Origin of the sequence: Ureibacillus terrenus, from assembly GCF_006569205.1 — a bacterium.
GTDB lineage: Bacteria > Bacillota > Bacilli > Bacillales_A > Planococcaceae > Ureibacillus > Ureibacillus terrenus.
Genome location: NZ_VIGD01000004.1, coordinates 1 through 193451 on the forward strand (window position 1 = coordinate 1; position 193451 = coordinate 193451).

The 193451-nt window shown below is 42.6% G+C and carries 193 protein-coding genes, 3 pseudogenes and 1 other annotated feature; of the genes and pseudogenes, 179 read left to right on the forward strand and 17 right to left on the reverse strand.

The features are described 5' to 3' along the window. From FKZ59_RS14835 to FKZ59_RS03915, 5 genes and pseudogenes are all read left to right on the forward strand, one after another. A partial coding sequence (locus FKZ59_RS14835) for a transposase (RefSeq protein WP_141603313.1) occupies positions 1-121 on the forward strand: 121 nt, incomplete at its 5' end. An 11-nt stretch (positions 122-132) separates the two neighbouring features. Further along, a pseudogene (locus FKZ59_RS03900) lies at positions 133-522 on the forward strand (ABC transporter substrate-binding protein); the annotation flags it as partial. Between the two features lie 110 nt (positions 523-632). Next, positions 633-1610 (forward strand): glycosyltransferase family 2 protein, encoded by a 978-nt coding sequence (locus FKZ59_RS03905; RefSeq protein ID WP_220125030.1) that lies wholly within the window; start codon positions 633-635, stop codon positions 1608-1610. A 4-nt stretch (positions 1611-1614) separates the two neighbouring features. Then, positions 1615-2028, forward strand: a complete 414-nt coding sequence (locus tag FKZ59_RS03910; protein ID WP_220125031.1) for a GtrA family protein — start codon at positions 1615-1617, stop codon at positions 2026-2028. A gap of 40 nt (positions 2029-2068) precedes the next feature. Then, positions 2069-3619 carry a glucosyltransferase domain-containing protein gene (locus tag FKZ59_RS03915; protein WP_141601440.1) on the forward strand — a complete coding sequence of 517 codons (1551 nt, stop codon included), beginning with the start codon at positions 2069-2071 and terminating at the stop codon, positions 3617-3619. Between the two features lie 145 nt (positions 3620-3764). On the opposite strand, the gene FKZ59_RS03920 is transcribed toward FKZ59_RS03915, so the two are convergent. Then, a complete protein-coding gene (locus tag FKZ59_RS03920; protein WP_141601441.1) occupies positions 3765-5255 on the reverse strand; it encodes an MDR family MFS transporter in 1491 nt (496 codons plus the stop codon). Positions 5256-5404: 149 nt separating this feature from the next. On the opposite strand from FKZ59_RS03920, the gene FKZ59_RS03925 reads away from it, so the two are divergent. The 4 genes from FKZ59_RS03925 to FKZ59_RS03940 all read left to right on the forward strand — a co-directional run bounded on the left by FKZ59_RS03925 (position 5405) and on the right by FKZ59_RS03940 (position 9014). After that, on the forward strand, positions 5405-6307 hold the full coding sequence (locus tag FKZ59_RS03925; RefSeq protein ID WP_181733174.1) for a TetR/AcrR family transcriptional regulator: 903 nt from the start codon (positions 5405-5407) through the stop codon (positions 6305-6307). A gap of 167 nt (positions 6308-6474) precedes the next feature. After that, positions 6475-7464: an ABC transporter substrate-binding protein gene (locus FKZ59_RS03930; protein WP_141601443.1), complete on the forward strand. Its 990-nt coding sequence runs from the start codon at positions 6475-6477 to the stop codon at positions 7462-7464. 1 nt (position 7465) lies between these two features. After that, entirely contained in the window at positions 7466-8230 is a 765-nt protein-coding gene (locus FKZ59_RS03935) for an ABC transporter ATP-binding protein (RefSeq protein ID WP_141601444.1), read from the forward strand. After that, positions 8169-9014, forward strand: coding sequence for an ABC transporter permease (locus FKZ59_RS03940; RefSeq protein ID WP_141601445.1), 846 nt, complete (start codon positions 8169-8171; stop codon positions 9012-9014). The genes FKZ59_RS03935 and FKZ59_RS03940 overlap by 62 nt, the downstream gene beginning before the upstream one ends. A 110-nt stretch (positions 9015-9124) precedes the next feature. Here FKZ59_RS03940 and FKZ59_RS03945 read toward each other — a convergent pair whose 3' ends face one another. Beyond that, positions 9125-9328, reverse strand: coding sequence for a YlaI family protein (locus tag FKZ59_RS03945; RefSeq protein WP_141601446.1), 204 nt, complete (start codon positions 9326-9328; stop codon positions 9125-9127). Between the two features lie 10 nt (positions 9329-9338). Next, positions 9339-9839 carry a peptidyl-prolyl cis-trans isomerase gene (locus FKZ59_RS03950; protein WP_141601447.1) on the reverse strand — a complete coding sequence of 167 codons (501 nt, stop codon included), beginning with the start codon at positions 9837-9839 and terminating at the stop codon, positions 9339-9341. A 176-nt stretch (positions 9840-10015) separates the two neighbouring features. Here FKZ59_RS03950 and FKZ59_RS03955 point away from each other — a divergent pair, with 176 nt between their 5' ends. The 3 genes from FKZ59_RS03955 to pyc are packed head-to-tail and all read left to right on the forward strand — an operon-like array spanning position 10016 to position 14990. After that, complete coding sequence (locus tag FKZ59_RS03955) at positions 10016-10309, forward strand: YlaN family protein (protein ID WP_141601448.1); 294 nt, start codon at positions 10016-10018, stop codon at positions 10307-10309. 53 nt (positions 10310-10362) lie between these two features. Further along, positions 10363-11556, forward strand: coding sequence for an FtsW/RodA/SpoVE family cell cycle protein (locus FKZ59_RS03960; protein ID WP_141601449.1), 1194 nt, complete (start codon positions 10363-10365; stop codon positions 11554-11556). Next, positions 11553-14990, forward strand: a complete 3438-nt coding sequence (pyc, locus tag FKZ59_RS03965; RefSeq protein ID WP_141601450.1) for a pyruvate carboxylase — start codon at positions 11553-11555, stop codon at positions 14988-14990. The genes FKZ59_RS03960 and pyc overlap by 4 nt, the downstream gene beginning before the upstream one ends. A 187-nt stretch (positions 14991-15177) precedes the next feature. On the opposite strand, the gene FKZ59_RS03970 is transcribed toward pyc, so the two are convergent. Next, positions 15178-16104, reverse strand: coding sequence for a COX15/CtaA family protein (locus FKZ59_RS03970; RefSeq protein WP_141601451.1), 927 nt, complete (start codon positions 16102-16104; stop codon positions 15178-15180). A gap of 796 nt (positions 16105-16900) precedes the next feature. On the opposite strand from FKZ59_RS03970, the gene coxB reads away from it, so the two are divergent. The 6 genes from coxB to FKZ59_RS04000 all read left to right on the forward strand — a co-directional run bounded on the left by coxB (position 16901) and on the right by FKZ59_RS04000 (position 22480). Further along, positions 16901-17977, forward strand: a complete 1077-nt coding sequence (coxB, locus tag FKZ59_RS03975) for a cytochrome c oxidase subunit II (RefSeq protein WP_141601452.1) — start codon at positions 16901-16903, stop codon at positions 17975-17977. A gap of 46 nt (positions 17978-18023) precedes the next feature. Next, positions 18024-19916 carry a cytochrome c oxidase subunit I gene (locus FKZ59_RS03980; RefSeq protein WP_141601453.1) on the forward strand — a complete coding sequence of 631 codons (1893 nt, stop codon included), beginning with the start codon at positions 18024-18026 and terminating at the stop codon, positions 19914-19916. Next, positions 19916-20539 carry a cytochrome (ubi)quinol oxidase subunit III gene (locus FKZ59_RS03985; protein ID WP_141601454.1) on the forward strand — a complete coding sequence of 208 codons (624 nt, stop codon included), beginning with the start codon at positions 19916-19918 and terminating at the stop codon, positions 20537-20539. Before FKZ59_RS03980 ends, FKZ59_RS03985 begins: the two co-directional genes overlap by 1 nt. A 1-nt stretch (position 20540) precedes the next feature. Then, the gene (locus FKZ59_RS03990; protein ID WP_141601455.1) at positions 20541-20882 is read left to right on the forward strand and encodes a cytochrome C oxidase subunit IV family protein; all 342 of its coding nucleotides are present in this window, start codon (positions 20541-20543) and stop codon (positions 20880-20882) included. A gap of 181 nt (positions 20883-21063) precedes the next feature. Beyond that, the gene (gene ctaG, locus FKZ59_RS03995) at positions 21064-21996 is read left to right on the forward strand and encodes a cytochrome c oxidase assembly factor CtaG (protein ID WP_141601456.1); all 933 of its coding nucleotides are present in this window, start codon (positions 21064-21066) and stop codon (positions 21994-21996) included. Positions 21997-22018: 22 nt separating this feature from the next. Beyond that, a complete protein-coding gene (locus tag FKZ59_RS04000; protein WP_141601457.1) occupies positions 22019-22480 on the forward strand; it encodes a DUF420 domain-containing protein in 462 nt (153 codons plus the stop codon). Between the two features lie 122 nt (positions 22481-22602). On the opposite strand, the gene FKZ59_RS04005 is transcribed toward FKZ59_RS04000, so the two are convergent. Beyond that, positions 22603-22965, reverse strand: coding sequence for a YugN family protein (locus tag FKZ59_RS04005; RefSeq protein ID WP_141601458.1), 363 nt, complete (start codon positions 22963-22965; stop codon positions 22603-22605). Positions 22966-23112: 147 nt separating this feature from the next. Here FKZ59_RS04005 and FKZ59_RS04010 point away from each other — a divergent pair, with 147 nt between their 5' ends. The 4 genes from FKZ59_RS04010 to FKZ59_RS04025 all read left to right on the forward strand — a co-directional run bounded on the left by FKZ59_RS04010 (position 23113) and on the right by FKZ59_RS04025 (position 26885). Further along, positions 23113-24168 (forward strand): CAP domain-containing protein, encoded by a 1056-nt coding sequence (locus tag FKZ59_RS04010; protein ID WP_141601459.1) that lies wholly within the window; start codon positions 23113-23115, stop codon positions 24166-24168. A 154-nt stretch (positions 24169-24322) separates the two neighbouring features. Then, the gene (locus FKZ59_RS04015; protein WP_141601460.1) at positions 24323-25801 is read left to right on the forward strand and encodes a UDP-N-acetylmuramoyl-L-alanyl-D-glutamate--2,6-diaminopimelate ligase; all 1479 of its coding nucleotides are present in this window, start codon (positions 24323-24325) and stop codon (positions 25799-25801) included. A 99-nt stretch (positions 25802-25900) separates the two neighbouring features. Further along, complete coding sequence (locus FKZ59_RS04020; RefSeq protein ID WP_141601461.1) at positions 25901-26347, forward strand: YlbF family regulator; 447 nt, start codon at positions 25901-25903, stop codon at positions 26345-26347. Between the two features lie 76 nt (positions 26348-26423). Next, on the forward strand, positions 26424-26885 hold the full coding sequence (locus FKZ59_RS04025; RefSeq protein ID WP_141601462.1) for a DUF523 domain-containing protein: 462 nt from the start codon (positions 26424-26426) through the stop codon (positions 26883-26885). Positions 26886-26998: 113 nt separating this feature from the next. On the opposite strand, the gene FKZ59_RS04030 is transcribed toward FKZ59_RS04025, so the two are convergent. Next, positions 26999-27481 carry a hypothetical protein gene (locus tag FKZ59_RS04030; RefSeq protein WP_141601463.1) on the reverse strand — a complete coding sequence of 161 codons (483 nt, stop codon included), beginning with the start codon at positions 27479-27481 and terminating at the stop codon, positions 26999-27001. Between the two features lie 178 nt (positions 27482-27659). Next, positions 27660-28595, reverse strand: a complete 936-nt coding sequence (locus tag FKZ59_RS04035) for a glycerophosphodiester phosphodiesterase (RefSeq protein WP_141601464.1) — start codon at positions 28593-28595, stop codon at positions 27660-27662. 180 nt (positions 28596-28775) lie between these two features. Here FKZ59_RS04035 and FKZ59_RS04040 point away from each other — a divergent pair, with 180 nt between their 5' ends. After that, a complete protein-coding gene (locus FKZ59_RS04040; RefSeq protein ID WP_141601465.1) occupies positions 28776-29054 on the forward strand; it encodes a YlbG family protein in 279 nt (92 codons plus the stop codon). On the opposite strand, the gene FKZ59_RS04045 is transcribed toward FKZ59_RS04040, so the two are convergent. Further along, the gene (locus FKZ59_RS04045) at positions 29055-29444 is read right to left on the reverse strand and encodes a DUF7147 family protein (protein WP_141601466.1); all 390 of its coding nucleotides are present in this window, start codon (positions 29442-29444) and stop codon (positions 29055-29057) included. Positions 29445-29497: 53 nt separating this feature from the next. Here FKZ59_RS04045 and FKZ59_RS04050 point away from each other — a divergent pair, with 53 nt between their 5' ends. The 3 genes from FKZ59_RS04050 to coaD are packed head-to-tail and all read left to right on the forward strand — an operon-like array spanning position 29498 to position 32007. Continuing rightward, on the forward strand, positions 29498-30919 hold the full coding sequence (locus FKZ59_RS04050) for an RNA polymerase II (RefSeq protein ID WP_141601467.1): 1422 nt from the start codon (positions 29498-29500) through the stop codon (positions 30917-30919). A 16-nt stretch (positions 30920-30935) separates the two neighbouring features. After that, positions 30936-31487 (forward strand): 16S rRNA (guanine(966)-N(2))-methyltransferase RsmD, encoded by a 552-nt coding sequence (gene rsmD, locus FKZ59_RS04055; protein WP_141601622.1) that lies wholly within the window; start codon positions 30936-30938, stop codon positions 31485-31487. Between the two features lie 13 nt (positions 31488-31500). Beyond that, entirely contained in the window at positions 31501-32007 is a 507-nt protein-coding gene (gene coaD, locus FKZ59_RS04060) for a pantetheine-phosphate adenylyltransferase (RefSeq protein ID WP_141601468.1), read from the forward strand. A gap of 33 nt (positions 32008-32040) precedes the next feature. Here the strand turns inward: coaD and FKZ59_RS04065 are convergent, their stop codons facing one another. Continuing rightward, positions 32041-32889 (reverse strand): hypothetical protein, encoded by an 849-nt coding sequence (locus tag FKZ59_RS04065; protein ID WP_141601469.1) that lies wholly within the window; start codon positions 32887-32889, stop codon positions 32041-32043. A gap of 167 nt (positions 32890-33056) precedes the next feature. Between FKZ59_RS04065 and FKZ59_RS04070 the strand changes: the two genes are divergently transcribed. Continuing rightward, positions 33057-34103, forward strand: a complete 1047-nt coding sequence (locus tag FKZ59_RS04070) for a SepM family pheromone-processing serine protease (protein ID WP_281279186.1) — start codon at positions 33057-33059, stop codon at positions 34101-34103. On the opposite strand, the gene FKZ59_RS04075 is transcribed toward FKZ59_RS04070, so the two are convergent. Continuing rightward, positions 34104-35312, reverse strand: a complete 1209-nt coding sequence (locus FKZ59_RS04075) for a nucleotidyltransferase (protein ID WP_141601470.1) — start codon at positions 35310-35312, stop codon at positions 34104-34106. Positions 35313-35457: 145 nt separating this feature from the next. Here FKZ59_RS04075 and FKZ59_RS04080 point away from each other — a divergent pair, with 145 nt between their 5' ends. The 43 genes from FKZ59_RS04080 to pyrE all read left to right on the forward strand — a co-directional run bounded on the left by FKZ59_RS04080 (position 35458) and on the right by pyrE (position 78636). After that, positions 35458-35991 (forward strand): YceD family protein, encoded by a 534-nt coding sequence (locus tag FKZ59_RS04080; RefSeq protein WP_141601471.1) that lies wholly within the window; start codon positions 35458-35460, stop codon positions 35989-35991. Between the two features lie 21 nt (positions 35992-36012). Then, positions 36013-36186 (forward strand): 50S ribosomal protein L32, encoded by a 174-nt coding sequence (gene rpmF / locus FKZ59_RS04085; RefSeq protein ID WP_016837519.1) that lies wholly within the window; start codon positions 36013-36015, stop codon positions 36184-36186. A 191-nt stretch (positions 36187-36377) separates the two neighbouring features. Further along, positions 36378-37148 carry an enoyl-CoA hydratase/isomerase family protein gene (locus FKZ59_RS04090; protein WP_141601472.1) on the forward strand — a complete coding sequence of 257 codons (771 nt, stop codon included), beginning with the start codon at positions 36378-36380 and terminating at the stop codon, positions 37146-37148. Positions 37149-37310: 162 nt separating this feature from the next. Beyond that, positions 37311-37712, forward strand: a complete 402-nt coding sequence (locus FKZ59_RS04095) for a Myb-like DNA-binding domain-containing protein (protein WP_141601473.1) — start codon at positions 37311-37313, stop codon at positions 37710-37712. Between the two features lie 193 nt (positions 37713-37905). After that, the gene (locus FKZ59_RS04100) at positions 37906-38799 is read left to right on the forward strand and encodes a ketopantoate reductase family protein (protein ID WP_141601474.1); all 894 of its coding nucleotides are present in this window, start codon (positions 37906-37908) and stop codon (positions 38797-38799) included. After that, positions 38796-39188, forward strand: a complete 393-nt coding sequence (locus tag FKZ59_RS04105) for a DUF3397 family protein (RefSeq protein WP_141601475.1) — start codon at positions 38796-38798, stop codon at positions 39186-39188. Before FKZ59_RS04100 ends, FKZ59_RS04105 begins: the two co-directional genes overlap by 4 nt. Before the next feature lie 108 nt (positions 39189-39296). Then, complete coding sequence (gene bshC, locus FKZ59_RS04110; RefSeq protein ID WP_141601476.1) at positions 39297-40910, forward strand: bacillithiol biosynthesis cysteine-adding enzyme BshC; 1614 nt, start codon at positions 39297-39299, stop codon at positions 40908-40910. A gap of 190 nt (positions 40911-41100) precedes the next feature. Further along, positions 41101-41532, forward strand: coding sequence for a division/cell wall cluster transcriptional repressor MraZ (mraZ, locus tag FKZ59_RS04115; protein WP_141601477.1), 432 nt, complete (start codon positions 41101-41103; stop codon positions 41530-41532). A gap of 29 nt (positions 41533-41561) precedes the next feature. Beyond that, positions 41562-42512, forward strand: a complete 951-nt coding sequence (gene rsmH / locus FKZ59_RS04120; RefSeq protein WP_141601478.1) for a 16S rRNA (cytosine(1402)-N(4))-methyltransferase RsmH — start codon at positions 41562-41564, stop codon at positions 42510-42512. Further along, positions 42513-42893: a cell division protein FtsL gene (gene ftsL, locus FKZ59_RS04125; RefSeq protein ID WP_141601479.1), complete on the forward strand. Its 381-nt coding sequence runs from the start codon at positions 42513-42515 to the stop codon at positions 42891-42893. Then, on the forward strand, positions 42890-45097 hold the full coding sequence (locus tag FKZ59_RS04130) for a penicillin-binding protein (protein WP_181733175.1): 2208 nt from the start codon (positions 42890-42892) through the stop codon (positions 45095-45097). Before ftsL ends, FKZ59_RS04130 begins: the two co-directional genes overlap by 4 nt. Positions 45098-45163: 66 nt before the next feature. Continuing rightward, positions 45164-47083, forward strand: a complete 1920-nt coding sequence (locus FKZ59_RS04135) for a stage V sporulation protein D (RefSeq protein WP_141601481.1) — start codon at positions 45164-45166, stop codon at positions 47081-47083. Positions 47084-47234: 151 nt separating this feature from the next. Next, positions 47235-48209 (forward strand): phospho-N-acetylmuramoyl-pentapeptide-transferase, encoded by a 975-nt coding sequence (mraY, locus tag FKZ59_RS04140; RefSeq protein ID WP_141601482.1) that lies wholly within the window; start codon positions 47235-47237, stop codon positions 48207-48209. Continuing rightward, the gene (gene murD / locus FKZ59_RS04145) at positions 48206-49558 is read left to right on the forward strand and encodes a UDP-N-acetylmuramoyl-L-alanine--D-glutamate ligase (RefSeq protein ID WP_141601483.1); all 1353 of its coding nucleotides are present in this window, start codon (positions 48206-48208) and stop codon (positions 49556-49558) included. The genes mraY and murD overlap by 4 nt, the downstream gene beginning before the upstream one ends. A 40-nt stretch (positions 49559-49598) precedes the next feature. Further along, entirely contained in the window at positions 49599-50687 is a 1089-nt protein-coding gene (locus FKZ59_RS04150; RefSeq protein WP_141601484.1) for an FtsW/RodA/SpoVE family cell cycle protein, read from the forward strand. A gap of 19 nt (positions 50688-50706) precedes the next feature. Beyond that, positions 50707-51537, forward strand: a complete 831-nt coding sequence (locus FKZ59_RS04155; protein WP_141601485.1) for a cell division protein FtsQ/DivIB — start codon at positions 50707-50709, stop codon at positions 51535-51537. Further along, positions 51518-52225, forward strand: a complete 708-nt coding sequence (locus tag FKZ59_RS04160) for a DUF881 domain-containing protein (RefSeq protein ID WP_141601624.1) — start codon at positions 51518-51520, stop codon at positions 52223-52225. The genes FKZ59_RS04155 and FKZ59_RS04160 overlap by 20 nt, the downstream gene beginning before the upstream one ends. Then, on the forward strand, positions 52226-52942 hold the full coding sequence (locus FKZ59_RS04165; protein WP_141601486.1) for a DUF881 domain-containing protein: 717 nt from the start codon (positions 52226-52228) through the stop codon (positions 52940-52942). A gap of 3 nt (positions 52943-52945) precedes the next feature. After that, positions 52946-53314 carry a small basic family protein gene (locus tag FKZ59_RS04170; protein ID WP_141601487.1) on the forward strand — a complete coding sequence of 123 codons (369 nt, stop codon included), beginning with the start codon at positions 52946-52948 and terminating at the stop codon, positions 53312-53314. Positions 53315-53420: 106 nt separating this feature from the next. Next, positions 53421-54710, forward strand: a complete 1290-nt coding sequence (gene ftsA / locus FKZ59_RS04175) for a cell division protein FtsA (protein ID WP_141601488.1) — start codon at positions 53421-53423, stop codon at positions 54708-54710. 52 nt (positions 54711-54762) lie between these two features. After that, positions 54763-55914 carry a cell division protein FtsZ gene (ftsZ, locus tag FKZ59_RS04180; RefSeq protein ID WP_141601489.1) on the forward strand — a complete coding sequence of 384 codons (1152 nt, stop codon included), beginning with the start codon at positions 54763-54765 and terminating at the stop codon, positions 55912-55914. 258 nt (positions 55915-56172) lie between these two features. Next, positions 56173-57000 carry a sigma-E processing peptidase SpoIIGA gene (locus tag FKZ59_RS04185; RefSeq protein WP_141601490.1) on the forward strand — a complete coding sequence of 276 codons (828 nt, stop codon included), beginning with the start codon at positions 56173-56175 and terminating at the stop codon, positions 56998-57000. 21 nt (positions 57001-57021) lie between these two features. Continuing rightward, positions 57022-57729 (forward strand): RNA polymerase sporulation sigma factor SigE, encoded by a 708-nt coding sequence (gene sigE, locus FKZ59_RS04190; protein ID WP_141601491.1) that lies wholly within the window; start codon positions 57022-57024, stop codon positions 57727-57729. Between the two features lie 104 nt (positions 57730-57833). Next, positions 57834-58613, forward strand: a complete 780-nt coding sequence (gene sigG, locus FKZ59_RS04195; RefSeq protein ID WP_141601625.1) for an RNA polymerase sporulation sigma factor SigG — start codon at positions 57834-57836, stop codon at positions 58611-58613. 233 nt (positions 58614-58846) lie between these two features. Beyond that, the gene (locus FKZ59_RS04200) at positions 58847-59083 is read left to right on the forward strand and encodes a YlmC/YmxH family sporulation protein (protein WP_141601492.1); all 237 of its coding nucleotides are present in this window, start codon (positions 58847-58849) and stop codon (positions 59081-59083) included. Positions 59084-59169: 86 nt separating this feature from the next. Continuing rightward, on the forward strand, positions 59170-59841 hold the full coding sequence (locus FKZ59_RS04205; RefSeq protein WP_141601493.1) for a YggS family pyridoxal phosphate-dependent enzyme: 672 nt from the start codon (positions 59170-59172) through the stop codon (positions 59839-59841). An 11-nt stretch (positions 59842-59852) separates the two neighbouring features. Next, on the forward strand, positions 59853-60314 hold the full coding sequence (locus tag FKZ59_RS04210; RefSeq protein WP_141601494.1) for a cell division protein SepF: 462 nt from the start codon (positions 59853-59855) through the stop codon (positions 60312-60314). A 25-nt stretch (positions 60315-60339) separates the two neighbouring features. Next, entirely contained in the window at positions 60340-60597 is a 258-nt protein-coding gene (locus FKZ59_RS04215; protein WP_141601495.1) for a YggT family protein, read from the forward strand. A 93-nt stretch (positions 60598-60690) separates the two neighbouring features. Further along, entirely contained in the window at positions 60691-61476 is a 786-nt protein-coding gene (locus tag FKZ59_RS04220; protein ID WP_141601496.1) for a YlmH family RNA-binding protein, read from the forward strand. Between the two features lie 83 nt (positions 61477-61559). Continuing rightward, positions 61560-62114 carry a DivIVA domain-containing protein gene (locus tag FKZ59_RS04225; protein WP_141601497.1) on the forward strand — a complete coding sequence of 185 codons (555 nt, stop codon included), beginning with the start codon at positions 61560-61562 and terminating at the stop codon, positions 62112-62114. Between the two features lie 67 nt (positions 62115-62181). Then, positions 62182-62405 (forward strand) — a binding site (T-box leader). Between the two features lie 123 nt (positions 62406-62528). After that, on the forward strand, positions 62529-65291 hold the full coding sequence (ileS, locus tag FKZ59_RS04230; protein WP_141601498.1) for an isoleucine--tRNA ligase: 2763 nt from the start codon (positions 62529-62531) through the stop codon (positions 65289-65291). Positions 65292-65470: 179 nt separating this feature from the next. Beyond that, positions 65471-65950 carry a signal peptidase II gene (lspA, locus tag FKZ59_RS04235; protein WP_141601626.1) on the forward strand — a complete coding sequence of 160 codons (480 nt, stop codon included), beginning with the start codon at positions 65471-65473 and terminating at the stop codon, positions 65948-65950. Next, complete coding sequence (locus tag FKZ59_RS04240; protein WP_141601499.1) at positions 65947-66861, forward strand: RluA family pseudouridine synthase; 915 nt, start codon at positions 65947-65949, stop codon at positions 66859-66861. The genes lspA and FKZ59_RS04240 overlap by 4 nt, the downstream gene beginning before the upstream one ends. A gap of 314 nt (positions 66862-67175) precedes the next feature. Further along, entirely contained in the window at positions 67176-67721 is a 546-nt protein-coding gene (gene pyrR / locus FKZ59_RS04245) for a bifunctional pyr operon transcriptional regulator/uracil phosphoribosyltransferase PyrR (protein ID WP_141601500.1), read from the forward strand. A 22-nt stretch (positions 67722-67743) separates the two neighbouring features. Beyond that, on the forward strand, positions 67744-69081 hold the full coding sequence (locus FKZ59_RS04250; RefSeq protein WP_141601501.1) for a solute carrier family 23 protein: 1338 nt from the start codon (positions 67744-67746) through the stop codon (positions 69079-69081). Between the two features lie 113 nt (positions 69082-69194). Further along, positions 69195-70064, forward strand: a complete 870-nt coding sequence (locus FKZ59_RS04255) for an aspartate carbamoyltransferase catalytic subunit (protein ID WP_141601502.1) — start codon at positions 69195-69197, stop codon at positions 70062-70064. Between the two features lie 2 nt (positions 70065-70066). Continuing rightward, complete coding sequence (locus FKZ59_RS04260) at positions 70067-71341, forward strand: dihydroorotase (protein ID WP_141601503.1); 1275 nt, start codon at positions 70067-70069, stop codon at positions 71339-71341. Further along, positions 71341-72438, forward strand: coding sequence for a carbamoyl phosphate synthase small subunit (locus FKZ59_RS04265; RefSeq protein WP_141601504.1), 1098 nt, complete (start codon positions 71341-71343; stop codon positions 72436-72438). The genes FKZ59_RS04260 and FKZ59_RS04265 overlap by 1 nt, the downstream gene beginning before the upstream one ends. Beyond that, the gene (gene carB / locus FKZ59_RS04270; protein WP_141601505.1) at positions 72431-75628 is read left to right on the forward strand and encodes a carbamoyl-phosphate synthase large subunit; all 3198 of its coding nucleotides are present in this window, start codon (positions 72431-72433) and stop codon (positions 75626-75628) included. Before FKZ59_RS04265 ends, carB begins: the two co-directional genes overlap by 8 nt. Next, positions 75625-76398, forward strand: a complete 774-nt coding sequence (locus tag FKZ59_RS04275) for a dihydroorotate dehydrogenase electron transfer subunit (RefSeq protein WP_141601506.1) — start codon at positions 75625-75627, stop codon at positions 76396-76398. Before carB ends, FKZ59_RS04275 begins: the two co-directional genes overlap by 4 nt. Continuing rightward, on the forward strand, positions 76395-77309 hold the full coding sequence (locus FKZ59_RS04280) for a dihydroorotate dehydrogenase (protein WP_141601507.1): 915 nt from the start codon (positions 76395-76397) through the stop codon (positions 77307-77309). The genes FKZ59_RS04275 and FKZ59_RS04280 overlap by 4 nt, the downstream gene beginning before the upstream one ends. Continuing rightward, positions 77306-78004, forward strand: coding sequence for an orotidine-5'-phosphate decarboxylase (gene pyrF, locus FKZ59_RS04285; RefSeq protein ID WP_141601508.1), 699 nt, complete (start codon positions 77306-77308; stop codon positions 78002-78004). Before FKZ59_RS04280 ends, pyrF begins: the two co-directional genes overlap by 4 nt. Continuing rightward, positions 78004-78636, forward strand: a complete 633-nt coding sequence (gene pyrE / locus FKZ59_RS04290; RefSeq protein ID WP_141601509.1) for an orotate phosphoribosyltransferase — start codon at positions 78004-78006, stop codon at positions 78634-78636. Before pyrF ends, pyrE begins: the two co-directional genes overlap by 1 nt. 141 nt (positions 78637-78777) lie before the next feature. Here pyrE and FKZ59_RS04295 read toward each other — a convergent pair whose 3' ends face one another. After that, complete coding sequence (locus FKZ59_RS04295) at positions 78778-80463, reverse strand: Rqc2 family fibronectin-binding protein (protein ID WP_141601510.1); 1686 nt, start codon at positions 80461-80463, stop codon at positions 78778-78780. A gap of 150 nt (positions 80464-80613) precedes the next feature. Between FKZ59_RS04295 and FKZ59_RS04300 the strand changes: the two genes are divergently transcribed. From FKZ59_RS04300 to FKZ59_RS04365, 14 genes and pseudogenes are all read left to right on the forward strand, one after another. Further along, complete coding sequence (locus tag FKZ59_RS04300; protein ID WP_141601511.1) at positions 80614-81489, forward strand: YicC/YloC family endoribonuclease; 876 nt, start codon at positions 80614-80616, stop codon at positions 81487-81489. A gap of 39 nt (positions 81490-81528) precedes the next feature. After that, positions 81529-82146: a guanylate kinase gene (gene gmk, locus FKZ59_RS04305; RefSeq protein WP_141601627.1), complete on the forward strand. Its 618-nt coding sequence runs from the start codon at positions 81529-81531 to the stop codon at positions 82144-82146. A 2-nt stretch (positions 82147-82148) separates the two neighbouring features. Further along, entirely contained in the window at positions 82149-82349 is a 201-nt protein-coding gene (gene rpoZ, locus FKZ59_RS04310; RefSeq protein ID WP_141601512.1) for a DNA-directed RNA polymerase subunit omega, read from the forward strand. An 80-nt stretch (positions 82350-82429) separates the two neighbouring features. Continuing rightward, positions 82430-82975 (forward strand): annotated as a pseudogene (coaBC, locus tag FKZ59_RS04315) (bifunctional phosphopantothenoylcysteine decarboxylase/phosphopantothenate--cysteine ligase CoaBC); the annotation flags it as partial. A 2-nt stretch (positions 82976-82977) separates the two neighbouring features. Then, a complete protein-coding gene (gene priA, locus FKZ59_RS04320; RefSeq protein WP_141601514.1) occupies positions 82978-85389 on the forward strand; it encodes a primosomal protein N' in 2412 nt (803 codons plus the stop codon). A 21-nt stretch (positions 85390-85410) separates the two neighbouring features. Further along, positions 85411-85902 carry a peptide deformylase gene (gene def, locus FKZ59_RS04325; protein WP_141601515.1) on the forward strand — a complete coding sequence of 164 codons (492 nt, stop codon included), beginning with the start codon at positions 85411-85413 and terminating at the stop codon, positions 85900-85902. Positions 85903-85904: 2 nt separating this feature from the next. After that, positions 85905-86843 carry a methionyl-tRNA formyltransferase gene (gene fmt, locus FKZ59_RS04330; RefSeq protein WP_141601516.1) on the forward strand — a complete coding sequence of 313 codons (939 nt, stop codon included), beginning with the start codon at positions 85905-85907 and terminating at the stop codon, positions 86841-86843. Next, the gene (gene rsmB, locus FKZ59_RS04335; RefSeq protein WP_141601517.1) at positions 86840-88198 is read left to right on the forward strand and encodes a 16S rRNA (cytosine(967)-C(5))-methyltransferase RsmB; all 1359 of its coding nucleotides are present in this window, start codon (positions 86840-86842) and stop codon (positions 88196-88198) included. Before fmt ends, rsmB begins: the two co-directional genes overlap by 4 nt. 22 nt (positions 88199-88220) lie before the next feature. Further along, positions 88221-89357, forward strand: coding sequence for a 23S rRNA (adenine(2503)-C(2))-methyltransferase RlmN (rlmN, locus tag FKZ59_RS04340; RefSeq protein ID WP_141601518.1), 1137 nt, complete (start codon positions 88221-88223; stop codon positions 89355-89357). 5 nt (positions 89358-89362) lie between these two features. Beyond that, a complete protein-coding gene (locus FKZ59_RS04345) occupies positions 89363-90109 on the forward strand; it encodes a Stp1/IreP family PP2C-type Ser/Thr phosphatase (RefSeq protein WP_141601519.1) in 747 nt (248 codons plus the stop codon). A 3-nt stretch (positions 90110-90112) separates the two neighbouring features. Then, the gene (pknB, locus tag FKZ59_RS04350; RefSeq protein WP_141601520.1) at positions 90113-92092 is read left to right on the forward strand and encodes a Stk1 family PASTA domain-containing Ser/Thr kinase; all 1980 of its coding nucleotides are present in this window, start codon (positions 90113-90115) and stop codon (positions 92090-92092) included. An 11-nt stretch (positions 92093-92103) separates the two neighbouring features. Continuing rightward, on the forward strand, positions 92104-92988 hold the full coding sequence (gene rsgA, locus FKZ59_RS04355; RefSeq protein WP_141601521.1) for a ribosome small subunit-dependent GTPase A: 885 nt from the start codon (positions 92104-92106) through the stop codon (positions 92986-92988). Between the two features lie 2 nt (positions 92989-92990). Continuing rightward, complete coding sequence (rpe, locus tag FKZ59_RS04360) at positions 92991-93653, forward strand: ribulose-phosphate 3-epimerase (protein ID WP_141601522.1); 663 nt, start codon at positions 92991-92993, stop codon at positions 93651-93653. Continuing rightward, positions 93650-94312, forward strand: a complete 663-nt coding sequence (locus tag FKZ59_RS04365; protein ID WP_141601523.1) for a thiamine diphosphokinase — start codon at positions 93650-93652, stop codon at positions 94310-94312. Before rpe ends, FKZ59_RS04365 begins: the two co-directional genes overlap by 4 nt. Positions 94313-94576: 264 nt before the next feature. Here the strand turns inward: FKZ59_RS04365 and rpmB are convergent, their stop codons facing one another. Beyond that, on the reverse strand, positions 94577-94765 hold the full coding sequence (gene rpmB, locus FKZ59_RS04370) for a 50S ribosomal protein L28 (RefSeq protein WP_141601524.1): 189 nt from the start codon (positions 94763-94765) through the stop codon (positions 94577-94579). A 307-nt stretch (positions 94766-95072) separates the two neighbouring features. Here rpmB and FKZ59_RS04375 point away from each other — a divergent pair, with 307 nt between their 5' ends. The 20 genes from FKZ59_RS04375 (at position 95073) to ylqF (ending at position 115008) form a co-directional block, all read left to right on the forward strand. Next, positions 95073-95438 (forward strand): Asp23/Gls24 family envelope stress response protein, encoded by a 366-nt coding sequence (locus FKZ59_RS04375; RefSeq protein WP_141601525.1) that lies wholly within the window; start codon positions 95073-95075, stop codon positions 95436-95438. An 18-nt stretch (positions 95439-95456) separates the two neighbouring features. Then, the gene (locus FKZ59_RS04380; RefSeq protein WP_141601526.1) at positions 95457-97112 is read left to right on the forward strand and encodes a DAK2 domain-containing protein; all 1656 of its coding nucleotides are present in this window, start codon (positions 95457-95459) and stop codon (positions 97110-97112) included. A 145-nt stretch (positions 97113-97257) separates the two neighbouring features. Continuing rightward, positions 97258-99306, forward strand: coding sequence for an ATP-dependent DNA helicase RecG (gene recG / locus FKZ59_RS04385; protein WP_408057439.1), 2049 nt, complete (start codon positions 97258-97260; stop codon positions 99304-99306). A gap of 152 nt (positions 99307-99458) precedes the next feature. Continuing rightward, positions 99459-100037 (forward strand): transcription factor FapR, encoded by a 579-nt coding sequence (gene fapR, locus FKZ59_RS04390; RefSeq protein ID WP_141601527.1) that lies wholly within the window; start codon positions 99459-99461, stop codon positions 100035-100037. Next, positions 100034-101032 (forward strand): phosphate acyltransferase PlsX, encoded by a 999-nt coding sequence (gene plsX / locus FKZ59_RS04395; RefSeq protein WP_141601528.1) that lies wholly within the window; start codon positions 100034-100036, stop codon positions 101030-101032. The genes fapR and plsX overlap by 4 nt, the downstream gene beginning before the upstream one ends. A gap of 12 nt (positions 101033-101044) precedes the next feature. Further along, positions 101045-101983, forward strand: a complete 939-nt coding sequence (fabD, locus tag FKZ59_RS04400) for an ACP S-malonyltransferase (protein WP_141601529.1) — start codon at positions 101045-101047, stop codon at positions 101981-101983. A 4-nt stretch (positions 101984-101987) separates the two neighbouring features. Then, positions 101988-102734 (forward strand): 3-oxoacyl-[acyl-carrier-protein] reductase, encoded by a 747-nt coding sequence (fabG, locus tag FKZ59_RS04405; RefSeq protein WP_141601530.1) that lies wholly within the window; start codon positions 101988-101990, stop codon positions 102732-102734. Between the two features lie 113 nt (positions 102735-102847). Beyond that, the gene (locus FKZ59_RS04410; RefSeq protein ID WP_141601531.1) at positions 102848-103084 is read left to right on the forward strand and encodes an acyl carrier protein; all 237 of its coding nucleotides are present in this window, start codon (positions 102848-102850) and stop codon (positions 103082-103084) included. Positions 103085-103323: 239 nt separating this feature from the next. Then, on the forward strand, positions 103324-104085 hold the full coding sequence (gene rnc / locus FKZ59_RS04415) for a ribonuclease III (RefSeq protein ID WP_141601532.1): 762 nt from the start codon (positions 103324-103326) through the stop codon (positions 104083-104085). 1 nt (position 104086) lies between these two features. Next, entirely contained in the window at positions 104087-107659 is a 3573-nt protein-coding gene (gene smc / locus FKZ59_RS04420) for a chromosome segregation protein SMC (protein ID WP_141601533.1), read from the forward strand. A 2-nt stretch (positions 107660-107661) separates the two neighbouring features. Continuing rightward, on the forward strand, positions 107662-108867 hold the full coding sequence (gene ftsY, locus FKZ59_RS04425) for a signal recognition particle-docking protein FtsY (protein WP_141601534.1): 1206 nt from the start codon (positions 107662-107664) through the stop codon (positions 108865-108867). A 178-nt stretch (positions 108868-109045) separates the two neighbouring features. Beyond that, positions 109046-109378, forward strand: a complete 333-nt coding sequence (locus FKZ59_RS04430; RefSeq protein WP_141601535.1) for a putative DNA-binding protein — start codon at positions 109046-109048, stop codon at positions 109376-109378. A gap of 12 nt (positions 109379-109390) precedes the next feature. After that, on the forward strand, positions 109391-110752 hold the full coding sequence (gene ffh, locus FKZ59_RS04435) for a signal recognition particle protein (RefSeq protein WP_141601536.1): 1362 nt from the start codon (positions 109391-109393) through the stop codon (positions 110750-110752). Positions 110753-110853: 101 nt separating this feature from the next. Beyond that, the gene (rpsP, locus tag FKZ59_RS04440) at positions 110854-111132 is read left to right on the forward strand and encodes a 30S ribosomal protein S16 (protein WP_141601537.1); all 279 of its coding nucleotides are present in this window, start codon (positions 110854-110856) and stop codon (positions 111130-111132) included. 25 nt (positions 111133-111157) lie between these two features. Beyond that, positions 111158-111388 (forward strand): KH domain-containing protein, encoded by a 231-nt coding sequence (locus tag FKZ59_RS04445; RefSeq protein WP_141601538.1) that lies wholly within the window; start codon positions 111158-111160, stop codon positions 111386-111388. A 233-nt stretch (positions 111389-111621) separates the two neighbouring features. Beyond that, positions 111622-112143, forward strand: a complete 522-nt coding sequence (rimM, locus tag FKZ59_RS04450) for a ribosome maturation factor RimM (protein WP_141601539.1) — start codon at positions 111622-111624, stop codon at positions 112141-112143. Further along, the gene (gene trmD / locus FKZ59_RS04455; protein WP_141601540.1) at positions 112140-112880 is read left to right on the forward strand and encodes a tRNA (guanosine(37)-N1)-methyltransferase TrmD; all 741 of its coding nucleotides are present in this window, start codon (positions 112140-112142) and stop codon (positions 112878-112880) included. Before rimM ends, trmD begins: the two co-directional genes overlap by 4 nt. A gap of 180 nt (positions 112881-113060) precedes the next feature. After that, entirely contained in the window at positions 113061-113405 is a 345-nt protein-coding gene (gene rplS / locus FKZ59_RS04460; RefSeq protein WP_141601541.1) for a 50S ribosomal protein L19, read from the forward strand. A 108-nt stretch (positions 113406-113513) separates the two neighbouring features. Beyond that, the gene (gene lepB, locus FKZ59_RS04465; RefSeq protein WP_141601542.1) at positions 113514-114077 is read left to right on the forward strand and encodes a signal peptidase I; all 564 of its coding nucleotides are present in this window, start codon (positions 113514-113516) and stop codon (positions 114075-114077) included. A 52-nt stretch (positions 114078-114129) separates the two neighbouring features. Then, on the forward strand, positions 114130-115008 hold the full coding sequence (ylqF, locus tag FKZ59_RS04470) for a ribosome biogenesis GTPase YlqF (RefSeq protein WP_141601543.1): 879 nt from the start codon (positions 114130-114132) through the stop codon (positions 115006-115008). A gap of 54 nt (positions 115009-115062) precedes the next feature. Here ylqF and FKZ59_RS04475 read toward each other — a convergent pair whose 3' ends face one another. After that, positions 115063-115554, reverse strand: coding sequence for a PCYCGC motif-containing (lipo)protein (locus FKZ59_RS04475; protein ID WP_141601544.1), 492 nt, complete (start codon positions 115552-115554; stop codon positions 115063-115065). Between the two features lie 146 nt (positions 115555-115700). Between FKZ59_RS04475 and FKZ59_RS04480 the strand changes: the two genes are divergently transcribed. The 68 genes from FKZ59_RS04480 to FKZ59_RS04815 all read left to right on the forward strand — a co-directional run bounded on the left by FKZ59_RS04480 (position 115701) and on the right by FKZ59_RS04815 (position 182943). Next, positions 115701-116480 carry a ribonuclease HII gene (locus FKZ59_RS04480; protein ID WP_141601545.1) on the forward strand — a complete coding sequence of 260 codons (780 nt, stop codon included), beginning with the start codon at positions 115701-115703 and terminating at the stop codon, positions 116478-116480. Further along, a complete protein-coding gene (locus FKZ59_RS04485; RefSeq protein WP_141601546.1) occupies positions 116477-118321 on the forward strand; it encodes a hypothetical protein in 1845 nt (614 codons plus the stop codon). The genes FKZ59_RS04480 and FKZ59_RS04485 overlap by 4 nt, the downstream gene beginning before the upstream one ends. Then, positions 118318-118590: an EscU/YscU/HrcU family type III secretion system export apparatus switch protein gene (locus FKZ59_RS04490; RefSeq protein ID WP_141601547.1), complete on the forward strand. Its 273-nt coding sequence runs from the start codon at positions 118318-118320 to the stop codon at positions 118588-118590. Before FKZ59_RS04485 ends, FKZ59_RS04490 begins: the two co-directional genes overlap by 4 nt. Before the next feature lie 172 nt (positions 118591-118762). After that, entirely contained in the window at positions 118763-119923 is a 1161-nt protein-coding gene (gene sucC, locus FKZ59_RS04495) for an ADP-forming succinate--CoA ligase subunit beta (protein ID WP_141601548.1), read from the forward strand. An 18-nt stretch (positions 119924-119941) separates the two neighbouring features. Beyond that, the gene (sucD, locus tag FKZ59_RS04500; RefSeq protein ID WP_141601549.1) at positions 119942-120844 is read left to right on the forward strand and encodes a succinate--CoA ligase subunit alpha; all 903 of its coding nucleotides are present in this window, start codon (positions 119942-119944) and stop codon (positions 120842-120844) included. 49 nt (positions 120845-120893) lie between these two features. After that, a complete protein-coding gene (dprA, locus tag FKZ59_RS04505; RefSeq protein WP_141601550.1) occupies positions 120894-121799 on the forward strand; it encodes a DNA-processing protein DprA in 906 nt (301 codons plus the stop codon). Positions 121800-121907: 108 nt separating this feature from the next. Then, on the forward strand, positions 121908-123986 hold the full coding sequence (topA, locus tag FKZ59_RS04510) for a type I DNA topoisomerase (RefSeq protein ID WP_141601551.1): 2079 nt from the start codon (positions 121908-121910) through the stop codon (positions 123984-123986). Positions 123987-124007: 21 nt separating this feature from the next. Then, complete coding sequence (gene trmFO, locus FKZ59_RS04515) at positions 124008-125321, forward strand: FADH(2)-oxidizing methylenetetrahydrofolate--tRNA-(uracil(54)-C(5))-methyltransferase TrmFO (protein ID WP_141601552.1); 1314 nt, start codon at positions 124008-124010, stop codon at positions 125319-125321. A 263-nt stretch (positions 125322-125584) separates the two neighbouring features. Further along, entirely contained in the window at positions 125585-126469 is an 885-nt protein-coding gene (gene xerC, locus FKZ59_RS04520; protein ID WP_141601629.1) for a tyrosine recombinase XerC, read from the forward strand. Positions 126470-126487: 18 nt separating this feature from the next. Continuing rightward, positions 126488-127030: an ATP-dependent protease subunit HslV gene (gene hslV, locus FKZ59_RS04525; protein WP_141601553.1), complete on the forward strand. Its 543-nt coding sequence runs from the start codon at positions 126488-126490 to the stop codon at positions 127028-127030. Further along, on the forward strand, positions 127030-128418 hold the full coding sequence (hslU, locus tag FKZ59_RS04530) for an ATP-dependent protease ATPase subunit HslU (protein ID WP_141601554.1): 1389 nt from the start codon (positions 127030-127032) through the stop codon (positions 128416-128418). Before hslV ends, hslU begins: the two co-directional genes overlap by 1 nt. 66 nt (positions 128419-128484) lie before the next feature. Continuing rightward, positions 128485-129264 (forward strand): GTP-sensing pleiotropic transcriptional regulator CodY, encoded by a 780-nt coding sequence (gene codY / locus FKZ59_RS04535; RefSeq protein WP_141601555.1) that lies wholly within the window; start codon positions 128485-128487, stop codon positions 129262-129264. 348 nt (positions 129265-129612) lie between these two features. Continuing rightward, positions 129613-130005 carry a flagellar basal body rod protein FlgB gene (flgB, locus tag FKZ59_RS04540; protein ID WP_141601556.1) on the forward strand — a complete coding sequence of 131 codons (393 nt, stop codon included), beginning with the start codon at positions 129613-129615 and terminating at the stop codon, positions 130003-130005. Positions 130006-130007: 2 nt separating this feature from the next. Further along, entirely contained in the window at positions 130008-130463 is a 456-nt protein-coding gene (gene flgC / locus FKZ59_RS04545) for a flagellar basal body rod protein FlgC (RefSeq protein WP_141601557.1), read from the forward strand. 47 nt (positions 130464-130510) lie between these two features. Beyond that, complete coding sequence (gene fliE / locus FKZ59_RS04550; protein ID WP_141601630.1) at positions 130511-130789, forward strand: flagellar hook-basal body complex protein FliE; 279 nt, start codon at positions 130511-130513, stop codon at positions 130787-130789. Between the two features lie 60 nt (positions 130790-130849). After that, the gene (fliF, locus tag FKZ59_RS04555; RefSeq protein WP_141601558.1) at positions 130850-132439 is read left to right on the forward strand and encodes a flagellar basal-body MS-ring/collar protein FliF; all 1590 of its coding nucleotides are present in this window, start codon (positions 130850-130852) and stop codon (positions 132437-132439) included. A gap of 18 nt (positions 132440-132457) precedes the next feature. Further along, on the forward strand, positions 132458-133471 hold the full coding sequence (gene fliG / locus FKZ59_RS04560) for a flagellar motor switch protein FliG (RefSeq protein ID WP_141601559.1): 1014 nt from the start codon (positions 132458-132460) through the stop codon (positions 133469-133471). Next, positions 133455-134252 carry a flagellar assembly protein FliH gene (gene fliH, locus FKZ59_RS04565; protein WP_181733177.1) on the forward strand — a complete coding sequence of 266 codons (798 nt, stop codon included), beginning with the start codon at positions 133455-133457 and terminating at the stop codon, positions 134250-134252. Before fliG ends, fliH begins: the two co-directional genes overlap by 17 nt. Before the next feature lie 4 nt (positions 134253-134256). After that, positions 134257-135579, forward strand: a complete 1323-nt coding sequence (fliI, locus tag FKZ59_RS04570) for a flagellar protein export ATPase FliI (protein WP_141601561.1) — start codon at positions 134257-134259, stop codon at positions 135577-135579. Beyond that, complete coding sequence (gene fliJ / locus FKZ59_RS04575) at positions 135579-136028, forward strand: flagellar export protein FliJ (protein WP_141601631.1); 450 nt, start codon at positions 135579-135581, stop codon at positions 136026-136028. Before fliI ends, fliJ begins: the two co-directional genes overlap by 1 nt. Positions 136029-136032: 4 nt before the next feature. Next, positions 136033-136650 carry a MotE family protein gene (locus FKZ59_RS04580; RefSeq protein ID WP_141601562.1) on the forward strand — a complete coding sequence of 206 codons (618 nt, stop codon included), beginning with the start codon at positions 136033-136035 and terminating at the stop codon, positions 136648-136650. A gap of 23 nt (positions 136651-136673) precedes the next feature. Continuing rightward, a complete protein-coding gene (locus FKZ59_RS04585; protein ID WP_141601563.1) occupies positions 136674-137861 on the forward strand; it encodes a flagellar hook-length control protein FliK in 1188 nt (395 codons plus the stop codon). A 2-nt stretch (positions 137862-137863) separates the two neighbouring features. After that, on the forward strand, positions 137864-138523 hold the full coding sequence (flgD, locus tag FKZ59_RS04590) for a flagellar hook assembly protein FlgD (RefSeq protein WP_141601564.1): 660 nt from the start codon (positions 137864-137866) through the stop codon (positions 138521-138523). Between the two features lie 39 nt (positions 138524-138562). Beyond that, a complete protein-coding gene (gene flgG / locus FKZ59_RS04595) occupies positions 138563-139516 on the forward strand; it encodes a flagellar basal body rod protein FlgG (RefSeq protein ID WP_141601565.1) in 954 nt (317 codons plus the stop codon). Between the two features lie 86 nt (positions 139517-139602). Next, positions 139603-139824, forward strand: coding sequence for a flagellar FlbD family protein (locus tag FKZ59_RS04600; protein ID WP_141601566.1), 222 nt, complete (start codon positions 139603-139605; stop codon positions 139822-139824). Continuing rightward, positions 139814-140242: a flagellar basal body-associated protein FliL gene (gene fliL, locus FKZ59_RS04605; RefSeq protein ID WP_141601567.1), complete on the forward strand. Its 429-nt coding sequence runs from the start codon at positions 139814-139816 to the stop codon at positions 140240-140242. Before FKZ59_RS04600 ends, fliL begins: the two co-directional genes overlap by 11 nt. A 28-nt stretch (positions 140243-140270) precedes the next feature. Further along, entirely contained in the window at positions 140271-141269 is a 999-nt protein-coding gene (gene fliM / locus FKZ59_RS04610; protein ID WP_141601568.1) for a flagellar motor switch protein FliM, read from the forward strand. Next, entirely contained in the window at positions 141259-142437 is a 1179-nt protein-coding gene (fliY, locus tag FKZ59_RS04615) for a flagellar motor switch phosphatase FliY (protein ID WP_141601569.1), read from the forward strand. The genes fliM and fliY overlap by 11 nt, the downstream gene beginning before the upstream one ends. A gap of 18 nt (positions 142438-142455) precedes the next feature. Further along, positions 142456-142818, forward strand: a complete 363-nt coding sequence (locus FKZ59_RS04620) for a response regulator (protein WP_141601570.1) — start codon at positions 142456-142458, stop codon at positions 142816-142818. Between the two features lie 6 nt (positions 142819-142824). Next, positions 142825-143472 (forward strand): flagellar biosynthetic protein FliO, encoded by a 648-nt coding sequence (locus FKZ59_RS04625; RefSeq protein WP_141601571.1) that lies wholly within the window; start codon positions 142825-142827, stop codon positions 143470-143472. Next, complete coding sequence (gene fliP, locus FKZ59_RS04630; protein ID WP_141601572.1) at positions 143472-144137, forward strand: flagellar type III secretion system pore protein FliP; 666 nt, start codon at positions 143472-143474, stop codon at positions 144135-144137. Before FKZ59_RS04625 ends, fliP begins: the two co-directional genes overlap by 1 nt. A 12-nt stretch (positions 144138-144149) precedes the next feature. Further along, complete coding sequence (fliQ, locus tag FKZ59_RS04635; RefSeq protein ID WP_141601573.1) at positions 144150-144419, forward strand: flagellar biosynthesis protein FliQ; 270 nt, start codon at positions 144150-144152, stop codon at positions 144417-144419. Positions 144420-144424: 5 nt separating this feature from the next. After that, entirely contained in the window at positions 144425-145198 is a 774-nt protein-coding gene (gene fliR / locus FKZ59_RS04640) for a flagellar biosynthetic protein FliR (protein WP_141601574.1), read from the forward strand. 1 nt (position 145199) lies between these two features. After that, positions 145200-146288, forward strand: coding sequence for a flagellar biosynthesis protein FlhB (gene flhB / locus FKZ59_RS04645; RefSeq protein ID WP_141601575.1), 1089 nt, complete (start codon positions 145200-145202; stop codon positions 146286-146288). Between the two features lie 18 nt (positions 146289-146306). Further along, positions 146307-148340, forward strand: coding sequence for a flagellar biosynthesis protein FlhA (gene flhA / locus FKZ59_RS04650; protein WP_141601576.1), 2034 nt, complete (start codon positions 146307-146309; stop codon positions 148338-148340). Next, complete coding sequence (flhF, locus tag FKZ59_RS04655) at positions 148337-149461, forward strand: flagellar biosynthesis protein FlhF (RefSeq protein ID WP_141601577.1); 1125 nt, start codon at positions 148337-148339, stop codon at positions 149459-149461. Before flhA ends, flhF begins: the two co-directional genes overlap by 4 nt. Next, positions 149458-150327, forward strand: a complete 870-nt coding sequence (locus tag FKZ59_RS04660) for a MinD/ParA family protein (RefSeq protein ID WP_141601578.1) — start codon at positions 149458-149460, stop codon at positions 150325-150327. Before flhF ends, FKZ59_RS04660 begins: the two co-directional genes overlap by 4 nt. 51 nt (positions 150328-150378) lie before the next feature. Continuing rightward, entirely contained in the window at positions 150379-151449 is a 1071-nt protein-coding gene (locus FKZ59_RS04665; protein ID WP_246045820.1) for a protein-glutamate methylesterase/protein-glutamine glutaminase, read from the forward strand. A gap of 16 nt (positions 151450-151465) precedes the next feature. Further along, a complete protein-coding gene (locus FKZ59_RS04670) occupies positions 151466-153523 on the forward strand; it encodes a chemotaxis protein CheA (RefSeq protein WP_141601580.1) in 2058 nt (685 codons plus the stop codon). 24 nt (positions 153524-153547) lie between these two features. After that, positions 153548-153991, forward strand: coding sequence for a chemotaxis protein CheW (locus FKZ59_RS04675; RefSeq protein ID WP_141601581.1), 444 nt, complete (start codon positions 153548-153550; stop codon positions 153989-153991). 24 nt (positions 153992-154015) lie between these two features. Beyond that, positions 154016-154639, forward strand: coding sequence for a chemotaxis protein CheC (locus tag FKZ59_RS04680; protein ID WP_141601582.1), 624 nt, complete (start codon positions 154016-154018; stop codon positions 154637-154639). A gap of 1 nt (position 154640) precedes the next feature. Continuing rightward, a complete protein-coding gene (locus FKZ59_RS04685; RefSeq protein ID WP_141601583.1) occupies positions 154641-155129 on the forward strand; it encodes a chemotaxis protein CheD in 489 nt (162 codons plus the stop codon). After that, complete coding sequence (locus FKZ59_RS04690; protein ID WP_141601584.1) at positions 155129-155515, forward strand: hypothetical protein; 387 nt, start codon at positions 155129-155131, stop codon at positions 155513-155515. Before FKZ59_RS04685 ends, FKZ59_RS04690 begins: the two co-directional genes overlap by 1 nt. Positions 155516-155685: 170 nt before the next feature. Further along, positions 155686-156444 (forward strand): FliA/WhiG family RNA polymerase sigma factor, encoded by a 759-nt coding sequence (locus tag FKZ59_RS04695; RefSeq protein WP_141601585.1) that lies wholly within the window; start codon positions 155686-155688, stop codon positions 156442-156444. Positions 156445-156489: 45 nt separating this feature from the next. Then, a complete protein-coding gene (locus tag FKZ59_RS04700) occupies positions 156490-156801 on the forward strand; it encodes an RNA polymerase subunit sigma (protein ID WP_141601586.1) in 312 nt (103 codons plus the stop codon). Between the two features lie 8 nt (positions 156802-156809). Continuing rightward, positions 156810-157370, forward strand: a complete 561-nt coding sequence (locus tag FKZ59_RS04705) for a hypothetical protein (protein WP_141601587.1) — start codon at positions 156810-156812, stop codon at positions 157368-157370. Between the two features lie 185 nt (positions 157371-157555). Next, the gene (gene rpsB / locus FKZ59_RS04710; RefSeq protein WP_141601588.1) at positions 157556-158275 is read left to right on the forward strand and encodes a 30S ribosomal protein S2; all 720 of its coding nucleotides are present in this window, start codon (positions 157556-157558) and stop codon (positions 158273-158275) included. 125 nt (positions 158276-158400) lie between these two features. Continuing rightward, on the forward strand, positions 158401-159285 hold the full coding sequence (tsf, locus tag FKZ59_RS04715; protein WP_141601589.1) for a translation elongation factor Ts: 885 nt from the start codon (positions 158401-158403) through the stop codon (positions 159283-159285). A gap of 89 nt (positions 159286-159374) precedes the next feature. Further along, entirely contained in the window at positions 159375-160100 is a 726-nt protein-coding gene (gene pyrH / locus FKZ59_RS04720; protein WP_141601590.1) for a UMP kinase, read from the forward strand. Continuing rightward, positions 160100-160654 carry a ribosome recycling factor gene (gene frr, locus FKZ59_RS04725; RefSeq protein WP_141601591.1) on the forward strand — a complete coding sequence of 185 codons (555 nt, stop codon included), beginning with the start codon at positions 160100-160102 and terminating at the stop codon, positions 160652-160654. The genes pyrH and frr overlap by 1 nt, the downstream gene beginning before the upstream one ends. Before the next feature lie 244 nt (positions 160655-160898). Next, positions 160899-161672, forward strand: a complete 774-nt coding sequence (locus tag FKZ59_RS04730) for an isoprenyl transferase (RefSeq protein WP_141601592.1) — start codon at positions 160899-160901, stop codon at positions 161670-161672. A gap of 16 nt (positions 161673-161688) precedes the next feature. Then, positions 161689-162483, forward strand: a complete 795-nt coding sequence (locus FKZ59_RS04735; protein WP_141601593.1) for a phosphatidate cytidylyltransferase — start codon at positions 161689-161691, stop codon at positions 162481-162483. Between the two features lie 17 nt (positions 162484-162500). After that, on the forward strand, positions 162501-163646 hold the full coding sequence (dxr, locus tag FKZ59_RS04740; RefSeq protein ID WP_141601594.1) for a 1-deoxy-D-xylulose-5-phosphate reductoisomerase: 1146 nt from the start codon (positions 162501-162503) through the stop codon (positions 163644-163646). Positions 163647-163676: 30 nt separating this feature from the next. After that, on the forward strand, positions 163677-164945 hold the full coding sequence (gene rseP, locus FKZ59_RS04745) for an RIP metalloprotease RseP (protein WP_141601595.1): 1269 nt from the start codon (positions 163677-163679) through the stop codon (positions 164943-164945). A 195-nt stretch (positions 164946-165140) separates the two neighbouring features. After that, positions 165141-166835 carry a proline--tRNA ligase gene (proS, locus tag FKZ59_RS04750; RefSeq protein ID WP_141601596.1) on the forward strand — a complete coding sequence of 565 codons (1695 nt, stop codon included), beginning with the start codon at positions 165141-165143 and terminating at the stop codon, positions 166833-166835. A 154-nt stretch (positions 166836-166989) separates the two neighbouring features. Further along, positions 166990-171318 (forward strand): PolC-type DNA polymerase III, encoded by a 4329-nt coding sequence (locus FKZ59_RS04755; RefSeq protein ID WP_141601597.1) that lies wholly within the window; start codon positions 166990-166992, stop codon positions 171316-171318. A 281-nt stretch (positions 171319-171599) separates the two neighbouring features. Beyond that, a complete protein-coding gene (rimP, locus tag FKZ59_RS04760; RefSeq protein WP_141601598.1) occupies positions 171600-172079 on the forward strand; it encodes a ribosome maturation factor RimP in 480 nt (159 codons plus the stop codon). Between the two features lie 20 nt (positions 172080-172099). Continuing rightward, positions 172100-173251 (forward strand): transcription termination factor NusA, encoded by a 1152-nt coding sequence (gene nusA, locus FKZ59_RS04765; protein ID WP_141601599.1) that lies wholly within the window; start codon positions 172100-172102, stop codon positions 173249-173251. A 77-nt stretch (positions 173252-173328) separates the two neighbouring features. After that, complete coding sequence (gene rnpM / locus FKZ59_RS04770; protein ID WP_141601600.1) at positions 173329-173616, forward strand: RNase P modulator RnpM; 288 nt, start codon at positions 173329-173331, stop codon at positions 173614-173616. Continuing rightward, positions 173609-173935, forward strand: a complete 327-nt coding sequence (locus FKZ59_RS04775; protein ID WP_141601601.1) for a YlxQ family RNA-binding protein — start codon at positions 173609-173611, stop codon at positions 173933-173935. Before rnpM ends, FKZ59_RS04775 begins: the two co-directional genes overlap by 8 nt. After that, positions 173932-176136 (forward strand): translation initiation factor IF-2, encoded by a 2205-nt coding sequence (infB, locus tag FKZ59_RS04780; protein WP_141601602.1) that lies wholly within the window; start codon positions 173932-173934, stop codon positions 176134-176136. The genes FKZ59_RS04775 and infB overlap by 4 nt, the downstream gene beginning before the upstream one ends. Next, on the forward strand, positions 176133-176411 hold the full coding sequence (locus FKZ59_RS04785) for a DUF503 domain-containing protein (RefSeq protein ID WP_141601603.1): 279 nt from the start codon (positions 176133-176135) through the stop codon (positions 176409-176411). The genes infB and FKZ59_RS04785 overlap by 4 nt, the downstream gene beginning before the upstream one ends. Before the next feature lie 110 nt (positions 176412-176521). Then, a complete protein-coding gene (rbfA, locus tag FKZ59_RS04790; RefSeq protein ID WP_141601604.1) occupies positions 176522-176872 on the forward strand; it encodes a 30S ribosome-binding factor RbfA in 351 nt (116 codons plus the stop codon). Between the two features lie 80 nt (positions 176873-176952). Then, the gene (truB, locus tag FKZ59_RS04795; RefSeq protein WP_141601605.1) at positions 176953-177864 is read left to right on the forward strand and encodes a tRNA pseudouridine(55) synthase TruB; all 912 of its coding nucleotides are present in this window, start codon (positions 176953-176955) and stop codon (positions 177862-177864) included. A 12-nt stretch (positions 177865-177876) separates the two neighbouring features. Next, on the forward strand, positions 177877-178824 hold the full coding sequence (ribF, locus tag FKZ59_RS04800; protein ID WP_141601606.1) for a riboflavin biosynthesis protein RibF: 948 nt from the start codon (positions 177877-177879) through the stop codon (positions 178822-178824). Positions 178825-178954: 130 nt separating this feature from the next. Continuing rightward, entirely contained in the window at positions 178955-179224 is a 270-nt protein-coding gene (gene rpsO, locus FKZ59_RS04805) for a 30S ribosomal protein S15 (protein WP_141601607.1), read from the forward strand. A gap of 189 nt (positions 179225-179413) precedes the next feature. Continuing rightward, positions 179414-181540 carry a polyribonucleotide nucleotidyltransferase gene (pnp, locus tag FKZ59_RS04810; protein WP_141601608.1) on the forward strand — a complete coding sequence of 709 codons (2127 nt, stop codon included), beginning with the start codon at positions 179414-179416 and terminating at the stop codon, positions 181538-181540. Between the two features lie 149 nt (positions 181541-181689). Further along, positions 181690-182943 carry a M16 family metallopeptidase gene (locus tag FKZ59_RS04815; RefSeq protein WP_141601609.1) on the forward strand — a complete coding sequence of 418 codons (1254 nt, stop codon included), beginning with the start codon at positions 181690-181692 and terminating at the stop codon, positions 182941-182943. 186 nt (positions 182944-183129) lie between these two features. Here FKZ59_RS04815 and FKZ59_RS04820 read toward each other — a convergent pair whose 3' ends face one another. Genes FKZ59_RS04820 through FKZ59_RS04830 form a run of 3 tightly spaced genes read right to left on the reverse strand, consistent with a single transcriptional unit; the run spans position 183130 to position 184978 of the window. Beyond that, positions 183130-183756, reverse strand: coding sequence for an ABC-2 transporter permease (locus FKZ59_RS04820; protein ID WP_141601610.1), 627 nt, complete (start codon positions 183754-183756; stop codon positions 183130-183132). Beyond that, entirely contained in the window at positions 183753-184601 is an 849-nt protein-coding gene (locus FKZ59_RS04825) for an ABC transporter ATP-binding protein (RefSeq protein ID WP_141601611.1), read from the reverse strand. The genes FKZ59_RS04820 and FKZ59_RS04825 overlap by 4 nt, the downstream gene beginning before the upstream one ends. Then, positions 184598-184978, reverse strand: a complete 381-nt coding sequence (locus FKZ59_RS04830) for a GntR family transcriptional regulator (RefSeq protein WP_141601612.1) — start codon at positions 184976-184978, stop codon at positions 184598-184600. The genes FKZ59_RS04825 and FKZ59_RS04830 overlap by 4 nt, the downstream gene beginning before the upstream one ends. Positions 184979-185126: 148 nt before the next feature. Here FKZ59_RS04830 and FKZ59_RS04835 point away from each other — a divergent pair, with 148 nt between their 5' ends. The 7 genes from FKZ59_RS04835 to FKZ59_RS04865 all read left to right on the forward strand — a co-directional run bounded on the left by FKZ59_RS04835 (position 185127) and on the right by FKZ59_RS04865 (position 193000). Continuing rightward, complete coding sequence (locus FKZ59_RS04835) at positions 185127-185390, forward strand: YlmC/YmxH family sporulation protein (protein WP_141601613.1); 264 nt, start codon at positions 185127-185129, stop codon at positions 185388-185390. Then, positions 185387-186169: a dipicolinate synthase subunit A gene (locus FKZ59_RS04840; RefSeq protein ID WP_141601614.1), complete on the forward strand. Its 783-nt coding sequence runs from the start codon at positions 185387-185389 to the stop codon at positions 186167-186169. The genes FKZ59_RS04835 and FKZ59_RS04840 overlap by 4 nt, the downstream gene beginning before the upstream one ends. Next, complete coding sequence (locus tag FKZ59_RS04845) at positions 186163-186759, forward strand: dipicolinate synthase subunit B (RefSeq protein WP_141601615.1); 597 nt, start codon at positions 186163-186165, stop codon at positions 186757-186759. Before FKZ59_RS04840 ends, FKZ59_RS04845 begins: the two co-directional genes overlap by 7 nt. Positions 186760-186847: 88 nt before the next feature. Beyond that, positions 186848-187885 (forward strand): aspartate-semialdehyde dehydrogenase, encoded by a 1038-nt coding sequence (locus tag FKZ59_RS04850; RefSeq protein WP_141601616.1) that lies wholly within the window; start codon positions 186848-186850, stop codon positions 187883-187885. Between the two features lie 12 nt (positions 187886-187897). Continuing rightward, complete coding sequence (gene dapA / locus FKZ59_RS04855) at positions 187898-188779, forward strand: 4-hydroxy-tetrahydrodipicolinate synthase (protein ID WP_141601617.1); 882 nt, start codon at positions 187898-187900, stop codon at positions 188777-188779. Positions 188780-188942: 163 nt separating this feature from the next. Beyond that, a complete protein-coding gene (locus FKZ59_RS04860) occupies positions 188943-190610 on the forward strand; it encodes a ribonuclease J (RefSeq protein ID WP_141601618.1) in 1668 nt (555 codons plus the stop codon). A gap of 98 nt (positions 190611-190708) precedes the next feature. After that, complete coding sequence (locus FKZ59_RS04865) at positions 190709-193000, forward strand: FtsK/SpoIIIE family DNA translocase (protein ID WP_141601619.1); 2292 nt, start codon at positions 190709-190711, stop codon at positions 192998-193000. A 256-nt stretch (positions 193001-193256) separates the two neighbouring features. On the opposite strand, the pseudogene FKZ59_RS04870 reads toward FKZ59_RS04865, so the two are convergent. Next, positions 193257-193451 (reverse strand): annotated as a pseudogene (locus tag FKZ59_RS04870) (IS1634 family transposase); the annotation flags it as partial.

The window sequence follows — 193451 nt, forward strand, 5'->3', positions numbered from 1 at the left end:
CATGCGATGGACAACTCTACGAGGATTGGAAAAATTGTCCATGCAGGCGATGCTTACTTTCGCTGCCATGAACTTAAAGAAAATGGCAAACTGGACATGGAAAAGACCATGTCCAGCCTAAATAAGAGAAGATTTTTTGAAGAAGAAGGACTTGAAATTGAACTTTCTACTATTCCAGGCGGAGATAAAACAATGACTGCCCTTCTTTCAGGCGGCATCGATATAGCCCTTGTAGGAGCAGAAACTTCCATTTATGTAACGGCCCAAGGAGCCAATGATCCAATTAAAAAATTTGCTCAATTAACACAAACAGATGGAACTTTCTTAGTTGCCCGGGAAAAAATTGACGAGTTTTCTTGGGAAATGTTGAAAGGTACTACATTCCTTGGCCAACGCAAGGGCGGAATGCCGCAGATGGTCGGTGAATTTGTATTGAAAAAACATGGAATCGATCCGCATAATGACTTGAATTTAATTCAAAACATCGAATTTGCCAATATTGCAACAGCCTTTGCATACGGGTACAAAAAACACCACAAAAGGAATCATGTAATAATTGGGTTGCAGTGTCCTTGATACAGTATTTAATGCTCCATTAATGTGTGTGTAATTTTAATAAAGGATGGCAATGAATGTATTTAGTCCTTCTTGGTTACAAAGATTACGAGAGAGTGAAAATGATGCCAATCTTGTCAATTGTCATACCTGCTTATAATGAAGAAAAAATGATATTAAAGGCGGCATATACGATTTCAGAACTGCTGAATAAGGAAAAGATTTCTGCAGAAATTCTCTTTGTCAATGACGGTTCTGAGGATAATACTTGGAAAGAAATCCAGCGTGCAAGTCAAGAAATTGAGAATGTGAGAGGAATCAGCTTATCCAGAAATTTTGGTAAAGAATCTGCCATTTTGGCTGGTCTTACTCATGCCAAAGGGGATTGCTGCATTGTCATGGATTGTGATTTGCAACATCCTCCCGAAACAATCATTGAAATGTATAGGCTATGGAAAGATGGCTATGACATAGTAGAAGGATTTAAAAAATCCAGAGGCAAAGAAGGAAAAATTAAAACATTTTTTGCCAAAAGTTTTTACCGGTTAATCAATCGGGTCACAGGATTTGATATGTCAGCTTCTTCGGATTTTAAGCTTTTAGACCGGAAAGTGGTGGATGCTTATTTACAGCTGCCTGAGCGAAAAGTGTTTTTTCGCGCTTTAACCTTTTGGCTCGGCTTTAAAAGCATTGGAGTGGAATATGAGGTGCAGGAACGAACGGAAGGGAAGACGAAATGGTCTTATCTTTCCTTAATAAAATACGCCATTACAAATATTACGTCCTTTTCTACTGCTCCTATGCAAATTATAACCATCATCGGTGTGTTATTTTTTATTTTTTCCATTGTTTTAGGTGTGCAATCTCTCATCAACTTTTTCAGCGGCCGTTCCCTTGAAGGATTTACAACTGTTATTCTTCTTTTATTGGGAATTGGCAGTGTGCTTATGATGAGTTTAGGGATTATCGGTTATTATATTGCCAAAATTTATGAGGAAGTAAAACGGAGACCAAGATATATTGTTTCTGAAAAAACGAATGATAAGGATGAATAATAATTTGTGGAAGCGTATAGGCTCGGTAGTAGATGAGAAGTTTTGGAAATTTATAATTGTAGGAATCGTGAATACCATTGTAGGAACGATGATTATGTTTGGTTTGTATAATCTCGCCGGATTTTCCTATTGGCTGTCTTCATCGGCTAATTATATTTTGACTAGCATTTTAAGTTATTTTTTAAATAAATATTTTACATTTCAGCATAAAAAAGATTCGTGGAAGTCGGCATTGCGCTTTGCTTTAAATATAGCGGTTTGTTATTTGTTGGCATATGGAATTGCTAAGCAGTTGGCTCTGCTCCTTTTATCGAATGTTTCTGTCAAAGTGCAGGAGAATGTGGCAATGATTGTAGGGATGGTCTTTTTTACAGTGCACAACTATTTAGGCCAGCGTTTTTTTGCCTTTAAGGAATAATATAGTGGATTGAATTGGAAAGAAAGTAGTGGTGGAAACTATGCCGGAACAAGTGTTAAAAAGTTTAAAAGAAAAAATACAACCTGAATGGGTGCTCGCATTTTTCTCAGCAGTGATGATTGGCTTTTTAGCCCATGCTTATGTCTTTTTGCATCGTTTGCCGAATCATGATGGCATTATCAATATATATAATACGCAGGCGAAGGTAAAATCCGGGCGCTTCTTTTTAGGCCCTGCTAGTGGAATGAGTTCTTTTTTTGATCTTCCTTGGGTTATAGGGGTGCTATCCATCCTTTTCTTGGGGTTGGCTGCTGTTTGTATCATTATTTTGTTTGATGTACGAAAAAAACTAGCTATTGTGTTAATTTCAGGAATTATCGTTGTTTTTCCAAGCGTGTCTGCTACATTTGCCTATATGTTTACAGCAGATGGTTATATGCTGGGCATCTTTTTTGCCATTTTAGCCGTAGTGTTGACGAAAAAATATAAATTTGGCTTTCTGATTGGAGCCATTCTTCTTTGTTTGTCTGTAGGGATTTATCAGGCAAATTTATCCGTAGCACTTGTTTTTATCACGTTATGGATTATTCATGAGATTTTATTTTCCACGTTTTCAACGAAAGGAATCGGGCTTCATATCCTTCGTTCAGGTTTGGCTGTAGGGATTGGAATGGTGTTGTATTTGGCCATATTTAACTTTTTTACAAAGTTTTTAAATGTACAAATTACGAGCTATCAGGGACTGGATAAAGTAGGAGCTGTAACAATACATGATATTCCAAAACGGTTAGTGCAGATAAAAGAAGAGTTGTTAAGTTTTTTCTTCGATAGTTTTTACAATCATCATGATATAAGTTTACTGCCGATATTGAATGTTTTCATTTTCATCACCCTCATTGCGGCAGTTTTTACAGTGATTGTGAAAAAACATTTATATAAAAACCTTTTACATATGATCCTTTTCATAGTGCTGGTAATGAGTCTTCCGTTTAGCTATTATATTGTTTATTTTATTTCGCCGGTTGCGTTTTATCATACGTTAATGGTTTTTAGTTTAAGCAGTGTGTATATTTTCCTTGTGCTGCTGTATGATGCTGTAGAAGAAAAACGGCCATTATGGGTGGAAAAGGTCAGCTCTTGGGCAACGGTATTGTTGATGAGCGTTGCGATTTTTAATTTCGCCATCATTGCGAATATTAGTTATTTTAATATGGAATTGCGACATGAAAAAACAATGAATTTGACTAATCGAATTCTTGACCGAATTGAACAATTGGATGAATACGAAGACATTAAAAAAATGACAGTGTTCGGAAAAGTTCCCATGCATTCAGAATTGACTTCTGAAATTATTCCAAACCGTATTCCCCATATGATTGGGACAACAGGAGAAGTTTTTCTTTCGGAACCATATCATTATACGGCATTGTTTGACAGTTTCTTTGGTTATTCATTGGATATTGCCACTGAAGAAGAAAGAAAAGCAATCCAACAAAGCAGGGAATTTAAAGAGATGGGCGTTTGGCCTGCCAAAGACTCCATTAAAGTATTTGATGATATTGTTGTTGTGAAATTTGAGGACATAGAATAATTTTTATAACTAGTGGTGTTGGCGTGTTATGTCAGCACTATTTTTTTTGAAGTAATTTAAATATAAAATGAAGCTGCTAATTCCTGATTTTTTGATTAGAATTAGCAGCTTCGTTTTTTATAGATTAAAGGTGAAATACATTTTTTTATTTATTTTTTTCCATGTTTTCTGCAATCCCTTTGCTTACATCAACGCGTTTTAAAAACAATGCTAAGATTAACGCTACTCCTGTAACAACGGCTGCCACTAAGAAGGAAACTTGGACACCTTCAAGCAATGCTTGTTGCTGAATTCCGGCTATGAACATTTGGTCTTGTAATTGAGCTGGATTTGAAGCTTTTGCTGCTTCCACCAACTCTTCGCCCTTATTAGTAGCGACAGAGTTCATTAATGTTACAAATAGAGCTGTACCGATAGAACCAACTACTTGTTGGATTGTGTTGTTCACCGCTGTACCATGCGGATTTAATCGATTTGGCAATTGGTTTAAACCGTTTGTCATAATTGGCATCATAACCATTGACATACCGAACATACGAAGCGTATACATTAAAACGATTGTCGTTTTCGTTGTTTCCAAATCCATAGTGGATAGTAAATATGTTGCGTATCCTGTAATGGCTAAACCGATTAATGCTAAGACGCGAGGTCCGAATTTGTCAAATAATTTACCGGTAATTGGCGACATAATCCCCATCACTAGTGCGCCCGGAAGCATTATTAAACCAGAATCGAGCGGTGAAATGCCGCGGACGCTTTGAACATAAGCCGGCGTCAAAATCATGCCGGAGAACATGGCGGCCATTACAACCATCGAAATGATATTCCCCAATGCAAACATTGGATATTTGTAAACCCGCAAATCCAATAAAGGTTGTTCCAGATGGAATTGACGCACAACGAATAAGATTACGCCAATTGCCCCGACGATTAATGTTGTCAGCACTTTTGGATCTGACCAGCCATCAGAGCTTGATGTTGAACAGCCATATAATAAACCTCCGAAACCGATGATCGATAACGCGATTGATAAATAGTCGATGGAAGTTTCACGCGTTTCCAAAATATTTTCCAATTTCCAAACGGCCAAGACGAGGCTGAGAATTGCAAAAGGCAAAATCATTTCAAATAATAAGCGCCAGTTCCAATATTCCACAATATAACCGGATAATGTCGGACCGATTGCAGGAGCCGTAATCATTACCAAACCGAAGACCCCCATTGCGGCGCCGCGTTTTTCGCGCGGGAAGCTGACGAGCATGATGTTCATGAGCAATGGCCCCATGACGGAACCGCCGGCAGCCTGGAACATACGTCCTGCCAAAAGAATGCCAAAATTGGGGGCATATGCTGCAAGAGCCGTACCAATTGTAAAAAGGGACATAGCCGTAATAAATAAATGACGGTTTTTAAACCGTGTGATTAAAAAGGCGGATACAGGAATTAGCACACCGCTTACCAGCATATAGCCGGTAGCCAGCCACTGTACCGTTGAATATTCAATTTCAAAGTCCTTCATGATCGTTGGCAAAGCAACGTTTAAAAGCGAGTTATTTAAGAACGAAACAAACGCGCCAAAGAACAAGATCGCTATGACCAAATATGGCGGTTTTTTCTCCTTGTTGTGTAATGTCATATCCTCTCTTCCCCATTCCTATCTTTAATTTTGACTTTATCATTTTATACCCATAGTTCATTTTCGGCAACAAAAAAATACATTCGGTTCAAATTCTGATTTTGTGTATAATGTTAATAGCACGAAATCATTTGATTGAGGAGTACAGGATGAATAAACGGAAAAAAGCTGTCATTCAACATGCATTGCAATTATTTGTGGAAAATGGAATCGCCAAAACATCCATCCAGCAAATCATTGAAAGAGCAGGGATTTCAAAAGGAACTTTTTATAATTACTTTTCTTCCAAAACGGAGTGTGTTGAAGCGATCTTGGAGCAGGCGAGATATGATGCGGCCTTGTTGCGTGCCGAACTGATGATCGGGAAGGACCCTACGGATATTCACGTATTTGCCAATCAGATTGCCGTATTATGGAAGATTAATCAAGACTCGGGATTGGATGTTTTATATGAGGAAATTTTGCACTCCGGGGAAGTCGAATTGAAAGAACTGGTATTGCGGCACCGCCTTCTGGAATTTGAATGGTTCAGTTTGCGTTTGTGCGAAATATACGGGGAAGAAATGCGGCATTACGGATTTGAAGCGGCCGTATTATTTTATGGAATGCTTCAGTATTTAAGCTTTTCTTGCAAGATTTTAAATCAGAAGTCGACTTCCATTGAAGAAATGGCTTCCACCTTATTAAAATACCTGGAAAAAATTATCGATCTTATGCTTCACGAAAAAACGGCCATTTTAAATTCCGATAAGGTCAATATCTTTCTCTCCGTTTCAAAAAAACAAATTCATTTCGATATTTCGGAAATCAAAACGAAATTTGAAGAACTTGCAAAACAAAATTTAACCGGACCGCAGCAGGAAATTGTCCAGGCGATTTTGGAGGAATTTAATCGCGAATCGACACGGACGCTGATTCTCAACGCATTTTTGAAAGTATTGATCGAGGTGTTTGAAGGATCTGAATTTGAACAAGAGGTAAAAGAAATGGCGAGCCTTATCTGGTATGATGTGCGGGCAAAACAGCTGCGCCAAAGATTGCTCACCAAATAATAGCTGTTAAATGAAAGAATGTAAATAATACCCAAAGTAAAGAGCCGTTTCAGCAGCCAACGATGCTGAAACGGCTCCAGCATTTTTGGGGCAAGAAGCCGTCACGGGCTTTCACACAATTTTTTCCTCCTGCATAACCTACTTTAAGAAACAAGGAGGTAAGAGATATGAAATGGTGGAAGCTTAGTCTTTTCCTTGCAGCGATCGGTGCGGTCATTCTGCTTTCTGCTTGCGGAGATAAAGAAATGACGAAAGTAAAAGTTGGGGAAGTGACCCGTTCCATCTTTTATGCCCCTCAATATGTGGCAATTTCCAAAGGTTATTTTGAAGAAGAAGGACTGGAAATCGAACTTTCCACAATACCCGGGGGAGATAAAACCATGACGGCTTTGCTCTCCGGAGGCATCGATATTGCGCTTGTCGGGGCAGAAACATCCATTTACGTAACAGCGCAGGGGGCTAATGATCCGATCAAAAATTTTGCCCAATTGACGCAGACAGACGGCACTTTTTTAGTTTCCCGCAAGAAAATTGACGATTTTAAATGGGAAATGTTGAAAGGTTCGACATTCCTCGGACAACGGAAAGGCGGCATGCCGCAAATGGTCGGGGAATTTGTATTGAAAAAACATGGAATCGATCCGCACAAAGATTTAAATCTCATCCAAAACATTGAATTTGCCAATATTGCGACCGCTTTCGCGTCCGGGACGGGAGAATACGTCCAATTGTTCGAACCGACGGCAAGCGTATTTGAACAAGAGGGAATCGGCCATGTTGTGGCATCGTTCGGCACTGAATCCGGACATGTGCCTTATACCGTATATATGGCGAAAGAAAGTTATTTGGCGAAACATCCGGATGTAGCGGAGAAATTTACGAGAGCGATTAAAAGAGCGCAAGATTTTGTGTATGAAGCGCCAGCGGAAGAAGTGGCAAAAGCCATCCAGCCATTTTTTGAGGATACGGACATCGAATTGATTGCCAAAGTGGTGGAACGTTACCGTGAGCAGGAATCCTATGCGAAAAATCCGATTTTGGATGAAGAAGAATGGAATAACTTGCAGGACATCATGGAAAAAGCAGGAGAGCTTCCGAAGCGCATGGATTATGAGAAACTGGTAGATACAACTTTTGCGGAGAAGGTTTCGAAGTGATATGGGCTTCTTGATTGTTGAAAACGTCAGTCACACGTATTTTTCAAAGGATGCGGCAACGGAAGCGCTGCAGGATATTTCTTTAACGGTAGAAGAAGGGGAATTTATTTCCTTCATTGGTCCGAGCGGTTGCGGAAAAACCACTTTATTGTCGATTATCGCCGGCTTAATCCGGCCGACGGCAGGAAACGTTTATATTGAAAATCAAAAGGTGTACGGTAATAAAGACCTTTCCATAGGATACATGTTGCAGCAAGATTATTTGTTTCCTTGGAAAACGATCGAAGAAAATATTACTTTGGGATTAAGACTGTTAAAACAGGATGTTGATCGGGGCATCGCATCGAAATTGCTGAAAGATGTCGGGCTGCCGGCGGTGGAGAAAAAGTATCCGAGGGAATTGTCCGGAGGGATGAGGCAGCGGGTGGCGCTGGCGAGAACCCTTGCAGTCGACCCGAAAATATTGCTGCTGGATGAACCTTTTTCCGCTCTGGATTATCAATCCAAGCTGAAATTGGAAGATTTGGTATTCAAAATGTTAAAGCAATACAATAAAACCGCCATTCTTGTCACCCATGACATCGGTGAAGCCATTGCGATGAGCGACCGCATCATTTTGTTTTCTCCAAGGCCGGGCCGGATCCATGAAATCTTTGAAATTTCTGAAGACATCCGCCGATTGACTCCTTTCCAGGCCAGAAGCCATGCAGGCTATTCGCCATTATTCCAGCAAATTTGGAAGGAGCTGGAGCGTCTTGAACATTAAAGAACTTCACCGGCAGTATAAGAAAAGGCTGGCCAAGGAAAAACGCTGGATCCGTTTTTACCAGCTGCTACTGTTGATCGGTTTTTTCGTCCTATGGGAAACGGCTTCTTCAAACCGTTGGATTGATCCATTGATTTTCAGCTCGCCTTCCAGGATTTTTAGACTGCTCATGGATATGATTTCGGATGGCACCATTTTTATCCACATAAACTATACATTGTTTGAAACCGTTCTCGGGTTTATACTGGGAACGCTCATCGGCACTATTTTAGCAGCGATTCTTTGGTGGTTTCCGACCCTTTCAAAAATATTGGATCCATATCTCGTTGTCTTAAACTCCATGCCAAAAGTAGCACTGGGACCTATATTAATCGTTGCCCTCGGTCCGGGAATGACTTCCATCATTACTATGGGGGCGATCATTTCGGTCATCATCTCCACCATCGTCATCTACACCTCTTTCCGTAATGTGGATGCCAACTATTTAAAAGTATTGCAAACTTTCAATGCAACAAAATGGCAAATGTTTAAAGAGGCGATATTGCCGGCATCCTTTCCGACCATCATTTCCACTTTAAAAGTGAATGTCGGCCTTTCGTGGGTAGGGGTCATTGTCGGCGAGTTCCTCGTTTCTTCCCAAGGGCTCGGCTATTTAATCATTTACGGCTTCCAAGTGTTCAATTTCAATCTTGTGCTGATGTCGCTCCTGATCATCGCAGTTTTTGCGACGCTCATGTACCAATTGGTCGAAATGTTGGAAAAACGGCTGATAAAAAACGAATAATCTTGCCGAACGATGCAAAAGAAAAAGGCGGATTTGGGAAACCCGTCGGCTCCCACAATCCGCTTTATTCTTTTTTTGTTCAGACTGTTCGTTATGACACCGGAACAGGTTTATAATTCTTTATCAATGCTGGATGAGCTTCGGTAGAATCGGAATTTTCCCGTTGCCAGTCTCTCAAGGGTCTTTTTCGTGATGCGGTCATGGCAATCGGGGCACATGAATGTGTGAATGGGACGGTTTCTTAATCTTTTAGCCAATGGTGAGTCGTCGTCCAGTTCATGGATGGCATCACAAAGAACACATTGGACTCGCATAAACTCAATCCTATTCTACACGAATCGCTGAAATGTTTCTGATCGGGTTGTCCAAATTGGATCCATCCCCAAAAATTAAATGAACCGGGCCATCCTCTTTGAGCGGCTTACCATCTTGGCTATATTTGAAAATGAATGTATAGGCTTCTTCTATAGGAAAAGCATGCTCTGTACCGTCTTTGCATTCAAAAACCACTGTTGTTGCGCCATCTTCAATTTCAGCATTGTCCAAGAAATATTTGATTTCCATTCCGAATGTTCCCGTCTGCATTCCATGGCGGTCAAATTTTCTTTCCGTTTTTAGCGTAGGAGGGAATGTCGCACCTTCCATAATTTCACGGGACCAATGTTTTCCCATTTTGAACAAGTACTCCAAATCCTCGTCGCTTTCTTCTTTAGGGCTTGTGAAATAAGTTTTTAAATCGATTCTCCGATCATCGAAAATCCATACGGACGGGTCCAAAGTTAATTTATATTTAACCTTCCCTTTAATTGGAATGATGCTATCCATCTTCTGTTCTCCCCCTTAACTATTTTACATATAACAGTATACAGTTAGATTTTCTCTTTATAAAGAAATATTGTCTAGAATTGTTCTATCATGTATTGCTACTTGCATTTTTATTTGCTAAAAGCTAAACTTTATTAAGATAGAATAGAAGAAATTACATTAATGGGGGCGTCCTCATGGAGAAAAAAAATCAAGCTTCCTTTCAGGAAAAAGCATTGGAATTGCTGCTGGAAGATGCAGATAAAATAGCTCGTCTCATCAAAGTGCAAATGGACCATTTAACGATGCCGCAATGTCCATTGTACGAAGAAGTCTTGGATACCCAAATGTTTGGTTTGTCTCGTGAAATCGATTTCGCGGTGAAGCTGGGATTGATTGAGCGTGAACAAGGTCGGAAAATTTTAGATACATTGGAAAAAGAATTATCCTTGCTGCATGAAGCATATACAAATGCCAACACGAAAAAGTAACAAAGACTCAAATCGGTTTGATTTGAGTTTTTTTTCTAAAAGAGGTTTTTGCTATGAGAAAATACCTTTCTTACTACTTCAGGAATTTCGATTACCCGCTGTTTTTTGATTATGTGTTTTTATGTCTGTTCGGCTTGGTGATGATTTACAGCTCCAGCATCATGGTCGCGATGATTGATGGACACGAACCGGATTATTATTACAAAAAACAATTAATGAATTTGCTGGTGGCATTTTTCTCTTTTGCGGCCGGCGCCTTCCTTCCATACAAACATTACAGCAGGAAAAATGTAATGGTGTTTATGGTCGGATTGATTCTCGCCTTAATGGTTTGGGTATTTTTCTTTGGAGTGGGCGAAAGCGAAACGGGATCGAAAAGCTGGATTAATTTATTTGGAATCATGACTTTCCAGCCGTCTGAACTTGCCAAGCTGATCATCATCTTATATTTTGCGGGCGCCTTTTATCGCAAAAGTTTGAAGACCCCTATGGCAGAGCTGAGCCCAAATCACATTATTTATCCGATTATCGTCTGGATTTTAATCATCTTTTTTGTGGCAAATGAAACGGATATCGGGGCTGTCGCGATCATTTCCGGCATTGCGATTGCGGTTGTTGCGGCCAGCGGTATCCGCATTAAAACTTTTTTCAAGTTTTTTGCCGAATTGGCTATTCTTGGAGCCGGAATTATTGGTATGATTTTGTTAATAAAAGGGGATCAAATTTTGACCCCAAACCGCTTAGGGAGAATCAAAGCGTTTTTGAATCCCTTTGAATATGAGCAAGGTTCCGGGCACCAAGTGATCCAAGGATATATTGCCATCGGTTCCGGGGGCTTAAAAGGGGTGGGCCTCGGGCAATCGGTGCAAAAGCTTGGATATTTGCCAGAACCGCAAACAGATTTTATAATGGCTGTAATTGCGGAAGAATTGGGTTTGGTGGGAGTGATAATCGTTCTTGCAAGTTTGGGATTTATCGTTTTTAGAGCTTTGATCATCGCTTTGACAACGAAAGACCCTTTGGCAAGAATGATTACAGCAGGTATTGCCAGCTGGATCGCCATTCAGACTTTCATCAATTTGGGCGGTTTATCGGGGCTGATTCCATTGACCGGGGTTACATTGCCGTTCATCAGCTACGGCGGATCGTCCATATTGGTGCTTTCTTTCGCAATAGGCATATTAATCAATATTTCTATGTATGAGAAACTAGAAAAAAGAAAGCATAGGGGTTGGGAGACGATATGAGAAAGATACGTAAACTTTTAGTTGCAAACAGAGGGGAAATTGCAATCCGCGTGCTGCGGGCCTGCAATGAACTGGACATTAAGACGGTCGCCATTTATTCCGAAGAAGACCGGGCTTCACACCACCGCTATAAAGCCGATGAAGCATACCTTGTGGGTGTGGGGAAGGGCCCGATTGAAGCCTATTTGGATATTGACGGCATCATTGAAATCGCGAAAGACTCGGGAGCGGATGCCATCCATCCGGGCTATGGCTTCTTGGCGGAAAACGTAGAATTTGCGAGACGCTGCGAAGAAGAAGGCATCCTTTTTATCGGGCCTTCCTCAAATCATTTGGATATTTTCGGGGATAAAGTAAAAGCGAGGGAACAGGCCATACGAGCAGGTATTCCTGTAATTCCGGGAAGCGACGGACCTGTTTCCTCTTACGAAGAATTGGAACGATTTGCGGATGAAGTGGGATATCCGGTGATGATTAAAGCGGCCCTTGGAGGCGGCGGACGGGGAATGCGGCTGGTGCATTCCAAAGAGGAACTGAAAAGCTCCTACGAGAGGGCCAAATCGGAAGCGAAGGCTGCTTTTGGTTCCGATGAAGTGTATGCAGAAAAAGCGATAATCAAACCGAAACATATCGAAGTGCAAATATTAGGGGATCATGCAGGCAATATCGTCCATTTGTACGAGAGGGATTGTTCGATTCAGCGACGCCATCAAAAAGTGGTCGAAATCGCTCCATCCATCTCGCTTTCTGAAAATTTAAGAAATAGAATCTGCGAAGCGGCAGTCAAGTTGATGAAAAACGTGGAATATGTGAATGCGGGAACGGTGGAATTTTTAGTTTCCGGAGACGATTTCTATTTCATCGAAGTGAATCCGCGCATTCAAGTGGAGCATACCATCACTGAAATGATCACGGGCATCGATATCGTACATGCCCAAATCAAAATTGCGGAAGGATATGAACTTCATTCGAAAGAGATCGGAATACCCGAACAAAGCGAAATTTCTTTGTTTGGATATGCGATACAAGCCCGCGTGACAACGGAAGACCCGGCAAATCATTTTATGCCAGATACCGGCAAAATCATGGTTTACCGTTCAAGCGGCGGATTTGGAGTCCGCCTGGATGCAGGGAACGGATTCCAGGGGGCTGTTGTAACGCCTTACTATGATTCATTGCTTGTCAAAATTTCGACTTGGGGCAGAACTTTCAGGGAAGCTGCCGCCAAAATGGACCGCAACTTGCGCGAATTCCGGATCCGCGGCGTGAAAACGAATATTCCGTTTTTGATGAATGTCGTATTGCACGAGAAGTTTTTATCCGGCAATTTTGATACAAGCTTTATTGATTCTACTCCTGAACTGTTTGATTTTGCTGTCCGCAAAGACCGGGGAACAAAGCTGTTGAGGTATATCGGGGATGTCACATTAAACGGCTTCCCCGGCATCGAAAAGCAAAAGAAGCCGATTTTTGTGAAGCCGGAAAAGCCAAAGCTGGATATTAAACGCACCGAGATTCCGCGGGGAACAAAGCAAATCCTTGAAGAAGAGGGCGTGGATGGAGTCATTCGCTGGATCAAGGAGCAGAAGGATGTATTGCTTACGGATACGACGTTCCGGGACGCTCACCAATCCCTCCTTGCTACCCGTGTCCGCAGCCAGGATATGTATCAAATTGCCGATTACAATGCCCGCATGATGCATCAGTTCTTCTCTCTGGAACTTTGGGGAGGGGCAACTTTCGACGTAAGCTACCGTTTCCTGAAAGAAGATCCATGGGAAAGGCTCGCGAAACTTCGGAAGCAGATTCCGAATGTCTTGTTCCAAATGCTGTTCCGCGGCGCCAATGCGGTAGGTTATACAAATTATCCGGATAATTTAATCCGCGAATTTATAAAGGAAGCAGCCGACGCAGGAATTGACGTCTTCCGCATTTTCGACAGCCTCAACTGGATCAAGGGAATGGAAATTGCCATCGATGAAGTGCGGAACACAGGGAAAATCGCGGAAGCGGCGATTTGCTATACGGGAGATATTTTGGATCCGGCCCGTCCAAAATACAACATTCAATACTATAAGGAAATGGCGAAAGAATTGGAGCGGGCGGGCGCCCATATTCTGGCGATCAAGGACATGGCCGGGCTGCTGAAACCGGAGGCAGCTTACGTGCTGATCAGTGAATTGAAGGAAACAACCGATTTGCCGATTCATCTGCATACCCACGATACAAGCGGAAACGGCATCTATACTTATGCGAAAGCCATTGAAGCAGGGGTCGATATCGTGGATACCGCGCTTGGCTCCATGGCAGGGTTGACGTCCCAGCCTAGCGCCAATACCCTCTACTATGCCATGAGCGGCGCAGAACGGAAGGTCCGCGCAGACATCGAAGCGCTCGAACAATTATCATACTATTGGCAAGATGTGCGGGAATATTACCGCGATTTCGAAAGTGGCATGAAAAGCCCGCATTCCGAAATTTATGTACATGAAATGCCGGGCGGCCAATACAGCAACTTGCAGCAGCAGGCCAAAGCTGTAGGGCTTGGAGACCGCTGGGATGAAGTGAAAAAGATGTATTCCCGCGTAAATATGTTATTCGGAGATATTGTAAAAGTAACGCCTTCATCAAAAGTTGTGGGCGATATGGCATTATTTATGGTCCAAAATAATTTGGATGAGGAAAATATTTTGGAGAAAGGGAAGACAATCGACTTCCCTGATTCCGTCGTTGAATTTTTCCAAGGTTATTTAGGTCAGCCTTATGGCGGATTCCCGGAAGATTTGCAAAAAGTGATTTTAAAAGAACGGAAGCCGATCACCGTCCGTCCCGGCGAATTGCTTGAACCGGTGGATTTTGACGCATTAAAAGAAGAACTGGAAAAAAAAGTGAACCGGGAAGTAACGAAAAAAGATGTGATTTCCTATGCCCTATATCCGAAAGTGGTGGAAGAATATTTCACGGCAGTCGAAAAATACGGAAATCTATCCGTCCTGGATACCCCGTCATTCCTTTACGGTTTAAGAATCGGCGAGGAAATTGAAGTGGAGATTGAAAAAGGAAAAACTTTGATTATTAAGCTTGTGTCCATTGGGGAAGCTCAGCACGACGGCACCCGCGTCATTTACTTCGAATTCAACGGCCAGCCTCGTGAGGTGGTGGTTGAAGATAAGACGGTCAAAGCCGATGGGCCAATTGCCGTAAAAGCCGATCCAAACAATCCAAACCAAATCGGGGCGACAATGCCTGGAACGGTATTGAAAGTGCTCGTTTCAAAAGGCAGCCACGTGAAGCGCGGAGATCACCTGCTGATTACAGAAGCGATGAAGATGGAAACAACGGTTCAAGCCCCTTATGACGGAGTGGTAAAAGAAATTTACGCGAAGCCGGGCGATGCCATTTCAACGGGCGACTTGTTAATTAAACTGGAATAATAGCATGAAAGGATTTGCGAAATCAAAAAAAGCGGAGGAAGAAGTCCTGTTCTTCCTCCGCTCTTTCTTTGCAAGCCGGAAAATACATTTGAATTCCATCGATTCCAGAGTGATTTTGCCGAAAACGGAAATCTACAAAAAAATGATTGTTCCCCCTGCGAAAGAGGGAACAACCCCAAAGATTCTTCTAATTCTTTTCATTATTGGAACTGCGGGCAACCAACAAAATTAAGTAACATAAAAGACCGAACAGTAACGTAATAAATAATGAATGCAATAATGAAACGAAGAGATTCAACTGAGTGAAAATCACGAACATGCCGGCAATGATTTGCAGGCAAACGAGTATAAAGGCGGAAATCCAGCCCCAAAAAACAACTCTTTGATCTTTGTAATGTTTAACGGCATGAATCATAATGTAGAAAATCCAGAGAAAAATTAAAAACGCAGCCAAACGATGTCCCATGTGCACCCATTCATACATTTTCTCAGGAAGTCTAAATGGATCCTGATTATCGCAAAACGGCCAGCTCGTACAAGTCAGGCTTGAACCGGTATGTCTGACGAGCGCGCCGGTATAGATGACTATGTATGAATAGAGGGTGACACCAATAGTATGCCATTTTAACTTTTTTCGGATCAGAACCCGGTCGGCATCAAATTTCTGATCGACTTCAAAAACGATCATCGCCAGGAGCATTACCGCAGCAAAAGAAATCAACGAAATGCCGAAGTGCAGGGCCAAAATAAAATCGCCTTGCCCCCATAAAACTTGTGCAGCTCCGATTAATGCTTGCAGTACAAGGAAGAAGATCGCCAGAAAACCTAAAAATTTAACTTCCTTTACATGGCTCAAAGCTCTCCATGTCCAAATCACTAAAATTAAAACTAGAATAGAGACTGCGCCGGTAACAAAGCGATGGGAAAATTCAATTAATACTTCCGTCGTTATTTCCTTGGGAATCAACGAACCGTTGCAATCCGGCCAATTCCGCCCGCAGCCTAAACCGCTGTCTGTTTTTGTGACGAGAGCTCCACCTAAAAGGATCAGCAACATGCCAAGGGTGGTAAGTACTGCAACCCATTTTAAAATCCAATAATACCTGTGTTGCATCAATGACACCTACTTCGATAACTGTAAAGATTGCATGAAAAATATATGCTTTTATGATGATAGCGAATTCATGAGAAAAATACAACTTCAAAGAATTTTCACGAAATAATTGTTTTTGGATTTCACAAACTGTTCACAGAAATGTGAAAAAAATTTCACGAAACTACTATTAAAAGTTCATTGCTTATAATATGCTTTTTAATAAGTATATACTTTTATCCAACGAACTTCCCGGCTTCACACAAAATTCACTTAAAATCTAGAAATTTGCCAAGAAGTTCGCTATAGTAGAGTTTAGTAAGCGAAGCTTACAAATTTGAAAGGAAAAAAGGGGGCGAATAAGAGAGGGATCGGGCAGGCATGAAATGCTTCTTTGGATTCCAAATGAAACCGGAAACAGTGTAACAAGCATGCAAGCGGACAATAAATTACTTGTTAATAACTGTGCGGTTTGTGGAATATATAAAGAACAGATAGGATTTTGAACTTTTTTTAAAATATAATAAAACGCCGTTCATGAAATGAAAATTGTATGATAATATGGTTATTGTTTTATTTTTATGTACAAACTGTTCTCTAGATTTTGCACTCATTAAACATTATTGCCAGATTAAAAACCATTTTTACTAAATATATGTTGTTTAGCTCAGGTTGATGAAAAATTTTTTACTAATAAATTTTATTCAATCATTTTTCCGTTTATACCTTTTGGGATTCTTTCTTCATTAAAGAATTCACATAGATAGAAACATGTGCAGTAAACAAGACAAATAATAGAAAGAGGGGTTTAATAAGGATGAAGAAAGGGCTTAAAAAATGGTCTCTTTTCCCGGTGCTGGCAGCATTGGCTGTTGTTTTGTCCGGGTGTGGTGAAGAGTATATCTCTGCACTAAGACCATCCGGAGCTGTGGGAAAAGAGCAATTTAATCTGCTGCTTCTAGCTGCAAGTATCATGACATTGGTTGTTGTGGTAGTTTCTGTTCTTTATTTGGTTGCTTTTGCGAAGTTTCGCCGCTCTAAACTTGGCGAAGACTACATGCCAAAACAAGTGGAAGGTAGCCATACTTTAGAAACAATCTGGACAGTAATTCCGATTATCCTATTATTAATCTTGTCTGTTCCGACAATTTTGGCTACTTACAAATTCGCTGATGTATCCGCTATGGATGAAGTGGATGAAAACGGCGATCCAAAGGCATTGACGATCAACGTTACGGCAAAATTGTATTGGTGGGAATTTGAATATCCACAATACGGTATTGTGACAGCACAGGAATTGGTTGTTCCAACAAATGAAAAGGTTTACTTCAACCTGAAAGCAGCTGATGTTAAGCACTCATTCTGGATTCCTGCCATCGGCGGAAAAATGGATACTAACGTTGAAAACGTAAATAAATTCTATCTAGTATTCGATAAAGAATCTGCAGGCTTAAACGATGGAGAAGGTGTATGGTACGGAAAATGTGCTGAACTTTGCGGACCTTCTCACGCATTAATGGACTTCAAAGTAAAATCATTAAACCGTGATGACTTTGATGCTTGGGTAGCTGCAATGAAAGCTACTGAAGGAAAAACAGCTTCTGCTGATTCAACTGATTTAGGTGAAAGAACGTTTGCTCAAAACTGCTTGGGCTGCCACGCAGTTTCTGCGGTAACTCCTGCTGGCGCTGCCGGTCCTAACTTGGCAACATTCGGTGACCGGAATCGTGTTGCAGGCTATTTAGAACATACAAAAGAAAATGTTGAAGCTTGGATTAAAGATCCTGAAAAGTATAAACCAGGCAACTTAATGACTGGCAAATACAAAGAGTTGACTGATGAGGAAATAAGTGCCGTTGCCGATTACTTATTGGGCTTATCAGTTGAAAAATAATATTCCGTAGCTTCAGATAGAGAACAAATTTAAGGAGGTTAAAGTTGTGAGCTCAGTAGCAGTCACAAAGAAAAAGGGCGTGGGTGCGGTTATTTGGGACTATTTAACAACTGTTGACCATAAAAAACTTGCGGTATTGTACCTATTCTCTGGGCTATTATTCTTTGCTATCGCAGGTTTTGAAGCGCTTTTAATGCGCATTCAACTAATGTTTCCAAATAGCGACTTTATTTCTGCCGGTACTTTCAATGAGTTATTAACAATGCACGGTACAACAATGCTTTTCTTGGCAGCGACACCACTTTTATTCGCATTCATGAATATGGTTGTACCATTGCAAATCGGTGCTCGTGACGTAGCATTCCCATTCCTGAACTCATTAGGATTCTGGTTATTCTTCTTAGGTGCTACATTCTTGCATTTATCATTCTTTATGGGTGGAGCACCAGATGCTGGTTGGACATCATATGCATCATTATCTTTATATTCACCTGGTCATGGTATTGACTTCTATGTATTAGGTCTGCAAATTTCCGGTGCAGGTACATTGATTTCTGCCATTAACTTCATTGTGACAATCATCACAATGCGTGCACCAGGTATGACGTTCATGCGTTTGCCTTTATTTACTTGGACTACACTTATTTCCAGTACATTGATTTTGTTCGCGTTCCCTCCACTAACAGTAGGCTTGTTCCTAATGTTAGTTGACCGTATGTTCGATGCGAACTTCTTCGATCATACAATGGGTGGTAACACAATTATTTGGGAGCACTTATTCTGGATTTTCGGTCACCCTGAAGTATATATCTTAATATTGCCAGCATTCGGTTTATTCTCTGAAATTATTCCGGTATTTGCTCGCAAACGCTTATTCGGATATTCTTCAATGGTATTCGCGACAATCCTAATCGGTTTCTTAGGATTCATGGTTTGGGCTCACCATATGTTTACTGTAGGTCTTGGTGCGACTGCAAACGCAATTTTCGCAATAGCAACAATGGCGATTGCCGTTCCAACAGGTATGAAAGTGTTCAACTGGATTTTGACAATTTGGGGCGGTTCTATTAAAGTTACTGTACCAATGATTTACGCATTAGGATTCATCCCATCCTTCGTTGCTGGTGGGGTAACAGGTGTAATGCAGGCAACTGCACCACTTGACTATCAATTACACGACTCATACTTTATCGTTGCCCACTTCCACTACGTTATCGTTGGTGGTATCGTAACGGCTATCTTTGCATCATTCCATTTCTATTGGCCGTTATTATTTAACCGTGCATTAAATGAGAAATTAGGTTATTTAACATTCTGGATTTTCTTTACAGGATTCCATTTAACATTCTTTGTACAACACTTCCTTGGATTAATGGGTATGCCACGCCGCGTATTCACATATATGGAAGGTCAAGGTTGGGATTTATTCAACTTCATTTCTTCCATCGGTGCGATTATGATGGCTGTTGGTGTTCTATTAATGGTAGTGAACATGCTATTATCAATTAAATCTAAACCAGTAAACTGCAGAGATTACTGGGGAGACGGACGTTCACTTGAATGGGCAATCCAAACACCTATCCCATTCTACAACTTTAAACAACTTCCACTTATCCGTGGATTTGACGCATATTGGATTGAAAAACAAGAAGGAAATACTGAAGGTATGACATATGCGGAGCCTCTTGGCGACATTCATATGCCTAACAACTCCATCTTGCCGTTCATTATGTCATTAGGATTATTCATTGCGGCATTTGGTGCATTATATCATCCGGACGGTGTATCTTGGTCAATTCCTGTAATGGTGATCGGTCTTGGTATTACAGTTCTTGCCATGATCATCCGTTCAGTGAAAGACGATTTGGGTTATCATTTACACAAAGAGGAAATCTTGGCAATTGAAGAAGAGCTTTATGGAAAAGGGGGAAATAACTAATGTTGGATACTAAATTCACCCCTCAAACTTGGCCTGAACATCCTGAACAGGTTACGCAAGAAGGCAAAAATAAGTACGTTGGGATTTGGATTTTCATCTGTAGCGATATTGTGCTATTCGCAAGTTTATTTGCGACATACATTTCTTTGAGAAACAGAGGTCCAGCGGGAATGGAGTTCACTTCCCAGGAACTGTTTGAACTGCCTTTGGCATTCGTCATGACGATGTTCCTTTTAACTTCTTCCCTGACATCCGTCATCGCGATGTATCATTTGAAAAACTATAACTTCAAAGGCGTTCAACTTTGGACTTTGGCGACAGTGCTTCTTGGTCTAGGCTTCCTTGCCCTTGAAATTTATGAGTTCTATCACTATGTGCACATTGGATTCGGTTACACTCAATCCGCATTCTCTTCTGCTTTCTTTACGCTTGTGGGAACGCACGGATTGCACGTAATCATCGGATTGGTTTGGATGCTTTGTTTGGTATTCCGCAATGCGAAACGTGGATTAAATCTCTACAACGCGCCAAAATATTTTGTAGCGTCTATCTACTGGCACTTTATCGACGTTGTATGGGTATTTATCTTCACGGTAGTTTACCTCATGGGGGTGTTAGGATAATATGAGTCACGACACTGAGATTCAAGGCAGAAGCCAGGCCGAATATGAATTTGGCCGCAGAAAAAGCGCAGAAAAGATGCGCAAGCAGGTCATCAATTTTGCGATCATGATTTTCCTAACGTTTATTGCTTTTGCAACAGTTGTTGCGGATTTTGCACCGACATTCATTAAACCGATCATCCTATTGTTGGCCGGAATTCAAGTTGTCTTGCAACTTTATTCCTTCATGCATATGGATGAAAAAGAAGCTCCATACATCGGTGTCATTTCCACATTTGTATGGGTTGGTGCGATTATTGCATTCACATTCTTCTTAGCATTTAACACTATTATTTGGTGGTAATGCGAAAAATGGCTGTCTAGAATTTTCTAGGCAGCCATTATTATATGTTTGAAGCTTATATAAAATATCATATTTTCTTCAAAAAGATGCATTGAAACCTCAGAATATCAGGAAAAATAATGATATAATGTCATTAGAACTGTGCACTAATTACATCACTACTTTATTAAGGAGCGATATTATGCCTTTAAGTATATTCGGGTTTCAAGCATTGTGGAGCCCTTACATGATTGGAACCCTGATTTTCATCATCATCGTCTATTTTCTTTATACTACCCGTTGGAGAAAGGAATTCAAGGAAAGCGAGCCGTTGAAAAAGAAGGAAGCTATTTACTTCCTTATGGGAATTTTGCTTTTGTATATCGTCAAAGGTTCGCCCATTGACTTAATGTCGAATATCACATTTACGATGCATATGGTCCAAATGGCCTTTTATCTATTATTGGTTCCGCTCTTCTTTATCAAGGGAATTCCTTGGTGGATTTGGAAAGTTGTAGTGGAGTTCCCGGTGGTCGACAAAATTTTTAAAGCGCTCACCAATCCGGTGGTGGCGGTTTTGGGGTTTGCATTATCATTTTCGGTTTACCATATACCGTTAGTGTTTGATTTCATCAAAATTGATGAAACTTTGCACGGGCTTGCCAGCCTTGCTTTGTTTTTGTCAGCCTTCTTTATGTATTGGCCATTGGTGAATGAAGTTCCGGGCCAGAAAAAATTGAAAGGGTTGTACAAAATCGGGTATATTATCGCAACGGCCGTTGTCATTACCCCTGCATGTGCTTTAATTATTTTTACAAAAGATCCTTTATATGCAACTTATACCGAAGGGGAAGCATGGTTGAAGGCAATGGCGCTTTGTGTGCCGGATAAAACATTGGCAAGCATCAACACGACCATTCCATTATCCGGTCCGGAATTATTTACGGATTTGACGCCTTTGAGAGATCAGCAAATGGGCGGAGTGTTGATGAAAATCATTCAAGAAATTATTTTGGGAGTCCTTGTATTTTTTGCATTCCGTGATTGGTGGAGAGAAGAACATAAACTTTCCGAGGAAGAAATTACCGCTAAAGCTTTGCGGGATTTTCAAAACAAAAAAAGAAATCAATTTTAATTAGGATAGGGGAATGTGAAGTATGGGTGTACCGATTTTACCAACAATCAGTACCGGTTTCATTGTCATCAGTGCCATCTTGGTGGCCATTGGATGGGGACTGATTATAGCGAAAAAAGTGGAAGCGCATAAAAAAGTAATGTTGGCAGCCGGAGCATGTGCACTGATTTTCTTTATCATCTATGCGTTAAGAACGGTATTTATCGGAAATACCGCTTTTGGCGGACCAGACGAAGTAAAAGTTTATTATACATTCTTTTTGTTTTTCCATATCATTTTGGCAACAGTGGGCGGAGTGCTGGGTCTTATAAATATTATTACCGGCTTAAGAGATAAGCTTGTCATTCATCGCCGACTAGGCCCTATTGCCAGCATCATCTGGTTCTTTACAGCCATCACGGGTGTGATTGTGTATTTATTGCTCTATGTTATTTATAAAGGCGGGGAAACAACTTCCGTTATTAAAGCGATATTGGGATTCTAAAAAATTAGGGGCTGATGGGGCAGCCCCTAATTTTCATTTTGTTTCAAATAATGGATTTCCAAAAGAAAAAAGAGGCAATTTTGGTGCCTCTTTGAAAGAATATATATGAGATGATAAGTCCATTACGCAATGCCAAGTTCAGCCAAATCTTTTTTCACATTTTCCAAAATTTCTTCGCATTTTTTCACTAAATGTTTTGGAAATACTTCATCTTCACCGTATTCTACACCGTGTGGATAGTAGTATTTACCGAGGGCAGGTTTTAAAATTTTTAGAGAAGCCGTGTTGTTTCCAACATCGCCGGATACTGCAGTGCAGAATACACGCAAATAATAACGGCCTTCTTTCACATCGAAGCGTTTGTCGAATGTCATTCGGTCATAGTCCCAACCGCCATGGCATTCTAATCCGTTTTTTTCCATTACTTCGACTAGCTTATCTTGGTCCACGATTATATCTTCAATCGTTTTGTTTTCAAAATACATGAATGTTCCTCCTTTTTGATACATCGAACGAATTTTAACGCATAATTTTATAATAGTGTAAATTTCCGTTAGATTCAATGACAACATTGTGTCATACATTATAAATTTAGTATAATGAAATCACTATAGTAAAGGATATGGGCTGCAATGAAAACTCTCTTTCGCATTTTGATCGTACTGCTTTTTTGTATCGCATTGATCTATTTTTTTACTTCCGATTCCTCCTATGAGCTGAAACCGTTGGAAGGTCCAAATTCGAAATCGACGGTCATTCCGAAAACCGAAATTCCAAAGGGTGACGAAGACGCCTCGCCGCGGCCGGAAAGCGGAGTATCTACATATATCCATCAAGATGATGATAAACTGCTGAAGGATTTTGGCAAACCGGATCGGATAGACCAAAGCGCTTTTGGGTATGAATGGTGGGTATACAATCGCGATCCGAAATCTTTTGCCATGTTTGGTGTAGAAGGCGGCAAAATTACCCAAGTCTATGCTACGGGAAAGGCAGTGGACGTAGCGCCATACAAAATTGGACAATCCCTTGATGATATATACCGGATGACCATCGTAAACCCTGAAATTACCGTCAAGATTGGCGATAATGTTTATACGTTTGCCTTGACCGAATATGATATGAATTCCCGCATTTTAGTAAAATTCGACGGCGTTTTTGCCCAGTTATATATAGACCAATTTACGGATTCATTGATTGGGATCCGGTTTATGGATGGCGAAACCCTTGTGAAACATAGACCATATGAAATGACCTTTGTGGGCGATCTCATTCGGGTGCCAAATTTAAATTCCTATACCATCCAGCAAAGCAATGAAGGGTATTCGAAACAACTGTTTGATCTTGTCAACGTGTTCAGAAGCAATGAAAATGTACCTCCTTTAATATGGGATGAAGTAGCCGGTGTTGCAGCGATGAAGCATAGCGAAGAGATGTATACCGAGAAATATTTGTCCCATGATTCGCCAAATTATGGTTCATTGAAAGACCGATTGGCCCATTACTCCGTCACTTATGATGAAGTGGGGGAAAACCTGGCCACAGCCTACTTTGATGCCATCGAAGCCGCACACGGCTGGTTCAATTCGGAAGAACATCGACGATTGATGTTGAACGATAAATTTACCCATGTCGGATCGGGTGTGTTTATCAACTATTATACGCAAATCTTTTTAAATAAACCTTGATTCCATAGTTTAAAAAGCGAATGGAAACGATAAGTTTTCCATTCGCTTTTTTAATGAAAGAAGAATTTATTGATTTAATCCGCATTTCCTTCCTCCTGTTTCCATAGTGTCACATTGTTTTCATGGGCATATGATATGGAAAAGGAGTGACACAGTGCAACTGGCAGAACTTTTGAAGGATTGGCCATGTACAGTGAAAGGCGGTTCAATTCGGATAGAAGTGCAAGGGATTGAAGACTACGCCCAGCATGTCAAACCCGGCGACTTGTTCGTAGTAAGAAAAGGAAGAAAATTTGACGGCTACCAGTATATTGATTTAGCCCTTCAAAACGGTGCTGTAGGAGTAGTCATTGAAGATGAGACGAAACTGGATCAATTAAAATTGCCGGTCCCGGTCATTTGGGTTCCAAACTGTTTGAAGTTTATGTCATTTGCCGCTGCAAAAATTTACCGATTCCCGGCAGAAGCATTGCAGGTGATCGCCATTACCGGTACAAACGGAAAAACGACGGTCAGCCATTTTATTGGCCAGCTACTTCAAGCACTACATAAAAAAGTAATGGTCATCGGAACAAATGGCGTTTACATCAATGGAAAAGAGGTTGATTTGGAATACGAACATTTGACGACGTTGCAGCCGAAACACTTGCATAAAATTTTGCAATATGCGGTGCGTAACCGGGTGCAATACGTTGCACTGGAAGCATCATCCATGGGGCTGGCAACCCATCGTTTGGATTATTGCGATATCGATATAGGCGTCTTTTTGAATTTGGCGGAGGATCATATTGAAGATCACGGATCCTATGAAAAATATAAGCAATCCAAACAGATTCTGGCTCAACTGGCCAAAAGGATCGTATTAAACGGCGATGATTCATTTTGCCGTACAGTAGGTTTGCAATCCAAAAAGAAAAAAACGTATTTTGGTCTCGGAAACCGGGTCCATTACCAATTGCAGATTTTGGCGGAAGGATTGCAGCATACAACTTGCTGTTTGCAAAGCGATAAAGGGCAAAAAGTGTTTACATTGCCGTTTGTCGGCGAACACCAATTGCAAAATGTCATTGCTGCCATCACAACGGTCAGCGAATTAGGCTTTCCGGTCGAACAAATTTGCGAAGCGGCAGAACAACTGTATTTGCCAAAAGGAAGACTCGAATCCATTCCCAACCATTTGAACGTGTCCATTTATATCGATTACGCCCATACGGAAGCGGCGCTCAGGGCAGTATTAAAAACATTGAAAAAAACGGCAAAAGGTGATTTGATTGTCGTGTTCAGCTGCGGCGGGGACAGAGACAAACATAAGCGGATCAAAATGGGAGCAGTAGCAACGAAATATGCGGATATGATTTATTTAACAACCGATAGTCCAAGAAGCGAAGACCCCGTTTTTATTAATTCGCAAATTGCTGCCGGTTTTACCTCTACGCAAAAATATGAGATGATTTTGGATCGCCGGGAAGCAATTGAGAAGGCGATTTTATCCGCAAAAGAAGGAGATACCATTCTCATTGCAGGAAAAGGCCATGAAACGGATCAAATCTTTAAAGATAAAATCATTTATTTCTCTGACCATGAATGTGTCCAATCCATATTGGAAAAATTAAAAAATAAGGTGGAAGAATAAAGGAATAACTTGTGAATGAAGGCTCGCAAAGCAAGTATTGTAAATGCAAATTTCATCAAAATTTTGCTATGATAGATGTACAGATTGGAGGAATAAATGATGATGATGACATCAGAATGGGCCTTCATTTTAGATGAAGCGGACGTATTGAGCTCCATGATTCTCAATTCGGAACCTGTCCGCAAATACCAAAAAGCCCGTCAGGCGGTATACGGCGACCGGGTATTGGTTGAGAAGATTGCCGCATTTAACCGGATGAAAGAACAATACGAAGACGTGCAAAGATTTGGGAAATATCATCCCGATTATTATAAAATCATGAAGGAAATCCGTAAACAGAAAAGGGAACTGGATCTGAATGAAAAGGTGGCGGATCTAAAACTGGCGGAAAACGAGCTGCAAGATTTGTTGGATGAAATCAGCCTGATTCTTGCAAAAGCCGTTTCCGAAGCGGTGAAAGTGCCGGTCAGCAACCCGTTTTTCGAAACTTCCTGCCATTCAGGCGGCTGCGGATCCGGCGGGAAATGCTCTTGTTCTGTTTCATAAATATTGGATGGCTGTTTGGAAATTTTCCGAACAGCCTTCTTCTTAAATAAAAGTTTATTCAATTGCGGAGGAAGTTATGATTTTAGTGAGTTCTTGTTTGGCAGGATTAAAAGTCCGATATAATGGTTCCCACTGTTTGGATGAAAAAATTGCGAAATTAATTGACGAGAAAAAAGCGGTCGCCGTTTGTCCTGAAGTGCTTGGAGGATTGCCGGTTCCCCGGGAGCCCGCCGAAATCATCGGCGGGGATGGTTTTGATGTTTTGGACGGAAAGGCGAGGGTCGTAACGAAATCGGGGAAAGATGTCACGGATCATTTCCTGAAAGGGGCCTTCGCCACATTGGAAATCGCAAAAAATGTGAAAGCGACCCTGGTTGTTCTCAAAGAGAACAGCCCTTCTTGCGGAAGTTCCAAGATTTATAATGGCGGGTTCAGCGGGGAGAAAATCGCTGGAGACGGGGTGACTTCCGCCTTGCTGAAACGGAACGGTTTTAAGGTTATTTCGGAAGAGCAGTTTATGAAGGAAATCAGTGATTAGAGGACCCGGTGGTTCGGGTCCTTTTCATTTTATATGAACAGGATGGAATATGAATTTGTATGTAAAATTGTAAAAGGAAATATTTGCATTTGGATGTACTCTTTGGCCTTAGTTCAATCAGGAATGGCCTCCAATAGTATTGAGTCACTTTCGATATCTCTTTCAAAAATATAATTGATATGATTGAAAGTATACGATTCTTCATGATTGGCAGGGGTTAAATCGCCAATGTCCAATTGATTGTATATTTGGTGGATGTTTTTTTCCGTCAGTGAGGGATCAATAGATTTCAGGAGCGTATGAAAACTCGCTTTGACTATTTCGCGATCATTTGAAATCGCTTCCGGTTTGACGCTGACAGCCGCTTTAACAAGATGGTTTTTATCGTCCGTATCCAATACTAACGCGACCGTTGGGAGAATTTCGACTAAATACGTATTTTCATCGAATTGGATTTTTTCGCCGATTGGAATGGAGTCGCCGGCCGTTTCTTCAAATATTTGGATAAACTCATATACAGTATAGTCAAATGTTTTTTCATCGCCGCAAGCAGCCAACAAGAGAGAAAAAAACATGACAAGTAATAACTTTTTCATAAAAGTCCCCTTTCGGTATTAAACGTCTCTCCGGAACAACGCGACTTCAATATCAGAAACCGGCACCCTCATAAAAAGTCTGAAGTGTTCCATTATCATTGTTTCGCTATAAAAAATAGTAGCACAAACCTCCTTCCGGTCTGCACTACGAATGTGAATTATTCATTAACATAAAATCTTATTTCTGATTTTCCCCTTTTTCCTTTTGCTTTTCAATCCAATTCCGCACGAGGGGAACGGCGATATCCGGACGGTCCGTGATGATGCCTTGCGCCCCTTTGTCCAACAGTTTCATCATCTGTTCTTCATCGTCGATGACCCAATAATGCACAGGGATATTGAAATTGTTTAAATAGGCGATAAACTTAGGGCTGTCCAATGAAAATCTTCCGTGTTTCGTAGGGATTTGAAAAACGTCCACTTTTGGATGATAGAGATGTCCAAATTGGCTTGTAAATGCCGTAAATGCTTTCCGTACATCCGTTTCTCCGGCGCCCAAAGCGACGCGGTTCTGTGCATACAAATTGAAACGGTCCACTTGTTCGCTGTAGAAACTTGTGACCACTACCCGATCTTCCGCGTGGCATTCTTCAATCAGTCTCCAAAGTTTTGAAGGCATCAAGCTTCCTTCATAGGTTTCTGGACTGTCTTTAATATCGATGTTAATGTACATATTTGGGAACTTTTCGAACAATTCCTTTAATGTTACAATTTCGGCTTTTTGATTGCGGTATGGATAATTTCCTTCCCCGTCTTTAAAATGGAAAGCGAAATTAAAGTTTCTTAATTCCTCCAATGTAAAGTCCTTTACAGATCCCATGCCATCGGATGTGCGATCGATGGTTTCGTCGTGAATCACGACGATTTCTTCGTCTTTTGTGAGACGTACATCGATTTCGAAGCCATCCACCCCAAATTCAAAAGCCTTTTCAAACGCAATCATCGTATGTTCCGGCGCAAGTTTCGCCCCTCCTCTATGGGCCAATACGACCGGAGCTTTTTTCAATACTTCTTTTCCTTCTCGTTTTTGGGGTTTTATAAAGGCTTTGCTTCCGGCCCATGCTGCCGCGCTTGCAGCGGCAATCGCCAGCGCCAGTTTTGTCTTCTTTCCCATGTTTTGCCTCCTTTGCGAGCTCTATATATAATAAGGAAAAATGAATTTCTCTTATTTTGCATGAAGATCAAATCCCTTAAAAAAGATTATAACGAAATTCATCACGACATGTCACCAATGTCAGTTGCTATCAAAATTGTCTGTATGTTATCCTTTAAATGAAGAAAAGGGGTAATGGAAATGCAGGAACGTCAAGGGCTTATCGTGTATGTTTATCAATTGAAGCATGCCAAGAGCTTAAGAAAGTTTGGACATGTCCACTATATATCAAGAAAATTAAAATATGTCGTCCTTTATTGCAACCGGGAAGAAATTCCTTATATAAAAAATAAAATACAACGTCTTCCTTTTGTGAAAGACGTTGTGGAATCGTACTTGCCTTTTGTCAAAAATGAATTTGAAAATGAAAAGTTCAAAAAGGACCAGGAACAAGAATATGATTACAGAATTGGTCTTTGATTACGCCAGTTGCGGAATCAGGCGGTTCATTCTTAAAACACCGATCAGATGTTGATAAAACAGAATCGTTTCTGCATAGTAGCAGGAGTGTTTGATGTCCATTGGAACCGCTTCCTTCCCGATTTCTTTTAGCGCTTCTTCGAACAATTCCAGTCGTTTGGAAGGTTTTTCCGGATTATATGGTATTCCTTCCCGGCATATGTATATCGGCATAAAGTTGCTGTCGCCAACCGGTTCAAAGGCCACCGCCGGAGAGGCAAAAGCTTTGTTTCCTTTATAAGAAATAAATAAAAAAGCATTGTGGAATCTTTTTTTGTTTGTCCGGATCAGTTCGCAAAGTTCATAAATGTCTCCATACCCTTGCCCAAGCTCGATAAATTGTTGTGTCATTTCGTCGTCTCCTTTCTATGTAATAATAGTAGCATGTATAAGGTGGTTTGCCTATGAAATACATAGTGAGTTTTTTTAGTTTCCTCGTCCTGCTGATTGGCGGCGTGCTTTTTTTTCAGTATCAAACGTATTCCGCCCAACAAGAGAAGAATATCGGACATTATACATATAGTCAGGATATAGACATCGTCTACCGGGGGGATAGCCTGCATATTCGTCATCACTTTAGAAATTTACCAAATCAATCGATTTCTATCAACTGGCCGGAACAGGCGGCAAGTCCGGATTGTTTTCTCGAAAAGGAAAATAGTTGCAAGCGGTTAAGCAAGGATTTTTCTAAATTTTTACATAGCGATATACAAAACCAATCGATTTCATACATAATACCAATTGATGGGGGATTGAAACCCCGACAATTGCTGAAAGATATTTTTGTCACTTTAGAAAACGGGACGGCGACTCATTCAACTGTTCATATTACAACCGACCAGTCGATCAATGGGACATGGGTTACCGGTTTGCCGTTTATAGGACAGCAATCGCTGTCTTTGGTGCACTACTCGATGTTCAGCGGCAGCGGGCCGGTGAATGACTTATATTACCAGGCTGAACCTTTACCGATTCAAGGAAATAATGACAAGATTACCATATATTCGCCAAATCCTGTTCAACATGATATGATAAAACAGTTGGAAGAAATGGAATTATTAAATGATGAACATATGGCCGTCATCCTTGGCGACAAGCCGTCAGGGCTTCAAGGAAGCCGTATATTATTTTCTGATAAGATGTCAATTGAGGATTTGAAGGAAGAAATTCTTTTAACCCAGATGCATATGAAATATCAGTGCAATCAGCTCCCGGTTTGGGCAGCGGAAGTGGTGGCATCGTTCTTGACGGATAGCTTCCTGGGGGGGAAGAAAGCCAGGGAAATAACGATGACATTGAAAAATCAAATGACCGACGAACAGCGGGAACTTTGGGTTGAGAGATTACAAGAGTTGGAAGGAGAAAAAATTGACGCATCCTTGTTGGATCACGAGCTGGGTGGAGTATTCGGATATTCCACACAATATTTCCAATCAAATGTGTCAGCTGATGAGGTAATGCCTCTATTGTTTTTTGATGACAGGGATGTATATGTTGATCATCAATTGACGAAGGATATCGACATTGTTTTTTACGAGGGACAAGTGCTATATTCCGCAGAACCATTATTGCGCCATCTTGGCTACGAAACTTCGGTCGGAAAGAACGGGTTCTATGCAAAGAATAAAATGAGACAGTTCCGTTTTCCATTCAATTATGATTTTTACGTCTATAACCAAAGGCGCTATAATACGGTTTCACAGCCGATTCAATCGGTTTCCGGAACATATTATATTGAAGAGTCCTGGCTTCAAAAATTATTTTCCGTTGAAATCCATAAGATGAAGGATTCCATTTCCATAAATATTGTTGATTCTAAGCAATGAAGGCTTGGTGAGAAAAATGCGGGTGGTTGCCGGTGAAAGAAAGGGAATGCCGCTTAAAGCGGTTTCCGGAACAACGACTAGACCGACAACGGATAAGGTGAAAGAATCCATTTTCAATATGATAGGCCCTTTTTTTGAAGGCGGAATTGTATTAGATTTATTTGCAGGAAGCGGCGCCCTCGGTATCGAAGCTTTAAGCAGGGGGGCCGAGCGGGCCATTTTTATCGAGAAGGACCGCCGCGCTTTTCAAGTTCTGAAAGAAAACATCAAAAAGTGCCGCTACGAAGATCGGGCGGAAGCCTATTGCACCGATGCGCTCCGCGGCATCAAGGCCCTGTTAAAGCGGGATATCCAATTAGATTATTTATTTGTTGATCCTCCATATAAAAAACTGGAATATTATGATTATATTTTAATGCTGGAGGAAGGTGGAAAGCTTTCGAAAGATGCCATCATCGTTTGCGAACATTCATTTGATGTTCAATTGCCGCAAGCTTATGGAAGATTTACTTGCATAAGAAGCGAAAAATATGGAAAAACCATCATTTCAATTTATCGAATGAGTTAGGGAGAGGGAGAAATTGTCGGAAAAAATTGCTGTTGTACCAGGTAGTTTTGACCCAATCACAAATGGACACTTAGATATTATTAAACGGGCGGCAGATGTATTTGATATTGTCTATGTTGCCGCACTAAAAAATTCTTCCAAAAAACCGTTGTTTTCGATTGAGGAGAGGCTTGCATTGATTGAAGAGGTTACCAAGGATATCCCGAATGTCCGCGTCGAAAGTTCTTCCGGATTGCTCGTGGATTATGCAAAATCCAGAAATGCCATTGCAATCGTCCGGGGGTTAAGAGCGGTTTCAGACTTCGAATATGAGATGCAAATTACATCCATGAACCGTTTTTTGGATGAATCCATTGAAACGTTCTTCATCATGACGAAAAATCAATATTCATTTTTAAGTTCCAGCATCGTCAAAGAGGTAGCCCGTTATGGAGGAAGTGTGAAAGGCCTTGTTCCTTGCGTGGTGGAAGAAGCGTTGAAAAAGAAATACGGGGAAATGAATTCAAACTCGGCAGAATGAATCTCCGCCGAGTTTTCTTTATATCGTTTTAGTTTATAAAAATAAAATAAAGTAGAGAATCGGAATGACGAGAGTAAAGAAAATTCTCAATAAAATGTAAGGCTTAAGCGAAATGCTTTCGCTTTTTGCGATGACCGCCACTTGCATATGGATGCTCAAACTTTGGCTGGATAAAAAAGTGGCCATCAACAAAGGGAGCAGAGCCGGTTCATTGGAAAAAATTTTTTGGGAAATTTGCAGACCGTTCGTCATTTCCAAAGATGCTGCCGTAAGTAGTAGCAGGTTTTTATGTATATTAGGAAAAATCGTCTGAATGGTATATATGACGACGGTGTAAATGGTTGTGAAAAAAATGATGGTGGATCCGACGACGAGAACCGTTGGAATGCTGTCTTTGATGCTGGATATAAAAGGGTTTTCATTTTTTCGAAGGTTGTATGATTTGATTTCCTGGCGGGGATTGGATCGATGATAGAAATAGTACATCACCAAAATGAAAAGGGAAACCGTATGATATAAAATCAAATATTGCCAGCTGAACCGGGTATTGTTCAATAGGTCATGTCCAACAAATCCCAGAACGAATAAAGGGCTTGGACTGTGGCAAATACTTAAAAGGCCGTTCGCCTCGCTTTTTGAAATCTGATTGGTCCTTTTTAAATAGGCGACGGTCGCGGCGCCGGTCGGGAATCCCCCAAGGGCGCTGATGCCGTACGTTTTGATATATAATTTGAATCTCGATAATGAATTATCCTTTTCAGGTGTCAGGCGGATAAACCATTGTGTTAAAATCAAATAGGGAAGCAAATAAGGGAATAACGCTTCCAGGAACAGTTCGAGCCCAAGATCCGCTCCTTTATGGGCGATTCCTGGAAAGAGCAATAATAAACAAATCAGCGTGATACATACGAAAAGATATAACAGTGGAATAGGGCATCAACTCTTTTCAACTATTTTTCCGGGTACATCTTGGAATGCTAAACTAATATATGCATGTTCAACTTTTTTTATTTAGCTTTTTTGGGCTGAAGAAGGGGGGGCTGAAGCAGTTGAAACGCCTGACTTTGTTCATTATCTCCATGCTGGCTGTCATTTTTTTATGTTTTTACCGGCTTGACTATTATATTATGAAGCCGGGAAGCGCTTATGATGTCGGCGAATTTGTCAAAGTAGAAAATGGCGATGTGGATGACGAAGGAACCATCAATTTGACGACCGTCTCCATGAGCAAAGCCACTCCCTTGACGTTCTTGATTGCGAAATTCCGTGAGCATCAAGATATTATGAGAATGGATGAGGTGCATCAAAAGGAAGAAGACGAGCGTGAATATAATGTCCGTCAAATGACGCTCATGAAGGATTCGCAATTTAACGCCATATTGGTAGCGTACAAAAAGGCCGGGCTACCCTACACGGTCAATTACAGCGGAATCATTGTCTTAAATGTCTTGTCCGGCGGAGCAAGCGATGGAATCTTGCAGCCGGGGGATAAAATAGTGGAAATCGACGGGAAGATTATTAAAAAGCCGGAAGATTTGGCCCATGCTCTTGAAACGAAAAAAGAAAACGATGCTGTACAACTGGTCGTTCAAAGGGATGAAAAGCTCTTGGATTGCTCCGTCACATTAAAAGAAATCCCCGACAGCGACGGGAAAGTTGGATTGGGCATCACTTATTCGGAAAACGTGTCTATCAGAACGGAGCCCATCGTAAAAATCAATTCGGAGGATATTGGCGGTCCTTCTGCCGGTCTCATGTTTACGCTTGAAATCCTCAACCAGCTTTTGGATGAAGATATTACGAAAGGGTACAGGGTGGCCGGTACCGGTGTCATCAATGAAGACGGCACAATTGGCCGGATCGGGGGCATCGATAAGAAAGTGATTGCTGCCGATAAAGCCGGGATGGAAATATTCTTCGCTCCGGATGATGAAATTTCGGAGGAAGCCAAGAAAAAAAATCCGGAAATCGCCTCCAATTATGAAGAAGCTGTCAAAACGGCAAAAAAAATCAATACCGACATGAAAATCGTGCCGGTAAAAACAATCGATGATGCTTTGAATTATTTGGAGAGCCTTCCTGAAAAAGAAAAGTAATCAGAACCGGATTGGCGGAAGCTTATAGTCTCCGTCAATTTTTTTATCCGAAAAAAATTCGACGCCCAAAGCATAGATATCCGATGCGCGGATATCGATTTCAAGCATCGGATCCTTCACTTGCCCTACTCGGCTTATCATAGGCAATTCCAAGCTCTTTTTCCGTTCCGATAAATAAGCCTGTCCCCTTTCCGTCATCCCGAGCAAACGGATATAAGTGGGCGTTTTGAATTGGTGCAATTCCTCTTTTGTAATTCCTGTGAAAATATGGGTAAGCATTCTTTGCAATCTCGTCCAGGTATATCGTTTCGATTTAATGCTGGACATAAATTCCGAAAAGGTTTGGCTGTGCTTGGCATGTTTGATGAGGGCGTATTCAATCCCCTCTGATACGTCTGCGAAGGCCTTCAAATTTTCCGGGCGATAGCGCATGATGGCGTATCTTAATAGGGGCCAGAACGCTTCCCAATCCACAAAGCGCGAATACTGACGCCGCCATTCCGCGAGTTCCTGGTAAGATGCATCCGGAACATAAGGTTGAATGGCCTCCAGATGTCCCTTTTGAAAAATTTCTTTTCGAATGCCCGTTGCACTTGCAATCGTCGACGTTTCCCTGATGGAATCATGATAATTTGCCTGGATTCGTTGGATTGTCACCGGTTCAATCGGCAAATTGAATTTTTTTGCGGCAACAATATAGTGGTAGCCGAGAATATTGTTCGGTTTGGATAAGTCAAGATAAACGCGGCCGTTCTTTTGTTTCAATTGTTCATATGCATAAAACAAACTTTGCGGATAACTGATCCCCGTTGACACAAACTTTTTAATGAGACCATTATATTCTTCAAAATGGGTTTCAATTAAATCGGCGGTGTTCAAAAACGGCTCCAATATTCCATCTTCGCTTCCGAACGAAAAAGCGTCACATTGCAGCGCCCCCAGAAGATAAATCGCTCCTTCCGCAAATAATGGAGCGTTGGCGGTGCTAAACACATAAGGCAATTCAACAACAAGATCGACACCGCTCCTTAAAGCCATCTTTGTCCGGTGCCATTTCGAAACGAGGGCGGGTTCCCCTCTTTGCAGAAAGGGGCCGCTCATGACAGCAACCACGACGTCCGCGTTTGTAATCTTCTTCGATTGGGTAACATGATAAAAATGTCCGTTATGGAACGGATTATATTCAACAACGATTCCGACTGCTTTCATAATTTGCCCCTTTCAAAAAAATTCAGCGAAAATTGTTCGTGTAAAGTGAATTATAGTATCGTTTTTGGAAAGTGACAAGAAAATATCTTGACATCTAAATTATCACATTATATAATCATCATTGTTGTCTTGGGGTGATTCGTGAATGAAATGGTCGATTCATCAATTGGCGAAATATCGCCAAACAGGGTTGCCGATTGATACAGTTGTGAATTTGGATGAAGTGAAAGAGCGGAATAAAGATATTCGCGAAATTTCACCCGTTCATGTAAAAGGACACTGTACTGTCGGAAATTCACAAATGACTTGTCATCTTACTTTGAAGGCGACCTTGACCCTTCCCTGCGCACGCACTTGGGAAGATGTCCAATTTCCTGTAGAAGTTGAGACGGTTGAGGTCTTCAGCTGGGAAGACCCAGAACTTCGGGGAAATGATGACGATGAGGATATCCATTACATAGATGGAGAAGTCGTCGATTTAAAACCGGTCTTGGAAGAGTTGATTCTCCTGGAAGTACCGATGCAAGTATTCAAAGAAGGTACGGAAGGGGCAATAAAAGGCGGAAAAGACTGGGATTATTTTACTGAGGAAGAGTTAAGTCAACAAGCAAAAGACGAACCAAAAGTGGATCCAAGACTTGCTGGATTAGCTAAGTTTTTTGATCAAAAAGATGAATAAACCGACAAGGAGGTGCCAATCATGGCTGTACCATTTAGAAGAACTTCTAAAACCGCAAAAAGAAAACGTCGTACTCATTACAAATTATCTGTACCTGGCATGGTAAATTGCCCAAATTGCGGTGAACCAACTTTGTCCCACCATGTTTGCAAATCTTGCGGACATTACAAAGGCAAAGAAGTGGTTAGCAAATAATAAAGCGTAAAATCGTTTTTACGCTCTGAACAAAAGACTATTGGAGTGACCATGGCGCTCTGATAGTCTTTTTCTGTTTTTTTCACTAAAAAAAGGGTATAACCAATTCTTGTCAAATTAGAAATCCTCTATTACTATGAAGACATATGGTATTATGTTACGATAACAAATCAAAAAGGGGATGTTGTTCATTGTCTTACCAAATTGACCTAACGGACGGTATACTGACGTTTACCATCGACAGAGAAGAAAAGAGAAATGCGGTTAACGATGAAGTGATGAATGGACTGAAGCAAGTTATAAAGTATATTAAGGAAAATGAAGACGTGCGCTTTCTGGTTGTGACAGGAGAGGGGGAAAAAGCCTTCTGTTCCGGAGGAGATTTGTCGGAATTTCATAGTCTGAAGACTGCTGAAGAAGCCTTTGGCATGCTAAGTAAAATGGGGAATATTTTATATGAACTCGCCACATTGCATGTGCCGACAATTGCATTAATCAACGGGACAGCCGTCGGAGGAGGTTGCGAAATCGCCACTGCCTGCGATTTCCGTTTGGTGGCGAGCCATGCAAAATGCGGATTTATTCAAGGTACGTTGGCCATTACGACCGGATGGGGCGGCGGAACATATTTGTTTGAAAGAGGTTTGCGTCATGACAGGGCGTTAAAAATGCTGATTGACGCAAAACCTTACGATGCCCAAACATTATACGACATCGGCTGGGCGATGAGGGTCTTTGACGGTCCAAAAGAAGAAGCGCTGGAAGCTTTTATTGAAGATATGAAAAAAATTCATCCTTCCGTCCACCGTGCATATAAAGAGATTGAGCTCCGGAAGTGGAGAGAGCGGAATGTATACGGCCGCGTCATGGAAGAAATCAAACTTTGCGCGAAACTTTGGGAAAGCGAAGAGCATGAAAAAGCTGTGGAACGCTTCTTGTCAAAATCAAGCAGCAAAAAATAAACCAACATGGCCAACAATCCTATCTGATAAATCAATATATGCTTTTTAAAAATAGGTTGCGACAAAATTTTTCAATGTCGCAACCTATTTTTTTCTATGTTATTTAATTCTATTTATTCTCTTTTTGCATATAGTAGAGTAAAAAAATGAGAGGTGATAGGTATGGAAGGGAAAAGAAGAAAAGATCAATGGACTCCTGAAGATGATGAAAAATTGGCGGAGATTGTCATTACTGCGGTCCAAAACGGGAGAACCCAATTAGAAGCCTTTGCTGAGGCCGCGGAAGTGCTGGGACGTACAAAGCAGGCTTGCGGTTTCCGCTGGAATAAAACATTAAGGCAACAATACGGACAGATGCTGAACAGCGTCAGAAAGCGTCCAAAGCAATTGATGAGAAGCCATTTGAAGCTTGCCCTCAACAGTTTCGATGAATTGACGGAGGCTTATAATGAACTGGAATTGAAATATCGGGAACTTCAGACGGAACACGATAAAGTGCTGAAATGGCTCCAGCAGGGGGCAGCATTTATCGAAAAGCAGCAACAGCAGCAACAACAGCAATAATGGAAACAATTCTCTTTTTGCCATCATCCAGCCATATTAGCAAAAAAACAGCAGTTCACATATCGAAAATTTCAAATCTTTCCAGTATAATGATAAAAAAGGGTGTGGCACTCTTTGGCGTCACACCTTTTTCTTGTTAAGAAATATGCAGGCATTATTAACGAACAATAAAAGGGTAAAGAAGGTAGCGTTTATGAAAATCGTGGTGATTGGTGCGGGTTCTGTCGGAATGCTGCTCGCGTCGTTTTTAGCGGAACGTTTTCAAGTGACCGTTCTGGTGAGGAGAAAAGAGCAGGAGGAAGCGATCCGCAAGCATGGGATTCATAGAATCAATTTGGATGGAACGATAACCCGATTGCCCGTAAACGTTTCTACAAAATATGAGGATATTCGTTCCGATTCCTTTGTGATTGTAGCGGTGAAATATACGCATTTGAAAGAAGTATTGCCCCGATTGGAAAAATTGCCGGAAGACATACCATTATTGTTTGTGCAAAATGGTCTGGCCCATTTTGATGAAGTGCTGAAGCTTCCGCAAAAGACGATCGGTTTTGGGTCATGCCAATTTGGAGCGCAAAAGGAAAATGACCATACGGTTAATCACCGGGGGATTGGTGTGTTAAAATTAGCGGTTGAACGGGGAAAAACCGGGGATTTTCAATGGTTCTCAAAGGTCGAAAGCGCGTCGTTCCCGGTGCAATTTGTCGATGACGCGGAGAAGATGCTTTTCGAGAAAGCTTTATATAATTGCTTTATCAACCCGCTGACAGCCGTATTGCAAATAAAAAACGGGGAATTGTTGACAAACCGGCATGCCTATATCCTCTTGAAAGCCTTATATGAGGAATGTATGGAAGCTTTTCCGGAGCGGAGGGAAACGGTATCATTCGAAGATGTCGTTTCATTATGCAAAAAAACCGCTTCCAACTCGTCATCCATGCTGCAGGATCGATTGCTGAATAGAAAAACGGAAGTGGAGTCGATTGTCGGGGCGGTGATCAAAAAAGCGGAAAAAAACGGAAAAAGCCTGCCCATCTTAAAAACACTCTATCATTTAGTATTGGCTTTAGAGGGTGAAAAGACGTGAAATTGCTGGTATCCTATATTCTCGGCATCCTGATTTTTATACCGGTTACCATATTTATCCTTTCTTATTTCATTTTTCGGAAAATCCTGAAAAAAAGGGCGAATCAAAGCGTCCGTTTGGCGGCAGATATTACGACATTTTTTCTGTTTTTCTCCGTCACGATTTCCATTGCAACCTTATGGGGGACAAGGCTGAGCCTGATCGCCATCGCCATTTCGCTTCTGATTGCCATCATCATGACCTATCAAGACTGGAAAACGAAAAAAGAAATGAAGATTATTCCTCTGTTGAGAAAGATATGGCGCGTACAATTTCTATATTTGGTTCTGGTTTATAATGCGGTTTGGCTTGTAGGGATTGTTCAAAGCATTCTTTTCTTTATTACATAACAAATTGAGCCATTTTCTTTTCAGACAACGGAGGGAACGTTTAAAATAGTACAAGTAAAACTCTTTCAAGATAATTGAACGTATAGAGATCAGTAGAGGAGAAGTATTATGGAACTGGAAAGAATAGCACCAGTGGATAATAAGCTGTTGGCTGACTATTGGAAGGAAAGCGAAAATTTACTTTCCTTTTATCAATATCCGTATAACGATGAATCTTTCCGCGCAAGAGCCCGCTATTTAAATAAAAACCATTTCGATAGAAAACGTTTATGCACAGTGATTGAACAGTTTATGGAGCCTCTCGGAATTTCGGAAAAAGCCAAGGAGCATTTAAAAAAATTGGAAGACGGGGCCGTGGCGGTCGTCGGAGGACAGCAGGCAGGAATCCTCACCGGCCCCCTTTATTCGGTTTATAAAGCCATCAGTGTCATATTGCTTGCGAAAGAACAAAGCGAAAAGCTGGACCAGGATGTCGTCCCAATCTTTTGGATTGCGGGGGAAGATCACGATATTCTAGAAATCAATCATACCTATACTATTGTCAACGGGTTGCCGAAAAAGAAAATGTACGGCGCCAATCCTGCAAGAAAGACAATTGCTTCCGAGACGCGTCTTGATCATGGCAGGATGAAAGAACTGATAGATGAAATTTTCAAAGATTACGGCGAGACGCAATATACGCGCGCCCTTCATCAATCTGTGCTCCATCATATGTATGAAAGCTCAACGTTTACTGATTTTTTTGCCCGTTTAATGAATGATTTGTTCAAAGAAGAAGGATTGCTGTTGATCGATTCGGCTTTTCCGCCATTTCGACAATACCAATCCCGGTTTTTTCAGTGCATGATCGAAAAAAACGAGGCGATTTGCGCAGCGGTCATCGAAAAAGAACGATTGTTAGAGAAAAATGGATATGGAAAGCCGGTTTCGGAGACGGAAGAAAATGCAAACCTTTTTTTTGTAAAGGATGGAGAACGGTTTCTGCTGGAAAGAAAAAAAGGAGAGTTTGTCAACAGAGAAGCAAATGTAAAATTTTCGAAAGAGGAATTGTTGCGGCTGGCTGAAGAGTCTCCGGAACATTTGAGCAACAATGTGGTAACGAGACCTTTGATGCAGGAAATGTGCTTACCGGTATTGGCTTTCGTAGCAGGCCCCGGCGAAATGCATTATTGGGCCGCCTTAAAAGATGCTTTTGATGCATTAAATTTGCAAATGCCAATCTTGGCTCCACGATTAAACATCACTCTGATCAGCAGGCAGGTGGAGCAATTGCTGTCTGAGTATCATCTGGATTTTGAAAAAGTGGTCCATGGCGGAGCGGAAAAAATAAAACGGCAATTTATTCAAAGCATTCAGGATGTGGAAGCGAAAAACAAGATTGATCACATGAGGGAAATGCTTGAAGAGAGTTATGAAAAGCTGCGCCAATATTTGCATTCAAAACAACTGCATTTGGAAAACATCATTGAAAAAAATAAAAGGTACCACCACATGCAGTTTGATTATTTATTGAAAAAAATCGAGCAGGAAGTTCTTGTGAAACATGAAAGCACCATCCGGAGACTGAACACCCTTTCGAGCGAATTGTATCCGAATAACAATTATCAGGAGCGTATTTACAATCCTTATCAATATCTCAATATTTACGGTCCTGACCTTGTCCGGGATTTAATCAAATTGCCTTTGAAGATTGGCAATTCTCATTTTTTAGTAAAATTATAAGATATTTTATCTTTTTCTGGAGCTATCCCTAGGAGGATAGCTCTTCTTTTATTTGTTTTTTCCTAAAAAGTTTCTAAACGGAATTAGGTAATATGTCATGTTTTTTAAAAAGTTTGTCAAGGTGGTGAATAAATGGTGGAGGAAAGTGGGGGATTGTGGTACATTATTTACTAAAGTGGGGTGAGTAGCCATGTTCATGGGAGAATATCAGCATACGATAGATGCCAAAGGACGTTTGATCATACCCTCGAAATTTCGTGAAGCCCTCGGTAATTCTTTTGTGATTACGCGGGGACTGGATAACTGTCTTTTTGGCTATCCTATGAACGAGTGGCGAAAGCTCGAAGAAAAATTAAAAGATTTGCCAATGACAAAGAAAGATGCAAGAGCATTTGCGAGGTTCTTCTTTTCCGGCGCAACGGAAGTGGAATTGGACAAGCAAGGTCGCATCAACATCCCCTCTAATCTTGCCGCATACGCCAAACTGGAAAAAGAATGTGTCATATTGGGTGTTTCCACAAAAATAGAAATATGGTCCAAAGCACTTTGGGAAGAATACTTCAACGAAGCGGAGGAATCATTCAACGATATTGCGGAAAATCTCATTGGCTTTGACTTCTAAAGAAAATCATCCACGAAGGAGCAAAATGCATGTTCGAACATACAACTGTGCTGTTAAAAGAAGCTGTTGACGGATTAAACATCCATCCGGACGGAATATATGTGGACTGTACTTTAGGCGGTGCCGGACACAGCGAATATTTGGTTCAGCAACTTTCTGAAAAGGGACGTTTGATTTGTTTTGACCAAGATATTCATGCAATTGAAAATGCGAAAAAGCGTCTGGAGAAATATTTGGAAAAAGTCACTTTCATTCATTCCAATTTCCGGTATTTGAAGGAAAAATTGTATGGCCATAATATTCAGAAAGTTGACGGAATCCTCTATGATTTGGGGGTTTCTTCTCCACAGTTGGATACTCCTGAGAGGGGATTCAGCTATCAACATGACGCTCCTTTGGATATGCGGATGGACCAGACGCAGGATCTGACCGCCTACCACATCGTGAATGAATGGCCATATGAGGATTTAGTGCGCATTTTTTTTCGATATGGAGAAGAACATTTTTCAAAGCAAATTGCTCGAAAAATTGAATTGGCAAGAAAAAAAGGACCTATTGAAACAACAGGTCAGCTTGCAGAACTAATAAAAGAAGCGATTCCGGCTTCCAAAAGACGCACCGGGGGACATCCGGCTAAAAGGGTTTTCCAGGCAATCAGAATCGCTGTGAATGATGAATTGGGAGCGCTCGAAGAATCGCTGAATGATGCCATCGATTTACTGCGTGTGGGTGGACGCATCAGCGTCATTACCTTCCATTCCTTGGAAGATCGCATCGTCAAAACTATATTTAAAGAGGCTTCTTCATTGCCTGAATTACCTCCAGGGTTGCCAATCATACCCGAGGAATTTCAACCGGTATTAAAAATTATTACGAAAAAGCCGATTTTACCTACAGAAGAAGAAATTTTGAAAAATAATCGTGCACGGTCAGCGAAATTGCGCATCGCTGAAAAAATTCATGAAAAAGGGCGTGGCTAGATGGCAGTTCGTGTAAAACAACAATTTTCTTATCATCAACTAGAAGCACCCAATCAACAACCCTCCATTCAATCAAATACCAAAAAGCACCCTAAGAAACAGCGCAATATCATAACAGCAAAGGAAAAGTTTCTTTATATACTATTTGTGGTAATCATTGCAACATTATCAGTACTCTTCTTACATAAACAAAGCGCTATTCAACAAACAACGATTGAAATCCAAAAAATAGAAAAAGAAATTGCGGAGATTAAAAAACAAAATGTTGATTTAAAGGTGCAGGTCAATGAATTATCAACATACGAACGAATTTGGGAAAAAGCGAATTCACTCGGTTTAACGCTTAATGAAGATAATGTAAAGGTAGTGCCGGGAGAATGAAGAAAAAGAAATTTCGATTCCAATGGGGAGCCTTTCTAATGTTTATCTTTTACGGAGGGCTCTTTTTTGCATTATTCCTTAGAATCGCCTATATTCAGGCGACCGGCCAAGTCGAAGGGGAACAATTAAAAGCAAAGGCTGCTGCATTGTATCAAAAAGAAGCGGTGATTACCGCCGAACGGGGGAAAATATTGGACCGGAACGGAGAGGTGATTGCCGAGGATACATTAAGCTATCGGTTGATCGCCATCGTCAATCCGGCCGCAACAACCGATCCGGAAAAGCCGCAGCACGTAACAGACCCCGAAAAAACGGCAAAAGTGCTGGCCAAATATATTTCCATGGATGAAAAAGATATTTATAGGATTTTAACAAAGCGGAAACCGGATGGCGGGTACTATTATCAAGTTGAGTTCGGCTCTGCCGGAAGGGGCATCAGCCATGAAACCAAAACAAAAATTGAAAAAGAAAAATTGCCGGGAATCAAATTTGTGAGCGATACAAAAAGATATTATCCCAACGGTGTATTTGCATCCCATTTGATTGGTTATACCCAAAGGGAAGAGCAGAAAGATGGAACATTCATTTCCGTAGGGAAAATGGGGCTGGAACTGACATACAATAAACAATTGACCGGCGAAAATGGAAAAATCAAATATGAAACCGATGCCTTCCATTATTTGTTGCCAAACCGGGAAAAAATGGTCAAGCCCGCAAAGAACGGGAACAACATCTATCTGACAATCGATAAAACGATTCAAAACTTTTTGGAAGATACGATGACGAAGGTTTATAAGGAATATAATCCGGAGGTCATGGTCGGGATTGTCGCCGATGCAAAAACCGGAGAAATTCTGGCGATAAGCCAACGTCCGACGTTCGATCCGGAAACAAAAATAGGGTTGGAAAACAATTGGCTAAACTATGTAACACAGGAAGTGATTGAGCCCGGATCTACAATGAAAACTTTCACATTGGCCGCTGCCATTGATTCCGGCCATTGGAATCCAAATGCAACGTATCAATCCGGTGCATACAAAGTGGCTGACAGCACCATCCGCGATCATAATATCTACGGATGGGGCCGGATTACTTACTTGGAAGGTTTCCAACGTTCATCGAACACCGCTATGGCAAACTTGCTTCAATCAATGGGAAATGAAACGTTCATTCAATATTTGCAAGACTTTGGCTTCGGCAAAAAGACGGGAATCGACCTGCCGGATGAATCTACCGGCACGATTTTGACCCGGTATCCGATCAACTACGTCACCACTTCATTTGGACAAGGCTCTACCGTTACCCCGATCCAGCTTGTGCAAGCGATGACCGCCATCACCAATGACGGCGTCATGATGCAGCCGCATGTTATCGATAAAATCGTTGATTCCACAACAGGAAAAGTGATTGAAAAACATAAGCCGAAAGCAAAAGGAAAACCGATTTCCGCAAAAACCGCGAAACAGGTAAGGCAAATCTTGGCCTCCACCGTAACTTCGGAAGCAGGGACTGCAAGAAGATATCAAATCGAAGGATATAATGTTGCGGGGAAAACAGGTACTGCCCAAATACCAAATCCAAATGGCAAAGGGTATTTGTATGGAAAAAATAACTATTTATATTCATTTTTAGGTTTTGCTCCTGCCGATGATCCGCAATTGATTATCTATGTGGCGGTGAAAAGACCGAACTTAAAAGCTTCGGAAATTGGGTCTGAACCGGTGGCTAAAGTGTTTAAACCGGTAATGGAAAACAGCCTGAAGTATTTGAATATCGATCCGGATGATGTCAAACCGGTGGAAAGTGTCAATATAGAGAATTATATTGGGAAAAATGCTTCTGCCATAAAACAAGAATTGGAGAGCAAAGGACTGAAACCGGTCATTATCGGGGAAGGAGGGGAAATTGCCGACCAATATCCGAAACAAGGAACTTCTTTATTGAAAAACAGTTTGGTCTTCCTGAAAACGGATGGCAAAATTACATTACCTTCATTCAAAAATTGGTCATTAAGAAATGTTCTCATCTACAAAGCGATGTCGGGAATAAACATCGAGGTTGTAGGGGAGGGCTATGTTGAAAGCCAAAGTGTTACAGAAAATACAATCATTAACGATTCTTCCCCGATCGTGGTGAAATTAAAGAGACCTGAAGAATTGTTTGCGCCGGAAGGAAAGGAAAACGGCGAGCTGCCGCAAGATTAATCAAATTGCTTTTGAATAGATGAGAAGTTCGATTCATACCTTGTTAAAAATGAGGTGAGGTGTCGAATGAAGTGGATTTCGACCGTTTCGAAAAAACGGTTAAGGTTTGTGTTATACTGCTTTATTCTTTTTGTGGCAGCCACCATTATCCGGCTGTTTTATGTACAAGTGATCCAGCATGATCAATTGACGGAGCTTGCAAAAGAAAACTGGGATCGTGAAATTCCGTTCGCCTCGGAACGGGGGAAAATTGTTGACAGGAACGGAGAAGTGATTGTCACGAATAAATTGGCTCCGACCCTCTATTTTATGCCGGCCCAGAATGATAATATTGAACAGGCTGCGAAGCAGATTGCATCCGTCTTAAAAGTTGATGAAAAAAAACTATATGAAAAGATGAACTCAAAATCTTACCTAGTCAAACTTGCACCGGAAGGAAAAAACATTACGTATGAACAAGCCGTCCAGCTTCAAGCAATGAAAATTGACGGCCTCTATACCGGTGTGGATTATGTCCGGCATTACCCTTATGGAAATTTGCTGTCCCGTTTGCTGGGATTCACGGGCTACGATACCCAAGGCCTAGCAGGAATTGAATATCAATACGACAAGTATTTGACATCAAAAGACGCAGCAATCCGTTTGTATACGGATGCAAAAGGGAATGCATTGCCGCATGTAGATGATGAGTGGAGAGAAGGAAAACAGGGAGCGACGGTGCAATTAACGATCGATTTGGAAGTCCAGAAAGTGGTTGAACGTGAACTTTCTCAAGCAATGGAGAAATATAATGCGGAACAAGCATTGGCAATCGCCATGAATCCGAAAACGGGGGAAATATTGGCGCTTGCATCATTTCCAACCTACGATCCGAGCAATTATGAAGAAGCGAAACCGGAAATTTACAACCGCAATCTGCCTGTCTGGATGACATTTGAGCCCGGATCGACATTCAAAATCATCACCCTTGCCGCTGCCCTTGAGGAAGGGAAAGTGGATTTGGATAAAGAGACTTTTTATGATAAAGGGTATACCATCGTGGAAGATTCAAGGCTTCGATGCTGGAAACGCGAAGGGCATGGCCGGCAAACATTTTTGGAAGTGGTCGAAAATTCCTGCAACCCGGGCTTTATTGAACTTGGGCAACGGGTAGGGCCCGATAAACTGTTGCAATACATCAAAAATTTCGGATTTGGGGAACCGACAGGCTCCAACATTGCCGGTGAGGCGAGCGGCATCTTGTTTTCAAAAGAAGCTTTCGGACCTGTCGAGCATGCAACGACATCTTTCGGGCAAGGGATTGCCGTGACGCCGATTCAACAAGTCCAAGCAGTGTCTGCGGTGATCAACGGCGGGAAATTGTATAGGCCTTATGTCGTTTCGAAAATTGTTGATTCAGAAAACGGAAAAACAATCCTCGAAAACAAACCGGAGCTGAAGCGTACCGTTATCAGCGAGAAAACTTCCGAAAAAGTAAGGTATGCTTTGGAATCCGTCGTTGCAAATGGTTCAGGGCGCAATGCTTATCGGGATGGGCTTCGCATCGGAGGCAAGACAGGGACCGCCCAAAAGGCGGAAAATGGCCGCTACAAATCCGGCGAATATATTGTTTCTTTCATCGGCTTTGCACCAAGCAACGACCCGCAAATCGTCGTCTATGTGGCCATTGATAGTCCAAAAAGTTCGGTTGTATTTGGAAGCACCATTGCCGCCCCGATCGTCGGACAAATTATAGAAGACATCGCTCCGATCATCGGCCTAAAAGTCAATCGGGAAGGTCAGATGGAAAAGCAGTATCGCTGGGGCGATCCTGTGACAGAGCGGGTGCCGAATTTGGTGGGTATGAAAGTGGATGAAATTATGAAATTGCATTATCCTTTCCATATTGAAATGCACGGGAAAGGGGAAGTGGTAAAATCCCAATTGCCTGAGCCGGATAATTTATTGGAAGTTGACGGAACAATCCATCTTTATTTGGGGGATTGAACAATTGGGAAATAGTTCTTATATTTTGCCTCCTACGGTGATAAACTTATTTCCGTAGGAGCATTTTGGAATAAATTTCAGTTGGTGCCATGAATTTATTTGTGATATTGTAGAAAACAATTCAGAAAGAAGTTTTTGAGGGAGATTTAATATGTCTATCGAAACAACAATAACCATATTAGCAATATCCTTTCTTATTTCTGTGATATTGGGACCGATATTCATACCAATACTTCGTCGACTGAAATTTGGTCAAAGTATAAGGACTGAGGGTCCAAAATCGCATATGAAAAAAGCGGGAACCCCGACGATGGGGGGAGTCATTTTTCTGATTTCCATCATTGCCACCACAATCATCGCTGGGAAAATGTTTAATCTATTTACAACCCAATCCGTTGTGCTGCTGCTTGTATTGGTGGGATTCGGGGTGATTGGACTCCTGGATGACAGCATTAAAATCGTTTTAAAAAGAAACTTAGGATTGACTTCATTACAAAAATTAATCGGCCAAATCGTGATCTCCATATTGGCTTTTCTATTATTAAGGCTGGGGACTTTTGATACGTCCATCGCCATTCCTTTTACGGATTGGTCCATTGATTTGGGGATTCTATATGTAGCCTTTTTAATTTTTTGGCTTGTCGGTTTTTCCAATGCGGTCAATTTGACGGATGGCTTGGATGGCCTGGTAGCCGGCACAGCATCGATTGCGTTCAGCGCTTTCGGAGTGATTGCGCTGTTCAATGAACAGGCGGATGTGGCCGTCTTTACCTTTGCTGTGACCGGGGCCTTGCTGGGATTCCTGATCTTCAATGCAAATCCTGCAAAAGTTTTTATGGGGGATACGGGTTCTCTGGCGCTGGGAGGAGCATTGGGACTCGTTTCCATCATCGTCAAGGAAGAATTATTGCTGTTGCTTGTAGGACTTGTATTCGTCGTTGAAACATTATCCGTAATCCTTCAAGTCATCAGCTTTAAAACAAGAGGAAAACGCATTTTTAAAATGGCACCAATCCATCACCACTTTGAATTATCCGGCTGGTCGGAAAGAAAAGTGGTCGGTGTATTTTGGACAATGGCATTATTAGTAGCAATGATTGCTGTGATAGCGGAGGCATATTTATGATTCAAACAACAAAATTCCAACACAAAAAAGTACTGGTATTAGGATTGGCAAAAAGCGGGGTAGCGGCATCTTTGCTATTACATAAACTCGGCGCTTTTGTGACGGTGAATGACGCAAAACCTTTTGATGAAAATCCCGACGCCCAAGCTTTATTGAAAAAAGGGATTACTGTCATTTGCGGAAGACATCCGGAAGATTTATTGGATGAAGGATTTGAACTGGCCGTAAAAAATCCTGGCATTCCGTATACGAATCCGATTGTCAAAGATGCGCTTTCAAGAAATTTACCCGTCATAACAGAAATTGAATTGGCTTATTTAGTAAGCGAAGCCCCAATGATCGGGATTACCGGTACCAATGGGAAAACAACGACTACCACATTGATTTATGAAATGCTGAAAGAAGGAGGCCGACACCCGAGAATAGCCGGAAATATCGGAACAGTCGCATGCGGTGTCGCTGAAAAAGCCACAAAAGATGAAGTGATCGTAACGGAATTATCTTCGTTCCAATTGATGGGTATCGACCAATTCAGGCCCAAAATCGCGGTGCTGACCAATTTATACAATGCCCATTTAGACTACCATGGCACCTTTGAGGAATATGCAAAAGCAAAATTCGGCATCACAAAAAATCAGACTGAAGAAGACTATTTGATTTATAACGGTGACCAGGACGTCGTTGTCGAATGGGCGAGAAATTCCAAGGCAACCAAAATACCTTTCAGCATTCGGGGCCGTATGAAAGATGGAATCAGCGCCGATGAAACAACCATTTATTGGCAAGGTGAACCGTTTATTTCCAGAGACATTATTGCTTTGCCGGGCAAGCACAATCTGCAAAACATTTTGGCTGCGGTAGCCGTTTGCAATATCTATGGATGCGACCGCTTGGCGATGGAAAAGGTTTTAAAAACTTTCTCAGGTGTCCGCCACCGCACCCAATTTGTCCGCGAATGGAAAGGCAGAAAAATTTACAACGATTCAAAGGCTACCAATTGCCTGGCAACCAAGGTGGCGCTGGAGGCCTTTCAACAGCCGATCGTGTTAATTGCCGGAGGGCTTGACCGTGGACATTCCTTTGAAGAATTGCGGGATGCAATGAAAAATGTCAAAGCTGTCGTAGCGATGGGCGAGACGAAGCATCGCTTTATCGAATTTGCAAAATCCTGCAATGTGAAGAATTGCGAAATTGCCGAAAATATTGAGGATGCGGTTGAAAAGGCTGCCAAATTGTCTGAAAGCGGAGATGTCATTTTATTGTCACCGGCTTGTGCCAGCTGGGACCAATATAAAAGCTTTGAAGTCCGGGGAGATTTATTTATCGAGGCGGCAATGAAACTTTCTTAATCGACTTCATAAAATTAGAAGCAAAATATTTTAAGAAAGGATGCCTTCACTGAAATTTACGTATAAAAGGCTATTTATTCTTTCGGCTTTCATGCTTTCCGTTGTCGGTGTGATTTTCATTTATTCGGCGGGAACATATTGGAGTGCGGTTCATTACGAGGGAGAACTACCGTTTTACATTAAACAATCGGTTTATCTTCTCCTTGCACTCATTGTTTTTTTCATCGTCTCCAATATGCCGGTTTTTCACAAAGAGAAAACATGGGTCAGTTTATATATTTTTTCCCTTTTGCTTCTTGTGCTCGTATTAGTTCCGGGCATCGGTCTTGAACGAAACGGCTCCCGAAGCTGGATCGGCATCGGACCATTGACGGTTCAGCCTGCCGAATTGGTGAAAATTACGACACTGATGGTTTTAAGCTTTCTCTTAAGCAAAGTGCCCAGCGGTGAGCGGGTTGTTCGGCTTCAGCATTTTCTCATCATCATTATTCCAAGCGCTTTGATCATGCTGCAGCCGGATTTTGGCTCCGTGTTTATATTGGTTGTATCTTCCTTCATTTTGCTTTTCATTGCGAGATACCCAATTAAACTTTATGTGGCTTTCATTTTTCTTGGAGTAATTGGTTTAGTGGGGCTCATCGCCGCTGCTCCGTACCGCCTGAAACGCATCGAAGCATTTCTCGATCCTTGGCAGGATCCATTGGGCAGCGGTTTCCAGGCGGTGCAGTCCCTGATGGCAATCGGTCCTGCGGGGCTCCTCGGACACGGTTTTCAGCAAAGCCGGCAAAAGTTTTTGTATTTGCCTGAACCGCAAAACGATTTCATTTTTTCCATCATTTTGGAGGAAATCGGATTTTTGGGCGGATGTTTCATTATCCTGCTGTTTTGTTTGTTCATCTATTCCGGAATGGGTTTGGCATTGCAGGCGACGAGAAGTTCCGATTTTTTCGCCATCAGCTCCCTTGTGGCAATGATTGGCTTCCAGGCGGCGCTGAATATCGGGGTTGTCATCGGGCTCTTTCCGGTGACCGGGGTGACGTTGCCATTTATCAGCTATGGCGGCACTTCGCTGATGATACTCTGGTTTGTCGTTGGTGTGATCATATCAATATCGAATCGAACCGCTTAAATGGAAAGGGGGAGTAAAAATGGACAAAGTCATTGATATTGAAGAACGTATACCAACGCTGAAGAAGAAAAGGAGAAGGCGAACGAACATAAAGTTTGCCGTCATCATTTCCTTATTTGTTGGAACGTTATTTTTACTCCTTTATTTCCAATCCCCTTACAGCAATATTAAAAAAATTAAGGTGTCTGGAGCCGGTCTGGCAACGGAAGGTTATTACATAGAAAAATCCGGGCTTCAAAAAGGCGATTCCATGTGGGGATTCAAAACCTCGAAGGTTGAAAAGAAACTGAAGGAAGAATGGGTCAAAGATGTGAAAGTCAAGCGGAAATTGTTGACGGAAGTGGACATTGAGGTTGAAGAGTATCGGAAGGTCGCCTATATTTTTGAAAACAATCAGTTTTATCCGATATTAGAAAATGGAATAATCTATAAATCCTCCGAAACCATTCCCCCTATGGATGCCCCCATCTTTTTGGACTTTCAAGATGAGGAATTACGGGAAATGGTCCTAAAAGAATTGGCCAAACTGGATGAAGAAGTGCTGGCATTAATATCCCAAATTAATTTGGCTTCTACCGAAACGGACCCGTATGCCATAACGTTATATATGAATGATGGCTACGAGGTGCGGGCGGAAATCACTTCCCTTGCAGAGAAAATGAAATATTATCCGGCGATCGTTGCCCAGATTGAAAGCTCCGGAAAAAAAGAAAAAGGAATTATTGATATTGAAGTCGGATCCTATTTCAAACCTTATTCGGAAGAGTATAAAAACTTGAATAAGGACAAACAATCCGATAATGAACCGGTTGAACAGGATGTGGAAAATGATGGGCCGCCTTCAACATAAGCAGGGGAAAATCACGAGAAAACACTTTATTTCGCTTTTTGTTTGTATCGTTACAGGTTTCATTATCGGTTATTCATATAATTTGGCAAAAGATGACAAAACACTCCGTTCAAAGTTTTTGGAGCAAGAAGATTATTATCGTACGGAGCTTATTAATCAGCAAGAAAGAAATAAAGAATTGATGGATGAACTGAATGAACTGAAAGGCCAGATCCGGGAGCATGAACAGTCATTGACCGAACATGCGGAGGATTATAAGGAATTGGCCCAGGAGGCCGAAAAGTTAAGATTGATTCTCGGCGAGTTGCCGGCCCATGGGGAAGGAATCAAAGTCACATTGAAAGATGGGGATTATGATCCGAAATCGACGAATCCCAATGACTATATCGTGCATGAAAGCCACATTTTTATGGTCGTTAATGAATTAAAGATCTCCGGCGCGGAAGCCATCGCCATCAATGGGCACCGGTTGAAACCGAATTCTTATATTCATTGCAACGGCCCTGTGATAACCGTCGATGGAAAACAATATCCTGCTCCATTTGAAATTGAAGCAATCGGGAATTCCGAAACATTAATTTCCGCATTAAAAATTACTGGAGGAGTTTTTGATCAGTTGATCAACGACTCGATTGTCGTAACAATCCAGGCGGTTGACAATATCCAAATGGCAAAAGGGGGCAGGTAGGTGGAAAGAAATGTAGTCATACGGATCACGATCATTTCCTTTGTTGTGGGCTTTATGATTGCAGTCCAATATAACACCGTCAAAAAACCTGAATCCCGTGACACAAGAGATATTTGGGAAATACGCCATGAGCTCGCGGAAGAAAAAAGGCTGCATTCGGAACTATTAAATGAAATTGCCTCCCTAAAAAAAATAAAAGCGGAATATGAAGATGAAGACAGTGAAGAACAGGGGAAAGCTCTGCAATCGACTGTTGACGATCTGAGGAAAAGGGCCGGCCTTACAAAAGTGACAGGCCCCGGGGTTCATTTAAATATTCAACCGGCGGAAGAATTGATTCTCAGCGGCTATAAAGTGGAGCCGATACCTCCGGACCTTTTGATTCGCCTGGTAAATGAAATTTACCGTTATAACGGGTTATATATCGAAATAGATGGACAAAGGGTTGTTCATACAACAGCCATCCGGGATATCAATGGAAGGACGACGGTCAACAGCGTTCCGATCAGCAATTCCAATGTCGATATTTTGATTATTACCGAATCATTCGAACAAGCTGAAAAACTGTACAGCTATTTATATGCGTCCACTTTTCGGGATGATTTCTACATTGACAATTTGAAGTTGACCATTTATCCGGCCAGGGAAGATATCACGATTGGTGCCTATGACGGAGAATTCACGAATATGTATTTGCAGAAAGGTGAAGGGGATTAATATATGTGGTTGCCATTTTTAGGGTTGATTTTAGGGTTGGCTTTCGGGTTATTAACGGACATTCAAATACCTTCTGCATATGAAAACTATTTATCGATTGCCGTGCTTGCCGCGCTTGATACCATTGTCGGAGGAATCAGGGCCAATTTGCAGCAGGTTTATGACGATAAAGTATTCATCACAGGATTTTTCTTTAACATCGCATTGGCCATTGGACTGGCATTTTTGGGTGTCCATTTGGGAGTAGATTTGTATTTGGCTGCCATTTTTGCATTCGGGGTCAGACTTTTTCAAAATATTGCTATTATTCGACGAATTTTGATACAAAAGTGGGAAGACAGACATGTAAAAAAGGGTGAAAAAACTGTATAATAGCAGTACAATTTATTATGTATGATGTTATAGAAAAATTTACTTAGACATATATAATATTTTAAAATAGAATGAGTGGAGTAGCATTCGAAGGAGGTGCGGTGGAATGAATCATCAAAATATATATATTTCCCTCGATATCGGTTCATCTTCGATCAAAGTTCTAATCGGCGATGTAACCGATGGCCAGTTGCATGTGATTGGTGTGGGGAATGCAAAATCAAATGGGGTAAGAAAAGGTACGATTGTTGACATAGATGCAACTGTTCACTCGATCAAAAAAGCTGTAGAACAGGCAGAACGAATGACAGGCATAGAAGTTAGAGAAGTAGTTTTAGGAATACCCGCAAATCAAACGGTACTGCAGCCGGTAAAAGGCGTGGTTGCGGTAAACAGCGAAAATCGCGAAATCACAGATGAAGATTTAAATCGGGTATTTGAATCTGCCCAAGTGATGTCAATCCCACCGGAGCGAGAGCTTGTCAATATCATTCCAAAACAGTTTATTGTGGATAACCTCGATGAAATTAAAGATCCCCGCGGAATGATTGGTATACGACTGGAAATGGATGCAACGATGATTACCACTTCCCGCACATTATTGCATAATATCTTAAGATGCGTTGAACGGGCGGGGCTTGATATAAAAGAAATTTATTTGCAGCCTTTAGCTGCCGGATATTTTGCATTAACCGAAGACGAAAAAAACCAAGGTACTGCATTCATTGATATAGGCGGCGGTTCAACCACGATTGCCGTATTTGAAGATGGTCTGTTGACACACACCGGCGTTGTTCCTGTCGGCGGAGACCATATCACAAAAGATTTGTCGATCATACTAAAAACTCCGACAGAACAAGCCGAAAAAATAAAGAGAGAGTTTGGACATGCATTCTATGAAGTGGCTTCGGAAGACGAGATTTTTGAAGTGCCGGTTGTAGGGACAGATGCGACGGAAGAGTACAATCAAAAATTCATATCGGAAATCATCAGTTCACGTTTGGAAGAATTGTTTGAACTCGTTTTGGACGAATTGGCTCGAATGGGTGTTCGAGATTTGCCAGGCGGAATTGTCATTTCAGGTGGCGTTGCTTCATTGGAAGGGATTGCGCAACTTGCCCGCCAAGTGATGCAGACGCGGGTCAGAATTTATATACCTGATTATATTGGCGTTCGGGATCCCTCATATACAACCGCTGTCGGCTTAATCTGTTATGCCCATTTGGAAGATGAATTCTTCAAAAGAGATCCGGCTTCAGAAGCACCTGTTTATCAAACGGTAGGTTCTACTACTCCTCCTAAAAAACAATCTCATGTATCTGAAAAGGCTGAAAACGTCCAGAAAACGAGCGTTTTTAATAAAGCAAAGCGGCTATTTGATAAATTTTTTGAATAATGAAAAGAAAAAATCCAAAAAATCTTAGACTAGTGTGGCAGGAGGAGAAAGAATGTTAGAATTTGATACGAATATCGACCAACTCGCCAAAATCAAAGTTATTGGTGTTGGCGGTGGAGGAAATAATGCTGTCAACCGAATGATTGAACATGGACTTCAAGGTGTTGAATTTATTGCTGTCAATACAGATGCGCAAGCTTTGAATCTATCAAAAGCGGAAATAAAATTGCAAATTGGTAGTAAACTGACTCGTGGATTAGGTGCAGGGGCAAATCCTGAGATTGGTAAGAAGGCTGCCGAAGAAAGCAGAGAACAGATTGAAGAAGTGGTACGTGGAGCCGATATGGTGTTTGTCACTGCAGGCATGGGTGGAGGAACTGGAACAGGTGCCGCACCAATCATCTCTCAAATTGCAAAAGATATGGGAGCACTGACTGTTGGTGTTGTTACACGGCCGTTTTCCTTTGAAGGGAAAAAGAGGCAAACACAAGCAATCAGTGGAATTGCTGCAATGAAAGAAGCAGTGGATACACTGATTGTCATTCCGAACGATAAACTATTGCAAATTGTTGATAAAAACACTCCGATGCTTGAAGCTTTCCGTGAAGCGGATAATGTATTGCGCCAAGGTGTACAAGGGATTTCCGACTTGATTGCAACGCCAGGACTCATCAACTTGGACTTCGCCGACGTGAAAACCATCATGTCCAATAAAGGCTCTGCTTTGATGGGAATCGGTATTGCTTCAGGCGAAAATCGCGCAACAGAGGCTGCAAAAAAAGCGATTTCCAGCCCGCTTCTTGAAACTTCCATCGATGGCGCAAAAGGCGTGATTATGAACATTACAGGCGGAACAAACTTGAGCCTGTTTGAAGTGCAAGAAGCAGCGGATATCGTAGCATCCGCTTCGGATGAAGAAGTGAATATGATTTTTGGATCCGTCATCAATGAAAACTTGAATGATGAAATCATCGTAACAGTGATTGCAACTGGCTTTGACGACGCTGCACCTCAAAGCGCTCAAAGTGTCCGGCCATCTTTAAATGTGCGCAATTCCCAAGGAAACAACGGCCAAAGCCAGCAACCCGCTCCGGTGCGCGAACGCACGATTGAGCCGCAACAACCGGAATATTCCCGCAGTCAGCAGGAAGATATTTTAGATATACCGACATTCTTGAGAAATCGTCGCAATCGGAACCAATAATATTATAAAGTTTTTTGGAAATATTGTTACAAAAAAATAAAAAAATCGACATTTAATTCAAATAAGTTTTTCCATATCCGGCAAATATAGTAAGGGAACTATCTGGAAATAAAGAAAATATTTCTGGATAGTCCTTTTTTTTATGCATATTTTCCCGTTCTATGAAATATTTTGTCAATAAAAACTCCCGTTTCGTTACGACGTTTTGACATTTTCCACATGCCGGCAGTGTTAATCTATCAATAGGAGGACGCTAAAATGATTGGAGAATTACTCGTACTATACAATACGTTATTTAATTACTTTTTATTAAAATTTACGAAAGAAATAACGGGATTGTATGTAAAGAAGCGAAGGTTGGTTTTCAGTGCATTCGTTAGCGGCCTCGTGTCATCGGTTCTTTATCAATCATTTGCCGGAGCTGTTCTAAGTTTTGTTCTTTTAATTGGACTCGCATTCTCCTTTCGGGTTCAAACATTGTTGAAACAAGGAACAGTGCTTTTGATTGCCACCTTTTTTATTGGCGGGTTGCTCACCAGTTTATTGCCCTTTTTGCTCCGCCAATCCGATCTCATTTTTTTTATCTTTTGTTTAAGCATTGCGGTTCTCAGTTTGACTTTCATTCATTCGAAATGGAGAAATATGGTGAAGGAAAAGCTCCAACAATCTTTTCTTGTGGACTGTGAATTGGAGCTCTTTCAACAAACCTTCTCGTTGAAAGGATTCATTGACACTGGAAATGAATGTGTGGAACCGATCAGCGGCAAGCCGGTGCATTTTTTATCGTACCGGGCAGTGGAGGAAAAGCTGCCGGAAGAACTCAAAAAAGGATTGCTTACCTGGGACGACAACAATCCTTATCAACTCACAATGTTTCCTTCCTTTATGTACCCTAGGATCAGAGTATTGACATTGTCAACGGTACAAAAAGAAACGTCCAATGCGTTAGCCTTTCGATTTGACCGTCTGGTTCTTTACGGAAACATAAAGAAGGAAATATTGGATGAATACGTGGTGTTTACAAGGCACGATGCCCGCTTTCCGCAGAATGCACAGATGATACTCCACATTTTAGCGTTGAACTAATTCAAAAAAGGGGGAGAATGGTTGTTTGAAAGATTAAAAGAACTGCTTTTAAAAATATTTAGTAAGTTTCGCACCAAAAAAACATACTATATAGGAGGTCATGATTCCTTGCCGGTACCATTGTCTAGAGAAGAAGAAATGTCAGTAATTGAAGCTTTTATGAACGGTGATATGAAAGCACGGGACACATTAATTGAGAGAAACTTGCGCCTTGTTGTATACATTGCAAGACGTTTCGATAATACAGGGACACCGATTGAAGATTTGATCAGTATTGGATCTATCGGACTGATCAAAGCAATTGAAACCTACAATAAAGAAAAGAATATTAAGCTCGCCACATACGCCTCCCGTTGCATCGAAAATGAAATTTTAATGTATTTGAGAAAGACAAGTCGTATGAAGAGCGAAGTTTCATTGGATGAGCCGCTGAATTCCGATCCGGATGGCAACGAACTGCTATTATCCGATATTTTGGGCACAGATGAAGAAATTATTATGAATGATGTAGAGAAAAAAATTGAGCGTGCGTCGATGTTTGAAGCGATCAACGGATTAAGCGAGAGAGAAAGATATATCATGGAATGCCGTTTCGGTTTAAACGGCAAAAAAGAAATGACGCAAAAAGAAGTGGCGGACCATTTGGGAATTTCGCAATCATACATTTCAAGATTGGAAAAGAAAATTATTTCCGAGTTGAGAGAATCCTTGAACCAGCCGATTTCTTAGCGAATTGGATGAAATTGGACGCCAAACGCACGCATATTCTTTTCCTTTTCGGACAAACTTAAAAAACAATCCAAGAGATAAAATGTCTGGAGGAAAAGAAGATGGTGCGTACAAAAGTCGAGCTTTGCGGCGTTGATACGGCATCCTTGCCGGTATTGTCACATGAAGAAATGAGAGAACTGTTTGTACGGCTAAAAAACGGAGAAACATCGGTAAGAGAGCAACTGGTCATTTGCAATTTAAGATTGGTGTTGAGCATCGTGGGCAGATTCGCTCATCGGGGGGAACAAGCGGACGACTTATTCCAGGTCGGATGCATCGGTTTATTAAAAGCCATCGACCATTTTGATTTGAAGCATAATGTCAGATTCTCAACCTATGCGGTACCGATGATTATCGGTGAAATCCGCAGACACTTGAGGGACCATCATGCCCTTCGTGTCTCAAGATCTTTGAGGGATATTGCCTATAAAGCAATGCAGGCAAAAGAAAAATTCATATCGGAAAATCTGCATGAGCCGACCATTGAACAAATAGCAGAAATGATCGACATGAAAAAAGAAGACGTACTTTATGCGCTGGATGCGATTCAAGATCCGCTTTCCCTTCAAGAACCAATTTATTCCGATGGCGGAGATGCCGTATATATAATGGATCAATTGAGAGATGAAGCTGTTTCGGAAGAGCAATGGGTTGCGTATGTGAGTGTAAAGGAGAGCATTCAAAAGCTGGATGAACGGCAACAGCTGATTCTTGCCAAGCGGTTTTACTACGGCGAAACCCAAACAGAAATTGCGAAATCTCTCGGCATATCCCAAGCCCAAATTTCCAGACTCGAGAAAAATGCAATCGAGACGATGCAGAAAGATTATAAATTCGGTTAATGTCAGCCCTTTTGCAATTCGACGCACTTTTTATAAGTGCGTTTTTATTTTTTCGAAATATACGAAATCATATTATATTTGATTTGCGGTCAAACATCGTATTGAAACATAAAATAAAATGAGATAGGTCTTCAACCGATATAATGAATGGGAGCATCTCTTCCAAAAAAAGCGTTTCGTTCCTTCCACCAATTGAATTTCTGCAAGTAAAGTCATTTTCGAAAGGAGATTCAATGAAATTTTCAGAAGTGCAGCAAAAGGAAATTATTGAGGCGGGAAGCGGCCGTTTTATCGGATACATCATCGATGCGGAAGTATGCGAACAAACCGGCATGATTACAGCTTTTCTTGTAGCGCAACCGAAAAAATTTCTGAATATTTTTCACGGGGATGAACCTGTACAGAAAGTGCTGATCAGCGACATTTTGGTGATCGGGAAAGATGTAATTTTGGTGAAAGGGGTCTGTTAGTTTCTCTATTTCATTGAAAAATAAAGAGTTGATTGTTAAAATGAATTAAAATGAAAGAAACTATTGTTGTAAAGTTGGGATCAGGAATGGCAAGTATTCGTGAAAATCTGGAAGTAATACAGCAAAAAATAGATGAAGCGAAAGCTAGAGCGAACAGAGAAGATGATCATATACAAATTGTTGCAGTCACCAAACAAGTTTCGGTTGAACGGGCGATGGAAGCGATAGATGCGGGCATTCACCATCTCGGCGAAAACCGCCCGGAAGGCTTGCTTGAGAAAAAAGCGGCAATTGGCGACAAAGCGGTTTGGCATTTTATCGGAACATTGCAATCAAGAAAAGTAAAAAAAGTGATTAATGAGATTGATTATTTGCATTCGCTGGATCGCATGAGCTTGGCGGAAGAAATCGAAAAACGGGCATTAAAACCGGTAAAATGCTTTGTTGAGGTAAATATTTCAGGAGAAGAATCAAAACATGGCCTAAGCAAAGAAGAAGCCATCCCTTTCATTCAATCTTTGGAAAAGTTCACGAAAATCCAGGTGGTCGGTTTGATGACGATGGCACCTTATACCGATGACAAAGAACTGATCAGAAAAGTATTCCGGGGTTTAAAAGAATTGCAGCAAGAAGTGATAAAGTTGAATTTGCCGTATGCACCTTGTACAGAACTTTCGATGGGTATGTCCAACGATTATGAAATTGCGATTGAAGAAGGCGCCACATTTATCCGAATCGGAACAGCTCTTGTTGGATAGGAGGGATAAAGATGGGCATGTTCAGCAAATTCAAAAACTTCTTTTATTTAGATGACGAAGAAGATCAAGAAATTCATCCATCCCAGAGTGAGCAACCGGTCGCATTACCGCAAGAGACTGTCACAAAGAAAACGAAAAAAATTGTCAATAGCCATGGCGAAGAAAAGACGTTAAGCGTCATCAATATCCAGTCGGCCAATTCATTGAAAAATACAAAAGTGATGATTGTCGAACCAAGAGTGTATGCAGAAGCGCAAGATATTTCCGAGCACTTAAAAAATAAACGGGCCGTCATCGTTAACCTCCAGCGGATTGACCGTGAGGCAGGATTGCGCATCATTGATTTTTTAAGCGGCACTGTATATGCTTTAGGTGGAGATATTCAACGCATCGGGGATAATATTTTCTTATGCACACCGGATAATGTAGAAGTGCAAGGTGAAATTTCCAATTATTTTTACGACGATATTTAAACGAAAGAGGTAATAGGGATTCAATATGATTACAGAAATTATTTCCTTCGGATTTCGAATTTACACACTAATGATTATTATTTACATCTTAATGTCCTGGGTGCCAGCAACCAGAGAAACGGCATTTGGACAATTTTTAGAAAAACTTTGCGAACCTTATTTAGGTTTTTTCAGAAGATTCATCCCGCCTATCGGAATGATTGATTTTTCGCCGATTATCGCATTGATTGCATTATCGTTTATCGAGCGGGGAGTTTATTATTTACTGAGCTTTCTTTTTTAGCGATGGGTGCGGCTCAAAATCGAGTCACATCCATTTTATATGATGTTCCAATTTTTCTTAATTATTTATTGTTTTGACTGTGAGAGTGACAACATGCAGAATATTTTGCAGCATTTTCATAAAGATGAGCGCCCTTTTGTTGAAAGGGTCATCGAATGGAGAAAAGAAGTGGAAGACCGTTACGCTCCTAAATTGACCGCTTTTTTAGACCCAAGAGAGCAATTTATTGTCCAATCCATCATTGGAAGCAGAGATGAGATTTGCGCATTCAGCGAAGGGATTTTTGAGGAAGCGGAGAGGAAAAGAGTATTCATTACGCCATCCTATTTTATTCCTTCTATTAGTGATTACGATATTTCCGTTTTACAATTAACATACCCCTCAAAATTTGTTGCATTGAAGCATCCCGATGTATTGGGGGCTTTGCTTTCCCTGGGAATCGACTGGAAACATTTTGGAGATATTAGAATACAAGAAGATATCATCCAATTTGCATGCACGAAAGAAATCGCCCGTTATGTGAAAGTGAATTTAGAAAAAGTGGGGAAGGTGTCTGTCCGCATAGATGAAGTGGAGAACCTTGATCATCTGCTCCCTCCGCAAGAGGAGTGGTCCGAGAAATATTTAACCGTTTCTTCCATGCGATTGGATGCGGTATTATCAAGCGGTTTGAATATTTCCAGGCAAAAGGCCCAAAGCCTTATTCGCGGAAGCAAAGTGAAAGTCAATTTTGCCCTTTGTGAAGAACCTTCCTCCGATTTGAAAATGGGGGATATGATTTCCTGCCGGGGATTTGGACGCTTCAAAATTACAGGCATCGAAGGCCGAACGAAGAAAGGCAAGATCCGTCTGGCAATCAGCCAGATCAAGAGAAAGTAAATTGTTTAAAAATTTACTGTCAAGGGATAAATTGAACGGTATAATAAAAATATGTCCACATTTTCGTAAAAGGAGTGCAAAATATGCCACTATCACCTCTCGACATACATAATAAGGAGTTTACCAAAGTATTCCGCGGTTATGCGGAAGACGAGGTCAATGAATTTTTGGATCAGATTATTAAAGACTACGAGCTTCTGCTTCGCGAGAAAAAAGAACTAGAGGAAAAAGTAAAACAGATGACGGAACAAATGGAGCATTATAATACGTTGGAAGACACGCTTCAAAAATCGATCGTTGTCGCTCAGGAAGCCGCGGAAGAAGTGCGCCGGAATGCACAGCAAGAAGCCAAGCTCATCATTAAGGAAGCGGAAAAAAATGCGGACCGGATTGTCAATGAAGCTTTGGCCAAAGCACGTAAAATAACGATTGAGATTGATGCATTAAAAAAACAATCCAAAGTTTTCCGCAATCGTTTCAAAATGTTGGTAGAAGCCCAGTTGGACTTGCTGAATTCCGATGACTGGGATCACTTAATGGAATATGATATTGGTTTGACGGAAATCCAGGAACAATTTAATAGAGATGATGACGAGGATTTCCTAAAAAAGAGCGCCACTGAGGAAGAAAAATTTTAACAATTTTCTAACTACTTGACTCTCTGCCATGATTTTCATATACTGATACACAGAAATTTAAACAAGGTGACAGGTGTTGACGGAGAAAGTATTTTTTGCTTGCGGCAATATAGCGATTCGGGGAAGGTGGAAGCCCGGACAAGCAGCAAAAAAGAAAATCACTCCTGAGCCAAATCACTGAAATGCAAGTAAGTGATTTCGTTCACACGACGTTACAGTGTCTAGAGGCAGCGTCATTTCCGGCGCTGTGAATTAGGGTGGTACCACGGGCAAATGTTTCTCGTCCCTTCAGGGATTGAGAAACTTTTTTTATTTTACCGCCGGTACAAAGGTTTTCTTTTTTGCTGAATAAGTGTGGATATAAGGCCTAATCAATGATGATAGCTGCAAAAATTTTTTGAAGGAGGAAATGCAATGGTAGAGTATAAGGATACGTTATTAATGCCGAAAACCGATTTTCCGATGCGCGGAAATCTTCCGGTGAACGAACCAAAAATCCAAGCGAAATGGGAAGAAATGGATATTGATAAATTGGTCAATGAACGTACAAAAGGCCGTCCGGAATTTGTTTTGCATGACGGACCTCCGTATGCGAACGGAGATATTCATATCGGACATGCATTAAATAAAATTTTGAAAGATATCATCAACCGTCATCGTTCGATGACCGGCTACCATGTTCCTTACGTTCCGGGCTGGGATACCCATGGACTTCCAATCGAACATGCATTGACGAAAAAAGGGGTCAACCGCAAAGAAATGTCGGTTGCGGAATTCCGGAAACTTTGTGAAGAGTATGCTTATGAACAAATTGAAAGACAAAAAGCCCAATTTAAGCGTTTAGGGGTCCGTGGAGATTGGAAAAACCCTTACATTACATTAACTCCAGAATTTGAGGCGCGGCAAATCGAAGTGTTTGGCCGCATGGCGGAAAAAGGATATATTTACAAAGGATTAAAACCTGTTTATTGGTCTCCGTCATCCGAGTCCGCATTGGCAGAAGCGGAAATCGAATATAAAGATGTAAAGTCGCCGTCCATTTATGTAAGCTTTGAAATCAAAGATGCAAAAGGTGTAGTACCTGAAAATGCAAAATTCATCATTTGGACGACTACTCCTTGGACGATTCCGGCGAACTTGGGGATTTCCGTCAACCCTGAATTTACGTATGCGGTTGTAAAAGTGGATGACAATTTGTATATCATCGCAAAAGAATTGATCGATAATGTTTCAAAAGAAATTGGCTGGGAAAATGTTGAAATTGTGCAAGAAGTGAAAGGACAACAGTTGGAATACATTGTGGCGAAACATCCGTTCTATGACCGCGATTCTTTGGTAATGGTCGGGGAACACGTAACATTGGATGCTGGTACCGGATGCGTTCACACGGCACCTGGCCATGGGGAAGACGACTATATCGTCGGAAAAAAATACGGTTTGGATGTATTGAGCCCAATCGATGACCGCGGCTGCTATACGAGCGAAGCGCCTGGATTCGAAGGCATGTTCTATGATGATGCCAACAAAGTGGTGACTGAAAAATTGAAAGAAGTGGGGGCTTTATTAAAATTAGGATTCATCACTCACTCCTATCCGCATGACTGGCGTACGAAAAAACCTGTCATTTTCCGCGCAACGCCGCAATGGTTCTGTTCGATTGAACCGTTCCGCGCCCAATTGCTGGAAGCGATTGAAAATACGGAATTTACGCCAAGCTGGGGTAAAATCCGCCTTTATAACATGATCCGCGACCGCGGCGACTGGTGTATTTCCCGCCAACGCGCCTGGGGCGTGCCGATTCCGGTATTCTACGCGGAAAATGGAGAAGAAATCATTACACCGGAAACGATCCGCCATGTGGCAAAATTATTCCGCGAACACGGCTCAAACATCTGGTTCGAAAAAGAAGCGAAAGATTTATTGCCTGAAGGCTTTACTCATCCGGGAAGTCCAAATGGCAAATTCACAAAAGAAAAAGACATCATGGATGTCTGGTTCGACTCCGGATCCACTCACCAAGGCGTGCTTGTTGAACGCGGCATGAAATATCCTGCCGACCTTTATTTGGAAGGTTCCGACCAATACCGCGGATGGTTTAACTCATCATTGATCACTTCCGTTGCAATCAACGGATTTGCTCCATATAAGGGCATCTTGTCCCACGGCTTCGTTCTTGATGGGGAAGGCCGTAAAATGAGTAAGTCCCTTGGAAACGTCATCGCTCCGGAACAAGTCATGAAACAATACGGCGCGGACATTCTCCGTTTGTGGGTTGCATCCGTTGACTACACAGGCGATGTTCGCATTTCGATGGATTTATTGAAGCAAATTTCGGAAGTATATCGTAAAATCCGAAATACGCTTCGTTATTTGCACGGAAATTTATTTGATTTTGATCCGAAAAAAGACCGCGTGCCTTATGACGAGTTGCGTGAAGTGGATCAATACATGTACATGCGTTTGCAGGAAGTATTGAAACAAGTGCGTGCCGCATATGACCGATATGATTTCTCTGCCGTATATCACGCCATCAACAATTTTGTATCGGTTGAATTGTCCGCATTCTATCTGGATGTGGCGAAAGATGTGGTATATATCGAGGCGCCAAATGATCCTGCCCGCCGTGCGATGCAGACGGTCATGTACGATTGCCTGCTCACTCTGCTCAAAATCTTGACGCCGATTCTTCCGCATACGACAGATGAATTGTGGTCTTACTTGAACGAAGAAGAACCTTCTGTTCAATTGACAGACTTCCCGGAAGTGGATGAGCGGAGCAATTTCAAAGAATTGAAAGAAAAATGGGGCAAAGTGATGGCCATTCGCGATGAAGTATTGAAAGCCCTTGAAGAAGCGCGGAATGAAAAAGTCATCGGAAAACCATTGGACGCAAAAGTTGTTGTTTATGCGGATGATGAAGAAGTGCTTTCATTGTTGAACGATGACAAAGTGGACTTTAAACAAATCTCCCTCGTGTCTCAATTTGAGGTGCACGGAAGCCGGAAAGATGCTCCGGAAAATGCGATCGCTCTTGAAAAAACATCCATCGTTGTTGCAAAAGCCGATGGGGAAAAATGTGAACGCTGCTGGTCTTATTCTGAAACGGTCGGCCAAAATGAAAAACATCCGACATTGTGCGCCCGTTGCGCCGATATTGTCATCCATCATTACGAATAATCTGTCCCGCCCTTGGATTCGCCAGTGTTCAAGGGCGGTTTTTCGTTTAGAAACGGAAGGGCGAATGCCAAAAAAGATGTTGTATGCATCGCGCAAGATTATTTGAGCTGTATTGATGGATGGGATATGCTAGAATAATGAGGATATATAGGCAAAACGGGGGAAAGATTGTGGTTAATATTATAAAATACTATAGTGTATCACTTTTCATTATCATTCTCGATCAATTGACGAAATGGTTTGTTGTACACAATATGGAAGTAGGAGACCGGATTTCCGTATGGGATCCGTGGTTTGGCATTTTAAGCCACCGCAACCGTGGAGCGGCATGGGGCATGCTTCAAGGGCAAATGTGGGTTTTCTATATTGTGACTATCATCGTGGTTGGTGCGGTGATCTATTATTTTCATAAAGAAGGAAAAAACAGGCCTTTCCTTGGAATCAGTCTGATGGTTTTGTTGGGAGGGGCGATCGGCAATTTCATCGATCGGGTTTTCCGCGGAGAAGTGGTCGATTTTATCGATGTGTTGATTCCGATCATCAACTATGATTTCCCTATTTTCAATGTTGCGGACGCGGCATTGACCATTTCAGTGGTCATGTTGATTTTTGCGTTTCTTAGGGAAGAACAAAAAGAACAGGAAAAGGTGAAACAATGACAGTTGTATCCATCACAATTGACGCAGAACATGCGGGGGAGCGGCTGGACAAAGCTTTGTCAAGCATACAAAAAGATTGGTCCCGGACGCAAATCGCCAATTGGATAGATGAAGGTCTTGTCACGGTGAACGGCAAGGAAGTGAAGGCAAAATATAAAGTAAAAGAAGGGGATACCGTCGAAGTGGATGTTCCTGAACCGGAAGAACTTGAAGTTTTGCCGGAAAAACTTGATCTGGATATCGTATATGAAGATACGGATGTCCTTGTCGTGAACAAGCCAAGAGGAATGGTGGTGCACCCTGCTCCGGGGCATACGACCGGAACATTGGTGAATGGATTATTGTATCATTGCAAAGATTTATCCGGCATTAACGGAGTCCTTCGCCCCGGGATTGTCCACCGCATTGATAAAGATACTTCCGGTTTGCTGGTAGTGGCCAAAAACGACCAGGCCCATAAGGCTCTCGCGGAACAATTATCAACTAAAACGGTTAAAAGAAAATATATTGCGCTAGTGCATGGACATATCCCGCATAATAAGGGCACGATTGACGCCCCGATCGGCCGGGATCCGAAAGACCGTCAAAAGCAGGCGATAGTGGACAATGGAAAAGAGGCGATCACCCATTTCCGGGTGCTGGAACGGATTGGCGGGAAATATACTTTGGTGGAGTGCCAATTGGAAACGGGGCGCACCCATCAGATCCGGGTCCATATGAAATATATCGGCTATCCATTGGTAGGGGATCCGAAATATGGCCCCAAAAAAACGATAGATTTTGGCGGACAGGCTCTCCATGCAGGTGTCTTAGGTTTCAAACATCCACGGACAAAGGAATATATGGAATTCGAAGTGCCTTTGCCGGCAGATTTTGTGAACTTACTTGAACAATTAAGAAAAGAAGGTTGACTTGAAAGGTAATTAGTTCTATACTTTAGGACAGTGAAAATTGAATAGGGAATACCTTTAATGGCAGTCCAGAGAGGCTGAAAAGGTAAAAAGATGTTGGTATTTTGGCGATGGGCGATCGCCCTAAATGAGTATGACCTTTGTCGGATTGTACGGCCAAACAATAGGGGAAATTGTCTCTTTCACAGATTAAGGGGCGGTTTATGCGAAATTGTTATACCAACATACTATTTTACTGTAATTTCAACCTCTTAAGCTGACGCTTAGGAGGTTTTTTTGTGCGGTCGAAAAAAATATAAAGGAGGAATGAGCGGATGAGCCAAGCGAGGGAATTGTTGGATGCCCAGGCAATGAACCGTGCGCTGACAAGAATTGCCCACGAAATTATCGAACGCAATAAAGGCATCGATCAAGTGATTCTGGTGGGCATCAAAACACGCGGCGCTTACCTTGCCAGAAGGCTGGCCGAAAAAATCGAAAAAATCGAAGGCAAAAAAGTCCGTACTGGCGAGCTGGATATTACATTGTACCGCGACGATTTATCCACGAAGTTCGAAGAGGACGAGCCGAAAGTGCAGCAAGTGGATATTGATTACGTCGTAAAAGATCAAAAAATTGTCCTTGTGGACGATGTGCTGTACACAGGAAGAACGGTGCGGGCAGCTTTGGACGCGGTAATGGATTTGGGAAGACCTGCCCAAATTCAATTGGCCGTATTAATCGATCGGGGACATAGAGAATTGCCGATTCGCGCAGATTATGTAGGAAAGAACATTCCGACGTCCAGTTCCGAAAGAATCGTCGTTCACGTAACAGAAGTCGACGGAGAGGACCGGGTCACTTTGCACAAAATGAACTAATACAGATTGAGAGGTTAACATCATGTCAAAGCAAGTCATCGATATACATGAAAAGCCGACTGGCGGACAGCTGGTCACATTAAGTTTTCAGCACATGTTTGCCATGTTCGGTTCCACCATTTTAGTACCGCAGCTTGTGGGATTGAGCCCCGCGATTGCGCTTTTGACGAGCGGAATTGCGACAATCATCTTTTTGCTTGTAACGCAATTTAAAGTGCCCGCTTACCTGGGTTCATCCTTTGCATTTATTACACCGATGCTGCTGGTATCCGGCGGGCTGGATCCGGAAGGCGCCGCCATCCATCCGGGAAACGCAATGATTGGTGCAATGGCGGTCGGTTTGGTTTATGCCATTGTTTCTTTGTTGATTTATAAAAGCGGCTACAAGTGGATCATGAGATTATTGCCGGCCGTTGTGGTAGGGCCTGTCATCATGGTCATCGGACTTGGACTTGCAGGTACGGCGGTCGACATGGCTATGAATATATCCGTTGAGCAAGTGAATCCTGATTCAGGTGAAACTGAACTGGTAAAACAATATAGCGGCAAGCATTTTTCGGCTGCTTTGGTCACTTTGTTTGCTGCAATCATTTTCAACGTATACTTCAAAAATATTTTAAGCGCGATGCCGATCCTTCTGGGACTGGTGGTTGGATACATATATTCCGCAATCATTGGTATCGTCGATTTTACAAAAGTGAAAGAAGCTTCATGGTTCGCTCTGCCGGACTTTTTAATCCCCGGCGTGGATTATGAGTTTCAAGTGACCTCCAATATTTTGCTTGCGATGGTGCCGGTCGTCATCGTAACGATTTCGGAACATATCGGTCATCAGCTGGTATTGGGGAAAATCGTTGAACGGAATTATATCAAAGATCCGGGATTGCACCGCTCCATCCTCGGTGACGGATTAGGAACATTTGTCAGCGCATTGATCGGCGGACCGCCAAAAACGACTTACGGCGAAAACATCGGGGTATTGGGAATTACGAAAGTATATTCCGTTTACGTCATCATGGGTGCGGCCGTTATCGCCATCCTGCTTTCATTCTTCGGAAAAGCAATGGCGCTTGTGCAAACAATCCCGACGTCCGTCTTGGGCGGCATCTCCATTCTGCTGTTCGGAATCATCGCTTCCAGCGGTCTGCGGATGATTGTTGAAAAAAAGGTGGATTTTAGCAAAAACCGCAACATGGTCATCGCCTCTGTCATTCTGGTTGTTGGAATCGGCGGTGCGGCAATCCGGTTCTCCGAAGCTTTTTCGATCGAAGGAATGGCACTTGCCGCGATTATCGGCGTATTCCTAAACTTGATCCTTCCGGGCAGAGAGAAAAATGCAGAAGAGTTTGAAGAAGAATAGAGCAATCCATCAATCCTTTAAGATTTGTCCAGTGAGGCAAAAAAGGGGTCGAATGGCAAGGGCATGCTTGCCATCCCTCCTAAGCCTTTAAACCATATTAGGAGGAAACAAAAATGAAAAATTTACTTTCAATGGAATATTTAACAAATGATGATGTAATGGCAATTTTAGAAAGGGCAAGAGAATTTGAAAACGGCGCGGAACCGAAGTTGAACCGCTCCTATTATGTTGCAAATCTGTTCTTTGAACCGAGTACCCGGACAAAAACAAGTTTCGAAATGGCGGAACGGAAAGTGGGATGCACAGTCATTCCGTTCGAAGCCGGTTTTTCCAGCATCCTGAAAGGGGAAACATTGTACGATACGGTAAAAACTTTGGAAATGATTGGCCTTGACGCGGTCGTAATCCGGGCGAAAGAAGAAGAGTATTATAATGAATTGCTTGAGGGGATCAATCTCTCCATCATCAACGCCGGTGACGGGACAGGGCAGCATCCTTCCCAAAGTTTATTGGACTTGTATACGATTTATAAAGAATTTGGACGGTTTGAAGGGTTGACAGTAACAATAGTTGGAGATATTGCCCATAGCCGTGTGGCGAAATCGAATGCCATTGCATTGCGACGATTGGGGGTAAATGTGAAATTCCTCTGTCCTCCGGAATGGGCTGGCGATTTTGAAGCACAGCATTCATGGAACGGCCTTTTAGAAGAAAGCGACGTCATCATGCTCTTGCGCATTCAACATGAACGGCACGATGTACATTTTTCAAAAGAAAATTATCATCAACAATACGGATTGACAATTGAACGCGAAAAACAAATGAAAGATCATGCCATCATCATGCATCCTGCTCCGGTCAACCGGGATGTGGAAATTGCTTCGGAATTAGTGGAATGTAAACGTTCAAGGATTTTCCATCAAATTCGCAACGGGGTATTTATCCGGATGGCAATTCTCGAAACCATTTTGAAGGGGAGATAAATGTGGCAACATTCATTGAAAATATCAAAATGTTAAATGAGCAAGGGGAACTGGTTGAAACAACCATCACGATCGATGAGGGAAAAATTATTGCCATTGGCGGGCAGAAGCCGGATGGAGCCCAAGTAATCGATGGCAATGGAAATTTTGTGGCTCCGGGATTTGTCGATGTGCATGTCCATTTGCGTGAACCCGGATTCGAGCATAAAGAAACGATTGCAACAGGCACCCGTTCTGCCGCAAGAGGCGGATTTACGACGATTTGTGCCATGCCAAATACAAAGCCTGTTCCTGATTCCGTGGAAAATCTCGAATATGTAAAGGATTTGATCAAAAAGAGCGCGGTTGTCCGAGTTCTTCCTTATGGCTCCCTTACAATGAATGAAGCCGGCGAAAAGCGCACCAATATCGCCGAATTAAAATCCCATGGCGCTGTCGCTTTTTCGGATGACGGGGTCGGCGTCCAACAGGCTTCGACGATGTATGAACAAATGAAAGATGCGGCAAAAGTCGGCGCAATCGTCGTTGCGCACTGTGAGGACAACTCATTGATTTATGGCGGTGTCATGCACGAAGGAAAACGCAATAAGGAGCTGGGGCTGCCTGGTATTCCAAGCGTTTGCGAATCGGTGCAAATCGCGCGGGATGTTTTGCTTGCAGAGGCTGCAGGCGCAAGATACCACGTTTGCCACGTTTCCACAAAAGAATCCGTCCGTACGGTAAGGGATGCGAAAAAAGCAGGCATCCGCGTGACGGCGGAAGTTTGTCCACATCACTTGCTTTTGGAAGAAATGGATATTCCGAGCGATGATGCAAACTGGAAAATGAATCCTCCATTGCGTTCTTCAGAGGACAAAAAAGCGCTTATCGAAGGATTGCTTGATGGCACAATCGATTGCATCGCAACGGATCACGCACCCCATACCCAGGAAGAAAAGTGCTGCGGCATGGTGGGGGCTCCGTTCGGAATTGTAGGGTTTGAGACAGCTTTTCCGCTTCTATATACAAATTTTGTCGAAACAGGCATTTTTACCTTGAAGCAATTAGTGGACTGGATGACGATCAAGCCGGCCGAAATCTTCGATCTGCCTTATGGAAAAATTGAGGTAGGAGCTTCCGCGGATTTGACGATCATTGATTTAAATAAAGAAAAAACCGTCGATGCAAATGAATTTTACTCAAAAGGCCGCAATACGCCTTTTAATGGATGGAAAGCAAAAGGCTGGCCGGTGATGACAATCTTCGAAGGAAATGTCGTATATAAGGAGGAAGAATAATGAAAAAGCGTCTCTTAATTTTGGAAGATGGGACAGTATTTCAAGGGGAAGCATTCGGCAGCGACCGGGCAAGCCAAGGAGAAGTTGTATTCACAACGGGGATGACCGGTTACCAGGAATCCATTACCGATCCTTCCTTCTATGGTCAAATTGTTACGTTCACTTATCCGTTAATCGGAAACTATGGAATCAACAGCGACGATTTTGAAGCAATCTCCCCTGTAATCCGCGGGGTTGTTGTAAGAGAATTGACGAAACTTCCTTCCAATTTCCGATCTGAAACAACATTGGATGAGTACCTGAAAGAACATGATATTCCTGGAATCGAAGGGATCGATACGCGGAAATTGACACGCATCATCCGTTCAAAAGGTGCGGTTCGCGCGATGTTGACTGCGGCGGGCGAGGAAGTGAATGTTGAAGAAATCGTGAATCAGTTGAAAGAAACTCCTTATCTGAGAGACCATGTAAAACATGTATCTACAAAAGTGCCGTTCCCTAGCCCAGGAAGAGGAAAACGGGTAGTGCTGATGGACTTTGGAATGAAAAACGGAATTTTGCGGGAATTGAATAAACGGGATTGTGATGTTCTAGTTGTTCCTTATAATACACCTGCCGAGAAAATCTTGAATTTCCATCCGGAAGGAATTTTATTATCCAATGGACCGGGGAATCCGTCGGATGTAACAGAAGCCATTGAAACATTGAAACAATTAATCGGAAAAGTTCCGATGTTCGGCATCTGTTTAGGACATCAATTGTTGGCGCTTGCTTGCGGAGCGAAAAGCCGCAAATTGCCATTTGGACACCGAGGCGCAAACCATCCGGTAAAAAATCTTCAAACCGGCATTGTGGAAATCACTTCACAAAACCATGGTTATGTCATCGACGAAAATTCATTGGAAGGTACGGATTTGGAAATTACGCATGTTTCATTGAATGATGGAACAATCGAGGGATTGCGACATAAAAAATACCCGGTCTTTTCTGTACAATTCCATCCGGAGGCTTCTCCTGGACCGGAAGATTCGAACTACTTATTCGACGAGTTTATCAAATTAATGGAACAAGCAGGGGAGGTAAAACAACATGCCTAAACGCACAGACATTGAGAGCATTCTAGTTATTGGTTCAGGTCCGATCGTCATTGGACAGGCTGCAGAATTCGATTATTCCGGAACGCAAGCTTGTCTTTCATTAAAAGAAGAAGGATATCGGGTGATTCTTATAAACTCAAACCCTGCAACGATTATGACAGATACCCAAATTGCGGACAAAGTATATATCGAACCGATTACGTTGGAGTTTGTTTCCCGAATCCTGCGCAAAGAAAGACCTGACGCCATTCTTCCTACACTAGGAGGGCAAACAGGTTTAAATATGGCGGTGGCTCTGCAAAAATCAGGCATTTTGGATGAATTGGGCATCGAAATTTTGGGTACAAAATTGGATGCGATCCATAAAGCGGAAGACCGTGAAATGTTCCGTCAATTGATGTTTGAATTGGGAGCCCCTGTTCCTGAATCTGATATTGTGCACAACCTGGATGAAGCGAAAGCGTTTGTTGAAAAAATCGGTTATCCGGTAATTGTCCGCCCTGCATTCACTCTTGGAGGTACAGGCGGCGGTATTTGCCATAACGAACAAGAGTTAGAAGAAATTGTAACAAGCGGCTTGAAGTACAGCCCGGTAAACCAATGTCTTCTTGAGAAGTCCATTGCGGGCTACAAAGAAATTGAATTTGAGGTAATGCGCGACTCAAAAGACAATGCCATCGTTGTCTGCAGCATGGAAAACGTTGACCCGGTCGGCATCCATACGGGGGATTCCATCGTCGTAGCGCCTGTCCAAACGCTGACTGACCGCGAATATCAAATGTTGAGAAACATCGCGCTGGATATTATCCGCGCATTAAAAATCGAAGGCGGATGCAACGTTCAGTTGGCCCTTGATCCGAACAGCTTCAATTATTATGTGATTGAAGTGAATCCTCGGGTATCCCGTTCATCTGCATTGGCATCAAAAGCAACCGGATATCCGATTGCGAAAATTGCCGCGAAAATCGCTGTCGGCTTGACATTGGATGAAATCAAAAACCCGGTAACCGGCACTACATATGCCGACTTTGAACCTTCCGTAGACTATGTGGTTGCCAAAATACCGCGTTGGCCGTTCGATAAATTCGAATCTGCAAAACGCAATTTGGGTACGCAAATGAAAGCTACAGGAGAAGTGATGGCTCTTGGACGCACGTTTGAAGAAGCGATTTTAAAAGCGGTGCGTTCCCTTGAAACTGGCCAATTCCACCTAGATTTGAAACATGCGGAGCAATATGATGATCACTGGGTGGAAAAACGCATCAGAAAAGCCGGCGACGAACGCCTCTTCTTCATTGCCGAAGCAATGCGCCGGGGCGTAAGTGTGGAACAAATCCATGAATGGTCCCAAATCGATTTATTCTTCTTATATAAATTGAAAAACATCATCGATATGGAAACGGTTTTGAAAGAAAACAAAGGAGATTTGGAAGTTCTAAGACAGGCAAAACGCATGGGCTTTTCCGATCCGAAAATCGCAGAGCTTTGGGATATGGATGCGGCGGAGGTTTATGAATTGCGCAAAGCGAACGGCATTGTGCCCGTATATAAAATGGTCGACACTTGCGCGGCAGAATTCGAATCCGCGACACCTTACTACTACGGAACGTATGAGGAAGAAAATGAATCCATCGTTTCCGATAAACCGTCCGTCATCGTTATTGGTTCAGGGCCAATCCGGATCGGGCAAGGTATCGAGTTCGACTATGCCACTGTGCATTCCGTTTGGGCGATCCAAGAGGCCGGCTATGAAGCGATTATTATCAACTCCAACCCTGAAACAGTTTCAACAGACTTCTCTATTTCCGATAAACTTTACTTTGAGCCTCTGACAATCGAAGATGTGATGCATATCATCGATTTGGAAAAACCGGTTGGGGTTGTCGTGCAATTCGGCGGGCAAACAGCCATCAATCTGGCAGACAAACTTGCAGCCCATGGAGTGAAAATTTTAGGCACATCCCTTGAAGATATCGACCGAGCTGAAAGCCGCGACTTGTTTGAACAAGCATTAAAAGAATTGGAAATTCCGCAACCTGAAGGGGATACGGCGGTTTCATTGGATGAAGCGCTGGAAATCGCAAAACGGATCGGCTTCCCGGTATTGGTACGCCCTTCATACGTACTTGGCGGCCGTGCAATGGAAATCGTTTATAACGAAGAAGAATTGAAGCATTATATGGAAAATGCGGTGGAAGCTTCTCCGGATCATCCGGTATTGATTGACCGCTACTTAACAGGAAAAGAAGTGGAAGTCGATGCCATTTCCGATGGCGAAAATGTGTTGATTCCTGGAATTATGGAACATATTGAACGCGCAGGGGTACACTCCGGCGACTCCATTTCCGTATATCCTCCTCAAAGCTTGACAAAAGAGCAAATCGATACGATTGTGGATTACACAACACGTTTGGCAAGAGGATTGAACATCGTTGGACTTATGAACATCCAATACGTCATTTCTGACGGAAATGTCTATGTAATTGAAGTAAACCCTCGCGCATCAAGAACGGTGCCATTCTTGAGCAAGATTACAAACATTCCGATGGCGAATGTCGCAACAAAAGTGATTTTGGGCCAATCCATTGTGGATCAAGGCTACCAAACAGGCCTTGTCGAAGAGAAAAAAGGCGTATATGTGAAAGTGCCGGTATTCAGCTTCGCAAAACTTCGCCGCGTCGATATCACCCTTGGCCCTGAAATGAAATCCACAGGGGAAGTCATGGGTAAAGATGTGACTTTGGAAAAAGCGTTATATAAAGGTCTGGTTGCATCCGGCATTGAAATCAAACCATTCGGAACCGTTTTGTTCACTGTAGCGGATAAAGATAAAGAAGAAGCGGTAGGCATTGCCAAACGCTTCCAGACTGTCGGATACCGCATCATGGCAACGGAAGGAACAGCGAAAAAATTTGCAGAGGCCGGCATCCGGGCAGAAGTTGTAGAAAAAATCGGCGGCAAAGGAAAAACATTGGTGGATGTCATCCAAAATGGAGAAGTGCAAGTGGTGATCAATACATTGACGAAAGGAAAACAGCCTGCGCGCGACGGTTTCCGCATCCGCCGGGAAACAGTGGAAAATGGAATTCCTTGCTTGACATCCCTCGATACAGCAAATGCTTTGATTACAGTCATTGAATCAATGACATTCGCCATTGAAGAAATGCCAAAATCGGAGGTATACTCATGATCCAGCAAGAACGCATGACTGTCGTTCGTCAGAGGGAGATTGCGAAAAATATTTTCGAAATGACTTTGCAAGGACAAATTGTTCAGGAGATGACTCCTGGACAATTTGTTCATATACGGGTTTCGAATTTATTGGATCCGCTTCTTCGGCGCCCTATCAGCATTGCCAGCATACAAAAGGATTCGAATGAATTTACGGTTATTTATCGTGTCCAAGGCAGAGGAACGAATGTTTTATCCCAAAAGCAAATTGGAGATGAAGTCGATGTATTAGGTCCTCTGGGCAATGGGTTCCCGGTTGATGCTGTTCAGGAGGGACAAACGGCCCTGCTTGTCGGCGGCGGCATCGGTGTTCCCCCCCTTTACGAACTTTCAAAGCAGTTAAATGACCGCGGCGTCCGCACCATCCACGTATTCGGTTTTCAAACGGAAGAGGCGTGCTTTTATGAGGAGGAATTTACAAAGTTAGGCGAAACGTATTACGTCACGAATGACGGTTCCAAAGGATTCAAAGGGTTCGTGACGGATTTGTTGAATGAATTGAAGCCGGATTTTGATGTCTTTTATTCTTGCGGGCCCCTTCCAATGTTAAGAGCCCTCTCGTCCATGTATGAAAATAAAAAGGGATATTTGTCACTTGAAGAACGGATGGGCTGCGGCATCGGCGCATGTTTTGCATGCATTTGCAGAACCGAGGAAGGACAAGAGAAAGACTATGTAAAAATTTGTTCAGATGGCCCTGTATTCGAGAAAGGGGTTGTGAAAATATGAATCGGCTGGATATCCAACTCCCAGGTTTAGATTTGAAAAATCCCATCATGCCTGCTTCCGGATGCTTCGGATTTGGCCGCGAATTTGCCCAATTGTACGATTTATCGAAGTTGGGCGCCATCATGATCAAGGCGACGACCGTGAAACCGCGCCTCGGCAATCCGACTCCGCGGGTAGCGGAAACTCCCGCAGGGATGTTGAATGCCATCGGTCTTCAAAATCCGGGGCTAGAGAAAGTCATGGCAGAGGAATTGCCATGGTTGGAGCGGTATGATGTGCCGATTATTGCCAATGTTGCAGGTTCAACGACAGAGGATTATGTGGAAGTTGCCCGCCGCATATCAACAGCCCCAAATGTAAAAGCATTGGAATTAAATATTTCCTGTCCAAACGTCAAGCAGGGGGGCATTACCTTTGGAACGGATCCGGTGGTTGCCCGGGAGCTTGTTGAGCAGGTGAAGGCGGTTTCGAAAGTCCCTGTATATGTGAAACTGTCGCCGAACGTGACAAATATTGTGGAAATGGCACAGGCAGTCGAAATTGGCGGAGCCGACGGAATTACCATGATCAATACATTAATCGGCATGCGATTGGACGAAAAAACCGGCAAACCATTAATTGCCAATGTGACGGGAGGATTATCCGGTCCGGCCGTTAAACCGATTGCCATCCGAATGGTTTATGAAGTGTATAAAGAAGTGGATATTCCGATTATCGGAATGGGGGGCGTATCTTGCGTCCAAGATGTCATCGATTTCATGTCCGCCGGTGCATCCGCGGTGGCAGTGGGAACGATGAACTTTGTCGATCCGTTCATCTGCCCGAAACTGATTGATGAATTGCCGGCAAAATTGGACGAACTTGGAGTGAAACATATTAAAGAAATTATCGGAAGGAGCCACCGCCCATGACAAAACCGATTATCGCCTTAGATTTTCCGGGTGAACAAGAGGTTTTTCGATTCTTGAACCATTTTGATGAGAAACTGTTTGTAAAAGTGGGAATGGAGCTTTTTTATCAGGAAGGTCCCGATATTGTGCGAAAAATAAAAGCGATGGGGCATGACATTTTCCTGGATTTAAAACTCCATGATATTCCCAATACGGTGAAATCCGCAATGAAAGGGCTCGCCCGTCTGGGGGTGGATTTGGTCAATGTCCATGCGGCAGGAGGCAAGCGCATGATGGAAGCGGCCCTCGAAGGTCTGGAAGAGGGAAGTACCGGGAAAAGGCCGATGCTGATTGCGGTGACCCAATTGACATCGACGACCGAAGAACAAATGCAAAAGGAACAACGGATTCCTTTAACCTTGCTGGAGTCGGTATTGCATTATGCAGAACTGACAAAAGAAGCGGGACTGGATGGCGTTGTGTGCTCGGTCCATGAAGCGAAACAGATTGCAGAACGCTGCGGGGACTCCTTCATCCGGGTGACCCCGGGAATCCGTTTGCCAGGAGGGGACGTCCATGATCAAAAACGGGTGGCGACTCCGGATTTTGCCCGGAAGAACGGTTCCACTTACATTGTGGTCGGACGCGCGGTGACAAAAGCGGAAAATGTTGTGGAAGCCTATAAAGAAGTATGTCGACTTTGGGAGGGACAATAATGGCGATTGAAAAAGAAATTGCTCAAATTATGCTGAAAGTCGGTGCGGTTGAATTAAATCCGAACGAATTATTTACTTGGGCAAGCGGAATCAAATCACCGATCTATTGCGATACTCGATTGACGATCTCCTATCCGGAAGCAAGAAAACAAATTGCGAAAGGTTTGGCGGAGAAAATCAAGGAACATTTTCCTGAGACTGAGGTGGTTGCCGGTACGGCGACGGCAGGAATCCCCCATGCCGCCTGGGTGAGCGACCTGCTGCAACTTCCTATGGTGTATGTGCGCTCTAAGCCTAAAGATCATGGTCGGGGCAATCAAATCGAAGGAAAAATTGAGCCGGGCCAAAAAGTGGTCGTGGTGGAAGACATCATTTCCACAGGAGGTTCGTCCCTCACGGCAGTGAATGCGTTGAGAGAAGCCGGATGTGAAGTGGTCGGAGTTGTATGTGTATATACATACAATTTGCCAAAAGCGGAAGAAGCTTTTGAAAATGCGGGCGTGAAATATGTCAGCTTGACAAACTTCGATTATTTAATTGAAGCGGCTGAAGAATCAGGCGCCATCAAAGCCGAAGATATCCCGTTCTTGAAAAATTGGCACGAAGATTTGAAAGCGGGAAGATTGCAATAAAAAAATCTCCTGAATCCTGAATGATTCAGGAGATTTTTTTTGCAAAAATCCCGGTAACCTTTCCGGAAGTGACGCTTTCATATAGAGGAAATCGGCAAAGCGGCATTTCCATCTGCAAACCGGGATTTCCGTTCCATTTAATCATTCTTTTTTCTTTAATTTCAAGACAACTTCTTCATCCGGCGTGACGTAGAGAGTTTTTTGTTCAAAATAAATGACGAAGCCCGGTTTTGCGCCATTCGGTTTTTTGACATGGCGGATTTGGGTATAGTCTACAGGGACGGAAGAAGAATTTCTTGCTTTACTGAAATAGGCGCTTAAGATGGCCGCTTCTTTCAAGGTCGTGTCGTCCGGATTGCCGGAATGAATGACGACATGGGAACCGGGAATGTTTTTTGTATGAAGCCAAATATCACTCTTTTTTGCCAGTTTAAATGTTAAGTAGTCGTTCTGTTTGTTGTTTTTGCCGACGGAAATCGGGATGCCTGTGGATGAAATGAATGTTTCCGGCGATGGTTTTGTTTGCTTGTGATTTTTTTGTTTTTTGTTCCGTTTTTTCAAATACCCTTGTTCGGCAAGTTCTTCCCTGATTTCTTCGATATCGGCCGGACTTGCCTGCTGAACCTGGTTTAACAGCATTTCGAAATATTCAATTTCTTCATTGGTTTTCTCGATTTGTTCGTTCACCCGGATCAGTGCGTTTTTCGCCTTGTTATATTTTGTATAGTAGCTTTGGGCGTTTTCGATCGGGGTTTTCCTTTCATCGAGCGGTATTGTCATTTCTTCATTATTGTAGTAATTTGTTACGGTCACTTCTTTCATTCCCTTGCGCAATTGATATAAATTGGCCATCAGTAGTTCGCCATATAATTGGTATTGGTCCCGTTTCGAAGCTTCATCCAAATCTTTATGTAATTTCTTCAATTTCGTTTTCAGTTTGTTGATTTCGTTATGCAGGAAGCGTTCCAAATCTCCCGCCTGCTGTTTTACCCGGTCCCGTTCCGCCCGGGCGTAAAACACCCGGTCGAGAAGGGAGCTCAGGTCCTCAAAATGTACCGTTTTTCCCGTCAAATGCGTAATGGCAGCCGATGAAAAATAAGGCTTGCCTTCCGCTTCCAAATATGTAGGGTTTGCGCCTGTTGTCACTTCTTTGATGAAAGAGCGGTATGCCTCCAACTTTTGGCCTTCCTTCATCCTATGCAATAATTCTTTTGCATGGAAAGGAGAAAATCCGGCAAAATGGGCCACCACCTCCCGCGGTGTTTTTTCGGACGAGAAGAATGCTTCAACTACTTCATCCGGCACGGTTTCCGGATTTACTTTATTCTGCACGGGCGGATGAATATATTCAACCCCGGGAAGCACCGTCCGGTAACTATTTACAGAAGGCGGCAAGTGTTTTAAACCATCGATGATTTTATTGGTTTCACCGTCAACCAAAATCAAATTGCTGTGTTTTCCCATTATTTCAATGATCAATTTTCGTCCGACCAAATCGCCGATTTCATTTTTGCTTTCAATATGAAAAGTGATGACCCGCTCGAAACTGTCATTTTCAATGCGGGTAATAATGCCGCCTTCAATGTGCTTTCTCAAAAGCATACAGAACATCGGCGGTTCCTGCGGATTTTCAATCGCTTCTTTTGTTATGTGAACCCGGGCATAAGATGGGTGAATGGAGAATAACAGTTTTTCCGTTTTCCCCTTTGCGCGGATTTGCAGCACCACTTCCATCGCGTTTGGCTGATGAACTTTCGAAATACGGCCGGTTTCAAGTTTTTTCAGTTCATTGATGATTGCAACTGTAAATAATCCATCAAATGCCATACTGCTTCCTCTTTTCTAATACATTGATGTACATTATTTTATCATTTTTCTGCCAAAGTGCATTGATTCTATACAAATAATGATTCAAGCGTTATAATTTTCTAATCATGTGTTATAATTGGAGCATAGCATAGAAAGGTGTGACGAACCTTGGTGCGTAGCATGACTGGTTTTGGCAGAGGTGTCACAACCACGAATGATTATCAACTGACTGTTGAAATCCGCTCGGTAAACCACCGATTTTTAGAAATCTATACGAAGTTTCCAAAAGAGTGGCTGGAGTTGGAACTCGTTGCCAAAAAAATTATTTCCCAGTATGTAAAGCGCGGGAAATTTGATTGTTTAATAAATTTAAAGTTAACCGGCGAAGAAGTAAAAGATTTTAAAATTAACTGGCCTCTGATCGAAGCCTACAAAAATGCGAAAAATGAACTTCGCCAAGTTCTTCCGATGGATGAACAATATTCGATGCAGGAAGTCCTTTCATTGGAAGGGGCCCTGATTTATGAAAAGAAGGAACTGACTCCCGAAGAACTCGCTTCAAGCATGGAACAAGCCGTCCGTGAAGCGATGGAAAAATTGGTGGAAATGAGGAAGCGGGAAGGGCAGGAATTGAAGCAAGTGTTGTTGCAATATAACGAGGAGCTAAAACAACAGGTGAAGTTTATCCGGGATCATTCACAGGATGCCGTAAAAAAATATAGGGAAAAACTGAAGGAACGTTTGGCGGAAATTGTGAATGCGGAAGAATTGGATGACCGGATTCTTGCTGAAGTTGCCCTTTTCGCTGAACGGATTGATATATCGGAGGAACTGGACCGGTTGGAAAGTCACTTTCAGCAATTAAAAGAAACGTTGGAGGAAGAAAATTCCATCGGCCGGAAATTGGATTTCCTCATGCAGGAAATGTTAAGAGAGATTAATACGATCGGATCAAAAAATCAATCAGTCATCATTTCACCGGTCGTTGTACAATCAAAAACGATATTAGAAAAAATGAGAGAACAAGTTCAAAATATTGAATAATCGTGGAAAAGTAGCATTAAGGAGAGTAGTATGGGAACAATGGAAAAAGAGCGCGGATTATTAATTGTTCTTTCCGGCCCTTCCGGTGTCGGCAAAGGGACGGTAAGAAAAGAGCTTTTTAAACAGCCGAATACAAATTATGAATATTCCATTTCAGTGACAACCCGAAAACCCCGGGAAGGCGAAGTGGATGGGGTCGATTATTTTTTTGTGAGCAGGGAAGAATTTGAGAAAATGATCAAAGAGGGAAAGCTGCTTGAATATGCCGAATTTGTCGGAAACTATTATGGCACTCCCCTCGATTATGTAAATTCCACATTGGATGCCGGACGCGATGTATTTTTGGAAATCGAAGTTCAAGGCGCGGCCCAAATCCGCGAAAAAGTTCCTGAAGCTCTTTTCATTTTTCTAGCTCCACCCAGCCTGTCGGAGTTGGAAAGACGATTAATAGAACGCGGTACAGAGTCGGAAGATGTGATCAAACAGCGAATCGAAACAGCCAAAGAAGAGCTGGAAATGATGAAATTGTATGATTATGTTGTAGAAAACGACGAAATTCAAAAAGCGTGCGAAAAAATAAATGCCATTATTATGGCGGAACATTGCCGACGTGAGCGGGTTGAAAAAAGATATCTATCCATGTTGAAAGGAGAATGAATATGCTCTATCCTTCTATTGATGTATTAAAGGAAAAAGTGGATTCCAAATATACTTTGGTTACGATAGCGGCAAAACGTGCCCGTGAAATTCAGGAATTTGGAAACTTGAAATTAAGCGAGTATAAATCTTTGAAACCGGTTGGAAAAGCATTGGAAGAAATTGCTGCAGGTGTCATCCAGATTGAAAATGAAGAAAAATAGCAGACAAGTTGATTAAAGTAACTACGAACAGCTCCCGGAGAACTTTCTTTGGGAGCTTATCCTTTGAAAGGGTGAAAATGATGAAACGAAACATTTTACTTGGCGTCAGCGGCGGCATAGCAGTTTATAAAGCGGTTGCATTAGTCAGCAAATTAACCCAGGCGGGATTTAATGTGAAAGTCATCATGACCGAATCCGCGATGAAATTTGTAACCCCTCTATCTTTTCAAGTGATGTCCAAAAACGATGTGTATATTGATACATTTGACGAAAAAGATCCAAGCACCATCGCCCATATCGAATTGGCGGACTGGGCGGATCTGATCATTGTTGCTCCGGCGACAGCCAATATTATTGGGAAACTGGCAAACGGCATCGCGGATGATATGCTCACAACCACTCTGCTTGCCGCGACATGTCCCGTATGGATTGCACCGGCCATGAATGTTCATATGTATGACCATCCTGCTGTAAAACGCAATATCGCCCGGCTCTATGAAGACGGCTATGGTTTTATTGAACCGTCCGAGGGGTACCTGGCATGTGGATACGTTGGGAAAGGCCGCTTGGAAGAACCTGAAAAAATTACGGAATTAGTCATTCACTTTTTTGAAAGCGAAGGGAAACAATGAAAATTGCAGAAGTGATCGTGGACGTATCCGCATACCCTGTCGATCGGCCTTTTGACTATCTAATTCCTGATGAGATGGAAGAATTGATTGAATGCGGATGCCGGGTAAAAGTTCCATTTGGTGCGCGAAATATTCTTGGCTTTGTCGTGGGGATCAAAAATGATACGGATGTGCCGCCGGATAAATTGAAACCCGTTTCCTCATTGCTTGATATTGAACCGGTATTAACGAAAGAAATGATGGAATTGGCAAAATGGATGAAAAATGAAACGATTTCCTACGAAATTGATTGTCTGCAAGTGATGATTCCATCGGCGTTAAGGGCAAAATATGAAAAAATGGTCGTTCTGGAGACCGATGCCGAAAATTTGGAAGAACCGCTGCGCACAGTCTTTCGGCGGACGACAAAAGCGAATTATAAAGAGCTTGAAAAACAAAATTTATTGATTCCTTTGAAGAAAGCGTTAAAGGAGAAATGGGTTTCCATTGAAACTGTTGTCAAACAAAAAGGAACGATCAAGGAGATCCGCAAAGTAAAAATTTCCGAAGACAAAGATTTTCTTCAAAAGGTTTATGAAAACCTGTCAAACCGTGCGAAAAAACAAAAACAGCTGCTTTTATGGATGCAGCAGCATGCGGGGGAAATCATCGAACCGGAAGTGATTTATCGCAAAACCGATAGTTCCCCGCAAGTGCTGCAAGCGGTCATCGGGCACGGTGCGGCCGAATTTGTTATGGAAGAAGTCTATCGCAATCCATTTAAAAAGGATGTCGGGAAAACAGACTTTTTTACGCTGACAGAGGAGCAGGAAAAAGCCCTGCAGCCCATTGTGGATGCGATGGACAACCATTCCCCCGAAACCTTTTTGTTGCATGGCGTGACGGGAAGCGGGAAAACGGAAGTGTACTTGCAGGCCATCCAGCATTGCATCCAGCAAGGGAAAGAAGCTATTGTCCTTGTGCCGGAAATTTCCCTGACCCCACAAATGACAAACCGTTTCCGTTCAAGATTTGGCGAGCTTGTCGCGGTAATGCACAGCGGGCTTTCCATCGGAGAAAAGTTCGATGAATGGCGGAAAGTCCACCATCGGAAAGTGAAGGTGGTCGTTGGTGCCCGTTCGGCCGTTTTTGCCCCTTTTGAGAATGTCGGGCTGATCATCATTGATGAGGAGCATGAAACTTCTTATAAGCAGGAGGATTCCCCTAGATACCATGCAAGGGATGTGGCCATCTGGAGAAGCAAATATCATCGTTGCCCGGTGATTTTGGGCAGCGCCACTCCAAGTTTGGAATCCTATGCCAGGGCCAGAAAGAACGTTTATAAATTATTGACGCTGAAGGAAAGGGCGTTGAAACAATCCCTTCCTTCGGTGGAAATTGTGGATATGCGGAAAGAATTGAAAAAGGGAAACCGTACCATGTTTTCCGAAAAATTGGCCGAGGCGATCCGCGGGCGGTTGGAAAAGAATGAACAAATTGTTCTGTTCCTCAACCGGAGAGGCTACTCCTCCTTTGTGCTGTGCCGGGACTGCGGAACGGTGATGCAGTGTGAAAATTGCGATATTTCCTTGACCTATCATCGGTATAACGAGAAGCTGAAATGCCATTATTGCGGTTATGAGCAGCCGGTTCCCGCAATTTGTCCACTATGCGGAAGCGACCATATACGGTATTTTGGCACCGGCACTCAGAAAGTGGAAGAGGAATTGACAAAACTTTTTCCGGGTGCGAGGGTACTCCGGATGGATGTTGATACGACCAAACGGAAAGGCGCCCATGAACGGATTTTGGAGGATTTTGGAGCAGGCAAGGCGGATATTTTGCTTGGAACCCAAATGATCGCAAAAGGATTGGATTTTCCGAACATCACCCTTGTCGGCGTGTTAAGCGCGGATACTTCTTTGCATTTGCCCGATTTCCGCGCGGCGGAACGCACCTTTCAGCTGTTGACCCAAGTCAGCGGCCGGGCGGGGAGGGCGGAAAAACCCGGGGAAGTCATTATTCAGACATACTCACCGGAACATTATGCCATCCAATTTGCAAAAGCTCAGCAATATGAACCTTTTTATGAGAGGGAAATGCTGATGCGCCATGAAGCGGATTATCCGCCATATTATTATATTGCCCTCGTTCAAGTTTCCCATGAAGATTTGCTCGTGTCTGCGGAATACGCAAAAAAGTGCGCCGATTATCTTCGTTCCCGGCTGTCATTCAATGCCTCCATTATCGGGCCGACGACGGCAGGCATTGTCCGTCTGCAAAATAGATATCGCTATCAATGTCTGATAAAATACAAAATAGAACCAAATTTAATTCCAACTTTTTTACAATTAATGAAAATTTATCGAACTGACTGGATGAAAAAGGGAATTACTTTAACAATCGATTTGAATCCAACAATGATATAGATATATAGAAAGAGGTTAACCATGATCAGAGAAATTGTGAAACACCCCGCGAAGATATTGTCGCAGCCCTGCGAAGAAGTGACGGAAATCAATGAGGAAATCATTGCCTTATTGGATGATATGTATGAAACGATGACGGAATATGACGGAATGGGCCTTGCCGCCCCTCAAGTGAATGTTCCGCTCCGCATTGCCATCGCTGAGCTGGGGGAAGAACGCACATTAATTGAAATGATTAATCCGACGGTGATTGAAACAGAGGGGTCTTCCGTAGATATTGAAGGCTGTTTGAGTTTTCCTGGTCTTTACGGAGAAGTGGAAAGGCCTTCCTATGTCAAAATTGAAGCCTATGATCGATACGGACGAATTTACCAGTTGGAAGCGGAGGATTATGACGCCCGCTGCATTTTGCATGAAATCGATCACTTAGATGGAATCTTATTCAATTCTAAAATTATCCGTGCTTATGCAGAAGAAGAATTGGAAGAGATGCTTGAGGAGGAGGAAGAATAAATATGACCAAAATCGTATTTATGGGAACACCGGATTTTTCTGTACCGATTTTGCGCATGCTACATGAAGAAGGATATGACATTGCCGCAGTTGTAACCCAACCGGACCGTCCTGTTGGAAGAAAGCGCGTCCTTACTCCTCCTCCCGTAAAGGAAGAAGCGCTCCGACTGGGGTTGAAGGTGCTTCAGCCGGAGAAATTGAAAGGTTCGGAAGAATTAAAAGAAATTATCAATTTACAGCCGGATTTAATCGTAACTGCCGCATTCGGCCAGATTTTGCCGAAAGAATTGCTGGAAGCGCCCAGATTGGGCTGCATTAATGTACATGCATCGCTATTGCCAAAATACCGGGGAGGAGCCCCGATTCACCAGGCGATTATGGATGGGGAAGAGAAAACGGGCGTAACCATTATGTATATGGCGGAAAAATTGGATGCAGGGGATATCATCTCCCAAAGGGAAATCCCAATTGAAAAGACGGACCACACCGGCATTTTATTTGAAAAGCTCAGCCTGTTGGGAAGAGATTTATTGAAAGATACGCTTCCAAGCATCATTGCCGGCACAAATGACCGCATCCCCCAAGATGAAAGCAAAGCGACTTATGCTCACAATATCACAAGGGAACAGGAACGGATCGATTGGTCAAAAAGCGCCCGGGAAATCTACAATCAAGTGCGAGGCCTTCAACCATGGCCTGTTGCCTATACAACCTATAAAGGGGATATTGTAAAAATTTGGTGGGCCCAAGTTGGCGGTTCAAAAACGGAAGGCCGCCCCGGGGAAGTTGTCAAAATTGAAAAGGATTATTTTGAAGTAGCCGCCGGAGAAGGAACCCTTAAAATCCTGGAATTGCAGCCTGCAGGGAAAAAACGCATGTCAGCGGAAGACTATTTGCGCGGTGTAGGTTCAAAATTGCAGATTGGGGATTTCTTTGAATGAGAAACAGGAAGAAGAAAAATCCAGTTTGGAACGGCAATGTCAGGGATGCAGCGCTCAGCATCCTGTTGGCGGTGGATCAAAATCAGGCCTATTCCAACCTGTTGTTAAATCAAACCATCAATAAATATCAAATTGGAGCGAAAGACCGTGCTTTGCTGACGGAGTTGACCTATGGAACGCTGCAATATAAATATGCCCTGGATTATTATTTGGAGCCGTTCATCCGCGGAAAAGTCGATCCTTGGGTCCGATGGCTGCTTCGATTATCGGTTTATCAAATTGCCTATTTAACAAAAATTCCTGAACATGCCATTGTCAATGAAGCGGTGGAAATCGCCAAAAGACGCGGACATAAAGGCATTGCTTCGATGGTGAACGGCATTTTGAGATCCATCTTAAGGATGGGGATTCCTTCCCTTGAAAAGATCAAAGATCCGATTGACCGGATTGCCATTGAAACAAGCCATCCCCGTTGGATTGTGGAATTATGGGTTGAATCATATGGATTGGATACCGCAGCGGCTATGCTAAAAGCGAACAATCTTCCCCCGAAGCAAACCGTCCGCGTGAATACATTGAAAGCTACAGCTGAAGAAGTAATTGCGCTGTTGGCAAAAGAAGGGGTCCGGGCAGAGCGGAGCCAAGTGATTCCGGAATGTCTCGTTCTTTTAAACGGCCAAGCTGCGAGAACCGAGGCATTTCGAAATGGCCTCATTACCATTCAGGATGAAAGTTCGATGGTTCCTGCCATCGTACTGAATCCAAAACCGGGTGAGAGAGTGTTTGATATGTGCGCAGCTCCCGGAGGAAAAACGACCCAATTGGCGGAAATCATGAAAAATAATGGGTCGATTCTCGCGGCAGATCTTCATCCCCATAAATTGGCTTTAATTGAAGAAAGCTGTGCCCGGCTTGGCATCCATATTGTTGAAACGGTGCCATTGGACGGAAGAAAAGCAGGGGAACAGCTTCAGCCGGAATCATTCGATGCGATACTGGTAGATGCTCCATGCTCGGGGCTCGGGGTAATCCGTCGAAAACCGGATATTAAATATACAAAAAGGGAAGAAGATTTTGAACGTTTGCATGAATTGCAATTGGATTTGCTAAAGAATGCGTTCAAACTATTAAAGCCCGGAGGAAGATTGGTCTATAGTACATGTACCGTAAACAAAATAGAAAATGAGGGAACAGTTCAGGCATTTTTATCGTCCCACCCGGAGATGAAACTTGAACCGATTCGGCATCTGCCGGAAATGCTAAAGGAAAAACAGCAAGAAGGCATGCTGCAAATCTTTCCTCAGGATTTTGGCAGTGACGGTTTCTTCATTGCCGCATTTACAAAAGTTCAATAATAAAGGAGAATCCCAATCAAGAATGAACAGCGATATTTTGAATAAACGGATTAATGAATTGGTCGAGCATATCAATACACCCGAGAAGCGCAAGAAAAAAGAAAATTCAAACTTAAAAGAATCCATCTATACCTTTACCTTGGATGAATTGAAAGAGTGGTTGCAGGAACAGGGGGAGAAGCCTTTCCGGGCAGCGCAAATTTATGACTGGCTATACAATAAGAGGGTAAAAACCTTTGATGAAATGACCAATTTGCCGAAGCAATTGCGTGAGAAGTTAAAAGAACGCTTTGCGCTGTCAACGCTTTCCACCATCGTAAAACAGGAGTCAAAAGATGGCACAATAAAATTTTTATTTGAACTGCAGGACAACTACTCCATTGAAACGGTTTTAATGCGCCATGATTATGGAAATTCCGTCTGTGTCACATCGCAGGTGGGGTGCCGAATCGGCTGCACCTTCTGCGCATCCACGCTTGGCGGTCTGAAAAGACATCTGCTTGCCGGAGAAATTGTGGAGCAGGTGGTCAAAGTGCAACAGGCATTGGATGAAGCGGGTGAAAGGGTATCCCATGTAGTGGTGATGGGAATCGGCGAACCTTTCGATAACTTTGATGCGCTGATGAAATTTTTACGGGTGATTAATCATGAAAAGGGACTGAACATTGGCGCCCGTCATATTACCGTATCCACTTCAGGTATCATCCCTAAAATTTACCAGTTTGCCGATGAAAAACTCCAAATCAATTTTGCTTTATCACTGCACGCTCCAAATCAGGAACTGCGGGAGCGGTTGATGCCAATCGCCCGTGCTTACAAGCTGGATCAATTGATGGAAGCGATTCGCTACTATACGGAAAAAACGGGCCGCCGAGTCACTTTTGAATATGGATTGTTTGGAGGAGTGAACGATTCCATCGAGCATGCGGAAGAATTGGCAAATCTCATAAAAGGAATCAAATGCCATGTCAATCTGATACCGGTAAACTATGTGCCGGAACGGAATTATGTGCGTACACCGAGAAACCAAATTTTTGCTTTTGAAAGAGCGTTAAAAAAGAAGGGCATCAATGTAACTATCCGCAGGGAACATGGTTCCGACATTGATGCGGCGTGTGGACAATTACGGGCGAAAGAGAGAGTTCACGAGACGAGGTGACAAATGTGAAGTTTACTGTGGAAAGTGATGTCGGGAGAAAAAGAGTCATCAATGAAGATCGGGCAGCATTTTTGGAGCGCCCCGATTCATTGAAACTGGCGTTGCTCGCCGATGGCATGGGCGGTCATAACGCCGGTGATGTCGCCAGCGAAATGGCTATCCAGGAGATGACAAATTATTTTCTGCAAAAGGAATTTCAAAATCCCAGCATAGAAGAAAAGCGCCAATGGATGGAAGAGTCCATCGCCAACATCAATGAAAAAATCTATAACTATTCATTGGAAAATGAACATTGCAAAGGCATGGGAACGACTTTCATAGCGGTGCTGATCGACAAAAATCATTGCCTGATCGGCCATATTGGCGACAGCCGGGTATATCATTTTACCTCCAACAGTGTTGATTTGATAACAAGGGATCATTCGTACGTTAACATATTGGTCGATAGCGGAGAAATCAGCGAAGAAGAGGCGCAAAATCATCCGCAAAAGAATTTAATCGTCAAAGCATTGGGAACGGAGCCGACCATCGAGCCGGATTTCTATGAATTGACATTAAAAGAATATTCTTATCTTCTAATTTGCTCGGACGGCTTAAGCAATAAAATTTCAACGGATGAAATGGCCGCCATTATCACCTATCCGATGCCGATTGCCGAAAAGGGAAGAAAACTTGTACAGCTTGCGAATGATAGCGGAGGGGAAGACAATATATCCTTGATTTTGCTGATGATGACGGAAGAGGAGGTGTAACCTATGCTGGAAGGGAAACGCATTAACGACCGCTATAAAATCATCAAACATATTGGCGGCGGGGGCATGAGCAATGTCTATCTGGCACATGACCTGATCTTGAACAGGGATGTGGCAATTAAAGTTTTGCGATATGATTCATCGAATGAAGAAGAAAGCATGCGCCGGTTTCAAAGGGAAGCGTTGTCTGCAACAAGTTTGACCCATCCGAACATCGTCAGTATTTATGATGTCGGCGAAGACGGAGACATGCATTATATCGTAATGGAGTATGTAAAAGGAAAAACGCTGAAGCAGTACATAAAAGAAAATGCTCCCCTTTCCCCTGCTCGAAGCGTCCAAATCATGAAGCAATTGACGAGCGCCATCAGCCATGCCCATGAAAATCATATCATCCATCGGGATATCAAGCCGCAAAATATTTTAATGGATGAAGAGGGCAATGTGAAAATAACGGATTTCGGAATTGCCACTTCCCTGGCTGCTACCAGTTATACAAAGACGAATTCCGTCATCGGCACAGTCCATTATTTATCTCCGGAACAGGCACGCGGAGGAGTGGCGACGAAAAAATCCGATATTTATGCATTAGGAATCGTATTGTATGAACTCCTTACAGGTGAAGTGCCTTTTTCCGGCGAATCTCCCGTTTCCATCGCCTTGAAACATTTGCAGGCAGAAATTCCGTCTGTCCGTGATTTCGATGCATCCATCCCGCAAAGTTTGGAAAATGTCATTTTAAAAGCGACAGCGAAAAATCCGGATCACCGGTATGCTTCGGTAGATGAAATGGCGGAGGATCTAGAAACCGTTTTGTCACCTTCAAGGCAAAATGAACCGAAATTCCGCCCTCCTATAGACAACGAAGAAACAAAAGCTTTTCCAATCATAAAGGGGCCAATGCCGATTGATGAAATGGCAAACACAAAAGAAATAAAACCGTCCATTTCAAAAAATCGCGATTCAGATAGTAAAATAATAAAAAACGGCAGCGAAGAGAAAAAAACAAATAAACAAAAGAAAAAAAGAAAAAAATTATGGTCAATTATAGGAGCTGCAGCACTACTTTTCATCATCGGTTTCATCGTGCTCATCAATCTGATTTTGCCGGATAAAGCGGAAATTCCGGATGTATCGAATATGGAAGTCGAAGAAGCGACTGAAACCCTTGAAAAGGCCGGATTTGTTGTCGGTGAGATACGGGAAAAGAATTCCGATGAAATTGAAGAAGGATTGGTCATTGAAACGGATCCGAAAGCCGGTTTGACAAGGGTGAAAGGGACGAAAATCGATTTAATCGTATCCATCGGTTCCGAAAAGCTGGAAATGAAAGATTATATAGGAAAACAATTAACTCAGGCGCTTTCCATCCTTGAGGACCAATTTAAAGACGTCAAAGTGATAGAAGAATATTCCAGTCAGCCGGAAGGAACCATCATCGGCCAGGATCCTGAACCGGGCGAAGAGGTGGTGCCGGAAGAGACGGTTGTCACTTTGACGGTAAGCAAAGGCAAACAAATTGGCACGGTGGCCGATTTAACCGGCTTTAATCAATCAGCGATGCGGGAATATGAAAAGAATACCGGTTTTAAAATTAAAATCGTTGAAGAGGTGTACTCGGATGATATTCCGGCAGGAAGCGTCGTTTCTCAAGATCCGAAACCAAATACGAAATTGGAAATTGGCGGAACAATTAATGTAACCATTTCAAAGGGGCCTAAACAAAAACTGGAAAAATTATATGTAACTAATGTTACCATCCCTTATGATCATGCGCTGATGGGAAAAGAGCAAAAGGTACGAATCTTCATTCAGGACAAAAACAATACAATGGCGAAGCCTTATGATGAATTTACAATCACGGAAGATAAGACTTACCAAATTCAATTGGTGATCCAGGAAGGTTCAACTGCGGCATACCGAATTGAAAAAGATTCCATTGTCATTGAAGAAAAAACAATACCGTACGACAGAGTAGAATAGGGAGGAATGGGATGCCAAATGGTCAAATTCGGAAAGCATTAAGCGGATACTACTATGTATACGACGAGGGAAAAGTCTATAGATGCCGCGGACGAGGGGTTTTCCGGAAACGGGGGGAACAACCTCTCGTCGGCGATTTTGTAGAATATGCAATTGAAAAAGAAGGATCCGATGGGGTCATCAAAAAAATTTTTCCCAGAAAAAACGCGCTGGTCCGTCCGCCAATTGCAAATGTTGACCAAGCATTGCTCGTTTTCTCAGTCAAAGAGCCGGATTTTAATCTTATATTATTGGACCGGTTTTTAGTAGTATTGGAATCTCACCGGATCAATCCGATTATTTGTTTATCCAAAATGGATTTGCTTTCGGAAGATGAAACAGCGGAAATCAAAGAATATATGAAAATATATCGGGAAATAGGATATGAAGTGATCGGTACTTACAAAAACGATCCGGAACTATATGGAAAACTGGAACCTTTGCTGAAAGGAAAAACGACGGTTTTAGCTGGACAATCCGGTGTCGGAAAGTCCACTTTATTAAACACTTTAATTCCTGAGCTTAATTTAAAAACGGGGGAAATTTCCTACAGCCTCGGGAGGGGCAAACATACAACGCGCCATGTGGAATTGATCGAAGTGGCCGGAGGACTTGTCGCGGATACGCCGGGATTCAGTTCCCTCGATTTTGATCATATCGAAAAAGAAGAGCTGACCGCATGTTTTCCTGAATTTGAAAGAAGAAAAGATGAATGCAAATTCCGCGGATGCCTTCATTTGAAAGAACCGAAATGCGCAGTAAAATTGGCGGTGGAATATGGAGACATCCAAAAGTTCCGTTATGAACATTACCTTGAATTTTTACAAGAAATCATTGATCGAAAGCCGAGGTATTAATCATGATTAAAATTGCTCCATCAATACTATCAGCAAATTTTTCAAAGTTGGTAGAAGAAGTAAAAGAAGTGGAAGAAGCGGGGGCAGATCTCATTCATATTGATGTGATGGACGGGCATTTCGTTCCGAACATCACAATGGGGCCGATTGTTGTCGAAGCCCTGCGACCGGTGACTGCATTGCCGCTGGATGTGCATTTAATGATCGAGAATCCCGATCAATACATCGAAGTTTTTGCAAAAGCGGGTGCGGATTGGATATCCGTACATGTGGAAGCTTGTCCACATTTGCATCGCACCATTCAATTGATCCGCTCCTTTGGAGTAAAGCCTGGGGTGGTATTAAATCCCCATACTCCAATCGAAATGATCCAACACGTGCTGGGAGATGTGGATTTTGTATTGTTAATGACCGTAAATCCCGGTTTTGGCGGACAAAAGTTCATTGACAGCGTCGTTCCAAAAATAGAAGCCCTCTCCAACCTCATTAAAGAAAAGGGATATGATGTAGAAATTGAAGTGGACGGGGGAATTACGGAAGAAACGGTTGTTCCGTGCGCAAAGGCGGGAGCGACGATTTTTGTTGCAGGTTCCGCCATTTACAATAAAAAAGACCGGAAAGCTGCATTACAAGCAATTAAAATGAGTGGTGAGAGTGCGGTTTGACAAAAAATAAAATTTTGATTTGCGCCGGCGGTCCCAAATATGAATTGTGTTCCTTTGAAGGATTTAAAAAAGAAAAAGGAATGTATTTTATCGGAGCGGACCGGGGCGCCCTTTATCTCCTTGAAGAAGGCATCGTTCCCCATGAGATCATCGGAGATTTTGATTCGCTGTCTGAAGAAGAGTGGGAATTGATTCGCAGGAAAGTAAAAAAAATTGAAAAGCACCGGGCGGAAAAAGATGAAACCGATACCGATCTGGCACTGCTGAAAGCCATAACTTATAATCCGAAAGAAATATTGGTTACCGGGGTAACGGGGGGACGCCTCGACCATTTTGAAGCGGCCGTACGTTCCCTCTATCATATGAAATCACATTATCCCCACATTGAACATAAAATTATTAATAGACATAACGAAATTAGCATGTTGCTTCCCGGCAAGCATAAGATTGTAAAGAATGACCAATATCGATATTTATCATTCTTTTCCTTTGAACAAGCGGTGGAAAACGTAACATTGCGCGGAGTGAAATATGAGACGACCGCAGAAAGAATCGAAGTGGGGTCAAGCAGGTTTACCAGCAACGAGCTGGTAGGCGAGGAAGGTTATATCTCTTTTTCATCAGGCATATGTTTAATGATAAGAAGCAGTGACTTATAAGGAGGGTTCACAGGTGCGAGTTTATACTTTCCAATTGCCAAAGTTTTTAAGCAATCTCACCCGCTCTTGCATTAATTTATTTTCAGGCAGCAATAGAAAGAAAAAGAAAAAAGAGTAATTTTCTTTTTGTCTTTATTTTGGCATCATCGATTTTATACTTTGCAGACGGCCACCCAATCAGCAGGGTGGTATTTTTTTGAATAAAAAAGTGTAAATAAAGCGGGAAAAGCCGGCTTTACTTACACTTTTCAACCAACCATTCAATTATACACGCTCTACTTTACCTGATTTTAAAGCACGAGCTGATACCCAGACACGTTTCGGTTTGCCGTCAACCAAAATGCGTACTTTTTGAAGATTTGGTTTCCAAGTACGTTTGTTGGCGTTCATTGCGTGAGAACGTTTATTGCCTGTACGAGTTTTACGGCCAGTAACGTAACATCTTTTTGGCATCGAAAGAACCTCCTTATAAAATCAATCTGAAATATTCCTCAGTTCGAGTATTCACATACCATAATAATTTAACATAGACAATAAATCTATGCAACTCTTTTCGGAAAAGGATTCAAGAAAAAATCCTTTACAGAGATAAATTAAGGGAAGAAAAAGGAAATTCCATAAAAAAACATAATTTCTCCCAAAACATTGACAAAAGTGTTGGAAAGTTGTAATCAGCTGGACGGGTTTCAACGTTTTCTTTTATAATCAAATTTTGTGTAGTACAATTAATTTAGTTAAAATGAGCCAAGGGGGCAGTACCATGTCAATCGAAATCAGAAACGATTATGGCCAAATCGACATTTCCAATGACGTGATCGCCCAAATTGCAGGTGGAGCGGCGACAGAATGCTACGGCGTTGTTGGGATGGCGAGCAAACATCAAATTCGCGACGGTTTGACGGAAATACTGAGAAAAGAAAATTATGCAAAAGGTGTAATCGTTCGTCAAGAAGGAGAAGATCTTCACATCGATATGTATATTATTGTCAGCTATGGCACGAAAATCTCTGAAGTAGCTTATCAAGTTCAATCAAAAGTAAAATACACGATCAATAAAACATTAGGATTGAACGTAAAGTCAGTCAATATTTTTGTTCAAGGCGTCCGCGTAATGAACGGTGAATAGAGGAGGAACTTAAACGAAATGAAGTTGTTAGACGGAGCAAAATTTGCAGAGATGGTCCAAATGGGATCGTACCATCTGACTCAAAATGCAGATTTTGTAGATTCTTTAAACGTATTTCCAGTGCCGGACGGAGATACCGGGACGAACATGAACCTGTCCATGATATCCGGTGCGAAAGAAACACAGGCAAACGCCCAGCAGCATATCGGGAAAACTGCCCAAAGTTTAGCAAAAGGGTTATTGATGGGAGCACGCGGCAACTCCGGAGTCATTTTATCCCAACTGTTCCGTGGGTTTGGGAAATATTTGGAAAAAGAAAGCGAAATCGATGCGAAACAATTTGCCCAAGCCTTTCAAGCGGGAGTTGACACTGCATATAAAGCGGTGATGAAACCGGTGGAAGGCACGATTTTAACGGTTGCCCGGGAAGCGGCAGCAAAAGGGGTCGAAGTGGCAACGCATGAAGACGATATCGTGAAAGTGATGGAAGCGATTGTAGAAGAAGCAAGAAAATCCTTGGAGCGCACTCCAGAATTGCTCCCTGTACTGAAGGAAGTCGGGGTGGTAGACAGCGGAGGCCAAGGATTAGTCATTATTTATGAAGGATTTTTGGCGGCATTAAAAGGAGAATCACTGCCGGAAAAATCGAAGAAAGTCGATAATTTGGAAGAGCTGGTAAAAGCGGAACATCATCGGGCCCAGGAGTTTATGAGCACGGAGGATATCAAATACGGCTATTGCACAGAAATCATGGTCCGCTTTGAATCGGGAAAAGAGCCTTTTTATGAAGCGAGATTCCGGGAAGAATTGAGCAAGCTCGGGGATTCATTGCTCGTTGTTTCAGATGACGAAATTGTAAAAGTACATATTCATACTGAAACACCTGGAGTCGTTTTAAACGAAGGCCAAAAATACGGCAGCTTAATTAAAATCAAAGTGGATAATATGCGCGAACAACATTCCGCCATTGTCAATGCCCCTGAAAAAACAAAAGCGGAAAACAAAGCGGGCGAGAAGCATCCTTATGCGGTTGTGGCCGTAGCGATGGGCGAGGGGATCAGCAACATGCTGAAAAGCATCGGAGCGTCTTATGTCATCGAAGGCGGCCAAACGATGAACCCTTCTACGGAAGATATTGTAAAAGCGGTAAAAGAAATCGGAGCGGAAAAAGTAATCATATTGCCGAACAATAAAAATATTATCATGGCAGCAGAACAGGCGGCAGAGCTGTTGGATATTGAAGCTGCGGTTGTACCTTCAAAAACAATACCGCAAGGAATGGCAGCGATTCTTGCATTCAATCCAGAGGCTTCCGTGGAAGAGAATAAAGAAGCTATGACAGAAGCGATGGCCGGAGTGAAAACTGGCCAAATTACATTTGCTGTCAGAGATACGACCATTGACGGCATCGAAATACACAAAGATGATTATATGGCAATTGCCGACGGAAAAATTATTGCATCGATGAAAGATAAATCGGAGGCTGCCCGGAACTTATTATCCGAACTGATGGATGATGAAACTGAAATTGTGACAATGATTTATGGCGAAGGGGTAACGGAAGAAGAGGTCGATGCCATTAGCGGATGGATCGAGGAACAATATCCGGATGTCGAATTGGACATCGTCGATGGAAAACAGACCCTTTATCCGTTCATCTTCTCCGTAGAATAAAAAGCGTCTCTAGCAGGGACGTTTTTTTATTTTATGTAAATGTTTTTAGGTTCGTACTGTTTTGATAGGAAATGTCGGCATATGGTACACTGGATTAAAATTAATAGCGAAGCTGCTGCAATAAAACTTTGGAGCGTGAAGTTGCTTGGAAACAATCGCATTAGAACCCGTTACGCATCTTAAAGGAGTGGGGAAAGAAACCGCCGCAATATTGAACGAATTGGGCATTTACAATATTCAGGACTTATTGATGTATTTTCCTTACCGATATGAAGATTTTCGTTTAAAAGATTTAGTGGAAACTCCCCATAATGAACAAATAACGATAGAAGCAAGGGTGGAGAGCCATCCGGCCGTCTTTTTCATGGGACGCAATAAATCAAGGCTTCAAGTGAGCGCGCGGTCCGGCCGGCATATTGTAAAAGTCGTTTTCTTCAATCAACATTATTTAAAAAACCGGTTGCTTCCCGGAACCTTTATTACCGTTACCGGGAAATGGGATCGGGGCAGGCAAACCGTCACAGCATCCAATGTAAAGTTCGGACCGAAAGAACAGAACCAGGATTTTGAACCGGTTTACCGGTTAAAAGGCAATCTTCATCAAAACCGGTTCCGCAAGTTTATGCGGCAGGCCCTCGATCAATCGAAAGGGCAACTGGTCGACAACTTGCCGAAAGATTTAAGGGAACGGTATCGCTTATTGCCAATTGATGATGCCCTTGAAGGCATCCATTTTCCAAAAGATGCAAATCATATGAAGCAGGCGCGCAGACGCTTTGTCTATGAGGAGCTTCTTATGTTTCAATTGCGCATCCAAGCGCTGCGCAAAGCAAGGAGAGAGCATGAAAAAGGAATCGCCATTCAATATGACTTGAAAAAATTAAGGGAATTTATCAGCCGGATTCCATTCGAATTGACGAATGCCCAAAAAAGGGTCGTGAATGAAATATGCAGGGATTTGAAATCTCCTTTCCGCATGAACCGGCTTTTGCAGGGGGATGTCGGTTCGGGGAAAACCATCGTTGCGGCCATTGCCCTCTATGCCTGTGTGACGGCCGGTTACCAGGGAGCTTTAATGGCCCCGACGGAAATTTTGGCAGAACAGCATTTTGCTTCCCTCGAAGACTTCTTTGAGCCGATGGGAGTGAATATTGCCCTTTTGACCGGATCAACGAAGACGAAGGAAAGAAGACAAATTTTAGAACAGTTGGAAAAAGGGGAAATACAAGTCATCATCGGAACCCATGCCTTGATTCAGCCGGATGTCATGTTCCATCGTTTAGGATTTGTCATTACGGATGAACAGCACCGTTTTGGGGTGGAACAAAGAAGAATTTTGCGCGAAAAAGGCATGCATCCGGATGTGCTCTTTATGACGGCAACTCCCATTCCCCGGACGCTGGCGATTACCGCCTTTGGCGAAATGGATGTCTCCATCATTGATGAAATGCCTTCTGGGCGCAAACAAGTCGAAACCCACTGGTTGAAAAAAGAACAGTTGCACGCATGCTTGGCAAAGATGGAGATGGAGTTGAAAAAAGGGCGCCAGGCTTATGTAATTTGTCCATTGATCGAAGAATCCGAGAAGATCGATGTGCAGAATGCGGTCGAGGTCTATGAACAGCTGAAATCCATTTTTCATGGGCGCTACGAAGTAGGACTCATGCATGGCCGGCTTCATCCGGACGAAAAAGATCGGGTGATGAGGGCCTTTAAGGATGGAAAAATACATGTTCTTGTATCTACGACCGTAGTGGAAGTGGGAGTCAATGTGCCAAACGCCAGTTTTATGATGATTTACGATGCTGACCGTTTTGGCCTTGCGCAGCTGCATCAGCTCAGGGGCCGGGTAGGACGGGGCAATTATCAGTCCTATTGTGTGCTTTTGGCGAATCCGAAGTCCGATGAAGGGATTGAACGGATGAAAAGCATGACCGAAATCACGGACGGCTTCCGCCTGGCAGAGAGGGATCTGGAATTGCGGGGACCGGGAGATTTCTTCGGCAAAAGACAAAGCGGTTTGCCTGATTTTAAACTGGCTGACCTGGTGCATGATTACCGCGTTCTGGAAGCGGCCCGGAATGATGCAGCGAAACTTGTGAATACCGAACAATTTTGGAAAGATGATGAGTATAAAGGTTTGCGGAAAATGCTGGAAAAATCAGGTGTGTTAAGCGGAGAAAGAATGGATTAATCAAATGCTCTTAAATGCAGGCAAGGAATCTGCAAAGAGTTTCGCAAAATTCAGTTCAGGAACGCAGCAATTCCATGTTGCGTTCTTTTTTCTGGAAATGTATACTGGTGTTAGTACCAAGTGCTAAAATGATGGGAAGTAGGTGGCGAATGTTGAGAAAATCGAAAAAAGAGCGGCAACAGTTATTGTTGGAAACGATTGAGGAAAATCCATTCGTCACGGATGAACAACTTGCTGCAAAATTTGGTGTAAGCGTACAAACAATTCGCCTCGATCGGATGGAACTTTCAATACCGGAACTAAGAGAACGGATTAAAGATGTTGCTGAAAGAAATCTGGAAAATGAAGTCAAATCATTGCCGCTTGATGAAGTAATCGGCGAAATTATCGATATCGAATTGGATAAAAGGGCGATATCGATTTTTGATGTAAAAAAAGAACATGTCTTTCAAAGAAACGGCATTTGCAGAGGACACCATTTGTTTGCCCAGGCCAACTCCCTTTGCGTTGCAGTCATTGATGATGAACTGGCTTTAACGGTAAGGGCGAATGTTGTCTTCATACAACCTGTCCGTGCAGGAGACCGCGTGATAACGAAAGCCATTGTTCGGGAAACGAATAAGGAAAAGAACCGGACATATATCGATGTGATTTCTACAGTAAATAATGAACCTGTGTTTAAAGGTGAGTTCGAAATGTATCGCACGAAAGGTGAAGGTGAACAGCAATGAAAATCGCAATTGACGGCATGGGCGGGGATCATGCCCCTAAAGCCATTGTGGAAGGCGTCAATGAAGCATTAAAAGATTTTCAGGACATCGAAATACAACTTTATGGAAAGAAACAGGAGCTGGAAAAATATATTGTACAAAACGAACGGCTGGAAGTCATCCATTGCGAAGATGTTATAACCGGAGAGGATGAGCCGGTCCGTTCCGTCCGCAGGAAAAAAGATTCATCCATGACGCGCATGCTGGAAGCCGTTCATGAAGGAAGGGCGGATGCATGCGTTTCCGCCGGCAATACGGGGGCATACATGTCCGGAGGGTTATTTAAAGTCGGCCGGATTGAAGGGGTATTAAGACCGGCCCTTGCGACAACCTTGCCGACAATTGACGGCAAAGGATTTCTCATGTTGGATTTGGGGGCCAATGCGGAAGCCAAACCCGAAAATCTTGTGCAGTATGCCATCATGGGAAATATTTATGCCCAAAAAGTGAGGGGCATTGAAAAACCCCGGGTCGGTTTGTTGAATATTGGTACGGAAGAACATAAAGGAAATGAATTGACAAAAGCGGTATACGAAAAATTGCAACAGGCGGATCTGCATTTTATCGGAAACGTGGAAGCACGGGATTTGCTCGAAGGGGTAGCCGATGTCGTTGTGACCGACGGGTTTACGGGCAATATGGTGCTGAAATCCATTGAAGGCACTGCCGGGGCATTGATGAAAATGCTGAAAGAGGTTTTCATGTCCTCTGCGAAGGGGAAACTTGCGGCCCTCTTCGTGAAAAGCGAATTGTCACAACTGAAAAATAAACTGGATTACTCCGAACACGGCGGGGCGCTTCTTTTAGGGCTGCAGGCCCCTGTCATCAAGGCCCACGGGTCATCCGATTCGAGAGCGATTTACAATACAATTCGCCAGGCGGCTGCGATGGTTGAAAAGGATATTGTCAACATCATGAAGAATGCAATACAAGAAAGCCAAAAAGAACAAGAGTAAAGGAGTCGACCAATGACAAAAATAGCATTCATTTTTCCTGGACAAGGCTCCCAAAAGGTTGGAATGGGGGCTGAACTTGTAGCAAATAACGAAGCTTGCAAGGCATTTTATGATCGTGCCGATCAGGCGCTGAATTTTAAGCTTTCAAAATATATGCTTGAAGGTCCCCAAGAGGAATTGACTTTGACTTATCATGCCCAACCTGCGCTTTTAACGACAGGTGTCATGATTGCATCTAAGTTGATGGAAGCGGGTATTAACCCTGACTATACTGCAGGCCACTCTTTAGGTGAATATGGTTCATTTGTCATCGCGGAATCTTTGTCCTTTGAAGATGCTGTGAAAATCGTTCATAAACGCGGGCTTTATATGAATGAAGCGGTTCCGGCAGGGCAAGGAGCGATGGCAGCCATTTTAGGAATGGAGGAAGAGCCTTTAAAAGAGGTCTGCGCTGAAATCACGGAAGGCGGCGATTTGGTTCAGCTGGCAAACTTGAATTGTCCGGGCCAAATTGTTATTTCCGGTACAAAAGCGGGAGTGGAAAAAGCATCCCAATTGGCGAAGCAAAGAGGGGCGAAAAGAGCGATTTCTCTGGAAGTGAGCGGACCTTTCCATTGCGAATTGATGAAACCTGCTGCACTGCAATTGGAAAAAGAAATCGAACAGTTGGACATTTCGGAACCAAAAATTCCGGTCATCAGCAATGTCCATGCGGAATTGTTGAAAGATGCGGAATCCATCAAAAAGGAAATGGTGGAACAAGTCTTCAGCCCTGTGCAATGGGAAAGAGATGTCCGCAAGATGTTGGAGCTGGGCGTAACGACATTCATTGAATGCGGGCCTGGCAAGGTGTTGACGGGGCTTGTCCGCAAAATCGACCGCTCTGCAAAAACATATTGTGTTTATGATGAAGCGACTTTTGAAGAAGTTGTGAAGGAATTAAAGGGGTGAAAATATGGGGAAATTGGAAGGTAAAACGGCTGTTGTGACAGGAGCTTCCAGAGGAATCGGAAGAGCGATTGCTTTGGAGTTGGCGAAGGAAGGGGCCAATGTAGTCGTAAACTACAGCGGCAGCAAAGAAAAAGCGGAACAAGTCGTAAATGAAATATTGGAAATGGGCAGAAAAGCCATAGCCGTTCAGGCGAATGTGGCGGACAACGATTCCGTGCAAAACTTAATGAAAAAAGCGTTGGAAGAGTTTGGTTCCATCGATATTCTTGTCAATAATGCCGGCATCACCCGGGACAATTTATTGATGCGCATGAAGGAAGAAGAATGGGATGAGGTCATCCAAACAAACTTGAAAGGCGTATTCCTCTGCACAAAAGCCGTGACCCGGCAAATGATGAAACAACGTTCCGGCCGCATCATCAACATCGCATCGGTCGTGGGCGTAACCGGCAATGCGGGACAAGCCAATTATACAGCGGCAAAAGCCGGCGTGATCGGTTTGACGAAAACGGCGGCAAGAGAATTGGCGTCAAGAAATATTTTAGTCAATGCCGTAGCGCCTGGATTCATTACGACAGAAATGACGGATGCCCTCCCGGAAGATGTGAAAACTTCGATGCTTTCACAAATTCCGTTGGGGAAATTCGGAAAACCGGAACAGGTGGCGAAAGCGGTCGTATTTTTGGCTTCCGATGATGCAGAATATATCACCGGACAAGTGCTTCATGTGGACGGCGGCATCGCCATGTAATATTTATAAAAGTAATTGTCTTGCTTCAAATCGAATATTTTCAATATCGTATTTCGAAAGACCCTTTGAACAGCTTGTACTTTCAGGTATACTATTGAAGGGAGGTGACCGAAGTGAGCACAGTTTTAGAGCGTGTAACAAAAGTAATCGTTGACCGCCTTGGCGTTGACGAAAGCGAAGTAACTGAAAATGCATCTTTCCGTGAAGATTTAGGCGCTGATTCATTGGATGTAGTTGAATTGGTAATGGAATTAGAAGATGAATTCGATATGGAAATTTCTGATGAAGATGCAGAAAAAATCGTCACTGTAGGCGATGCGGTTAAGTATATCGAAAGTAAATTAAACTAATGATAAAGAGGCACATCCCGCACTTTGTTGCAGATGGGTGCCTCTTTTCATTGCCTATATGGATAAAATGTACGGGAATTTCGGTTATAATAAAATTACTGCATTTCATATGCGCAAATAATCATTGCTATTATGTTATTTATTCGATGTGAAGATATGAGGATAAAGATTTTGTCCTCATATCTTCTGCTTCGAATAAAAAATTTTACGACATCAATGAATAGGAAGGCAGATTATTCATGACAAACAAAAGAAAAGAAGGCCAAGTAAAAAATGGGTCATACCCTGAGCAAGTAAAACAGCAATTTGAAGAGTTGCAGGAGCAATTAAATATCACGTTCAAAAACAAGAATTTGCTATATCAGGCTTTTACCCATTCATCGTATGTGAATGAGCATCGCAAAAAACATTTTGCCGATAACGAACGGTTGGAATTTTTGGGAGACGCAGTCCTTGAACTGTCGATTTCGAAATTTTTATTTGACCGTTATCCGCATATGAGTGAAGGGGAATTGACAAAACTTCGGGCAGCCATTGTTTGCGAACCTTCCCTTGTGATTTTCGCGAACGAGTTGAATTTCGGAAAGTACGTCCTTCTGGGAAAAGGGGAGGAATTGACAGGCGGAAGAGAAAGGCCTGCACTGCTTGCCGATGTATTTGAATCCTTCATTGGCGCCCTATATCTGGATCAAGGATTAGGCTCGGTTTTTCAATTTTTGGAAAGGGTAGTATTTCCGAAAGTGGAAGTCGGTGCTTTTTCGCATGTGATGGATTTTAAAAGCCAGCTGCAAGAATTGGTGCAACAATCCAACACGGGCGTTTTGCATTATGAAATCATCGATGAAAGAGGCCCCGCTCATAACCGTACATTTGTCTCCCGTGTATTGTTAAACGATCAGGAGCTCGGCATCGGTCGCGGCAAATCGAAAAAAGAGGCCGAACAACAGGCGGCGCAAAATGCGATGATTGCGTTAAACCAGTCCTTGCACAAGGAGGAATAACATGTTCCTTAAACGGTTGGAAGTTGTTGGATTTAAATCTTTCGCAGACCGGATCGGCATCGATTTTGTGCCGGGCGTGACCGCAGTTGTGGGCCCGAACGGAAGCGGAAAAAGCAATGTGACCGATGCGATCCGCTGGGTGCTGGGGGAACAGTCGGCGAAAAGTTTGCGCGGCTCAAAAATGGAGGACGTGATTTTTGCCGGGAGCGCTTCTAGGAAACCATTGAACTTTGCGGAAGTCACATTGATTTTAAACAATGAGGATCAGGAAGTCGGAATCCCATACTCTGAAATCAGCGTAACAAGACGGGTTTACCGTTCCGGGGAAAGCGAATACTTGCTGAATAATCAGCAATGCCGTCTGAAAGATATTACGGATTTGTTTATGGATTCCGGCCTGGGAAAAGAAGCTTTTTCCATTATCTCTCAAGGACGGGTGGATGAAATTTTAAACAGCAAACCGGACGACCGCCGGACAATCTTTGAAGAAGCTGCCGGCATCTTAAAATATAAACTCCGCAAAAAAAAGGCGGAGCAAAAACTTCTCGAAACCGATGATAATTTAAAGCGTGTCCTGGATATATTGCATGAATTGGATTCCCGCTTGGAACCATTAAAAATCCAAAGTTCTGCGGCAAAAGATTATCTTCGGATGACGGAAGAGCTGAGGGAATTGGATATTTCCCTCATTGTCCATGATTTAAAACGGCATCATGAAGAGCTTATTGCCGTCAAAGAAGAGCATGACCAACTTGAACGACAGGAGCAGGAAAAAGCTTCGGAAATTGCAAGGCTGCAAACCAAAGCGGAGGCTTTGCGAACGAAAATCCGGCACATCGATTCGGCCATCGACGAAATTCAGGAGCGTTTAGTGGAAGCGAGTGCGGAAGTGGAGCGTTGGGAAGGGCGGAAAGCGCTCGTGAAAGAAAAGCGCTCCAATGCGGAAAAGCAATTGCAGCAATTGCAGCTTTCTTTGAAAGAAACAAAAGAAGAAGAAGCGGAACTGGCGAACAATGAAGAACAAAACAAGAAATTGTTCGCGGTGAAAAAGAATGAAATCCAGCAATTGAAAGCTGAAATCAAACAGCTGGATATGTCCCTCAATACATCCGTTTCCCAACTCGAAGAGCAAATAGAGGAGCAGAAAAATCTTTATATCGATTTGCTGAACGAGGAAGCCACGGCAAAGAATGAACTGAAACATATCGAGCAGCAATTAGCGCAATATGAAGAGACGGAAGAGCGGATCAATGACCGTTCTGAAGAGATGCTAAGAAAATTAAACCAAGTTACCGGCGAAAAAAATGAGCTTGCCCGCAAACTTGAAGAAACGAAAAAGAAATTAAGCGAAGTGCTTGAACAATATGAACAGCTCCAGCGCCAGCTGAAGTCCGCATCCGCTTCCCACGACGAAAAGCGGCAAATGCTTTATAAGGCCTATCAACACCAACAGCAATTGAAATCCAGAAAAGAAGCGCTCGAGGAGTTGGAAGCGGACTATTCCGGCTTTAATCATGGCGTAAAAGAAATTTTAATGGCCAGAGAGCGGGGAGAATTGAAAGGGATTGAGGGAGCTGTCGCAGAACTATTGAAAGTGGAAGGGAAATATTCCCGGGCGATCGAAACGGCATTGGGGGCTGCAACCCAACATATCGTGACCGAAACGGAACAAGATGCACAAAAAGCGATTGGCTGGCTAAAAGCGAAAAAAGCCGGCCGCGCCACATTTTTACCGAAAAATGTAATGAAATCTAGGAAACTATCTTTTTCGCAAATTGGACAAGCGGCCGGTCATCCGTCCTTCATACGGCTGGCGCATGAACTGGTGGAATTTGATGAACAAAACCGCAACATTGTGGAATATTTGCTTGGAAATGTCCTGGTAGCGGAAAATCTTGAAGGAGCCAGCCAAATTGCGAGATTAGTCGGCTATAAATACCGGGTTGTGACATTGGACGGAGATATCGTCAATGCCGGCGGTTCATTAACGGGCGGTTCAGTAAAACAACAAAATTCTTTATTTAGCAGAAAAGCGGATCTGGAGCAACTAAAGGTTCAATTGGCCCAAATGGAACAATCCATCGCCCAGGCGGAAAAAACCCTTGCAAAAGAAAAAGAAAGATTGACCGGATTGCAGGAACAGGCGGATTTGCTAAAATCCCGAAGCGAACAACTCCGCCAGGAAGAATTGGCGTTTCATTCCAAATATGTCGAGCTGGAAATGGAAGAGAAAAATTTAAAGAATACGGTTCATCTTGCTTCTTCCGAAAAAAACGACGCTTCTTCGAGAAAGGAAGCCTTATTGAAACAGAAGGAGCAAATCGAAGGGCGGCTGGCACAACTGCGGCATGAACTGCATCGTGTGAACGAAAAAGTGGATCAGCTGTCAAAAGCGAAAGTAAAAAGTGAAACGGAAAAAGATTTGCTTCGTGAACAGCTGGCGAAAAAACGCGCAGATCTCGCGGTATTGCAGGAACAGTTGAATCAGCTGCAAATTCAGACAGCCGATATCGAATTGAAACGTTCAAAACTCCTTCAACAAATTGAAACTATTTCCCGAGAAATTGAATGGATCCAAAACGAACGGGAAAACGAATTGACGGAAGAGGAAATTGAACGAGCGATTGCAGAATGGACAGAAAAACGCAATCAATGCTCGGCGGCCATTCAGGAAAACCGGCAAATGCGCCTTGAATATCAGCAGGCGCTTTCCCAATTGGACGAACAATTAAATGAGATGCAACGAATCCATAAAGGATTTTTGGAGCAATTGCGTTCGATGGATGTAAAGAAAAGCCGGATCGAATTTGAAATCAACCGGTTAAACAACTTGCTCGAAGAACAATATGGACTTGATTTTGGGGAAGCAGTCAATGAAGCGGCCGAGATTGAAGATGTCGATCACATCCGCAAAAAAGTGAAGTTATTAAAACAATCTATTGAAGAATTGGGACCTGTCAATTTCACGGCCATCGAAGAATATGAACGGGTATCGGAACGCCATACCTTTTTGACGGAGCAACGGAATGATCTGATTGAAGCCCAGCAAACCCTCAATGAAACCATCAAAGAAATGGATGAGGAAATGGCTTCCCGGTTTAAAGAATCCTTTGAAAAAATTCAACAACAATTCCGGATTGTATTCCGTGAACTGTTCGGGGGAGGCCATGCCGATCTGATTTTGTTGGAGCCTGATAATTTACTGGAAACGGGAATTGAAATTGTAGCCCAGCCTCCGGGAAAAAAATTGCAAAATTTAAGCCTGCTTTCCGGTGGAGAACGGGCTTTGACGGCCATTGCATTATTATTTGCCATCCTAAATTCCCGTCCGGTGCCTTTTGTCATTTTGGACGAGGTGGAGGCCGCACTGGATGAAGCAAACGTTGAACGGTATAGCCGATATTTGAGAAAATTGAGCCGTGATACCCAGTTCATCGTGATCACCCACCGGAAGGGAACGATGGAAGGTGCCGATGTATTATACGGGATTACGATGCAGGAATCGGGGGTATCGAAGCTTGTTTCGGTGAAATTGGAAGATGAACCAGTACTTGTAGGACAAAGGAGCGAATAATGATGAGCTTTTTTAAACGATTGAAGGAAAAGTTAAGCGGCAAATCCGAAGAACAATTGCAACAAGAAACGGCAGAGGAAACTGCAGAACAGCCGGAAGTCGAGGACAGCGAAGCTCCAAGTGAGCAGGCAGGAGGCGAATTGGTAGAAAACGTGCAAGAAAACACGCATGCTGAAGAGCCTGAAGCGGAAGCAGCGTCCGAAGAGAAACACAATGAAGCGGAAATAACTCCGGAAAAGAAACCTTCCGCCTGGTCGATCACCCAAAAATTTAAAATGGGCCTTGCGAAAACCCGCGATACCTTTACTTCAAAGGTCACTGATTTGATAGCCCGCTATCGGAAAGTCGATGAAGAATTTTTTGAAGAATTGGAAGAAATTTTATTGCAGGCCGATGTCGGTTTCGAAACGGTGATGGAATTGATCGACGAACTGCGCTTTGAAGTGCAGCGGAGAAACATAAAAGAAACCGACGGCCTTTATGTAGTCATCTGCGAAAAACTGGTCGAAATCTATGAAAAAGGCGAGGAAGGCATTTCTGAATTGAATTTGCAGCCTGATGGAGAATTGACGGTCATTCTATTTGTCGGAGTCAATGGCGTCGGAAAAACGACGACCATCGGGAAACTTGCCCACCGCCTGAAAAAACAAGGAAAAACGGTTATGCTGGCAGCCGGCGATACGTTCCGTGCAGGTGCCATTGAACAGCTTCAAGTCTGGGGAGACCGGGTAGGCTGCGAAGTGATCAAGCAGGCGGAAGGATCTGATCCTGCCGCAGTCATTTATGATGCCATCAATGCTGCGAAAAAGCGCGGCGCTGACGTATTGATCTGCGATACAGCCGGCCGTTTGCAAAATAAAGTGAACTTGATGAAAGAATTGGAAAAAATTCATCGCGTGATTTCCCGTGAAATTCCAAATGCTCCCCATGAAGTGCTGCTTGTCCTTGATGCGACAACAGGCCAGAATGCCTTAATTCAGGCCCAGACATTTAAAGAAGCGACAAATGTAACGGGAATCGTGCTGACAAAATTGGACGGCACGGCAAAAGGCGGTATCGTGCTGGCAATTCGAAACAAACTGAATATCCCGGTGAAATTTGTCGGGCTGGGCGAAAAAGTCGATGATTTGCAGCCGTTCGATCCGGAGCGTTATGTGTATGGACTGTTTGCCGATTCGTTGGACAAACAATTGGATAAAGCGGAATGATGGAAAAACGATCATCCGATTGTTGGATGATCGTTTTATTTTTTTGTGGAATACGATTATCGCTTTTCCATGATTGATAAATTCTTGAAGAATCTGTGTTGTTAAAGGAAATTTACTTGACACGTATACACAAAACCGATATGATACAGTAGAAAAACCATGATTGGAGAGGCATTCGATGTTACTTGAAAAGACGACGCGGATGAATTTTCTCTTCGACTTTTATCAAGCTTTGTTAACGGATAAACAGCGCACATATATGGAGCTTTATTATTTAGATGATCTTTCTCTGGGAGAAATTGCTGAAACCTATAAAGTGTCCCGGCAAGCCGTATATGACAATATCCGCCGCACAGAGGCAATGCTTGAAGAATATGAAGAAAAACTGAAATTGTTTGAAAAATTTCAAAAGCGTCAACAGACGATCGAAAAGCTGGAAACAGCCATTAAAGAAAAAGCGCCTGTAGAGGAACAATTGCAATTGATCGATCAATTAAAAGAAACGGATTAGGAGGCGAAAAGTTTGGCATTCGAAGGATTATCTGAGCGACTCCAAAGCACAATCCAAAAAATCAAAGGCAAAGGAAAAGTTACGGAAGCGGACGTAAAGCAAATGATGCGGGAAGTGCGTCTTGCCCTCATCGAAGCCGACGTCAACTTAAAAGTCGTAAAAGACTTTGTCAAACGGGTCAGCGAGCGGGCGGTCGGCGCCGAAGTCATGAAAAGTTTAACACCCGGCCAGCAAGTCATTAAGATTGTAAAAGATGAATTGACGGAATTGATGGGCGGGGAGCATAGCCAAATTAAATTCAATCCGAAGCCTCCAACAGTCATTATGATGGTCGGATTGCAAGGTGCAGGGAAAACGACGACTTCCGGAAAACTTGCAAATCTTTTAAGAAAGAAATATAATCGCAAACCGCTTCTCGTTGCTGCGGACGTCTACCGTCCTGCCGCCATCAAACAATTGGAAACTTTAGGGAAACAGTTGGCAATTCCGGTGTTTTCCCTCGGGACGGATGTTTCTCCGGTAAAGATTGCGGAAGAAGCCATCGAACACGCAAAAAAAGAACATTATGACGTGGTCATTATCGATACAGCCGGCCGGTTGCATATCGACGAAGAATTGATGGATGAGCTGAAAAATATCCGTGCCATCAAAGAGCCGGACGAAGTATTTTTGGTGGTTGACGCCATGACCGGACAAGATGCGGTCAATGTTGCGCAAAGCTTCAACGAGGCCATTGGCATTACAGGCGTGATTTTGACAAAATTGGATGGCGATACGCGCGGCGGTGCGGCATTATCGATCCGAGCCGTTACGGAGAAGCCGATCAAGTTCGTCGGGATGGGAGAAAAAATGGATGCTCTGGAACCTTTCCATCCGGAACGCATGGCTTCCCGGATTTTAGGAATGGGTGACGTCCTATCCTTAATCGAGAAGGCGCAGGCGACCGTCGATGCGGAAAAAGCGAAAGAGCTTGAAGAAAAATTCAAAACACAAAATTTCACCTTTGATGATTTTGTGGATCAACTTAAAGCCGTCCGAAAAATGGGGCCTCTGGAAGATATTTTGAAGATGCTTCCGGGGTTTAACAAAATCAAAGGGCTGAACAATATCCAAATCGATGAAAAGCAGATCGACCGGCTTGAGGCCATCGTTTATTCGATGACGCCGGAAGAAAGGGCGCATCCGGAAATTATCAATGCCAGCCGCAAAAAGCGGATTGCCAAAGGTTCCGGCACGTCCATTCAGGACGTCAACCGGCTATTGAAACAATTCGAAGATATGAAGAAAATGATGAAGCAAATGATGTCCATGACGCAGGGAAAAGGCAAAAAGAAAATGAAAATTCCAGGCCTCGATTCATTTTTTAAATTTTAATAAAGAAAACCATGATCTGTTAAGAAAAAACACTTTACAAACAAATAAAACACTGTTATTATTCTATCTTGTGTAAAACTAATTCGGAGGTGCAAAATTCAATGGCAGTAAAAATTCGTTTAAAACGCATGGGAGCTAAAAAATCCCCTTTTTATCGCATCGTAGTTGCTGATTCTCGTTCACCACGCGATGGACGTTCAATTGAAACAGTCGGCTATTACAATCCATTAACTGTACCGGCAACAGTACAAATCGATGAAGAAAAAGCGCTTAAATGGTTGGCAAATGGCGCGAAACCATCTGATACTGTTCGCAACTTGTTCTCTCAGCAAGGCATTTTGGAGAAATTCCATAACTTAAAATTCAACAAAAAAGCTTAATTGAATCATTTTCGGGGGTGTCCGCATGCAAAAGCTGATTGAAGCAATTGTAAAACCGCTAGTTGATTATCCGGAAGACGTTCGCGTCGAAATTGATGAAAATACTAGTCGCATTGTTTATAAGCTTTCTGTAAACCCTGCCGATCGGGGAAAAGTGATCGGCAAACATGGTCGTGTTGCGAAAGCGATTCGGACGATTGTCAATTCTGCAAGCGGTCACCACAAGAAAAAAACATTTGTCGATATATTGGATTAATGCAAAAAGGGGCTATTTCAGCCCCTTTTTTATTCATGCCGCAAGGGTTTCAAATTGAAATTCTTTACTTTATGAAGCCCAAAGTTGCTAAAATGGACGAAGGGAGTTTCATTTCTTGGTGCCCCCATTCATGAAACGGGGACGGAGACCTCAAAATAAATCATGTCCCATCGAAAGTTGAACCTGCAAACAAAGCAATTGGAGGAATACTCAATAAAGAGGTGATTCATCGAATGGAATGGTTAAATGTGGGTCGCATTGTCAATACCCATGGCATCCGAGGGGAAGTAAGGGTTATCTCATCCACCGACTTTGAAGACATCCGTTTTAAAAAAGGTTCAAAACTGGCGATTTTTAAAAGCGATCATGCGGAACCGATTTGGGTAACGGTCGAAAATGCCCGAAGACATAAAAATTTTGTTTTACTCACTTTCGAAGGATACGATAACATTAACCTTGTAGAGCAATTTAAAAACAGCGTGCTGAAAATTTCGAAAGACCAATTGAGTGAAGATGAATTGGACGAGCATGAATATTATTATTTTGAAATCATCGGCTGCCAAGTGTACTCGGAAGAGGGTGAGCACTTGGGGGAAATAACGCACATTTACGAAACGGGCGCAAACGACGTTTGGGAGATGAAAGACCGAAAAGGAAAAAAACATTATATCCCCTATATTGAAGACGTCGTAAAAGAGATTGATGTGGACAATAAACGCATAACCATTCATGTGATGGAAGGATTATTATCATGAAAATACATGTGCTTACGTTATTTCCGGAAATGTTTCCGGGAGTATTCGGTTCATCCATCTTAAAAAAAGCCCAGGAAAAGGGGCTCGTTGATATTCAAGTTTGGAATATCCGGGATTTTAGCGACAACAAACATAAGCAAGTGGACGATTATCCGTATGGCGGAGGAGCGGGCATGGTGTTGAAGCCCGAGCCGATTTTCCGCGCCGTCGAAACGATCACCCAGGATCGCCACCCCCGGATCATTTTGATGTGCCCACAGGGGGAGCGGTTCACTCAGGCCAGAGCGGAAGAGCTGTCCAAAGAAGAAGAACTTGTCTTTATTTGCGGCCATTACGAAGGATATGATGAGCGCATTCGTGAATATCTGGTTACTGATGAAATCTCCATCGGCGATTTTGTGCTGACCGGCGGAGAAATTCCCGCCATGGCGGTCATCGATGCGGTTGTCCGTTTAATTCCGGGGGTATTGGGGCAAGAAGCTTCCCACATTCACGATTCCTTTTCCACGGGACTATTGGAATACCCGCATTATACAAGACCGCAGGATTTCAGGGGCATGAAGGTTCCTGATGTATTATTGTCCGGCAACCATAAAAAAATCGAAGAATGGCGCATGGAACAATCATTGAAGCGCACCTTTGAACGGAGACCGGATTTATTGGAAAAAATGGAGCTTACTCCAAAGCAAAAGGAATTCATCGAATCTCTGAAAAAGAAAAAGGAAACACATCAATAAAAGTAATCCGAAGAAAGCGCCCTCTTATCAGAGGGGTTGGAATTGATTTGGATTTTTGTTGCGCGTCAATATATTTTATGATATTATTCTTTTTGTGCTTCATTCGGAAGCGATCATTACGATGTTCCGCTGTAGTTAATTGAGAACTATATGAACATTCGATATAAGGGGAGAAAAAAGATGTCAGATATTATTCGTGAAATTACAAAAGAACAACTTCGCACTGATCTTCCTGAATTCCGTCCTGGTGATACTGTTCGTGTGCATGTGAAAATCCAAGAAGGTAACCGCGAACGTATCCAGGCATTCGAAGGCGTTGTGATTAAACGCCGCGGCGGCGGAATTAGCGAAACTTTTACTGTTCGCAAAGTTTCTTATGGTGTAGGTGTAGAACGTACGTTCCCTGTACATTCACCAAAAATCGCAAAATTGGAAGTTGTTCGCCGTGGTAAAGTACGTCGTGCAAAACTTTACTACTTGCGTCAATTGCACGGTAAAGCAGCACGCATCAAAGAAATTCGATAATTTTTCTTCGGAAGGGGGCTTTGTCTTAAAAAGCCTCCTTTCTTTTGCTTGTCATACAGTATAAAAATGGAATAAAATGTTGATAGTAGATTTGGAGGGAACGTTTTCGTGGATAAAAAGAAAAAAGAAAAAAACGAGGTTTGGGAATGGACGAAGGCGTTAGTCATTGCCCTTCTTATTGCTGTGGTGGTCCGCTACTTTTTATTTACGCCCATCGTAGTGGACGGAGAGTCCATGATGCCGACATTAAAAGATGGGGACAAGATGATTGTCAATAAAATCGGCTATCGTTTTGGTGAACCGAAGCGTTTTGATATCGTCGTTTTCCATGCTCCTGAAGGGAAAGATTATATTAAGAGAGTCATCGGTTTGCCCGGGGAGCATATTGAATATAAAGATGATCAGCTCTATATCAATGGAGAACCGGTTGATGAACCTTATTTGGATGAATATAAATCACAGCTTACAGAAGGACAATTAACCCAGGATTTCACCCTTCAGGACATTGACCCGAACATGGACGTCATTCCTGAAGGATATGTTTTCGTCATGGGAGATAACCGGCGTTACAGCAAAGACAGCCGGCATATCGGGGTCATCAGCGAAGATGATATCATCGGCAAGACAAGCATCGTCTTTTGGCCGCTAAGCGAAATGAAAATAGTGAAATGAAGAAGGAGTATTTCGACACTCCTTTTCTTTTTGTCAAAAGGAGGAATTCACAATGACCATTCAATGGTTTCCGGGACATATGGCGAAAGCGAAGAGGCAAGTTCAAGAACACTTAAAACTGGTCGATATTGTTTTTGAACTGGTGGATGCCCGGCTCCCGCTTTCTTCGCGAAATCCGATGATTGATGAAGTCATTAACCAAAAACCTCGAATTATCATTTTGAATAAAGCGGATATGGCGGATGACGAAGAAACAAAAAAGTGGGTGGAATATTTTGAAAATCAAGGGTTCAAAGCGGTTGCCATCAACTCGTTCAAAGGAAAAGGGCTGCAACAGATCACAAAAGCCGCCCAAGACATTTTGGCCGATAAATGGGCCCGCATGAAGGCGAAAGGGATGAAACATCGTCCAATCCGCGCGATGATTGTGGGAATACCGAACGTAGGCAAATCGACATTAATCAATCGATTTGCCAAAAAAAATGTTGCAAAGACCGGGAATACGCCTGGTGTGACGAAAGCGCAGCAATGGGTGAAGGTTGGGAAAGAATTGGAACTTTTGGACACCCCGGGGATTTTATGGCCGAAATTTGAGGATCCGGAAGTGGGATTGAAGCTGGCGTTAACAGGAGCCATCAAAGACGCCATCATTCATATGGATGATTTGGCGGTATATGCGTTGAAGTTCCTGTCGGCCCATTACCCGGATCGGATGCATGAACGTTATGGAATTCACGAAATCGATGAAGAGGATATTGTGAAAGCATTCGACCATATCGGTAAATTGCGCAATGTATTGGGGGCCGGAGGGGAAATCGATTATGACCGGGTAGCGGAGCTGATTGTCCGCGATATCCGGAATTTGGAATTAGGAAAACTTACTTTTGACTTCGTGGAAGAAGAACTGGAAAAGGAAACGGTTCAAAGTTGATAAAAAACGCCATCCAAAGGTTTCTGAATAGAAACTTAATGGATGGTGTTTTTTTTATGCGGGCATTTCTGTTGGTGTCGGTGTTGAATAACCCTCTTTATATTTTTCATCAATATAGTTGCGGATTTCTTTAAGGGATCTTCCTTCTTTTGAAAGTTTGGCGGCTTCGACCGCGATTTCCATGCAAACGTTGCAGCGCGTTCCATGATCATCCCATAGCACTTCTTCATCGCGAATTTCTGCCACGAAGCAATTTAAGCTGCTGCGGTGGCCCGCCGTTTCCCCGCAACCGCAGTAACAAGGAATCCATTCCAATACATCGGCGTATTCGTACGCGATTTTGTAGACTGCCGCAATGTGTTCATCCTTTTCCTGTAAAAAAGAAGGCAATTTTCCGACAGAGGTTGATTCCTGCAAATCTCCGGATAATGGATTGTGCCGCAGATGGTTATCGTGATGAACTTCCGTTTGGCCGGATTCGCTGGATTCCCCGCTGCAAGCCGACAGCAAAAGAGCAAAAACGAACAATATGTATAATTTTTTCATTTCTTTTCCTCCAAAATGCATTTCCCCCCTCATTATAAAATGAATTTATGGTAAAGTACAACAAGAGCGGATTAACTGTAAAACTAATAAGCTATCGAATCATACCGATATAAAATAAAAAAATGTCGTGAGGAGTACCGGTTTTTATGAAAACAATCAAAGAAATAACAGAGGCATTAAAAAGAGCGACGGCCTATGAGCCATGGATGCAGGAACTTGAAAAGGACGGACGGGCCAGTGTTCAAAAGGCTTTGCGGCAGTTTCAAAAACGATTGGAGAAACAGGAAAAATTGTTTGAACAATTCCGCCAAAAACAGGCTTTTGATGCAAGTTTTCTTCCATTTGAAGGTGCATACTTGGCGGGAGTGGATGAAGCGGGGAGAGGCCCTCTTGCCGGACCGGTCGTTACATGCGCGGTCATTTTGCCAAAGGATTGCCCCGAACTTATTGGCATAAACGATTCAAAACAGCTGTCCAAAAAGAAACGCGCCGAATTGGCGGAATTGATCAAGAAGCATGCACTTGCTTACTCCATCCATTTTCAAAGTGCGAAAAAGATCGATGAACTAAATATTTTGGAAGCGACGAGACAATCAATGAAAATATGCATCGAAAACTTAAAAATTCGGCCGGATATATGCCTTGTCGATGCGGTTTCCATTCCAATCGGAATTCCTCAGGAAAGCATTGTAAAAGGGGATGCGAAAAGTCTTGCAATCGGGGCGGCTTCAATCCTTGCAAAACATGAGAGGGATTTATATATGGAAGAATTACATACCCAATACCCGCAATACGGATTCGACCAAAACGCGGGATATGGAACAAAACAACATTTGGAAGCCATTGAACGGTTCGGACCGACCGTTCATCACCGCAAAACCTTTGAACCGATCAAATCCATGCTGGAGAAGAAGGTGATGCTATGACCATCCCTTCTTTCGAGCCGGTTCAATATCAAAAATTGCCTGCCCCAAAAAGCCCCCTGCTATTGAAAAATGGCCAAATATTTTACGGAAAAGTGAATCAGATCTTTCCGAATCAAACAGCGGAAATCCAAATTGGAGGGCATCGGCTATTAGCCAAGCTGGAGATGCCCTTGAAGGCGGGAGATTCTCATTTTTTCCAAGTGACAAGCATCAACCCCCAAATGGAGTTGAAGATCGTTTCCGGACCAATCAGGAAAGAATCAGCGAATATCCAACAATTGATGGAATCTTTGAAATTGCCGAAGTCCCGGGAGATGCAGCAGGTGTTGTCCTATTTTATAAAAAATCAACTTCCGATTTCGAAGGAACAATTGCTGCTTTCGGAAAATTGGTTAAAAAACTTGCCGGACGGGTTTTCCGGCAAAGAGGCATTGCAGGTATTGGGAAAACTTTCGGATTTGAAAATCCCTTTTACGGAAGAAACGTTTAAAGCGCTTCTTTTTGGTTCCAAAACAACTGGCATCGCCCATGCGCTTGAACAATTTGCCCAAATGGTGCAAAACAATGGCCAAGTATCACCTCAAGTAAAAAGTAATTTATTAAATGTCCTTCAATCTATAGCTCAACCATTTGAAGCGGAAACAGCGGGCCTGTTGGTCGCCCGCTCTGTACATACCCTTCTGGAAAGGCCGGAGCAAGGGGCGAAACAACAAGAAGCGCTGAATTTGTTAAAAGAGGCGAATATATTGCCGAAAGAGGCGACATTAAGAAATTGGCTGAATCATCTTCGATTATCTTCCGGAAATGGAACGGCAGGAAGCTTTTTGCAACTCATTAAACAGGACCAAGCTGCCGGGGAAAATGTCCGTCAATTTTTCCAATGGATAGAAAATGAGCCGTCTTTATCGGAACAACAAAAAAGCGAAATCCTTCAATTCATGAAATCTTACGATGACACAACCAAAATTGAAGGATTGGTACAGCGGCTTCATGTTTTCCTGTTAAAAGCCTATTCGGAACAAACAATCAACCGGCCATTCGTCCATGAAAACGCCATATCGCCGAAAGAACATTTATTGTCACTATTAAAATCGGAACTTTCCTACCAGCCCGAAACAGAACTAAGGAATATCGCGAAGATTTTGGTGAGTTCTAAGAATCAAGCGATCAATATGATGATGGCGGAATCGGAAGCGATGCTTCTCGATAAATTGAACGGCCAAGGATTCCAAAAAGCGATTTGGCACGTTCTAAAAAGCCTGGGATTAAGCTATGAAGCCGCATTGAACAGAAACACTGCTGCGCCAGACCTGATACAGCCGTTGAAACCCCTGTTAGTGGCTTTGGTACAGGACAATTCCGCCCCGATGGAATTAAAGACGGGGGCAGAGGCGCTGCTGGCCAGGCTGAATGGCATGCAGCTGCTGTCGGGGGAGATGGACCATCAGCACCAAATCATTATGCAAATTCCAATGCAATTTTTAGGAAAACAAGTGGAAGCGACGGTTCAATGGAACGGCAGAATGAAAAAAGACGGAAAAATCGATTCCGACTATGCTCGGATTTTGTTTTATTTGAATATGGAAGCATTAAATGAAACCGTCATTGACATGCAAGTTCAAAACCGAATCGTGACGATTTATGTGTACAATGACAAGGATGGATTGGAAGTGCTTAGCGAGCCGTTGAAAAAATCGTTAAAGGCGGCGCTGGAAGAGAAGAATTATCATTTGTCCGGCCTCATGTTCAAACCATTTGAAAAAAATGAAAGCGGTCCATTCATAAAGGAAAAAAGCCATGATCACAAGACTCTGAAAAGGGGAGTGGACATCCGCATATGACAGAGAAAAGAATGGAAGCCGTCGCCCTTTCATACCATCCGGAAGATGCCAGTCCGAAAGTCATTGCAAAAGGAAAAGGGAAAATCGCGGAAAATATCCTCCAAGTAGCCGAAAAGCATCATATCCCTGTCTATGAAGATCCCAATCTGTTGGAATTGCTGGGACAACTGGATTTGAACGAATCCATCCCTCCGGATTTATATGAAGCCGTGGCGGAGGTGTTTGCTTTTATTTATCGTTTGGACCGCCGCATTCAATCCAAGCGTTAGGAGAATATAATCAAAATTTTAATAGTATAAAAGACTGTATGTAACGAAGTAGAATAAATTGTCGAAATCGACTAAAAAATCGCAAAAAATGCGAACATAGACAATGGGTATGTGTTTGATTAAAATAGTAATCGTAAGAATTTTCCCAAATTGGTGAATTGGAGGATGGCAAATGAATATCCATGAATATCAGGGTAAGGAAATACTGAGAAATTATGGAGTGGCAGTTCCAAAAGGAAAAGTGGCATTTTCGCCTGATGAAGCGGTGAAAGTGGCAAAGGAACTCGGTTCGACCATTACGGTAGTAAAAGCGCAAATCCATGCCGGGGGACGTGGAAAAGCCGGCGGTGTAAAAGTTGCAAAAAACTTGGATGAAGTGCGCGCTTATGCAAAAGAGCTGCTGGGGAAAGTATTGGTAACGAAGCAAACAGGCCCTCAAGGAAAAGAGGTAAAGCGGCTATATATTGAAGAAGGATGCGAAATCAAAAAAGAGTATTATTTAAGTTTCATATTGGACCGTTCCACTTCCCGGATCACGGTGATGGGTTCTCCTGAAGGCGGAATGGATATCGAAGAGGTGGCCGAAAAATCGCCGGAAAAAATATTCAGGGAAGTGATTGATCCATTAACTGGCCTGATGCCTTTTCAAGCGAGAAGATTGGCGTTGAATATGGAAATCCCTACAAATTTAGTAAATCAGGCAGCTAAACTAATGATTGGTCTATATACGGCTTTTGTCGAAAAAGACGCTTCTATCCTTGAAATCAATCCCCTTGTATTGACAGAAGACGACAGAATCATGGCGCTGGACGCGAAATTCAATTTTGATGCAAACGCCCTTTATCGCCACCCGGATATTGTCGAACTGCGCGATTTCGATGAAGAAGATCCAAAGGAAATTCAAGCATCCAAATACGATTTGAACTACGTTTCCCTCGACGGAAATATTGGATGCCTTGTAAATGGCGCGGGTCTTGCAATGGCGACAATGGATACAATCAGCTATTACGGCGGCTCTCCAGCCAATTTCTTGGATGTGGGCGGCGGAGCCAATACGGAGAAGGTCACAGAGGCATTTAAAATCATCCTTTCCGATCCAAATGTAAAAGGCATTTTCGTCAACATTTTCGGCGGCATTATGAAATGCGATGTCATTGCCGAAGGGGTTGTTGCGGCAGCGAAGGAAGTCGGACTCAACGTTCCGCTGGTTGTCCGGTTGGAAGGGACGAACGCCAAGCGGGGAAAACAGATTTTAAATGAATCCGGTTTGAATATTATAGGTACCACTTCAATGGCTGAAGGCGCACAAAAAATCATAGAACTAGTAAAGTAAGAAAGGCTGGGGAGTAGAATGGCGATTTACGTAAATAAAGATACGAAAGTCATTGTTCAAGGCATAACTGGGGATACAGCGATATTCCATACGAAACAAATGCTGGAGTATGGTACGAAAATCGTTGCAGGTGTAACACCTGGCAAAGGGGGACAGGTTGTGGAAGGAGTCCCTGTCTTCAATACGGTAAAAGAGGCAAAAGAAGCGACAGGTGCCAATGCTTCCGTTATTTTCGTCCCTGCTCCGTTTGCCGCTGATGCCATTATGGAAGCGGTGGAAGCGGAATTGGAATTTACATGTTGTATCACTGAACATATTCCGGTGCTCGATATGGTAAAAGTCAAACGTTACATGGAAGGAAAGAAAACGCGGCTGTTGGGGCCAAACTGTCCCGGAATTGTGACGGCGGAAGAATGCAAAATCGGAATCATGCCAGGATATATTTTGAGAAAAGGTCATGTGGGAGTCGTTTCCCGCTCCGGTACATTGACATATGAAGCCGTGCTCCAGTTGACACAAGCGGGAATCGGACAAACAACGGCCGTAGGAATTGGCGGAGACCCGGTAAACGGGACAAATTTTGTGGATGTGCTGAAAGAATTCAATGAAGATCCGGAAACATATGCCATTGTCATGATTGGGGAAATCGGAGGTACAGCCGAAGAAGAAGCGGCCGCATGGATTAAAGAGAATATGACAAAGCCGGTTGTCGGATTTATCGCCGGCCAAACGGCACCTCCAGGAAAGCGGATGGGACATGCCGGTGCGATCATTTCAGGAGGCAAAGGAACAGCGAAAGAAAAAATCAAGGCGATGAATGATGCGGGAATAGAAGTTGCCCCTACCCCTTCCGTTATTGGAGAAACGTTAATTAAAGTATTAAAAGAAAAAGGTCTATACGAAAAATGTAAAACCTTGTAATATAAAAAGTGTAGCGCCGTTGTGCGTTACACTTTTTCATTTCAGCCGAATGAGAAGAAAAAGGAGTGGTTCAGTGGGCTCATTTTCATTAAACGAGCTGCTAGCCCTCCACTATGTTTATCCCCTTCCATTAAATAAGTTCAACAAATTATTAAAGGAAATTCCCTCCCTTCGCGACCTTCACGTTCTATCGCCTGCAAAATTGGAAACCATTCTACAAATCTCTGCAGAAAACGCCGAAAAAATCATAACCAATTATAAAAGGTTATTAAAGAATAATTTATGCGCCGCATATAATCAAGAAGGAATACACGTCATCCCATTCACGGATTCCAATTATCCCCGCTCTTTATTTTCACTGGTTGATCCCCCGACGGTTTTGTATGCGAAAGGGGATGTGTCTTTACTAAAGAAACGGAAAATTGCCATTATCGGTTCAAGAATGGCGACCGGCTATACATGGAAGGCGCTGGAGGCGATCGTTCCGCCATTGATTGAAAACGATTTTCTGATTGTCAGCGGATTGGCAAAAGGTGCCGATGCAATGGCCCATCATGCCGCCATCCGATATGGCGGAAAAACGATCGGCATATTGGGAAACGGTTTTTTTCATATTTATCCGAAAGAGAACGAATTATTGGCGAGAGAAATGGAAAAAAATCATTTATTGATAACGGAATTTCCTCCATATGCAGGTCCAAGAAAGTGGCATTTCCCTTTGAGAAATCGTATTATTAGTGGTATTAGCGAGGCGATCGTCGTGACGGAAGCCGCCAGAAAAAGCGGCACATTAATCACTACCGATCATGCTTTGGAACATGGGAAGGAAATTTTCGTCGTTCCTGGGCCCATCGATTCAAAACTTTCCGAAGGCACGAATCAGCTTTTGAAGGAAGGAGCCATTCCGGTTTGGAGCGGGCACCAGATTTTAGATGAATTAAATTTGTTTTTTTAGGTAATATATTGAAAAAAAGTTGCAATATTATTCAATCTGTTATACATTTTGCAACAGGAATTTCTTTAATTATTTTATCAAAGGTGCCTCTAGTGAGGAGGAAGTTAGATGGCAGATTATTTAGTGATAGTGGAATCACCTGCAAAAGCGAAAACAATTGAAAGATATTTGGGGAAAAAATATAAAGTGAAAGCATCGATTGGACATGTAATCGATCTTCCGAAGAGCCAAATGGGCATCGATACGGAAAATAATTATAAACCGAAATATATCACGATTCGTGGAAAAGGTCCCATTCTTCAAGAATTGAAATCTGCAGCCAAAAAGGCGAAAAAAGTGTTTCTTGCAGCCGACCCTGACCGCGAAGGGGAAGCGATTGCATATCATTTGGCGAAAGCGTTAAATATTGATACCGAAAGCGAATGCCGGGTCGTATTTAACGAGATTACAAAAGATGCAGTTTTAGAGTCTTTCAAACATCCTCGGCCAATCAATATGCATCTTGTGGATGCACAACAGGCCCGCAGAATTTTGGATCGCCTTGTCGGTTATAATATAAGCCCCATTTTATGGAGAAAAGTGAAAAAAGGGCTGTCCGCCGGAAGGGTGCAATCCGTTGCATTGCGCCTCATTATTGACCGGGAAAATGAAATCAAAAATTTCGTTCCGGAAGAATATTGGACGATTGAAGGAAAGTTTGAGAAGGACAAAAAACAATTCGAAGCTTTTTATTTTGGTGACGGAAAAGAAAAGAAAAAACTTTCGAATCAGCAGCAGGTGGAAGAAATCCTGCGAAAAATCAAAGGTTCCGAATTTGAAGTGGTGAATGTAACAAAAAAGGAGAGGAAAAGAAATCCGGCTCCGGCCTTTACGACTTCCTCCCTTCAACAAGAAGCTGCGAGGAAATTGAATTTCCGTGCGAAAAAAACGATGATGATTGCGCAGCAGCTTTATGAAGGAATCGATATCGGAAAAGATGAAGGAACAGTCGGTCTAATTACGTATATGCGTACAGATTCAACACGGGTTTCCGACACTGCAAAAGCTGAAGCTATGCAATATATTTACGATAAATATGGTAAAGAATATGTCGCCGGAGAAATTCAAAAGGTGAAAAAACAATCACCGGCAGCCCAGGATGCTCACGAAGCGATTCGTCCTACGAGCGTCATGAGAACACCGGACCAGTTGAAAGATGTTTTGACACGTGACCAATTGAGACTATACCGCCTGATTTGGGATCGGTTTGTGGCCAGCCAAATGGCCCCTGCAATATTGGATACCGTGACGGTGGAATTAAAAAATTCCGATTGCGTTTTCCGGGCGAACGGTTCTCAAGTAAAATTCTCCGGATTCATGAAAGTGTATATTGAGGGCACGGACGATCAGACGGAGGAAATGACAAAATTGCTTCCGGAACTGGAAGTAGGAGACAAAATTAAATCCATCGAAATTAATCCGAAGCAGCATTTTACGCAACCGCCTCCTCGCTATACAGAAGCAAGACTTGTAAAAGAATTGGAGGAACTTGGAATCGGTCGTCCGTCCACTTATGCCCCGACAATTGATATCATTCAAAGACGAGGCTATGTACAACTTGAAAACAAACGGTTCATTCCGACAGAGCTTGGCGAAATCGTTCATTCATTGATGGTTGAATTTTTCCCGGAAATTATCGATATAGAATTTACCGCCAAAATGGAAGCGGATTTGGATAAGATCGAAGAAGGAAAAGTCGATTGGATTCAAATTATAGATACTTTCTATAAAGAATTTGAAAAACATGTGAAGCATGCCGATGAAGCGATTGAAAAAATTGAAATCAAAGATGAACCCGCAGGTGAAAATTGTGAGCTTTGCGGAGCCCCAATGGTTTATAAATTGGGTAAATATGGCAAATTTATGGCGTGTTCCAATTTTCCTGAATGCCGGAATACTAAAACGATTACAAAACCAATCGGCGTAAAATGTCCAAAATGTAAAACCGGGGAAATAGTGGAACGGAAAAGTAAAACGAAACGGGTTTTTTACGGTTGTGAAAAATACCCTGAATGTGACTTTATGTCTTGGGATAAGCCAATCAGTAGACCTTGTCCGAAATGTAATTCATTATTAGTAGAGAAGAAAGTAAAAAAAGGCGTTCAAGTTCAATGTATAAATTGCGATTATGTAGAGTCAACACAATGAAGTAAGGATGATGGTTATCATATGACAGAACAAATAGTAAATGTAATCGGAGCTGGACTTGCAGGAAGCGAAGCGGCTTGGCAAATCGCCAGCCGCGGAGTCAGAGTGAAATTGTATGAGATGCGTCCTGTGAAACAAACACCGGCCCATCATACGGATAAATTTGCTGAGCTGGTTTGTTCCAACTCTTTGCGTGCTAATACCCTTACCAATGCCGTAGGGATATTGAAAGAAGAAATGCGAATAATGAATTCGCTTATCATGGAGGCTGCTGATCGTGCAAGCGTCCCTGCAGGGGGCGCATTGGCCGTTGACCGCCATGAATTTTCGGGATATATCACGGAACAACTGAAGAATCATCCATTCATTGAAGTGATCAATGAGGAAGTGACGGAAATTCCTGAAGGGATTACGGTCATCGCGACAGGCCCTCTGACATCTGAATCTTTGGCCAAAAAGATTCAAGAATTGACAGGAGAAGAATACCTTTACTTTTATGATGCGGCAGCTCCAATCGTGGAAAAAGAAAGCATCAACATGGATAAGGTGTATGTAAAATCCCGCTATGACAAGGGAGAAGCCGCATATATCAACTGCCCGATGACGAAAGAAGAATTCGAACGGTTTTATGAAGCGCTGATCAATGCCGAAGTGGTTGAACTGAAAGAGTTTGAAAAGGAAATTTATTTTGAGGGCTGCATGCCCATTGAAGTAATGGCAAAGCGCGGACCGAAAACCCTATTGTTCGGCCCTTTAAAACCGGTGGGACTGGAAGACCCAAGAACCGGAGAGCGGCCATACGCCGTTGTTCAGCTGCGGCAGGACGATGCAGCCGGAACGCTTTATAATATGGTAGGATTTCAAACCCATTTAAAATGGGGAGCCCAAAAAGAAGTTTTCCGCCTCATCCCCGGTTTGGAAAATGTAGAAATCGTCCGATACGGGGTGATGCATCGGAACACGTTCATCAACTCGCCAAAATTGTTAAAGAAAACTTACCAGTTGAAATTCCGTCCGAATTTGTTTTTTGCGGGACAAATGACAGGCGTGGAAGGATATGTGGAGTCAGCGGGCAGCGGGCTTATAGCCGGAGTCAATGCGGCGCGGCTGGCGCAAGGAAAGGAACCGGTTGAATTTCCTGTGGAAACGGCTTTAGGAAGCATGGCCCGTTATATTACGGAGGCCGACCCAAACAACTTCCAGCCGATGAACGTTAACTTTGGATTATTCCCGGAACTTGGGGAACGCATCAAATCGAAGCAGGAACGGGCTTTGAAATACGCTGAACGCGCTATTGCAACAATTCGAAATTTTATGAATAATCAAACGATATAATTGATTTTAGCCTCTAAATGTTGCTATAATTTTAGAGGCTATTATTATGCCTGAAAACAAAAAAATGATGATTTTTTAACAAATTGTGAAGTTAAACTTATTTTTAACAATAATTTCTCATTTTTTACTTGATATAATTTGAAGTTCGGTATACAGTCGTGAATGGATGTTTTCACTGCATATACCAGACATGGAATGACGAGAGGTGTGCCTTAAATATTAAGGTGCTTCGGATAGAGGTGATCTGGTTGGACGTTCAACCAATGCAAGCGCTCGATGAATTTCTTCGGGTGATTCAAATAGAAAAAAATTTTTCCGTCCATACGGTAAAAGAATATGAACGGGATATTACCCAGTTCATCACCTTTTTGCATTCTGAAGGCGTCAATGATTTAAATGAAGCGGAATATTTGCATGCGCGGCTGTTTGTAACGAGACTGTATGAAGAAAAGCTGTCCCGCGCAACCATTTCAAGAAAAATTTCTGCAATCCGCACCTTTTTCCGTTTTCTCAACCGGGATTATGGAATCGATGTGTCACCTTTTTTATCTTTGTACCATCCAAAAAAAGAAAAATTATTGCCGGATTTTTTTTATGAAGATGAGCTGGAACAACTTTTTGCAGCGAATAAAGGAAATGATTTTAAATCTATCCGCAATATGGCCCTTTTGGAATTGTTATATGCGACAGGGATCCGTGTCAGCGAATGCGTTTCCATTGAACTGGATGATATCGATTTTTATTATTCCATTTTGCGGGTAATGGGAAAAGGGAGAAAGGAAAGAATCGTCCCATTCGGGCAATACGCCCATGAGGCATTGTTGAGATATATCAATGAAGCCAGACCGTTCATCATGAAAGATAAAAAACATAACCGCTTATTCGTGAATATGCGTGGAGGCGAACTGACTGCCCGCGGTGTCCGTCATATATTAAATGAAATGATTAAAAATGCAAGTTTGCATACAAAGATTTATCCTCATATGCTTCGGCATACTTTTGCCACCCATTTGTTGAACAATGGGGCAGATTTAAGAACAGTTCAGGAATTGCTCGGACATGCGAACTTATCCTCCACACAAATATATACACATGTTACAAAGGAACACCTTCGAAGTACTTATATGAAGGCGCATCCGAGAGCATAATGGTAAGGAGGGATTAAAATGGAAATGCATGCTACGACAATATTTGCCATCCACCATAACGGCAGATGTGCGATGGCAGGAGACGGGCAAGTAACATTGGGGAATTCCGTCGTAATGAAACACACTGCAAGAAAAGTTAGAAGACTGTTTAACGGCAAGGTGCTGGCCGGATTTGCCGGTTCGGTCGCCGATGCCTTTACGCTGTTTGAAATGTTTGAGGCGAAATTGAATGAATTTAGCGGCAATTTGCCACGGGCGGCGGTGGAAGTGGCGAAACAATGGCGTGGAGACAAGATTCTCCGCCAATTGGAAGCGATGCTGCTTGTCATGGACAAAAATACATTGCTATTGATTTCAGGTACCGGTGAAGTGATCGAACCTGACGATGGAATTCTTGCAATCGGCTCCGGCGGAAACTATGCCCTTGCAGCAGGAAGAGCTTTAAAACAACATGCCGGTGACCATATGACCGCGGAACAAATTGCAAAAGCGGCTTTATCGATCGCGGCAGAGATTTGCGTATTTACAAATCATCATATTATTGTGGAGGCGCTGGACTGATGACGACACTTACGCCAAGACAAATTGTGGAACAGTTAAATAGGTATATAGTGGGCCAGGATGCTGCAAAAAGGGCAGTAGCAATTGCATTAAGAAATAGATATAGAAGATCTCTCCTTAGCGATGAGCTGAAAAATGAAGTCATTCCGAAAAACATTTTAATGATTGGTCCAACTGGCGTTGGGAAAACGGAGATTGCACGCAGAATTGCAAAGTTGACGAACGCCCCTTTTGTGAAAGTGGAAGCGACGAAGTTTACGGAAGTCGGCTATGTCGGCAGGGATGTGGAATCGATGGTCCGCGATCTCGTAGAGGCTTCCAGAAGGCTCGTGAAGGAAGAAATGATGGAAAAAGTGAAGGAGCAGGCAGAACAGCAGGCGAACGAAGCATTGGTGAAATTGCTTGTACCTTCGAAAACAAAAACAAAAATGGCGCAAAATCCGTTTGAATTCCTTTTTGGCGGCCAAAAACACGAACCTTCTTCAGATTCTCAGGAAGAAGCCGAAATCCGCCAAAAACGGGCAAAAGTAAAAGAAGATTTATTGGCCGGCAAGCTTGAAGACGAGTGGGTTACGGTTGAAGTGACAGAACAAAATACAGCCTTTTTGGATATGATGATTCCAGGAATGCCGGAACTTGGTTCAAGCGGAATGCAAGATATGCTGTCAAGCCTTGTTCCAAAGAAAACGAAAAAACGCCGAATGAAAGTGAAAGACGCCCGCCGCGTTTTAACGGTGGAAGAGGCGAATAAATTGATCGATTCCGAAGAATTGGCGCAAGAGGCCATCCGTCGCGCCGAACAATCCGGCATCATTTTCATCGATGAAATCGACAAGATTGCCAGCAGAGGCCAACATTCTTCCGCGGACGTTTCCCGGGAGGGCGTTCAAAGGGATATTTTGCCGATTGTCGAAGGTTCTACCGTACCGACAAAATATGGTCCGGTCAAAACGGACTATATGCTCTTTATTGCAGCCGGTGCATTCCATATGTCCAAACCGAGCGACCTTATTCCGGAATTGCAAGGACGCTTTCCAATCCGCGTTGAATTGGATAAATTGACGAAGGATGATTTTGTCCGCATCTTAAAAGAGCCGGACCAATCGCTTATTTTGCAATATAAAGCTTTGCTTGAAACAGAAGGGGTCTTAATCGATTTTACGGATGATGCAATCGAGCGGATAGCGGAGATTGCAACGGAAGTAAATCAACAGACAGACAATATTGGAGCAAGAAGATTGCATACCATCATGGAACGTTTGCTTGAAGAATTATCCTTCGAAGCTCCGGAAATTGCTCCAACCCATATTCAAATTACCCGTGCATATGTCGATCAAAAACTTGGAGAAATTTCTAAAAACAAAGATTTGTCCCAATTTATTCTATGACTTTGAAATAAAAAGAGCATTTTCTAGAATACGAAAAGAATTAAAAAACCCTGGGAGGATATTGTTATGGATTTATTAACAAAAACTCGAAAAATCAATGCATTATTGCAAAAATCAGCCGGAAAACCGGTAAATTTCAAAGAGATGGCGGATACATTAGGAGAAATCATCGACAGCAACGTATTCATCGTTAGCCGTAAAGGAAAGCTTTTGGGCATTTCCATACATCAAAAAATCGAAAATGAACGCATGAAAAAAATGTTGGAAGAACGCAGATTCCCTGAAGATTACACAAAAAGTCTTCTTGAAATTACCGAAACATCTCCAAATATTGACATCAACAGTGAATATACAATTTTCCCAGTGGAAAACCGAGATATCTTTAAAAACGGCTTGACGACAATCGTGCCGATTATCGGAGGCGGCGAGCGCTTGGGAACATTGATTTTGGGCCGTTTGCATGAAAAATTCGGCGATGATGATTTGATCTTGGCGGAATATGGTGCGACAGTTGTCGGAATGGAAATCTTGCGCGAAAAAGCGGAAGAGATTGAAGAAGAAGCCCGCAGCAAAGCGGTGGTGCAAATGGCCATCAATTCATTGTCATATAGTGAATTGGAAGCGATTGAGCACATTTTTGAAGAGCTTGACGGAAATGAAGGGTTGCTTGTTGCTTCTAAAATCGCCGATCGTGTCGGCATTACTCGTTCCGTGATCGTAAACGCCCTTCGAAAACTTGAATCCGCCGGCGTGATTGAATCGAGATCCCTCGGCATGAAAGGGACATATATCAAAGTATTGAATGACAAATTCCTGTCTGCATTGGCTGAAATTAAGATGAAGTAATATTCTCTTCTTTGGTTAAAACAGATTCAGAAGGTTTCATCTTTTGATGAAACCTTTTTTAAAATAATTTATCGATATGAAAAATTAGTGAATTTTTTCTAGAACTTTTTTATCACTATTGGTATGGGAAAATTTATCATTTACGAAGCATTAGGCCAATTTTTATTTTGAAATAAAACTTTGGTTGTTGAAATTGTGTCTTTTTTTTTAAAACAAGGGACAAAAAAATTGATTCGGATAGCCTATGAAAAAGTACCAAAAGACGATAGACACTTGGAATTATCTTCTTTACAATTGATACTAGTATTGAGTAAGTATTTTTATACGATTCAAAAAGGAGGGAATGGGTTGGAATTATTCGATGCATCAATTAGTAATTTGGAACATGGTTTAAAATATGCATCTCTGAAAAACAAGACTATCGCACAAAATATCGCGAATGTCGATACGCCTAATTACAAGGCAAAAGATGTAAGTTTTAAAAAACTTTTGTCTGAAGAAAATCAAAAACAGATTAGGGCGTATAAAACAGATTTTCGACATTTTGATTTTGTGATTAAACCATCTACTCACGTTGTATATAGTTATGAAAACTACCAATATCGCCATAACGGCAACGGAGTAGATATGGACCAGGAAATGGCGGATCTTGCCAAAAACACGATTTACTATAATGCGCTGATTGATCGCATTAACGGTAAATTCAGCTCGTTGAATACGGTCATCAAAGGAGGGAAATAGGAATGTCGGTCTTTTCTAGCATGAATACAACAACATCCGCTCTAACAGCGCAACGATTGCGAATGGATGTCATTTCCTCAAACATCGCAAATATCGATACAACCCGCGCCAGACAAGTGAATGGAGAGTGGGAGCCATACAGAAGAAAAACGGTGGCCCTCGCAAGCAGCGAAGGAACATTTTCATCCTTTTTGAATAAGGCGATGGGGAAAAGCGACAGCCCAGGTAATGGCGTAAAGGTCACGAAAATCAACGAGGATTATGACACCCCATTTAAGCTTGTCTATAATCCAAGTCACCCGGATGCAAACGAGGACGGATATGTCCGAATGCCGAATGTTGATTTGTTGAAGGAAATGGTGGATTTAATCTCCGCCACACGTTCTTATGAAGCGAATGTAACCGTATTAAACGCCAATAAATCGATGTTGACGAAGGCGTTGGAAATAGGGAAATAGGAAATGGAGGATGAAGTGACTTGGAAATCAACTCAACAGCTTTTTCCATTCAACAACTGAATAAGGGAATAGAAGGATCTAATCAACGTACACCTTTTGAAGCGCAAAAAAGTTTTGCGAATACATTAAAAGATGCGCTCGACAAAGTGAACAACTACCAAGTTCAATCAGATGCACTGACAAATAAGCTGGTACAAGGTGAAGATGTGGAATTGCATGAAGTGATGATTGCGGCACAAAAGGCCAGCATCACCTTGAATGCGACAGTGGAAATTCGCAATAAAGCAATTGAAGCATACCAGGAAATCATGCGAATGACTGTTTAATCTACGGTTACCAACGGAATATAAAATGTTAGTGTATTCATTAGTACCGGAGGATTTATAATGAATGATCGACTTAAGAAAATAAAAACCGACACCATTCACTTTTGGAAAAGTCGGACAAAAAAGCAAAAGGGTGCATTGATTGGAACATTGGCCGGGGTTGTGGTGATTGCGTCTCTCATTACATACATAACGACACGAACGGAAATGGTACCGCTTTTCACCGAATTATCTGCGAAAGAAGCCGGTGAAATTGCGGAAATATTAAGTTCACAAGGAATTACATATGAAATCGCTCCCGGCGGAACAAATATATTGGTGCCGGAAGATCAAGTGGATAACATAAAAGTATCTTTGGCTGCGCAAGGATACCCTGAATCCGGAGAAATCAGCACAACGTTTTTTACTGAAAACGCGGGCTTTGGCATGACGGACAATGAATTTAATGTCATCAAGCACGAAGCTCTTGAAACCGAATTGGAAAACCTCATCAAGAAAATCGATGGCATCAAAGATGCAAAAGTCATGATTTCTATGCCGGAAAAAGGGGTTTTTATTCATTCGGATACGGAGAACGAAGAAGCTTCCGCAGCTGTCATTATACATACTGAACCCGGTTATAAATTTTCTGAAGAACAAATTCGGACGCTATACAACCTCGTATCAAAAAGTGTTCCAAATTTAAGCCCGGAAAATATTACAATTTCCAATCAATATTCTGAATACTACGATTTGGAACCTGATTCTTCCAACGGTTCCATTGACTCGGTTGAAGGTCAAATGAATGTAAAGAAGACAATTGAAAAAGATTTGGAACGGCAAGTACATAAAATGCTCGGAACATTAATGGGACAAGACAAGGTTGTTGTATCAGTAACAACCGATATCGACTTTAAGAAAGAAAATCGGGAAGAGAAATTGGTTGAACCGGTAGATAAAGAAAATATGGAAGGCATTGAGATCAGTGCCCAGCGCATCACGGAAACCTATTCAGGCATGGATGGGGCTGCCGGTCCGACGGAAATGGGCGACCCGACTGATAATGCAACCGGATATCAAGAAGTGACAAACGGAGATGGGGATTACGAACGAATTGAAGAAACGGTGAATAACGAAGTAAACCGGATTAATAGAACAATTCAAGAAAGCCCATATAAAATCCGTGATATCGGCATACAAGTCATGGTTGAACCGCCTGTTCCAGAAGATCCAACATCTCTCTCCGATACGGTCGTTGACGACATAGAAAAAATTTTGGCAACGGTTGTCCGCACTTCCATTGATAAAGAAGCTGCCGGGGAGTTGACAGATGAAGATATTGAAAATAAAATTGTTGTCTCTGTTCAACCATTCTATGGAAATGATGTAAAAAATTCTGAAGAATTTCCGACAATTCCTTGGTGGATTTGGGTTGTTGGAGGAATATTGGTTGCTGCGATTATCTTGCTTGTTGTGTATATCATCCGCTCCAGAAAACATCATGAAGAAGAATATGAAATCATCGAAGAACAAGAGAAAATACACGTGGATGATATTAATCAAGAAAAAGAAACAGAGTCTACGATTCGTCGCAAGCAGCTGGAAAAAATGGCAAAAGAAAGACCGGAAGAGTTCGCAAAATTGTTGCGCAGCTGGATTGCTGAAGATTAACGGATAGGAGGTTCGACTGTGTCCAGAAAGGAAAGAGGGTTGACAGGGAAACAAAAAGCTGCGCTGCTGCTCATATCATTGGGGCCGGAAGTATCTGCCAATGTATATAAACATTTAACAGAAGAAGAAATCGAACGGCTTACATTGGAAATTTCGGCAGTCAAAAAAGTTGAACCTGAAGTGAAAGAACAGATTATTGAAGAATTCCATAACATAGCCCTTGCACAAGATTACATATCCCAAGGCGGTATCGGATATGCAAAAACGATCCTTGAAAAAGCGTTGGGTCCCGAGCAGGCTCAGAACATTATTAACCGTCTGACATCATCATTGCAGGTGAGACCTTTTGACTTTGCCAGAAAAGCAGATCCGTCGCAGATTTTAAATTTTATACAAAATGAGCATCCTCAGACCATTGCGCTGATTCTGTCGTATCTGGAACCGCAGCAGGCAGGTGTCATCTTATCCTCATTGCCGCAGGAAATGCAAGCGGATATTGCAAGACGGATTGCCACGATGGAATCGACATCCCCGGAAGTCATCAGTGAAATCGAAGCGGTTTTGGAACGGAAGTTATCCTCGACTTTTACACAGGATTACACGGAGACCGGCGGCATCGATACAGTGGTGGAAGTGTTGAATGGCGTGGATCGCCAAACGGAAAAAACGATTCTCGATGCATTGGAAATTCAAGATCCCGAACTTGCGGAAGAAATCAAAAAACGCATGTTTGTATTCGAAGATATCGTGACGCTTGATAATCGTTCGATTCAACGGGTCATCCGGGATTGCGATAATGAAGATTTGCTTTTGGCCATGAAAGTTTGCAGCGATGAAGTGAAAGAAATTCTATTCCGCAATATGTCCCAAAGAATGGCGGAAACCTTTAAAGAAGAATTGGAAATTATGGGGCCCGTTCGCCTGCGTGATGTGGAAGAAGCGCAAACGAGAATTGTATCCATCATTCGCCGATTAGAAGAAGCAGGAGAGATTATTATTGCCCGTGGAGGAGGAGATGACGTCATTGTCTAAAATTATCCGTTCGGGCGAGACGATGGAAAAAAAAACCGGAACGGTTCAAATTAAAATTCGCGATGTGTTTGCGAAACAATTTGAAGCCGATTCAAATGCAGGCGAAAAGGAACAATCCGTTTCGTTGGAGGAAGTTTATAAAGAACGTGAACGCATTCTTGAAGAAATGAAAAGGGAAATCCAATCAAAAAGGGAAGAATTTGAAAAATATCGCCAATCCAAATTGGAGGAAATCGAAACGTTAAAACAACAATGGGGCGAAGAAAAGCTCATTCTGCAAAAAGAAGCTTATGATGAGGGATTCCAACAAGGCTATGAAGAAGGTATGAAAAAAGCTGCCGCCGATATGGAAAACGCGTTGAATCTTGCAAATGAAACCATTGAAAATGCCCGCATCAATGCGCAAAAATACCTTGAAGAACAGGAACAGGTGATTTTGGAATTGGCTTTGAAATCGGCCGAAAAAATCATCGGCGCGGCCCTTAAAAAAGATGAAACGCTGTTTCTTTCCATTGTACGGCGGGGATTGAAGGAAGCCCGTGAAAGCAAAGAAATAAAGTTGTATGTATCCCCTGCATATTATCAGTTGGTAACGGAAAACCGTGAAGAATTGGCGGTCATGTTTCCACCGGATGTACCGTTTTTGATTTTTGTCAATGAAGATATGGACGATACCGACGGCTATATCGAAACGAACCATGGGCGGATTGTCCTATCGATTGACGAGCAATTGAAAGAATTGCGCCTAAAACTCAGCGAAATGCTAGAAAGTAGGGATTGATCATATGAAAGCAGCTGATTTGATCAACCAGATCCCTGTCGTTGATACTTTTAAAAAATACGGAAAAGTGACAAGGGTTGTAGGGCTGTTAATCGAATCGCAAGGTCCCGAATGTTCCATCAATGATGTTTGTAAAATACATGTGCGTACCAAAAACGGACATGAAGTGATTTTGGCGGAAGTGGTGGGTTTTAAAGATGAGTATGTCATGTTAATGCCCTTTACTTCCGTAAGAGAAATTTCCATCGGATGTTTAGTGGAAGGAACAGGCCGCGCTTTGGAGGTAAAAGTCGGGCCCGAACTGATTGGGAAAGTGCTTGATTCGCTGGGGAACCCTTTTGATGGCACTCCGCTTCCGAGAGGACTCGTCTCTGTCCCGACGGAAAACGACCCTCCCAATCCGTTGCATCGTCCACCCATTGATTGTCAATTAGAAGTGGGGGTCAAAGCGATCGATGCCATGTTAACGGTCGGGCGGGGGCAAAGGGTTGGGATTTTTGCAGGGTCCGGAGTAGGGAAAAGTACCCTTCTCGGGATGATCGCCCGAAATACAAGAGCCGATTTGAACGTCATCGCGCTGATCGGCGAACGCGGAAGGGAAGTAAGAGAGTTTATTGAGAGGGACCTTGGGGAAGAAGGATTGAAACGTTCCATTGTGGTTGCGGCCACCGGCGATCAGCCGGCACTCATGAGGATTAAAGGAGCATTTACGGCAACGGCCATTGCGGAATATTTCCGCGACCGTGGGATGAATGTCATGCTGATGATGGATTCTGTTACACGGGTTGCGATGGCACAGAGGGAAATCGGATTGGCAACCGGTGAACCGCCGGCACAAAAAGGATACACCCCTTCCGTATTCTCCATTTTGCCCAAACTTCTTGAAAGAACGGGAACGAGCATGAAAGGAAGCATTACCGCTTTCTATACGGTGCTCGTTGACGGAGATGATATGAATGAACCGATAGCGGATACGGTGAGGGGGATTTTGGATGGCCATATCGTTTTGGATCGCGCCCTTGCCAACAAAGGACATTATCCGGCAATCAACATACTGAAAAGTGTCAGCCGCCTGATGAACCATATATCTGCCCAAGAACATGTAAAAGCTGCCGAGAGAATTCGCGAATTATATTATACATACGCCAAATCGGAAGACTTGATTAACATAGGTGCATATAAAAAAGGAACATCGAGGGAAATAGATGAAGCGATTCATTATGAACCACTCATCACCCGTTTTTTAAAGCAGGGGTTTAAAGAAAAAGTGACCCTTGAAGAAAGCGTCAATGAATTGATTGAGCTGGCGAATGGGGGTGGCAGATGATGGTTCAATATACATATCGATTCGAAAAAGTGTTGACGATTCGCGAACAGGAAAAACGGCAGTTCGAAGCGGCTTATCATGAGGCGGTCCGTTCCTTTGAAAAAGTGGCAACCCAATTGTATGAATTACTAAAGAAAAAAGAGCAACTCATCGGTTACCAAAACGACCGTCTGAAAAGCGGTTCAACAATTGATGAAATCCATCATTATGCGATATTCATCAACAGTTTGGATCATGCCATTGAAGACGTGCAAAAAAAGGTCAGCCAGGCAAGGGCGAGAATGCAATGGTATGAACAAAAATTATTAGAAAAAAACTTGGAAGTACGAAAGTTTGAGAAAATGCGAGAGAAGGATTTTCAGACATTTCAAGAGGAACAAAACCGTATTGAATCCCAAAACTTGGACGAGCTTTCCTCCCTTATGTATAACCAGAAAATATTCAGGTGATTTTATGGCAAAAATAAATAAAATTGTAAAAAATAACCAAATATCTGAAGGGGCAGAAGAAAAATCACCAGGTTTCTTTCAAAAATTGTTCGCATGGGTGATTATTCCGCTGTTGTTTGTAGTTGCAATCTTGCTCGTCATTGCCCAATTTACAAACACGAATGTATTCGAAAAAGCTTCCGAAGTATTGCCTTTCGACAAAAAGGACGCATCGCCTTCCAATACAAAGGAAATTGATGAAGAAATCCTTTTGTTGAAAGCGGAAATCAAAGAAAAGGATGCTGAAATTGAAAAACTTCAAAGAGAGCTGGATGATGCGATTGCTGAGAAAGAAAACCAGATTGCGATACAAAAAGATTTAAGAAGAAAAATAGAAGAATTGGAATCTGGAAAACTGGAAACAAGAAAAGATTTAAAAGAAATTGTAAAGACCTATGAAAACATGTCGGCAAAAGCAGTTGCACCGATTATTGCCGAATTGGGAGACGAACAGGCGTTGGAAATTTTATCGAACATGAAGCCTGATAAGCTGTCCCAAGTGCTGGCAAAAATGGAGCCGAAAGATGCGGCGCGATATACGGAACTGTTGGCAGCAAAGAAAACCATAGAGCCGGAATCTTAATTTGAAAGGAGGTGCAACGCGTAATGATGAGTGTCGGAATGCCCATTGCTGCAGCCCGTTCGTTGACGGGTCCGCCAGAAACCAAAACGGTATTTACAACGAATATGAAGTTTGGAGAAGTTTTTAAGAAAGTGGCTGCAGAGATAAGAGGGCAGAAGGGGATCCAGGAGCCGTCAAATCCGGAAATTCAATCACTGCTGAAAGCTGACGCCCTTGAAGAAGTTTTCGGATTGCTTGGAATTACCAATGACGAAGGATTGTTGTTGGTTGGTTCCGGCGAAGAAGAAAAAATGGCGGCAATGGACGAAGTATTGAACAATCTTGATGACCTCTTATCATTGGTCAACATGGACTTGAAACAACTGAATGAAATCATTCAGGAGTTGTCGGAAGAAGAGTTTGGTATTGTAAATGTTTGGGATTTCATAAAATGGATCAACGAAGATTCCGACTTTTCGGAGAAGCTTATATCCGGTATACATAAACAGGACAATGGCGCCGTTCAGATGTTGCGATTGTTAAAGTTGGTCCAATCAATAGGGGAAAATTCCGAATTGATGTTAGATCAGACTGAACAAATCACCAATTTAAAGACATTGTTGCAGACGATCGGAGATAACCTTTCGAAAGAAGCGACAAATACGTCAGGGAAAGTCTCTTTGGAAGGATTTCAAAAAGTAGTAAAACAAGCGGAAATAAAATATGAAACCGCTCATGCCCTGCATCAACATTCATCATCGGAAACGAGAACGGCGGCCATTACAATACATAACCCAAATCGTACATCACAGGCCGAGTCGCTGGCCAAGCAGATCGAAACATTGTTGCAACGCAGCCAATTATCCAACTCCAATGGAACAACGAAGCTTTTCATAAAACTCTATCCTGAACATTTAGGCTCAATCCGCATCGAATTAGTGCAAAGGGATGGGGTCATGTCCGCCCGGTTGCTGGCATCAACATCCCTTGGCAAAGAATTGTTGGATAGCCAGATTCATCAACTGAAACAAGCGTTTATTCAGCAAAATATTCAGCTTGAAAGAATTGACATACACCAAAGTTTGCAGGAAACGGATTTGAGGGATCGCAATTTCTCCAACCATATGTTTAAAGAAGAACAGCACTCCGAACAGGAAGAACAGCCTTCAGAAGAAAGGGAAGAGGAAGAAAAAATCTCATTCAAAGATTATTTGATTGATGAGGAAGTGTAACGATGTCTGAGATGTCAAAAATTACGAGCGATTATTATTTATCGAATGCTAAAAAAGTAGAGAAGAAGACCGGAAATTCTGTTCTTGGAAAAGACGATTTTTTAAAAATTTTAATTACCCAATTGCAGCATCAAGATCCAACTGCACCGGTGAATGACAAAGAGTTTATCGCCCAAATGGCCCAATTCTCCGCTTTGGAACAAATGCAAAACATGACAAAAGCGATGGAAGATTTGCTTGAATCCCAATTGGAAACACAATTAATGGCATACACAAGTTTTTTGGGACAGGAAGTCAAATGGCATGAAATTACAGATCAACTGGACAAAAACGGAATGCCGATCATCAACGAAGGACAGGGCAGAATTGTCGAACTGAAATTTAAGAATCAAATGCCTGTGTTTGTATTGGACGATGGCAAAGAAATCGGCGCAGGAAATATTTCTTCTGTTCTAAAGAGGGATGCCGGGCAATCCGTTTCCGAAAATCCGCTCGTTGAAGCAAGCAGGCTGATTGGAAGAAAAGTGCAATACCAAAATGAAAATGGAGAAATTGTTCAGGGAATCATTGAAGCGGTGACAAGCAACAATCAATGGATCGAATTTATATTGGATAACCAAATCCGTTTAAAGAAAGGGCAATTTGAGCTTGTCCAGGAATAAAGCGGTTAAGATAACAAATTTGAAAGGAGAACGAGAATCATGCTACGTTCCATGTATTCAGCAATTTCTGGGTTAAGAAATCATCAAACAAAATTAGATGTGATAGGAAACAATATTTCCAATGTCAATACATATGGGTTTAAAAAGAGCCGGACTGTATTCAAAGAAATGGTGGCTCAGAACATCGGAAGCGCTTCCGGAGCGACGGCAACCCGCGGTGGTGTCAACCCAAAACAGGTCGGCTTGGGTTCCACAATGGCAGCGATTGATACAATTCATTCTACCGGAGCCCTTCAATCGACTTCCCGCACCCTTGATTTGGCAATTTCAGGAGAAGGGTTCTTCATGGTGGCCGATTCCATTGATGCAACAAAAACGGGCTTCACCAATATTTTATTCACAAGAGACGGCAACTTTTACATGGACAAAGACGGTTATCTTGTCAATGCTGAAGGGAAGTACTTGGTCGGTGTCACTGCCGGCAGTGCGGTAGGGGATACAAGCACTGATCCGGTATTCCCAAGCCCGGATGATGTTGAAGTTATAACAACCGACGATTTGGCAGGCGGCAGTGTCACTCCTGCAACTTGGCAGGAATTGATTTCCGGCAAGAGTTACGGTCCAATCCGGATCCCCACGGATGCCACTGAATTAAGCATCGGTCAGGACGGTACCGTTACATTTGTCGATGCGGATGGCAACTTGAAATGGGCCGGACAAATTGTATTGGCCAAATTTTCTAATGCCGGCGGTTTGCAAAAGGCAGGAAACAACTACTATAAGCTGACAGAAAACTCCGGCAACCCATATGTTCAAGTTGGAACGGTGGCAGGGTTGGGTTCCATCGAATCCGGATTCCTTGAAATGTCAAACGTGGATTTATCTGAAGAATTTACGGAAATGATTGTCGCACAGCGGGGATTCCAGGCAAATGCCCGCACCATTACTACTTCCGACCAAATTTTGGAAGAGTTAGTGAATTTGAAAAGATAAAGAATTTATACATATTAATTAGTTGATTTAGAAACGGGAGTGCAAAGGAGGGTCGGGCCGGCTCTTTCCTACCCGGCCCTGTTTCAATGATCCAATTAACAAAACTGAACGGAAAACCCTTTACATTAAACGCATTATACATAGAAACTGTCGAATCTTTTCCGGATACGACCATTACGCTGACAAATGGCCGGAAATATATTGTGAAAGAATCGGAACAAGAAGTTCAAAAGAAAGCATCGGATTATTATCGTTCGATTCAGGTGCTGTCAAACCCCCAACTGCGAGGTGTCGTAAATGAAGAATAATAAATTGTTAACGGTAATGCTCATCATTTTAGTGACGATTACGTTAATCGGGGTTGTTCTTTTTGTGTTATTGACGCAATTTAATAAGCAATCTTCAGCTTTGGAGCCATCCATCGATGAAATCCTGGAATCCAGCGTAGATGTGCCTGAAATCACAACGAACTTGGCGGATGGAAAATTTATTCGCATCCAATTGACCATTCAGACAGACAACCCTAAAGCGGCAAAAGAACTTCAGAAACGGGATTTCCAAACAAACAACATCATCATTGAAGAGCTATCCGAGTTGACGGAAGAGAACTTAAAAGGAAAAGACGGAAAAACCCTATTAGAATCTACAATCAAAACCCGATTAAATGAGTTGATGCAAGAGGGTGAAGTAGTGCAAGTATACATTACCTCCTACATGATTCAGTAAAGTAACTTGTTGAAATGGAGGTGGACAAATGCCAGGTGATGTATTATCCCAATCGGAAATCGATGCTCTGCTTTCCGCGCTTTCCACAGGAGAAATGTCGGCAGATGAAATGAAAGCGGAGGAAGAAAAGAAAAAAGTCAAGGTTTATGACTTCAAGCGTGCCCTCCGTTTTTCAAAGGATCAAATCCGGAGTCTAACCCGGATTCATGAGAACTTTGCAAGACTGTTAACAACATATTTTTCTGCCCAGCTCAGAACATATGTGCAAATTTCTGTTGCTTCCGTCGATCAAATTCCTTTTGAAGAATTTGTTCGTTCCATCCCTAATATGACGCTGATAAACGTTTTCGAAGTACCGCCGTTGGACGGAAACATCTTGATGGAAATCAATCCGAACATCGCTTACTCGATGCTAGACCGTCTAATGGGCGGCAGCGGTACAAGCTATTCCAATGTGGACAATTTGACGGAAATTGAACAAAAAATCATGACGAACTTATTTGAACGATCCTTCGAAAATTTGCGGGAAGCTTGGGAAAATATCGCTGATATAGATCCGGTTTTTGTGGAACTGGAAGTAAATCCGCAATTTTTGCAAATGATATCACCGAATGAAACAGTGATTGTCATTTCCATGAACACCATTATCGGCGAAACATCCGGAATGATTAACATATGCATCCCGCATGTAGTTTTAGAGCCGATTATACATAATCTATCTGTTCAATATTGGATGCAATCCAAAACGAAGGAACCGACGGAAGCCCAAATTAAAGCTCTGGAAACGAAAGTAAAAGAATCGGACTTGGAGCTGATTGTTGAATTAGGGAAGTCTGCGATTACAATCGAAGACTTTTTGACGTTGGAGATCGGCGATGTCATCCAGCTCGATCAAAAAATACAAGAACCATTGATTCTAAAAATTGGGGATATCCCAAAATTTACTGTACAACCTGGAAAATTAAAGAAAAAAATGGCAGTTCAAATTATTGAGTCTTTGAATGGAGGAGAAGAAGATGAACGATGATATGCTCTCCCAAGAAGAAATTGAGGCCCTATTGCGCGGCGAAACATTGGACGACAGACTGAATTTGAATGTGGAAGAATTTCTGACGGAAATGGAACGGGATGCTTTAGGTGAAATCGGAAATATTTCGTTTGGAAGCTCTGCAACCGCGTTATCTGCTTTGTTGGGGCAGAAAGTGGAGATTACAACCCCTGTTGTGTCGATCATCAACCGCAATAACCTGGAACAGGAGTTTCCGCATCCTTATGTTGCTGTTCAAGTGGAATATACAGAAGGTTTAAGCGGTGTGAATTTATTAGTCATTAAACAATCGGATGCAGCGATTATTGCAGATTTGATGCTTGGCGGTGACGGGCGCAATCCGAGTCCGGATTTAGGGGAAATTCAATTAAGCGCCATTCAGGAAGCGATGAACCAGATGATGGGCTCAGCTGCGACTTCCATGTCCGCCGTATTCAACAAAAAAGTGGATATTTCACCTCCTTCTCTTGCGCTCATGAATATTAAAGAAAGCGAAGGGGAAGAAAATATTCCGGATGATGAGATCTTAGTGAAGGTTTCATTCCGGCTGCGCATCGGGGATTTAATTGATTCCACCATAATGGAATTATTGCCGTTGGATTTTAGCAAAAAATTAGTAAAAACTTTGCTTGGGGAAAGCGAAGACATACAACCAGAAGTACCGGCAAATCCCGGAATCCAGGAACATGCGGCTCAAACGCAGCCGACCCCATCTGCGCATTGGGAACGGCCGGATTATCAAACCGGAAAATCGGTTTATGAAGAGCATGCCGCTACCATCCAGGACACGCCGAGCTTCATAAATACTACAAAACAAAGGGAACCTGTAAACATACATCAAGCTGAATTCGCGTCTTTCGAACAGCCGAAAATGAGCGAAACGGAAGCGCGCAATTTAAACATTCTGCTCGATATACCGTTGGAAGTTACGGTTGAGCTTGGACGGACAAAACATTCTGTAAAAGAGATTTTACAATTGACTTCAGGTTCCATTATTGAATTAAACCGGTTGGCCGGCGAGCCGGTGGATATTTTAGTGAATAACCGTCTCATTGCAAAAGGTGAAGTGGTCGTAATCGATGAAAATTTTGGTGTAAGAATCACGGACATCATTAGTCAAACTGAACGAATTAATCAATTGAAATAAAATGGGGGAATATTGGGTATGTCAAAAAGAATTTTGGTTGTTGATGATGCAGCGTTCATGCGCATGATGATCAAGGATATTTTAACGAAAAACGGCTATGAGGTCGTTGGCGAGGCGGCTGATGGGATGCAGGCTGTGGAAAAATATAATGAACTGCGTCCGGATTTAGTCACGATGGACATTACAATGCCGGAAATGGACGGGATTACGGCATTGAAAAAAATTAAAGAACTGGATCCGAATGCCGTAGTCATTATGTGTTCTGCCATGGGGCAACAGGCAATGGTCATCGATGCGATCCAGGCAGGCGCCAAAGATTTTATTGTCAAGCCTTTCCAAGCTGATCGGGTGATCGAAGCAATACAAAAAGCAATAGGTTGATTGAAAATGAAGAATTTAAAGAAAATCGGAATCATCATTTCTTTGTTTGCCATAATTCTGGTGACAACTCCAATACATATTGTTTTCGCAATTGAAAAAAATGACATGATTACGGACGAGTATTTGCAAAATCCGGGAGCGGAAAGTTCAGATTCTACAGCTGTCAAAGAACAGACAGCTGTAGGGCTCACTGCATGGGATTATGTAAAAATGATTCTTGCCCTGCTTTTGGTTCTCATGCTGTTGGTTTGGGTTTTGAAATTTATCAATAAAAAGAGCTCCCATTTCCAGCAAAATCATCTTGTGAAAAATTTAGGCGGGATTTCCCTCGGTTCACAAAAATCCGTTCAGGTTTTGCAAATAGGAGAGGCATTATATATCGTCGGAGTGGGAGATAATGTGGAACTCATCAAGGAAATTACGGATCGTGCGGAAGTTGAAAGACTGTTGGACTTTTACAATGAAAAACAAATGCCCGCAACAACGGCTCCATATATAGGGGAATTGTTCAACAAGCTGAAAGGAAAGTCAACGAAATCCGCCGATGGGATGCATTCGGATTTCGGCAGCCTGTTAAATCAGCGTTTATCCGAAATCAAAGAGTCGCGTCGGGAAGGGCTTGAAAAATGGAAGGAAAAGGAGCATGAAAAATAATGGAACAGTTCATTTCACTCTTTTCTGACTCTGATCCGTCAAACGTCGCTACTTCCTTGAAATTGCTGTTGTTATTGACGGTGTTATCTCTTGCACCAAGCATTTTAATCTTAATGACATCCTTCACGCGGATTGTCATTGTACTGTCCTTTACAAGGACGGCCCTGGCGACGAACCAAACTCCGCCCAATCAGGTCATTATAGGGTTGGCGTTGTTTCTGACGTTCTTTATCATGGCTCCAACCTTCCAACAAGTCAATGAAGAAGCGCTGCAGCCGCTTTTAAATGAAGAAATAGGCCTGGATGAAGCTTACTCAAGGGCAAGCGGACCTTTCAAGGAATTTATGGCAAAACATACAAGACAGCAAGACCTGGAACTGTTTTTGCAATATAGTCAGTCGGAAAGGCCTCAATCGATAAAGGAAATCCCTTTAACCACTTTAGTGCCGGCATTTGCGTTGAGCGAATTGAAAACGGCCTTCCAGATGGGATTCATGATTTTTATTCCGTTCATTGTCATTGATATGGTCGTGGCAAGCGTATTAATGTCCATGGGCATGATGATGCTGCCTCCGGTGATGATCTCTTTGCCTTTTAAAATTTTACTCTTTGTCCTTGTGGATGGTTGGTATTTAGTAGTGAAATCCTTACTCCAAAGTTTTTAGGAGATGATACATATGTCCCAATTAACAGTTATACATATAGCGGAGCAAGCGGTATGGGTTGTCCTTTTTGTGGCGGGTCCGCTCATGCTGGTTGCCCTCTTGACCGGGCTTATTGTCAGCATTTTTCAGGCGACGACATCGATACAGGAACAAACTTTGGCTTTTGCTCCCAAAATCATTGCGGTATTGGTGGCCATCGTATTTTTCGGACCATGGATGATATCCAAAATGTCCGAGTATTTCACTGACATACTGAGCAATTTGACGCGATACATAGGGTGACATAAATGTTAGACATCATACCGCAATTTTCCGTTTTGCTGTTGATGTTTGTCCGGGTTTCCGCATTTTTTGTTGCCGTTCCTTTTTATTCATACCGGACAATTCCGCCGCAATTAAAGATTGCCTTGGCTTTAATGTTGGCGTGGATGATGTATTACACCGTCCAGATAGAACCGGTTCCAATCGACGGGAATTACATATTGCTTATTTTCAAAGAAGCGATGATCGGGCTTACAATCGGTCTGGCGGCGGCCATCATATTTTCTATCGTCCAAATTGCCGGCGGTTTTATAGATTTTGAAATGGGCTTTGCCATGGCAAACATCGTTGATCCGCTAACCGGTGTTCAAAGTCCGATGATGGGTCAATTTTTTAATTTATTACTTTTATATTTATTAATCGCCACCAATGGTCACCACCTAATCCTGGATGGGATTTACTATAGTTACCATTTTATTCCGATAGAGGGATATCCGAATTTTGGGGATGCCGGGATTGCGGAAATATCAATGAAAATGATTGCGGTCATCTTTTCGGTGGCTTTTCAAATGTCTGCACCGTTATTGGCATCCCTGTTTTTGGTGACGCTCGCCATCGGGATTACCGGAAAAACGGTACCACAGTTGAACATTTTCATTATTGGTTTCCCCTTAAAAATCTTGATCGGGTTCCTCATTTTGGTGATATCCATGGGAATCATGGTTGAAGTGATGCAAAAGGTGATTGAATTGATGATTACGTTAATGCGCGAATTCATGCAGTTTTTAGGTGGTGCATAATTTGAAGCTGCTTCTCCCTTTGGATATTCAATATTTTGCCGGTGAAAAAACAGAAAAAGCGACGCCGAAGAAGCGAAAAGATGCCCGGAAAAAAGGGCAGGTTGTCAAAAGCCAGGATCTGTCAGCCGCGATTATATTTTTGGTGCTGTTTCTTTTTCTTGTCTTGATGGCACCCATTATGTTTAAAGGTCTCGCTGCTTTTTTTACTGAATCAATAGAACAGTACATGCTATTTGAAAATTTGAACAAAGATGCGGTCATGAACATATACAAAGATGCTTTATCCGAATTGGCGGTCATCCTGTTGCCGATCATGGCAGCGGCAATGATTGTGGCTCTTGCCTCCAACTTTCTGCAGTTTGGTTTTTTGTTTACGACGGAAACGATGAAATTCGATCTGAAAAAAATTGATCCCATTAAAGGAATTAAAAAAATCCTTTCGTTGAGGGCCGTTGTAAACCTTGTCAAATCGTTGCTGAAAGTGGCGTTAATCGGCACGGTAACCGGGAGCATTATTTGGATGAATTTGGATGATGTTTTATCCCTGGCCTTTCACGATCCTCGGGATGTGCTGACGACCGTCGCGAAATTGGCGGCGATAATGGGCATCGCTAGTGCCATCGCCTTGCTGATTGTCGCAATATTGGATTACATATACGAAAAATTTGAATATGAAAAACAATTGAGGATGTCCAAGCAGGACATTAAAGATGAGTACAAAAAAATGGAAGGGGACCCTCTCATCAAATCCAAAATTAAACAACGGCAACGGGAAATGGCGATGCGCCGGATGATGCAGGAAGTTCCAAAAGCGGATGTGGTGATCACAAACCCGACGCACTATGCGGTTGCCTTACGATATGATGATGAGTCGATGGATGCTCCTAAAGTCGTAGCAAAAGGTGTGGATTTTGTTGCGCAAAAAATCAAAATGATTGCCAAAGAAAACGATATTGTGACCGTTGAAAACAGGCCTCTGGCAAGGGCGCTTTATGATCAAGTGGAAATCGGGGAAGAAGTTCCGGAAGAATTTTTCAAAGCAGTGGCAGAAATTTTGGCTTATGTTTATCGAATCAAACGCAAGATTTAATTTTCAGGAGGGAAAAAAATGAAATTTCGCGACTTAGGAGTATTGGCATTTATTATCGTAATCGTAGCGATGCTCGTAATCCCTCTGCCAACATGGTTGCTCAGTTTCTTAATTATTATCAATATCACCCTTTCATTAATCGTATTGCTCACTGCGATGAACATGAAAGAGGCCCTGGAATTTGCGATTTTCCCCTCCATCATTTTGATTTTGACTCTGTTCCGACTTGCCATCAGCATTTCGACAACCCGTGCGATTTTATCCCAAGGGGATGCCGGCGATGTCATTGATACTTTCGGGGAATTCGTAACAGGAGGCAACATTTTGGTCGGTTTGGTTATCTTCTTGCTGCTGGTGATTGTGAACTTTATCGTGATTACGAAAGGTTCCGAACGGGTATCGGAAGTGGCAGCGCGGTTTACATTGGATGCGATGCCCGGAAAGCAAATGAGCATTGATGCGGATTTAAATGCCGGATTGATTTCGGAAAAAGAAGCGCGGGAGCGCCGTGATAAAGTTTCGAAGGAAGCGGATTTTTATGGTGCGATGGACGGAGCGACAAAGTTTGTAAAGGGCGATGCCATTGCATCCATCATCCTGGTGTTTATCAACTTGATTTTCGGTTTGATTATCGGGATGCTTCAATTGGGGTACTCCTTCTCCGATGCGGCAAACCATTTCTCCAAATTGACTGTCGGTGACGGCCTCGTTGCCCAAATTCCGGCATTGCTCGTTTCAACGGCAACAGGCCTTGTCGTAACCCGGGCAGCCAGCGACGGAAATTTCGGGGAAGATGTTATTGGACAATTGTTTTCACAGGCAAGGCTGCTTTATGTGGCTGCAGGGACAATTTTCTTATTGGGATTATTGACGCCGATTCCGGATTGGATTACGATTCCGGTCGCAGGTTTATTGGCCGCCGGTGCATATTTGATGAGCCGCAGGAAAGAAGAGGATCCGGAAGAACTCTTGGAAATGGAAGAAGAACTGGCAACCGATACAATGAAGAGTCCGGAAAATGTCGTGAATTTATTGAATGTCGATCCGATTGAATTTGAATTTGGTTACGGGTTGATACCTCTTGTGGATGCACAGCAAGGCGGCGATCTGCTTGACCGGGTTGTCATGATACGCCGTCAGCTCGCATTGGAATTAGGGCTTGTGATTCCGGTTGTCCGAATACGTGACAATATTCAACTGCGTCCGAATGAATATCGGATCAAAATCAAAGGCAACGAGATGGCAAGAGGAGAATTGTTGTTAGATCACTATTTGGCCATGAGCCCAGGTGATGATGACTCAATTGAAGGCATCGATACAATCGAGCCGTCTTTTGGTCTTCCGGCAAAATGGATTACGGAAGAAAAGAAAGAAGAAGCGGAAATGCTGGGATACACCGTTGTGGATCCTCCAAGCGTCGTTTCCACCCATTTGACGGAAGTGATCCGCGCGAATGCCCATGAACTCTTGGGCCGTCAAGAAACAAAACAATTAATCGATCATTTGCGGGAAACGCATTCTATTCTGGTTGATGAATTAACGCCTGCTCCATTATCCATCGGGGAAATTCAAAAAGTGTTGGCCAAATTATTAAAAGAAAATGTGTCGATCCGCAACTTGCCGGTCATCTTTGAAACATTGGCAGACTATGCAAAATTGACAAGCGACACAGATCTGTTGACCGAATACGTAAGACAGGCCCTTGCGCGGCAAATTACAAGACAATATGTACAAGAGGGTTCTCCATTGAAAGTGATCACCGTCCCTGCAAAATTGGAAAAAATCATTGCGGACAGTGTCCAACAAACCGAACATGGCAATTACTTGGCGATGGATCCGCAAGAATCGCAAAATGTCCTTGAATCTATCGCAAGAGAAGTGGAAAAAGTATCATATATGGAACAAACGCCGATCATTTTATGTTCTCCGGGGATCCGGATGTATCTGCGGCAATTGACGGAACGATATTTTCCCCAAATTCCGATATTGTCCTATAACGAACTGGATGCCAATGTTGAAATTCAAAGTGTCGGGGTGGTGACCGTCGAATGAAAATGAAAAAGTATATTGCTCCTTCCATTAATGAGGCGATGAAACAAGTGCGGGCAGAACTGGGCGAAGATGCCGTCATCATTCATTCGAAAGCGGTTGTAAAAAAAAGGTTTTTCGGGCTGGTGCGCCAGAAAAATTTTGAGGTTCTTGCCGGCATTGATGAAATGGGGCATCAGGGAACGGCCTTTTCTGAACCAATCAATTACCGGACGATAATTCCTGTAAGAACAGAAACGGAAAAAAATGATCACGTATCTGATCTGAAGGAAGAGATAGCAGGACTAAAAGAGCTGTTGCAATCGATGAAACAGGAATCTGTTCAATCTTCCTTGCCGGAAGAAATGAAGCCTTTTGTCGATTATTTAAAACGTCAGGATTTAAATGACGAGCTGATTGCAGACATTTGCAACGAACTGGCTGCATATGCACAAACCTCAAGCAAAATCCAAAAACAAGAAATGTCCGATATAGCGAAAAAAATATTGAAGGTAAAGTTGCAATCCCTTCCGATCGGAGGATTATCCTTCAAGAAAAAATACGTCTGTGTGCTTGGACCTACAGGGGTAGGAAAAACAACGACCATTGCCAAGATGGCTGCCCGCAGTGTGCTCGAAGCGAAGAAAAAAATCGGATTTATTACGACGGACACGTACCGGATTGCCGCAATCGACCAATTAAAGACTTATGCGAATCTATTACAGGCGCCGGTCGAAATTGTCTATAACTTTCAGGATTATCTGGAGGCAATCAAAAAACTTGCCCATTATGATTTGGTGTTCATTGATACGGCTGGACGCAATTACAAGGAAACAAAATTTGTCAATGAATTGAAGCGGCTCATTTCCTTTGATGATGAGGTTGAATCTTATCTTGTTTTATCATTGACCGCGAAAGAAAAAGATATTGAATCCATTATTGAACAGTTTCATGAATTTCCGATCGAAAAATTTATTTTTACGAAAATGGATGAGACCAACTCGATTGGCCCGATGTATAACCTGATGATGAAATATAATAAAGGGCTCGCCTACTATACAACCGGGCAGGAAGTTCCGGAAGACATCGAGGAAGCCTCCGTTGAAAAATTACTTGAATTGTTATTCCAAGGTGAATGGAAATGAGAGATCAGGCAGAAAAATTGCGGTTGAAAATGTTGGAACGTCAAGGGGCTTTAGGAAGGGCCATCGCTGTCGTCAACGGAAAAGGGGGAGTCGGAAAAAGCAATTTTACGACCAACTTTGCAATCAATTTGGCTAAGCTGGGAAAAAAAGTCGTCATTCTGGATATGGATTTAGGAATGGCCAATGTCCATATTTTAATTGGAAAACAAGGGCGACATCACTTGAGGGATTATTTGGAGGGGACAGTTTCCCTTGAAGAAATTCTTTATCAAGGCCCCTATAACATTCACTATATTTCCGGAGGATCCGGATTCACTTCGGTTGTGGAATGGTCGGAAGAAATGTTTGAGGCATTTGTCTATGGATTTGGGCAATTGCAGAAAAAATATGATTTCATTTTATTCGACATGGGGGCAGGTGCGACAAATTGGTCATTGGACGTTCTGACATCCATTGATGAAATTATTGTCATCACAACTTGCGAACCGACGTCGATTACCGATGCATATTCGATGATGAAATTTATCCTTTTGAAGGAGCCGAACAAAACTTTTTATCTTTTATGCAACCGTGTTTATACAAAAGAAGAGGGAAAGGAAACGCTGGAGCGGTTGAAAAAAACTATGATCAAATTTTTATCAAAAGAGGCGGTAATCCTGGGATGGCTGCCCGAAGACGAAACGGTGCGCAAAGCAGTAATTGAGCAGGTTCCCTTTTCCATCGGATATCCGAATGCTCCCGTTTCCAAAGCGTTGGAGGAAATAGTGGACCGTTTTATTAACAATCGGTTAGAAGATGAGATTCGTGTGCCTTCCAATTCATTCTTGACACGATTAAGAAGGATTTTCTTGAAAGGTCGTGATTGATTGGTGCCTTCGAATAAATACAAGTTATTAATTGTGGAAGATTCCGCCTTTATGAGGAAAGTCATCAGTGATTTCTTTAAAGATCACCCGGCGATTGAGGTGATCGGTACAGCGAGAAACGGCAAAGATGCGATCAAAAAAATCCGGGAATTGAAGCCGGATGTCGTAACAATGGATGTGGAAATGCCGGAATTGAACGGCATTGAAACATTAAAATACATTATGGAAATTTCCCCTGTCCCGGTCGTGATGCTGTCAAGTTTCACGGAAAAAGGGGCCCGTCAAACATTGCTCGCAATGGAATATGGAGCGGTTGATTTTGTGACCAAACCCGGAGGCACAATTTCCCTTGATTTACATAAGGTAAAGGAAGAATTGATACATAAAGTAGAACTTGCTGCAAAAATTCCAATAGAAAAATTAAAAAAACATAGAAAAGCTTTATCAGAATCCCAATCGGACGAACCGGCTTTTCATGAAAAAAGCGTTCTGTATTACAATCGAAACTTCATAGGGAAAATGGAAAAGAACGATTGGAGAAGAACTGCCGACAAAATTGTATTAATAGGAACTTCAACCGGCGGCCCAAGGGCTTTGCAAGAAGTCATCACCCGTCTGCCGGAATCTTTTCCCGCCCCGATTTTAATCGTCCAGCACATGCCCCCCGGATTTACGAAATCGTTGGCGGAAAGATTGGACCAAATAAGCAGGATCCGTGTAAAAGAAGCGGAGCAGGGTGAAATCGTGGAGAAAGGGACGGCCTATATAGCTCCGGGCGGTTTTCACCTAAAATTGAGAAAAATCGGCTCCCATTACGAACTCTTTTTGGATGATCAGGAACCGCCAAGGGCAGGACACCGGCCAAGTGTCGATGCGTTGTTTGAAAGCGTCAGCCAGTTTAATGAATTGGATAAAATTGCAGTAATTATGACAGGGATGGGTTCCGACGGTTCAAAAGGATTAATCGCTTTAAAAAAATCCGGAAATGTCATTGCAATCGCAGAATCCCCTGAGACATGCATCGTTTATGGAATGCCCAAATCAGCCATCGGGACGCAACTGATCGATGAAGTAGTGAATGTCAATGAGATTGCAATGACCATCATGAGATATTTGCGGTAAAAGGGAGTGTGTTCCTATGGAAATGAATCAGCAATATTTGGATATGTTTATCGAAGAAAGTAAAGAGCATTTGCAAACATGCAGCGATTATCTTTTAGAACTTGAAAAAAACCCGGATGATTTATCCATCGTCAATGAGATTTTCCGTTCGGCCCATACGTTAAAAGGGATGGCTGCCACGATGGGGTTTGAAGATTTGGCGGATTTGACCCATAAAATGGAAAATGTATTGGATGCCATCCGGAATGAAAAAATTGCCGTGAATTCGAATATCTTGGATGTCGTATTTGAATCCGTCGACCATTTGGAAGCAATGATTATGGATATAGCGGGAGGGGGCGGCGGTAAGCGGGATGTATCCGGAATTGTTTCGAAATTAATGGCGATTGAAGCGGGCGAACAACTTCCCCAAAACAATCCTGCAACTAAGGAAACCGCAGCAGATGTGGCAATGGAGGAAGTCTCCTCCGAAAGTCAGCTCGTTTATGATGAATATGATATTACGGTAATACAGCAGTCGAAAGAACAAGGATTCAACGTTTATGAAATCACTGTTTCCCTTCGGCCCGATTGCCTCTTGAAAGCCGCCCGGGTTTTTATGGTGTTTGAAGTGCTGGAGAAAAACGGGGAAGTATTGAAATCATTCCCGACCGTTGAAAATCTTGAAGAAGAACAATTTGACCAAACTTTCCAAGTGGCATTCATCACGAAAGTTTCCCAAGAGGAAATACAAGAGAAAATCAGCAAAGTGTCAGAAATTGATCATGTTGTGGTGGTACCGCTTACGGATGACATGATCAAGAAAACGGGCAAAGGGGCCATCGCGTCGAAAGAACAGTTGCAAAATGAAATACATATGGATTCAAAACAGGATAAAAAAACGGAAGCCGCAAAAAAAGAAGCGAAGACCGCCATACATAATTCCCACTCCAAAACGATACGCGTAAGCATCGAGCGCCTTGATATTTTAATGAATTTATTCGAGGAATTGGTGATTGACCGTGGACGTTTGCAGTCCATCGCGGCTGAGGCGAAACATCCTGAGTTGACGGAAACGGTTGAGCGGATGAGCCGCACGATGGGGGATTTGCAAAATATTGTGTTGACAATGCGCATGGTTCCGATCGAAACGGTTTTTAATCGGTTCCCGAAAATGGTCCGTTCCCTTTCGAGGGAATTGAATAAAAAAATTAAACTGGAAATTACAGGTGCAGAAACGGAACTTGATCGCACAGTAATAGATGAAATTGGCGACCCGCTGGTACACTTAATCCGCAATTCCGTCGATCATGGCATCGAAAGTCCCGAAGTCCGAAAAGCGAAGGGGAAACCGGAAGAAGGTACGGTGACGTTAAGGGCTTATCACAGCGGCAATTATGTCTTTATTGAAATCGAAGACGACGGTGCCGGCATTAATAAAGAAAAAGTGTTAAAGAAGGCGATTGAACGGGGAATTGTGACGAAAGAATCCGCACAGACGCTGACCGATAAGCAAATCAATGAACTTATTTTTGAACCGGGATTTTCAACAGCAGAAAAAATTACGGACATTTCAGGACGCGGGGTCGGCTTGGATGTCGTAAAATCGACGATCCAAGCACTTGGCGGAGCCATCTCCATTGAATCGCAGGAAGATGTCGGCACAATATTTTCAATTCAACTTCCGTTAACATTATCGATTATTTCTGCCATGCTGGTGAAAATCGAGGATGAAATATACGCGATTCCGATTTCATCCATCATCGAAACTTCCATTATTCAAAAATCAGATATTCTAAATGCACACAATCAGAAAGTCATTGATTTCCGCGGAAAAGTGGTTCCGCTCATTTTCCTGGAGGAAATTTTCGAAGTGCCGCGCAATGAAAAGCATGAAGACGGCTGCCATTCCGTTGTGATTGTCCGGAAGGGGGAAAAGCTCGCCGGACTGGTAGTGGATTCTTTCATCGGCCAGCAAGAAATTGTACTGAAATCCCTTGGCAACTATTTAAAAAATATTTTTGCCATTTCAGGAGCAACCATTTTAGGAAATGGACAAGTTGCCTTAATTATTGATATTAATGCGTTAATGTAATCATGACAGAAAAGGGGTGCTCTAATGGTAGTATCGGAGCAGGACATCATCAAAGTCATCGTTTTTCAATTAGCGGACAAAGAATACGCGATTCCGGTCAGCCACGTGCAAGGAATCGAAAAAATGATTCATATAACCCGTGTGCCAGGTACTGAAAGATTTGTGAAAGGTGTCATCAACCTGCGGGGGGTGGTCACGCCGATCATCGATTTAAGGGAACGTTTTGGACTCCCGCCTGCCGAAAAAACCGAGTCTGTCCGAATCATTATCGTTCAGCTGGATGGAATGGAAGCAGGGTTTATTGTCGATTCGGCCAATGATGTGCTCGATATATCGGCCGATTCCATTGAACCTCAGCCGGAAGTGGTTGGAGCAATCGAAGAACCTTTTATCTCAGGGGTTTCAAAAATCGGAAATCGTTTATTGATTTTGCTCCATCTCGATAAAGTATTAAACTTGCCGGATTAAACTATTGAAAAGCAGGGATTTCTCATGATTCATCCTAAAATCGATCCAATGCATCTGGATATTCTGAAGGAAATCGGGAATATCGGAGCAGCCCATGCGGCAACATCCCTATCTCTTCTCTTGGATAAAAGGATAGAAATGCATGTCCCGAAAGCGGAGATGATTACATTTAATGAAACAATGAATTTATTGGGCGTCCCGGATGAGGTGGTTGTTGGAATCTATCTAAGGTTGGAAGGCGATCTGGAAGGTAACATGTTTTACGTTTTGCCGATTGAACAGGCAAATCGGTTTATCCGGAGGCTTTTGAAAAATAAACGGTTTGATTTGCGCACTGATGTTTCCGAACTTGGATTGTCTGCCATGCAGGAAATCGGAAATATTTTATCCGGCGCTTATTTATCCGCTTTGTCAGATTTTTTGCAATTAAAGGTTTGTTCCACTGTTCCAGGATTGGCCATCGATATGTTTGGGGCAATTATAAGTTTGGGACTGATTGAAATTTCCAGGGTCAGTGATTACGTGATTGTCATTCACACATCCATCTCTGAAGAAGGAAAAGAGGATTCGGGAATGACAGGGCGCTTTTTGTTATTGCCTTCCCCGGAATCCTTTAACGTCATTTTTAAAGCGTTAGGGGTCAGATAATATGGGGAAGGTAGTGAAAGTAGGAATTGCCCAAATGGGTGTGGCCAAACCGCCGGATACGATCCGTACCTCTGGCCTGGGTTCATGTGTAGGGGTCGTTTTATATGATGAAACGAAGAAAGTTGCCGGACTTGTCCATATTATGCTTCCGGATTCTTCGCTCAGCCGTTCTGAAACTCCCAATATTGCCAAATTTGCAGACACAGGCATTAAAGGGCTGGAGGAAATGCTCTTGAAGGAAGGGGCCCAAAAATGCCGGTTAAAGGCAAAAATTGCCGGCGGCGCCCAAATGTTCCAGTTTTCTTCGTCAAAGGAAATCATGCGGATCGGGCAAAGGAATGTGGAAGCTGTAAAAAGGGTGCTCAAGGAACTGGGAATCCCGATTATTGCAGAAGATACGGGAGGCAGCAGCGGAAGGACCATTGAATTTAATCCTGCAACAGGAAAATTGATGATTCGCACAGTGAATCAAGGAGTGAATGAAATTTAATGTACGGTTCTGTATTTTGGAATTGCTGGGGAAGTTTATTCGCTTTTACGGTCACGTTTGCCATTGTGTATCAGGAATCGATATCCCCATTAAAAATTATGCTAACATCCTTTTTCGTTGCGATTGCCGTTTTCATACTGATGTTTCCTGTGCGTTCTCTCATCGGCTTCATCTTATTTACGCCAGATGATGAACATTTAAATGATGCGATTGAGAAAGATGAAACAGACGGAAATGAAAACCTTTCGGAGGAAATGCAATCCGGAATTGAAAATCCGGAAGAAATGAACAATCACCATTCTTCTTCCAAAGGATTGCAAGACCAAAATGCTGAAGAAATTGCCAATGTTGTCCGGGCAATGATGGAAGAAAAGGATGATGCTTAAGTACTATTTTTGGATGAAAAAAACTTTCTGTTAGGCTATTTTCCACAGAAAAAACAAAAATTACTGCGTGATAATCAAATGATTTGGTCCTATTGAATCCGGTGTTTTTTGTACCTGTGTTTGATATAATTTTTAGTAATAAAGGCGTTTATTGAAGAAAGGTGGATGCCATGGTAAGGAAGTTAGATGAGCAAGAATTATGGAACAGCTGGATAAAAAACCGGGATCCGCATGCTGGCAATTTATTGATCAAAAAATATCAGCCTCTTGTATCTTATCATGTCCAGCGAATCGGATCGGGGCTGCCGAAAAATGTTTCCCGGGATGATTTAACAAGTTTGGGAATGATGGGGCTTTTTGATGCGCTGAATAAGTTTGATATTAACAGGGATTTGCAATTTGATACATACGCATCTTTCAGGGTGCGCGGCGCTATCATAGACGGCCTCAGAAAAGAGGATTGGCTGTCGCGCTCAGCCCGGGATAAAGCGAAAAAAATGGAATCAGTCATTGAACGATTGGAGCAAAAATTAATGCGCCACGTGACGCCGGAAGAACTTGCAGAACATATGAACATACCGGTGGAAGAAGTTTATCAAACGGTGCAAGAACATTTCTTTTCAAACATATTGTCCCTTAATGAAACACTGAATGACCAGGATGACAATGACCGGAATACATACATGATTCGGGATGAAAATGCCCGGACACCTGAACAGGAAGCAATACATAAAGAATTGATTGAAGAACTTGCAGATAATATTAAAAAATTGAGTGAAAGGGAACAGCTCGTTTTAAGCTTGTTTTATTCGGAAGAGATGACGTTGACCGAAATCGGGGAAGTGTTGAATTTATCCACTTCCCGGATTTCGCAGATTCATTCCAAAGCGCTGTTGAAATTAAGAAAGCTTTTATCAAAAGAGGAATAATACATATTGACAAAGAGAACTAATACATAATTATAGGTGGGACGAATGAGTTTAAAAGGTGTGGAATTACAAATTGCGATTCCCAAAACGGTGGATGCGGGAAAATTGGCTGAACAACATCAGCAGCATGTTGTTCAGCAGCAATATTACGCAAACGAAGCGTTAAAAAAAGAAACCGAAAAAAAGCAACTCACCGTAAACGACACCGAAAAAATCTCTATAGTATCCGAAGAAAAGGATCGTAAGGGAAATAAAGGGGGAAATAGCAACCATCACCATCAGAAAAAAAGAAAGCGAAAAGAAGCTCAGGAATTGAAACATCCCTATAAAGGAAATTTTATTGATTACAGTGGATAGGAGTTTATATGGCTACAGTACTCATCATTCTTCTCATCATTTTACAATTGATCGGCTTTCTTCTTATTTTTATATTAAATTCAAAAATCGCGAAGTTTAAGGATTTGGAAATTCGGCAAAATAAAATAATGAAAGAAATGGAAGATGCCATAAGCGCCTATTTGTTGGAAATGAAAGAAGAAAACGATCGGTTTATTAATGAATTAAAAAATTTAAAATCATTGCAATCAAAAGAGTTTCCAAATGATGCAACAGAGCAAATCAATCAACCCGGTTCAGATGACAAGCAAAACGATTTGCATGAAAATGGGGCAGAAAAAACAAGCTTGAAAGTAGTGCCAAAATCCGTTGCGAAAATAGCATATATAAAGCAGCTAAAGACATCCAACGAAATGGCAGGAAAAGAAAAAGCGCATAAAATAAAAGAGAATGATCCATTACAGGCGGAAACGTCATTGAAAGAAAAAGTATTGTCCCTTCATCAAGAAGGAAAATCAATCGAAGAGATTGCAAAAATCACCCAGAAAGGGAAAAACGAAATTGAACTATTATTGAAGTTCCAAAAATGAACTTTTAAAGGGCAAAGCATAAAACTTCTTGCGCGGCAAAGGGGTTTGTGTTATATTACCAAGTGGTGTAACGATTACACACGCATTTTGATGGATAAGTGGTGCTTAAAAGGCCTCTTTTAAGTTGCTTATCCCAAATGATAAATGCGGAGGAATAAAACCAATATTAAATAGGAGGAAAATTCATGTCAGTAATCTCAATGAAACAATTGCTAGAGGCCGGTGTACATTTCGGACACCAAACACGCCGTTGGAATCCAAAAATGAAAAAATACATTTTTGTTGAACGTAACGGCATTTATATCATCGATTTGCAAAAAACTGTGAAAAAATTAGAAGAAGCTTACGAGTTCATGCGTCAAGTCGGAGCGAACGGCGGAAAAGTTCTTTTTGTCGGTACGAAAAAACAAGCACAAGATGCTATCAAAGAGGAAGCTGAGCGTTCTGGCAACTTCTACATCAACCAACGCTGGCTAGGTGGAACATTAACAAACTTCAAAACAATCAAAAAACGTGTTGCACGTATGAAAGAAATCGAAAAAATGGAAGAAGAAGGTATTTTCGACGTTCTTCCTAAAAAAGAAGTTATGAAATTGAAAAAAGAACATGAACGTTTAGTGAAATTCCTTGGTGGTATTCGTGACATGAACGAATTGCCTGACGTTATGTTCGTGGTAGACCCGCGCAAAGAACGCATCGCTGTAGCTGAAGCTCGTAAATTAAATATTCCGATTGTGGGAATTGTAGATACAAACTGCGACCCAGACGAAATCGACTACGTAATTCCTGCAAACGATGATGCGATCCGCGCTGTAAAATTATTGACAGCAAAAATCGCAGACGCTTTAATTGAGGGTAAACAAGGTGAATCTGAAGCTCAAGCTGAAGAAGTAGTTGCTGAGTAATTCACTGCTACATGGGTGATAAGTGGATGTTTCACTTATCACCTTTTTTTGAGAAACCATGGTTTCTTATGATAAAAAAAGGCAAAAACTTATAGTAAACTAAATGATCCAAGGAGGAACTTTCAATGGCTATTTCTGCACAGTTAGTAAAAGAACTTCGTGAAAAAACGGGCGCAGGTATGATGGATTGTAAAAAAGCCCTTGTAGCAACAAACGGCGACATCGATGCTGCAATCGATTACCTACGCGAAAAAGGTTTGGCATCTGCAAGCAAAAAAGCTGACCGCATCGCGGCGGAAGGTACAACTTATATTTTAACAGAAGGCAACGATGCAGTGATTTTGGAAGTAAACGCTGAAACAGACTTCGTTGCGAAAAACGACCAATTCCAAGAATTGGTAAAAAGCTTGGCTGCACAACTAATTAAAGCTAAACCTGAATCCGTGGAAGCGGCATTGGAAGTAAAAAATGAAAAAGGAGAAACAATCAAAGACCAAATCGCGTCTGCTGTGGCAACAATCGGTGAAAAAATCACCCTCCGCCGTTTCGAAATCAAAACAAAAACAGACGCTGATGCATTCGGTGCATATCTTCACATGGGCGGCCGCATCGGGGTATTAGTTGTGCTTGAAGGTTCAACAGACAGCCAAGCTGCAAAAGACATTGCGATGCACATTGCAGCAATCAATCCAAAATATATCACGCGTGATGAAGTACCTGCGGAAGAAGTTGAACACGAACGCAAAGTATTGACTGAACAGGCGTTAAACGAAGGCAAACCTGAAAACATTGTGGCAAAAATGGTTGAAGGTCGACTTGGAAAATTCTTTGAACAAGTTTGCTTATTAGAACAAGCATTTGTAAAAGATCCAGATCAAAAAGTACGCGATTTCGTGAAATCTACAGGCGGCAATGTAACTTCATTCGTGCGCTATGAAGTTGGAGAGGGCATTGAAAAACGCGCCGACAACTTTGCGGAAGAAGTTATGAGCCAAGTAAAAGGTAAATAATTGAGCATAAATACACAAACTCTATGGGGAGCACTCTAAGTGTTCCCTATTTTTCAGAAAAGGAAAAGAATGGATAATGGAGGTTTACTATGAGTGTGCCGCAATATAAGCGAGTTGTGATTAAAATTAGTGGTGAGGCGTTAGCAGGAGAAGCAGGATTTGGAATTTCTCCTAAAATTCTTAAATCGGTGGCAGAAGATATTAAAGAAGTTGTTGATCTTGGAGTAGAAGTGGCAGTTGTCGTTGGCGGAGGAAACATTTGGCGTGGTAAAATGGGAAGTGAAATGGGAATGGATCGCGCTTCTGCCGATTATATGGGAATGCTTGCAACGGTTATGAATTCCCTGGCTTTGCAGGATGCCCTTGAAAAGTTGAATGTGGAAACTCGTGTACAATCTTCCATCGTGATGACCCAAGTAGCGGAACCTTACATACGTCGAAAAGCGGTGCGTCACCTCGAAAAAGGGCGTGTTGTAATTTTCGCTGCCGGTACCGGAAACCCATTTTTCTCCACAGATACAACTGCTGCATTGAGAGCGGCTGAAATTGATGCGGATGCGATTCTAATGGCAAAAAATAATGTTGACGGCGTTTATTCGGCGGATCCAAAAATTCATCGGGATGCTGTGAAATACGATACCCTCACTTATTTGGATGTCATCCAGCAAGGGTTGCAAGTAATGGATTCCACAGCTTCCACATTATGTATGGACAATGATATTCCATTAATAGTATTCTCTATTATGGAAAAAGGGAACATTAAACGTGCCGTATTAGGTGACAAAATCGGGACTGTTGTTAGGAGGAATGCATAATGAACAGTGTGTATGAACAAGCGAAGGAGAAAATGAATAAATCGATCGCGGCTTTTACTAGGGAGCTTGCATCGATTCGCGCAGGAAGAGCAAATGCTTCATTGCTTGACCGCATCAACGTGGACTATTATGGGGTACCGACACCTGTTAACCAGCTTGCGGGTATTACTGCTCCGGAACCTCGTCTTCTTGTGATAAGTCCATATGATAAATCGGTATTAGGGGAAATTGAAAAAGCGATTTTAAAATCCGATCTCGGTTTAACTCCAGCCAATGATGGAAACGTCATCCGCTTGGCAATCCCTCCTTTGACTGAAGAGCGCCGCAAAGAGTTGGTGAAACTTGTTAAGAAAGAAGCGGAAGAAGCGCGTGTTGCCATTCGTAACGTTCGCCGTGACGCAAATGATGAATTGAAAAAAATGGAGAAAAATGGTGAAATTACGGAAGACGAATTGCGTGGCCATGTAAATGATATCCAGAAGTTAACGGATGATTTTATTGCCAAAATCGACAATTTAGCAAAAGAAAAAGAAGAGGAAATCCTTGCAATTTAATGGTTGCCGCCAAAAGAGAACTTTCAAGCGATTGTGACGTCCTTCCTTTCAGGACGTCTTTTTCATTTAAATTTGCAAGTATTGGTTTTTTTATCCAGAAAAACGTATAACGGGAAACTTGTACATAAGATAGTAAAAGATTATAAAAAATACAAATAATTATAAAGGAAATATAAGACACATATATTGGATTTTGATATTATTAATAAGAATACGTCCAAAACGTTGTCAGGTGGGGGAATACATGATATTTAAGAAATTTTTTAAAAAAGCAAAATTTGAAAAAAGAGCGTCCGAACTGGATAGCAATATTGAAGAAATCCCTTCCCATATTGCAATCATTATGGACGGCAATGGACGTTGGGCAAAAAGGCGGGCTATGCCAAGGATCGCTGGGCATCAAGAAGGGATGAAAACCGTAAGAAGAATTGCTCGGGTCGCGGATGAACTTGGGGTGAAAGTGCTGACCCTATACGCTTTTTCTACAGAAAACTGGAAGCGCCCGAAAACCGAAGTGGAATATTTGATGAGCTTGCCAGAAAAATTCCTCGATGAATTTTTGCCGGAAATTATGGAGCGAAATATTTGCGTTCAAATGATCGGCGAAAAGGAAGGTTTACCGGAGCATACAAAAAGAGCAATAAATAAAGCAATGGAAAAAACAAAAAATAATACGGGGCTGATTTTAAACTTCGCATTGAACTATGGCAGCCGCGCAGAGATTGTCAAGGCGATGAAATCCATGATGAAGGAAGTGCAGGAAGGAAAATTAACGATTGAGGAAATTACGGAAGAAACCGTGAATCAATATTTGATGACTTCCCATCTGCCGGAACCGGATTTATTGATCCGAACAAGCGGAGAAGTGCGCTTAAGCAATTTTATGCTTTGGCAATTGGCTTATACGGAGTTCTGGTTTACAGAAACTCTTTGGCCGGATTTTGATGAAGAAGATTTTATGGAAGCGATTCAGGCTTATCAGAAAAGGAATCGCAGATATGGCGGATTGACGGATTGAAAGGAGAAGAAATCGATTGAAGCAACGGATTATAACAGCAGTCATAGCAGCTGCCTTTTTTATCCCGTTTGTAGTTTATGGTAAACTTCCTTTTGCTTTATTGGTTTATGCTATGGCGACAGTGGCAATGTTTGAATTGCTGCGGATGAAGAAAATGTCCATTTTTTCAGTTCCGGGATTCGTCGGGTTCATGACCGTATATATCCTGTTAATGCCCGATCAATGGGCCAATAAATTGCATGAAGCGACTTCCTATTCAAAATTGGAGTTTCTTGTCATAGCGGCTCTTTTATTGTTGATTCATTCGGTTATTGTGAAGAACCAATTTACCTTTGATGAAATCGGGTTTGTATTATTGTCCGCTTTATATGTCGGCATCGGTTTTTACTATTTGATCGAAACGAGAAACGCCGGACTGGAGTTCATTATTTTTGCCTTACTCATCGTCTGGTCCACCGATTCCGGAGCGTACTTCATCGGAAGAAAATTCGGCAAGAATAAATTATGGCCGGAAATCTCCCCGAATAAGACCGTTGAAGGATTCTTTGGCGGCATACTCACCGCAATCGTGATTACAAGTATTATGCATATAATTTACCCATTTGATAAACCTTGGTTTATACTTATTCTAGTAACGATTGTCAGCTCCGTTTTCGGACAATTGGGAGATTTGGTGGAATCCGCCATCAAACGACATTATGATGTGAAAGATTCGGGCAAGATTCTTCCAGGTCATGGAGGAATTTTGGACCGCTTTGACAGCTTATTGTTTGTGTTACCTTTACTTAACTTGTTGCATTTTGTCAGCTAACGAAGGGAAGGAACATGTTGAAAAAGATCAGTTTGTTGGGGGCAACAGGCTCAATCGGATTGCAAACTTGCGATATTTTACTAAACCATCCTGAAGAGTTTCGGCTTGTTGCATTTTCTGCAGGAAAAAATATAGAAAAGACCCGTGAAATTATCCAGGCATTGCAGCCGGAGCTGGTCTCTGTGCAGGAAGAAAAAGATGCCTATGCATTAAAAAAAGAGTTTCCACATATAAATTTTACATACGGCGAACAAGGGCTGATAGAAGTCGCAACCCATCCGGATACGAGCATTTTGGTGAATGCCGTTTTGGGCAGTGTCGGATTGCCTTCGACATTGGCGGCTGTACGAATGGGGAAAACGATTGCCATCGCGAATAAAGAAACTCTCGTAACCGCCGGGCATCTTGTGATGGAAGAGGCGAAAATGCATCATGCGCCGATTTTGCCGGTTGACAGTGAACATTCAGCCATCTTTCAGTCGTTGAACGGGGAAAACCCAAAACAGATTCGACGTCTCATTTTAACGGCTTCCGGCGGCGCATTCAGGGATAAAACCCGCGAGGAATTAAAAAATGTTACTGTAAAAGAAGCTTTAAATCATCCGAATTGGTCAATGGGGGCCAAAATTACGATTGACTCGGCAACGATGATGAACAAAGGATTGGAAGTTATTGAAGCCCATGTATTATTCGAAATGCCGTTTGATCAAATCGATGTATTGCTTCATAAGGAGAGCATCATTCATTCAATGGTGGAGTTCCAAGATACAAGCATCATCGCCCAATTGGGCACACCGGATATGCGGGTGCCGATCCAATATGCACTAAGCTATCCGGATCGTTTGCCACTCATTGGCGGCAAACCGTTAAATTTGGCGGAAATTGGCCAGCTGCATTTTCAAAAGGTGGATTTTGAACGGTTTAGAGCGTTAAAATTGGCTTATGAAGCAGGACGAATGGGCGGGACAATTTTAACGGCAATGAATGCTGCAAATGAGGCGGCAGTGCAATTGTTTTTGCAGGAGAAGATTGCATTTTTGGAAATTGAAGAAATCATCGAGCGGATTATGGACAACCATGATAATATTTCGAACCCGGATTTGGAAACAATTTTGCATGTGGACAAGGAAACAAGAAAAAAAGTGCTCAGTATGGTACAATAAACTCCAACGCGGCTTTAAAGGTGGTATTTTATGCAAACAATATTGGCGTTTATCCTCGTATTCGGTTTAATCGTTTTCTTTCATGAACTCGGGCATTTCATTTTTGCTAAACGGTCAGGAATTTTAGTGCGGGAATTTGCCATTGGTATGGGCCCAAAAATTTTTGGCATGAAAAAAGGTGAAACATTATATACCATCCGATTATTGCCGCTCGGCGGTTATGTGCGGATGGCCGGGGAAGAGTTTGATCAAATCGAGCTCCAACCAGGCTATCGGGTAGGTCTCGTATTAAATGATGATGAAAAAGTAGAAAAGATTTATCTGAACCAAAATGTCCAGAATCCCAATGTGTTATTCATGGAAGTGGAACGGGCGGATTTAAATAAGGATTTATGGATTGAGGGGTATGATGAGGAAGAACGGCTCGTGCGCTTCGACGTGGCTCGGAATGCCATAATCATTGAAAACGGGGAAGAAACGGTCATTGCCCCTTTCGACCGTACATTTGAAGCGAAATCGTTGTGGCAGCGCACACTGACAATCTTTGCCGGTCCATTGTTTAACTTCATTCTGGCATTTGTCATTTTTATTTTTCTGGGAATCTTCCAAGGGGTTCCGACGAACGAACCGATTATTTCCGAAGTAATGGATGACAGTCCTGCAGCCGAAGCGGGCATGAAAGCCGGGGATTATGTAAAATCCATAAACGGACATCCAATTGATAAATGGGAAGATTTAACAAATTATGTTAAAGAAAATCCCGGGAAAGAGCTCTCAATGATTGTTGAAAGAGGCGGACAAGAGGCCGAGTTGACGGTTGTCCCGGAATATGTGGAATTGGAAAATGGTGAAAAGGTAGGGCAAATTGGGGTAATCTACCAAAGCCCTCTTGAGAAAAATCCAATAAAAGCGGTTGTTTATGGTTTTCAACAAACTTGGGAATACACCGTCTTGATTCTGCAAGCGTTAGTTCATTTAATTGCCGGTCATTTTTCCCTTGACGATTTGGCAGGTCCTGTCGGCATCTATCAAGCGACTGGGGAAGTTGCAAAACACGGTTTCTTTACGCTCATGTATTGGACAGCAGCACTCAGCATTAACTTGGGTATCATGAACCTGCTTCCTCTTCCTGCGTTAGACGGCGGACGATTAATGTTCTTCAGCATTGAAGCGTTAAGAGGAAAACCTGTCGACCGCAAAAAGGAAGGCATGGTTCATTTCGTAGGAATCGTGTTGTTAATGATTTTAATGATTGCTGTAACGTGGAACGATATTCAGCGATTGTTTTTCCACCAATAAAACTTTTTCTTCGCCATCCGGTTTGCCGACGGAGGCGATTTTTTTTGCAAGAAATAGGTTTGTACAGCAGGAGTATTTCCGGTTTTGCAAGAATAAAAGAGAGTGGCGTGTCACAATTCAAAAAATGTATATACTCATTCTTTCCAGGGGTATGCTATTCTATTAAGAAAGATAGAAAACAAAGGTGGAGCACTTATGAAACAAAGCCGAACGTTGATTCCGACAATGCGTGAAGTGCCTCGAAATGCGGAAACGAAATCCTGCCAAATGCTGATGCGTGCAGGCTATATTCGAAAACATCCGAACGGAACATATTCTTATTTACCTTTGGCAAAAAGGGTAATGCAAAAAATAATACAAATAGTTCGGGAAGAAATCGAAAAGAGAGATGCGATTGAAGTGGTATTGCCGTACATACATACGGATTTGCCGCGGCAGTCCGGATCGGCGGAAAGCCTGAAAGGGCATCCGGGTTCTGCGCAGGACGATCGTAAAGATATGCTGTTTGCATCAAATTTGCAGTTGATGACTTCCATCATTTCCGATGAAATCAAAACGTATAAAAAATTGCCGCTTCTTCTCTACCAATTCCAAAACCGGTTCCGCAGCGACATAAAGCCAAGTCTCGATTTATTGCAGGCTCGGGAATTTCTCGTAAAGGAAGCGTATTTATTTCATAACAGCAAAGAGGGTTTGAATGACGGCTTTGAACAAATGAAGGAAGCGTATGAACGGATTTTTTCCCGCTTGGGATTGACCGTGGATTTGGCAGAAGCGGATACCAAAATTGCCGGCGAGGAATCCTATGAATTTGTCATTCGGACGGAAATCGGGCAGGAATGGATTGCTTATTCCGATCAGTCGGATTATGCGGTAATTGCAGAAATTGCAAAAGTGTCCAGAAAATATGAACCGTTCGATGAAGATTTGAAACCGTTGGAAAAGATTGCTACACCAAGCATCCAAACAATCAACGATTTGTGCGGTTTCCTGGAAGTTGATCCAAGCAAGTGCATCAAATCCCTCGTGCTAAATGTCGATGGCAAGATTGTTGTAGCTCTCGTTCGCGGCGACCATCAATTAAATTTACGAAAAATAGCAAAAATATTGAATGCAACAAATGTGCGATTTGCGAGCGATGAAGAAATCGTGGAAAACATCGGTTGCCCGAAAGGCTTCATCGGTCCAATTAAATTGCCCATTGACATAATGGTCATTGCCGACCATGGGATTAAGTCCATTGTAAACGGGGCCAGCGGTGCAAATGAAGAGGGCTATCATTATATCAACGTCAATCCGAATCGCGACTTTGCCATTAATTTATATGAAGATATCCGATACATCGAAGAAGGGGATCCTTCCCCTGATGGCCATGGAACGATTCAGCTTGAAAAAGGGATTTCGATAGGGCGATTAACCAAAATCAATCCTGCCTATGCCGAAAAAATGGGGGCAACCATTACCGGACAGGATGGAAAACCAATCCCTTTGCAAATAGCAAGCTTTCAATTGGACCTTACAAGAATATTTGCTGTCCTGGCGGAGCGGTTCCAAGACGAAAAAGGGCTTTCTTGGCCAAAACATTTGGCACCTTATGATTTGCATGTCATGGCAGCAAACGCAGAGGATGAAGAGCAACATCATCTTGCAGAACTCCTCTATAATATTTTGACGACATATCGTTACGATGTTTTATTTGATGACCGGGATGAAAGGGCAGGCGTGAAATTTGCTGATGCTGATTTAATCGGCTTACCGATTCGTGTGACAGCCGGCAAAAAAGCAAAAGACGGAATTGTGGAATTGAAAAACAGGAAAACGGGCGAAACAGTTGAATGCGTGAAAGAAGAACTGATCGACCGGTTAAATGAATTTTACCGAACGGAATAATTTCAAACAGACTTTTAAAAAATAGTGTATAATTTTTAGTTGGGATAACTTATGGAATTCGCTGCTCTCAAAGACAGGCCGCTTGTCCGCCTTGTCACGAGTTGTGCGAATTCTTTTCATTTTTTATTCCATCGGAGGAAAGGCGGTGAATTGGATGGAACATTCAAAAGCAAGAGAGAACTTGCGGATGCTTTTATCCCAATTAAAATTAACGGATGATATTTACATGCCCTTTTTTGAACAGGGGGAACTAACCCGGTTGACCGTTCATAAGAAAAAGAGAATTTGGAATTTCTCCGTGAAGTTGAAAAATATATTGCCATTTCAAGTATATCAACTATTTTACACCCGCTTGATGGAAGCATTTCACCATATAGCCCAGACGGTACTCACGATTAAAACAGAAAATCCGCAAGTGACGGAAAATCTCATTTCCGAATATTGGTTATCTGTCGTGGAGCGGATTGATGCCTCTCCGCCGGTGAAAAAACGATTGACTTGCCAAGTCCCGGTTTGGACAGGAAATAAGCTCATTCTTTCCTGTATTTCCGAAATGGAACAATTGACGTTGAAATCGAAGTATCGGGATATCATTTCAGAAACGTATGCTTGTTTCGGATTTCCTCCGATTACGGTGGATTTCAAATTGGTCGAAGCATCGGAAGAAGAAAAAGCGGAACAGGAACGGTTGATGGAACAGCGTAAACGGGAAGAAATCGAATTGGCAAGACAAGCCATTGAAGATTTTCAAAAGCGTGAAAAAGAAAAAGAGAAAGAGAAGAATGAACCTTCTCCGGTTGAAGAAGGTCCTGTGCAAATCGGTTCTATGATCCACGATCCGGAGATTGCCGAAATCAAATCGATAGTGGAAGAAGAGCGCCGCATTGTCATCGAAGGGCACGTTTTTGCCGTAGAAATAAAAGAATTGAAAAGCGGCCGTTCATTGCTGGAAATGAAACTGACAGATTACACGGACTCCATCTTGGTGAAAATGTTTTCCCGCAACAATGATGATGCCGAGAAAATGGCCCGCATTAAAAAAGGAATGTGGGTAAGGGTCAGAGGTTCTGTGCAAAATGATACATTTGTGCGCGAATTAGTGATGATTGCCAATGATATCAATGAAATTCATAAAGAGCCTCGAAAAGACACCGCACCTGAGGGGGAAAAACGGGTCGAATTGCATTTACATACGCCGATGAGCCAAATGGACGCGGTAACTCCGGTCGACCGCCTTGTTGCGCAAGCGGCAAAGTGGGGGCATCCCGCCATCGCGATTACCGATCACGCCGTTGTGCAAGCTTATCCGGAAGCCTATGCCGCCGGAAAAAAATATGGCATTAAAATCATTTATGGTTTGGAAGCGAACCTGGTCGATGATGGTGTTCCGATTGCCTATGAAGAACAACATATCAAACTGGATGAAGCGACATTTGTCGTATTTGACGTGGAAACAACCGGATTATCCACTGCGTACGATACGATTATTGAATTGGCGGCGGTGAAAATCCGTGACGGCAAAATCATTGACAGATTTGAACGTTTTGCCAATCCGCACCGGCCTCTCCCAAAAAATATCGTGGAATTGACGCATATTACCGATGATATGTTGAAAGATGCACCGGAAGTGGATGATGTCATAAGGGAATTTCATGAATTCATAGGAGATGCGATTGTCGTTGCCCATAACGCATCCTTTGACACCGGTTTCCTTTATACCGCCTATGAAAAAGCGGGAATTAAAGGGGTCAAACATCCGGTGATTGATACCCTTGAACTGTCCAGATTGTTAAATCCAACCTTAAAAAATCACCGCTTGAATACTCTATGTAAAAAATACGGCATTGAACTTACCCAGCATCACCGGGCGATTTATGACACGGAGGCCACCGGATATTTGCTGCTGCATCTATTGAAAGAAGCAAAGGAAAAAGGCATCGAATACCATGACGATTTCAACAAATTCATGGGCGGACAGGACTCCTACAAACAATCCAGACCATACCACTGCACGATTTTGGTGGTCGATAATGTCGGATTGAAAAACCTGTTCAAATTAGTTTCCATTTCCCATACGGAAACGTTCTACCGCGTTCCCCGCATCCGCCGTTCCGATTTAATGAAACATCGGGAAGGATTAATCATCGGTTCCGGATGCGGCAACGGCGAGCTGTTTGAAACGATGATGAACAAATCGCCGGAAGAAGCGGAAAGAGTGGCGGAATTCTATGACTATATTGAAGTGCATCCAAAGCCGGTATATTCACAATTGTTGGACAGCGGAACGATTCACGATGAATGGCACTTGGAGGATATCATCCGGAAGCTTGTAAAGCTCGGCAAGAAAATGGATAAGCCTGTCGTCGCGACGGGCAATGTGCATTATTTGGACGAACATGATGCCATCTATCGGAAAATCCTCGTATCTTCCCAAGGAGGAGCCAATCCTCTTAACCGATATCCGCTGCCAAAAGTGCATTTCCGGACTACGGATGAAATGCTGGAAGAATTTGCGTTTTTAGGGCCGGATCTTGCCAAGGAAATCGTGGTGACAAACTCCCAAAAAATCGCCGATATGATCGGCGATGTGAAGCCGATCAAAGATAAACTTTACACGCCGGTGATCGAAGGAGCCGAAGAGGAAATCAAACGGATGACTTATGAAATGGCCCATAAAATTTATGGGGAAAAACTTCCGGAAATTGTTGAAAAACGCCTCGAAAAAGAATTGAACTCCATTTTGGGGCACGGATTTGGAGTCGTTTATTTAATTTCTGCCAAACTCGTGAAAAAATCGTTGGAGGACGGCTACTTGGTAGGTTCCCGGGGATCTGTGGGATCTTCGCTCGTCGCAACGATGATGGAAATTACGGAAGTCAATCCTCTGCCGCCGCATTATGTTTGTCCGAACTGCCACTATTCCGAATTCTTTACGGACGGTTCCATCGGTTCCGGATTCGATTTGCCGAACAAAGACTGCCCTGAATGCGGCACCCCTTTGAAAAAAGACGGACAAGATATTCCGTTTGAAACATTCCTCGGGTTTAATGGGGACAAAGTTCCGGATATCGACTTGAACTTCTCCGGGGAATACCAGCCCCGTGCTCATAATTATACGAAGGTGCTGTTCGGGGAAGATAAGGTATTCCGTGCGGGAACAATCGGTACGGTGGCTGAAAAAACGGCATACGGCTTTGTAAAAGGATACGCAAACGATAATAATCTCAATTTGCGTTCGGCGGAAATCGACCGTTTGGCCCAGGGGTGCACCGGGGTAAAACGGACAACCGGACAGCACCCCGGAGGAATCCTGGTTGTTCCGGATTATATGGATATTTACGATTTTACGCCGGTCCAATATCCTGCGGACGATTTAAATGCGGAATGGCGCACAACGCACTTTGACTTCCATTCGATCCATGATAATATCTTAAAACTGGATATTCTCGGACACGATGATCCGACGATGATCCGGATGCTTCAAGATTTGACGGGCATCGATCCGAAAACCATTCCGCCGGATGACCCCGAAGTGATGGCAATCTTTACCGGAACCGAATCGCTCGGGGTAACCCCGGAACAAATTTTATGCAATACCGGTACCCTCGGCATTCCGGAATTCGGAACAAAATTTGTCCGCCAAATGTTGGAGGACACAAAACCGAAAACATTCGCGGAGCTCCTGAAAATTTCAGGGCTTTCCCACGGTACGGATGTATGGCTCGGAAATGCGAGTGAACTGATTGCCAACAATGTATGTTCCTTCTCGGAAGTCATCGGGTGCCGAGATGACATCATGGTGTACTTGATTTACAAAGGTTTGGATCCATCCCTTGCCTTCAAAACGATGGAATCCGTCCGCAAAGGGAAAGGATTGACGGAAGAAATGGAAAAGGCCATGAGGGAACATGATGTGCCGGACTGGTATATCGAATCTTGCAAAAAAATTAAATACATGTTCCCGAAAGCTCACGCCGCTGCTTATGTATTAATGGCGGTCCGCGTGGCATACTTTAAGGTGCACTTCCCGCTTGCCTATTATTGCGCATATTTTACTGTCCGGGCGGAAGATTTCGATTTGCCGGCGATGATCAAAGGCTCAAGGGCAATCCGTACAAGAATCGAAGAAATCAATGCAAAAGGTTTGGATGCATCGAAAAAAGAAAAAGACTTATTGACGGTCCTTGAAATTGCCCTTGAAATGTGTGAAAGAGGCATGAGTTTCAAAAATGTCGATTTGTACAAATCAAAAGCGACCGAATTTGTGATTGAGGGGAATTCGCTTATTCCTCCGTTTAATGCCATCCCGGGCCTTGGCGAAAGCGTTGCGAAACAAATTGTAGCAGCGAGGGATGAACAGGAGTTTTTGTCCAAGGAAGACTTGCAAACTCGCGGACGCGTATCAAAATCCTTGATTGAGTATATGGAACAATTGGGGGTTTTGGACGGTTTGCCGGACAACAATCAATTATCTTTATTCTAGCTGCAATATGATCGGTAATGAATGTCTTTTTCCCGCATCTTGCCGCAAGTGTTTCTTAAATTTGCATTTCTTAAGAGATTGTGTTATTGTAATATCAATAAATTGTTGATATTTCTGCAGCAAAAGAGTGGGGTTTCCCGCTCTTTTCTATTGTTGAAACAGGTCAGGATTCAGCTCTCCACCAGGAGGGTCGATTTCATACGTACACGGATTTCGAATTTCACCATTTTATGGTGGAATTTCTGTTTTTAGCCAAGGAAACGATACGTTGGGAGGATTATATGAGCAAAATTACTTCGACCGTTGAACAGCTGGTAACTCCGATTTTGGAAGAATTAAATTTGGAATTAGTGGATATTGAGTTTGTAAAAGAGGGCCGCACCTGGTTCCTCCGTGTATACATCGATACCCCTCAAGGTGGAATAGATATTGAACAATGCGCACTGGTAAGCGAGCGGCTAAGTGCGGTGCTGGATGAAAAGGACCCTATTGCACAAAACTATTATTTAGAAGTTTCTTCTCCGGGAGCAGAACGCCCGCTGAAGAAAGAAAAAGATTTTGAGAAAGCGGTCGGCAAATACGTTTACATCAAGACGTATGAACCGGTAGAAGGCATGAAAGAGTTCTACGGATATTTAAGATCCAACAACGAAGACAGCCTGGAAGTCGAAATTCGTGTAAAAACCCGCAATGTTCTTGTAAAAATCGGAAAGGAAAAGATTGCGAAAGCTCGATTGGCAATCGATTTTTCATCATATTAATTTAGGAGTGAAAAGAAACGATGAGCAGTGAATTACTAGAAGCTTTAAATGCTCTGGAACAGCAAAAAGGCATTTCAAGGGAAGTATTGGTGGAAGCGATCGAAGCTGCACTGGTTACGGCTTATAAACGCAATTTCAATCAAGCGCAAAATGTCCGCATCGATTTTAATCAGGAAACTGGGGAAATTAAAGTTTTTTCAAGAAAAGAAGTCGTTGAGGAAGTGGAAGATCCGCGATTGCAAATATCGCTGGAAGAAGCCAGAAAAATCAACAGTGTTTATGAACCTGGCGATATCATCGAACAGGAAGTGACACCCCGCAACTTCGGACGTATTGCCGCGCAAACGGCTAAGCAAGTCGTAACCCAACGTGTCCGCGAAGCGGAAAGAACGGTAATCTATGAAGAATTCGTGGATCGCACGGATGATATCATCAACGGGATCATCGAAAGAAAAGATGCCCGTAATGTTTATATCAATCTTGGGAGAGTAGAAGCGGCGCTGCCGGTACATGAACAAATACCGGGAGAAGAATATAAACCTCAACAACGCATCCGTGTTTACATTACAAAAGTAGAAAAAACGACCCGCGGGCCACAGATTATCGTATCCCGGACGCATCCCGGTTTACTCCGCAGATTATTTGAAATGGAGGTTCCGGAAATTTACGATGGAATTGTAGAAATAAAATCCATCGCCCGTGAAGCAGGAGATCGTTCCAAAATCTCCGTCTACGCCCATGATCCCGAAGTGGATGCAGTAGGTGCCTGCGTCGGTACAAAGGGAGCACGCGTACAAGCCATTGTCAACGAATTAAATGGTGAAAAAATCGATATTGTTGAATGGTCAGAAGATCCTGTCATTTTTGTTGCCAATGCGCTAAGTCCATCAAAAGTGCTGGATGTCATTGTCAATGAAGAAGAAAAATCGACGACGGTCATCGTTCCGGATTATCAACTATCCCTTGCCATCGGAAAACGCGGACAAAACGCAAGACTTGCTGCAAAATTGACTGGCTGGAAAATCGATATTAAAAGCGAGTCCGAGGCCCGCGAATTAGGCATCTATCCAAATGAAAACAGCCCTCTTCTCAAAAAAGAAGAAGAGGAAGAAGACGAAACTTCCTTCGAGCAAATTGATCTCTATCAAAATGTTGAAGTCGATGAAGAATAAATTGATATGATTTTCTAAGATTTTCTTGATTAAAAAAATCGCTTAAAATGGAATGCGTATGAGGGAAGGTGATCTGCGTGCCAACGAAAAGAAAAGTTCCTTTGCGCCGTTGCGTCGTTACTGGTGAATCGTTTCCGAAAAAAGAATTGCTTCGCATTGTCCGTACGAAAGAAGGAGAGGTATTTGTAGATCCGACCGGAAAGAAATCCGGCCGCGGCGCCTATGTCTCCAAATCGGAAGAAGTTGTCGAGAAGGCGCGTAAAAGCAAGGTGTTGGAACGCCATTTAGATGTAAAAATTCCGGACGAAATTTATGATGAGTTAATACGGCTTATTCGCAGGGAGCAGCTGTTGAAAAATGAATAAAACAAGAATTCTGCAATTGTTGGGATTGGCGACAAGAGCGCGGAAAGTCGTTTCCGGCGAAGAACTGGTTGTCAAAGAAATTCAAGGCGGCAATGCGAAGCTCGTAATTCTTTCTTCGGATGCAGCCTACAATTCAAGAAAAAAAATACAAGACAAATGCACGTTTTATAATGTTGAGTGCCATATATTCGGCAATCGCTACGAGCTGGGGCATGCGATTGGAAAAGAAGCCAGGGTTGTCATAGCCATTACCGACCAAGGCTTTGCCAAAAAAATGTCCAGCCTACTCAGCGAAAATTCATCGGGGGTGAGCAAATGACCAAAATGAGAGTTCATGAATATGCCAAGAAAGTGAATCGACCTAGCAAGGAAGTTATTGAAGAATTAAAAAAATTAAACATAAATGTTTCAAACCACATGTCTACGCTTAACGGAGAAGAGGTAGCGAAACTGGATGCAATCTTCAGCACACATGAAAGCGATGAACATGTGAAAAAGGCTGAAGGAAAACATAGACCAAAACAGCCGCAACATAAAGACGTAAAAAGAAAAGAGCAATCTCAAAAGAAAGAAGAAGATCATGACGACCATCACGATGTTCACGTTTCTTTTGAAAAAATAAAAAGGAACAAAGCGGCGAAAGAACAGGATGGTCTCCATCATTCAAAAAATAAAGGCCCACAACGCAAAAAACCCGGCATTCATGGAGGAAAACGCCAAAAATCCAAACAGCAGCAGCCTCAACAGCCAGTAAAAAAAGAACTTCCGGAAAAGATCACTTTCTATGAATCTTTAACGGTTGCGGAACTTGCAAAAAAATTGCACCGGGAACCTTCGGAAATCATTAAAAAGCTTTTCATGCTCGGTATCATGGCGACAATTAACCAATCCCTTGACAAAGACGCCATTGAATTGGTTTGCGCAGATTATGGCGTGGAAGTGGAAGAAGAGGTACGGATCGATAAAACGGATTTGAATATTTATTTCGAAGAAAAAGATCCGGAAGAAGAATTGGTGGAACGTCCTCCGGTCGTAACGATCATGGGTCACGTTGACCACGGAAAAACGACGACATTGGACGCAATCCGGCACACAAGAGTGACGGAAGGGGAAGCCGGGGGCATAACACAACATATCGGTGCATATCAAGTAGATATTAACGGAAAGAAAATCACTTTCCTTGATACGCCAGGCCACGAAGCATTTACAACAATGCGTGCGAGAGGTGCGCAAATCACGGATATCGTTGTACTTGTTGTGGCAGCCGATGACGGTGTCATGCCACAAACAGTGGAAGCCATTAACCACGCAAAAGCGGCGAATGTTCCAATCATTGTGGCGGTCAATAAAATTGACAAACCGACAGCAAACCCTCAGCGCGTCATGCAAGAATTAACCGAATACGGACTAGTTCCTGAAGACTGGGGCGGGGATACAATTTACGTGCCTATCTCTGCATTGAAAGGCGAAGGAATTGACCAGCTGTTGGAAATGATTTTGCTCGTCGCGGAAGTTTCTGAATTAAAAGCAAATCCAAACCGCCGGGCAATCGGTACGGTAATCGAAGCCCGCTTGGACAAAGGCCGCGGTTCTGTAGCCACATTGCTGGTGCAAAACGGTACATTGCGAGTAGGCGATCCGATCGTGGTCGGAAATACGTTTGGCCGCGTCCGTGCAATGGTCAATGATTTAGGCCGCCGCGTAAAAGAAGCCACACCTGCAACACCGGTGGAAATTACGGGATTGCATGAGGTTCCTCAGGCAGGTGACCGTTTCGTAGTCTTTGAAGATGAAAAAACGGCACGGGAAATCGGGGAAGCGCGTGCGCAAATGGCAATACAGGCAAGCCGTGCCCAAAAAGCACGCATTACTTTGGATAACTTGTTCGAACAAATGTCCCAAGGGGATATTAAAGAGCTGAACATTATCATCAAAGCGGACGTACAAGGTTCTGTAGAAGCGTTGGCTTCCTCATTGATGAAAATCGATGTGGAAGGGGTAAAAGTAAAAATTATCCATACTGGCGTAGGAGCGATTACGGAATCCGATATCAGCCTGGCAGCAGCTTCCAATGCGATTGTGATCGGCTTTAACGTACGTCCTGATGCCAATGCTAAACGGGCAGCGGAAGAAGAAGGCGTGGAAATTCGCCTGCACCGCATCATTTATAAAGTAATCGAAGAAATTGAATCTGCCATGAAAGGATTGCTTGATCCGGAATATCAAGAAAAAGTCATCGGTCAGGCGGAAGTGCGTCAAGCAATCAAAATCTCCAAAGTGGGTACAATTGCAGGTTCTTACGTGACTGATGGCAAAATCACCCGTGATGCCAACGTCCGTGTCATCCGTGATGGAATTGTCATTTACGAAGGGGAACTTGCATCTTTAAAACGCTTCAAAGACGATGTAAAAGAGGTTGTCAAAGGCTTCGAGTGCGGTATGCAAATTAAAAACTTCAACGATATTAAAGAAGGCGACATCATCGAGGCCTACGTAATGGAAGAAATTGAGCGAAAATGATTGTCTACTTGGAAGCGGAATTTGTGATTCCGGATGCCCATTCGTTAAAAGAGAAGCGTGCAGTTCTCCAAAGGATGATATCGAGAACAAGACAAAGATTTAACGTATCTGTTGCGGAAATCGATCATCAGGACGTGTGGCAGCGGACAAAAATTGCCGTGGTGACCGTTGCCTCATCCCGTTCCGCGGCGGATCGGGAAATCGATCATGTAATCGAATTTTTGGAATCGAATCCAACATGGGAGCTGTTGGAATTATCCCGGGAATATTTATAAGGGATAATTTTTCGGATTCCAACTAAAATAACGATAACACTATCAAGAAAAGTAGATAAAAGTACATGAACCTGTACTTTTACTCTGCTTTCTTAAAAGAGGTGACATTTATGTCTCTGCGTGCAAATCGTGTTGCTGAACAGATAAAAAAAGAGCTGGGCGACATCATCGGCCGAAAATTGAAGGATCCCCGCCTTGGATTTGTTACCGTAACGGATGTCGAAGTGACAGGCGATCTTCAACAGGCCACGATTTATATTTCGACTTTAGGAACTGATGAAGAACGGGAAGAAACGTTAAAAACATTGGAAAGGGCGAAAGGGTTTATCCGTTCCGAAATCGGCCATCGCATTCGCCTGCGAAAAACTCCTGAAATTACGTTCAAATTTGATTCATCTATAGAATATGGCAACAAAATTGAACAGCTTTTACGTTCCATCAAGGAAGACGAAGAAGCGTAAACCGATATCGACAAAAAGCCTGCGACTGCATAACGTTACATGCAGGTAGGCTTTTTTTATTGAAGTCTGGGGGGATTCAAGTGGACGGAATTTTGCCATTATGGAAAGAGAGTGGTTTAACAAGCCACGACTGTATTGTTCAACTCCGAAAAATATTAAAAACAAAGAAAATAGGCCATACGGGGACCCTTGATCCGGGAGTCGAAGGAGTATTGCCGATTTGTATCGGACAAGCGACGAAAATCTCTGAATATTTAATGGACGCGGGCAAAACATACGAAGCATATGTATCCATCGGCCGTTCCACGACTACGGAAGATGCCGAGGGAGAGACGGTGGAAGAAGATGCGACTTACAAAAGGATCACCAGAGATCAATTGCTAAAGGTGTTATCAAAATTGACCGGCGAAATCGAACAAATTCCCCCAATGTATTCGGCCGTAAAGGTAAAGGGAGTCAAACTTTATGAATATGCGAGGAAAGGAATTGAAATAGAGCGTCCATCCAGAAAAGTGACCATTTACAAACTGGAGCTCCTTGATGAACGGGAACTGTTTGAAGGGCAAGAGATCAAATTTAAAATCCGTGTAAAATGCAGCAAAGGTACGTACATTCGCACGCTTGCAGTAAAAATTGGAGAATTGCTGGGATATCCTAGCCATATGGCTTCTCTTGTCAGAACCGCGTCAGGGAATTTTACGAAACAGGATTGCGTGACTCTTCGGGAAGTTGAAAAAGCTGCGGAAGAAGGCAGGGTCCGACAGCTTCTCCTTCCCATTGAAAAAGCCTTATCCGCTTATCCTTTCATTGAAATGGATGCTTCGATGGAGAAAAAAATTTGCAATGGACAAATTTTGAAACTCCATTCATTATTAAAAAAGAATGACAAAATTGTTTTTTGCCGTAACGGGAAGGCGATTGCCGTATATACGAAACATCCTGAGAAGCCGGGGCTCATGAAACCGGAAAAGATGTTTCCAAATAATTTCTAGGAGGACAAATGAATGAACGTAATCCATTTAAAATATCCGTATCAATTAGATAAAGTAGATCCTTCCACTTCCTATTCCCTGGCGGTCGGCTTTTTTGATGGGGTACATAAAGGACACCAAGTGGTTATAAAAACTGCGATGGAAAAGGCGAGAGAGCTAAATGTCAAAAGTGCCGTAATGACTTTTGACCCCCACCCTTCCATTGTATTGGGAAACAGCAATGAAAAAATCTTTTATATTACTCCTCTCCCGTTGAAATTGGAAATTTTGGAAGAAATGGGAGTTGACACAACATTTGTTGTTCAATTCACTTCCGATTTTGCCAAACTCTCACCGGAAGAATTTATCCAATATTTTATACGCGACTTGAATATCAAACATGTCACGGCAGGTTTTGATTTTTCATTCGGCGCTTTTGGAAAAGGAAATATGGAGTTAATGAAAAAATTGTCCCGGGGGGATTTTGGAGTGACAGTCGTGGATAAGCAAATAGAAGATGGGGAAAAAATCTCTTCCACCCGCATCCGGAAATGTTTAAGGGAAGGGGACATGGAAACGGTCCATCAATTATTGGGCCGTCCTTATCAAGTTCCGGGAATTGTTGTACAAGGTGATAAAAGGGGCCGTACCATCGGCTTTCCTACTGCCAATATTCAATCAAAGGAAGGATGTTTTATTCCGAAAGTAGGCGTGTATGCCGTAAAAGTGCTTGTACAAAATCAACTTTATAACGGCATCTGCAATGTAGGTTTTAAACCGACCTTTAAAAACCCCGAAGAAAAGCAATTAACAATTGAAGTGCACATTTTGGATTTTCAAAAAAATATTTATGGAGAAGAAGTGAAAGTTTATTGGTATAAACGGCTTCGGGACGAACAAAAATTTGATGGCATCGAATCCTTGAAAGCCCAGATTACCCGCGACAAAGAGCAGGCCATTGAATTTTTTTCAAAAAAATAATTTGCTTCATTCATTGAATTGTGATATTATCATTCAGTGAATGAAAATTATTACATTCCTTAGCTCGGCATACCGACTCTCCGACGGTTGACTGTGCTAAAGGAGTAATAAAAAAATAGGAGGAAGCATAATGGCTATTTCAAAAGAACGCAAAAACGAAATCATCAAAGAATTCCAAACTCACGAAGGAGACACTGGATCTCCGGAAGTGCAAATTGCAATTTTAACAGAAGAAATCCGCGTATTAAACGATCACTTGGCGGTTCATAAAAAAGACTTCCATTCTCAACGCGGTCTTCTTAAAAAAGTTGGACGCCGCCGTCATTTATTGAAATATTTGCGCGAAAAAGACGTTCAACGTTACCGTGCATTAATTGAAAAATTAGGTCTTCGTCGATAATAAAAAGCGGGGTATTCTCCCGCTTTTTATTTATCCAAAAAACAGTACGAAAGAAAGGAACAATTAATGTAAAATTACCATAATTTAATTGAAAATGTTTAGCATAGAAATTGCTTTTTTGATACACTTACTAATGGTATCACCATCATCATGTCGGTTGTCTTCAAGAAGAAAGGAGAGATTCATTCTATGACCGAAAAGAAAGTCTATCGATATGACTGGGCCGGACGCCCATTAATCATCGAAGTCGGTCAATTGGCAAAACAGGCCAATGGCGCTGTCCTCGTCCGCTACGGAGAATCGGCAGTGCTTTGTACGGCAACGATGTCCAAAGAACCGAAAGCTTTGGATTTTTTCCCTCTCACAGTAAACTATGAGGAGCGGTTATATGCCGCAGGAAAAATTCCTGGGGGCTTTATAAAACGCGAAGGACGTCCATCCGAACATGCCATCCTGGTATCCCGTTTGATTGACCGTCCAATTCGCCCGATGTTCCCGGACGGCTTCCGCAATGAGGTTCAAATTATTTCAATCGTCATGTCTTCCGATCCGGATTGTCCGACAGAAGTGGCCGCATTGGTTGGTTCATCATTGGCGCTTTCCATTTCGGATATTCCGTTCAATGGACCGATTGCAGGCGTGAATGTGGGATATGTCGACGGACAATTTGTCATCAATCCTGATGTAGCTCAATCCGAGAAAAGTAAAATTCATTTAACGGTGGCGGGAAATAAAGATGCCATCAATATGGTGGAAGCCGGAGCGCAAGAAGTGCCGGAAGAAACAATGCTCGAAGCCATTATGTTTGGCCATGAAGAAATTAAAAAATTAATTCAGTTCCAGGAACAAATTGTCGCGGAAGTCGGCAAAGAAAAAATCGAAGTGGAATTGTTCGAAATCGATGCCGAGCTTGAAAAAGCGGTCAGAGAAATGTGCGAAGAAGATATGATCGCCGCAATCCAAACAGTGGAGAAATTGGCCCGCGAAGAAGCCATCGAAGAAGTAAAACAAAGAGTGATTGCCCATTACGAAGAACAGGAAGCGGAAGAAGATACACTTAAACAAGTGAATATGGTATTAGATAAAATCCTGAAAGAAGAAGTGCGGCGCTTAATTACAGTGGAAAAAGTGCGCCCGGATGGACGCAAAGTCAACGAAATCCGGCCTCTTTCATCAGAAGTCGGTCTTTTGCAGCGCGCCCATGGTTCCGGTCTGTTCACCCGCGGCCAAACGCAAGTGCTTTCCATTTGTACGTTAGGTCCATTAGGCGATGTGCAAATTATCGACGGATTAGGCTTGGAAGAATCAAAACGCTTCATGCACCATTATAATTTCCCTCCATTTTCGGTTGGCGAAACTGGTCCAATGCGTGGTCCCGGCCGACGCGAAATCGGTCATGGTGCATTAGGTGAACGTGCATTGCTCCCTGTCATTCCGGATGAAAAAGAATTCCCATATGCCATCCGATGTGTGTCTGAAGTATTGGAATCCAACGGTTCTACTTCACAAGCATCCATTTGTGCCAGCACCCTTGCGATGATGGACGCCGGAGTGCCAATTAAAGCGCCGGTTGCAGGAATTGCGATGGGGCTTGTGAAAAACGGCGAAAATTATACCATTTTAACGGACATCCAAGGCATTGAAGACCATCTTGGAGATATGGACTTTAAAGTGGCCGGAACGGAAAAAGGTGTTACAGCTTTACAAATGGATATTAAAATTGACGGCTTATCCCGCGAAATCCTGGAAGAAGCGTTGTTGCAAGCGAGAGAGGGCCGTATGATCATTTTGGAACACATGAAACAAACGCTTGCAGAACCGCGCAAACAAGTTTCCAAATATGCGCCAAAAATCATTTCCATTAAAATTAATCCGGAAAAAATCCGCGATGTTATTGGTTCCGGAGGCAAAACGATTAATCGGATCATCGATGAAACAGGCGTTAAAATCGATACCGAACAAGATGGTACAATTTACATTTCATCCGTGAATGAAGAAATGAACTTGCGTGCGAAAGAAATCATCGAAGAAATCGTCCGTGAAGCGAAAGTCGGCGAATATTACCTCGCGACAGTAAAACGGATTGAACGTTTCGGAGCATTCTGTGAACTCTTCCCTGGAAAAGACGGATTATTGCATATTTCCGAAATCCAGGAAGAACGGACAAACCGCGTCGAAGATGTGCTTAAAGTGGGAGATAAAGTGCTTGTAAAAGTCATCGATATCGATGACCAAGGACGCATCAACTTGTCCAGAAAAGTGGTAATCAAAGAGGACAGGGAACGTGCAAAACTAAAATCGAATTCAAAACGATAAGAAGCTGAGAGGTTGTAAGGAAGGGGAACAACCTCTTTTTATTTTGGTTAATTTAGCAAAAAACTTTTCATATTCTTGAATATTTTGTAAAGTAAGTAGTAGTTTTGATAAAGAAACTACATGAAAAGGTAATAGAAAGAGGTTGAAAATTGGTTAGCGTTTATACTTGCCAAAACGGCGTAAGGATTGTATATGAACATATTCCATATGTCCGTTCCATTTCTGTGGGAATTTGGGTAGGAGCGGGTTCCCGTTTTGAATTGCCGGAAGAAAATGGCATTACCCATTTTATTGAGCATATGCTCTTTAAAGGGACTTCCACCCGCACAGCAAGGCAAATTGCCGAAGAGTTTGACCGCATCGGCGGAGAATTGAATGCGTTTACAACGAAAGAAAATACATGCTATTACGCAAAAGTGCTGAATCATCATGGAATATTGGCCATTGATATATTGGCGGATATGTTTTTCCATTCAGTTTTCGAAAAAAATGAATTGGAAAAAGAGCGTCAAGTGGTGTTGGAGGAAATTTTAATGAGCGAGGATGCCCCGGATGACGATATTCATGAACGGTTATGGAGGGTCATGTACCCTGATGATGCCCTGGGACTTCCCATCTTGGGAACAAAGGAAACCCTTCAAACATTTGATCGGAATATGATTCAAAACTATATGGATAAACATTATTATCCTAAAAATGTCGTCATTTCCCTCGCTGGAAATATTTCAAAGGAATTATTGTTACATATCGAATCGCTGTTTGGGCATTTCGAGCCATCCGAAAAGGCTGTGCCTCTCCATTTGACATATCCGAAGTTTCATTCCGGCCATTTCGTCAAAGAAAGGGATGTGGAGCAGTCCCATATTGCAATGAGCTATCCCGCCATCAGTGTAAAAGACCAAAATTATTTCAGCTTTATCGCATTAAATAACATCATTGGAGGCAACATGTCCTCGCGCCTTTTCCAGGAAGTCAGGGAGGAAAAAGGATTGGCTTATACCATCTACTCCTATCCTTCCTGTTATATGGATGTCGGGGCAATTACCATTTACGGAAGCACCAATAATCAGCAATTATCCATTTTGCATGAAACGATCGTCAAATCCATCGAAAAAATAAAAAGGGATGGTGTGACTGAAGGGGAACTGGAGAATGGGAAAGAGCAGCTGAAAGCAAGCTTCCTGCTCAATATGGAAAGCATGACGAACCGGATGACGCGGAACGGGAAAAACGAGCTGATTTTTGGCCGTCATCTGACAATCGACGAAATCATCGAAAAGATCGAGGCGATTTCCATGGATTCCGTGACGGCGCTCATCCAAAAGATTTTTTCCGTTGAACCGGCGGTGGCCATCATCGGGCAGGATGTCCAAAATTATGAAAGAAAAATTGTCAATGCATGAAAGAAGAGGCTGTCCGGAAAGCATGAAACTTTCAGGGCAGCCTTACTTATAATAGTAAATTTTTTTAATCTTTGCCCCCGTTACGGCCGCATGAACCGCGCCAACCCGCTGCGGGCGACAAAAGGGGTGGCGCTGACCGCAAAGGAAGGGCGTTTCACAATGCAATATCAGACGAACGCTTCCATGCTAAAACTCTTTGTTCTTCAGAATGGAAACGGAAAGTTTATAGGACAAATAGAAAAGAATTGCTGCAACCGGCAAAGAAATGAGACTGATTAAGTCAATGAACTCAATTAACCGTACAACTATATTCCCATTGGAAAAGACATTTACGGCAATCACCGGGATAAAAATGGAAGCCAGTATAAAAATACGCCCTTTTTGAATTCCGAATTTAATGATTACTGGAATGATAATCCCCAATATAATAAGCAGACTGGAGCCGACAATGCTTAAAATTAGAAAGGTTTCTTTCAGCGCAATAGCGGATCCTGCCATTATATTCGTAATCAAGGATACAGGCAAGATGATTAAGACGATGAAGAAAAGCAGAATTAAGCTCAAAATATATTTGCTTTTTACGATATCGGCTTTTTTGACCGGCAGAGTATAGACAAACCGGTACCAATTGCTTGTTTCATCATAGCCAAGGAGCATATTGATTTGCGTTATGCATAGAACGCTGAGAAAAACCGTCAGCAATCCAGGGTCTCCAAAAAAGAAAGAAGCGATGAAAAATAACACTGTTAAGATTGCCATTAAGTTCTTTTGATAGAACATCACATACAAATCTTTCAAAATAAGCGCTCTCATGGATGAACCCCTTTCACGAAAAATAACATGATATCTTCAATGTTCGGCTTATCAAGCGTAAAGGCGCTGTTTACTTCTTTGCGATTCACCAAAATCTCGATGCCAAAAGCATTTTTCCGCATGCGAATTTTCGCATGTTCCGGCAGTTCCATGGATTGCTCGATGGTTCCTTTCCAAATGCCGTAGTCGTACAACAATTCGTCTTTATTTTTGCTGAAGACGATTTCCCCGTCATGAATGAAGGTGATGTAATCGGCAATTTTCTCCAAATCCGATGTAATATGGGTGGAGAATAAAATGCTGTTATCTTCATCCTGCATGAACTCCATGAACAGATCCAGGATTTCATCCCTTACAATCGGATCAAGCCCGCTTGTCGGTTCATCCAAAATTAACAATTTGGGATGATGGGAGAGAGCGATCGCAATGGATAATTTCATCCTCATCCCCCTGGAAAGCTGTTTAATCGGCTTTTTAAAGGGGATTTTAAATCGTTTTAATAAATCGGCGTAGTAAGCTTCATCCCAACGGTCGAAGATTTTTTCCAAAATGTTGTTGATATGGGTTGCATGCAATGTGTCCGGTATATAGAGTTCATCAAACACGACGCCAATGTGTTCCTTTATGGTTGTTTCATGTTCTGAATGGTCAAGGCCAAAAATCTTGATTTCCCCGTGCTCCTTTTTTAACAAATTTAAAAGGCATTTAATCGTCGTTGTCTTTCCGGCGCCGTTTTCTCCGACGAATCCCATAATGGTGCCGGCTGGCAATTGGAAAGAAACATCTTTTAATTGGAATTGAGGAAATGATTTCTTCAGATTCGTCACTTCGATAGCATTCGTCATTCCAATTCCTCCTCCACTAACATCGACAAAAGGTCAATTAATTCATTTCCCTTGATTCCCGCAAGCTTTGCCGTTTGAACAGCCTTTAATAAATGTTCCTCCGTTTGGCGAAGCAATTCCTCCCGCAAAAACTCCTGGTTCCGTTCCGCGACAAAACTTCCTTTTCCGGCAAAAGTGACGATAAATCCGTCCCGTTCCAAATCCGCATAGGCTCTCTTTGTCGTCATCACGCTGATTTTCAGCTCTTTTGCCAGACTGCGGATGGAGGGAAGCGGATCCCCGGGTTTCAATATTCCTGTGATGATTGCCTTTTTGATTTGTTCTGAAATTTGTTCATAAATCGGTTTGTCGCTTGCGTTCGTTAATTTTATATCCATGAAGTCACCACCATACGGATATACAACTGTGTATATACAGTATATACAGTTGTAACGGAATGTGTCAATCAAAAGTTTTAGAACGATATGGGCACCTAACGGATTTTCAATGCATATAGTACTAATAGGCTCTTAGAGGAGGGAATGGATGCTATTATCGGAGCTTGCCGAAAAAGAGTTGATTGAAATGGAAAATGGGATTCGCTACGGCTATTTATCCGAGACGGAATGCATTTTTGATCCAAAAACAGGAAAAATTTTGGGTTTCGAACTAATTGAACCTTCCCGTATGCCCTTTCACCGAAAAAAAAGCGCGTCTTTATTTATCCCTTGGGAAGAAATCTATTTGATTGGGGAAGATCGGATTTTGTTTCGCAAAGCATTCAATACAAGAAGGCATTATGACGGATGAAAAACGAAAAATGGCTTGTCATTGGAACAGATGCCCGATTAAAGATACTTGCTAAGAAGTTGAGCGGCCCTGAACGGACGGTATTTTACAAAAGCAGGACGGCCTGGGACCATGAGCTGAACCAGCTCGCGCTTTCGGAACGGCCGGACTATATTGTGCTCCCAATCCAGCCATTGAAAATCGAGGCGCCAGCCGTATTGGGTTTAAACGATGCCATTGTTTTTTGCGGAAAGACAAACAGCGAATGGAAAGAAATTATAAAAGACAACACAGTTTACTATTATCTGGAAGATGAAGAATTTATTTGGCAAAATGCGCTGTTGACGGCTGAAGCCTTTGTCGCGACCTTTTATCAGACGAAACAGGCCATTTCGGGAAAACGGTTCATTATTACCGGTTTTGGCCGGGTAGCGAAAACGCTTGGCCACTTGTTGAGAAGCATAGGCGCCGAAGTCGTGATTGCCGTAAGGAGCGATGTGCAATTAAACGAGGCAAAAGCTTTCCGCTATGAAGTGTCCTATTTGGCGGATTTGGGGGAAATCAAGGCGGATTATTTTATCAATACGATTCCTGCAAAATGGCTGGATAGCGGTATGAATGAACAAATTCGCATGCCGGTTTATGATTTGGCCTCCTATCCTGGTTGTTTGCAGGATGGGGTTGAACGGGATAATTACGAATTATTGCCGGCGCTGCCGGGGAAATTTTTCCCGAATGACGCGGCAAACATTTTATATAATTCGATTGTGGGACAATTAAGGAGGAGAAAATCTTGCTGAAAGGTAAAAAAATTGGGCTTGGCATCACTGCATCCCATTGCACATATGAAGATGTCGTTCCGAAAATCACCGATCTCCGCAAAGCCGGAGCAGAGGTCATTCCGATTGTAACCCACTCGGTGCTGACAGCGGTCACTCGTTTCGGTTCCGGGGAAGAGTGGGTGAAAAAAATTGAGGAATTGGCGGGAAATAAAGTTGTATCGACGATTGTGGAAGCAGAACCATTCGGGCCGAAAAATCCCCTTGATTGCATGGTCATTGCGCCGATGACTGGAAACTCCATCAGCAAATTTGCCAATGCTGCCACAGACAGCCCCGTGTTAATGGCGGCAAAAGCGACTTTAAGAAACGGAAATCCCGTCGTCATCGGAATTTCCACAAATGATGCCCTCGGCTTAAACGGCGTCAATATCATGAAATTATTGAACTCAAAAAATATTTACTTCATTCCTTTCGGCCAAGATGACCCATTCAATAAACCTACTTCCTTAATTGCGGACTTTTCAAAAATGGTGGACACGGTCGTGCATGCAATTCACTACAAAAAGCAGCTTCAGCCGTTATTTATTCAATACCATAAAGAAAATTAATTTTTATCACACAATTCAGTAAAATTATGATAAAATTTTCATCATTATATGAAGTTTATTTCGTAATCATTGGGAGGAGATTTGTGTAATGGCAAAACAATATACGGTAGCGATTGTAGGTGCAACAGGTGCAGTCGGTACTAAAATGAAAGAACAATTACTTAAAAGAAAATTTCCAATTAAAGATATAAAATTTTTGGCATCTGCCCGTTCAGCGGGGAAAGAAATTGATTTCGGAGGAAAGACTTACAAAATAGAAGAAGCGACGCCGGAAGCGTTTGAAGGGGTTGATGTAGCCCTCTTTTCGGCCGGGGGCTCCGTTTCCGCAAAACTCGCTCCTGAAGCGGTAAAACGTGGCACTGTAGTCATTGATAATACGAGCCATTTCCGCATGGATCCGGATGTGCCATTGGTGGTCCCTGAAGTCAACCGCGAAGATTTGAAAAAACATAATGGAATCATTGCCAATCCGAACTGTTCAACAATCCAGATGGTTGTGGCATTAAAACCAATTCATGATCAATTGGGGCTAAAACGGGTAATCGTTTCCACTTACCAGGCGGTTTCAGGTGCAGGAATGTCCGCTATTGAAGAACTTCGCGTACAAAGCGGAGAATGGGAAAAAGGAAAAGATGTAGAGGCAAAAGTATTGCCTGTCAAGTCGGAACCAAAACATTATCCAATCGCGCGCAATGTCATTCCTCAAATCGATGTGTTTACAGAAAACGGCTTTACAAAAGAAGAAATGAAAATGATTAACGAAACGAAAAAAATCATGCACTTGCCTGATTTGCCAGTAGCGGCAACTTGTGTGAGGGTACCGGTTGTCATCGGGCATTCTGAATCTGTGTATATCGAAACAGAAAAAGAAGCAAATGTACAAGACATCTTTAATATTTTGAAAAACGCACCTGGTGTTGTATTGCAGGATGATATTCACAACCAGGATTATCCGATGCCTATTTTTGTGGACGGAGAAGACCCGGTATATGTAGGAAGAATCCGTAAAGACTTGTTCCAACCAAACGGCTTCCATTTATGGATTGTTGCGGATAACCTATTGAAAGGTGCTGCCTTGAATTCAATCCAAATCGCCGAGGCAATGATTGAGGATAACTTACTTTAAGGGGTGTTAGATTTGGATTTAGGTAGGATCGCTACTGCCATGGTAACGCCGTTTCGCGATGATGGCGGAATCGATTTTGAAACGGCCGGGAAATTGATAGAGCATTTGCTGGCAAACGGAACCGATTCGATCGTCGTCTGCGGAACAACAGGCGAATCGCCTACATTGTCAAAGGAAGAGAAACTTGAACTTATCCGGTTTACTGTTGAAAAAGTGAATAAACGGGTTCCTGTCATCGCAGGAACGGGATCTTACGATACGAAAGAAACCATTGAGCTGACGAAAAAAGTGGAGGGCCTCGGCGTGGACGGGGTCATGCTGGTAGCTCCCTACTACAACAAACCCAACCAAAGGGGACTTTATGCGCATTTCGAGGCAGTAGCAAAAGAAACGGTTTTGCCAATTGTCCTCTACAATGTACCGGGGCGCACAAGTTCGAATATTGAAGCAGCCACAACGATTGCGTTGAGCAAAATACCTAATATCCAAGTCGTAAAAGAAGCAAGTGGAAATTTAGATCAAATGGCTGAAATATTGGCAAATACAGATGATGATTTTCTGGTATACAGTGGCGACGATGCATTGACGCTGCCTTTGCTGGCAATCGGAGGACGGGGTGTCATCTCTGTTGCCTCCCATGTTGTCGGAAAAGAGATGCAGGCAATGATCCGCGCTTTTGAAGAAGGCAGACACGATGTTGCGGCGAAAATCCATCAGACTCTTCTGCCCCTATTTAAACAACTTTTTAAAAGTCCGAATCCGGTCCCAATCAAGTATGCGCTTGGCAAAGTCGGTTTTCATATAGAAAAAGTCCGTTTGCCGTTGGTGGAAATGACAGATGACGAGAAACGCCAATTCGACCGGGTTTGGGAACAAGTGAAGCAAAAACTGTGATGGCCTGTTGCCCGAACAATTCATCATGAATTGTTTGGGTGCAAGGCCTTTTTTTATTTTAAAAGCGTTGAAATACCATTTTTTATTTGTACTTCCTGGAATCTCAACGTATAATGATAATTAAATGGTTGTGCGTTCGGGATAAAAATTAGGAGGAAAGAATGTGATTAAAACAAAAAATGAAGTAATTCGTATTATCCCACTGGGAGGAGTGGGAGAAATCGGTAAAGCAATGTACGTCATAGAAATCGATGGCGAGCTCTTTATTGTCGATAGCGGATTAATGTTCCCGGAAGATGAGATGCTTGGTATTGACATCGTCATTCCGGATTTTACTTACTTGGTGGAAAACAAAGATCGGGTTAAAGGCATTTTCCTCACCCATGGCCACGAAGATGCCATCGGTTCCATTGCCTATGTACTGCAAAAAATTAATGCGCCTGTGTACGGATCGAAATTGACAATTGCCCTGGCAAAAGAACATTTGAAGGAATTGCCTGCACCGCATCAAGTGAAATTCTTTGAAGTGACAAACAAGAGCCGGATGAATTTCCAATCAACCTATGTGACTTTCTTCCATACAACACACAGTATTCCGGATTCGCTTGGAATCGTGTTCCATACTTCGGAAGGAGCAATTGTGTTTACCGGCGAGTTCAAATTTGACCAATCGGCAGAAGGAAAATTCAAGCCGGACCTTGCAAAAATGGCGCAATTGGGCGAGGAGGGGGTATTTATTCTCCTTTCCGAATCGACGGAAGCGGAGCGGCCTGGCTATACGACCAGTGAAACGGTGATCGAAGATAAATTGGCGAAAGTCTTCCATTCATCTCCTGCCCGCATTATTGTTGCAGTATATGCATCCAACTTTATCCGCATTCAACAAGTGTTCAATCAGGCGCAAAAATCCAACCGGAAAGTGGCTATCGTCGGAAAGAGTCTTGAAAAAGTCATCGATATCGGCGTGAAACTTGGGTATTTAACGATTGATGAAGATACGTTAATTCCGATCACAGAAATCAATAAATATAACGACGATGAATTGATCATCATCGTTACAAGCAATCAAGGGGAGCCTCTCGATGCCCTTGATAAAATCGTCCGAAAACAACATCGCGATCTTCGCATCAAAGACACGGATACCGTGCTGATTACTTTTACACCGTCGCCGGGAATGGAAGTACAAATGGCCAATGCGATGAATAATCTTGCCAAGGCCGGTGCAACGGTGTTGACGGCCGATAAAAAGGTCCATGTTTCCGGACATGGCAGCCAAGAAGATTTAAAACTCATGTTAAACTTAATGAAACCAAAATACTTTATCCCGATCCAAGGCGAATACCGGATGTTGATCGCCCATTCCAAATTGGCACAACAAGTGGGAATCGATAAATCTCGAATTTTTATTGCGGACAAAGGCGATGTTGTAGAATATCGGAATGGAAAAATGCGCATAAGCGGAAAAGTGCAGGCAGGCAATGTCCTGATCGACGGAAGCGGCGTTGGCGATGTCGGCAACATCGTGTTAAGGGATCGAAAATTATTGTCCCAGGACGGCATCTTTATTGTCGTTGTAACACTGAACCGCTCCCAGAAGCGAATCGCTTCCGGTCCGGAAATCATTTCCCGCGGCTTCGTTTATGTCCGGGAATCGGAAGAATTGATTTCGGAGGCGACGAAGCTTGCCCGGGAATGCATTGAAAAATACGTCAATAAAGAAGCTTATGAATGGACGAATATTAAACAGGAAATCCGGGAAACGCTCAGCGCATATTTGTTCCAAAAAACGAAACGTCGACCAATGATAATTCCAATTATTATGGAATATTAAAATTACTAAAGCGGACAGGATTTTCTTCACCGCCAGGCGGTAAAGGAAATCCTGTTTCTCATACTGTTGATTGTTGTTTGAAAAGTAGGTGAAACCATATGGCAAAGAAGAAAACGAGAGCGAGAGCGAAAACGAAAGCCAAATCCGGCATGTCTCTCCTATATTTCGAAATCATTGGATTAATTTTGATCGGTTTTGCAATTGTCATCTTTTTTGAATATGGTTTTGTTGGCAAAACAGTGCAAAACATCTCGATGTTCTTACTTGGGAATTTATTCTTTGCCGTGCCGACATTTCTCGTTGTATTTGCCATTATGTTGATGGTGAAGCGTGAAAAAATTCCTTTTACCGACCGGATTGTACTTGGAACGGTCATTATTATTCTCAGTTTATCAATCTTCAGCCATAGCGTTCTGATCGAAGAATTATATAAACAAGATGCGCTGGAATCGAATTCTGTTCTGAAAGAAACTTGGCGCATCATGATAACCGATGAGGGGATTTTGCATAGAAGCAACGCATTGGGCGGTGGATTTATCGGGGCCCTGCTTTTCAGCATGTTCCACATTTTATTCGGATCAACAGGGACCCGGGTGATTTCTGTATTACTGTTCTTCATCGGGGGCATCCTGGTGACAGGAAAGGCGCTTGTTCCGGTGATTGCAGAAAAAATCCCGAGCATAAAAATAAAAATACCGAGAAAGAAACAACGGAAGCGCCGTTCTCTCAATAAGGACGATGAGGATAAAAAACGAGCAAAATCCGAAGAACAAACGGTCTTTAATGAAATGGCCGTCGCGGATGAAGAACCGGTTCCTCTTTCAATGATGGAAGATGACGATATGGAGCATGAACCGATTATTTCAGACTTTACGCAAAACATCCAAAAATCCGGTGGAGAGCAGGAAGAAGAGGATGAAGAAACGATTGAAGAAACGATCCAGCAATCGGTTGAAAAAAATGTGGAAAATGAAGATTATCGCTTGCCCCCAATGAGTCTGTTAAATGTCCCGCCGGAGCACGATCAAAGCGGGGAATATTCGATTATTCAAGCGAACGCGAAAAAGCTGGAGCAAACCCTTTTGAGCTTTGGCGTAAAAGCGAAAGTTGTACAGGTTCATCTGGGGCCGGCCGTTACGAAATATGAGGTCATGCCGGATGTCGGGGTGAAAGTGAGCAAAATTGTCAATTTGCAGGATGATTTGGCCCTTGCCCTTGCGGCAAAAGACATTCGGATGGAGGCGCCGATTCCGGGGAAATCGGCCATCGGAATCGAAGTGCCGAACAGCGAAATTGCCGTAGTGACCTTAAGGGAAGTGCTGGAATCGAAGGAAAATAACAAGCCGGATTCGAAGCTTCTGATTGGATTTGGACGGGATATCGCGGGTCAGGCGATATTGGCCGAACTGGATAAGATGCCTCACTTGCTTGTCGCCGGGTCGACCGGCAGCGGAAAAAGCGTATGCATCAATGCAATCATTCTGTCCATTTTAATGAGGGCCAAACCCCATGAAGTCAAAATGATGTTAATCGACCCGAAAATGGTTGAACTCAGCGTTTATAACGGGATTCCTCATCTGCTTGCACCGGTTGTTACCGATCCGAAAAAGGCATCCCAGGCGCTCCAAAAAGTCGTCAGCGAAATGGAGAGACGCTACGATTTGTTCTCCCATACGGGAACCCGGAATATCAGGGGCTATAATAAATATGTCGATCGCTACAATAAAGAAAATGAAGAGCAGCTGCCAAAGCTGCCTTATATCGTGGTGATCATTGATGAGCTGGCGGATTTGATGATGGTGGCATCCCACGATGTGGAAGATGCCATTACAAGGTTGGCCCAAATGGCCCGGGCGGCCGGAATCCATCTGATTATCGCCACACAAAGACCATCCGTTGACGTCATAACCGGCGTCATTAAGGCGAATATCCCATCCCGTATTGCCTTTGCCGTATCGAGCGCAGTCGATTCCCGCACCATTCTCGATATGGGGGGAGCTGAGCGCCTGTTGGGACGGGGAGATATGCTGTTTATGCCTGCGGGTACATCCAAACCGATCCGCGTCCAAGGGGCATTTGTTTCCGACGAGGAAGTGCAGGCCGTTGTGGATTACGTCATTTCCCAGCAAAAAGCCCAGTATGATGAGGCAATGATTCCAACAGACGAACCGGAAAAGGCCTTCGAAGAGGAAACCGATGAATTATATGACGAAGCGGTAAAATTGGTGGTGGAAATGCAATCAGCGTCCATTTCCATGCTGCAGCGGCGCTTCCGGATCGGATATTCCCGTGCGGCGAGAATCATCGATCAAATGGAAGCCCGCGGCGTCGTCGGCCCCCCTGATGGAAGCCGTCCAAGACAAGTGTTGATTTCCAATTTCCAAGAATAATAAAAGAGCTGTCTGGAAAAATAAACTTTCCAGGCAGCTTCTTTGTTTGGTTTCATTACATTCTCAAAGTTAGAACAAATTCCCTATTGAATTTTAAAAGGCCATTGTTCTTTGCAATCCAATATGAATACTTCGTGATAAGCGGATTTGGAGCGATTCCGATTCCCGAGTTCGACAGTCACTAGGCAAACAAAATGCCTCTCGCCCCTTGATACAAAAGGGATTGGAGGCATTTGGGCACACTTCGGGCGTGTATCTAGGTGCGAGGGTGGATGCCTAGAATCTTTGGAGGAGGTTCCAGCCCTAGAGCCGCAAGGAATAGCACTTGTTTGGCCGTCAGTTCGGTTCGTTGATAAAGGTCGCCGTTTTTTGAAGAAAAATGTCCAAGCATGAGACGCTCGCATTCGTCTCTTACTTTCGGCCACGATTCATGAGTTCGGATCTCCACGAT

Coding starts and splice junctions, on each gene's coding strand:
- fliL (WP_141601567.1), top strand. CDS start 139,814: ATGAAGAATAATAAATTGTTAACGGTAATGCTCATCATTTTAGTGACG.
- FKZ59_RS03920 (WP_141601441.1), bottom strand. CDS start 5,255: ATGACATTACACAACAAGGAGAAAAAACCGCCATATTTGGTCATAGCG.
- FKZ59_RS04050 (WP_141601467.1), top strand. CDS start 29,498: ATGAAATACATAGTGAGTTTTTTTAGTTTCCTCGTCCTGCTGATTGGC.
- FKZ59_RS04830 (WP_141601612.1), bottom strand. CDS start 184,978: ATGGATATAAAATTAACGAACGCAAGCGACAAACCGATTTATGAACAA.
- flhA (WP_141601576.1), top strand. CDS start 146,307: ATGAAATTTCGCGACTTAGGAGTATTGGCATTTATTATCGTAATCGTA.
- rimP (WP_141601598.1), top strand. CDS start 171,600: ATGAGCAAAATTACTTCGACCGTTGAACAGCTGGTAACTCCGATTTTG.
- rsmB (WP_141601517.1), top strand. CDS start 86,840: ATGAGAAACAGGAAGAAGAAAAATCCAGTTTGGAACGGCAATGTCAGG.
- FKZ59_RS04000 (WP_141601457.1), top strand. CDS start 22,019: ATGGGTGTACCGATTTTACCAACAATCAGTACCGGTTTCATTGTCATC.
- FKZ59_RS03905 (WP_220125030.1), top strand. CDS start 633: ATGTATTTAGTCCTTCTTGGTTACAAAGATTACGAGAGAGTGAAAATG.
- FKZ59_RS04660 (WP_141601578.1), top strand. CDS start 149,458: ATGAGAGATCAGGCAGAAAAATTGCGGTTGAAAATGTTGGAACGTCAA.
- flhF (WP_141601577.1), top strand. CDS start 148,337: ATGAAAATGAAAAAGTATATTGCTCCTTCCATTAATGAGGCGATGAAA.
- ileS (WP_141601498.1), top strand. CDS start 62,529: ATGGTAGAGTATAAGGATACGTTATTAATGCCGAAAACCGATTTTCCG.
- FKZ59_RS04220 (WP_141601496.1), top strand. CDS start 60,691: ATGCAGAATATTTTGCAGCATTTTCATAAAGATGAGCGCCCTTTTGTT.
- FKZ59_RS03945 (WP_141601446.1), bottom strand. CDS start 9,328: ATGCGAGTCCAATGTGTTCTTTGTGATGCCATCCATGAACTGGACGAC.
- frr (WP_141601591.1), top strand. CDS start 160,100: ATGAACAGTGTGTATGAACAAGCGAAGGAGAAAATGAATAAATCGATC.
- rpsB (WP_141601588.1), top strand. CDS start 157,556: ATGTCAGTAATCTCAATGAAACAATTGCTAGAGGCCGGTGTACATTTC.
- pyrE (WP_141601509.1), top strand. CDS start 78,004: ATGGCGATTGAAAAAGAAATTGCTCAAATTATGCTGAAAGTCGGTGCG.
- carB (WP_141601505.1), top strand. CDS start 72,431: ATGCCTAAACGCACAGACATTGAGAGCATTCTAGTTATTGGTTCAGGT.
- rpmF (WP_016837519.1), top strand. CDS start 36,013: ATGGCTGTACCATTTAGAAGAACTTCTAAAACCGCAAAAAGAAAACGT.
- tsf (WP_141601589.1), top strand. CDS start 158,401: ATGGCTATTTCTGCACAGTTAGTAAAAGAACTTCGTGAAAAAACGGGC.
- sucD (WP_141601549.1), top strand. CDS start 119,942: ATGGCGATTTACGTAAATAAAGATACGAAAGTCATTGTTCAAGGCATA.
- FKZ59_RS03955 (WP_141601448.1), top strand. CDS start 10,016: ATGGAGAAAAAAAATCAAGCTTCCTTTCAGGAAAAAGCATTGGAATTG.
- FKZ59_RS04210 (WP_141601494.1), top strand. CDS start 59,853: ATGGGCATGTTCAGCAAATTCAAAAACTTCTTTTATTTAGATGACGAA.
- pknB (WP_141601520.1), top strand. CDS start 90,113: ATGCTGGAAGGGAAACGCATTAACGACCGCTATAAAATCATCAAACAT.
- sucC (WP_141601548.1), top strand. CDS start 118,763: ATGAATATCCATGAATATCAGGGTAAGGAAATACTGAGAAATTATGGA.
- FKZ59_RS04160 (WP_141601624.1), top strand. CDS start 51,518: ATGGGCCGCCTTCAACATAAGCAGGGGAAAATCACGAGAAAACACTTT.
- fmt (WP_141601516.1), top strand. CDS start 85,905: ATGACCAAAATCGTATTTATGGGAACACCGGATTTTTCTGTACCGATT.
- FKZ59_RS04215 (WP_141601495.1), top strand. CDS start 60,340: ATGATTACAGAAATTATTTCCTTCGGATTTCGAATTTACACACTAATG.
- FKZ59_RS04225 (WP_141601497.1), top strand. CDS start 61,560: ATGCCACTATCACCTCTCGACATACATAATAAGGAGTTTACCAAAGTA.
- rimM (WP_141601539.1), top strand. CDS start 111,622: ATGGAATGGTTAAATGTGGGTCGCATTGTCAATACCCATGGCATCCGA.
- FKZ59_RS03960 (WP_141601449.1), top strand. CDS start 10,363: ATGAGAAAATACCTTTCTTACTACTTCAGGAATTTCGATTACCCGCTG.
- infB (WP_141601602.1), top strand. CDS start 173,932: ATGACCAAAATGAGAGTTCATGAATATGCCAAGAAAGTGAATCGACCT.
- murD (WP_141601483.1), top strand. CDS start 48,206: ATGATTCAAACAACAAAATTCCAACACAAAAAAGTACTGGTATTAGGA.
- rsgA (WP_141601521.1), top strand. CDS start 92,104: ATGCCAAATGGTCAAATTCGGAAAGCATTAAGCGGATACTACTATGTA.
- FKZ59_RS04240 (WP_141601499.1), top strand. CDS start 65,947: ATGACAGTTGTATCCATCACAATTGACGCAGAACATGCGGGGGAGCGG.
- FKZ59_RS04130 (WP_181733175.1), top strand. CDS start 42,890: ATGAAGAAAAAGAAATTTCGATTCCAATGGGGAGCCTTTCTAATGTTT.
- FKZ59_RS04785 (WP_141601603.1), top strand. CDS start 176,133: ATGATTGTCTACTTGGAAGCGGAATTTGTGATTCCGGATGCCCATTCG.
- FKZ59_RS04155 (WP_141601485.1), top strand. CDS start 50,707: ATGGACAAAGTCATTGATATTGAAGAACGTATACCAACGCTGAAGAAG.
- rpsO (WP_141601607.1), top strand. CDS start 178,955: ATGGCTATTTCAAAAGAACGCAAAAACGAAATCATCAAAGAATTCCAA.
- rplS (WP_141601541.1), top strand. CDS start 113,061: ATGTCAGATATTATTCGTGAAATTACAAAAGAACAACTTCGCACTGAT.
- ftsA (WP_141601488.1), top strand. CDS start 53,421: ATGAATCATCAAAATATATATATTTCCCTCGATATCGGTTCATCTTCG.
- FKZ59_RS04490 (WP_141601547.1), top strand. CDS start 118,318: ATGACAGAGAAAAGAATGGAAGCCGTCGCCCTTTCATACCATCCGGAA.
- FKZ59_RS04480 (WP_141601545.1), top strand. CDS start 115,701: ATGAAAACAATCAAAGAAATAACAGAGGCATTAAAAAGAGCGACGGCC.
- FKZ59_RS04820 (WP_141601610.1), bottom strand. CDS start 183,756: ATGAGAGCGCTTATTTTGAAAGATTTGTATGTGATGTTCTATCAAAAG.
- topA (WP_141601551.1), top strand. CDS start 121,908: ATGGCAGATTATTTAGTGATAGTGGAATCACCTGCAAAAGCGAAAACA.
- rnc (WP_141601532.1), top strand. CDS start 103,324: ATGACAAACAAAAGAAAAGAAGGCCAAGTAAAAAATGGGTCATACCCT.
- rsmH (WP_141601478.1), top strand. CDS start 41,562: ATGTTCGAACATACAACTGTGCTGTTAAAAGAAGCTGTTGACGGATTA.
- FKZ59_RS03985 (WP_141601454.1), top strand. CDS start 19,916: ATGTTGGATACTAAATTCACCCCTCAAACTTGGCCTGAACATCCTGAA.
- FKZ59_RS04620 (WP_141601570.1), top strand. CDS start 142,456: ATGTCAAAAAGAATTTTGGTTGTTGATGATGCAGCGTTCATGCGCATG.
- FKZ59_RS04135 (WP_141601481.1), top strand. CDS start 45,164: ATGAAGTGGATTTCGACCGTTTCGAAAAAACGGTTAAGGTTTGTGTTA.
- priA (WP_141601514.1), top strand. CDS start 82,978: ATGAAAATTGCAGAAGTGATCGTGGACGTATCCGCATACCCTGTCGAT.
- gmk (WP_141601627.1), top strand. CDS start 81,529: ATGGAAAAAGAGCGCGGATTATTAATTGTTCTTTCCGGCCCTTCCGGT.
- plsX (WP_141601528.1), top strand. CDS start 100,034: ATGAAAATCGCAATTGACGGCATGGGCGGGGATCATGCCCCTAAAGCC.
- FKZ59_RS04005 (WP_141601458.1), bottom strand. CDS start 22,965: ATGTATTTTGAAAACAAAACGATTGAAGATATAATCGTGGACCAAGAT.
- bshC (WP_141601476.1), top strand. CDS start 39,297: ATGGAACTGGAAAGAATAGCACCAGTGGATAATAAGCTGTTGGCTGAC.
- fliP (WP_141601572.1), top strand. CDS start 143,472: ATGGAACAGTTCATTTCACTCTTTTCTGACTCTGATCCGTCAAACGTC.
- FKZ59_RS04825 (WP_141601611.1), bottom strand. CDS start 184,601: ATGACGAATGCTATCGAAGTGACGAATCTGAAGAAATCATTTCCTCAA.
- FKZ59_RS04475 (WP_141601544.1), bottom strand. CDS start 115,554: ATGAAAAAATTATACATATTGTTCGTTTTTGCTCTTTTGCTGTCGGCT.
- FKZ59_RS04775 (WP_141601601.1), top strand. CDS start 173,609: ATGAATAAAACAAGAATTCTGCAATTGTTGGGATTGGCGACAAGAGCG.
- fabD (WP_141601529.1), top strand. CDS start 101,045: ATGACAAAAATAGCATTCATTTTTCCTGGACAAGGCTCCCAAAAGGTT.
- fliJ (WP_141601631.1), top strand. CDS start 135,579: ATGGTTCAATATACATATCGATTCGAAAAAGTGTTGACGATTCGCGAA.
- FKZ59_RS04265 (WP_141601504.1), top strand. CDS start 71,341: ATGAAAAAGCGTCTCTTAATTTTGGAAGATGGGACAGTATTTCAAGGG.
- proS (WP_141601596.1), top strand. CDS start 165,141: ATGAAACAAAGCCGAACGTTGATTCCGACAATGCGTGAAGTGCCTCGA.
- FKZ59_RS03925 (WP_181733174.1), top strand. CDS start 5,405: ATGAATAAACGGAAAAAAGCTGTCATTCAACATGCATTGCAATTATTT.
- FKZ59_RS04150 (WP_141601484.1), top strand. CDS start 49,599: ATGCCTTCACTGAAATTTACGTATAAAAGGCTATTTATTCTTTCGGCT.
- FKZ59_RS04380 (WP_141601526.1), top strand. CDS start 95,457: ATGAAGTTGTTAGACGGAGCAAAATTTGCAGAGATGGTCCAAATGGGA.
- flgG (WP_141601565.1), top strand. CDS start 138,563: ATGCTACGTTCCATGTATTCAGCAATTTCTGGGTTAAGAAATCATCAA.
- ctaG (WP_141601456.1), top strand. CDS start 21,064: ATGCCTTTAAGTATATTCGGGTTTCAAGCATTGTGGAGCCCTTACATG.
- ftsL (WP_141601479.1), top strand. CDS start 42,513: ATGGCAGTTCGTGTAAAACAACAATTTTCTTATCATCAACTAGAAGCA.
- FKZ59_RS04280 (WP_141601507.1), top strand. CDS start 76,395: ATGAATCGGCTGGATATCCAACTCCCAGGTTTAGATTTGAAAAATCCC.
- fliQ (WP_141601573.1), top strand. CDS start 144,150: ATGTCCCAATTAACAGTTATACATATAGCGGAGCAAGCGGTATGGGTT.
- fliH (WP_181733177.1), top strand. CDS start 133,455: ATGACGTCATTGTCTAAAATTATCCGTTCGGGCGAGACGATGGAAAAA.
- FKZ59_RS04030 (WP_141601463.1), bottom strand. CDS start 27,481: ATGAAAAAGTTATTACTTGTCATGTTTTTTTCTCTCTTGTTGGCTGCT.
- FKZ59_RS04045 (WP_141601466.1), bottom strand. CDS start 29,444: ATGACACAACAATTTATCGAGCTTGGGCAAGGGTATGGAGACATTTAT.
- nusA (WP_141601599.1), top strand. CDS start 172,100: ATGAGCAGTGAATTACTAGAAGCTTTAAATGCTCTGGAACAGCAAAAA.
- FKZ59_RS03915 (WP_141601440.1), top strand. CDS start 2,069: ATGCCGGAACAAGTGTTAAAAAGTTTAAAAGAAAAAATACAACCTGAA.
- FKZ59_RS04840 (WP_141601614.1), top strand. CDS start 185,387: ATGAAAAACGAAAAATGGCTTGTCATTGGAACAGATGCCCGATTAAAG.
- rpmB (WP_141601524.1), bottom strand. CDS start 94,765: ATGCCAAAAAGATGTTACGTTACTGGCCGTAAAACTCGTACAGGCAAT.
- FKZ59_RS04685 (WP_141601583.1), top strand. CDS start 154,641: ATGGGGAAGGTAGTGAAAGTAGGAATTGCCCAAATGGGTGTGGCCAAA.
- rpsP (WP_141601537.1), top strand. CDS start 110,854: ATGGCAGTAAAAATTCGTTTAAAACGCATGGGAGCTAAAAAATCCCCT.
- FKZ59_RS04665 (WP_246045820.1), top strand. CDS start 150,379: ATGAGGAAAGTCATCAGTGATTTCTTTAAAGATCACCCGGCGATTGAG.
- pyrF (WP_141601508.1), top strand. CDS start 77,306: ATGACAAAACCGATTATCGCCTTAGATTTTCCGGGTGAACAAGAGGTT.
- rseP (WP_141601595.1), top strand. CDS start 163,677: ATGCAAACAATATTGGCGTTTATCCTCGTATTCGGTTTAATCGTTTTC.
- rsmD (WP_141601622.1), top strand. CDS start 30,936: ATGCGGGTGGTTGCCGGTGAAAGAAAGGGAATGCCGCTTAAAGCGGTT.
- FKZ59_RS04730 (WP_141601592.1), top strand. CDS start 160,899: ATGATATTTAAGAAATTTTTTAAAAAAGCAAAATTTGAAAAAAGAGCG.
- FKZ59_RS03970 (WP_141601451.1), bottom strand. CDS start 16,104: ATGCAACACAGGTATTATTGGATTTTAAAATGGGTTGCAGTACTTACC.
- FKZ59_RS04690 (WP_141601584.1), top strand. CDS start 155,129: ATGTACGGTTCTGTATTTTGGAATTGCTGGGGAAGTTTATTCGCTTTT.
- flgD (WP_141601564.1), top strand. CDS start 137,864: ATGTCTGAGATGTCAAAAATTACGAGCGATTATTATTTATCGAATGCT.
- fliF (WP_141601558.1), top strand. CDS start 130,850: ATGAATGATCGACTTAAGAAAATAAAAACCGACACCATTCACTTTTGG.
- FKZ59_RS04200 (WP_141601492.1), top strand. CDS start 58,847: ATGAAATTTTCAGAAGTGCAGCAAAAGGAAATTATTGAGGCGGGAAGC.
- FKZ59_RS04485 (WP_141601546.1), top strand. CDS start 116,477: ATGACCATCCCTTCTTTCGAGCCGGTTCAATATCAAAAATTGCCTGCC.
- ribF (WP_141601606.1), top strand. CDS start 177,877: ATGAACGTAATCCATTTAAAATATCCGTATCAATTAGATAAAGTAGAT.
- FKZ59_RS04850 (WP_141601616.1), top strand. CDS start 186,848: ATGGCAAAACAATATACGGTAGCGATTGTAGGTGCAACAGGTGCAGTC.
- fliR (WP_141601574.1), top strand. CDS start 144,425: ATGTTAGACATCATACCGCAATTTTCCGTTTTGCTGTTGATGTTTGTC.
- FKZ59_RS04675 (WP_141601581.1), top strand. CDS start 153,548: ATGGTAGTATCGGAGCAGGACATCATCAAAGTCATCGTTTTTCAATTA.
- FKZ59_RS04625 (WP_141601571.1), top strand. CDS start 142,825: ATGAAGAATTTAAAGAAAATCGGAATCATCATTTCTTTGTTTGCCATA.
- ftsZ (WP_141601489.1), top strand. CDS start 54,763: ATGTTAGAATTTGATACGAATATCGACCAACTCGCCAAAATCAAAGTT.
- rpoZ (WP_141601512.1), top strand. CDS start 82,149: ATGCTCTATCCTTCTATTGATGTATTAAAGGAAAAAGTGGATTCCAAA.
- FKZ59_RS04185 (WP_141601490.1), top strand. CDS start 56,173: ATGATTGGAGAATTACTCGTACTATACAATACGTTATTTAATTACTTT.
- FKZ59_RS04705 (WP_141601587.1), top strand. CDS start 156,810: ATGGCTACAGTACTCATCATTCTTCTCATCATTTTACAATTGATCGGC.
- trmD (WP_141601540.1), top strand. CDS start 112,140: ATGAAAATACATGTGCTTACGTTATTTCCGGAAATGTTTCCGGGAGTA.
- FKZ59_RS04700 (WP_141601586.1), top strand. CDS start 156,490: ATGAGTTTAAAAGGTGTGGAATTACAAATTGCGATTCCCAAAACGGTG.
- FKZ59_RS04585 (WP_141601563.1), top strand. CDS start 136,674: ATGATGAGTGTCGGAATGCCCATTGCTGCAGCCCGTTCGTTGACGGGT.
- FKZ59_RS04670 (WP_141601580.1), top strand. CDS start 151,466: ATGGAAATGAATCAGCAATATTTGGATATGTTTATCGAAGAAAGTAAA.
- fliY (WP_141601569.1), top strand. CDS start 141,259: ATGAACGATGATATGCTCTCCCAAGAAGAAATTGAGGCCCTATTGCGC.
- FKZ59_RS04430 (WP_141601535.1), top strand. CDS start 109,046: ATGTTACTTGAAAAGACGACGCGGATGAATTTTCTCTTCGACTTTTAT.
- FKZ59_RS03930 (WP_141601443.1), top strand. CDS start 6,475: ATGAAATGGTGGAAGCTTAGTCTTTTCCTTGCAGCGATCGGTGCGGTC.
- FKZ59_RS04600 (WP_141601566.1), top strand. CDS start 139,603: ATGATCCAATTAACAAAACTGAACGGAAAACCCTTTACATTAAACGCA.
- mraZ (WP_141601477.1), top strand. CDS start 41,101: ATGTTCATGGGAGAATATCAGCATACGATAGATGCCAAAGGACGTTTG.
- FKZ59_RS04100 (WP_141601474.1), top strand. CDS start 37,906: ATGAAAATCGTGGTGATTGGTGCGGGTTCTGTCGGAATGCTGCTCGCG.
- rlmN (WP_141601518.1), top strand. CDS start 88,221: ATGAACAGCGATATTTTGAATAAACGGATTAATGAATTGGTCGAGCAT.
- FKZ59_RS04865 (WP_141601619.1), top strand. CDS start 190,709: ATGGCAAAGAAGAAAACGAGAGCGAGAGCGAAAACGAAAGCCAAATCC.
- mraY (WP_141601482.1), top strand. CDS start 47,235: ATGTCTATCGAAACAACAATAACCATATTAGCAATATCCTTTCTTATT.
- FKZ59_RS04255 (WP_141601502.1), top strand. CDS start 69,195: ATGAAAAATTTACTTTCAATGGAATATTTAACAAATGATGATGTAATG.
- FKZ59_RS04580 (WP_141601562.1), top strand. CDS start 136,033: ATGGCAAAAATAAATAAAATTGTAAAAAATAACCAAATATCTGAAGGG.
- FKZ59_RS04170 (WP_141601487.1), top strand. CDS start 52,946: ATGTGGTTGCCATTTTTAGGGTTGATTTTAGGGTTGGCTTTCGGGTTA.
- FKZ59_RS04205 (WP_141601493.1), top strand. CDS start 59,170: ATGGCAAGTATTCGTGAAAATCTGGAAGTAATACAGCAAAAAATAGAT.
- def (WP_141601515.1), top strand. CDS start 85,411: ATGATCAGAGAAATTGTGAAACACCCCGCGAAGATATTGTCGCAGCCC.
- FKZ59_RS04025 (WP_141601462.1), top strand. CDS start 26,424: ATGATTTTAGTGAGTTCTTGTTTGGCAGGATTAAAAGTCCGATATAAT.
- smc (WP_141601533.1), top strand. CDS start 104,087: ATGTTCCTTAAACGGTTGGAAGTTGTTGGATTTAAATCTTTCGCAGAC.
- FKZ59_RS03935 (WP_141601444.1), top strand. CDS start 7,466: ATGGGCTTCTTGATTGTTGAAAACGTCAGTCACACGTATTTTTCAAAG.
- FKZ59_RS04695 (WP_141601585.1), top strand. CDS start 155,686: ATGGTAAGGAAGTTAGATGAGCAAGAATTATGGAACAGCTGGATAAAA.
- FKZ59_RS04680 (WP_141601582.1), top strand. CDS start 154,016: ATGATTCATCCTAAAATCGATCCAATGCATCTGGATATTCTGAAGGAA.
- FKZ59_RS04755 (WP_141601597.1), top strand. CDS start 166,990: ATGGAACATTCAAAAGCAAGAGAGAACTTGCGGATGCTTTTATCCCAA.
- trmFO (WP_141601552.1), top strand. CDS start 124,008: ATGACAGAACAAATAGTAAATGTAATCGGAGCTGGACTTGCAGGAAGC.
- pnp (WP_141601608.1), top strand. CDS start 179,414: ATGACCGAAAAGAAAGTCTATCGATATGACTGGGCCGGACGCCCATTA.
- hslV (WP_141601553.1), top strand. CDS start 126,488: ATGGAAATGCATGCTACGACAATATTTGCCATCCACCATAACGGCAGA.
- FKZ59_RS04020 (WP_141601461.1), top strand. CDS start 25,901: ATGATGATGACATCAGAATGGGCCTTCATTTTAGATGAAGCGGACGTA.
- codY (WP_141601555.1), top strand. CDS start 128,485: ATGGATTTATTAACAAAAACTCGAAAAATCAATGCATTATTGCAAAAA.
- FKZ59_RS04835 (WP_141601613.1), top strand. CDS start 185,127: ATGCTATTATCGGAGCTTGCCGAAAAAGAGTTGATTGAAATGGAAAAT.
- FKZ59_RS04275 (WP_141601506.1), top strand. CDS start 75,625: ATGATCCAGCAAGAACGCATGACTGTCGTTCGTCAGAGGGAGATTGCG.
- dprA (WP_141601550.1), top strand. CDS start 120,894: ATGAGAAGAAAAAGGAGTGGTTCAGTGGGCTCATTTTCATTAAACGAG.
- FKZ59_RS04095 (WP_141601473.1), top strand. CDS start 37,311: ATGGAAGGGAAAAGAAGAAAAGATCAATGGACTCCTGAAGATGATGAA.
- FKZ59_RS04295 (WP_141601510.1), bottom strand. CDS start 80,463: ATGGCATTTGATGGATTATTTACAGTTGCAATCATCAATGAACTGAAA.
- rbfA (WP_141601604.1), top strand. CDS start 176,522: ATGTCTCTGCGTGCAAATCGTGTTGCTGAACAGATAAAAAAAGAGCTG.
- rpe (WP_141601522.1), top strand. CDS start 92,991: ATGATTAAAATTGCTCCATCAATACTATCAGCAAATTTTTCAAAGTTG.
- FKZ59_RS03940 (WP_141601445.1), top strand. CDS start 8,169: ATGCAGGCTATTCGCCATTATTCCAGCAAATTTGGAAGGAGCTGGAGC.
- flgC (WP_141601557.1), top strand. CDS start 130,008: ATGTCGGTCTTTTCTAGCATGAATACAACAACATCCGCTCTAACAGCG.
- pyrH (WP_141601590.1), top strand. CDS start 159,375: ATGAGTGTGCCGCAATATAAGCGAGTTGTGATTAAAATTAGTGGTGAG.
- hslU (WP_141601554.1), top strand. CDS start 127,030: ATGACGACACTTACGCCAAGACAAATTGTGGAACAGTTAAATAGGTAT.
- FKZ59_RS04250 (WP_141601501.1), top strand. CDS start 67,744: ATGTCAAAGCAAGTCATCGATATACATGAAAAGCCGACTGGCGGACAG.
- fliI (WP_141601561.1), top strand. CDS start 134,257: ATGAAAGCAGCTGATTTGATCAACCAGATCCCTGTCGTTGATACTTTT.
- FKZ59_RS04445 (WP_141601538.1), top strand. CDS start 111,158: ATGCAAAAGCTGATTGAAGCAATTGTAAAACCGCTAGTTGATTATCCG.
- ylqF (WP_141601543.1), top strand. CDS start 114,130: ATGACCATTCAATGGTTTCCGGGACATATGGCGAAAGCGAAGAGGCAA.
- ftsY (WP_141601534.1), top strand. CDS start 107,662: ATGAGCTTTTTTAAACGATTGAAGGAAAAGTTAAGCGGCAAATCCGAA.
- fabG (WP_141601530.1), top strand. CDS start 101,988: ATGGGGAAATTGGAAGGTAAAACGGCTGTTGTGACAGGAGCTTCCAGA.
- coxB (WP_141601452.1), top strand. CDS start 16,901: ATGAAGAAAGGGCTTAAAAAATGGTCTCTTTTCCCGGTGCTGGCAGCA.
- FKZ59_RS04040 (WP_141601465.1), top strand. CDS start 28,776: ATGCAGGAACGTCAAGGGCTTATCGTGTATGTTTATCAATTGAAGCAT.
- FKZ59_RS04010 (WP_141601459.1), top strand. CDS start 23,113: ATGAAAACTCTCTTTCGCATTTTGATCGTACTGCTTTTTTGTATCGCA.
- fliM (WP_141601568.1), top strand. CDS start 140,271: ATGCCAGGTGATGTATTATCCCAATCGGAAATCGATGCTCTGCTTTCC.
- FKZ59_RS04375 (WP_141601525.1), top strand. CDS start 95,073: ATGTCAATCGAAATCAGAAACGATTATGGCCAAATCGACATTTCCAAT.
- pyc (WP_141601450.1), top strand. CDS start 11,553: ATGAGAAAGATACGTAAACTTTTAGTTGCAAACAGAGGGGAAATTGCA.
- FKZ59_RS04035 (WP_141601464.1), bottom strand. CDS start 28,595: ATGGGAAAGAAGACAAAACTGGCGCTGGCGATTGCCGCTGCAAGCGCG.
- FKZ59_RS04075 (WP_141601470.1), bottom strand. CDS start 35,312: ATGAAAGCAGTCGGAATCGTTGTTGAATATAATCCGTTCCATAACGGA.
- pyrR (WP_141601500.1), top strand. CDS start 67,176: ATGAGCCAAGCGAGGGAATTGTTGGATGCCCAGGCAATGAACCGTGCG.
- FKZ59_RS03990 (WP_141601455.1), top strand. CDS start 20,541: ATGAGTCACGACACTGAGATTCAAGGCAGAAGCCAGGCCGAATATGAA.
- FKZ59_RS04080 (WP_141601471.1), top strand. CDS start 35,458: ATGAAATGGTCGATTCATCAATTGGCGAAATATCGCCAAACAGGGTTG.
- FKZ59_RS03950 (WP_141601447.1), bottom strand. CDS start 9,839: ATGGATAGCATCATTCCAATTAAAGGGAAGGTTAAATATAAATTAACT.
- xerC (WP_141601629.1), top strand. CDS start 125,585: ATGCAAGCGCTCGATGAATTTCTTCGGGTGATTCAAATAGAAAAAAAT.